Source organism: Vibrio sp. JZG120, assembly GCF_053890955.1.
In genome coordinates, this window is the sequence record NZ_JBSRRK010000005.1 from 173,015 (window position 1) to 403,700 (window position 230,686).

General features: G+C 44.2%; 220 protein-coding genes, 1 tRNA gene, 1 pseudogene and 1 riboswitch (1 of these 223 only partly in view). Of the genes and pseudogenes, 142 read left to right on the plus strand and 80 right to left on the minus strand.

All coding sequences use genetic code 11. From position 1 onward, the window contains the following. Positions 1–2 precede the first annotated feature (2 nt). The 13 genes from ACWPOD_RS12295 (at position 3) to ACWPOD_RS12355 (ending at position 13,130) form a co-directional block, all read left to right on the plus strand. Complete coding sequence (locus ACWPOD_RS12295; protein ID WP_167427011.1) at positions 3–713, plus strand: 3-deoxy-D-manno-octulosonic acid kinase; 711 nt, start codon at positions 3–5, stop codon at positions 711–713. Between the two features lie 144 nt (positions 714–857). Further along, positions 858–1,922: a dTDP-glucose 4,6-dehydratase gene (gene rfbB, locus ACWPOD_RS12300; protein WP_167427010.1), complete on the plus strand. Its 1,065-nt coding sequence runs from the start codon at positions 858–860 to the stop codon at positions 1,920–1,922. Continuing rightward, positions 1,922–2,803, plus strand: coding sequence for a glucose-1-phosphate thymidylyltransferase RfbA (gene rfbA, locus ACWPOD_RS12305; protein WP_167427009.1), 882 nt, complete (start codon positions 1,922–1,924; stop codon positions 2,801–2,803). The genes rfbB and rfbA overlap by 1 nt, the downstream gene beginning before the upstream one ends. 41 nt (positions 2,804–2,844) lie before the next feature. After that, a complete protein-coding gene (locus ACWPOD_RS12310) occupies positions 2,845–3,738 on the plus strand; it encodes a formyltransferase family protein (RefSeq protein ID WP_167427008.1) in 894 nt (297 codons plus the stop codon). A gap of 24 nt (positions 3,739–3,762) precedes the next feature. Then, positions 3,763–4,905, plus strand: a complete 1,143-nt coding sequence (rffA, locus tag ACWPOD_RS12315) for a dTDP-4-amino-4,6-dideoxygalactose transaminase (RefSeq protein WP_006742520.1) — start codon at positions 3,763–3,765, stop codon at positions 4,903–4,905. Positions 4,906–4,907: 2 nt separating this feature from the next. Then, a complete protein-coding gene (locus tag ACWPOD_RS12320; RefSeq protein ID WP_134647613.1) occupies positions 4,908–6,026 on the plus strand; it encodes a hypothetical protein in 1,119 nt (372 codons plus the stop codon). Between the two features lie 27 nt (positions 6,027–6,053). Beyond that, positions 6,054–7,244 (plus strand): UDP-N-acetylglucosamine 4,6-dehydratase, encoded by a 1,191-nt coding sequence (locus tag ACWPOD_RS12325; RefSeq protein ID WP_006742518.1) that lies wholly within the window; start codon positions 6,054–6,056, stop codon positions 7,242–7,244. 12 nt (positions 7,245–7,256) lie between these two features. Next, positions 7,257–8,408, plus strand: a complete 1,152-nt coding sequence (locus ACWPOD_RS12330) for a LegC family aminotransferase (protein WP_104971160.1) — start codon at positions 7,257–7,259, stop codon at positions 8,406–8,408. A gap of 13 nt (positions 8,409–8,421) precedes the next feature. After that, positions 8,422–9,600 carry a UDP-N-acetylglucosamine 2-epimerase gene (gene neuC / locus ACWPOD_RS12335; RefSeq protein WP_167427007.1) on the plus strand — a complete coding sequence of 393 codons (1,179 nt, stop codon included), beginning with the start codon at positions 8,422–8,424 and terminating at the stop codon, positions 9,598–9,600. Between the two features lie 40 nt (positions 9,601–9,640). Next, the gene (neuB, locus tag ACWPOD_RS12340) at positions 9,641–10,714 is read left to right on the plus strand and encodes an N-acetylneuraminate synthase (RefSeq protein ID WP_167427006.1); all 1,074 of its coding nucleotides are present in this window, start codon (positions 9,641–9,643) and stop codon (positions 10,712–10,714) included. Then, complete coding sequence (locus ACWPOD_RS12345; RefSeq protein WP_167427005.1) at positions 10,707–11,360, plus strand: acetyltransferase; 654 nt, start codon at positions 10,707–10,709, stop codon at positions 11,358–11,360. Before neuB ends, ACWPOD_RS12345 begins: the two co-directional genes overlap by 8 nt. A 19-nt stretch (positions 11,361–11,379) precedes the next feature. After that, positions 11,380–12,438 carry a nucleotidyltransferase family protein gene (locus ACWPOD_RS12350; RefSeq protein WP_017449102.1) on the plus strand — a complete coding sequence of 353 codons (1,059 nt, stop codon included), beginning with the start codon at positions 11,380–11,382 and terminating at the stop codon, positions 12,436–12,438. After that, positions 12,438–13,130 carry an acylneuraminate cytidylyltransferase family protein gene (locus ACWPOD_RS12355; RefSeq protein WP_006742512.1) on the plus strand — a complete coding sequence of 231 codons (693 nt, stop codon included), beginning with the start codon at positions 12,438–12,440 and terminating at the stop codon, positions 13,128–13,130. The genes ACWPOD_RS12350 and ACWPOD_RS12355 overlap by 1 nt, the downstream gene beginning before the upstream one ends. 51 nt (positions 13,131–13,181) lie before the next feature. On the opposite strand, the gene ACWPOD_RS12360 is transcribed toward ACWPOD_RS12355, so the two are convergent. The 9 genes from ACWPOD_RS12360 to ACWPOD_RS12400 all read right to left on the minus strand — a co-directional run bounded on the left by ACWPOD_RS12360 (position 13,182) and on the right by ACWPOD_RS12400 (position 22,552). Further along, entirely contained in the window at positions 13,182–14,114 is a 933-nt protein-coding gene (locus ACWPOD_RS12360; protein ID WP_167427004.1) for a glycosyltransferase family 52, read from the minus strand. Then, positions 14,114–15,379, minus strand: coding sequence for a lipid IV(A) 3-deoxy-D-manno-octulosonic acid transferase (waaA, locus tag ACWPOD_RS12365; protein ID WP_167427003.1), 1,266 nt, complete (start codon positions 15,377–15,379; stop codon positions 14,114–14,116). Before waaA ends, ACWPOD_RS12360 begins: the two co-directional genes overlap by 1 nt. Beyond that, on the minus strand, positions 15,373–16,431 hold the full coding sequence (gene waaF / locus ACWPOD_RS12370; protein WP_047732770.1) for a lipopolysaccharide heptosyltransferase II: 1,059 nt from the start codon (positions 16,429–16,431) through the stop codon (positions 15,373–15,375). The genes waaA and waaF overlap by 7 nt, the downstream gene beginning before the upstream one ends. Further along, positions 16,428–17,417, minus strand: coding sequence for a lauroyl-Kdo(2)-lipid IV(A) myristoyltransferase (lpxM, locus tag ACWPOD_RS12375; protein WP_167427002.1), 990 nt, complete (start codon positions 17,415–17,417; stop codon positions 16,428–16,430). Before lpxM ends, waaF begins: the two co-directional genes overlap by 4 nt. Positions 17,418–17,544: 127 nt before the next feature. After that, entirely contained in the window at positions 17,545–18,486 is a 942-nt protein-coding gene (gene rfaD, locus ACWPOD_RS12380) for an ADP-glyceromanno-heptose 6-epimerase (protein ID WP_048626024.1), read from the minus strand. A 148-nt stretch (positions 18,487–18,634) separates the two neighbouring features. Further along, positions 18,635–20,830 carry a YjbH domain-containing protein gene (locus ACWPOD_RS12385; RefSeq protein WP_167427001.1) on the minus strand — a complete coding sequence of 732 codons (2,196 nt, stop codon included), beginning with the start codon at positions 20,828–20,830 and terminating at the stop codon, positions 18,635–18,637. Continuing rightward, a complete protein-coding gene (locus tag ACWPOD_RS12390; protein ID WP_154204904.1) occupies positions 20,830–21,585 on the minus strand; it encodes a capsule biosynthesis GfcC family protein in 756 nt (251 codons plus the stop codon). The genes ACWPOD_RS12385 and ACWPOD_RS12390 overlap by 1 nt, the downstream gene beginning before the upstream one ends. Continuing rightward, on the minus strand, positions 21,582–22,262 hold the full coding sequence (locus tag ACWPOD_RS12395) for a YjbF family lipoprotein (protein ID WP_456231920.1): 681 nt from the start codon (positions 22,260–22,262) through the stop codon (positions 21,582–21,584). Before ACWPOD_RS12395 ends, ACWPOD_RS12390 begins: the two co-directional genes overlap by 4 nt. A 68-nt stretch (positions 22,263–22,330) precedes the next feature. Continuing rightward, positions 22,331–22,552: a hypothetical protein gene (locus tag ACWPOD_RS12400; protein WP_154204902.1), complete on the minus strand. Its 222-nt coding sequence runs from the start codon at positions 22,550–22,552 to the stop codon at positions 22,331–22,333. Positions 22,553–22,854: 302 nt separating this feature from the next. Between ACWPOD_RS12400 and ACWPOD_RS12405 the strand changes: the two genes are divergently transcribed. The 12 genes from ACWPOD_RS12405 (at position 22,855) to wecA (ending at position 37,298) form a co-directional block, all read left to right on the plus strand. Then, positions 22,855–23,352, plus strand: coding sequence for a hypothetical protein (locus ACWPOD_RS12405; protein WP_154204901.1), 498 nt, complete (start codon positions 22,855–22,857; stop codon positions 23,350–23,352). 2 nt (positions 23,353–23,354) lie between these two features. Beyond that, positions 23,355–25,103, plus strand: a complete 1,749-nt coding sequence (locus tag ACWPOD_RS12410; protein WP_167426999.1) for a polysaccharide biosynthesis/export family protein — start codon at positions 23,355–23,357, stop codon at positions 25,101–25,103. 159 nt (positions 25,104–25,262) lie between these two features. Then, complete coding sequence (locus tag ACWPOD_RS12415) at positions 25,263–26,369, plus strand: capsular polysaccharide export protein, LipB/KpsS family (protein ID WP_233059790.1); 1,107 nt, start codon at positions 25,263–25,265, stop codon at positions 26,367–26,369. 38 nt (positions 26,370–26,407) lie between these two features. Then, a complete protein-coding gene (locus ACWPOD_RS12420) occupies positions 26,408–27,397 on the plus strand; it encodes a KpsF/GutQ family sugar-phosphate isomerase (RefSeq protein WP_167426997.1) in 990 nt (329 codons plus the stop codon). Next, complete coding sequence (locus tag ACWPOD_RS12425; protein ID WP_167426996.1) at positions 27,397–28,179, plus strand: ABC transporter permease; 783 nt, start codon at positions 27,397–27,399, stop codon at positions 28,177–28,179. The genes ACWPOD_RS12420 and ACWPOD_RS12425 overlap by 1 nt, the downstream gene beginning before the upstream one ends. Then, positions 28,176–28,829: an ABC transporter ATP-binding protein gene (locus ACWPOD_RS12430; protein WP_167426995.1), complete on the plus strand. Its 654-nt coding sequence runs from the start codon at positions 28,176–28,178 to the stop codon at positions 28,827–28,829. Before ACWPOD_RS12425 ends, ACWPOD_RS12430 begins: the two co-directional genes overlap by 4 nt. Continuing rightward, the gene (locus ACWPOD_RS12435; protein WP_167426994.1) at positions 28,826–29,971 is read left to right on the plus strand and encodes a capsule biosynthesis protein; all 1,146 of its coding nucleotides are present in this window, start codon (positions 28,826–28,828) and stop codon (positions 29,969–29,971) included. Before ACWPOD_RS12430 ends, ACWPOD_RS12435 begins: the two co-directional genes overlap by 4 nt. A gap of 33 nt (positions 29,972–30,004) precedes the next feature. Beyond that, entirely contained in the window at positions 30,005–32,203 is a 2,199-nt protein-coding gene (locus ACWPOD_RS12440) for a capsular polysaccharide export protein, LipB/KpsS family (RefSeq protein WP_167426993.1), read from the plus strand. A gap of 52 nt (positions 32,204–32,255) precedes the next feature. Next, complete coding sequence (locus ACWPOD_RS12445) at positions 32,256–34,229, plus strand: capsular polysaccharide biosynthesis protein (RefSeq protein ID WP_167426992.1); 1,974 nt, start codon at positions 32,256–32,258, stop codon at positions 34,227–34,229. Between the two features lie 48 nt (positions 34,230–34,277). After that, positions 34,278–35,036 carry a 3-deoxy-manno-octulosonate cytidylyltransferase gene (gene kdsB / locus ACWPOD_RS12450; protein WP_167426991.1) on the plus strand — a complete coding sequence of 253 codons (759 nt, stop codon included), beginning with the start codon at positions 34,278–34,280 and terminating at the stop codon, positions 35,034–35,036. 32 nt (positions 35,037–35,068) lie between these two features. Further along, positions 35,069–35,920 carry a 3-deoxy-8-phosphooctulonate synthase gene (gene kdsA, locus ACWPOD_RS12455; protein ID WP_006742492.1) on the plus strand — a complete coding sequence of 284 codons (852 nt, stop codon included), beginning with the start codon at positions 35,069–35,071 and terminating at the stop codon, positions 35,918–35,920. 286 nt (positions 35,921–36,206) lie between these two features. After that, entirely contained in the window at positions 36,207–37,298 is a 1,092-nt protein-coding gene (gene wecA / locus ACWPOD_RS12460) for a UDP-N-acetylglucosamine--undecaprenyl-phosphate N-acetylglucosaminephosphotransferase (RefSeq protein WP_239945660.1), read from the plus strand. A 3-nt stretch (positions 37,299–37,301) separates the two neighbouring features. On the opposite strand, the gene ACWPOD_RS12465 is transcribed toward wecA, so the two are convergent. Continuing rightward, positions 37,302–38,627 carry an MBL fold metallo-hydrolase RNA specificity domain-containing protein gene (locus ACWPOD_RS12465; protein WP_456231921.1) on the minus strand — a complete coding sequence of 442 codons (1,326 nt, stop codon included), beginning with the start codon at positions 38,625–38,627 and terminating at the stop codon, positions 37,302–37,304. A gap of 871 nt (positions 38,628–39,498) precedes the next feature. Between ACWPOD_RS12465 and tviB the strand changes: the two genes are divergently transcribed. The 14 genes from tviB (at position 39,499) to ACWPOD_RS12535 (ending at position 56,446) form a co-directional block, all read left to right on the plus strand. After that, a complete protein-coding gene (tviB, locus tag ACWPOD_RS12470; protein WP_456231922.1) occupies positions 39,499–40,779 on the plus strand; it encodes a Vi polysaccharide biosynthesis UDP-N-acetylglucosamine C-6 dehydrogenase TviB in 1,281 nt (426 codons plus the stop codon). A gap of 166 nt (positions 40,780–40,945) precedes the next feature. Beyond that, positions 40,946–41,065, plus strand: a complete 120-nt coding sequence (locus ACWPOD_RS12475) for a four helix bundle protein (RefSeq protein ID WP_241772639.1) — start codon at positions 40,946–40,948, stop codon at positions 41,063–41,065. A 30-nt stretch (positions 41,066–41,095) separates the two neighbouring features. Continuing rightward, positions 41,096–42,127, plus strand: a complete 1,032-nt coding sequence (locus ACWPOD_RS12480; protein ID WP_456231923.1) for an NAD-dependent epimerase/dehydratase family protein — start codon at positions 41,096–41,098, stop codon at positions 42,125–42,127. A gap of 40 nt (positions 42,128–42,167) precedes the next feature. Continuing rightward, complete coding sequence (locus ACWPOD_RS12485) at positions 42,168–43,601, plus strand: oligosaccharide flippase family protein (protein WP_053815911.1); 1,434 nt, start codon at positions 42,168–42,170, stop codon at positions 43,599–43,601. Continuing rightward, entirely contained in the window at positions 43,598–44,707 is a 1,110-nt protein-coding gene (locus ACWPOD_RS12490; protein ID WP_456231924.1) for a glycosyltransferase, read from the plus strand. Before ACWPOD_RS12485 ends, ACWPOD_RS12490 begins: the two co-directional genes overlap by 4 nt. Before the next feature lie 34 nt (positions 44,708–44,741). After that, the gene (locus tag ACWPOD_RS12495) at positions 44,742–45,878 is read left to right on the plus strand and encodes a glycosyltransferase (RefSeq protein ID WP_053815913.1); all 1,137 of its coding nucleotides are present in this window, start codon (positions 44,742–44,744) and stop codon (positions 45,876–45,878) included. 16 nt (positions 45,879–45,894) lie between these two features. Beyond that, a complete protein-coding gene (locus ACWPOD_RS12500) occupies positions 45,895–47,034 on the plus strand; it encodes a hypothetical protein (RefSeq protein WP_139051872.1) in 1,140 nt (379 codons plus the stop codon). A 1-nt stretch (position 47,035) separates the two neighbouring features. Then, positions 47,036–48,160 carry a glycosyltransferase family 4 protein gene (locus tag ACWPOD_RS12505; protein ID WP_456231925.1) on the plus strand — a complete coding sequence of 375 codons (1,125 nt, stop codon included), beginning with the start codon at positions 47,036–47,038 and terminating at the stop codon, positions 48,158–48,160. Beyond that, positions 48,144–48,755, plus strand: a complete 612-nt coding sequence (locus ACWPOD_RS12510) for a sugar transferase (RefSeq protein ID WP_456231926.1) — start codon at positions 48,144–48,146, stop codon at positions 48,753–48,755. The genes ACWPOD_RS12505 and ACWPOD_RS12510 overlap by 17 nt, the downstream gene beginning before the upstream one ends. Further along, positions 48,748–49,380 (plus strand): acetyltransferase, encoded by a 633-nt coding sequence (locus ACWPOD_RS12515; RefSeq protein WP_456231927.1) that lies wholly within the window; start codon positions 48,748–48,750, stop codon positions 49,378–49,380. Before ACWPOD_RS12510 ends, ACWPOD_RS12515 begins: the two co-directional genes overlap by 8 nt. Positions 49,381–49,413: 33 nt before the next feature. After that, positions 49,414–50,589, plus strand: coding sequence for a DegT/DnrJ/EryC1/StrS family aminotransferase (locus ACWPOD_RS12520; RefSeq protein ID WP_456231928.1), 1,176 nt, complete (start codon positions 49,414–49,416; stop codon positions 50,587–50,589). A gap of 281 nt (positions 50,590–50,870) precedes the next feature. Continuing rightward, positions 50,871–52,859: a polysaccharide biosynthesis protein gene (locus ACWPOD_RS12525; RefSeq protein ID WP_053809487.1), complete on the plus strand. Its 1,989-nt coding sequence runs from the start codon at positions 50,871–50,873 to the stop codon at positions 52,857–52,859. Between the two features lie 168 nt (positions 52,860–53,027). Continuing rightward, the gene (locus tag ACWPOD_RS12530) at positions 53,028–55,127 is read left to right on the plus strand and encodes a YjbH domain-containing protein (protein WP_456231929.1); all 2,100 of its coding nucleotides are present in this window, start codon (positions 53,028–53,030) and stop codon (positions 55,125–55,127) included. A 152-nt stretch (positions 55,128–55,279) separates the two neighbouring features. After that, positions 55,280–56,446, plus strand: coding sequence for a nucleotide sugar dehydrogenase (locus ACWPOD_RS12535; protein WP_006742480.1), 1,167 nt, complete (start codon positions 55,280–55,282; stop codon positions 56,444–56,446). Positions 56,447–56,541: 95 nt separating this feature from the next. On the opposite strand, the gene tpiA is transcribed toward ACWPOD_RS12535, so the two are convergent. After that, on the minus strand, positions 56,542–57,312 hold the full coding sequence (gene tpiA / locus ACWPOD_RS12540; RefSeq protein ID WP_005384863.1) for a triose-phosphate isomerase: 771 nt from the start codon (positions 57,310–57,312) through the stop codon (positions 56,542–56,544). A gap of 269 nt (positions 57,313–57,581) precedes the next feature. Here tpiA and ACWPOD_RS12545 point away from each other — a divergent pair, with 269 nt between their 5' ends. From ACWPOD_RS12545 to ACWPOD_RS12555, 3 genes are all read left to right on the plus strand, one after another. Then, positions 57,582–57,929 carry a 5-carboxymethyl-2-hydroxymuconate Delta-isomerase gene (locus tag ACWPOD_RS12545; RefSeq protein WP_199803674.1) on the plus strand — a complete coding sequence of 116 codons (348 nt, stop codon included), beginning with the start codon at positions 57,582–57,584 and terminating at the stop codon, positions 57,927–57,929. Positions 57,930–58,145: 216 nt separating this feature from the next. Then, positions 58,146–58,568 carry a DUF805 domain-containing protein gene (locus tag ACWPOD_RS12550; protein WP_047009013.1) on the plus strand — a complete coding sequence of 141 codons (423 nt, stop codon included), beginning with the start codon at positions 58,146–58,148 and terminating at the stop codon, positions 58,566–58,568. 410 nt (positions 58,569–58,978) lie between these two features. Continuing rightward, positions 58,979–59,245, plus strand: a complete 267-nt coding sequence (locus ACWPOD_RS12555; protein ID WP_371131107.1) for a GIY-YIG nuclease family protein — start codon at positions 58,979–58,981, stop codon at positions 59,243–59,245. On the opposite strand, the gene ACWPOD_RS12560 is transcribed toward ACWPOD_RS12555, so the two are convergent. The 3 genes from ACWPOD_RS12560 to glpX all read right to left on the minus strand — a co-directional run bounded on the left by ACWPOD_RS12560 (position 59,239) and on the right by glpX (position 61,763). Next, the gene (locus ACWPOD_RS12560) at positions 59,239–59,589 is read right to left on the minus strand and encodes a DUF3135 domain-containing protein (protein ID WP_456231930.1); all 351 of its coding nucleotides are present in this window, start codon (positions 59,587–59,589) and stop codon (positions 59,239–59,241) included. The two genes, ACWPOD_RS12555 and ACWPOD_RS12560, sit on opposite strands and share 7 nt — an antisense overlap. A gap of 160 nt (positions 59,590–59,749) precedes the next feature. Further along, positions 59,750–60,370 (minus strand): helix-turn-helix transcriptional regulator, encoded by a 621-nt coding sequence (locus tag ACWPOD_RS12565; protein WP_456231931.1) that lies wholly within the window; start codon positions 60,368–60,370, stop codon positions 59,750–59,752. A 385-nt stretch (positions 60,371–60,755) separates the two neighbouring features. After that, complete coding sequence (gene glpX, locus ACWPOD_RS12570; RefSeq protein ID WP_005383180.1) at positions 60,756–61,763, minus strand: class II fructose-bisphosphatase; 1,008 nt, start codon at positions 61,761–61,763, stop codon at positions 60,756–60,758. A 348-nt stretch (positions 61,764–62,111) separates the two neighbouring features. Between glpX and zapB the strand changes: the two genes are divergently transcribed. Next, positions 62,112–62,354 carry a cell division protein ZapB gene (gene zapB / locus ACWPOD_RS12575; protein ID WP_005379536.1) on the plus strand — a complete coding sequence of 81 codons (243 nt, stop codon included), beginning with the start codon at positions 62,112–62,114 and terminating at the stop codon, positions 62,352–62,354. Between the two features lie 135 nt (positions 62,355–62,489). On the opposite strand, the gene rraA is transcribed toward zapB, so the two are convergent. From rraA to priA, 7 genes are all read right to left on the minus strand, one after another. Beyond that, positions 62,490–62,999: a ribonuclease E activity regulator RraA gene (gene rraA / locus ACWPOD_RS12580; protein WP_170902420.1), complete on the minus strand. Its 510-nt coding sequence runs from the start codon at positions 62,997–62,999 to the stop codon at positions 62,490–62,492. 76 nt (positions 63,000–63,075) lie between these two features. Further along, positions 63,076–63,993, minus strand: coding sequence for a 1,4-dihydroxy-2-naphthoate polyprenyltransferase (locus ACWPOD_RS12585; protein WP_005397953.1), 918 nt, complete (start codon positions 63,991–63,993; stop codon positions 63,076–63,078). 474 nt (positions 63,994–64,467) lie between these two features. After that, complete coding sequence (gene hslU / locus ACWPOD_RS12590) at positions 64,468–65,799, minus strand: HslU--HslV peptidase ATPase subunit (RefSeq protein ID WP_006742475.1); 1,332 nt, start codon at positions 65,797–65,799, stop codon at positions 64,468–64,470. A 23-nt stretch (positions 65,800–65,822) separates the two neighbouring features. Further along, entirely contained in the window at positions 65,823–66,374 is a 552-nt protein-coding gene (gene hslV / locus ACWPOD_RS12595) for an ATP-dependent protease subunit HslV (RefSeq protein ID WP_033905999.1), read from the minus strand. A 115-nt stretch (positions 66,375–66,489) separates the two neighbouring features. Beyond that, the gene (gene ftsN / locus ACWPOD_RS12600; protein WP_053809480.1) at positions 66,490–67,038 is read right to left on the minus strand and encodes a cell division protein FtsN; all 549 of its coding nucleotides are present in this window, start codon (positions 67,036–67,038) and stop codon (positions 66,490–66,492) included. 224 nt (positions 67,039–67,262) lie between these two features. Further along, positions 67,263–68,291 carry a DNA-binding transcriptional regulator CytR gene (gene cytR, locus ACWPOD_RS12605; protein WP_254901949.1) on the minus strand — a complete coding sequence of 343 codons (1,029 nt, stop codon included), beginning with the start codon at positions 68,289–68,291 and terminating at the stop codon, positions 67,263–67,265. Between the two features lie 303 nt (positions 68,292–68,594). Beyond that, positions 68,595–70,796: a primosomal protein N' gene (gene priA / locus ACWPOD_RS12610; RefSeq protein WP_272164862.1), complete on the minus strand. Its 2,202-nt coding sequence runs from the start codon at positions 70,794–70,796 to the stop codon at positions 68,595–68,597. Between the two features lie 295 nt (positions 70,797–71,091). On the opposite strand from priA, the gene rpmE reads away from it, so the two are divergent. The 29 genes from rpmE (at position 71,092) to rplQ (ending at position 85,428) form a co-directional block, all read left to right on the plus strand. Further along, on the plus strand, positions 71,092–71,313 hold the full coding sequence (gene rpmE, locus ACWPOD_RS12615) for a 50S ribosomal protein L31 (protein WP_005379546.1): 222 nt from the start codon (positions 71,092–71,094) through the stop codon (positions 71,311–71,313). 455 nt (positions 71,314–71,768) lie between these two features. Then, positions 71,769–72,080 carry a 30S ribosomal protein S10 gene (gene rpsJ, locus ACWPOD_RS12620; protein ID WP_004410492.1) on the plus strand — a complete coding sequence of 104 codons (312 nt, stop codon included), beginning with the start codon at positions 71,769–71,771 and terminating at the stop codon, positions 72,078–72,080. 14 nt (positions 72,081–72,094) lie between these two features. Next, positions 72,095–72,724, plus strand: a complete 630-nt coding sequence (gene rplC / locus ACWPOD_RS12625) for a 50S ribosomal protein L3 (RefSeq protein ID WP_005379555.1) — start codon at positions 72,095–72,097, stop codon at positions 72,722–72,724. A gap of 17 nt (positions 72,725–72,741) precedes the next feature. Further along, positions 72,742–73,344, plus strand: a complete 603-nt coding sequence (rplD, locus tag ACWPOD_RS12630; RefSeq protein WP_005379556.1) for a 50S ribosomal protein L4 — start codon at positions 72,742–72,744, stop codon at positions 73,342–73,344. After that, a complete protein-coding gene (rplW, locus tag ACWPOD_RS12635; RefSeq protein WP_004398471.1) occupies positions 73,341–73,643 on the plus strand; it encodes a 50S ribosomal protein L23 in 303 nt (100 codons plus the stop codon). The genes rplD and rplW overlap by 4 nt, the downstream gene beginning before the upstream one ends. Positions 73,644–73,658: 15 nt before the next feature. Continuing rightward, complete coding sequence (gene rplB / locus ACWPOD_RS12640) at positions 73,659–74,483, plus strand: 50S ribosomal protein L2 (RefSeq protein ID WP_005383168.1); 825 nt, start codon at positions 73,659–73,661, stop codon at positions 74,481–74,483. A 21-nt stretch (positions 74,484–74,504) separates the two neighbouring features. Beyond that, complete coding sequence (gene rpsS, locus ACWPOD_RS12645; RefSeq protein ID WP_004394525.1) at positions 74,505–74,783, plus strand: 30S ribosomal protein S19; 279 nt, start codon at positions 74,505–74,507, stop codon at positions 74,781–74,783. 10 nt (positions 74,784–74,793) lie between these two features. After that, positions 74,794–75,126, plus strand: coding sequence for a 50S ribosomal protein L22 (gene rplV / locus ACWPOD_RS12650; protein WP_005383164.1), 333 nt, complete (start codon positions 74,794–74,796; stop codon positions 75,124–75,126). A gap of 18 nt (positions 75,127–75,144) precedes the next feature. Further along, complete coding sequence (gene rpsC, locus ACWPOD_RS12655; protein ID WP_005383161.1) at positions 75,145–75,843, plus strand: 30S ribosomal protein S3; 699 nt, start codon at positions 75,145–75,147, stop codon at positions 75,841–75,843. Positions 75,844–75,854: 11 nt separating this feature from the next. Next, a complete protein-coding gene (gene rplP, locus ACWPOD_RS12660; protein ID WP_005379577.1) occupies positions 75,855–76,265 on the plus strand; it encodes a 50S ribosomal protein L16 in 411 nt (136 codons plus the stop codon). Next, positions 76,265–76,456, plus strand: a complete 192-nt coding sequence (gene rpmC / locus ACWPOD_RS12665; RefSeq protein WP_005379576.1) for a 50S ribosomal protein L29 — start codon at positions 76,265–76,267, stop codon at positions 76,454–76,456. Before rplP ends, rpmC begins: the two co-directional genes overlap by 1 nt. Then, the gene (gene rpsQ, locus ACWPOD_RS12670; protein WP_005379575.1) at positions 76,456–76,710 is read left to right on the plus strand and encodes a 30S ribosomal protein S17; all 255 of its coding nucleotides are present in this window, start codon (positions 76,456–76,458) and stop codon (positions 76,708–76,710) included. The genes rpmC and rpsQ overlap by 1 nt, the downstream gene beginning before the upstream one ends. 162 nt (positions 76,711–76,872) lie before the next feature. Next, positions 76,873–77,244, plus strand: a complete 372-nt coding sequence (rplN, locus tag ACWPOD_RS12675; protein WP_004410450.1) for a 50S ribosomal protein L14 — start codon at positions 76,873–76,875, stop codon at positions 77,242–77,244. 13 nt (positions 77,245–77,257) lie between these two features. Further along, positions 77,258–77,575 carry a 50S ribosomal protein L24 gene (gene rplX, locus ACWPOD_RS12680; RefSeq protein ID WP_005379574.1) on the plus strand — a complete coding sequence of 106 codons (318 nt, stop codon included), beginning with the start codon at positions 77,258–77,260 and terminating at the stop codon, positions 77,573–77,575. A 23-nt stretch (positions 77,576–77,598) separates the two neighbouring features. Further along, complete coding sequence (gene rplE / locus ACWPOD_RS12685) at positions 77,599–78,138, plus strand: 50S ribosomal protein L5 (RefSeq protein WP_005379573.1); 540 nt, start codon at positions 77,599–77,601, stop codon at positions 78,136–78,138. Between the two features lie 17 nt (positions 78,139–78,155). Continuing rightward, positions 78,156–78,461 (plus strand): 30S ribosomal protein S14, encoded by a 306-nt coding sequence (gene rpsN / locus ACWPOD_RS12690; protein ID WP_012841173.1) that lies wholly within the window; start codon positions 78,156–78,158, stop codon positions 78,459–78,461. Positions 78,462–78,490: 29 nt separating this feature from the next. Continuing rightward, entirely contained in the window at positions 78,491–78,883 is a 393-nt protein-coding gene (rpsH, locus tag ACWPOD_RS12695; protein WP_005379572.1) for a 30S ribosomal protein S8, read from the plus strand. Positions 78,884–78,896: 13 nt separating this feature from the next. Further along, the gene (rplF, locus tag ACWPOD_RS12700) at positions 78,897–79,430 is read left to right on the plus strand and encodes a 50S ribosomal protein L6 (RefSeq protein WP_005392377.1); all 534 of its coding nucleotides are present in this window, start codon (positions 78,897–78,899) and stop codon (positions 79,428–79,430) included. Positions 79,431–79,439: 9 nt separating this feature from the next. Further along, positions 79,440–79,793: a 50S ribosomal protein L18 gene (gene rplR, locus ACWPOD_RS12705; protein ID WP_005379568.1), complete on the plus strand. Its 354-nt coding sequence runs from the start codon at positions 79,440–79,442 to the stop codon at positions 79,791–79,793. 14 nt (positions 79,794–79,807) lie between these two features. After that, entirely contained in the window at positions 79,808–80,311 is a 504-nt protein-coding gene (rpsE, locus tag ACWPOD_RS12710) for a 30S ribosomal protein S5 (RefSeq protein ID WP_004745894.1), read from the plus strand. A 7-nt stretch (positions 80,312–80,318) separates the two neighbouring features. Further along, on the plus strand, positions 80,319–80,495 hold the full coding sequence (rpmD, locus tag ACWPOD_RS12715) for a 50S ribosomal protein L30 (protein ID WP_005379565.1): 177 nt from the start codon (positions 80,319–80,321) through the stop codon (positions 80,493–80,495). Between the two features lie 5 nt (positions 80,496–80,500). After that, a complete protein-coding gene (gene rplO / locus ACWPOD_RS12720) occupies positions 80,501–80,935 on the plus strand; it encodes a 50S ribosomal protein L15 (RefSeq protein WP_005383155.1) in 435 nt (144 codons plus the stop codon). A gap of 20 nt (positions 80,936–80,955) precedes the next feature. After that, a complete protein-coding gene (secY, locus tag ACWPOD_RS12725; protein ID WP_005379562.1) occupies positions 80,956–82,290 on the plus strand; it encodes a preprotein translocase subunit SecY in 1,335 nt (444 codons plus the stop codon). Positions 82,291–82,328: 38 nt separating this feature from the next. Further along, positions 82,329–82,442 (plus strand): 50S ribosomal protein L36, encoded by a 114-nt coding sequence (rpmJ, locus tag ACWPOD_RS12730; protein ID WP_000868186.1) that lies wholly within the window; start codon positions 82,329–82,331, stop codon positions 82,440–82,442. Positions 82,443–82,591: 149 nt separating this feature from the next. Next, positions 82,592–82,948, plus strand: a complete 357-nt coding sequence (rpsM, locus tag ACWPOD_RS12735) for a 30S ribosomal protein S13 (protein WP_005383154.1) — start codon at positions 82,592–82,594, stop codon at positions 82,946–82,948. 18 nt (positions 82,949–82,966) lie between these two features. Beyond that, a complete protein-coding gene (gene rpsK / locus ACWPOD_RS12740) occupies positions 82,967–83,356 on the plus strand; it encodes a 30S ribosomal protein S11 (RefSeq protein ID WP_001118870.1) in 390 nt (129 codons plus the stop codon). Positions 83,357–83,383: 27 nt separating this feature from the next. Then, positions 83,384–84,004 carry a 30S ribosomal protein S4 gene (gene rpsD, locus ACWPOD_RS12745; protein WP_005383146.1) on the plus strand — a complete coding sequence of 207 codons (621 nt, stop codon included), beginning with the start codon at positions 83,384–83,386 and terminating at the stop codon, positions 84,002–84,004. Positions 84,005–84,028: 24 nt separating this feature from the next. Continuing rightward, entirely contained in the window at positions 84,029–85,021 is a 993-nt protein-coding gene (locus ACWPOD_RS12750; protein WP_005383143.1) for a DNA-directed RNA polymerase subunit alpha, read from the plus strand. A 26-nt stretch (positions 85,022–85,047) separates the two neighbouring features. Further along, positions 85,048–85,428, plus strand: a complete 381-nt coding sequence (gene rplQ, locus ACWPOD_RS12755; protein ID WP_005383141.1) for a 50S ribosomal protein L17 — start codon at positions 85,048–85,050, stop codon at positions 85,426–85,428. 135 nt (positions 85,429–85,563) lie between these two features. On the opposite strand, the gene ACWPOD_RS12760 is transcribed toward rplQ, so the two are convergent. Then, complete coding sequence (locus ACWPOD_RS12760; RefSeq protein WP_012841172.1) at positions 85,564–86,043, minus strand: DUF2780 domain-containing protein; 480 nt, start codon at positions 86,041–86,043, stop codon at positions 85,564–85,566. A 153-nt stretch (positions 86,044–86,196) separates the two neighbouring features. After that, positions 86,197–86,817, minus strand: coding sequence for an FKBP-type peptidyl-prolyl cis-trans isomerase (locus ACWPOD_RS12765; RefSeq protein ID WP_005392370.1), 621 nt, complete (start codon positions 86,815–86,817; stop codon positions 86,197–86,199). Positions 86,818–87,049: 232 nt separating this feature from the next. On the opposite strand from ACWPOD_RS12765, the gene ACWPOD_RS12770 reads away from it, so the two are divergent. Continuing rightward, the gene (locus ACWPOD_RS12770) at positions 87,050–87,646 is read left to right on the plus strand and encodes a LysM-like peptidoglycan-binding domain-containing protein (RefSeq protein WP_047009022.1); all 597 of its coding nucleotides are present in this window, start codon (positions 87,050–87,052) and stop codon (positions 87,644–87,646) included. A gap of 85 nt (positions 87,647–87,731) precedes the next feature. Here ACWPOD_RS12770 and ACWPOD_RS12775 read toward each other — a convergent pair whose 3' ends face one another. Further along, positions 87,732–88,193 (minus strand): GNAT family N-acetyltransferase, encoded by a 462-nt coding sequence (locus ACWPOD_RS12775; RefSeq protein ID WP_031780248.1) that lies wholly within the window; start codon positions 88,191–88,193, stop codon positions 87,732–87,734. Between the two features lie 142 nt (positions 88,194–88,335). Here ACWPOD_RS12775 and dbpA point away from each other — a divergent pair, with 142 nt between their 5' ends. Beyond that, on the plus strand, positions 88,336–89,715 hold the full coding sequence (gene dbpA, locus ACWPOD_RS12780) for an ATP-dependent RNA helicase DbpA (protein ID WP_167426976.1): 1,380 nt from the start codon (positions 88,336–88,338) through the stop codon (positions 89,713–89,715). Positions 89,716–89,767: 52 nt separating this feature from the next. Here dbpA and ACWPOD_RS12785 read toward each other — a convergent pair whose 3' ends face one another. Together ACWPOD_RS12785 and cpdB are read right to left on the minus strand one after the other, a co-directional pair. Next, a complete protein-coding gene (locus tag ACWPOD_RS12785; protein ID WP_047009024.1) occupies positions 89,768–90,346 on the minus strand; it encodes a Crp/Fnr family transcriptional regulator in 579 nt (192 codons plus the stop codon). Positions 90,347–90,443: 97 nt separating this feature from the next. Then, on the minus strand, positions 90,444–92,405 hold the full coding sequence (gene cpdB, locus ACWPOD_RS12790; RefSeq protein WP_456231932.1) for a 2',3'-cyclic-nucleotide 2'-phosphodiesterase: 1,962 nt from the start codon (positions 92,403–92,405) through the stop codon (positions 90,444–90,446). A 274-nt stretch (positions 92,406–92,679) separates the two neighbouring features. On the opposite strand from cpdB, the gene cobA reads away from it, so the two are divergent. From cobA to cysC, 5 genes are all read left to right on the plus strand, one after another. After that, a complete protein-coding gene (cobA, locus tag ACWPOD_RS12795) occupies positions 92,680–93,555 on the plus strand; it encodes a uroporphyrinogen-III C-methyltransferase (RefSeq protein ID WP_048626585.1) in 876 nt (291 codons plus the stop codon). A 59-nt stretch (positions 93,556–93,614) separates the two neighbouring features. Then, positions 93,615–94,523: a sulfate adenylyltransferase subunit CysD gene (cysD, locus tag ACWPOD_RS12800; RefSeq protein WP_005379592.1), complete on the plus strand. Its 909-nt coding sequence runs from the start codon at positions 93,615–93,617 to the stop codon at positions 94,521–94,523. Between the two features lie 18 nt (positions 94,524–94,541). Further along, positions 94,542–95,972 carry a sulfate adenylyltransferase subunit CysN gene (cysN, locus tag ACWPOD_RS12805; protein ID WP_046874053.1) on the plus strand — a complete coding sequence of 477 codons (1,431 nt, stop codon included), beginning with the start codon at positions 94,542–94,544 and terminating at the stop codon, positions 95,970–95,972. Between the two features lie 252 nt (positions 95,973–96,224). After that, complete coding sequence (locus tag ACWPOD_RS12810; RefSeq protein ID WP_005392351.1) at positions 96,225–97,949, plus strand: SLC13 family permease; 1,725 nt, start codon at positions 96,225–96,227, stop codon at positions 97,947–97,949. A 24-nt stretch (positions 97,950–97,973) separates the two neighbouring features. Next, positions 97,974–98,591, plus strand: a complete 618-nt coding sequence (cysC, locus tag ACWPOD_RS12815; RefSeq protein ID WP_006742972.1) for an adenylyl-sulfate kinase — start codon at positions 97,974–97,976, stop codon at positions 98,589–98,591. An 89-nt stretch (positions 98,592–98,680) separates the two neighbouring features. Here cysC and ACWPOD_RS12820 read toward each other — a convergent pair whose 3' ends face one another. The 7 genes from ACWPOD_RS12820 to ACWPOD_RS12850 form a co-directional block, all read right to left on the minus strand. Next, on the minus strand, positions 98,681–99,586 hold the full coding sequence (locus ACWPOD_RS12820; protein ID WP_006742971.1) for a TIGR03899 family protein: 906 nt from the start codon (positions 99,584–99,586) through the stop codon (positions 98,681–98,683). 322 nt (positions 99,587–99,908) lie between these two features. Further along, positions 99,909–100,403: a DUF3299 domain-containing protein gene (locus tag ACWPOD_RS12825; protein ID WP_012841166.1), complete on the minus strand. Its 495-nt coding sequence runs from the start codon at positions 100,401–100,403 to the stop codon at positions 99,909–99,911. 4 nt (positions 100,404–100,407) lie between these two features. Next, positions 100,408–101,667 carry an ABC transporter permease gene (locus ACWPOD_RS12830; RefSeq protein ID WP_145473299.1) on the minus strand — a complete coding sequence of 420 codons (1,260 nt, stop codon included), beginning with the start codon at positions 101,665–101,667 and terminating at the stop codon, positions 100,408–100,410. After that, positions 101,664–102,392: an ABC transporter ATP-binding protein gene (locus ACWPOD_RS12835; protein ID WP_456231933.1), complete on the minus strand. Its 729-nt coding sequence runs from the start codon at positions 102,390–102,392 to the stop codon at positions 101,664–101,666. Before ACWPOD_RS12835 ends, ACWPOD_RS12830 begins: the two co-directional genes overlap by 4 nt. A 52-nt stretch (positions 102,393–102,444) precedes the next feature. Then, on the minus strand, positions 102,445–103,110 hold the full coding sequence (gene zrgA / locus ACWPOD_RS12840; protein ID WP_124007397.1) for a zinc uptake protein ZrgA: 666 nt from the start codon (positions 103,108–103,110) through the stop codon (positions 102,445–102,447). 134 nt (positions 103,111–103,244) lie between these two features. After that, a complete protein-coding gene (locus tag ACWPOD_RS12845) occupies positions 103,245–103,544 on the minus strand; it encodes a DUF2607 family protein (RefSeq protein ID WP_005392338.1) in 300 nt (99 codons plus the stop codon). Positions 103,545–103,779: 235 nt separating this feature from the next. Beyond that, entirely contained in the window at positions 103,780–104,331 is a 552-nt protein-coding gene (locus ACWPOD_RS12850; RefSeq protein ID WP_167426968.1) for a YtfJ family protein, read from the minus strand. 214 nt (positions 104,332–104,545) lie between these two features. Between ACWPOD_RS12850 and ACWPOD_RS12855 the strand changes: the two genes are divergently transcribed. Beyond that, the gene (locus tag ACWPOD_RS12855; protein ID WP_012841164.1) at positions 104,546–104,746 is read left to right on the plus strand and encodes a DUF1107 domain-containing protein; all 201 of its coding nucleotides are present in this window, start codon (positions 104,546–104,548) and stop codon (positions 104,744–104,746) included. 86 nt (positions 104,747–104,832) lie between these two features. Here ACWPOD_RS12855 and msrA read toward each other — a convergent pair whose 3' ends face one another. Beyond that, complete coding sequence (gene msrA, locus ACWPOD_RS12860; protein ID WP_167426967.1) at positions 104,833–105,471, minus strand: peptide-methionine (S)-S-oxide reductase MsrA; 639 nt, start codon at positions 105,469–105,471, stop codon at positions 104,833–104,835. 167 nt (positions 105,472–105,638) lie between these two features. Between msrA and tamA the strand changes: the two genes are divergently transcribed. From tamA to ACWPOD_RS12880, 4 genes are read left to right on the plus strand one after another with little or no spacing between them, the layout of a single operon-like run. Then, positions 105,639–107,351, plus strand: coding sequence for an autotransporter assembly complex protein TamA (gene tamA / locus ACWPOD_RS12865; RefSeq protein WP_456231934.1), 1,713 nt, complete (start codon positions 105,639–105,641; stop codon positions 107,349–107,351). After that, a complete protein-coding gene (gene tamB / locus ACWPOD_RS12870) occupies positions 107,348–111,112 on the plus strand; it encodes an autotransporter assembly complex protein TamB (protein ID WP_167426965.1) in 3,765 nt (1,254 codons plus the stop codon). Before tamA ends, tamB begins: the two co-directional genes overlap by 4 nt. Positions 111,113–111,157: 45 nt before the next feature. After that, complete coding sequence (locus ACWPOD_RS12875; RefSeq protein ID WP_012841162.1) at positions 111,158–111,505, plus strand: gamma-glutamylcyclotransferase family protein; 348 nt, start codon at positions 111,158–111,160, stop codon at positions 111,503–111,505. 49 nt (positions 111,506–111,554) lie between these two features. Further along, a complete protein-coding gene (locus tag ACWPOD_RS12880) occupies positions 111,555–111,917 on the plus strand; it encodes a DUF2799 domain-containing protein (RefSeq protein ID WP_167427117.1) in 363 nt (120 codons plus the stop codon). 69 nt (positions 111,918–111,986) lie between these two features. On the opposite strand, the gene ppa is transcribed toward ACWPOD_RS12880, so the two are convergent. Continuing rightward, entirely contained in the window at positions 111,987–112,517 is a 531-nt protein-coding gene (gene ppa / locus ACWPOD_RS12885; protein ID WP_456231935.1) for an inorganic diphosphatase, read from the minus strand. Positions 112,518–112,644: 127 nt separating this feature from the next. After that, positions 112,645–113,661: a class 1 fructose-bisphosphatase gene (gene fbp / locus ACWPOD_RS12890; protein ID WP_005392321.1), complete on the minus strand. Its 1,017-nt coding sequence runs from the start codon at positions 113,659–113,661 to the stop codon at positions 112,645–112,647. A gap of 312 nt (positions 113,662–113,973) precedes the next feature. Here fbp and mpl point away from each other — a divergent pair, with 312 nt between their 5' ends. The 5 genes from mpl to thiQ all read left to right on the plus strand — a co-directional run bounded on the left by mpl (position 113,974) and on the right by thiQ (position 119,542). Next, positions 113,974–115,332 (plus strand): UDP-N-acetylmuramate:L-alanyl-gamma-D-glutamyl-meso-diaminopimelate ligase, encoded by a 1,359-nt coding sequence (mpl, locus tag ACWPOD_RS12895; RefSeq protein WP_124007403.1) that lies wholly within the window; start codon positions 113,974–113,976, stop codon positions 115,330–115,332. A 4-nt stretch (positions 115,333–115,336) separates the two neighbouring features. After that, a complete protein-coding gene (locus tag ACWPOD_RS12900) occupies positions 115,337–115,972 on the plus strand; it encodes a flavin prenyltransferase UbiX (RefSeq protein ID WP_006742964.1) in 636 nt (211 codons plus the stop codon). A 37-nt stretch (positions 115,973–116,009) separates the two neighbouring features. Then, a riboswitch (TPP riboswitch) is annotated at positions 116,010–116,146 on the plus strand. Between the two features lie 71 nt (positions 116,147–116,217). Beyond that, a complete protein-coding gene (thiB, locus tag ACWPOD_RS12905; RefSeq protein WP_167426964.1) occupies positions 116,218–117,210 on the plus strand; it encodes a thiamine ABC transporter substrate binding subunit in 993 nt (330 codons plus the stop codon). 41 nt (positions 117,211–117,251) lie between these two features. Further along, positions 117,252–118,838: a thiamine/thiamine pyrophosphate ABC transporter permease ThiP gene (gene thiP, locus ACWPOD_RS12910; RefSeq protein ID WP_167426963.1), complete on the plus strand. Its 1,587-nt coding sequence runs from the start codon at positions 117,252–117,254 to the stop codon at positions 118,836–118,838. Continuing rightward, a complete protein-coding gene (gene thiQ / locus ACWPOD_RS12915; RefSeq protein WP_006742961.1) occupies positions 118,838–119,542 on the plus strand; it encodes a thiamine ABC transporter ATP-binding protein in 705 nt (234 codons plus the stop codon). The genes thiP and thiQ overlap by 1 nt, the downstream gene beginning before the upstream one ends. Positions 119,543–119,560: 18 nt before the next feature. Here thiQ and ACWPOD_RS12920 read toward each other — a convergent pair whose 3' ends face one another. Next, positions 119,561–120,508, minus strand: coding sequence for a LysR family transcriptional regulator (locus tag ACWPOD_RS12920; protein ID WP_456231936.1), 948 nt, complete (start codon positions 120,506–120,508; stop codon positions 119,561–119,563). 92 nt (positions 120,509–120,600) lie between these two features. On the opposite strand from ACWPOD_RS12920, the gene ACWPOD_RS12925 reads away from it, so the two are divergent. Beyond that, complete coding sequence (locus ACWPOD_RS12925) at positions 120,601–121,677, plus strand: alkene reductase (protein WP_456231937.1); 1,077 nt, start codon at positions 120,601–120,603, stop codon at positions 121,675–121,677. 63 nt (positions 121,678–121,740) lie between these two features. Here ACWPOD_RS12925 and ACWPOD_RS12930 read toward each other — a convergent pair whose 3' ends face one another. From ACWPOD_RS12930 to argR, 4 genes are all read right to left on the minus strand, one after another. Continuing rightward, positions 121,741–122,178 carry a universal stress protein gene (locus ACWPOD_RS12930; protein ID WP_005392306.1) on the minus strand — a complete coding sequence of 146 codons (438 nt, stop codon included), beginning with the start codon at positions 122,176–122,178 and terminating at the stop codon, positions 121,741–121,743. Between the two features lie 42 nt (positions 122,179–122,220). Continuing rightward, positions 122,221–124,800 (minus strand): TRAP transporter permease, encoded by a 2,580-nt coding sequence (locus ACWPOD_RS12935; RefSeq protein ID WP_167426960.1) that lies wholly within the window; start codon positions 124,798–124,800, stop codon positions 122,221–122,223. A gap of 295 nt (positions 124,801–125,095) precedes the next feature. After that, positions 125,096–126,064, minus strand: coding sequence for a TAXI family TRAP transporter solute-binding subunit (locus ACWPOD_RS12940; RefSeq protein WP_005392302.1), 969 nt, complete (start codon positions 126,062–126,064; stop codon positions 125,096–125,098). A 405-nt stretch (positions 126,065–126,469) separates the two neighbouring features. Continuing rightward, positions 126,470–126,940 (minus strand): transcriptional regulator ArgR, encoded by a 471-nt coding sequence (gene argR, locus ACWPOD_RS12945; RefSeq protein WP_031780246.1) that lies wholly within the window; start codon positions 126,938–126,940, stop codon positions 126,470–126,472. A gap of 359 nt (positions 126,941–127,299) precedes the next feature. On the opposite strand from argR, the gene mdh reads away from it, so the two are divergent. Both mdh and ACWPOD_RS12955 read left to right on the plus strand, forming a co-directional pair. Next, complete coding sequence (mdh, locus tag ACWPOD_RS12950) at positions 127,300–128,235, plus strand: malate dehydrogenase (protein WP_005392300.1); 936 nt, start codon at positions 127,300–127,302, stop codon at positions 128,233–128,235. A 113-nt stretch (positions 128,236–128,348) separates the two neighbouring features. After that, positions 128,349–128,540 (plus strand): hypothetical protein, encoded by a 192-nt coding sequence (locus tag ACWPOD_RS12955; RefSeq protein ID WP_005392299.1) that lies wholly within the window; start codon positions 128,349–128,351, stop codon positions 128,538–128,540. 89 nt (positions 128,541–128,629) lie between these two features. Here the strand turns inward: ACWPOD_RS12955 and ispB are convergent, their stop codons facing one another. Continuing rightward, a complete protein-coding gene (gene ispB / locus ACWPOD_RS12960) occupies positions 128,630–129,601 on the minus strand; it encodes an octaprenyl diphosphate synthase (RefSeq protein WP_005392297.1) in 972 nt (323 codons plus the stop codon). A 256-nt stretch (positions 129,602–129,857) separates the two neighbouring features. On the opposite strand from ispB, the gene rplU reads away from it, so the two are divergent. The 6 genes from rplU to folA all read left to right on the plus strand — a co-directional run bounded on the left by rplU (position 129,858) and on the right by folA (position 133,869). After that, on the plus strand, positions 129,858–130,169 hold the full coding sequence (rplU, locus tag ACWPOD_RS12965; RefSeq protein WP_005383096.1) for a 50S ribosomal protein L21: 312 nt from the start codon (positions 129,858–129,860) through the stop codon (positions 130,167–130,169). A 20-nt stretch (positions 130,170–130,189) separates the two neighbouring features. Further along, on the plus strand, positions 130,190–130,447 hold the full coding sequence (gene rpmA / locus ACWPOD_RS12970) for a 50S ribosomal protein L27 (RefSeq protein WP_005383095.1): 258 nt from the start codon (positions 130,190–130,192) through the stop codon (positions 130,445–130,447). A 206-nt stretch (positions 130,448–130,653) separates the two neighbouring features. Then, the gene (gene cgtA / locus ACWPOD_RS12975; RefSeq protein ID WP_005383091.1) at positions 130,654–131,829 is read left to right on the plus strand and encodes an Obg family GTPase CgtA; all 1,176 of its coding nucleotides are present in this window, start codon (positions 130,654–130,656) and stop codon (positions 131,827–131,829) included. Between the two features lie 195 nt (positions 131,830–132,024). Beyond that, entirely contained in the window at positions 132,025–132,825 is an 801-nt protein-coding gene (locus ACWPOD_RS12980) for a threonine/serine exporter family protein (RefSeq protein ID WP_167426959.1), read from the plus strand. After that, positions 132,825–133,298: a threonine/serine exporter family protein gene (locus ACWPOD_RS12985; RefSeq protein ID WP_005392295.1), complete on the plus strand. Its 474-nt coding sequence runs from the start codon at positions 132,825–132,827 to the stop codon at positions 133,296–133,298. The genes ACWPOD_RS12980 and ACWPOD_RS12985 overlap by 1 nt, the downstream gene beginning before the upstream one ends. Positions 133,299–133,368: 70 nt before the next feature. Beyond that, complete coding sequence (gene folA, locus ACWPOD_RS12990; protein WP_456231938.1) at positions 133,369–133,869, plus strand: type 3 dihydrofolate reductase; 501 nt, start codon at positions 133,369–133,371, stop codon at positions 133,867–133,869. A 72-nt stretch (positions 133,870–133,941) separates the two neighbouring features. Here the strand turns inward: folA and apaH are convergent, their stop codons facing one another. The 6 genes from apaH to lptD all read right to left on the minus strand — a co-directional run bounded on the left by apaH (position 133,942) and on the right by lptD (position 140,703). After that, positions 133,942–134,748 (minus strand): bis(5'-nucleosyl)-tetraphosphatase (symmetrical) ApaH, encoded by an 807-nt coding sequence (gene apaH, locus ACWPOD_RS12995; protein ID WP_167426957.1) that lies wholly within the window; start codon positions 134,746–134,748, stop codon positions 133,942–133,944. Positions 134,749–134,763: 15 nt separating this feature from the next. After that, entirely contained in the window at positions 134,764–135,144 is a 381-nt protein-coding gene (apaG, locus tag ACWPOD_RS13000) for a Co2+/Mg2+ efflux protein ApaG (protein ID WP_005379668.1), read from the minus strand. A gap of 75 nt (positions 135,145–135,219) precedes the next feature. Continuing rightward, a complete protein-coding gene (gene rsmA, locus ACWPOD_RS13005) occupies positions 135,220–136,029 on the minus strand; it encodes a 16S rRNA (adenine(1518)-N(6)/adenine(1519)-N(6))-dimethyltransferase RsmA (protein ID WP_005379669.1) in 810 nt (269 codons plus the stop codon). Continuing rightward, a complete protein-coding gene (gene pdxA, locus ACWPOD_RS13010; protein ID WP_167426956.1) occupies positions 136,026–137,024 on the minus strand; it encodes a 4-hydroxythreonine-4-phosphate dehydrogenase PdxA in 999 nt (332 codons plus the stop codon). The genes rsmA and pdxA overlap by 4 nt, the downstream gene beginning before the upstream one ends. Continuing rightward, positions 137,014–138,297: a peptidylprolyl isomerase SurA gene (gene surA, locus ACWPOD_RS13015; protein ID WP_006742728.1), complete on the minus strand. Its 1,284-nt coding sequence runs from the start codon at positions 138,295–138,297 to the stop codon at positions 137,014–137,016. The genes pdxA and surA overlap by 11 nt, the downstream gene beginning before the upstream one ends. A gap of 60 nt (positions 138,298–138,357) precedes the next feature. Then, positions 138,358–140,703, minus strand: coding sequence for an LPS assembly protein LptD (gene lptD / locus ACWPOD_RS13020; protein WP_006742729.1), 2,346 nt, complete (start codon positions 140,701–140,703; stop codon positions 138,358–138,360). A gap of 266 nt (positions 140,704–140,969) precedes the next feature. On the opposite strand from lptD, the gene djlA reads away from it, so the two are divergent. Then, positions 140,970–141,824, plus strand: a complete 855-nt coding sequence (gene djlA / locus ACWPOD_RS13025; protein ID WP_005383076.1) for a co-chaperone DjlA — start codon at positions 140,970–140,972, stop codon at positions 141,822–141,824. A 100-nt stretch (positions 141,825–141,924) separates the two neighbouring features. On the opposite strand, the gene ACWPOD_RS13030 is transcribed toward djlA, so the two are convergent. The 5 genes from ACWPOD_RS13030 to leuA all read right to left on the minus strand — a co-directional run bounded on the left by ACWPOD_RS13030 (position 141,925) and on the right by leuA (position 147,876). Continuing rightward, entirely contained in the window at positions 141,925–142,707 is a 783-nt protein-coding gene (locus ACWPOD_RS13030) for a DUF547 domain-containing protein (RefSeq protein ID WP_046874030.1), read from the minus strand. Positions 142,708–143,058: 351 nt separating this feature from the next. After that, complete coding sequence (gene leuD, locus ACWPOD_RS13035; RefSeq protein WP_046874029.1) at positions 143,059–143,661, minus strand: 3-isopropylmalate dehydratase small subunit; 603 nt, start codon at positions 143,659–143,661, stop codon at positions 143,059–143,061. Between the two features lie 11 nt (positions 143,662–143,672). After that, positions 143,673–145,073, minus strand: a complete 1,401-nt coding sequence (gene leuC / locus ACWPOD_RS13040) for a 3-isopropylmalate dehydratase large subunit (RefSeq protein ID WP_039841408.1) — start codon at positions 145,071–145,073, stop codon at positions 143,673–143,675. Positions 145,074–145,154: 81 nt separating this feature from the next. After that, positions 145,155–146,246 (minus strand): 3-isopropylmalate dehydrogenase, encoded by a 1,092-nt coding sequence (leuB, locus tag ACWPOD_RS13045; protein ID WP_046874028.1) that lies wholly within the window; start codon positions 146,244–146,246, stop codon positions 145,155–145,157. Positions 146,247–146,328: 82 nt separating this feature from the next. Then, positions 146,329–147,876, minus strand: coding sequence for a 2-isopropylmalate synthase (leuA, locus tag ACWPOD_RS13050; RefSeq protein ID WP_006742733.1), 1,548 nt, complete (start codon positions 147,874–147,876; stop codon positions 146,329–146,331). A 514-nt stretch (positions 147,877–148,390) separates the two neighbouring features. On the opposite strand from leuA, the gene ACWPOD_RS13055 reads away from it, so the two are divergent. From ACWPOD_RS13055 to ACWPOD_RS13090, 8 genes are all read left to right on the plus strand, one after another. Continuing rightward, a complete protein-coding gene (locus tag ACWPOD_RS13055; protein WP_046874027.1) occupies positions 148,391–149,188 on the plus strand; it encodes an SH3 domain-containing protein in 798 nt (265 codons plus the stop codon). A gap of 152 nt (positions 149,189–149,340) precedes the next feature. Continuing rightward, entirely contained in the window at positions 149,341–149,889 is a 549-nt protein-coding gene (locus ACWPOD_RS13060) for a phosphatase PAP2 family protein (protein ID WP_046874026.1), read from the plus strand. Positions 149,890–149,892: 3 nt separating this feature from the next. Then, positions 149,893–150,939: an MJ1255/VC2487 family glycosyltransferase gene (locus tag ACWPOD_RS13065; RefSeq protein ID WP_005392259.1), complete on the plus strand. Its 1,047-nt coding sequence runs from the start codon at positions 149,893–149,895 to the stop codon at positions 150,937–150,939. Between the two features lie 556 nt (positions 150,940–151,495). After that, entirely contained in the window at positions 151,496–152,455 is a 960-nt protein-coding gene (calR, locus tag ACWPOD_RS13070; protein ID WP_005379693.1) for a LysR family transcriptional regulator CalR, read from the plus strand. Between the two features lie 294 nt (positions 152,456–152,749). Beyond that, a complete protein-coding gene (locus tag ACWPOD_RS13075) occupies positions 152,750–154,558 on the plus strand; it encodes an AMP-dependent synthetase/ligase (protein WP_046874025.1) in 1,809 nt (602 codons plus the stop codon). 449 nt (positions 154,559–155,007) lie between these two features. Then, positions 155,008–156,732: an acetolactate synthase 3 large subunit gene (locus tag ACWPOD_RS13080; protein WP_167426954.1), complete on the plus strand. Its 1,725-nt coding sequence runs from the start codon at positions 155,008–155,010 to the stop codon at positions 156,730–156,732. Position 156,733: 1 nt separating this feature from the next. Continuing rightward, positions 156,734–157,228, plus strand: a complete 495-nt coding sequence (gene ilvN, locus ACWPOD_RS13085) for an acetolactate synthase small subunit (RefSeq protein WP_005392253.1) — start codon at positions 156,734–156,736, stop codon at positions 157,226–157,228. A gap of 109 nt (positions 157,229–157,337) precedes the next feature. Beyond that, positions 157,338–159,218 (plus strand): sensor domain-containing diguanylate cyclase, encoded by a 1,881-nt coding sequence (locus ACWPOD_RS13090; RefSeq protein ID WP_005392251.1) that lies wholly within the window; start codon positions 157,338–157,340, stop codon positions 159,216–159,218. A gap of 64 nt (positions 159,219–159,282) precedes the next feature. Here ACWPOD_RS13090 and ACWPOD_RS13095 read toward each other — a convergent pair whose 3' ends face one another. Then, complete coding sequence (locus ACWPOD_RS13095) at positions 159,283–159,969, minus strand: GntR family transcriptional regulator (protein WP_167426953.1); 687 nt, start codon at positions 159,967–159,969, stop codon at positions 159,283–159,285. A gap of 157 nt (positions 159,970–160,126) precedes the next feature. Then, complete coding sequence (gene pykF / locus ACWPOD_RS13100; RefSeq protein WP_005392243.1) at positions 160,127–161,539, minus strand: pyruvate kinase PykF; 1,413 nt, start codon at positions 161,537–161,539, stop codon at positions 160,127–160,129. A 433-nt stretch (positions 161,540–161,972) separates the two neighbouring features. On the opposite strand from pykF, the gene ACWPOD_RS13105 reads away from it, so the two are divergent. The 5 genes from ACWPOD_RS13105 (at position 161,973) to ACWPOD_RS13125 (ending at position 167,437) form a co-directional block, all read left to right on the plus strand. After that, positions 161,973–162,734, plus strand: a complete 762-nt coding sequence (locus ACWPOD_RS13105; RefSeq protein ID WP_005392240.1) for a DeoR/GlpR family DNA-binding transcription regulator — start codon at positions 161,973–161,975, stop codon at positions 162,732–162,734. Between the two features lie 114 nt (positions 162,735–162,848). Then, positions 162,849–164,681, plus strand: coding sequence for a glutamine--fructose-6-phosphate transaminase (isomerizing) (gene glmS, locus ACWPOD_RS13110; RefSeq protein WP_005392238.1), 1,833 nt, complete (start codon positions 162,849–162,851; stop codon positions 164,679–164,681). A gap of 205 nt (positions 164,682–164,886) precedes the next feature. Beyond that, positions 164,887–165,264, plus strand: a complete 378-nt coding sequence (locus ACWPOD_RS13115; protein ID WP_069500063.1) for a DUF3316 domain-containing protein — start codon at positions 164,887–164,889, stop codon at positions 165,262–165,264. Between the two features lie 102 nt (positions 165,265–165,366). Further along, entirely contained in the window at positions 165,367–166,059 is a 693-nt protein-coding gene (locus ACWPOD_RS13120) for a heavy metal response regulator transcription factor (protein WP_053808759.1), read from the plus strand. Continuing rightward, positions 166,052–167,437: a heavy metal sensor histidine kinase gene (locus ACWPOD_RS13125; RefSeq protein WP_456231939.1), complete on the plus strand. Its 1,386-nt coding sequence runs from the start codon at positions 166,052–166,054 to the stop codon at positions 167,435–167,437. The genes ACWPOD_RS13120 and ACWPOD_RS13125 overlap by 8 nt, the downstream gene beginning before the upstream one ends. A gap of 54 nt (positions 167,438–167,491) precedes the next feature. On the opposite strand, the gene ACWPOD_RS13130 is transcribed toward ACWPOD_RS13125, so the two are convergent. After that, complete coding sequence (locus ACWPOD_RS13130) at positions 167,492–168,574, minus strand: glycerol dehydrogenase (RefSeq protein WP_006742744.1); 1,083 nt, start codon at positions 168,572–168,574, stop codon at positions 167,492–167,494. A gap of 353 nt (positions 168,575–168,927) precedes the next feature. Between ACWPOD_RS13130 and dhaK the strand changes: the two genes are divergently transcribed. Genes dhaK through ptsP form a run of 3 tightly spaced genes read left to right on the plus strand, consistent with a single transcriptional unit; the run spans position 168,928 to position 173,038 of the window. Next, entirely contained in the window at positions 168,928–169,986 is a 1,059-nt protein-coding gene (gene dhaK, locus ACWPOD_RS13135; protein ID WP_167426950.1) for a dihydroxyacetone kinase subunit DhaK, read from the plus strand. A 15-nt stretch (positions 169,987–170,001) separates the two neighbouring features. Continuing rightward, entirely contained in the window at positions 170,002–170,637 is a 636-nt protein-coding gene (dhaL, locus tag ACWPOD_RS13140) for a dihydroxyacetone kinase subunit DhaL (RefSeq protein ID WP_005379705.1), read from the plus strand. Between the two features lies 1 nt (position 170,638). Continuing rightward, positions 170,639–173,038 (plus strand): phosphoenolpyruvate--protein phosphotransferase, encoded by a 2,400-nt coding sequence (gene ptsP / locus ACWPOD_RS13145; RefSeq protein ID WP_167426949.1) that lies wholly within the window; start codon positions 170,639–170,641, stop codon positions 173,036–173,038. Between the two features lie 80 nt (positions 173,039–173,118). Here ptsP and dhaR read toward each other — a convergent pair whose 3' ends face one another. From dhaR to ACWPOD_RS13175, 6 genes are all read right to left on the minus strand, one after another. Continuing rightward, entirely contained in the window at positions 173,119–175,044 is a 1,926-nt protein-coding gene (gene dhaR, locus ACWPOD_RS13150; RefSeq protein WP_167426948.1) for a dihydroxyacetone kinase operon transcriptional regulator DhaR, read from the minus strand. 148 nt (positions 175,045–175,192) lie between these two features. Further along, positions 175,193–175,723 (minus strand): MltR family transcriptional regulator, encoded by a 531-nt coding sequence (locus ACWPOD_RS13155; protein ID WP_012841150.1) that lies wholly within the window; start codon positions 175,721–175,723, stop codon positions 175,193–175,195. Between the two features lie 57 nt (positions 175,724–175,780). Beyond that, positions 175,781–176,929, minus strand: a complete 1,149-nt coding sequence (locus tag ACWPOD_RS13160) for a mannitol-1-phosphate 5-dehydrogenase (RefSeq protein ID WP_167426947.1) — start codon at positions 176,927–176,929, stop codon at positions 175,781–175,783. Between the two features lie 112 nt (positions 176,930–177,041). Continuing rightward, positions 177,042–178,994, minus strand: a complete 1,953-nt coding sequence (locus ACWPOD_RS13165) for a PTS mannitol transporter subunit IICBA (protein WP_167426946.1) — start codon at positions 178,992–178,994, stop codon at positions 177,042–177,044. Between the two features lie 603 nt (positions 178,995–179,597). Further along, a complete protein-coding gene (locus tag ACWPOD_RS13170) occupies positions 179,598–181,346 on the minus strand; it encodes a lysophospholipid acyltransferase family protein (RefSeq protein WP_167426945.1) in 1,749 nt (582 codons plus the stop codon). Positions 181,347–181,482: 136 nt separating this feature from the next. Then, positions 181,483–181,749, minus strand: a complete 267-nt coding sequence (locus ACWPOD_RS13175) for a hypothetical protein (RefSeq protein ID WP_031780245.1) — start codon at positions 181,747–181,749, stop codon at positions 181,483–181,485. Between the two features lie 163 nt (positions 181,750–181,912). On the opposite strand from ACWPOD_RS13175, the gene ACWPOD_RS13180 reads away from it, so the two are divergent. Continuing rightward, positions 181,913–182,632, plus strand: coding sequence for an SIMPL domain-containing protein (locus ACWPOD_RS13180; protein ID WP_005392213.1), 720 nt, complete (start codon positions 181,913–181,915; stop codon positions 182,630–182,632). Between the two features lie 53 nt (positions 182,633–182,685). Here the strand turns inward: ACWPOD_RS13180 and ACWPOD_RS13185 are convergent, their stop codons facing one another. Continuing rightward, positions 182,686–183,735: a DUF4382 domain-containing protein gene (locus ACWPOD_RS13185; protein WP_065644976.1), complete on the minus strand. Its 1,050-nt coding sequence runs from the start codon at positions 183,733–183,735 to the stop codon at positions 182,686–182,688. Between the two features lie 229 nt (positions 183,736–183,964). Between ACWPOD_RS13185 and ACWPOD_RS13190 the strand changes: the two genes are divergently transcribed. Then, a complete protein-coding gene (locus tag ACWPOD_RS13190) occupies positions 183,965–184,240 on the plus strand; it encodes a hypothetical protein (RefSeq protein ID WP_048626615.1) in 276 nt (91 codons plus the stop codon). Positions 184,241–184,333: 93 nt separating this feature from the next. On the opposite strand, the gene ACWPOD_RS13195 is transcribed toward ACWPOD_RS13190, so the two are convergent. Next, positions 184,334–185,137 carry a MetQ/NlpA family ABC transporter substrate-binding protein gene (locus tag ACWPOD_RS13195; RefSeq protein WP_167426944.1) on the minus strand — a complete coding sequence of 268 codons (804 nt, stop codon included), beginning with the start codon at positions 185,135–185,137 and terminating at the stop codon, positions 184,334–184,336. A gap of 517 nt (positions 185,138–185,654) precedes the next feature. Here ACWPOD_RS13195 and ACWPOD_RS13200 point away from each other — a divergent pair. After that, positions 185,655–186,950 carry a tyrosine-type recombinase/integrase gene (locus ACWPOD_RS13200; protein ID WP_017633489.1) on the plus strand — a complete coding sequence of 432 codons (1,296 nt, stop codon included), beginning with the start codon at positions 185,655–185,657 and terminating at the stop codon, positions 186,948–186,950. Positions 186,951–187,207: 257 nt separating this feature from the next. Here the strand turns inward: ACWPOD_RS13200 and ACWPOD_RS13205 are convergent, their stop codons facing one another. After that, positions 187,208–187,786 carry a hypothetical protein gene (locus ACWPOD_RS13205; RefSeq protein WP_456231940.1) on the minus strand — a complete coding sequence of 193 codons (579 nt, stop codon included), beginning with the start codon at positions 187,784–187,786 and terminating at the stop codon, positions 187,208–187,210. A 245-nt stretch (positions 187,787–188,031) separates the two neighbouring features. Between ACWPOD_RS13205 and ACWPOD_RS13210 the strand changes: the two are divergent. The 4 genes and pseudogenes from ACWPOD_RS13210 to nhaA all read left to right on the plus strand — a co-directional run bounded on the left by ACWPOD_RS13210 (position 188,032) and on the right by nhaA (position 192,501). Further along, positions 188,032–188,591: pseudogene (locus ACWPOD_RS13210) on the plus strand (tyrosine-type recombinase/integrase). Between the two features lie 526 nt (positions 188,592–189,117). Further along, positions 189,118–190,176 (plus strand): FtsH protease activity modulator HflK, encoded by a 1,059-nt coding sequence (gene hflK, locus ACWPOD_RS13215; protein ID WP_237283652.1) that lies wholly within the window; start codon positions 189,118–189,120, stop codon positions 190,174–190,176. Beyond that, positions 190,173–191,165, plus strand: coding sequence for a protease modulator HflC (hflC, locus tag ACWPOD_RS13220; RefSeq protein WP_237283651.1), 993 nt, complete (start codon positions 190,173–190,175; stop codon positions 191,163–191,165). Before hflK ends, hflC begins: the two co-directional genes overlap by 4 nt. Continuing rightward, the gene (gene nhaA, locus ACWPOD_RS13225; protein WP_029852869.1) at positions 191,158–192,501 is read left to right on the plus strand and encodes a Na+/H+ antiporter NhaA; all 1,344 of its coding nucleotides are present in this window, start codon (positions 191,158–191,160) and stop codon (positions 192,499–192,501) included. The genes hflC and nhaA overlap by 8 nt, the downstream gene beginning before the upstream one ends. Positions 192,502–192,583: 82 nt before the next feature. Here nhaA and acnA read toward each other — a convergent pair whose 3' ends face one another. Next, positions 192,584–195,307, minus strand: coding sequence for an aconitate hydratase AcnA (gene acnA, locus ACWPOD_RS13230; protein WP_237312031.1), 2,724 nt, complete (start codon positions 195,305–195,307; stop codon positions 192,584–192,586). 244 nt (positions 195,308–195,551) lie between these two features. Further along, positions 195,552–195,764 carry a cold-shock protein gene (locus tag ACWPOD_RS13235; RefSeq protein ID WP_005378997.1) on the minus strand — a complete coding sequence of 71 codons (213 nt, stop codon included), beginning with the start codon at positions 195,762–195,764 and terminating at the stop codon, positions 195,552–195,554. A gap of 474 nt (positions 195,765–196,238) precedes the next feature. On the opposite strand from ACWPOD_RS13235, the gene ACWPOD_RS13240 reads away from it, so the two are divergent. Then, positions 196,239–196,403 (plus strand): hypothetical protein, encoded by a 165-nt coding sequence (locus tag ACWPOD_RS13240; protein ID WP_180793015.1) that lies wholly within the window; start codon positions 196,239–196,241, stop codon positions 196,401–196,403. A gap of 225 nt (positions 196,404–196,628) precedes the next feature. Here ACWPOD_RS13240 and ACWPOD_RS13245 read toward each other — a convergent pair whose 3' ends face one another. Then, entirely contained in the window at positions 196,629–196,838 is a 210-nt protein-coding gene (locus tag ACWPOD_RS13245) for a hypothetical protein (RefSeq protein WP_005378991.1), read from the minus strand. A gap of 649 nt (positions 196,839–197,487) precedes the next feature. Between ACWPOD_RS13245 and ACWPOD_RS13250 the strand changes: the two genes are divergently transcribed. The 7 genes from ACWPOD_RS13250 to ACWPOD_RS13280 all read left to right on the plus strand — a co-directional run bounded on the left by ACWPOD_RS13250 (position 197,488) and on the right by ACWPOD_RS13280 (position 202,588). Then, positions 197,488–197,688, plus strand: coding sequence for a helix-turn-helix transcriptional regulator (locus tag ACWPOD_RS13250; RefSeq protein ID WP_029839162.1), 201 nt, complete (start codon positions 197,488–197,490; stop codon positions 197,686–197,688). After that, the gene (locus ACWPOD_RS13255) at positions 197,672–198,940 is read left to right on the plus strand and encodes a VapE domain-containing protein (protein WP_031823103.1); all 1,269 of its coding nucleotides are present in this window, start codon (positions 197,672–197,674) and stop codon (positions 198,938–198,940) included. The genes ACWPOD_RS13250 and ACWPOD_RS13255 overlap by 17 nt, the downstream gene beginning before the upstream one ends. A gap of 188 nt (positions 198,941–199,128) precedes the next feature. Then, complete coding sequence (locus ACWPOD_RS13260) at positions 199,129–199,329, plus strand: helix-turn-helix transcriptional regulator (RefSeq protein WP_324186314.1); 201 nt, start codon at positions 199,129–199,131, stop codon at positions 199,327–199,329. A 178-nt stretch (positions 199,330–199,507) separates the two neighbouring features. Beyond that, a complete protein-coding gene (locus ACWPOD_RS13265) occupies positions 199,508–200,278 on the plus strand; it encodes a hypothetical protein (protein ID WP_140246597.1) in 771 nt (256 codons plus the stop codon). Between the two features lie 428 nt (positions 200,279–200,706). Then, the gene (locus tag ACWPOD_RS13270; RefSeq protein WP_152560902.1) at positions 200,707–201,030 is read left to right on the plus strand and encodes a hypothetical protein; all 324 of its coding nucleotides are present in this window, start codon (positions 200,707–200,709) and stop codon (positions 201,028–201,030) included. Positions 201,031–201,513: 483 nt separating this feature from the next. Further along, positions 201,514–202,389, plus strand: a complete 876-nt coding sequence (locus ACWPOD_RS13275) for a phage integrase N-terminal domain-containing protein (RefSeq protein ID WP_029839152.1) — start codon at positions 201,514–201,516, stop codon at positions 202,387–202,389. Positions 202,390–202,456: 67 nt separating this feature from the next. Next, positions 202,457–202,588, plus strand: coding sequence for a hypothetical protein (locus ACWPOD_RS13280; protein WP_017634400.1), 132 nt, complete (start codon positions 202,457–202,459; stop codon positions 202,586–202,588). Between the two features lie 225 nt (positions 202,589–202,813). Here the strand turns inward: ACWPOD_RS13280 and ACWPOD_RS13285 are convergent. From ACWPOD_RS13285 to rpsU, 5 genes are all read right to left on the minus strand, one after another. After that, positions 202,814–202,889 (minus strand) — tRNA-Ile (locus tag ACWPOD_RS13285). A gap of 155 nt (positions 202,890–203,044) precedes the next feature. Then, positions 203,045–204,907: an RNA polymerase sigma factor RpoD gene (gene rpoD, locus ACWPOD_RS13290; protein WP_005395986.1), complete on the minus strand. Its 1,863-nt coding sequence runs from the start codon at positions 204,905–204,907 to the stop codon at positions 203,045–203,047. A 99-nt stretch (positions 204,908–205,006) separates the two neighbouring features. Then, a complete protein-coding gene (gene dnaG, locus ACWPOD_RS13295; RefSeq protein ID WP_167426915.1) occupies positions 205,007–206,773 on the minus strand; it encodes a DNA primase in 1,767 nt (588 codons plus the stop codon). Positions 206,774–206,922: 149 nt separating this feature from the next. After that, positions 206,923–207,366 carry a GatB/YqeY domain-containing protein gene (locus ACWPOD_RS13300; RefSeq protein ID WP_005395984.1) on the minus strand — a complete coding sequence of 148 codons (444 nt, stop codon included), beginning with the start codon at positions 207,364–207,366 and terminating at the stop codon, positions 206,923–206,925. Between the two features lie 27 nt (positions 207,367–207,393). After that, the gene (gene rpsU, locus ACWPOD_RS13305; RefSeq protein ID WP_001145625.1) at positions 207,394–207,609 is read right to left on the minus strand and encodes a 30S ribosomal protein S21; all 216 of its coding nucleotides are present in this window, start codon (positions 207,607–207,609) and stop codon (positions 207,394–207,396) included. A 230-nt stretch (positions 207,610–207,839) separates the two neighbouring features. Here rpsU and tsaD point away from each other — a divergent pair, with 230 nt between their 5' ends. Together tsaD and ACWPOD_RS13315 are read left to right on the plus strand one after the other, a co-directional pair. Then, positions 207,840–208,856, plus strand: a complete 1,017-nt coding sequence (tsaD, locus tag ACWPOD_RS13310) for a tRNA (adenosine(37)-N6)-threonylcarbamoyltransferase complex transferase subunit TsaD (protein WP_167427114.1) — start codon at positions 207,840–207,842, stop codon at positions 208,854–208,856. Positions 208,857–209,031: 175 nt separating this feature from the next. Then, entirely contained in the window at positions 209,032–209,847 is an 816-nt protein-coding gene (locus ACWPOD_RS13315; RefSeq protein ID WP_053808554.1) for an alpha/beta fold hydrolase, read from the plus strand. Between the two features lie 36 nt (positions 209,848–209,883). Here ACWPOD_RS13315 and plsY read toward each other — a convergent pair whose 3' ends face one another. Continuing rightward, entirely contained in the window at positions 209,884–210,495 is a 612-nt protein-coding gene (gene plsY / locus ACWPOD_RS13320) for a glycerol-3-phosphate 1-O-acyltransferase PlsY (protein ID WP_005379857.1), read from the minus strand. A gap of 250 nt (positions 210,496–210,745) precedes the next feature. Here plsY and folB point away from each other — a divergent pair, with 250 nt between their 5' ends. From folB to ACWPOD_RS13335, 3 genes are read left to right on the plus strand one after another with little or no spacing between them, the layout of a single operon-like run. Continuing rightward, positions 210,746–211,105: a bifunctional dihydroneopterin aldolase/7,8-dihydroneopterin epimerase gene (gene folB, locus ACWPOD_RS13325; RefSeq protein ID WP_005395977.1), complete on the plus strand. Its 360-nt coding sequence runs from the start codon at positions 210,746–210,748 to the stop codon at positions 211,103–211,105. Beyond that, positions 211,102–211,590 carry a 2-amino-4-hydroxy-6-hydroxymethyldihydropteridine diphosphokinase gene (gene folK / locus ACWPOD_RS13330; RefSeq protein WP_145473220.1) on the plus strand — a complete coding sequence of 163 codons (489 nt, stop codon included), beginning with the start codon at positions 211,102–211,104 and terminating at the stop codon, positions 211,588–211,590. Before folB ends, folK begins: the two co-directional genes overlap by 4 nt. 9 nt (positions 211,591–211,599) lie before the next feature. Continuing rightward, positions 211,600–212,403, plus strand: coding sequence for an undecaprenyl-diphosphate phosphatase (locus ACWPOD_RS13335; protein WP_167426912.1), 804 nt, complete (start codon positions 211,600–211,602; stop codon positions 212,401–212,403). A gap of 228 nt (positions 212,404–212,631) precedes the next feature. Here the strand turns inward: ACWPOD_RS13335 and ACWPOD_RS13340 are convergent, their stop codons facing one another. After that, entirely contained in the window at positions 212,632–213,852 is a 1,221-nt protein-coding gene (locus tag ACWPOD_RS13340) for a multifunctional CCA addition/repair protein (RefSeq protein WP_167426911.1), read from the minus strand. Positions 213,853–213,990: 138 nt separating this feature from the next. On the opposite strand from ACWPOD_RS13340, the gene ACWPOD_RS13345 reads away from it, so the two are divergent. The 3 genes from ACWPOD_RS13345 (at position 213,991) to ggt (ending at position 218,295) form a co-directional block, all read left to right on the plus strand. Further along, entirely contained in the window at positions 213,991–215,607 is a 1,617-nt protein-coding gene (locus ACWPOD_RS13345) for an ExeA family protein (RefSeq protein ID WP_167426910.1), read from the plus strand. Further along, positions 215,607–216,290: a general secretion pathway protein GspB gene (locus tag ACWPOD_RS13350; protein ID WP_167426909.1), complete on the plus strand. Its 684-nt coding sequence runs from the start codon at positions 215,607–215,609 to the stop codon at positions 216,288–216,290. The genes ACWPOD_RS13345 and ACWPOD_RS13350 overlap by 1 nt, the downstream gene beginning before the upstream one ends. Positions 216,291–216,564: 274 nt before the next feature. Beyond that, positions 216,565–218,295, plus strand: a complete 1,731-nt coding sequence (gene ggt, locus ACWPOD_RS13355) for a gamma-glutamyltransferase (protein ID WP_167426908.1) — start codon at positions 216,565–216,567, stop codon at positions 218,293–218,295. Between the two features lie 91 nt (positions 218,296–218,386). Here the strand turns inward: ggt and ACWPOD_RS13360 are convergent, their stop codons facing one another. The 3 genes from ACWPOD_RS13360 to ACWPOD_RS13370 form a co-directional block, all read right to left on the minus strand. Continuing rightward, positions 218,387–218,998: a TIGR04211 family SH3 domain-containing protein gene (locus tag ACWPOD_RS13360; protein ID WP_167426907.1), complete on the minus strand. Its 612-nt coding sequence runs from the start codon at positions 218,996–218,998 to the stop codon at positions 218,387–218,389. Positions 218,999–219,176: 178 nt separating this feature from the next. Continuing rightward, on the minus strand, positions 219,177–220,436 hold the full coding sequence (locus ACWPOD_RS13365; protein WP_456231941.1) for an inorganic phosphate transporter: 1,260 nt from the start codon (positions 220,434–220,436) through the stop codon (positions 219,177–219,179). A gap of 131 nt (positions 220,437–220,567) precedes the next feature. After that, positions 220,568–221,248 carry a TIGR00153 family protein gene (locus ACWPOD_RS13370; protein ID WP_031780508.1) on the minus strand — a complete coding sequence of 227 codons (681 nt, stop codon included), beginning with the start codon at positions 221,246–221,248 and terminating at the stop codon, positions 220,568–220,570. Positions 221,249–221,460: 212 nt separating this feature from the next. On the opposite strand from ACWPOD_RS13370, the gene ACWPOD_RS13375 reads away from it, so the two are divergent. After that, the gene (locus tag ACWPOD_RS13375) at positions 221,461–222,993 is read left to right on the plus strand and encodes a CYTH and CHAD domain-containing protein (RefSeq protein WP_005395946.1); all 1,533 of its coding nucleotides are present in this window, start codon (positions 221,461–221,463) and stop codon (positions 222,991–222,993) included. A gap of 40 nt (positions 222,994–223,033) precedes the next feature. On the opposite strand, the gene ACWPOD_RS13380 is transcribed toward ACWPOD_RS13375, so the two are convergent. Then, positions 223,034–223,807, minus strand: a complete 774-nt coding sequence (locus tag ACWPOD_RS13380) for a potassium channel family protein (RefSeq protein WP_456231942.1) — start codon at positions 223,805–223,807, stop codon at positions 223,034–223,036. A 105-nt stretch (positions 223,808–223,912) separates the two neighbouring features. Here ACWPOD_RS13380 and ACWPOD_RS13385 point away from each other — a divergent pair, with 105 nt between their 5' ends. The 3 genes from ACWPOD_RS13385 to hldE all read left to right on the plus strand — a co-directional run bounded on the left by ACWPOD_RS13385 (position 223,913) and on the right by hldE (position 229,624). After that, positions 223,913–225,169, plus strand: a complete 1,257-nt coding sequence (locus tag ACWPOD_RS13385) for a methyl-accepting chemotaxis protein (RefSeq protein ID WP_005395942.1) — start codon at positions 223,913–223,915, stop codon at positions 225,167–225,169. A 113-nt stretch (positions 225,170–225,282) separates the two neighbouring features. After that, entirely contained in the window at positions 225,283–228,126 is a 2,844-nt protein-coding gene (gene glnE / locus ACWPOD_RS13390) for a bifunctional [glutamate--ammonia ligase]-adenylyl-L-tyrosine phosphorylase/[glutamate--ammonia-ligase] adenylyltransferase (RefSeq protein WP_456231943.1), read from the plus strand. A 67-nt stretch (positions 228,127–228,193) separates the two neighbouring features. After that, entirely contained in the window at positions 228,194–229,624 is a 1,431-nt protein-coding gene (gene hldE / locus ACWPOD_RS13395; protein ID WP_456231944.1) for a bifunctional D-glycero-beta-D-manno-heptose-7-phosphate kinase/D-glycero-beta-D-manno-heptose 1-phosphate adenylyltransferase HldE, read from the plus strand. Positions 229,625–229,802: 178 nt separating this feature from the next. Here hldE and tolC read toward each other — a convergent pair whose 3' ends face one another. Then, on the minus strand, positions 229,803–230,686 hold the 3' portion of the coding sequence (tolC, locus tag ACWPOD_RS13400; RefSeq protein ID WP_012842165.1) for an outer membrane channel protein TolC. It continues 445 nt past the right edge of the window; only the last 884 of its 1,329 coding nucleotides appear in the window; its start codon lies off the right edge, out of view; it ends in the stop codon at positions 229,803–229,805.

The window sequence follows — 230,686 nt, forward strand, 5'->3', positions numbered from 1 at the left end:
GCGTGACTCAACAGTATCAAAACAACAACCAAATGATCTGGTTTGATGACGAGATCCTTACAGACCCTAGCCAACCGATATTTGATGCGGAATACTGGCAGTCCTTAGACAAGGTGGTTGGCAGTGCGACGGGGCGAGGCACGACATGGTTTATCCAACTAGAGAACATGCAAGCAGCACTGCGTCATTACCGTCGTGGCGGTTTGTTTGGGAAGTTGGTTAACGATCATTATTGGTTCTCTGGCTGGGATAACACCCGTAGTGCGCAAGAGTTTCAGCTTTTATTGGCGCTAATCGAGGCTGGGGTGCACGTTCCTCGTCCAATTGCAGCAAGAGCCGTAAAGTCAGGACTCTTCTATCACGCTGATTTATTAAGTGAGCGAATCCCAAACGCCAGAGATCTGGTTAGTATCTTGCAAGAACAATCGTTATCGGCAGAAATGTATCAGAAAATAGGGCAAGAAATTGCCAAGATGCATCAGGTTGGCGTTAACCATACCGACTTGAATATCCATAATATCTTGATCGACGACAAAGATAAGGTATGGATTATCGATTTTGATAAGTGTCGTTTTGAAACTTCTGGTGACTGGAAGCACCAAAATCTAAATAGACTTCTGCGTTCATTTAATAAAGAGCGTTTAAAGCGACAGATTATTTGGCAAGAATCCGATTTTGAGCATTTGCAGGACGGTTATGCTTCTCAATCTTAATTGAGTTTTTTATTATTTTGCATTAATTGCTCTAAGTAAGCCCTCTTGAGTCTAACGATGCTCGAGTGAGTCTATAAACTACAATAATCATAAAGTATTCATGTGTATCTGATAGCACACAAATTAACGTAGGTAACATTTGTAATGAAAATATTAGTAACCGGTGGAGCAGGCTTCATTGGGTCAGCTGTTGTCCGACATATCATTCGTGACACCCAAGATACCGTTATCAATTTAGATAAACTGACCTACGCAGGGAATCTAGAGTCACTGGTTGATGTCTCAGAGAGTGAACGTTACTACTTCGAGCAAGTGGATATCTGTGACCGAGCTGAACTAGACCGCGTTTTTTCAGAGCATCAACCCGATATGGTGATGCATTTGGCCGCCGAATCTCATGTCGATCGTTCTATTGATGGTCCTGCTGCTTTTATTGAGACCAACGTGATGGGCACTTACCATTTGCTTGAAGCGGCGCGTCAATATTGGTCGAACCTAGATGAAGCGCGCCAATCAGCATTCCGTTTTCATCATATTTCTACGGATGAAGTGTACGGCGATTTAGAGGGGACGGATGATTTGTTCACCGAAACCACTTCATACGCGCCGAGCAGCCCATATTCCGCATCTAAAGCGTCGAGCGATCATCTGGTTCGCGCTTGGCAACGTACTTATGGTTTACCAACACTTATCACTAATTGCTCCAACAACTATGGCCCGTACCACTTCCCAGAGAAGTTGATCCCTCTGATGATTTTAAATGCCCTCGACGGCAAGCCGTTGCCTGTGTATGGCGATGGTATGCAAATCCGAGATTGGCTGTTTGTGGAAGATCATGCACGCGCGCTGTACAAAGTGGTCTGCGAAGGTGAAGTCGGTGAAACCTACAACATTGGTGGCCATAACGAAAAAGCAAACATCGAAGTGGTGAAAACCATTTGTGCTTTGCTTGAAGAGTTGCGACCAGACAAGCCGGCCGGGGTCGAGTCTTATGAATCTTTGATCACTTATGTCAAAGATCGACCTGGTCATGATGTGCGTTACGCAATTGATGCCACCAAGATCGCTCAAGAGCTTGGCTGGACGCCAGAAGAAACGTTTGAAAGCGGTATTCGCAAAACCGTGGAATGGTACCTAAATAATCCACAATGGTGGCAGCGTGTGCTTGATGGCTCATACAGTCTTGAGCGACTAGGAGCGGGCGAATAATGAAAGGCATTATTTTAGCAGGCGGCTCGGGCACTCGCCTTTACCCTATTACACGTGGTGTCTCTAAGCAGTTGCTGCCGGTTTATGACAAACCAATGATTTACTACCCGTTGTCGGTACTCATGCTTGCGGGCATTCGTGAAATCTTAATCATCACCACGCTAGAAGACCAGGAGGGTTTTCAGCGCCTATTAGGTGATGGCTCAGAGTTTGGCATTGAGTTGCAATACGCGATTCAACCAAGTCCAGATGGCTTAGCTCAAGCGTTCATCATTGGCGAAGAATTCATTGGCGATGACTCAGTATGTTTAGTGCTGGGTGACAACATCTTTTATGGACAAGGGTTCACTCCTATTCTTCAGCAAGCTGCGATGAAGAGCCGTGGTGCGACGGTATTCGGTTATCAGGTTAAAGATCCAGAGCGATTTGGCGTTGTAGAATTTGATGCCAATATGCAGGCGATTTCGATTGAAGAAAAACCAGTAAAGCCTAAATCCAATTATGCTGTCACTGGGCTATATTTTTATGATAACCGAGTCGTCGAATTGGCAAAAAAAGTCAAACCTTCATCTCGTGGTGAGTTAGAGATTTCGACGCTAAACCAAATGTACCTTGAGCAAGGTGACCTGAATGTTCAATTACTAGGGCGCGGCTTTGCTTGGTTAGATACTGGAACACATGAAAGCCTGCATGAAGCCTCTTCGTTTGTTCAAACCATTGAAAATGTTCAAGGTCTTAAAGTTGCCTGTTTAGAAGAGATTGCGTGGCGCAATGGGTGGTTATCAACTTCTCAAGTTATCCAATTTGCTCAACCAATGTTAAAAAATGACTACGGACAATACTTAAATAAAATTATTTGTGATGATTGCTCATCAAGCTAAATAGAGATTACCCAAAACGAGTCCAAGCTTCAGGTATTGTTATGTGTAAAAAAATAGTATTACATGCGATGACTAAAAAAGGGTATGAAGTTGCTACCCTTTTATTTGAAAAATATCGAGAAATTGTTGATTTCCTTGTTATAGGAAAAGATAAAAATATTAAAGATGATTATAGTGAAAATTTGAGAAAATTAGCTATCAACTACGGTGTTCAGTATTATTATCATAATGACACTTACACAATACCTCAAGAATCCTATGTGTTAGCAGTGTCATGGCGCTGGATGATTAGAAGTATCGAAGATAGCAAGTTAATTGTTTTCCATGACTCTATTTTACCTCGATATAGAGGCTTTGCTCCGCTAGTGAATAGTTTAATTAATGGTGAGCATGAAATTGGTGTTACAGCTCTATTTGGTTCAGATGAGTATGATAAAGGTGATATTATTGCACAAGCTACTTCATTTATTGACTATCCAATAAAATTATCTGATGCAATTGAAGTGAATAACCTCAATTATATAAAACTGGCAGATTTGATATTTAATAGTTTACATTCCGGAAGAGAAATAAAATCCTCACAACAAGATGAGTCATTAGCGACATATTCAATATGGCGAGACGAATCTGATTATGAGATCGATTGGAATCAAAGTTCTACATACATTAAACGATTTATTGATTCTGTAGGGTACCCATATTCTGGAGCTATTACTAATGTTGATGAGAATAAAGTGGTGGTCTTGGATGCTGAAGTAGTACAGGATGTGGTTTGTGAGCATAGGCATGTTGGTAAAGTGATATTTGTTGAAAATGGCTGCCCCGTTGTAATTTGTGGTAAAGGCTTGTTGAAAATCACCAAAGCAGTAGTGAAGGAAGAAAACCAAGCTCGAGATTTCTTGCCGATCAATAAATTTAGAATGAAATTCTATTGATTGTAACCCCAGAGAGATAGATTAATGATTCCATTTAATAAGCCCCCAGTTGTAGGTAAAGAGCTTAGCTTTATTGAGCAAGCTATCCAAGGAAGTAAACTCTCGGGAGATGGGCCACTTTCTGAACGATGCGAGAGTTGGTTTGAAAACAGAGCGAGCTGTATTAAGACTTTGTTAACGCCTTCATGTACCCATGCGCTTGAACTTGCCGCTTTGCTGATCGATATTCAGCCTGGTGATGAAGTGATTATGCCAAGCTACACTTTTGTTAGCACTGCGAATGCATTTGTACTGCGTGGTGCAAAAGTGGTGTTTGTTGATATTCGTCCAGATACGATGAACATTGATGAAACCAAAATTGAGGCTGCAATCACTGAAAAAACGGTTGCTATTGTACCTGTACATTATGCTGGTGTTGCTTGTGAGATGGACACGATCATGAGTATTGCAGAGAAGTATAAACTCATTGTTATTGAAGATGCGGCTCAAGGTGTGATGTCTACTTACAAAGGGAAAGCGTTGGGGGCAATTGGCCATCTAGGTGCATATAGTTTTCATGAGACGAAAAATTATACGTCCGGTGGTGAAGGTGGACTACTTCTTATTAATGACCAATCTTTTGTTGAGCGTGCAGAAATTGTCAGAGAGAAGGGGACGAACCGAAGCTTGTTCTTCCGTGGCATGGTAGACAAATATACTTGGGTTGATCTTGGTAGTAGTTTGCTTCCAAGTGAGATACAAGCAGCATACCTTTGGGGACAGCTTGAAGAAGCTGAAGGGATTAACCAAAGACGGCTACAAATTTGGCGAAAATATCTAGATGAGCTTACGCCTCTTGCCGCAAAACACAATATAGAAGTGCCAACTGTTCCTTTTGAATGTCAGCACAATGCGCATATGTTCTACTTGAAACTGGAAAATCTGGAATTGAGAAGCCAGTTTATTGAAATGCTTCGTGAAGAGGGCATAGTTTCTGCGTTTCACTATATTCCATTGCATAGCTCACCAGCTGGCCAACAGTTTGGTCGGTTTGTCGGCAGTGATATATATACGACACAAGAAAGTGAGCGCTTGGTAAGACTACCACTGTACTTCAATATGAGTGATAGTGAGCAGTCTTATGTTATTAATGCTATAAAAAATGTTTTAGGGCGCATGGAATTGTAAAAATGCAAAGCAACGAGATTAAACATATTTTTTTAGTGTCTAGCACAGACTACTTTTCCCCTCTGTTTATTGATGCCTTAATTGAGAAAGCTGGCATTAATCACGAGACGTTAGGTGTCGTCATTTTCGGATGTGGTGATATTGAATCTCAGTACCCTAAGAAAATTGATGGAGTCACTTACTTTTCTTATGAGAAGGTGAACAACTCTATTTTTTTGAACGCTTCAACGATAACTTATTTCTCTCTGAGTGCACTTAACTCTGCTCAAATTCGAGAGGTTCTCGAGCTTAGTCCACAAATGAAGAGCAAGTGTTATATGTTTATCACGGATGATGAGGTTGACAGATGGCTTTGGTGCAAAGATAAACATGGACGCTTAGTTGCAGATGTTAAGCTTAACATTACAGAGAATGATCTTTGGGTTTTAAGTCAACAAGAGCAGTTTATTGCTTTAAATAGTGCGTTTCGTGAGAAGTTGAGCCAAGTATTAGAAAGGTGTGATTTTTGTCTTGTTGATTCTAGTGTTGTCTTCGACACATTACCCACTAAATCTGCTGAGACTCTGGCGATTTCTGTTTATGCAGACGAAAAAAATAAGAAAAAAAGTATCCTTTTAGGTACTAAACCTAATGCATTTAAATATCAAAACATTAAAGCGATGTTGCGTGCATTCATAAAAGCTGGAGTGCACACGGAATACAAGTTTGTTGTGATGTGGCCTGTAAAGCAGTGGCGAAAACGTCTTCTTTTAGATCTTTATTTAACCTATTTGCAAAAGATAAAGAAGCAAACAGTCGATGTGTCTGTCATAACTTCACTTCCCCCACTAGCTTACACGGCTGTTGTGATGTCGTGCACCCATCTTGTGCTTCAACCTAGAGGCGGAGCTAGTACCGCCCGTCAACTGATGAAGTGGGGGCAAGGTAAGGTTTATGTGGCGAAAGGAAGCCACAATGAACTGTTCTTTAAAGATGCACAAAATGTTGAACTCTGTAGTTTTTCTACATTTGATGAGCTAGCGAGCAGTTTAGGAAAACAGATTGATGTTAAAGCTAATGCCTCTAAAATAAATGCAGAAGAGCAACGTTCACTTCAAGAGCTAGCTACACTTTATAGCTAGGCCACACCCAGATTTTCAAGGCTAAATATGAGCAATATTCTCTCTCTTATCGGTCGTACCGATGCTTTATTCACTCAAGACATCTCAAATCAAGAAGTTGAATTGTCAAAGATTGTCTCTGAATCTCGCTTTCTTGTCTTAGGTGGGGCGGGCTCTATTGGTCAAGCGGTCACGAAAGAGATTTTTAAACGTAACCCAAAGAAACTTCATGTTGTTGATATTAGTGAAAATAATATGGTTGAGTTGGTTCGTGATATTCGTAGCTCTTTTGGTTACATTGATGGCGATTTTCAAACATTCGCATTGGATATTGGTTCCATTGAGTACGATGCGTTTATCAAATCGGATGGGCAGTTTGACTACGTGCTGAACTTGTCAGCGCTGAAACACGTGCGCAGTGAAAAAGATCCTTTCACACTTATGCGTATGATCGACGTGAATGTATTCAATACAGATAAGACCATCCAGCAATCAATAGAATCTGGAGCGAAGAAATATTTCTGTGTATCGACAGACAAAGCGGCAAATCCAGTCAATATGATGGGAGCGTCTAAGCGCATTATGGAGATGTTCTTGATGCGTAGAAGTAAGCAAATGTCGATTTCAACCGCTCGCTTTGCCAATGTCGCATTTTCTGACGGCTCTTTACTGCACGGCTTCAATCAACGTATTCAAAAGCGTCAACCTATTGTTGCTCCTAATGACATAAAGCGCTATTTCGTAACGCCACAAGAGTCGGGTGAGCTCTGCCTGATGTCTTGTATTTTTGGTGAAAACCGAGACATCTTTTTCCCTAAATTGAGTGAAGCGCTTCACTTAATTTCATTTGCTGATATTGCAGTGAAATATCTAGAGCAATTGGGTTATGAACCATATCTCTGTAGCAGTGAAGATGAGGCTCGTGAACTGGCGAAAACTTTACCTGAGCAAGGTAAATGGCCTTGCTTGTTTACAGAAAGTGATACTACGGGTGAGAAAGATTTTGAGGAGTTCTTCACGGATAAAGAAGTCCTTGATATGGAACGCTTTGAAAACTTAGGCATCATCAAAAATGAACCTCTTTTCGAACAAGCTCTTTTGACTTTGTTCGAGCAAAGCATTGCTGAGATGAAAGATAAACGTGAGTGGAGCAAGGAGCAAATTGTAGAATTGTTCTTTACCATGATTCCCGACTTTGGCCACAAAGAAACGGGAAAATACCTAGACAGCAAGATGTAAGCGGAGCGAATGATGAATCCAACATCGATTGTTGAATTTGTGCAAGATACGTATAAAACCGAAGACTTTATTCCATTACACGCGCCAGCTTTCCAAGGCAATGAAAAAGCGTATGTGATGGAGACTATTGACAGTACTTTTGTATCAAGCGTCGGTAAGTTTGTTGATCAATTCGAACAGAAAATAGAGCAATACACTGGCAGTGAAAAAGCGGTAGCAACTGTTAATGGTACTGCTGCATTGCATGCTGCGCTGTATATGGCAGGTGTGCAACGTGGTGATTTGGTGATCACTCAGGCCCTCACTTTTGTGGCTACCTGCAATGCCCTTTATCATATGGGGGCCGAGCCTATTTTTGTTGATGTTTCAAAAGTTAGCCTTGGTTTGTGCCCTAAAGCGGTTGATGCTTACTTAATGGAACACGCAAAGCTTACAGAGGAAGGGTGTTTTCATCAAACAACGGGTCAACGCATTAGGGCTGTTGTGCCCATGCATACGTTTGGTCATCCCGTTGAGTTAGATGAATTGATTGCGATTTGTCACAAGTGGCAGCTTAATTTGGTTGAAGATGCGGCAGAAAGCTTAGGATCTTTTTATAAAGGTCAACACACTGGAACGATTGGTGATTTTGGTGCGGTTAGCTTTAATGGCAATAAGATTATTACGACAGGTGGTGGTGGTATAGTGTTGTGTAAGACCAAAGAGTTAGGCCAACACACTAAGCATGTGACTACGACCGCGAAAGTGCCTCATCCTTATGAGTTTTATCACGATGAACCTGGGTTTAACTATCGTATGCCAAATCTAAATGCTGCACTTGGCTGTGCGCAGATGGAAGTGATAGAAACGTACTTGGCACAAAAGCGTGAGTTAGCAAAGCAGTATCAAGCTTTCTTCTCTAGTAGTGATGTTCAGTTTGTGACTGAGCCTGAGTACGCACACTCAAACTACTGGCTCAATGCGATCATTTGTCCGGATATCGAATCACGAGAAGCGATATTACAAGAGACTAATGCCGCGGGCGTGATGACTCGTCCAATTTGGAAGTTGATGCATCGTTTGCCGATGTTTGAAAATGCACTGCGTGGTGATTTAAGTCACTCAGAGTTCATCGAGGCGCATTTAATTAACTTACCAAGCACTCCAGTTGCACTAAATCGTTAAGGCAAGATTAAACATGACACAGCAGCAAAAGAAAGTCGCCGTGTTTACCGGGACGAGAGCAGAATACGGGCTGCTTTACTGGCTTCTAAAGGATATTCAAGATGATCCTGAGTTGAAACTTCAGCTCTTGGTGTCTGGTATGCACCTTTCGCCAGAGTTTGGCGAAACTTATCATCAAATAGAGCAAGATGGCTTTGTCATTGATGAAAAAATTGAGATTCTACTTTCATCCGATTCGGCAGTTGGGACCGCGAAAAGTATGGGACTAGGAGTACTTGGCTTTGCTGATGCCCTTTCAAGACAGCAACCTGATGTATTGGTCATTTTAGGCGACCGATTTGAAGCTCTTGCCGCAGCACAAACGGCAATGATACTGCGTATCCCTATTGTTCACTTGCACGGTGGGGAGATCACTGAAGGAGCGTATGATGATGCAATACGCCATGCCATTACCAAATTAAGCTATTTGCATGCTACGTCCACAGAGGATTACAGGCAGCGTGTTATTCAGTTAGGTGAGTCGCCCGACCGAGTAAAAAATGTGGGTGCTATCGGTCTAGACCACCTAAAACGCGCAACGTTTATGACGGTAGATGAGCTTGCTAAGTCACTTGCCTTTAACCTAACTCAACCATTTTTTGTGGTTACATATCACCCAGTGACCTTAGGTGATGAGAAGCCTGAGGCAAGCTTTCAAGCGCTTTTAGGCGCATTAGATGAATTTCCCAATCATCAAGTAATCCTTACTTATCCGAATGCTGATGATGGAGGACGACGTATTATCCCTATTTTGGAACAATATGCTCAAGCTAACCCACAACGTGTATTAGCTATTCCATCTCTTGGGCAAGTACGTTACTTGAGTGCGGTAAAGCATGCAGCTGCTGTGATTGGTAATTCTTCGAGTGGGATTATCGAAGTGCCTGCTTTTGATGTACCTACCGTTAATATTGGTTCAAGACAAAAAGGGCGTTTGGCCGCCAAGAGTGTCCTAAATTGTAAGCCTAATCAGATAGATATTTCTGCTTCAATAAGTGCGGCTGTGCAGAGAGCTTACAAAAGCGATAGCAACGAGGTTGTCTTAAATCCTTATGGGCAAGGCGATACAAGCGGGCAGGTGATTGACATGATTAAGACTTTGCGTTTTGAGCCGAGTAAAGCCTTTTTCGACCTAGATTTTGATAATGTATAATTATCCCATTGTAGATTTAAAGACGATATAAAGAGACTCTATGACATTAATAATTGCTGAAGCTGGTGTAAATCACAATGGTGATGAGACGTTGGCATTTGAGCTAGTCAATGCGGCGCATAAAGCTGGTGCTGATATTGTTAAGTTTCAAACTTTTAAAGCTAAAAACTTAGTTACAGCTGAAGCAAAACAAGCTGAATATCAAGTAGCAAATACGCAAAAGCAAGAGTCTCAACTTGCGATGCTTAGTCGGTTAGAACTTTCTTATGATGTTCATCACCAACTAGTAGAGCATTGTCAGTCAATCGGTATTGAGTTTCTATCGACAGCTTTTGACTCTGAGAGTCTAGATTTCCTTGTTAACGATTTGAATCTCACCCGATTAAAAATACCGTCGGGCGAGATTACTAACGCCCCTCTAGTTTTAGAACATGCACGTACAGGTTGTGATCTCATTGTTTCTACAGGAATGGCTACACTCTCGGAAATAGAAGCTGTTTTGGGAGTGATTGCTTTTGGTTACACTGCTGATCAAAATGCCACGCCAAGTGAGCTAAATTTTCAAAAAGCTTATGCCTCTGAAGTGGGGCAAAAAGCCTTAAAAGCAAAAGTGACGCTACTGCATTGTACGACAGAATACCCTGCACCAATGGAAGAGATAAACCTTAAGGCTATGGATACTCTTGCAAACGCCTTTGAACTATCCGCTGGCTATTCTGACCATAGTGAAGGTATCACAATCCCAATTGCGGCTGTTGCTCGCGGAGCGGTACTAATAGAGAAACACTTTACTTTAGATAAGAATATGGAAGGGCCAGATCATAAAGCTTCGCTCGAGCCGAGCGAGTTGACTGCAATGGTTTCAGCTATTCGTCAGGTGGAAGTTGCGTTAGGTGTTGGAGTGAAAAGCCCAACGGTTTCTGAGGTAAAGAACAAAGCGGTAGCTAGGAAGAGCTTGATTGCAGCGACAAACATCGCTGTAGGTGAAGTTTTTACTCAGGATAACCTGACTATAAAACGCCCTGGCACGGGCCTTTCTCCTTATAAATTTTGGGAACTACTGGATAAGCCAGCCAGTAAGGCTTATCAAGCAGGAGATTTAATCTTTGAATAAAAAGAGCTTGAAGCCTCTCGTCATTATTGGTGGAGGTGGTCACGCTAGTGTACTAGTGGATGTACTTCTACAGCAGCAAAGAGAGATCTTGGCGGTTATTTGCCCGGATGAGCTGAGTGAACGCGGCATTTTTAACGAGCTACCCCATTTTCGCAAAGACGAAGATGTCTTTAGGTTTGATTGTAACGAAGTTTTGCTAGTCAATGGCATTGGTGCTCTCCCCAAATCGGGCTTAAGAAGCAAGCTAACTCAGTTTTATACAGCGAGTGGGTACCAGTTCGAAACCGTGATTGCCTCTTCTGCTCAAGTATCTCCTTTTGCGGAAGTTCATATGGGGGGGCAAATTCTTTCCAGTGCCATTATTCAAGCCGGAGCCAGAATTGGTCGCCATACAATAGTGAATACTGGCGTTATAGTTGAGCATGACTGTGATATTGGATCTTTTAACCATTTGGCCCCTCGTTCAACACTGTGTGGTCAAGTTCTGACTGGCGATAATGTTTATATTGGAGCTGGGGCTACGGTGATTCAAAACGTCCGAATAGATACAAACTCTATTGTAGGTGCTGGAGCGACAATCACTCAAAATGTGCCAATGGATACGATCTGTTACCCATATAGGGTAACAATGAAAAGTTTTAAATGATTTAGAAAATAGGTTAAGCATGAGTCATTGTTGGAAAAATGTTTTAATTAAGCCAACCAGTTCATTACTTGATGCGTTAGAAATTATAAACAATGAAGCGTTGAGAGTTGTGCTAGTTGTTGACGATAATGACCATCTTTTGGGGGTCGTTACGGATGGTGATATTCGTCGTGGGTTGCTTAAAAACTTGCCTTTGACTGCTGATGTAGCGCAAGTGATGAACACTAACCCATTGACGGCTAATATTAACACCCCTCGTGAAGAGTTAATTTCAGCAATGGAGAGCCGTAGCGTTCTTTCTATTCCATTGATAAAAAACGGAAAAGTGGTTGGTTTAGAAACTTTGCACGGTGCGCTACGCCAACCAACCTATCAAAATCCCGTTTTTCTCATGGCTGGTGGTTTCGGGACTCGGTTGAAACCTCTGACTGATACATGTCCTAAGCCAATGCTCAAAATTGGTGGTAAGCCTATTTTAGAAACGGTTATTCGAAGCTTCATTAAGGCTGGTTTTGTTAATTTCTATATTTCTACTCATTACATGCCGGAGCAGATTGAGCAGTATTTTGGTGATGGCTCTAAGCTCGGGGTAAATATCACCTACGTTTATGAAGAGTCTCCGTTAGGTACTGGCGGTGCTTTGGGTTTGCTACCTAAGGACTTACCAGCAGACCTGCCATTAATAATGATGAATGGCGATGTCTTAACGAAAGTTGATTTTCAGAGACTTCTGGAGTTCCATACAGAAAATCAAGCTGATGCAACGATGTGTGTCCGTGAATATGATTATCAGATCCCGTATGGTGTTATCAATGGCGATGGCAATAGAATTACCAGCATGGTAGAAAAACCAATCCAACGTTTTTTTGTTAATGCCGGAATATACGTTGTATCTCCGAGAGTCATCCAATCCGTACCGAAAAATCATCATATTGATATGCCGACTTTACTTGAGCAACATATGAATGAACGTGAAAATGTACTCATGTTTCCAATTCACGAGTACTGGCTTGACATTGGTAGAATGGATGATTTTAATCGCGCTCAAGCAGATATTCATACGTTAGGTGTACTGTAGTGATCGATGGTAAAAAAGTAATTGCGCTCATTCCTGCTCGTGGGGGTAGTAAGCGCTTGCCTAGAAAAAATGTGTTACCGCTAAACGGTAAACCTTTAATTGCTTGGTCTATTGATGCTGCGAATAATTGCCCATACATCGACAAAGTCTTGGTGAGTACTGATGATCAAGAAATCGCAGATATTGCATTACAATTCGGGGCTGAAGTTCCTGAATTGCGGCCGGAACATTTGGCTTCTGATACAGCGAAAACAGAAAGTGTGTTGATTTACACGCTTGAAAAGTTTGGTAAAGGTGATGAGATACTTGTCTTGTTACAACCGACATCCCCTTTACGCACCACTCAGCACATTAATGAAGCTCTGGAGTTGTTCATAGAAAAGCAAGCTTTGTCAGTGGTTTCTGTTACACCATGTGAGCACTCCCCGCTATGGTCGAACACGCTTCCGGAAGATGGTTCGATGGGGGGATTTTTGAGGCCAGAAGCACTTAATCGTTCACAAGACCTCGGAGAGTTTTACCGACTAAATGGAGCGATATACATTTTTGATGCCAGAGATCTGCTGGAACAAAAAAAAATTCATTATACCGCTAAGTCATACGCCTATGTCATGGATAACCGAGTCTCTTTTGATATCGATCAGAAGTTGGATTTTGAATTGGCTGAGTTTTTTATGGGCAAAACGAACTGATATATAATGCCTTGTTACAAGGCATTATATTACTTAATGGTTCAAATTTTCTTATTTCAGGTTTTTGTCTGTTTTCCATTGAGTAAGGAAATCGTGTAGATCCTGTGCAAGTAAATCAACTTGTATATTATCATTGACCTCTTTTAGGTTCAGTACAGAGGTTGAGTTCAAAGTATAAAGATGAATATTTTTATCATCTGGAGAAATAAGAACTTCAGCTGGTATAAATTTATCTAGAACCAAACAAGAAAAGTGCTTAGTATAATCTGTACATTCGCGAGGATGTGGCTTTATTACTGTAATGTTATATTTCTCAGCAATTTCTTTGTACAGCTCTATTTTTCCATCTTCCGTCACCAGATCGCTGATAGGTTGAGTAAATAAAATGTTTTTTCCACTAAGAGACTCGAAGCTGTGCGTTAGGATCATCTGCAAACTAAAATTTCTGGTGTAGTCCAACATATCAACAACATCGAAGACTTTTGTTTTGCTTTGTAATTGAGAGTCTACAAGTTCTGGTTTTGATAAATAGATGCTAGTTATTTTATTTCCATAGCCCAAAGGAGAGACAACTCTGCCTTTTAAAGCGCGTTTTACTCTTTTTTTGAATGGTATTGGGCCATTATAGTTTCCAGCACCATCTTCTAGAACTGAGCCATGAGATAAATCGAATAGAAACGCATAGGTTAGGTGATCGTGACCAAAAAACTTTTTCTTTTTAATTAGAGTTGTAATGTCATATTGTAGAAGTCCCATTTTGTAAAGAAAAGAGTCCCAATTTTTGTTGAGCTTAGTGTTAACAATGACTACGTTATCTAACTTACTATTCGCTAACAGAGCCTGGAAGTCAATATGGCTAACGAACAGTGTATTATGGCCCCCTTTATTAATATATAAGTATAAAAAAAGTGCGAAAATTGAGTTTACGTAACATACGTTCTCATAATTAGATTGAATTCTCTTATACGTAATGATGTTTTTCATTATTTTTTCTCAAAGATTATTGTTACTATTTTATTCACAACATTTGTATAATTAGCGATGAAATTTGCACTATGCAAACTTATAGAGTTTGTACTTAATGAAAAGTGATTATCTATCAAGTTACTGAGTTCGTTAACTTTTGTAATGATATTGCAGAACGAATGTTTTTTAAGAAGATTAACAATTTCTGTAAAATTGTAATAACTTGGTCCGGTGATTACAGGTACTCCCAGAGCTGCTGGCTCTAACACATTGTGTCCACCGACTTTATCTCCGATTAGACTGCCACCCATAAAGCAGATGTCTGCTGCACCCATCAAAGTTAGCATCTCACCCATAGTATCGCCGAGATATACTTGAGTATTTGTCTCTACTGCATGCGTTGACGTACGACGCACAGTGTTAAAGCCTTGCTGTTGGCAAAGCGTGAATACATCATCAAATCGCTCTGGATGGCGAGGAACCAAAACGAGTAAAGCATTTGGATGAGATTTTAAAACTTGTCTATGTGCATCTAATACCTGTTCGTCCTCGCCTTTGTGGGTGCTAGCGGCAATCCAAATCGGACGATCGTCTCCAAGCTGGGCTCGAAGCTGCTGTCCTTGCTGTTTCACTTGCTCTGATATTTGAATATCGAACTTAATAGAACCGGTAACGGATAGTTTCTTTTTCTCGACGCCTAAGCGTTCAAAGCGCTCGGCATCTGAAGCTGTTTGGCAGAGTACTTGAGTTAGGCATGGATGAAGTTGGTTAAAAAGCTGCTGTATTTTGGCGTAGTTCTTACACGATTTTTCAGATAGGCGCGCATTCACGACAGTTATAGGGATACCCGCTTTGTGAACATTGTGAAGCGTGTTTGGCCACAGCTCAGTCTCAATGATCAACATCTGTTTTGGTTGCACTGCTTTAAGAAAACCTTTGATAGCGAACCCAAAGTCAATTGGCATATAGCGGTGTTCAACTAAATCACCCAACTTAGCAATCTGTTCAGCTCCGGTACTTGTTGTTGTAGTAACTAGAATAGATTGTTCGGGGTTTTGTTCCTTAAGGGCTTTGATTAAAGGTGTTGCTGCTATGCTTTCACCAACAGATACGGCATGTATCCAAATAGGTTTGTCGTTGCTTTTTAGCTTGGGAGTTATGCCAAAGTGCTCTTTCCAGCGAGAGCCGAACTTAGGCTTATTTGGTTTGCTCTTGTACAAACCAAATAAAAGCAGCGGTGACGCTAGAGCGAGTAGTAAGGTATAAACAATACGAACTAACATGAGCTTATCGTAATGGCGTCAAGTTTTTGGATACTATCTAGCACTTGCTTAGGCGAAAGTTCTGTCAAGCACTTAAGGTGTTTGTATTGACATTCACGCTGGAAACAAGGGCGACAATCAATATCGGTATGAACAATCTCCACTTTTTCTGCGAGTGGGGGGGTGTACTTCGGTGAAGTTGAGCCATACACGGCAACAACATTACAACCAACCGCAGCAGCCACATGCATTAAGCCTGAGTCATTCGCGACAACAGTCTTGCATGCAGCAAGTAGATCGACCGCTTCAATTAAGCTGGTTTGGCCGGCTAGAACATGAATGTTCTCATGGAATTGCGTCGGGACAAGTGCGCGGATATTGTTACAAGTCTCTAAGTCTTTTTGAGAACCAAACAACCAGATTTGATGCCCAGATCGAGCCATTTGCGTCGCAACTTCAGCGTAGTGTGTTTCGGGCCATTTTTTGGCAGGACCAAACTCTGCTCCTGGGCACAGTCCAATGATTGGTTGGTCTTGCGTTAAGTTGAACTTTTTGAGCGTGGCTTGTTGCTCAGCCGCGTTGATTGCAAGGCGTGGGCGGGGCAAGATTTCAAGCCCGCCAAGGGAGTTGGAGTCCACCATCTCTGCTTTTGGATAAGCTAATGCTACATAGCGTTCTACCATGTATTGAAAAGACTTCATGTTGGGGCGTAAGTCATTCAATAAACCATAGCGCATTTCTCCCTTCCAGCCAGTACGAAGAGGAATGTTGGCAAACCATGGAATCAGTGCTGATTTCGCTGATTTAGGCAAGATATAGGCGTGGTCATATTGCTTTTCACGTAATGATTTACCAATTTCCCTGCGGCCTAATAAGTTAAATTCACCATGACCGATAGGCATTTCAATCGCTTGGTGGATTTCTGGCATACGCTCAAGAATCGGTTTACACCATCCTGGAGCGATAACTTCAATTTGGCTATCTGGATGACGTTGCTTTAATACGATATATAACGATTGCGACATTACCATATCGCCGACCCACGCAGGGCCAATAATTAAAATCTTTTTCATTTATTTACTTGCCAATCAGTATCATATCTAGGCTTAAAGATATTGTAATAGTTATTGCCGTCTTCTTGAGAGTGCAGCAACTGCAGTACCCACATATATTGTTCGGGTTTATCACCGACAAAATATTCAATGGCTTCATTACAGGTACGAGCGTCTTGCTCTTCGCCTTTGTCTAAGTCAAATGCAGGCAAAATTTCGATATCGAATGTTCCATCTTCGGTGTTCATTGAAGCGAACAGAGGTAATACTTTGGAACGTGATAGTTTAGCAATTTTACCCAATCCAGGGAGCGTTGCTTTACGTGTGGCGAAAAAGTCGACAAACACACTATGTTCTGGGCCGTGATCTTGATCGGGTAGATAATACCCTACATAGCCATCTCGAATGGATTTCAGAAAAGGCTTAATGCCACCTGAGCGTTCATAAACACGACCACCGTATTGAACTCTTTGCTTGTGCATCAGCCAGTCAGCAACATCATTCTTTTGTTTCTTCGCCATTGCAGAAACTGGCATTCCCATTGAAGCGAGCAAGATAGCAGGCACATCAATTGCCCAAGAGTGGGGAACCATTAAAATCACATTTTCGTTGTTATCAATGTGCTGTCGTAAAATGTCTAGGCCGCGAATTTGGCAACGGCTCTGAAGCCATTTTGGTGAGCGTAAACTTAGTAACCCGAAGCGAAAAAAGAATATGGCTGCTGTGTAGAGTGTTTTTTCTATTAAAGCTTCACGTTCTTGGAACGACTTTTCCGGAAAACACAGCTCAAAGTTAACCCTCGCTCGGTGAGCAGGGCCTTTGTGGGATTTAGATAGTTTTTTGGCTATGGTTTTCGCCAACCACTTTTGTAAACTTAGTGGCATTAATGATAAAGGTAAAAATAAGATAACACCTAACCACGTGCCCCAGTACTTAGGCGACAGGAAGTGGCGCTTAAACTCAGGGTTATATGCTTTAGGGTCGAAGTCATCACGTTTTATGGTCATGGCGTGTCTAGTTACCTATTCGTGTACTGGCGAAGTGGTTTAAATGAGAAAAAAGATATTAAGGAATGATACAGGCTATTGCACTTGAGTAAAGGTGGCAGGTTATGGTTCTGCCACCTTGTGGTGCTTAACGGTTTTGGATAGTTAAGTATTCGGCAACGCCTTCTGCAACCGTCTTGAACTCAACATCACAGCCTGCGGCGCGCAGTTTGGTCAGATCGGCTTGTGTGAATTCTTGGTAAGCGCCTTTTAGGTGCTCAGGGAATGGGATGGTTTCAATTTGGCCTTTGCCATGATGTTTGATAACTGCTTTTGCTACCTCTTCAAAAGATTCAGCACGGCCAGTACCACAGTTAAAAATGCCTGATACGCCGTTTTCTAAGAACCACAGGTTTACTTTACAGACATCACCAACGTAAACGAAGTCGCGTTTGAATGATTCGCTGCCCGCGAACAATTTAGGATTTTCACCTGCGTTAAGTTGGTTGTTTAGGTGGAACGCAACTGATGCCATGCTACCTTTGTGGTCTTCACGTGGGCCATATACGTTGAAGTAGCGGAAGCCGGTGATTTGAGAAAGGGTCTCACCATGTTCTTCAGCGTCTTGCCATAGGCGACGAACGTAGTTATCAAACTGCTGTTTCGAGTAACCGTATACATTCAGTGCGCCTTCGTATTCGCGTTCTTCAACGAAAGTATCTGTATCGCCGTAAGTGGCTGCTGAAGAAGCGTATAGGAATGGAATCTCGCGATCTAAACAGTAATGAAGCAGCTCTTTAGAGTACTCGTAGTTGTTTAGCATCATGTACTTACCGTCCCACTCAGTCGTTGCAGAACAAGCACCTTCGTGGAAAATTGCCTCAATCGGACCAAAATCATCGCCCGCCATAATTTGGGTCAGAAAGTCGTCACGATCCATGTAATCTGTGATGTCCAGATCAACTAAGTTCTTAAACTTTTTGCCATTTTTTAGGTTGTCGACAACCAGGATATCGTTAATACCAGCTTCGTTTAGTGCTTTAACAATGTTGCTGCCGATCATGCCAGCGCCACCAGTTACGATGATCATAGAACTTCCACCATAGATTAAAATTTTCTCAGGAATTCTAGCAAGAAACGAAAAGTAGCGCTATTGGAAGCAGGAAGATAGGTTTTAGTCTTCTATGACTCAGTATCTATATATGAAAAAGGGAGCCGCAGCTCCCTTGATTATTTTATTATTCCACATCCGAACGGTTAGGTCTTTGGTACCAAGGATTTCGTTCGTCGGTTAACTCAATTAAGCTGTATTTGCGGCCGAGCTTCTGCCCTCCGTCACGAGTAAGAGGCTGCCAACTAAAGTTCGCACGATTGTTACTTGGCTTAACGGTCATGATGTCAAACGGAATCGACAAGTAGAAACCTTTAGTAAAGCTACCTTCACCAAATTCATCCGCAGACAAGTCTGTAAATGAGGCAAAGGCGCCAGCAATTACGCCACTCTTGAACTGCTTAGAAACATTGATTTGTGTACCAACATCGCCAGCTAGGAACTGACCAACATCGACTTGGATCATCAAATCTTGCAGGAATTCCCATTGAGGGTAGTAGTAACCAGATACAAAACCAGTGAATCCTTTATCAATAACTTGGAACGGACGTCCATATTCTGGCACGTTTTGCCATTTCTCATCGTAAACACCGAAGTAACTTTGTGGATCACGTTGAGAAATTAAGTTGACGTCAGCGCCAATCGCCCAGTTAGCTCCTTGTGGTCGGTAAAGAAACTCGGTACCGACTCCGGCAAACATGCTCTCCAGATAGCCAGCGTAGAATTGCTGGTCCATCGTATTGGAATACTCTTGGAACCAAGTCAATTGTAGGTTTGACATGGTTACAGTATGTTCATTTTGGTAAGCGCGGAACATGGTGCGAACACGAGGAACGGTAGTACCATCAGGTGGAGTGACATAGTTAAACTTATCGTAGTTGTTATACCAATCCCAGTATAAGGAGCCGCCAATTTCAAGGTTATCCGTCAGCCAGTATGAGGCATTACCGCTTAGTCCTACACTAAAGAGGTAGAAGTCTTCTGCGTTACCGAGAGTTTGAACAAGCTTCGGTGCAAAGCCCCAATCAAAACGCTCAAAACCATCATAGACAGATTCTCCACTTGGCTTATTGCTAGCTTTTGCGGTTGCATCTTCTATTTTAGGGTTGATGTAATTAACTTGGGCAAAGTCGCGATATTTCTCCTTGGAAATAATCGTTTGTTCGCCGACTAAGCCTCGGCTACGTTCATTGATCGCATAGGTATCAATATCTTCAGGCATTTCATTATGAAGTACAGCCGCCGCTTTTTCATGTGCCTCTGTACGGTCACGATATTTCTTCTGTTCACCAACGACAGTTACGGTGTTGTCATCAACATAAATGCGCGTGTTTTGGTAACCCGCAATTTTGTCTAAATCTTCCGTTACACGTTCCCAGTCAACATTAGACAGTTCTTCTGGTTGGTTATCTTCGACTTCTGGCGTAGGCTCATCTCGCCAGAATGATGGCATGTCATTGAAGTTAGTGTTGAGCGTTAAACCTGCAACCAAAGTGTCTCCGCGTTCATAACTTAAACGAAAATCGGCCATTCCGATACGGTACAGTATACCAACGTTCCACGGAGTATGTGGTGTCATGTCCACGCCACCTTTTACCACAGGGAAGTCTTCGCTGTAATCATTGCTATCGTATTCGAGTTTAAAGCGTAATGGTGCATGTAAGGTCTGATATTCAACACCACCAAACAATGCAGTTGGTCCTTTAAATGCTCTATCAAAGTTAGTTGTGCCACCTGTATCTAAATAGTCAGAGGGGCGTTCACAAAATCGATCTGACAATTTACAAGTCGGGTTAGAGATGTTGTCACGAGTGCCTAGCGACCCCCAACCAATACCAAAAGTAAAATCAAAGGTCCCTAGCTCAGAGTTGGAATACCGCTTCGTAGCTGCGATGTATTCTCCATCGAATAAGCCGGTACCAGCAAAGTCTCGAACACCCAGTGATAGCTCAGGAATATACTGAGATTCTTTTAGCAATCGAATTTTAAAGTCAATACCTTTATCGGTATAGTTTGTATCTCCCGAGAAACTAGGATCCTTACTATAAAGCAAATCTCGCACCGAAGTATAACGAATGGTTGTTTCTAACCAAGGCATTAGTTGCAGAGTAACGTTGTAAAAAAGGTACTCATCACTACCGGTAACAGAAAAGTTGAATTCCCCTTCAGGAGCCATACGTCCTGTTGGCATCTGCATCAAGCCAACACCACCAAAATCAGATTGAGAAGGCTGTAACGAGGGAGCCTCAAAGGGTACTTCTTGAGCCCAAACCAATGCTGGGCCCATTAAAGAAAGGGTTAAGCTTTTTCTAATTGGTATCATTACGGTCTCTTTGTAGCATTTGGTATCAGTTGAGTGAGTAGGCGGATTATATCTTGATCCATGTCAGACCGTTCAAGATCACCAAACGGTACATATACCAAGGTCAGAGGTGGTAGGTAATATTGTGTTGTTAACCAAGCTCCGTGATGTGGCTTAACTACGTGACCATCTGGGTAGATCAACACTGGTGGTGTTGATAATGCACCAATGTTACTTTTCAAATTCTCTATTTGCTTCTGCAAAGGGATGCCTGCTTGCCCTTTAATAGAATACACGCTATTCAAGTTTCCCAAGAAATACACTTTTTCTTCGCGCAGAGGGCTTGCGAGTAGGAGATTGCCGCGCAACAGTGGGTTGTCGAATTTATTTAGTCGAATTTTATCAACATCGATCGCAGACAGTAAGCGTGGTGCAAAGCTTTGCTTCTGAATGAATTTATAGAATGGATGTGCAACCAAATTATGTTGAATCATTTGATTGAGTACTGTGCTCTTTAAAGCGGTAGAGTTTTTTTCGGCGCGTTCCGATTTGTCAAACAAAGTGGTACCAAGAGAGTATTGCAGAGACACGCTTTGCTCCTTAGCAAGTGCTAACAGGCTTTCTAAACGAGTCGGCTCTTGGAATTGTAGCTGTTTGCCTACTCCTAGCAATTCAACATTTAATGGTTGCATAGCAGAGGTTTCTGTTTGAGCGAAGCTAGGCATACTCAAAAGCGGCATGACCAAACCGAGTAATGTTAGTAGTTGCTTGCTCATGATTTGCTATATCCCTTCAAAATGGTTAACTCAACCGGAATCATATTTGGTCCTAAGTATTGTAAGGTTTTGATAACCTGACCTTGCTCGTTTACCCAATAGTAGTTTTCGACTGATTGAGAAAGGCTGCTAAACTCAACAACTTCTTTATATACGTCGGTCATCGTGTCGGATATAGGGGTTGTTAACGTTTTTTGGCCTGAGTAAGAACGAGTCACACTTGCTGGAAAGCCATAACGATATTGTGTCGCCCAGTCGTATGAGAGTGCGTAGTTGACAGAGGCTGAATCAGAAGAAAAATCTGGCACATCACCATAAACACCCGCTAAGTCCCCATTCTGTAGACCTATCGTTTTGACGATATGCCCATTCTCCGTAACGATCATAGCTTTGTCAGCACTTACCCATTTTAGTTGTGTTTTTCCATTGAGAGGATTTCGCTCTGCAAAAGCTAAAACAACAAATACCTGTTTTTGATTCCCAAGTTTTAAATAGGCACTGGCATAAGGAATGGCATTTATTTCTTCAGGGGTCATCTCTACATCGATGTAGTTACCGTACGCTTCTTGAACGGTTGCTGAAACATCATTGAACTTTTGTGTACAACCAAAGAGTAAGGCGAATAGCGGAAGAGTGAGAAGTGGGCGTATCCATTTAGACGTTCGGAAGATATTCATTATTCCCTCTTACAAATAAAATCGCCCTGAGTCATTCAGGGCGATTATCTTCTATCTACAAAGCGAAATTAGTTAGTAGAAGTAGAAGTAGAAGTAGATGTTGAAGTAGATGTTGAATCGCTATCTGACGCTGCAACTGCCACTACAGTTACTGCTGCAGCTGCACCTACTGCTACGGCTGTTGTACCTGTTGCAGATGCAGACGCTGCGCCTGCTGAACCTGCTTCTTCTGCTGCAAATACAGTTGATGCGCTTAGAGCCATAAGAATAGCTAGAGCTGTATTCTTCATTATTAATCCTTGTGTTAACTAGTTTTAAAACATCGATGTTTGAAACTCTATTTAGAGTTCCAATTCATATTCTAGTTAAAAGTTGGGCAGACTGTAAATAGTTTCTTATAAAAGGTTTTTTTTGTTGTATTTATGAAACTGTTGGTTTTTTTACCAAACAATTGCGTGCAGCTAATTAATTGGAAAATTGCGAATATGCTCCATTGAGTATACTCTTCCGCGGGTGTGGACTTGCCTCAAAGGAGAGTTATCTTGTACCCTAGTACGCACTTCAAAGGGGGCATTCACTGTGGGAGAAGCTGATGAGCAAGTCCAGAGTACACCGAGTGCTCAAAGCATCTTATTTGCCAAAATACATACGTGTTATGGATAACGTGTTTAACCATAGGGCGGTAGCGTGCGTAAAAATGACAAAACATCTATTTTTCAGACATAAACATCTCTTCATTTCTCTAGTGTCCATTACAGTGCTGAGTGCATGTGCGAGTAAACCTCGCCACGTTAAGGCAGATCTTCCACTTGTTACGCAAGAGTCATCTTCGATAGAAATGATGGAGGAAGTTCCAGAACAGTATTGGGGATATTTGAACAGACCTGAACTGGTGTCTATATCGCATCCAAATTATCATGTTGCTGTTGGGCCGATTTATTTCTCTGCACTGGGCCTATACTGTCGAGAAGTGAACATTGACTCCACTTCTAATGTAGTGTGCTCGATAAAGTCAGATAAAAACAATACCCCAAATACTTGGTATTGGGTCAATGGGCTTGTTAAAGATAAACTAGAGAAAAAGCTTTAAAAATGATGAAGATGACAAATAAAGCACCTCAATGGCTAGTTGCAATTACAAGCTTTGCTTGTATCAATTCAGCTTTCGCGCTTGATAGTAACAATTTAAACCTCAATGCAGCTAATCCTACGTTTTCTTCCTCTGGAACTTTAAACCAATCTCAGACGCCACCCAACGAGAAACTCTCTGCTGGTTCATTTAATAAAGAGAACAGAAATAATCTTCTTTTGCCAGGTGAGGTGGATGTTAGACAATTACTCCCTTCCTCTGGAGAAGAACTACCACCTCCTTATGCAGCAAATATTTTTGCTGGTGGTTATGAGACTGAAAGAGCTGATGGTTTGAATGATAATTATCTCGTTGCGGCTGGGGATAAGATTAACATCTGGCTGTGGGGAGCTGTAAATTACTCTAATGTTGCTACGGTGGACAATCAAGGAAATATCTTTATACCAGAAGTTGGCCCGATTCATGTCCTTGGAACAAAAGCTAGCCAAATCAACGAGCTTGTGACAAAAAAAATTAAACACGTTTATACCACTAACGTAAACGTGTATGTGAATTTACTTACTGCGACGCCAGTTAGTGTTTTTCTAAGTGGGCCAGTCATTAGACCAGGGCAATACGCTGGAATGGCCTCTGATTCAATACTTTATTTTCTTAAACGTGCTGGCGGTATTGACTCTGAACGTGGCAGTTATCGAGAAATTCAAGTTCTACGAAATGGTAAAATCATAATCAATGTTGATCTCTATGATTTTATGCAATCTGGAGTTATGCCACAAGTTAGCTTTAAAGATGGTGATGTTATCTTGGTTACACCACAGAAAGCTGCTATCACAGTATCCGGAGGGGCTCGCAATCCCTTTCGCTTTGAACTGGAAAATTCTAGTGAATTAGGAGAAAAGTTAGCGGCTTATGCAAAGCCGCTCGCAAAAGTTTCGCATGTTGGAGTTGTTGGGAATCGAATAGATGGGCCATTCTCACGTTATATGACTTACCAAGATTTCCTGAGGTTTGAATTACGAGACGGGGATAAAGTTATCTTCAATGATGATTTACACGCTCAAGTCATAGATGTTCAGGTTTCTGGGAGCTACTTAGGACCATCTTACTTTGCTGTTACAAAAGGCACTAAGTTACATGATTTGCTGAATAATATTCCTATTGATCCCATGCTTGCAGATTACCAATCTATTTATATATTGAGAGATAGCGTTGCGAAAAAGCAAAAAGAAATGATTGATGAGTCTCTTAATCGGCTAGAAAGAAGTATTTTTACTGCACCAGCGTCTTCAGATGGAGAAGCTGTAATCAGAGCAAAAGAAGCAGAAATGGTACTTCAGTTTACTGAACGAGCTCGTAAAGTTCAGCCGCTAGGGAAAGTCATCGTTTCTGAACATGGTCTTGTAGCTAATATATTATTAGAACAAGGTGACCAAATTGTCATTCCAAACAAAACAGATCTAATTCAAGTGGGGGGTGAGGTTTTGATGCCACAAGCGCTCGTTTATAACCCTAATGCCACTATCGACGACTACATTGCTTGGGCCGGTGGTTTCACTGATAGGGCCGAGGATCAGCGTATAGCAGTTGTGCGAGCAAACGGCCTGGTTGAATTTGATAGTGGGAAACCCATACAAAAAGGTGATCAAATCTTAGTTTTACCTAAAGTTGACACTAAAACAATGCAGGCAGTTAAAGATATTACGCAAATCATTTACCAAATTGCTGTAGCAGCAAATGTAGCGATAAACTAACCTATGAAAACTGATCATATAGTGTTATCGCTAGATCCAATGTACTCGCCACTACACGAGAAAATAGCGGGGATATTGGGAAAGAAAAGGTATGCAGTTACTTCCTGTTTATCAAAAAAAATCTATCTACCTACTTTCAAGCAGTTTCTAGCAGTTAATATGATCGCAGCAGTGAGTAAGGAGCAAGCGCAGCCTTACCAAGAAAAAATATCTTTACTTCGAACATACCATCATGCTTATGTTCAAAAAGTAGAAGATCGGACTCTTTGCAATGATGAGTTGAACTATATGGCCAGGTTTTATGTTGCGCTTAAAGAGTTTGTTATAGAAAAAGATATCAATCTCGTTCTACTGCATAATGATGCAAGGTGGTATCACGCTGTGGCAATTGATATATGCAAGGAGTTGGGTATAAATTATTTGGTTACAGAGCAGGGGCTTATTCGACCATTTACAACTGTTATCGATCCCCAAGGTGTTAATGCCAACAGCAAGATAGATTTTAAAATATTTAGTAATGAGGTTCAGCACACCCCAAAAGAGCAGGGGAGTTTTATACCAAAAGATACTCATGACTCAATAAAGTCGATGTTTTTTTTCTTTATTTTTTTATTGGGTTTTGCTTTTGAACGTATAAACAAGAACCGAACAGTTATCCGCTATATGCATAATAGCTATAGTTTGAAAAAGTATTTCAAACGTATTGCGAACAAACTGATTAAGAGAAAAAAGGGAACATTAGTACCTTCATTAAGTTCTCATGGTTCCATTCTACTACTACTCCAGTTGGAAAATGACTCACAGTTTCTACTGCACAGTCCTTTCAAGTCTAATCAGGAAGTTATCAACTTGGTCGCAGGTTTGGCAAAGTCGGCAAAAGTGAAGTTAGCAATTAAGCGTCATCCGTTGGACGACAAAGAGTATCAACTTGATGACAATACCTACTATGTTAATGGGAAAATAGCAGAGCTGGCAGATTCTGCTGAATTTGTATTTACCATTAATTCCAGTGCTAGTATTGACGTATTAAAAACCGCCGCCCCTTTGATACTAATGGGTGAGTCGATTTATGCCCATAAAGGTGTGGCTGTAGAGTTTGACTTTCATCATCCATATCAGCAGATGACACAAGCGAGAGCAGAGGTCGATTTCGTTGCTAGACAACGGTTTATCAATTATCTGCATAACGAATATTTGGTTCAGGGGGCTGGTTATTCGTTTTGTTCTCAGCATCTTAGGCGAAAATTAGAGCAGATTTTAGATTAAAGACGGTATAGACACTGTTGGTTAAAGAGAAGAATTGCATGAAAACACTAGATATTAACGACTACTATTCGATTTCGGCTGAACAAAAGCCAGCACTGGAGTCGATTGTTGATACGTTTAAGCACCAGGCGAACGCATTGAATGAGATGGCTGATAGTATTGATTTAGAGCAATATCAAAAGGCCATCTCTTATATTATCAACTGTCAAGGCCATGTCATTGTATGCGGAATGGGGAAATCTGGTCACGTTGGAAAGAAGATTTCTGCCACTTTAGCGTCAACTGGTACGCCAAGTTTCTTTTTGCACCCAAGTGAAGCATTTCACGGCGATTTAGGGATGATTACGAAAGACGATGTAATTGTCCTAATTTCGAACAGTGGTGAAACAGATGAAGTATTGCAATTGATTCCTTCGTTGAAGTCATTTGGCAATAAGATCATCTCTATTACCGGAAGACTTGATTCTACGATGAGCTGCAACTCAGATGTCACATTGCTACTAGCGCAGATCCAAGAATCTTGCCCTAACAATTTGGCACCAACCACTTCAACAACTCTTACTATTGCCTTAGGTGATGCGTTGGCCGTTGCGTTGATGAAAATGCGCCAGTTTATGCCAAATGACTTTGCTCGCTTTCACCCTGGTGGTTCTTTGGGACGACGTTTGTTGACTCGTGTGCGTGACGAAATGAGTGCCGAGAATTTACCATTAGTAGACGTTAGTGATTTGATGACCTCTGTCATTATTAAAATGAACGAGAGCCGTAAAGGTGTGGCTATTGTTACCGAAAATGACCACCTGAAAGGTATCATCACTGATGGAGACTTACGTCGTGCGTTGGCAAAAGAAGCTGAATTTAATAGTTTAAAAGCTGGCGATATAATGACTATTGAGCCTAAAACTTGCTATGACACGGAAATGTTGGCCGATGCAGAAGATAAGATGCGCCAGTATTCGATTTCATCTTTAGTTGTTTTGGACGATGAGAGCAAGGTTGTCGGACTAATCCAAATCTTTAATATGTAATGAAAGACCTAAGACAGGCTTTAAGAGTACAAGGGCGGGTCTTATACGCCCTTATTTTACGTGAAGCCCTGGGAAAATACGGCAAGAGCAAGATTGGCTATTTGTGGGCCTTGTTTGAACCGTTAACCCAAGTGCTAATATTAGTCGCAATTTTTTCTGCATTAGGGCGTAAATCTCCGGTCGGCGGTGATTTGGCGGTCTTTTTTACTACGGGAATTGTTCCTTGGTTAATCTATAGTAATATCGCAAATAGGTTATCGGGGGCTTTAGGTGCTAACCAAGCGTTGTTGGCGTATCCACACGTGACACCTTTTGATGTACTTATGGGTCGAGCGTTGCTGGAATCTATCACAATGATAGTGGTATTTGCATTGATCATTGTATCTCTTCAGCTAGTTGGTAAAGCATTAGCGATTTATGATTTGTTCAATGTCTTAATGGGACTGATCGTTCTGGTTGTATTTTCAGTTGGATTAGGTATGGCTAACTCAGCGATTAGGATCTATTTTGACAGCTGGGATAAGCTATTTAGTGCAGTTAATCGTCCGCTCTACTTTATCTCAGGTATTTTTTTTACTGCGGCCAGTTTGCCCCCTCAGGCGAGAGAGTACCTTCAGTGGAACCCGCTTTTTCAGTATGTTGAATGGGTGAGAAGTGGCTTTTTCTCTACATATCAAAATGTTTATATTAATCATCAATACGCCATTGCCTGCGCGGTTATAATGTTATTGATAGGATTAGCTTTAACTCAATATACAAAAGAGCAAGCACGTAATTTATGATTGATCTTATCAATGTATCGAAAGTATATAAAACCCCAAAAGGTAAAAAACAAGTTTTGAAACCCTGTTCTGTGAGTTTTCCCAGAGGCAGAAATATCGGGCTTTTGGGAGTTAACGGTGCTGGGAAATCAACGTTGCTGCGGATGATTGCTGGTTCGGAAGCACCTACTACTGGGGTCATAAAGAGAAAAGTTAAAATGTCCTGGCCATTGGGATTTTCGGGCGGCTTTAACGGTTCATTAACCGGAGCAGAAAATTTACGTTTTGTTAGTCGAATTTACGGCGCAAATATAAAAGAAGTGACAGCATTTGTCCGAGAGTTTTCTGAACTGGGAGATTATCTTGATATGCCCATCAGGAGTTACAGTTCCGGTATGAAAGCGAGATTAGCTTTTGGATTGTCGATGGCTATAGACTTTGATTGTTATCTGGTAGATGAAATCACCGGGGTAGGTGATAGAAGGTTTCAGGAAAAATGTCGCATGGCATTTAAAGACCGAAGTGAAAAATCTAGCTTAATCATGGTGTCTCATAGTATGCCTACATTAAAAGAACATTGTGATATGGGATTAGTATTGTCGGATGGGGTATTAACCTTTTTCGAGGATATCAATGAAGCAATCGATAAATATCTGACATTATCAAAATGAAATTACAGAAAAAGCATAAAACATTTATTAATAAGTTTTGGAAAAATAGGAACAATAAACAGAGAAGTTTTATTGTTGTAGTGTTGGTCCCGACGATAATTGCTCTGATTTACTATAGTTTTATAGCATCAGGAAAGTTTGTTGTAGAAACGCGATTTTCTGTAAAAGGTAATGAGATGCAACAGCTCGATCTATTGAGCGGCATTGCTGGAATACCTTCTCAGGGCGGTAGTGCAACAGATTCTTATATTGTACAAGACTATATACACTCTTTAGATATGGTCAGAGAAGTAAGCAAAGAGCTGGCTTTGAAAGACATTTTCAATCACCCTGATGCCGACTGGATATCTGCGTTAGGTCGCAAGACAACACAAATGGAGCTGATAACTTACTGGAATAAGTTTGTCACGGCTTCATATGATCCGACAACGACAATTATCACGCTTAAGGTAAGAGCATTTTCTCCGGAAGATGCGAATAAACTAGCGAAGGCCATTCTTCATCAGAGTGAAATCCTGGTAAATAACCTATCTGAACAAGCGAGAAAAGATGATCTCGCTTTTGCAGAAGCTGAGGTTCAAAGGGCAGAAGAAAGGGTAACCAATGCGCGTGTTCTTATGAATGATTTTCGTACTCAAGCACAGGATTTGGACCCTACACAGACAGCAACTGCAAAAATGATGTTGATCGGTGAGTTGGAAGCGCAGCTTGCAAAAGCCCAAGCCGAATTAAATGCTTTAACCAGTTATATGGATGTCAAAGCTCCTTCTGTTATCAATTTAAAGCGTAAAGTAAAAGCACTCACTCAACAAATACAGAGTGAAAGAAATTCGATAGCAGGGGATACCGATACTCAGTCTGCGCTAAGTGGTGTATTTGCTGATTATGAACCTTTAGTGGTTGAACGAAAATTTGCCGAAAAAGCCTATACCTCTGCTTTGGCATCATTGGAAGCGGCGCGTATTGAAGCTTCGAGAAAACACCGTTACCTCGCGACTTTCGTTGAGCCAACCCTTCCGGATGAGGCATCGGAGCCGCATCGAGTCCGTTCAATCATCACAGTATTCTTAGCTAGCTTAGTCAGCTGGGCGATCGGTTTACTTGGATTAGGAATTATTCGAGAGCACATCGGTTGGGTTTAGTTGGAAAGATTAAAATTTATTAGTAGGTAAAAAATGTCCTTAACTTATATTACACCTTACAATTGCAGTGATAAAAATTCATACCTTTATGAGAGAGCAAAATTCTTCTTGCAAGAATCTTATGTTTCTGATTTCTCAAAAAGAATATTTGTAGACTTTTCCTCTTCAAAAGATATTTCTGATGAACTTGAGCCGATTGCGAAAGCTCGGGGTATTCGTTATATTCGGTTGAATCGACATGGAGAATTATATTCTAGTGGTGTATGTCGAAATGTAGGCGCAATAGAAGCAGATACGCAGTTTATATCTTTCCAAGATGTTGATTTGTTTGCTAATGACTCAGTTTACAAAGCTATTGAAAGTAGGTTAGGGAAATATAAGTACTTTAATGAGCTTGAGCTCATTCCATGTTTATATTTAACAGAGAATTTCTCTAGAGAATATCTAGACATGACTGATTACGATCAGAATTTTACGATTCATCAAGCCTATTTGGAAAATGATAAAGAAATCATACATATGTATGCGCCTGCCTCATCATGTAAACTCTTAGACCGTAAATTTTATTTAATGAGTGGAGGGATGCATAAAGAGTTTTATGGTCATGGTTTTGAGGACTTTGAACTACACTATCGATTGTGTGATATGAGTAAAAAATATTACAAAACACATGAGCCTCGTTCTCATAACTACATGTATGACTCTCTAGATTATAAAGGCTATAGAACTTTTTTTAGTATGTTTGGTAGACCACTAATGGACGAAGGGCTTTATTTTGTTCATCTTTGGCATGATAATCATGTAGGAACAAATTACCAAAAGAGAAACAGGATCAATCGTGGTATTTTTGAGCGTTTGATGAATGAATACGATAGTGGTAAATCACGAATTACACCATTGCCAAACATTCACGCTAAAGAAAATATTCTGATACTAGCTTCAAAAAAATCTATTAATGCAACTTCTCTTAAACAACTATTTGTTGAAATTGGTAATTGTGAGTTTGTTGATGAAAAAATAATTGCAAATAGTGATAGTTTAAAAGAGTTAGTAGAAGATAAACAGTATGATAGAGTGTTTTTCTTTAACCCTTATGGGAATGAACACCGATTGTCTTTGTACAGGGGCTGTAAAGAGTATGGTATTCCATACTATGTCTTTGATCGAGGTGCATTGAATAATTCTTGGTTTATAGATCCAAATGGCTTTAATGGAGATAGCGATTCTTATTCGAGAAAGCGTTGGGACCATGAGTTAACAGAAGAGCAATCTATAGAAGTTGAGGAATATATATATAACACTTTCCTTGATGATGAGACTTTAGAAAAAAATGGAGAAAGGATAGGGAGCGAGTTCTTTAGAGAGAAATATGGCGTAGACAACAAGAAAATACTATTTGTCCCATTCCAAAGACCAAATGATAGTGTGATTAATTATTTCTCTGGTAATGTGGAAAGTGTAGAGGAATTTTCATATCAACTAAGAGTTATTGCAAGTAAGCTTTCTAAGGATTGGGTGGTGGTTGCCAAAAAACACCCATTGGAGAGTTCATTGCAGTTGCCTGAAAATATAATTGAACTTCCTGCAGATACCCATATCTATGATTGTATTCAAGGTAGTGATTCTGTTTTACTAATTAACTCTGGAGTTGGATTGCTTAGCGCGATGGCGAAAACGCCAGTATATCATTTCGGGAAAACATACTACTCACATGAAGGAATTGCATGCGAGGTATTGGATGCTGATGATGCCGTGAGTAAGATTCGATCTGGTTATGAAACAGATTTCGAAAAAGTTAAAAGGTTCATTAGTCACCTCATTAATAATGTATATTCATTTGCAAATACAGACTACCAAGTAGTAAAAGAACCCGATGGTAGCTCTAGAAATATAGCGATGCTTTCAAGATTTTACAAAGTTAATATCATTGATGAGTTGCGGTTTGAGCGTGAATGGAGAGAGACACCATACTCCACAAATACAAGGTTTTATGATTACTACCGGGCATACTTTAAGTTGAGAGCTCAGGGTAATAATAAGAGTGTTAGTCCTACTAAAGCAAAGGTAGAACAAAAGCCTGTAAAGATTGAAAGTCCGAAGAAGGCAAATAACGCAAGTAAAATTATTCCAAGCCAAAACCCGAAGAAGTATGGTGCCAAACACAAGATGAAAAAATTGCTGAAAGACCCTATCGGTGTTGTGAAGAGAAAGCTATTTAAAGTAGCTAGCTAGTTGCTTGTTATACTTCGTTTTCTATTCTCTCTTAGAATAAAGTGTTTGAACTATGAATAATACCTTGGTGCTATCGAAGGGTATAAAAAAGTTACGAAACTTGGGTCGCTTTTTGAATGATGATGTAGTTATATGCTCTACTTGCCATCGGGGACAATATGACTCGGTTATCGGCTGGGGCTTTAAAGCCACTGCAAAGCGAGCCAGAGATTATGCTGAAAAGCATGATCTCCCTTACGTTGCATTGGAAGATGGCTTTCTGCGTTCTATTGGCTTAGGGGTGGCGGGCGCGCAGCCTCTGAGCCTGGTCGTAGATGATGTCGGTATCTATTATGATGCAAGGCAGCCGTCGAAGCTTGAAATTCTGATCAAAGAAAGCGAAGGCTTAGGTGCCGATCAGCTTGTGCGCAGTCGCTTATGTATTAACGCGATTCGCCAGTACCGACTCTCGAAATACAATCAAAACCAGCGGGATGAAACCTTAATAGAAGAAAAACCAAGGGTATTGGTGATTGATCAGACCCTAGGTGATGCTTCTGTTGAGGGCGCGCAAGCCTCGCAAGAAACATTTGTTGACATGCTTAAACAGGCAGTTGAGGAAAATCCAGACGAAACAGTTTGGGTGAAAGTTCACCCTGATGTTGTGCATGGAAAGAAGAAAGGTTTTCTTTACCCTCTGCCATTTGAGCACCCGAATATTCGGGTGCACACGGAAAAAGTAAACCCTTGGGACTTTTTAGACAGCGTTAAAAGTGTCTATACCGTTTCCAGCTTGATGGGATTCGAAGCGCTCTTAGCCGGGGCGAGTGTTCATTGTTTTGGTGTGCCGTTTTACGCCGGGTGGGGGTTGACTAACGATAGACAACAATGCCCTCGCAGAAACGTTGATCGTTCACTGGAGCAGTTATTTTATGCAGCATATATACAATATGCACGCTATGTAGATCCTATTCTTGGGGAACGGTGTGATATTGAGCGTATTATCAGTTATATGGCGGATACACTCAAAGTTATGGCAAAACCTTCCAGAACAGTTTCTATATCAAAATTGTCGTGGTGGAAACAACGATGGATTGGTGACTACCTGAAAGCCTGGCGGTTTGAGAAGGTGAGTTCCGAAGCGGAAGAAATGCTGCGCTGGGGTCGTGGGTCGTTGGATGAAAACAACTATTGTATTGAAGATGGCTTTATCCGATCTGTAGGGTTAGGGGTGCATTTTAATCGTCCGGTATCTCTTGTGTGCGATTCGCGTGGTATTTACTTTGATGTCCGAGAGCCCAGCGACTTAGAGTACATGTTGGAAAATCAGCAGTATAGCGATTGGGACTGCGTACGTGCGCGTGCGCTGATAACTCAACTGCTGGCGACTAATCTGACTAAATACAATGTTGGTAGCGATTGCGACGTCTCTTTGCCTCAAAATCGAAAAATCATTTTGGTTCCGGGCCAGGTAGAGTCTGATGCGTCAATCAAGTATGGCTCACCGGAGATCTATCACAACGAGACGCTTCTTAAAGCTGTAAGGACGGCGGAGCCGGATGCCTACATTATTTATAAGCCACATCCCGATGTTTTGGCTGGTCAACGAGATAACGGTAACTGGCAGGGCGATTTCACACGCGCGGCCGACCATGTCGAAACGCAGGCCTCAATGGCAAGCTTATTAGAAATGGTCGATGAGGTTCATACCATGACGTCCTTAACCGGGTTTGAAGCGCTGTTGAGAGGTAAGCGCGTCACCTGTTACGGCTTACCATTCTATGCGGGGTGGGGGCTTACCAATGATAAGCTGATTTGCGCAAGAAGAACGCGTTCTCATTCGGTCGAAAGCTTGGCTTACTTTGCCTTGATAGAATACCCGACTTATGTGGACCCTATTACGCGTAAAACGATGACAGCAGAACAGGCGGTGACTCGTGTAGCACAAATGAAAGCTGGAAAAGTGCAAGTCAAAGATACCAAGTTGCAGTTGTTACTTGCGATGAAGAAAGCTAAAAATACGCTCAAGCGATTTATCCGATCTTAGATCTGCTTCTTATCTCTAATCAACGTCACTCACAAAGATGGAACGTTAATGTCTAATATTCATATTGTTATTCCAGCTCGCTTCGGTTCAAGCCGATTGCCTGGCAAACTAATGCTGGATCTGGTGGGTAAGCCAGTGATTGCCCATGTTGTAGAGCGTGCCCTGACCCTGACAGACTCGGTCTACGTAGCGACAGATAATCAAGATATTTTTGATGTTGTCAGTCACGCTGGTGCAACCGCGGTCATGACCTCGGAGAAACACAATTCCGGCACCGATCGCTTAGCTGAGGCGGCGAACAAGCTAAACTTTGCTGATGACGACATCGTGGTAAACCTTCAAGGAGATGAGCCATTGATGCCGATCGCGCTGTTACGACAAGTCTCAGCCCTGCTTGATGCCCATAGTAACGCTGGCATTGCGACACTAATGCAGCGCATTAAGCATGTAAAAGATTTTATCAACCCTAACGTGGTAAAAGTAGCTCAAGGCGAAAGATGCAAAGCTCTTTACTTTAGTCGAGCTCCAATTCCTTACCCGCGTGATGAATTCTCTACTGAAATAGCTGAATTGCCACAAGGCGACTATTTCCGACATATCGGTTTATATGCCTATCGAGTAAAGACGTTAAAAGCGATTACTCAACTTACTGAGCATCCTCTTGAGTCTTTAGAGAAACTGGAGCAGTTACGTCCGTTAGCTCACGGCGTCGAAATCGTCATTGATGAGGCAAGTGAGGAGCCTGAGCACGGTATTGACACTCTTGAAGATTTAGAACGTGTTCGTCATGTTCTACTAGCTAAATAAATATATTCATTAAGATAAAAACGGAAACCCCAATGAACCAGAAAACCGTAAACATCGGTCATATTGAAGTTGCGAATGACAAACCATTCACTCTATTTGGTGGTATGAATGTCCTAGAATCGCGTGACTTAGCGATGCAGATTTGTGAGTACTACGTAAAAGTAACGGAAAAGCTTGGTATTCCGTATGTTTTCAAGGCGTCATTTGATAAAGCGAATCGTAGCTCTGTGCACTCTTATCGTGGTCCAGGTCTTGATGAAGGGATGAAAATTTTCCAAGAGTTGAAAGATACATTTGGTGTGAAAATTATCACTGATGTTCATACCGAAGCTCAAGCACAGCCAGTTGCTGAAGTGGTGGATGTGATTCAGCTACCTGCATTTTTAGCTCGTCAGACAGATCTTGTAGAAGCGATGGCTAAAACTGGTGCGGTGATCAACGTCAAGAAACCCCAGTTTATGAGCCCGGGCCAAGTAGGCAATATTGTAGAAAAGTTTGGTGAGTGTGGTAACGATCGTATCATACTGTGTGAACGTGGTGCTTGTCATGGTTATGATAACCTAGTTGTTGATATGCTTGGCTTTGGAGTAATGAAAAAAGCATCGCAAGGTAGCCCAATCATTTTTGATGTGACGCACTCATTGCAAATGCGAGACCCTTCTGGTGCCGCGTCAGGCGGACGCCGTGAACAAACGGTTGAGTTAGCCCTTTCTGGTATGGCAACCGGGATTGCTGGTTTGTTTATGGAAGCTCACCCTGAACCGAATAAAGCAAAATGTGACGGCCCGTCTGCGTTCCCGTTGGCAAAACTAGAGCAGTTCTTATCTCAGGTTAAGCAAGTCGATGACCTAGTTAAGAGCTTTAGTGCAATTGATATCAAATAATCACTAGTTTTGATTTTTAAACGTTGTCTAATCGTCACATAACTAAGTTTGGCTTTGTTTAAAACTAGCTATTTATAAAAGCAAGCGCATTTGAGCTTGCTTTTTTGTATAAAATCTAATTCAAGAGAATTTATTTGATATACAATTAGTAGGTGATTTTGATAAACGCAGGAACTAATGCCTGTTAGATCACAAATCGCGTGCAAGCAAATCTAGCTCAATCGGCTGATTTAGTGAAAGCCGCAAAATGTTGCTTATAACTATACTTATCACAACGGAACTTGGTTTGATCTCTCTTGTTTTACTTACTGTCAGTGTGTCTTTTATTAGCTTGTTTACTTTCAGGAAGCTTGCTCTTGCCCATGACTTCGTCGATAGACCATCATGTCGTAAAAAGCATATTGGAGATGTACCTGTAATAGGTGGTTTGTCCCTCTTTGTCACGATTACTTTAGCAAGTACGTTTGAAGGACAACTTTTGCCAAATCAGCAGGACTTTCTTGTATGTGGTCTAATACTGACTATTATCGGCACAATAGATGACAAGTTAGACATCAGTGCTTCTTTCAGGCTCTGCGTCATTACCGTCATATCCGTTTGGCTTACCCTTGGTGAAGGGATTGCGCTTACAGAGCTTGGCAATCTATTTGGATTTGGGGTGCTCAACGTAGGTAGTGCAAATGTTTTACTAACAACGATTGCAATCATTGGTTGTATTACAGCATTCAATATGGTCGATGGAATTGATGGTTTATTGGCGTCTTTAGCATCAGTCACATTTTTAGCTTTAGGGTTTATGTTTTACCAAGCCGGAGAAGTAAAGCTAACAATATTCTGTTTTATCTTTGTGCTTTCCATGTTCCCGTACATATTGTGTAACCTAGATCTGATCCCTAAGCGCTCATTTAAGGTATTTATGGGAGACTCAGGAAGCTTTCTGATTGGTTTTACCATTGTTTGGTTACTAATACACAGCTCGCAAAGCATTTCGAATGAGGTGCAAGCTATTTTAATGAAGCCTGTTACGGCCTTATGGTTAATTGCTGTTCCTTTAATGGACATGGCAATGGTCATGCTACGTCGTTTAAGGAAGAAACAGTCTCCCTTTAAGGCTGATCGTTTACATCTTCACCACATATGTATGCGGTTGGGTTTGTCATCGCGACAAACTTTAGCATTCATTACCTTCTGGGCGTTATTGTTTGCTGCGTTTGGAACTCTAGGGCAGGTGTTTCAGGTGCATGAGCACGTCATGTTGATACTCTTTTTATTGGCATTTACATGTTATGTCTTCATCATTAGTTACATTTGGCGTATTACCTGCTGGATTAGAAAGCGATTTCAAATTGGTAAGACACATGTAACGGTAAGTAGCTGACGCTTATTTAACAACGGTAGAGCCTTTTGCTGTTAGGCTGGAATGTAGGGCTCTTTTTACTTTATTTTCACCATGAATCAAATGCACTTCTTTTGGCGGCGGATTAATTCCTTCTACAAATCGAATTAGATCAGATTGATCTGCATGAGCAGAATAGCCAGACATCGTATGTATTTGAGCTTTCACTTTAATTTTCTTTCCTTCGATATCAACCTCACTCGCCCCTTCTTGAATTTCTCTGCCTAGCGTTCCCTCTGCTTGATAGCCAGCAAACAGCACATCATTACGACTATCTGGTAACAACGCATTAAGATAATTTACCACTCGACCACCTTCGCACATCCCAGAAGCAGCAACCACAATAGCTGGCTCAGACGTGCTCGCCAGACGATTCACCAATCTCATATGTTCAGCATGAGTCTCAATCGTAATACATTGTTCAAACGCTAAAGGGTGACGTTGCTGCTCCAAACGCTGCTTCGCTTCTTTACCCCAAAGCTTTTTAAAGCGCCGATAAGTTTTTGTCACCTTTCTTGCTAAAGGCGAATCAAGAATAATCGGTAGGGCTCCATGTAAAGACTCCTGGTACAAAAGCTGTTCAATATCGAATAACAGTTCTTGTGTTCTACCTACACTAAAAGCAGGAATAACAATCACACCACCATCTTCCAGTGCATGTTCGACAATAGAAAGCAGCCGAGCACTTCTACTTTTCACACTTTCATGATGCTTATCACCATAGGTCGATTCGATAAACAAATAGTCCGCTTTTTCTGGCGGCTTAGGATCAGGGAGTAAAGGCGTATCACTGGGACCGAGATCGCCGGAGAATACAATTACGTCATTATTTGAGAGTTTAAATTCCAAATAAGCAGAGCCTAAAATATGGCCCGCAGGTTGAAAGCGTAAATAAGCCAACCCCTTAAGAGGAAGCCATGTGTTGTACCGGCACGGCACCAATCGTTGCTTAATTAGATTTAAGATGTGCTGCCGTTGATGTTTGCCTAAACCCAGCTGCAGCTTTAATCCATCCTCTAGCATAAGAGGGACCAACTCAGCAGTAGCTTGTGTGCAGTAAATTTTGCCTTTAAAACCCGCAGCGAGTAACCACGGTAATCGGCCTATGTGGTCAATATGAGCATGAGTCAGCACCAGTGCTTTTACCTTGGCTAAGGAAAATTCTATCGCCATCGAACGGTCATGACGGCCTACCAATGCATCCTTACCCTGAAATAACCCGCAGTCGATCAAAATGCTCCCGTGCTCGAGTTGCAGTTCGTGACAAGAGCCTGTCACCGTATTCTTCCCACCATGATGAAGTACTTTCATAACGATCTCCTTTTCATGAGCATCAATGTAATGAATTCAAGAAAGAAGAGGGAGAGGCAACAGCCAGATAAACACAAAAGTAGGAGTCAAAATGCTAGGAGAGTGTCAAATGGTATTTTTAGTTGCACTAAATTGTGATGCATATTCCACATAGTCAACTTTTTGCATTTTGTAATAAATAAAAATGAATAAATGCGTATTATAAAACGCGCTTTAGGTAGGTAGAATTTACGATTTTCTGGTTAAAATGACACCTTATATCTTGGTTGGTTGTCATAAAAAAGCCATTTTTTTGTCAGTCTTGTACTTTTCGTTGCAACCTGTTTGCTATACAATCCTTTGCCTTGAGCACAAATGATAAAAAACCAAATGCACTGCCTTTAGGAGCCAGACCTAAGGGCGGTAGCGTGCCAAAAAGCAAAACAAAGCTCTCTAAGTGACATAAAAATGTCACCAGATAAATATAAATACAATTAAGCACATAGTTGCATTTCTGGCAAGGTCGGCTTTTATAAAAAGTGCGCCTAAACAAATAATTAACTAAATGTCCCATTACGTCAGAGGGGCAATTCAAAGCTGCGATGACAGTTTTTGAGTGATAATTGGCTAGGCATAAGGTTCCTCCCTTCTATTTACCGTCCACGTATCTAGTTCCGTAGAGTGTTCTCGTTGCACATATACTCATGTGCTCTATCAACGTGTCTACGGCATGCCTAAAACATCCATATTCGCTATTCGAATACAAATCACTCTTACAAGTATTAAGAACTTCTCAAGGGATGCCCTGTGCGTCCTTCGTCTATCTACGCCTTTGGTTACCCTAACCAGACCTAAAGGCGTTCTAAAAATCTAAACTTGCTAGGAACTAAAAATGAACTTTTCATTAGAAAACGCCAGAGTTGGCATCATTGGCTTAGGTTACGTTGGTTTACCACTTGCAGTGGAATTTGGCAAAAAATCACCAACGATTGGCTTCGATATCAACCAAGACCGTATCGATGAACTCTCTGCCGGACGCGATAGCACATTAGAATGCAGCGATAATGAATTAGCAGAAGCAAAATACCTTTCTTATACTTCCTCTCTTCAAGAACTCAAAGAGTGCAATGTTTACATTGTTACCGTTCCTACTCCAATTGACGAACACAAACAACCGGATTTAACGCCTCTTATTAAAGCTTCAGAAGCGTTGGGTACAGTAGTAAATCAGGGCGATATCATCGTTTATGAATCAACCGTATACCCAGGTGCAACAGAAGAAGATTGTATTCCCGTTGTTGAGCGTGTTTCTGGCCTTAAGTTTAACCAAGACTTTTTCGCAGGCTACTCTCCAGAGCGAATCAACCCGGGTGATAAAGAACACCGAGTCACGAACATTCTTAAAGTAACAAGTGGCTCAACGCCAGAAGTCGCAGAATTTGTCGACCAGCTATACAAAACCATCATCACTGCAGGTACACACAAAGCGTCATCAATTAAAGTGGCCGAAGCTGCCAAAGTAATCGAAAACACACAGCGTGATGTAAACATTGCATTAATCAACGAGCTATCAATCATCTTCAACAAGCTTGGTATCGATACGCTAGAAGTGTTAGAAGCGGCAGGCACCAAATGGAACTTCTTACCATTCCGTCCAGGCTTGGTAGGCGGTCACTGTATTGGTGTTGATCCGTATTACCTAACGCATAAAGCGCAAGCAGTAGGCTACCATCCTGAAATGATTTTGGCTGGCCGACGCCTAAACGATGGTATGGGGCAATACGTTGTTTCTCAGCTGGTGAAAAAAATGCTGAAAAAACGTATTCACGTAGAAGGCGCAAACGTACTTGTTATGGGCCTAACATTTAAAGAAAACTGCCCAGACCTTCGTAATACCAAAGTAGTGGATATTATCTCTGAGCTAAAAGAGTACAACATCAACGTCGATGTTATGGACCCTTGGTGTTCAAATGATGAAGCGCAGCATGAATATGGCTTAACACTTTGCGAAAAAGAAAAGCAAGGCCATTATGACGCGATCATCATGGCGGTCTCTCATAACGAATTTAAAGAAATGGGTGTCGAGAAAATTCGTATTTTGGGTAAACCAGAACACGTATTGTACGACCTGAAATACGTTCTAGATAAAGAAAGCGTAGATATGCGTCTATAAGGACCTAGAACCTAGGGCTTCAGAGCAGAACCATGAAATTCGAACAGTTAGAAGTTTGGAAGTGGTCATCACGCTTGGCGAACCTCGTTTATACATTCATGTGAGATTGCTAAGGTTATGGATTTAAAGACCAAATAACACACTCGGCTCTGTCTGTTCCTCAAATATCGCTGAAGGCTTTCAAAGAGAAACCGCGAAAGAAGAAGAACGGTTTCTTTATTACGCTAAAAGCGCTTTAGGGGAACGCCTTACACAAACTTATATCGGTATAGATGTAGGTACATAGATCTTAGACCTTCCCCACACGGAAAACACAATGACCAAATACGAACAAATCCAACAAGAACTAGTTGAATCACCAAAGACGTGGTTAGTAACGGGTGTTGCGGGCTTTATTGGCTCAAACCTACTGGAAAAACTACTCAAGCTTGATCAAACCGTAGTGGGTTTAGATAACTTCGCGACAGGCCATCAACACAACTTAGATGAAGTAAAAGGCCTAGTAAGTGAAGCTCAGTGGGATCGTTTTACCTTTATTGAAGGAGACATCCGTGAGCCGAAAACATGCCAACAAGCCGTAAAAGGTGTTGATTACGTACTACACCAAGCAGCACTCGGTTCTGTACCACGCTCTATCGCTGACCCACTAACCACAAACGCAGCGAACATTACCGGCTTCTTAAATATGTTGGATGCCGCAAAAGAAGAAGGGGTAAGCAGCTTTACTTATGCTGCAAGCAGCTCGACATACGGAGACCATCCAGCACTGCCGAAAGTGGAAGAAAACATCGGTAACCCACTTTCTCCTTATGCGGTAACTAAATACGTAAATGAGCTTTATGCCGGTGTATACGCCCGCACTTACGGTTTTAAAACGATAGGGCTTCGTTATTTCAATGTATTTGGTCGCCGACAAGATCCAAACGGCGCTTACGCTGCAGTAATTCCGAAATGGACAGCGGCAATGATCAATGGTGAAGACGTCTACATTAATGGTGATGGCGAAACAAGCCGAGATTTTTGCTACATCGACAACGTAGTACAAATGAACCTGTTAGCAGCAACAGCGGAAGAAGATGCGAAAGACGAAGTCTACAACGTAGCTGTTGGTGACAGAACTACGTTGAATGATTTGTTCTATGCCATTAAGAAAGCATTGAATAACAATGATATCAAAGTAGAAGCGGAGCCAATTTACCGAGAGTTTCGTGCTGGTGATGTTAGGCATTCTCAGGCTGATGTATCTAAATCGAAAGGGATATTACACTACCAACCTGAATATAAAATAAATAGGGGAATATCTAAAGCAATGTTATGGTATAAAAATAATATTGGTATGAATATTTAAGGTTATAATTTTTTATAAATGGTTTTAAAATGAAAATAGCATGATAAAAAACATAATAGGATATTTTTTTGCAAAAGGCTTGCCAGGGGTGATTAATTTATTCTCCCTGTCTTTATATACTAGGTTATTATCTCCTGAGAATTTTGGTTTTTACTCGGTAATAATTTCATCTGTTGGTTTACTATCGACATTTTCATTTTCTTGGTTGAATATATGTATATCAAGGTTTTATCATGAAGCAAAAGGAAAAGATATTGTAAATTTTGTTAGAGTTATTAATTCTTTATATCTTTTGATATCGCTTTTAGTTATTTCTCTGTGTTCTTTTTTGTACTTAACAGGAATATATGAAGAGTTATACTTTTTGTTTTTTTTCTGCTCTATTACTATTTTACAATCTTATAATGCTATTGTATTAGAGTTTTATCGTAGTGGATTTGAAGTTAAAAAGTATGGAGCTATATCTTTTTTGAGAAGCATCTCTACGGTGGTTTTATTTATCTCTATAGTCTTTATAGATGGTGAAGGTAAATATGCGCTACTTTTTTCAGTTGTTGGTTCTTATTTGATATGTATGATTTTTACCACAAGGAAGTTACTTTGTTATGGTATTACATCTATCAGGTTCTTACGTATAAAAAAATATATTAGTTATGGTTTTCCATTTGCAATATCAGCATTAGTAAGTTACGTCGTTTCATCATCAGATCGCTTGTTACTGATGAGGTACTCAGGTGCCGAAGATGTGGGCTTATATTCTGCAAGTTATGATTTGGGCTTCAACTCTTTGAACATGTTCTTTCTTATCATTGGTCTTGCGACATATCCAAGAATAGTCAATATATTTGAGAGCAAAGGAAAAGAACTGGCAAAAGTAGAACTAGATAAAACTTTAAATGTTATTATTGGTATTGCTTTCCCTATCGTAATTGCTTTTTATTTATCACTAAATAGTATATCAGACTTAATGTTAGGTCATGAATATATTGATGTGGCGTTGAAAGTGTTACCTATAATATGTTTATCTTCAATTTTTTATGCTTTATCTAATTACTGTTTTTATGTGGTGTTTCATATATATAAGAAAACATATATAATCACAATTATTTCATTATTTTGTGCAATATTAAACTTAGTCATTAACGTTGCGTTCATCCCAAGTTATGGCTATATTGCAGCAGCTTATTCAACATTGGTTTCTTATTTTGTTGTTCTGGTGGCCTCAATTTTTATTTCCCATCTTTATATAAAGATTGAAATTTTTTCACTTAATAATTTAATATTGATTTTCTCTTTGGTAACATCTTATTTTATTTCATCTTTCTTGTATAGTACTTTACAGTACGGCTTAGATATTGTTGTTTATTCGGCGATATTTTTTGCATGCTATTTTATTCAGGTTGTTTTATTTAATGCGTTCGATTTTCGTGTTTTTTTCTTTGAGAAATGTAAGCTTTTAATAGGTGAATCATGAATAGTAAAATTAGCCTCTGTATACCTTCTTTAAGTGGGGGGGGGGCAGAAAAAGTAATTGTCAATTTAGCTAATGGACTATCAAACTGTGGAAAAAATGTAGATCTTGTGCTGTTAAAATCTGGCGGGATATTTGAAAGTGATTTAAATGAAAATGTTAACATAATTAAGCTTAACGCCACAGATACAAAAAGATCTATTTTTTTATTGTTTAAATATATTTTAAAAAATAAACCTTCCTGTATTATTTCAGCAATGAACTATGTAAATGTGATTGTTTTAGTATCTAACATGTTAACATTGAATCGAACAAAGGTTATTGTTACTGAGCATTCGACTTTATCATCAACTTTAAAAGAGATTGCAAAAAAAAATAAATTAATAAGCTTAATTTTATCTTTATTGGTGAGGTTTACATATAGGTTCTCTAATAAAATTGTTACGGTATCAAATGGAGTCAAAGAGGACTTAATCAATAATTTTGGATTTAAAGAAAAAAATATAGTTACAATCAATAACCCTGTAGATATAAGTAATGTTCACAAAAAAAGTTTAGACGATGTAGTTCATCCTTGGTTTCAGAAAAATAATAAAACCATTTTAGCCGTTGGGCGATTAGGTATCGAAAAAGACTTCCCAACACTTATATCAGCATTTGAGTTAGTAAAAGATAAAATAGATGGTTCAAAGTTAGTTATTATTGGTGAAGGAAAAGAGCGTTCCGCTTTGGAAAAGCTAATAGCTAAGAAGAAATTAGAAAAAGATGTACTTTTGATGGGATTTACATCCAACCCTTATAAATATATGAAAGCATGCTCGGTATTTGTATTGTCTTCAAGCCGAGAAGGTTTTGGCAATGTACTTGTTGAAGCCATGGTCTCTAACGCAAGAATTATAAGTAGTGATTGTAAAAGTGGACCTAGAGAAATTCTTGATAATGGACTTTATGGCAATCTATTTGATGTCGGAGATTATAATACTCTCGCTATTTATATTACTGATTTAATGGGGTCTGAAAGGGTTGGTATTGATTATTCAAATAAGTTGGAATCATTTTCATTAGACTTTATTGTGTCTAAATACCTGAATGTAATTGAAAGTATATAACTATTTAACTTAACAAGTTGGAGTATGGATAGTAGTGAATAAAGTCGTTCATGTGATAATAGGGTTGAATGTTGGTGGTGCGGAGTTGATGTTAAAAAGGCTCGTAGAAAACTCTTGTAACAAGGATAAGCATCACATAGTAGTTTCCTTAACGCAAGAAGGTGTTATTGGGCGAGAGCTTAGAAAAAATGGAATAGAAGTCCATAGTTTGAATCTGAATAAATTTAACTTTCTTTTACTGGGCCCAATAAAGCTTATCTGGTTACTTAGAAAAATTCAGCCAAACATTGTACATACATGGATGTATCATAGTGATCTTCTAGGTGGGATTTGTGCAAAATTATTGGGCATTAATAACATAATTTGGTCAATACGGAGCACTGAAATAAATAAAGCAGGGAGTAAAATCACGGTATTTATTCGCAAGATACTTTCCATTCTATCTCACGTATTGCCCAAGAAAATAGTATGTGCTGCAAATAATTCAAAAAATATACATGTAAGTCTTGGCTATGATGCCTCAAAAATGATTGTGATCCCGAACGGATTTACCAAAGATAAATTTTATTCCTCCAGAGAAAAATGTCTAGAATTAAAAGATGAATTGAACTTGAGTAATAAAATTGTAATCACAAGTATAGGCCGATATCATCCAGTAAAAAATCACAAGCTATTTATAAATTCATGTAGTCTTTTGTCTAAGAAGTATGATCAAGAAAATTTTTCTTTCGTTATGGTAGGGAGAGGTGTAACTAAAGAAAATAGAGAGCTTAATCGTTTGATAGAAGAAACTAATAATCCAGATGATTTTATTCTTTTAGGTGAGAGACAAGATGTAACTAACATATTAAATGTTAGCACCATCTATTGTTTACATTCTATTTCTGAAGGTTTTCCTAATGTTCTTGGTGAAGCTATGTGCCTTGGTAAATTATGCGTCGCGACAGATGTTGGTGATGCTAGAAATATATTATTGAATGATGAGCTTTTAGTTTGTTTAGATCATGATGATGAGGATAACTATGTTGATGCTCTTTCTAAGGCTCTTGAAATAGTCAAATCAAAATCAAAGCTAGAAACTATTTCAATGAAGAGTATTGATAAGATGCGGCATGAATACGCGATGGATAGCATAGTTAATAAATACGAGGAATTATATAGTTCATTGTAACTATTTATGGTGGTGTATGGGGTATAATTTATCTTTGTTAGGAAGTGTATGGGGAGTCGTTTCTGCGTGCATTATTTTCTTCTTTGGTTTGTTGGTTTCCTACTTTTTAAGTAAAAAACTCAATCTTTCTTCAAATTATTGCTGTTTTTTGTACCTTTATCATACGGCGTTCTGCCTGGTCTATTTAAACATTGTTAATAATAGTGGTGGGGATGCGTTAACATATTATTTGCGTTCTAGTGAGCCATTGTTAGATTTTAGGCCCGGCACAATCGCAGTGATATATTTTTCATCGCTAATTAATATCTTTGAAGTAGGCCCGTTAAGTATGTCTTTAGTATTTAATATTTTTGGCTACCTGGGGGTTTTGTTGTTTTATGCTGCGGTAATAAATATTGTGGACTCTTGGAGAAATGTAACTTTAATTTTTGTTAAGTGTCTATTTCTTTTACCTTCCATGCATTTCTGGACATCTGGTATTGGTAAAGATTCATTATTTTTCTTTTCTGTTGGTTTGCTGATATATTCTTCTTTGAATATCAGTAAAAATTTATTTCTCCTAGTATGTGTTATTTCTATAATGATGCTTGTTCGACCTCATATGGCCGGAGTTTGCATAATAGCTTTGTCATTGTCTTTGATATTCTCTAGAAATATATCTTTAATTCTTAGAGTTGGAATACTCATTATCTCTTTAGGCATGACAAGTTTGATTATTCCTTTTGGCTTAAAATATGCTGGGGTTGAAGGTGGTGTTTCTGGTGTAGATGCTTACATCGAGACCCGAGAGACAAAAAACACCTCCGGGGGAAGTTCGATCGATTTAACATCAATGTCTATGCCAGAGAAGTTTTTCTCATATTTATTTAGACCATTGCCTTATGAGGTTAGCGGTATTTCACAATTCTTAGCTTCTGTCGATAACCTTATCTTAATGGCGGTTTTATTTTACGCCGTTTTATGTAAAGTGAGATATAGAAGGTATAAACATAGTTTTTCTTTAGGAATTTTATTTTTCTACGCGTTAGGTTCACTCTCTATATTATCTCTTACTTCGGCTAACCTGGGGATAGCTGTTCGTCAAAAATGGATGTTTATGCCTATCTTATTGTTTATTTCTCTCTATTTTATTTTAAATTATGAAAAGAAAAATTAAAATGAAGATTATGTTCATAGGCGCATTGCCATCCTCACTATATAACTTTAGAGGGGAATTGATAAAAAGCATTCATTTTTCTCAACTAAAAGTAGTCACGGTTGCTTCTGGTGCAAAGAAACGTGAAATAGATATAATCGAGGCTTTACCATCAAATTATATCGATATTCCTATAAATAGAAATGGTTTAAACCCTTTTAAGGATTTATATACGGCTTTAGAGTTTTTTCTAATGTTTAAAAAACACTCCCCAGAGCTAGTGTTGGCTTATACAATCAAGCCAATAATTTGGGGAGGGCTTGCTGCTAAATTTGCAAATATCCCTTCTTTTTACGCGATGATCACGGGGCTTGGCTATGCCTTTCAAAAAGGTGGGGTGGCAAAGAACTTACTTAATGTTCTTGTTAAGTTCTTATATCGTTCCGCTTTAAAGAAATCGAAAGGCGTTATTTTTCAGAACAGAGACAACATGCAAGTCTTTATTGATGAAGGTATTGTCCCAAAAGAAAAATGTTTTCTCGTAAATGGTTCGGGGGTCGATCTCAGCCATTACAGCTTATCTCCTTTACCTTCTACTCCACACTTTCTGTTAATTGCCCGGTTACTAGGCGATAAAGGGATAAGAGAATACGCTCAAGCTGCTAAGTTAGTTAAGCAGAAGTATCCTGAAGCGGTATTTGAGTTAGTTGGCCCTGAAGACCCATCTCCTGATGGTATCAAGCTTGATGAGGTTCACCAATGGACTGAGTCGGGAGCGATTAAATACAGTGGCGCAACCACCGATGTGCGTCCATTTATTGAAAACTGCGCTATTTATGTACTGCCCTCTTATCATGAAGGAATGCCTCGTACAGTGTTAGAGGCGATGGCGATGGGTAGACCAATCTTAACCACGGATGTGCCAGGTTGCAGAGAAACGGTAATTGATGGCGAAAATGGTTGGTTAGTTGAAAAAGCCAATGCAGAACAGCTTGCAGAAAAAATGATCTGGTTTATCGAGAACCAAGACAAGTGGCAGGAAATGGGCAAAAGCAGTCACGATATGGCATATGAAAAATTTGATGTCCATAAAGTTAATGCGGAAATTTTAAAAATCATGGGATTATCTAATGAAAAGGATATTTGATTTCACGGCTTCTTTATTTGCCCTTATTTTACTTTCACCAATTATCGCGTTCGTGGCTTGGAAAATACGCAAGAATTTAGGCTCGCCAGTGTTGTTTCGTCAAACACGTCCTGGTTTGAATGGCAAACCATTTGAAATGGTTAAGTTCCGTACCATGAAAGACGCGGTCGATGCACAAGGAAATCCACTTCCTGATTCCGAGCGAATGACTCCGTTCGGATACAAATTGAGAAACTCGAGCCTCGATGAGCTTCCGGAGTTGTGGAACGTATTGAAAGGTGAGATGAGTTTAGTGGGGCCACGTCCTTTATTAATGCAGTACTTACCGCTTTATAGTAAAGAGCAAGCGAGACGTCACGAAGTCAGGCCTGGCGTAACGGGCTGGGCTCAAATTAATGGGCGTAATGCGATTAGTTGGGAAGATAAGTTTAAGCTCGATGTCTGGTATGTCGATAATCGTAACCTGTGGCTAGATATCAAAATTCTGTTCCTAACCGTTAAAAAAGTGCTTGTGAAGGAAGGAATATCGGCAGATGGCCATGTCACGATAGAACCTTTTACTGGTCAATCAAAGCAGAGCGAAATCCATGAATAGAACTTGCGCAATTTTAGGCGCTAGTGGTCACGGTAAAGTCGTTGCTGAAATTGCGGAGCTAAATGGTTATACAAACATTGAGTTTTTTGATGACCGCTGGCCAGAGTTGCAAAATGTTGAGCATTGGCCAGTCAAAGGGAATTCCGAAGTCTTGTTAAAGATAGCGGCACAGTTTGATCTAACGGTGATCGCAATCGGCAATAATAAAGTCAGGTTAGAAAAGCAGAAGCAACTGAGTATAGCTGGCGCTAAATTCTCTGTACTAGAGCACCCTAGGGCCACAATTAGTCGGCATAGTCAGCTTGATAAAGGTACGGTGGTCATGGCTGGTGCTGTCATCAATCCTTTTGTCAAAGTTGGTAAAGCATGCATTATTAACACTGCCTCAACGATAGATCATGACTGCCATTTAGCGGATGGTGTACATGTTAGCCCTGGCTGTAATCTTGCGGGCGGGGTAACTGTCGGGGAAGGTTCTTGGCTCGGTATCGGAAGCCAAGTTAAACAACTTATTTCCATTGGTACGGGCGTAATGGTAGGAGCCGGCGCGACTGTCGTTAACCATGTACCAGATTTGCAAACTGTTGTGGGTACGCCTGCACAGCTCGTAAATAAGTCAAAATAACATTCTTAGAATAATTTTTATTTAGGTGACATCGTGCTTAATACTCCATTTTCTCCATGGCCTTCTTTTACTCAAGAAGAAGCAGATGCAGTTAGTCGTGTACTACTGTCAAACAAAGTAAACTACTGGACGGGTAGTGAGTGCCGTGAGTTCGAAAAAGAATTCGCAGCTTGGGTTGGATGTGATCATGCTGTTGCACTAAGCAACGGTACCCTTGCACTCGATGTCGCGCTTAAAGCGTTAGCGATTGGTGAAGGGGATGAGGTTGTTACGACGCCTAGAACGTTTCTTGCTTCTGCGTCTTCTATTGTTACGGCTGGCGCCAACCCTGTGTTCGCGGATGTGGATCTCAATAGCCAAGCCATCACGGCAGAGTCAATTGAAGCGGTGCTAACCCCTAAGACGAAAGCGGTCATCGTTGTTCATTTAGCTGGCATGCCTGCAGAAATGGATGCCATTATGACACTTTCAGAAAAACATGGTTTTTATGTTATTGAAGATTGTGCCCAAGCACATGGTGCAAAATACAAAGGGCGCAGTGTAGGTACAATTGGTCACATTGGTGCTTGGTCATTCTGTCAAGATAAGATCATGACCACAGGCGGTGAAGGTGGCATGGTGACCACGAATGATAAAGATTTGTGGTCAAAAATGTGGTCTTACAAAGATCATGGTAAAAACTATGACGCGATTTATAACCGTCAACATCCACCGGGCTTTCGCTGGTTGCACGACAGCTTTGGAACCAACTGGCGTATGACTGAGCTACAAGCCGTGGTTGGTCGTATTCAATTGACTCGCATGTCAGAATGGACGGCAAAACGTCAAGCCAATGCGGCACAACTCGATGAGGCAGTTGCAGATCTCAATATCGTTCGCCGTGTTCACGTGCCTGAGCATTCGCAGCACGCAGAATACAAACACTACCTATTTGTTGAGCCTGAACACTTGGCAGAGGGCTGGACGAGAGATCGCATTGTGGAAACCATTGTAGAACGTGGCGTTCCGGCTTATCAGGGTAGCTGCTCTGAGGTGTATTTAGAAAAAGCATTTGATAACACGCCATGGCGACCAGAAAAACGCCTACCAAATGCGGTGCAGTTAGGGGAGACCAGTTTGATGTTTTTGGTCCATCCGACACTAACACCAGAAGAAGTTGCTAAAACCAGCTGCGTGATCCGTGAAGTGTTGTTAGAGGCGCAGAAGTAAACCTGTTCAGTCTGAGTGGGACACATAAATAACAATGCCTTAACGCATCGTTATCTATAATTTTTTCCTACCAATGCGTCCCACCACTTGATGAAAAATGTAAAACGTCTGTTACGCATATTGCTTAAAAGATGCGATGCAGCGAGATAATATGCAAATAATGGTTCTATACATAATCATCAGGTTGTATAATCTTTGCTCAGGCTATCTCATAACATTAACTAGCATTACCACCAAACTCTTAAAAAATAAACTTGGGGTAATGAGGCTTACATACTGTCATGATTGAAAATAATTCCAAACTTAACGTCATTTGGTCTTTACCGAGATATCAAAAGCGCCTTATTAGTATCGGAGTGGATTTCTTTATTATCTCTGCTGCTTTTATGTTTGCTTATTGGTCTCGCATCGGTGAGTTCCGTTCACTTCCAGATACAAGCAGTCACTACGTATTGCTTGCCACCGTTGTTTGTACCCTTGCTGTCTTTGTCGCGTTTGGCCTCTACCGAGCGGTATTACGCTATTTAGGCTTTCATGTGCTGGCAGTCGTCGGGTTAGGTACTATTCTATCTGCGCTTTGTGTGGCCAGTTTTGCTTTCGCATTCGATGCCCAATTACCACGCTCGATTCCTTTTATTTATGCCGCTTTTCTAGCAATAGGGGTAGGGACTAGCCGTCTGTTAGTAAGAAGTTTGGTTGCTCAATCGGTACATAAGGCCGGAGATCCAGTCCTCATTTATGGTGCAGGTAGTGCTGGTCGTGAGCTTGCGTTTGCGCTGCGACAATCAGAAACCTACCGAGTTATCGGCTTTGTGGATGAAGATAAAACCCTGCAAAACACAATGTTAATGGGTTATCGAGTCTATACCGCAGATAATGCGATAAAGGCGATCAGAAAGCATGAAGTGAAAAAAATCTTACTTGCCATTCCTAGCGCTTCGAATAAACGCCGTAAGGAGGTTTTGGATCGAATCTCTAAACTTCCGGTTGAAATCCAAACCGTTCCTGATATGAAAGATATCCTTACGGGTAAGGCGAAAATTGATGAACTGAAAGAGGTTCCGATTGGTGATTTGTTAGGTCGTGATCCTGTTCAGCCGCAACAAGTTTTGATGGAAGCAAACATCAAGAACCAAGTGGTCATGGTGACGGGAGCTGGTGGCTCAATTGGTTCTGAGTTATGTCGTCAGATTTTGAACTACTCACCAAAATCATTGATCTTATTTGAGCTGTCTGAGTTTGCCTTGTATCAGGTTCACAGTGAGCTAAGCCAAATCATCAAGGCTAAGAAGCTAAACATTGTAGTCGTGCCTCTAGTTGGCTCTGTACAGCGACAAAATCGTTTAGAAACCACCATGAAGGCGTTTGAAGTGGACACGGTTTACCATGCCGCAGCGTATAAACATGTTCCGCTGGTGGAGTATAACGTTGTTGAGGGTGTGCGAAACAACGTATTTGGCACTTACTACACAGCGCAAGCTGCGATTGATGCTGGTGTGAAGAATTTCGTTCTCATTTCTACCGATAAAGCCGTTAGACCAACGAACGTCATGGGGGCGACTAAACGCATGGCTGAGTTGGGGTTACAAGCGTTGGCGGAGCAACAAAATCGAATTCGTGAGAGCAACCCAAACCTTGGCACGCGCTTTTGTATGGTGCGCTTTGGTAATGTACTGGGTTCGTCAGGCTCGGTAATTCCTGTATTCAAAAGACAAATTGAAAAGCGAGAGCCTATTACGGTCACTCATAAAGACATTACTCGATACTTTATGACGATCCCGGAAGCTGCTCAGTTGGTCATTCAAGCTGGGGCAATGGGTAAAGGTGGCGATGTGTTTGTTCTCGATATGGGGGAGCCAGTTAAGATTGTCGATCTAGCGAAGAATTTGGTTTACCTGTCAGGCCTTGAAGTTAAAGATGAAAACAATCCTCATGGCGATATAGAAATTCTCTTCACTGGTTTGAGGCCTGGAGAGAAGTTATATGAAGAGCTGTTGATTGGGGATGATAATGTTTCCGAAACTGCACATGCTCGAATTATGACAGCCCAAGAAAGTTACTTGCCATTGAAAGAGTATGAGACCTTGATCGACAAGCTCGATGTTGCTTGCCACAACTTCCAACACGAAGTGATTCGTCGTTTACTGCTCGAGGCCCCTACAGGTTTTAACCCAGTAGATGGCATTGAAGATCTTGTATGGAAGCAAAATACTCGCACTGCGGAGTTATATACTTTTGAACCAAAGCAAAGTAATGCAAGTGAAACTTGATGCTTTTATTTGATTGGTAAATAATAGAAAAATTAATAAGATATGCTTTCGTGATGCTCGCTGTGGAGATTTACCTATGACGAGCCCAGTATCGGCATATTGCAATCTCAAAAAGGCACTTCTGAGTGCCTTTTTCTGTATTCAATACATTAACAGTGGCTAAAACTGATGGCACAGAAAACGATAAAAACAGGGATAGCAGCATTATCGCTGCCGCTACTGGTAAGTACCTCCCTTACCGCTCACGAGCTGGAAACGTTACCTTCCAACCAAAGCTTTACAGGTTTAACTTTTACGCCTAATGCGCAGTCGTTAAACTATGGTGACTTTTCATTTACGTATGCGCAAGGCTTGCCATTTCGAACGGCAGTTCAAGATTTGGATTCTCTTAAGTTTTCGTTTGGCATGCTTGAGGGGTTAGAGGCCCACGGAAGAATTGTCACTGATGATTACACCTCAAACTGTTTTTACGATTGTGGAGACATTCGTGATCTATCGATGTCTTTCAAATATCAGGTTCCTAACTTTTGGGGGGCGGAGAATCTAGACTTTGCTTTGGGTATTCAGGACTTGGGAGGGGCTGGTAACCAGTTCAGTACTAAATATGCGGTCGCGGACTACTCTTTCGACTTTGCTCCAGTTCGAGTGTCGGCAGGCTACGGGCTTTCTGATATCGAGTTGGGTGTAATGGATGGCCCATTCGGTGGTATTGAGTATCAACCATTGAGCTTTTTACAGGTCAGTGGGGAATACGATGCTGTGGAGTTCAACTCATCGGTGAAACTTTTTACCCCACAAGGCACACTGCCTTATGATGTGACAGCTTCGCTCAGTTATCAGCTATATTCAGGCCACAATACAGATGAGCAAAATATCTGGAACGCGGCACTTTCAGTACCGTTAGTCACCGGGTACACGCGTTCTCGCGATTACTCTCGCAATAATGTCACGTTGATGGAAAGGCTGTCTTTGGAGCAGAAGAAAGCCAAAGAGGCTTCTATCTCTACTTTGGTGAGCACGCTTCGTAATGAAGGCTTCGTGAATATTCAAATTGGTCTGTTGAACCAAACGACGGTAGTTGCACTAGAGAACCGTCGTTATAACCATAACCAAGTTGACGGTTTAGGTGTTGCTATGGGGATCATTTCTAGTCACCTAGGTCAAAATGCCGTATCAGAAGTGGGCGGTGAGTCGGAGCGCATTGAGCTAATTATGCTCGCAAACCAAAAGCCTGTTGTTAGTGTGCAAGCGAATTCGTCTTGTTATCAAAGTTTTATCAATGGTTCTGCTGCGTGCGAGGATATTAAGTTCACGACACGAGATTTAGCCGAGAAACTTGAGCTGGTTAATTGGAAAACAGAGCGCGTAAATAGCGGTGTACTAGACTCTCAACTTGTTTTTTCACCTATGGTTCGCCATGCCGTTGCGACAGAGTTTGGGGTCTATGACTACTCTTTTGCGATGTCGAGCAACTTATATACCTATCTTTGGTCAGGTGCTGCTGTCGATGTTCGCCATATTCTGCCGTTAGCAGAAAGTGACGATTATGAAAAATGGGGATACTTTGAGGATAGCGCGTACGAGAATGATATCGAGCGCGCAATGTTGCATCAATTCTTCCGTTTGCCTTATGTCGATATCGCGAACCAAGTATCCGTCGGTTTGGCGAAAACAGATTATATTGGCGCGAGAAGTGAATCAACATGGTTTTCTCAGTCCGGTGCGCATGCCTTTAGCTTAGAAATGAGTTATTTCCAGCACGTTGATGAGAAAGATGAAAATGGATACGAGACTCTCGATCGTCAAACTTCGCTAGCTCGCTATACTTTCTCAATGCCTGAATGGGATTGGCAGTTTAACGCGACAGCGGGTGAGTTTTGGCGAGGTGATGTCGGTGCCAAGCTAACAACCTCTCATTGGTTTGAGGATATTGAGGTTTCCGCTACTTATCAGGTTACTAAGTACAAAGATACTGATGAAGAGCAGTTTGTGGCTGTTTCAGTCAAGCTACCATTAACACCTTGGCGCGATATGTCTCCTGGTTTGTTGCAGGTTCGAGGCAACGAGGCCTATGACTTTAATGTGATGACACGAGTAGGCAATGATGTGAATTACTTAAGTGATGGACAAGGTGATGAGCTTATCATGGACAACAGCATGCTACGTCGTTACTTCAACCGTGGCCGCTATGGTAGTGATTACTTTGAAGAGAATAAGATTCGCTTACGTAATGCCTACCTGCGTTACCTATCAACTCAGTTAGACTAAACCCATAGAGTAATACGATGTGCAAAAAGCGGCCAATGAGCCGCTTTTTTATTTTCTAATGTATGAAGCTTAGGTTGCACAATATTGTTTCACTATCCAAAAATTAAAACTATTGATATTCTGATATAAGAACTAAAGATTAGGGTATTGGAATGAAAATAGCGGTTGCCGGTACGGGGTATGTCGGGCTCTCTAATGCGATGTTGTTAGCCCAAAACCACCAAGTTGTTGCACTTGATATTATAGAAAAAAAAGTTGAGCTTCTTAACAACAAATGCTCACCTATTGTAGATAAAGAAATTGAAGATTTTCTTTCTAATAGAAAACTAGACTTTACTGCTACCACGGATAAAGCGTTTGCCTACAAAGGGGCCGATTTTGTTGTTATAGCTACGCCAACGGATTATGACCCACAAACCAACTACTTTAATACTGCTTCCGTCGAAGCGGTGATAAAGGATGTAATGGCGATTAACCCAAGTGCTGTAATGGTGATTAAATCTACAGTACCAGTGGGTTACACTGCGCGTATTAAGCAAGAGCTAGGTTGTGAAAACATTATTTTCTCACCAGAATTCCTGCGTGAAGGAAAGGCACTTTTCGATAACTTGCATCCTTCTCGTATAATTGTCGGGGAGCGTAGTGCGCGTGCTGAGACATTCGCCAACCTTCTCGTTGAAGGAGCGATAAAAGAAGATATCCCAGTCCTGTTTACTGACTCTACAGAAGCAGAAGCGGTTAAGTTATTCTCAAATACTTACCTTGCGATGCGCGTAGCTTATTTCAATGAGCTAGACTCTTACGCTGAGGCACATAATCTTGATTCTCGCCAAATTATAGAAGGTGTTGGCTTGGACCCGCGTATTGGTAACCACTACAACAACCCTTCGTTTGGATATGGCGGTTATTGTCTGCCAAAAGATACCAAGCAACTTCGTGCAAACTATCAAGATGTCCCAAACAGTATTATTGGGGCCATAGTGGAAGCCAATCGAACTCGTAAAGACTTTATTGCTGAGTCTATTCTCAAACGAGAACCTAAAGTGGTAGGGATCTACCGTTTGATAATGAAAGCCGGCTCAGATAATTTCCGAGCTTCGTCTATTCAAGGTATTATGAAGCGTATCAAGGCAAAGGGTATTGAAGTGGTGGTGTATGAGCCAGTACTTCAGGAGGATGAATTCTTTAACTCACGTGTAATCAACGATCTGAATGAGTTTAAACAAAGTGCAGATGTGATTGTTTCTAACCGTATGGTTGAAGAACTTGCTGATGTGGCTGATAAAGTTTATACGCGAGACCTATTTGGTAGTGATTAGACTTTAGTTACGATGATCGTGTGTAATATAACACGCAAACAAAAAGGGATGCATGATGCATCCCTTTGTTATTTCGAATCTGAGTAAAAACGAGATTAAGCTTTTGCTTTTGCCGCTGCTTTAGCGATTGCCGCGAAGCTTTTCGCGTCTAGAGAAGCGCCGCCAACTAGAGCACCGTCGATGTCTGGTTGTGAGAAGTAAGCTTCAGCGTTTTCTGGCTTAACAGAACCACCGTATTGGATGATTACTTGTGCTGCAACTGCTTCGTCTTTCGCAGCGATAAGTGCGCGGATAGAAGCGTGGATGCGTTGTGCATCTTCAGCGGTTGCTGCTTTACCAGTACCGATAGCCCAGATTGGTTCGTAAGCGATGATTGCGCCGTTTAGAGCTTCAACACCGTAAGTGTCGATAACTGCGTTGATTTGACGTGCACATACAGCTTCAGTTTCGCCAGCTTCGTTTTGCGCTTCAGATTCACCGATACAGAAAACAGGTGTTAGGCCGTTTTCTTTTAGGAAGTTGAATTTCTTAGCGATAAACTCGTCAGATTCGTTGTGGTATTCACGACGCTCTGAGTGACCGATGATGATGTGAGTAGCACCGAAATCTTTCAGCATTTCTGGAGACATATCGCCAGTGAACGCACCGCTGTTGTTTAGGTCAGTGTTTTGAGCACCTAGGATGATCTTGTTACCGCCTTCAGCGATTACGCGCTCTGCTAGGTCGATGTAAAGTGCTGGTGGAGCGACTGCTACGTCAACACCTTCAACGCCTTCAAGCTCAGCGTTAAGACCAGTTAGCAGCTCAGTTACCATTGCTTTGCTGCCGTTTAGTTTCCAGTTACCCATCACTACAGGACGACGCATAGGAATATCTCCCTTATCTTTAATGTAAATAGTCAATTAATGTAAAAAATCTACGTAGGAATATAACAGAATAATGTGAACAGATCATGATTGGCGTCATGTCTTGTCCGGCTTTCTTTACTGATTCGACCAAGCATCGATCCTGTTATTTTTGTCAAAAGCAATCGATTGGTGATCACGTAGACAGAATGATAGTTCATTCCTCGGAAATTGCTGCTGAGATTGGTATTACTACGCGCTGGAATTAATAGTTGTAGAAAGGAATCAAAATGCCAAATCTCGTTTTAGAGTATTCAAACTCGGTGGAAGAACGTGTCAATGTTCAGGGGTTGCTGGAGGATTTACATAAAACGGCGTTAGAGAGTGGCTTTTTTGAACTCGCGTCAGTGAAATCTAGAACGCTCAGGTGCCACAATTGGTTAATTGGGGAAGAGGGCGATAGCCTCGACTTTATCCATATCAACTTTGATTTGCTATCTGGCCGCTCCCAAGAACAAAAGCGAGAGCTGTCACGAGCCTTGATGGCGACACTTCAAGAGCAAGCCAGTCACGTGCACAGCTTAACGGTCAATATCCGAGACATGGACGTAGACAGCTTCCAGAAGGTAGTGAATTAGGTTGAACCGAGTTTCTTGAGAGCAGTGAGCAGGGTTAAGTATCGTTAGATGCAGGGTACTGAAAGCTAATAGGCCTTATCGAGCGTTTATCGTTGCTTGAGCTTAGTCTCGCTCTGCTTGTTATAACGGCACTATTGGCGCTTACACAGCAGGTGTACTTTCCAAACCATATCGACTCGGCTAATCTATAACCTTTCTATTTTGGGGTAAAATTTGATGTCGACTAAAGAGTTACTGTTTTCTTTTCAAGGACGTATAAACCGTAAAACCTACTGGATTTGGAACGTCATTTACTATGTCTCTATTCTAGGTTTTGGTGCTGGAATCAGTAAGCTATTTCCTACTTTCTCCTATTTACTTCTCCCTATTTTCTTGGTGATTTTGTTAATCCCTGATTTGGCGATCACCACCAAGCGTTGGCATGACCGCAACAAATCAATCTATTGGCTAGCACTGAATATTCCGTTGATTATCGGGCGAATCGCTACGCCAATGACTAGCCCTGTTGCACAAGAGCCGTCGACACCGCAAATGTTCGTTGCTTCCATTTCTCTGATTTGTGGTTTATGGATTCTAATTGAATGTGGCTTATTAAAAGGAACATCAGGACCAAACCAATATGGCCCTGAGCCGGAGTAATCGCTTCAAGTAACGTGCGCGCTGAAAGTAGATTCTTAGTCTCGCTGAGGCTCGCTAGAATGACGAGCTTTTTTGATCTAGAGCTTGCTATTTTAACCGTCATTCTGAACAGTGAGGGACGAGCATGATTCAGAATCTATCGTCCGCTTGAGCTGTGGCTAAGGTGAGCGGGAGAGAATAGGAGCTTGCTGTTACCAGATTCTTAGTCTCGCTAAGGCTCGATAGAGTGACGAGCTATTTTGATTTAGAGGCTGTTAAACTCACCGTCATTCTGAACAGCGAGGGACGAGTGTGATTCAGAATCTACGCACAGAGCGCTCCGAGTTTGAACTGAGCGAGTGAATTACAATGGAAAAGTAACAGCGAATCATGAAGGAGAATGAATCATCGATAGGACACCTTGCGTTTATATCCTAACGTCAAACAACAACGCCGTTCTTTACATTGGTGTTACCAGTCAGCTGCCTCAAAGAATATGGCAGCATAAAAACGGAGTAGTTGAGGGATTTACCAAGAAATACAACGTTCATAAGCTCGTTTACTTTGAGTTATTCGAAGATATGGCAACTGCCATAAACCGAGAAAAGCAGCTCAAGCAGTGGAAGCGTGAGTGGAAGTTAGCCTTGGTAAGAGAAACGAACCCTAACTTTCTCGATCTATCTACTGAGTATCAGTAAAAATCATCCCTACCTTTAAATGCCTCTAAACTAACCACATCCGCTTTTTGAGTCGGTGCCGTTTCCCCTTGTAGCGTAGCTCTGAACTTCACGACCTGCTTTTGTAATTCGTTCATCAATACCACATTGGTGTGGTGAGGGTTTTTACACGTGCTGATGACCCTATCGATGTGGCTTTGCTGAGCCCACAGCCTTTCTTGCATGTTTTCTGATGCGCTTTCGATCATCTCTTTTGCCATGTCATGACGAAATTGCTCAAAAGCTTCTGGATCTCGCTCTGCCATTCGAACCATTTCATCGAATGGCGGAAGCGTTTGAGAAGAGTAGTGACGTAGAGTAGACATCAATGTTCTCCAAATCCTTATGGAAATTGCCTTTAGTTACTAAAAGCCTATACCACTAGAAAGAGGAGAGAGGATGAATTCTTCAGCCGTCTCACTTATAAGAGAAGCTTTCAAGCTTGAGATTGAATAAGTGCGGCATGTCGATGTTTGGTTGTGGTGGTTACTGCAGTTGTTGGATGCGGTAAACGCAGCGTCTTTGGCCACTAATGATGTGTTCGGTACGCTCTACTTTGGTGTCACGTCCAAGTAAAGACTGAAAGACACTTAATTCTGATTGGCACAAGCTTGGGCAGCGAGTTGCGGCTTTACAAATCGGACAGTGATTTTCGATCAAGATAAATCCGTTCTCATCTTGCTCAAGCTCGGCCATATAGCCTTCTTGCTCTCTTAATGTGACAAGTGTTTCTAGTTTGCTTTGCAGAGAGTCGCATTGCTCAAGATGCTGAAGATAACTTTGTAACGTGAGTTTTTCCCTCTCTGATGTGACTTTTTCCAGTCCATCTTTGCCAAAGATATGTTCGACAGCTTCTATAAACTGAATGGTCAACTCACCGTGACGGTCAGCAAATTGCTCATGACCTTTTTGAGTGAGAGACCAATGACGAGCAGGGCGACCGACTTTTACTTTTACGTCATAGATAGAAAGAATGCCATCATCTTCTAAACTTTGCAGGTGCTGACGAGCCCCCATGGTTGTCATACCTAGCTCAGAGGAGAGTTGTTTTGCAGTGACGGAACCATCACGCTTAACGATTTGCAATATCCTATCTACGGTCTTCATATACCCACCATTTATACGTCAGTACATATTATGCGCGATAGGGTTAGTAAAGAAAAGTGTTGACTTAATTTGAGTGGGGATCTGTTGGGTCTATGTTCATGCGAACCAATATATATCGCCACTCTGAACAGCGAGAAACGAGTGTGCTTCAGAATCTATCGTTCGGTTGTGCAATGGTTATGGTGAGAGGGAGAGAATAGGAGTTTGTTACTACTAGATTCTTAGTCTCGCTGGAGCTCGCTAGAATGACGAAATCTTTTGATTTAGAGCTAATTAAAGTAACCGTCATTCTGAACAACGAGGAACGAGGTGATTCAGAATCTATTGCCCGGCTGTGCGGAAAGAAAGGCTCACACTCAGATTGAGCGAGAGCCTCGAGAAATGCTTAAAGAATAATATCACGCACTTCTGGATCTTTACGATCTAGGTAGTGAGTCGACTTAATACGACGAATAGTACGGCATCGACCACGCACGAGAAGCGTTTCTGTGGTTGCGATATTGCCTTGGCGAGAGATGCCTTCTAGCAAGTCACCTTTAGTAATGCCTGTTGCTGAGAATACCACGTTGTCGCTGCGTGCCATGTCTTCCATTTTGAGGACAACATTCGCTTTTACGCCCATTTCATCGCAGCGTTTTAGTTCGTCTGCGCCGTATATGCGGTTTTCTTCAGTATCGCCTTTTACTTCGTGACGCGGAAGTAGACGACCGTGCATGTCACCGTCTAGCGCTCGAATCACCGCGGCTGAGACGACCCCTTCTGGCGCGCCGCCAATACAGTACATCATGTCCACTTCACTGTCTGGCATACAAGTCAGAATAGAGGCAGCCACGTCACCATCAGGCACCGCAAAGACACGTACGCCCATTGCTTGCATTTCTGCAATAACGTCATCGTGGCGAGGTTTCGCAAGGGTAATAACGACTAGGGTATCAAGTGGTTTGTTCAGGGCTTTTGCTACGTTCTCTAGGTTCTCTTTTAACGGCTTTTCTAAGTCAATCACGCCTTTTGCACCTGGGCCAACAACCAGTTTTTCCATGTACATATCTGGCGCTTTAAGAAAGCTGCCTTTCTCACCTGCGGCAAGTACGGCTAGTGCGTTCGATTGTCCCATTGCCGTCATACGCGTCCCTTCAATCGGGTCGACAGCGATATCTACTTCATCACCACCAATACCCACTTGCTCACCAATGTATAGCATTGGCGCATCATCGATTTCACCCTCACCAATGACAATTTCACCACTGATATCTGTTTTGTTCAGTAGGGTGCGCATAACTTCAACAGCTGCGCCATCGGCTGCATTTTTATCGCCACGGCCAAGCCATTTGTAACCAGCCAAAGCTGCACCTTCAGTCACACGGGAAAATGCCATTGCTAAATCGCGTTTCATGATGTCTCCAAGTAAGCAAGAGGGAAGAAGAGTTTGCGCGGCGATTCTATCACAACGTAGGGTAAACGTTTGCCTTTTTGCGGAGCTTTTACTTTATCTAACTTGAATTTGATCAATACTTAGGGCGATTTTCAGCGTGGCGGGAGGCAAAATCCTTGCTCAAAAATGCTTCGGCGATAAGAAAAGTCAGCGTTTAGTGAGATTGCGCTGATTTTTTGACCGAATGATGCAAAATATCGAATATAGTGAGTGTTTCTCATCGCGACGCTGAGTAGAATGAACCTTATATAGGTTAGGTGTGCATCAATCTCGCACATCGTCCCAACGGAATAACATAGGTAGGCCAAGATGTCTTTTGAAGTACTAGAACAACTAGAATCTAAAATTCAAACTGCAGTTGACACAATCACTCTTCTTCAGATGGAAGTCGAAGAGCTGAAAGAAGATAAAGCAAAACTTGCGGAAGAAGCGAACGAGCTTCGCTCTCAACGAGAAGAGCTAGAGCAAAAAGCACAACAAGCACAGCAAGAGCATGCGCAATGGCAAGAGCGCATTCGTGCACTACTTGGCAAAATGGACGAAGTGGAATAATCCGGCTTCTTCATTCCAAATTAAAAACACCCGCGTTAAGCGGGTGTTTGTGTTTTGGGCAAGTTGAAAATCGTTGGGACAAGCTCGATTCTGATAGCCAAGAGAAGGTCCTATAACTTAGGTACCTAAGACTCGTTATTCTTCTTCTTCATCCAACTCTAAATCAATATTCAATGGCTCAGGCGACAGGATGATCCCAGTGCTATCAGCATAAATATAATCTTCAGGTAAGAAGCTGACGCCGCCAAAGTTGACTGGTACATCTAATTCGCCGATACCCTGGCTGGTCGCTCCAACAGGAATAGAAGCGAGGGCTTGAATGCCTAAGTTCATATCTTCAAGTTCATCTACTTCACGAACACAGCCGTAAACGACAATGCCTTCCCACTCGTTTTCTTCCGCAATAGTTGCGATTTCTGCATCGATAAGGGCTTTACGTAGGGAACCGCCACCGTCAATTAACAAAACGCGACCAAGTCCATCTTGCTCTAATGTCTCGCGGATCAACGAATTATCTTCAAAACACTTGATGGTGGTGATTTGCCCGGCAAATGAAGCGCGACCGCCAAAATTACTGAACATTGGTTCAACCACATCTACCTGATCGAGGTAGATATCACAGAGTGCTGAGGTATTGTATTCCATAGCGTACCTTTCTAAACAGAAATTGGTTGTCTTTGAGTATATCTAGGCATTAAGTCAATGCAATGACAATCCTTTTTTAACTTACTAGAGTTTGAGCTACCACAATTGTTGCAAACAAAACGTTGGTGACTAAAGAACATTTCACGATGACTGGCATCATTGGTGCTATCTGAGCGGGCTTTTGTGTATGCCAAACCGCTTTACCATGATCGGCCACGAAATAAATACTAAGTAAAAATGGCAAGCTAATCCAAACGGGTTTGTCTTGAATTAACAAGTAAGCCGCAAAGGCAAGAATAGCACCGCCAAGTAAAACAAAGTGGTACTGCTTGGCTTTGCGTTGACCCAAACGCACTGCGACCGTGCGTTTACCACACTCTCGGTCGTTCTCGATATCACGCATATTGTTGATGTTGAGTACTGCAACGGCGAGCAAACCGCAGCCTAGAGCAGGTAAGAATAGCGTGGTATCTACGTGACCAGTATGCAAGAAATAGGTACCGGATACGCCGAGTAGACCAAAAAACAAGAAAACTGAAATATCGCCAAGCCCCACGTAACCGTATGGTTTGCTACCCATGGTATAAGCAATGGCTGCGAGAATGGCTAAAATTCCCAGCCCGATAAACGTCACAATGCTTTCTAGTGAGCTTAGTGAATAGAAAACTAACACTAAGCCAGAAATGGCGGTCAGAACGATGTTAAAGATAATCGCCTGTTTCATCTGTTTCGCACTTACCGCGCCAGACTGCATCGCTCGTAATGGGCCAAGGCGTTTGTCGTTATCTGTACCTTGAACGGCATCGCCATAGTCGTTTGCCAGGTTGGACAGAATTTGCAGTAACGTCGCGGTTACGAAAGCCATGATGGCAATTGTCAGTGAAAAATGACCCGCCGAGTAGGCGAGTACGCTACCCGTTAAGATAGAGACTAATGCCAGAGGTAGTGTTTTTGGGCGAGCGGCTTCAAGCCAGATCTGTAAAGATTGTTTCATGGAAATTTCGTGCTAGTAACCAATGTGCCCAGTATAAGCACAAAGAGGCAGATACGCTATTGACCTAAAACAACTCAACTAGAAGTCAAAGGGTGACGGAGAAGGAAAACAGTTTCGATATTTGAGGCAATAAAATAGCACTCTTTTTGGAAAGTGAAGGATACGGAGAACGCTGCTATTAGATTCTTAGTCTCGCTGGAGCTCGCTAGAATGACTAGGTCTTTTGATTTAGATGTTGTCAAAGTCACCGTCATTCTGAACAGCGAGGAACGAGTGTGATTCAGAATCTATCGTTCGGCTGTGCGGTGGTGAAGGTGAGAGCGGAAGAGTAGGCGTCTGCTGTTAGCAGATTCTTAGTCTCGCTTGAGCTCGCTAGAATGACCAGGCCTTTGATTTAGCTGTTGTCAAAGTCACCGCCATTCTAAACAAAAAGCCCAGAAACAAGGCTCTGGGCTTTGGTGGGATAGATTACGATTAAAGAATAAAGCGGCTTAGATCTTCATCTTCAATCGTGTCGCCTAGGCGCTCTTTCACATAAGCGGCATCAATAACAAACTTCGCGCCAGATTGCTCCGCCGCGTCGTAAGAGATTTCATCCATTAAGCGTTCCATAACGGTGTGTAAGCGACGAGCACCGATGTTTTCTGTGCTTTCGTTGACCGTCCATGCCGCTTCCGCAATTTGCGTGATGCCATCTTCTGTGAACTCGATGTCCACATCTTCCGTTTTCATCAACGCAACGTACTGCTCTGTTAGAGAGGCTTTTGGCTCTGTCAGAATGCGTTTGAAGTCGTTGCTGCTTAGTGCTTCTAGCTCAACGCGAATTGGTAGACGACCTTGCAATTCTGGGATCAAGTCAGATGGTTTTGCCACTTGGAATGCACCAGATGCAACAAACAGAATGTGGTCTGTTTTTACCATGCCGTGCTTGGTTGATACCGTGCTGCCTTCAATCAATGGAAGTAGATCGCGCTGAACACCTTCGCGTGAAACGTCTGGGCCTGAGCTCTCACCGCGTTTACAGATCTTGTCGATCTCATCGATAAATACGATGCCGTTGTTTTCAACGTTGAAAATCGCAGCTTCTTTTAGCTCTTCTTGGTTTACCAGTTTCGCCGCTTCTTCTTCCGCTAACGCTTTCATTGCGTCTTTGATTTTCAGCTTACGCTTTTTCTTAGTGTCGCCTGCCAGGTTTTGGAACATGCCTTGCAGCTGGTTAGTCATCTCTTCCATACCTGGGGGCGCCATGATCTCTACGCCCATTTGTGGTGCGGCTACGTCGATTTCAATTTCTTTATCGTCTAGTTGGCCTTCACGCAGTTTCTTACGGAAGATCTGGCGAGTGTGAGAAGACTCTTCCGTTTGCTCTGCTTGACCCCAGCTATCACGTGCTGGTGGCAGTAGCGCATCAAGAATGCGTTCTTCCGCTTGCTCTTCAGCGCGGAATTTTACTTTTTCCATCGCTTGTTGATGCGTCATTTTTACCGCGACATCAGTCAGGTCACGGATGATGGTTTCAACTTCTTTACCAACGTAACCCACTTCTGTGAATTTTGTCGCTTCAACTTTGATGAATGGTGCATTTGCCAGTTTTGCTAGGCGGCGTGCTATTTCAGTCTTACCAACACCAGTAGGACCAATCATCAAAATGTTTTTTGGCGTCACTTCGGCACGCAAGCTTTCTTCAAGCTGCATACGGCGCCAGCGGTTACGAAGTGCAATCGCAACCGAACGCTTGGCTTTTTCTTGACCGATAATGTGGCGGTTCAATTCATGAACGATTTCGCGAGGCGTCATTTCAGACATATTCTTTCCTTACTTCGTTACGATTACGCGGTTGGTTTTTCAGGCTCTATTGTTGAGTCTAGCTCTTCTACCGTGTGGTGATGGTTAGTGAAGACACAAATATCACCCGCGATATTGAGGGCTTTTTCCGCGATCTCACGAGCATCTAGATCTGTGTTTTCTAGTAGGGCGGTTGCGGCTGCTTGTGCGTAAGCACCACCAGAGCCAATCGCAATCAGGTCGTGTTCTGGCTGTACGACATCACCATTACCAGTAATGATTAACGATGCGGTTTCGTCGGCAACGGCAAGCAAGGCTTCGAGCTTGCGCAGAGCACGATCGCTACGCCAGTCTTTGGCTAGCTCAACCGCAGCCTTAGTTAGGTGGCCTTGGTGCATTTGCAGCTTGCTTTCGAAGCGCTCAAAAAGGGTGAAGGCATCCGCAGTGCCGCCAGCAAAGCCCGCTAGTACTTGGTTGTTATATAAGCGGCGAACTTTGCGCGCATTACCTTTCATTACGGTATTGCCTAGAGATACTTGGCCATCACCCGCGATGACGACTTTATTATTTCGACGTACAGATACAATGGTAGTCACAGTCGACCTCTTGATTATTTCTCTTTGGATTTAATTCAGTATATGGGGGAGGGGAAATAGGGATTCAAGGGGGCAAAAAGAAAGGCCCTAGGATCTTAGCTCCTAGGGCCTGAGTTTAAAGATTTTCTTTCCAAATCGCACATGGCTCGATTTTCGCGCGTTGCAGTTTATGACGGTCACGTTCTGCATCACGTTTGAACTTATACGGACCTAGCACCACGCGATACCATGAACTGCCTTCTTTCTTACGAATCTTGCTCGACATCCCTTGGAACGCGATTGCAAGCTTACGCTCTTCTGCTTGCGCCTGGGTTTTGTAAGCACCACATTGCATGATGTAAGGAATTTTAGAAACTTCAATTTCTTTGGCCACAACTTCAACTTCACGTTTCGGTAGTGACTCGACATATTCCCACTTTTCTTCTGGTGGTGGCGGCAAATCTTTTTTCGGCTTTGGTTTGCTTACAGTGGTTGTTGGCTGCTTCACGACAGGTGGTTTGGGCTCTGGGTCGCTACTCAAAAGGTAAAGACCATAGCCAAAACCACCCACAAGCAAGATAGCGAGCAGGCCACTACGCCAAGGTTTTTTTCTTCTCGGCGGTTGTTTTTTTGTCGACTTTTTTGGGGCACCTCGCCCCCGTCTTACATAATCTCTATTTGCCACGGTTATTTCTGGTCATCAAGGATTCTTGCAAATATGTTAATCCAGAACGAGTTGAGAAAACACCCTATTGATAGAATCTTGATAGCTAAAGCGCGACAACGCCCGAGTGTAGGAGTGTGTTTCCGTTCTCGCTTATATTTATTCGGGGATATACAAAAAGCAGGAGGGGTAAATAAAAAGCGGCGCCTTAGCACCGCTTTGGGTATGAATACCTAATCTTTAGGTTAAGGGCGCTGTGGTGGCGCTGCACTTCCGCGAATGACGAGATTAGTTTCAAGCAAACGCGAGCCTGAATGCACGTCGTGGCCTTTTAACATCTCAAGCATCATTAGCATCGCTTGTCGACCAATCTCATAGCGAGGCTGAGAGATAGTGGTCAACGGCGGATCGCAGTACTGAGCGAAGTTAATGTCATCAAAGCCCACAACAGAGAGATCTTGCGGTACTCGTAAGCCAAGCTTTTTCGCTTCTTGAATTGCGCCGATGGCCATTGTGTCACAGTGACAGAAAATAGCTGTTGGTGGCTCAGGTAATTCGAGCAGTTTACGAACGGCTTTTGCTCCGCCATCAAAAGAGAACTCAGTAATGACACTATATTGTGGATCTTTATTGATGCCGGCACGGCGCAGGGCTTGTTGGTAGCCTTGCTGGCGGAACTGACACAATATTGCCGTATCTGGCCCCGAGATTTGCGCGATGCGTTTATGACCTAATTGGGTTAGGTAATTCACCGCTTCAAATGCTGAGGTCAGGTTGTCAATATGTACTGTCGGAAGTTCTAACTCTGGCGCAAATTCACACGCCATCACCATCGGAGGTAAGTTCTTTTGTTCTGGCTTACTGACATCGAACGGTAGATCTGTGCCAAGCAGTAGCATTCCATCCGCCTGCTTAGTAAATACGAGGTTAACGAAAGAACTTTCGCGTTTCTTCTGTTGTCCGCTATCGCCCAGCAGGACTAGATAGCCATGTTCCATGGCAGCATCTTCAATGCCGCGAATAATTTCAGAAAAATAAGGATCACAGATGTCGGGAACGATAGTGACAATGGTTTTTGATTCGTTTCTACGTAAGTTACGCGCTAATGAGTTTGGAGAATAACCCGCTTCAAGTACGGCATCTTCTACTCTTTTTCTCGTTGAAGAAGATACTTTTTCTGGGTTCATTAATGCTCGAGATACCGTAGCCGTAGACACTCCCGCAAGCTGGGCAACATCCTTCATTGTCGCCATAGTTTTTAACCTCTCGTTTATTTTTTGCCAAGATGACGTTATTCCGGTTTGAAATCATAGTAATCACGCTGAGTTAGAGCAGCGTTTGCTCTTCGCTCAGTTCGTGTTAACAAGTGGAAAAATGGATTCTTCACTGCGACATCAATTTGTGGGAATAGTCATTGTTTTAATCTAAGTCTGTGCGAACAAGTCACTTTAGACTTTTCTAATTTGGATAGTCTATTCATTTCTAAAGTGAAAGTTACGGTCTGTTTAACAAAAATTGCAATCCCGTCGTGACGCTCGTCACATTAAATGGTAATTCATTACATAGTTAAACGTTTGCTAGCTGAGATCTTGTGGCTCTATGTCTAAATTCCAGCGAACTTTCTTGGCATTTGGCAACAACTCAATAGCAGGTTTGGCACTGGTTAATAACTTTTGCATCAATGAACGATGCTGGGTTTGAAGTAACAGCTGCCAGCGATATTTGCCTGCACGTTTGGCGAGAGGTGATGGTGTTGGACCCAGCACCATGCAAGTGTCGTCAAATAAAGGATGCGATTCTAAGGTAAAGCGAACCTGACGTAAGAAGTCTTCAACTACCTCACTTTGGTTTGCTTCTGCTTTAAACAGAGTCAAGAAACTATAAGGCGGAAGCTGAGCCAGTTTGCGTTCTTCCAGAGCTGTCATAGCAAAGTGACGATAGTCTTTTTGAAGTAGGGCTTGCAGCAAGCTGTGCTCAGGATGGTGAGTTTGCAGGATCACTTCGCCAGGTTTACTTGCTCGGCCAGCACGACCTGCGACCTGAATAAACAGCTGAGCTAATCGCTCCGAAGCGCGAAAATCACTACTATACAAAGAGCCATCAACATCCAAAAGAGCAACGAGCGTTACATTTGGAAAGTGGTGCCCCTTAGCCAGCATTTGAGTGCCTATCAGTATTTGGTATTCACCTTTACGAATCGACTCAAGGGCATCTTCCAAGCTGCCTTTGCGACGTGTGCTGTCTCTGTCGATGCGAATGGCTTTGTATTCTGGAAATAACTGAGCCAATTGTTGTTCGAGCTGCTCAGTTCCTACGCCGACGGTAACCAGTTGAGTTGAACCACACCCCTGACACTGATGAATGACAGGTTGTTGTGAGCCGCAGTGGTGGCAGCGTATTTCGTTGCTGTAATGGTGGAACGTATAGTACGCATCACAGCGTTTACATTCTGCAATCCAACCACATTCATGGCACATCAAAGCGGGCGAGAAACCTCGGCGGTTAAGAAACAACATAACCTGATTACCCATTTTTAAGTGTTTGCGCATTTCGGCAATCAGTTGGGCGGATAAGCCACTTTCTAAATACTGACCTTTTACATCTAACACTTTATTGGTGGTTGGCACGGCAGAGCCAGCTCGTTGGGTGAGTGTTAAATGGTGATATTTACCAGACAGTGCATTATGTAGGGTTTCTAACGCTGGCGTCGCTGAGCCAAGGACAATCGGCACTTGCTCTTTATGGGCGCGCATGACAGCAACATCACGAGCGTGGTAACGCAAGCTGTCTTGTTGCTTATAAGAGGAGTCATGCTCTTCATCAACGATAATAATCCCCAAATCAGCAAAAGGTGTCAGTAGGGCTGAGCGCGTACCAATGATGATCCCCGCGGCTTTATCGCGAGCCGATAACCAGGCGTTCAAACGCTCTGTTTCATTCAAACCGGAATGAATCACATCTACCGGGACATTAAATCGATGTTTAAAGCGGTTGATGGTTTGGGGCGTTAGACCGATCTCAGGTACTAAAACTAATGCCTGTTTCCCTTGCTCTAGGACGGGCTTGATAAGGTTTAAGTAAACTTCTGTTTTACCAGAGCCAGTTACCCCCTCTAATAAATAGCAAGCAAAGCCTGTTTGGCTATTTACGCTTGCAATCGCGAGTGCTTGTTCATGGTTAAGCTTTGGTTTCTCTACCGTGCACTCTACATTTTGACTCCATTTCGTAATAACCGGCTTTTTCTCGATACGCTCGACCCAACCTTTTTCTTCGAGATTTTTTAAGATGGTCGAGTTTACTTCTTGATCCAAGAGTTCTTGATGCGAGATTGGGCCGTTGACCATCATTTGGAGTGCACGCTGTTGTTTTACTGCACGCCCAAGCCCTTGCATGAGCTTATTTCTTCCTGCTTCTGTCAGTTGCCATTCTTGTAGCGTTGCAAAGTCGGCCGGTTTGCCTTTCCTCAGCGCGGCAGGCATTGCATTGTGTAGAGTGTCACCTAGAGGGTACTGATAGAACTGGCTGCACCAATTTAGCAGAGAATAAAGCGTCTCTGGCCATATCGGTTGGGAGTCTAATACCGCTTTGATTGGCTTAAGCTGCTCTTTAGGAAAGTCGGAGTGGTTCACCATGGCGGTGACGATGCCGACTAAGGTTTGGCGTCCAAAAGGTACGGAAACGCGTCCACCAATGATCGGAAACAGGTGCCCCGGAATGGCGTAATCAAATTGTTTGTCGAGCGGAACGGGTAATGCCACTCTAGCAATGGTTGGACGCATAAATTCTTAGCTATTAAAAAGAGGGAAAGGAAATGAGAGTCTATTAAAATCGGTATGGAAATTCGAGTAAAGCTATGTGATTCAGCGTGAATCGTGCCTCTATGATTAGTCTGGCTAAAAAAGTGGCGAAAAAGTTGCCAAATATGTTGATCCGAGCAATGTGATTCTTTACTATATCGCGCCTTGAGATATGGCTTCGGCAATTAGTTGATGCGGTATCCCATTTTATTATTAATTGCGTGTGGTGTGCGGCTTAGATTCGTATAGCGACACGGCCTACTATTGAGGTTATCCCATGAAAGCTGGTATCCACCCAGAATACAAAGCAGTAAAAGCGACTTGTTCTTGCGGCAACTCTTTTGAGTTCAACTCTACTCTAGGTAAAGAGTCTATCCACCTAGACGTATGTGACAAGTGTCACCCATTCTACACTGGTAAGCAACGTATCGTTGATACAGGCGGCCGTGTTGATCGCTTCAACAAGCGTTTCGGTGCACTATCAAGCGGTAAGAAATAATAGCAGCCGCTATTACGATTACAGTTTAGAAAAGGACGCTTCGGCGTCCTTTTTGTTTAATGGCTACCAAGCGAAGAGGAATGTATGGGGTTTGGAATATTCCCGATTATTTTTCACTCAGCGCTTGCAACCTAAAGTGTGATCTGTATAATGCAGCGCACTGGTTAAGCCAGTTGTGAACCAATGAGCAGTGAGGAGCGAGCAAATCTAAGGATTTGTGAGGTAATGTATACTCAGCTTATGTTCGCGGTTAATACAATTAGCTATCTTTTCTTCGGAAAAACTATCCTCAAAGGTGACTTTGGCATATAGGGATAGTTAATCGAAAATTAACTGACAATGCGTCCTAATCTTGGATGCTACGGTTTCACATAAATCAATCGGCATTCTCTCGTCTTGACGAGTTTGAGTGGCGATATTGTTTGTGTAATTTATTAAATTTGGAGCTCTGTCTCATGCAGAACCAACGTATCCGTATCCGCCTAAAAGCTTTCGATTACAAACTAATCGATGCTTCTACAGCGGAAATCGTTGAAACAGCTAAGCGCACTGGCGCACAGGTTCGTGGTCCAATCCCACTGCCAACTCGTAAAGAGCGTTTCACAGTTCTTATCTCTCCACACGTTAACAAGAAAGCACGTGACCAGTACGAAATCCGTACTCACAAGCGTCTAATCGACATCGTTGAGCCAACAGACAAGACTGTTGATGCTCTAATGCGTCTAGACCTTGCTGCGGGCGTTGACGTTCAAATTAGCCTAGGTTAAGGGAGATTAGAAGTATGATTGGTCTAATCGGTCGTAAAGTGGGCATGACCCGCGTATTTACTGAAGAAGGCGTTTCTATCCCAGTAACTGTTGTTGAGGTTGAAGCTAACCGTGTTTCTCAAGTGAAAACTCTTGAAACTGACGGCTACGCAGCAATCCAGGTTACAGCTGGTTCTAAGAAAGCTAACCGCGTAAACAAAGCTGAAGCAGGTCACTTTGCTAAAGCTGGCGTTGAAGCTGGTCGCGGTCTTTGGGAATTCCGTTTAGAAAACGGCGAAGAGTTCGAAGTTGGTTCAGAACTAACTGTTGAACTATTCAACGAAACTAAGAAAGTAGACGTTACTGGTACATCTAAGGGTAAAGGTTTCCAAGGCGCTGTTAAGCGTTGGAACTTCCGTACTCAAGATATGACTCACGGTAACTCATTGTCTCACCGTGCTCCTGGTTCTATCGGTCAATGTCAGACTCCAGGTCGCGTATTTAAAGGCAAGAAAATGGCAGGTCACATGGGTGCTGAGCGTGTAACGACTCAAAACCTAGAGATCGTACGTGTTGACGCTGAGCGCAACCTGCTTCTTATTAAAGGTGCAGTCCCAGGCGCAACTGGCGGCAACGTGATCGTTAAACCAGCTGTTAAAGCATAACGTCTCAGGAGTAAGTAATGGAACTAATGGTTAAAGGTGCCGATGCACTAACTGTTTCCGAAACTACTTTCGGACGTGAGTTTAACGAAGCTCTTGTACACCAAGTAGTTGTTGCGTACGCAGCAGGTGCTCGTCAAGGTACTCGTGCTCAAAAAACACGTTCAGAAGTTTCTGGCGGTGGCGCTAAGCCATGGCGTCAAAAAGGTACTGGCCGTGCGCGTGCTGGTACAATCCGTAGCCCAATCTGGCGTACAGGTGGTGTTACTTTTGCTGCGAAACCACAAGATCACAGCCAAAAAGTAAACAAAAAAATGTACCGTGGTGCTATGAAGAGCATTCTTTCTGAGCTTGTTCGTCAAGAGCGTCTAATCGTTGTTGATAACTTCTCAGTTGAAGCACCAAAGACTAAAGAGCTAGTTGCTAAGCTTAAAGAGCTTGAGCTAACTGACGCTCTAATCGTGACTAGCGAAGTAGATGAGAATCTATTCCTAGCTGCTCGTAACCTATACAAAGTTGACGCACGTGATGTTGCTGGTATCGATCCAGTATCTCTAATCGCGTTTGACAAAGTTGTAATGACTGCAGAAGCAGTTAAGCAAGTAGAGGAAATGCTAGCATGATCACTGAAGAGCGTATCCTAAAAGTTCTACGTGCACCGCACATCTCTGAAAAAGCAACTATGGCAGCTGAGAAAGCGAACACTATCGTTTTCAAAGTAGCTAAAGATGCGACTAAAAAAGAGATCAAAGCAGCTGTAGAAAAGCTATTTGAAGTTGAAGTTAAGTCTGTAAATACTCTTATCACTAAGGGTAAGACCAAACGTCAAGGTCTACGCCAAGGTCGCCGCAGCGACGTTAAGAAAGCGTACGTTACTTTGAAAGAAGGTCAAGATCTTGACTTCGTTGGCGGCGCGGAATAACAGGAGTAGTTAAAAATGGCTATTGTTAAATGTAAGCCGACTTCCCCTGGTCGTCGTCACGTTGTTAAAGTTGTTAACGCTGACCTACACAAGGGCAAGCCATACGCACCTCTTCTAGAGAAAAACTCTAAGAACGGTGGTCGTAACAACAAGGGTCGTATCACAGTACGTCACATCGGCGGTGGTCACAAGCACCACTACCGTGTAGTTGACTTCAAACGTACTAAAGATGGTATTCCAGCGACAGTTGAGCGTCTTGAATACGATCCAAACCGTAGCGCAAACATTGCTCTAGTTCTTTACAAAGACGGTGAGCGTCGCTACATCCTAGCACCTAAAGGTGTTGTAGCTGGTGATGTTATTCAGTCTGGTGTTGATGCACCAATCAAAGCTGGTAACACTCTACCAATGCGTAATATCCCAGTAGGTTCAACAGTACATAACGTTGAACTTAAGCCTGGTAAAGGTGGTCAGCTAGCTCGTTCGGCTGGTGCTTACGCTCAAATCGTTGCTCGCGACGGTGCGTACGTAACTATCCGTCTACGTTCTGGCGAGATGCGCAAAGTTCTTTCTGAAGGCCGTGCAACAATCGGTGAAGTTGGTAACTCTGAGCACATGCTACGTGAACTTGGTAAAGCAGGTGCATCACGTCATCGCGGTATCCGTCCAACGGTTCGTGGTGTTGTAATGAACCCGATTGACCACCCACACGGTGGTGGTGAAGGCCGTACTTCTGGTGGTCGTCACCCAGTATCTCCTTGGGGTATGCCTACTAAAGGCTTCAAGACTCGTAAGAACAAACGCACTGACAAGTACATCGTACGTCGTCGTAACAAGTAATCTATATAAAGAGGAATCGCCATGCCACGTTCTCTCAAGAAAGGTCCTTTTATTGACCTACACTTGCTGAAGAAGGTAGAGAAAGCGGTGGAAAGCGGAGACAAAAAGCCTATTAAGACTTGGTCCCGTCGTTCAATGATCATCCCTACGATGATCGGTTTGACCATCGCTGTCCATAATGGTCGTCAGCACGTACCAGTATTTGTAACTGATGAAATGATCGGTCACAAACTGGGTGAATTCGCACCAACACGTACTTACCGCGGTCACGCTGCGGATAAGAAAGCTAAGAAGCGCTAAGGAGTAAATAATGGAAGCAATTGCTAAACATAACTTTGCTCGCATTTCGCCTCAGAAAGCTCGCTTAGTTGCGGATCTAATCCGTGGTAAATCTGTTGACCAAGCTCTAGAAATCCTAACGTTCAGCAACAAAAAAGCTGCTGCACTAGTTAAGAAAGTTCTAGAGTCTGCTATCGCTAACGCGGAGCACAACGAAGGTGCAGATATTGACGATCTGAATGTCGCAAAAATCTTTGTAGATGAAGGCCCAACCATGAAGCGTATTATGCCTCGTGCTAAAGGTCGTGCGGATCGTATCTTGAAGCGTTCAAGCCACATCACTGTTGTTGTAGCAGATCGCTAGAGACTAGGAGAGTAAGCAATGGGTCAAAAAGTACATCCAAATGGTATTCGTCTAGGCATCGTTAAGCCTTGGAATGCTACATGGTTTGCTAACACCAAAGATTTCGCTGACAACCTAGACGGCGACTTCAAGGTACGTCAGTTCCTTACAAGTGAACTGAAAAAAGCGTCTCTATCACGTATCGTTATCGAGCGTCCTGCTAAGAGCATCCGTGTGACTATTCACACTGCTCGTCCAGGCGTTGTTATCGGTAAGAAAGGTGAAGACGTTGAGAAGCTACGCGCAGCTGTAGCTAAAATTGCAGGTGTACCAGCGCAAATTAACATCGCTGAAGTACGTAAGCCTGAACTAGATGCGCAACTTGTTGGTGACAGCATCGCGTCTCAGCTAGAGCGTCGTGTTATGTTCCGTCGTGCTATGAAGCGCGCAGTACAAAACGCTATGCGCCTAGGCGCTAAAGGTATCAAAGTGGAAGTAAGCGGTCGTCTAGGCGGCGCTGAAATCGCACGTTCAGAGTGGTACCGTGAAGGCCGTGTGCCTCTACACACTCTACGTGCTGACATTGATTACGCAACTTCTTCGGCTCACACTCAATACGGTGTGATCGGCATTAAAACTTGGATCTTCAAAGGTGAAATCCTAGGTGGTATGCCAGCAGCTAACGCTGTAGAGCCTAAAGGCGACAAGCCTAAGAAGCAGCGTAAAGGCCGTAAGTAAGGAGTCGACAGATGCTACAACCTAAACGTACTAAGTTCCGTAAGGTTCAGACTGGTCGTAACCGTGGTCTAGCTAAAGGTACTGATGTAAGCTTCGGCGAATTCGGTCTTAAAGCTGTTGGCCGTGGTCGTCTAACTGCTCGTCAAATCGAAGCGGCACGTCGTGCAATGACACGTCACGTTAAGCGTCAAGGTAAAATCTGGATCCGTGTGTTCCCAGACAAACCAATCACAGAAAAACCACTTGAAGTTCGTCAAGGTAAGGGTAAAGGTAACGTTGAGTACTGGGTAGCCCAAATCCAACCTGGTAAGGTTATGTACGAAATGGGTGGTGTACCTGAAGAATTGGCACGTGAAGCGTTCCGTCTTGCGGCACGTAAACTGCCTTTCAAAACTACATTTGTAACTAAGCAGGTGATGTGATGAAAGCACAAGATCTACGCGAGAAAAGCGTTGAAGAGCTTAACGCTGAGCTAATGAATTTGCTACGTGAACAGTTCAACTTGCGCATGCAAGCTGCGACTGGTCAACTACAGCAAACTCATACTCTGAAAGCTGTACGCCGTGATATCGCACGTGTGAAAACTGTTTTGACTGAGAAGGCAGGCGCATAATGAGCGAAGTAAAACGTACTCAACAAGGTCGTGTTGTTAGCGATAAGATGGACAAGTCTATCACTGTTGCTATCGAGCGTTTCGTAAAACACCCAATCTACGGTAAATACGTAAAACGTACGACTAAAGTACACGCACATGACGAGAACAACGAGTGTGGCCTAGGCGACACAGTTGAAATCGCAGAGTGTCGTCCACTGTCTAAGACTAAGTCTTGGACTTTGGTAAAAGTTCTAGAAAAGGCGAAGATTTAATCTCGTTAATTCTATGAAACTAAAGCGGCTCCAAAATATTTTTGGAGCCGTTTATTTTTTGACTACCCAATCACAAAAAAGGGTGGTACAATTCGCGTCCCTTTTAAAGAGGCAGCCCGACCCGTGATGGGTCTAGTTATTAATATTTAGCGGAGCACTAACATGATCCAAATGCAAAGTATGCTGGACGCAGCTGATAACTCAGGCGCACGCAGCGTAATGTGTATTAAGGTTCTGGGTGGCTCTCACCGCCGTTATGCACATATCGGTGACGTCATCAAAGTTACTGTGAAGGAAGCAATCCCTCGCGGTAAAGTTAAAAAAGGTGATGTTCTGAAGGCGGTGGTAGTGCGCACCCGTAAAGGCGTACGTCGTCCTGACGGTTCTGTCATTCGCTTCGACCGAAATGCTTGCGTATTGCTAAACGACAATACTGAGCAACCAATCGGTACACGTATCTTTGGTCCTGTGACACGCGAACTTCGTGGCGATAAGTTCATGAAGATCGTTTCACTGGCTCCAGAAGTTCTGTAAGGAGCACGTAGAAATGGCAGCTAAAATCCGTCGTAATGACGAAGTAATCGTTCTTGCTGGTAAAGACAAAGGCAAGAAAGGTAAAGTAACTAAGGTTCTAGCAACTGGTAAAGTTATCGTTGAAGGTATCAACCTAGTTAAGAAGCATCAGAAACCTGTTCCAGCTATGGGTATCCAAGGCGGTATCGTAGAGCAAGAAGCAGCAATCGACGTTTCTAACGTGGCGATTTTCAACGCAGCTACTGGTAAAGCTGACCGTATCGGTTTCCGTTTTGAAGACGGCAAAAAAGTTCGTTTCTTCAAGTCTAACGGCGAAACCGTTTCTAACTAATAGAAGTAATTTGGAGTTCTACTATGGCGAAACTGCATGATTACTACAAGTCGTCTGTAGTCGCTGAACTGACCAAACAGTTCGGTTACACAAGCGTCATGCAAGTCCCTAGAATCGAGAAAATCACCCTAAACATGGGTGTTGGTGAAGCAATCAACGATAAGAAACTGCTAGAAAATGCAGCGTCTGATATGGCAACGATCTCTGGTCAAAAGCCACTTATCACAAAAGCGCGCAAATCTGTTGCAGGTTTCAAAATCCGTGAAGGCTACCCTATCGGTTGTAAAGTAACCTTGCGTGGCGAACGTATGTGGGATTTTCTTGAGCGTTTAATTAACATCGCTCTTCCACGTGTACGTGACTTCCGTGGTGTTAGCGCTAAGTCTTTTGACGGTCGCGGTAACTACAGCATGGGCGTTCGCGAGCAAATCATCTTCCCGGAAATCGACTTTGATAAAGTTGATCGTGTACGCGGTTTAGACATCACTATTACGACGTCTGCTGGTACTGATGAGGAAGGCCGTGCTCTGCTGGCTGCCTTTAACTTCCCATTCCGTAAGTAAGGTGAAGGGTTACTGTTATGGCTAAACAATCAATGAAAGCACGTGAAGCTAAACGTGCACAGCTAGTAGCTAAGTTCGCTGAAAAGCGTGCAGCGCTAAAAGCTATCATCAGCGATGTAAACGCATCTGAAGAAGATCGTTGGAACGCGGTTCTTACACTGCAATCTCTTCCACGTGATTCAAGTGCATCACGTCAGCGCAACCGTTGCAACCAAACTGGTCGTCCACACGGTTACCTACGTAAGTTCGGTCTAAGCCGTATTAAGGTTCGTGAAGCTTGCATGAAAGGCGAGATTCCGGGTCTTCGTAAGGCTAGCTGGTAATTGCCACTTAATCATTTGGAGTAAATCATATGAGCATGCAAGATCCGATTTCGGATATGCTGACCCGCGTTCGTAACGGTCAGGCAGCAAACAAAGTTGCTGTAAAAATGCCTTCTTCAAAGCTTAAAGTTGCAATTGCTGCACTACTAAAAGCTGAAGGTTACATCGTTGACTTCGCTGTTGAAGGCGAAGCAAAACCTGAGCTAGAAGTTACACTTAAGTACTTCCAAGCTAAACCAGTAATCGAGCAACTTAAACGTGTTTCTCGTCCAGGTCTACGTGTTTACAAGAAGAAAGATGAACTTCCTTCTGTAATGGGTGGTCTTGGTATTGCTATCGTTTCAACTTCCAAGGGTCTTATGTCAGACCGCGCTGCACGTAAAGCAGGTCTTGGTGGTGAAATCATCGCTTACGTAGCTTAATAAGGAGTAGACTATGTCTCGTGTTGCAAAAGCACCTGTCGCTATTCCAGCTGGCGTAGAGGTGAAACTAAACGGCCAAGAAATCACTGTAAAAGGTGCGAAAGGCGAACTAACTCGCGTTCTTAACGATGCAGTTGTAATCGCTCAGGAAGAAAATAACCTGACTTTCGGTCCTAAAGAAGGTGTTGCTAACGCATGGGCTCAAGCAGGTACTGCTCGCGCTCTAGTTAACAACATGGTTGTTGGTGTTACTGAAGGCTTTACTAAGAAGCTAACTCTTAAAGGTGTAGGTTACCGTGCTGCTATCAAAGGCAACGCTGTAGGTCTAACACTAGGCTTCTCACACCCAGTTGAGCACGAGTTGCCAGCGGGTATTAAAGCTGAATGTCCAAGCCAAACTGAAATCGTGATCACTGGTGCTGACAAGCAACTAGTTGGTCAAGTTGCGGCTGACATTCGTTCTTACCGTGAGCCTGAGCCATACAAAGGCAAAGGTGTTCGTTACGCAGATGAAAATGTGCGTACTAAAGAAGCTAAGAAGAAGTAAGGTAACACTATGGATAAGAAAGCATCTCGCATCCGTCGTGCTACACGTGCACGTCGTAAGATTGCAGAACTGGGTGCGACTCGCCTAGTTGTACACCGTACTCCTCGTCACGTGTACGCACAGGTTATCGCGGCTAACGGCTCTGAGGTTATCGCAGCAGCTTCTACTGTAGAAAAAGCGATCCGTGAGCAAGTGAAATACACTGGTAACGTTGATGCAGCTAAAGCAGTGGGTAAAGCTATTGCTGAGCGCGCTCTTGAGAAGGGCGTAACTGCAGTTGCATTTGATCGTTCTGGTTTCCAATACCACGGTCGAGTAGCGGCGCTAGCAGAATCTGCTCGCGAAGCTGGTCTGAAATTCTAAGGTAGGGTTGGAAGATGGCTAAAGAACAACAAGTTCAAGCGAATGATTTGCAAGAAAAGCTAATCGCAGTTAACCGCGTATCTAAGACGGTTAAAGGCGGTCGAATCATGAGCTTCACTGCACTAACAGTAGTTGGTGACGGTAATGGTCGTGTAGGTTTCGGTTACGGCAAAGCTCGTGAAGTACCTGCAGCGATTCAAAAAGCAATGGAAAAAGCGCGTCGTAACATGACTACGATCGCTCTAAACGAAGGCACTCTTCACCACCCAGTGAAAGGTCGCCATTCGGGCTCTAAAGTTTACATGCAGCCTGCTGCAGAAGGTACTGGTGTTATCGCAGGTGGTGCGATGCGTGCAGTACTAGAAGTTGCTGGTGTACACAACGTACTATCTAAAGCGTACGGTTCTACGAACCCTATCAACATCGTTCGTGCAACGATCGATGCACTAGGTAGCATGAAGTCACCAGAAATGGTTGCTGCTAAACGTGGTCTAACTGTTGAATCTATTTCGGAGTAAGAACACCATGGCAACTATTAAAGTAACTCAAACTAAAAGCTCAATTGGTCGTCTGCCAAAGCACAAAGCTACTTTGCGCGGTCTAGGTCTTCGTAAAATCAACCACACAGTAGAACTTGAAGATACTCCGTGTATTCGCGGTATGATCAACAAGGTTTACTACATGGTTAAAGTTGAGGAGTAATCAGAATGCGTTTGAATACTCTAGCACCGGCTGCTGGCGCGAAAACTTCTGCGAAGCGAGTAGGTCGTGGTATCGGTTCAGGCCTAGGTAAAACTGGTGGCCGTGGTCACAAAGGTCAAAAATCACGTTCTGGCGGCAGTGTTCGTCCAGGTTTCGAAGGCGGTCAGATGCCTCTGAAACAACGTCTACCAAAATTCGGTTTCACTTCTCGTAAGAGCCTAGTGTCTGCTGAAGTTCGTCTAGCTGAGCTAGCGAAAGTTTCTGGTGACGTAGTTGATCTAAACAGTCTTAAAGCTGCTAACATCATCACTAAGAACATCGAATTTGTAAAAGTTGTTCTTTCTGGTGAAATCAACAAAGCAGTGACTGTGAAAGGTCTACGTGTGACTAAAGGCGCTAAAGCTGCAATCGAAGCTGCAGGCGGTAAAATCGAGGAATAATCTCGAGGAACGAGGTACAGATGGCTAAGAAACCAGGACAAGATTTTCGTAGTGCTCAGAGCGGCTTAAGTGAACTGAAGTCGCGCTTGTTATTCGTAATTGGTGCACTTTTAGTATTCCGAGCCGGCTCCTTTGTGCCGATTCCTGGTATTGACGCTGCTGTACTTGCCGATTTGTTCGAACAGCAAAAAGGTACCATCGTTGAAATGTTTAACATGTTCTCCGGTGGTGCTCTTGAGCGTGCATCTATATTAGCATTGGGCATCATGCCGTATATTTCGGCATCTATTGTTGTCCAATTGCTAACTGTAGTTCATCCAGCGTTAGCTGAACTCAAAAAAGAGGGTGAAGCAGGCCGTCGTAAGATCAGCCAATACACACGCTACGGCACGCTTGTACTTGCAACCTTCCAAGCTATAGGTATTGCAACTGGCCTACCAAACATGGTCGACAATCTGGTTGTTATCAACCAAACCATGTTTACGCTAATTGCGACCGTAAGTTTAGTAACCGGTACCATGTTCTTAATGTGGTTAGGTGAACAAATTACAGAGCGAGGAATTGGTAACGGTATTTCGATACTGATTTTTGCAGGTATTGTTGCTGGATTGCCTTCTGCAATCGGTCAAACAATCGAGCAAGCGCGTCAAGGTGAATTGCATGTACTTCTTCTGTTGCTAATCGCGGTATTAGCTTTTGCAGTCATTTACTTCGTTGTTTTCATGGAACGTGGTCAACGCCGAATCGTCGTTAACTACGCGAAGCGTCAACAAGGTCGTAAAGTATTTGCTGCGCAAAGCTCGCATCTGCCTCTTAAAATTAACATGGCAGGTGTAATTCCAGCGATTTTTGCATCAAGCATTATCTTGTTCCCAGGAACATTGGCTCAGTGGTTTGGTCAAAACGGCGAGAGCAGCGCGTTCGGTTGGTTAACTGACGTGTCTTTGGCTCTTAGCCCAGGTCAACCGTTGTATGTAATGCTTTATGCAGCAGCAATTATCTTCTTCTGTTTCTTCTACACGGCGTTGGTTTTCAACCCGCGTGAAACAGCAGATAACTTGAAGAAGTCTGGTGCATTCGTACCCGGTATCCGCCCAGGTGAGCAGACAGCGAAGTACATTGATAAAGTAATGACACGTTTAACCCTTGCTGGTGCACTGTACATTACCTTTATCTGTCTGATTCCCGAGTTCATGATGGTCGCGTGGAACGTACGTTTCTACTTCGGCGGTACATCGCTACTAATCGTAGTTGTTGTAATTATGGACTTTATGGCACAGGTACAGACTCATCTGATGTCTCAACAGTATGATTCTGTGTTGAAGAAAGCGAATCTGAAAGGCTACGGCCGTTAATCCGGCGGTAGACTCAGTTTCATTTACGGAGTTTAGCAATGAAAGTTCGTGCTTCCGTTAAAAAAATCTGCCGTAACTGTAAAGTAATCAAGCGTAACGGTGTCGTTCGCGTGATTTGCAGTGAGCCAAAGCACAAACAGCGCCAAGGCTAATTAGCAGAAATTTTTACTTGAAAATGAAGGTTGGGTCGAGTATATTCCTCGGCCTACCTTTTGCGTGCAAAAGAAGTAGTATTCCGCAGCGTATCCATAACGGGCTTTGCTGCGGCTAATTCTTTTATAGAAACACTTAGGAGTGAATAATGGCCCGTATAGCAGGCATTAACATTCCTGATCAGAAACATGCAGTAATCGCTCTAACAGCGATCTACGGCATCGGTAAAACTCGCTCTCAAGCTATCCTAGCTGAAGTGGGTATTGCTGAAAATGTTAAGATCAGTGAACTAACTGAAGAGCAGATCGATCAACTGCGTGATGGTGTAGCTAAGTACACTGTAGAAGGTGATCTACGTCGTGAAGTATCTATGAACATCAAGCGTCTTATGGACCTTGGCTGTTACCGTGGTCTTCGTCATCGTCGCAGTCTACCACTACGTGGACAGCGTACTAAAACCAACGCTCGCACCCGTAAGGGTCCGCGTAAGCCGATCAAGAAATAATCGGGAAGGTAGAGTACAATGGCTAAACAACCAACTCGCGCTCGTAAGCGCGTACGCAAGCAAGTTGCAGATGGCGTTGCGCACATCCATGCTTCTTTCAATAACACAATCGTAACCATTACTGACCGTCAAGGTAACGCTCTTGCATGGGCTACTGCAGGTGGTTCTGGTTTCCGTGGTTCTCGTAAGTCTACTCCGTTCGCTGCACAGGTTGCTGCTGAGCGTTGTGCTGAAATGGCTAAAGAATACGGCCTAAAGAACTTGGAAGTTATGGTTAAGGGTCCTGGTCCAGGTCGCGAATCTACTGTTCGTGCACTAAACGCCGCTGGTTTCCGCATCACAAACATCGTTGATGCTACACCAATCCCTCATAACGGTTGTCGTCCACCTAAGAAACGTCGCGTATAACGTTTCTAGGACAATTGGAGAAGAATCATGGCAAGATATTTGGGTCCTAAGCTGAAGCTTAGCCGTCGTGAAGGCACTGACTTATTCCTTAAGTCTGGTGTTCGCGCGATCGATACCAAGTGTAAAATTGATAACGCACCAGGTGTACACGGCGCTCGTCGCGGTCGTCTATCTGAGTATGGCGTTCAGCTTCGTGAGAAGCAAAAAGTACGTCGTATGTACGGCGTTCTAGAAAAACAATTCCGTAACTACTACAAAGAAGCTGCTCGCCTAAAAGGCAACACTGGTGAAAACCTACTTCAGCTTCTTGAAGGTCGTCTTGATAACGTAGTTTACCGCATGGGCTTTGGTGCAACTCGCGCAGAAGCACGTCAGCTAGTTAGCCACAAAGCTATCCTAGTAAACGGTAAAGTTGTAAACGTTCCTTCTTTCAAAGTAGCGGCTAATGACGTTGTTTCTATCCGCGAGAAAGCTAAACAGCAAGCTCGTATTAAAGCGGCTCTAGAAGTTGCTGAACAACGTGAAAAACCAACTTGGATTGAAGTAGATGGTGGCAAGATGGAAGGTACATTCAAGCGTATGCCTGAGCGTTCTGATCTATCAGCTGACATCAACGAACAATTGATCGTCGAGCTTTACTCTAAGTAAGGTTTAAACTAAAGAGAGGACACAATGCAGGGTTCTGTAACAGAATTTCTTAAGCCACGTCTAGTTGACATCGAACAAATCAGCTCGACTCACGCAAAAGTAACTCTTGAGCCATTAGAGCGTGGCTTTGGTCATACTCTGGGTAATGCACTTCGCCGCATTCTTCTATCTTCTATGCCTGGTTGTGCAGTGACAGAAGTAGAAATTGAAGGCGTACTTCACGAGTACAGCACTAAAGAAGGTGTACAAGAAGATATTCTTGAAATCCTTCTAAACCTTAAAGGTTTGGCAGTGCGTGTTGCTGAAGGCAAAGATGAAGTGTTCATTACTTTGAACAAATCAGGCTCGGGCCCTGTGGTTGCAGGTGACATCACCCATGATGGTGATGTAGAGATCGCTAACCCTGAACACGTTATTTGTCACCTAACGGATGACAACGCTGAAATCGCAATGCGTATTAAAGTAGAACGTGGTCGTGGTTATGTTCCAGCTTCTGCGCGTATCCATAACGAAGAAGACGAGCGTCCAATCGGTCGCCTACTAGTAGATGCTACTTACAGCCCAGTAGACAAAATTGCCTACGCTGTAGAAGCAGCTCGTGTAGAACAGCGCACTGATCTAGACAAGCTTGTTATCGATATGGAAACAAACGGTACTCTAGAACCTGAGGAAGCAATCCGTCGTGCAGCTACAATCCTAGCTGAACAATTGGATGCATTCGTAGATCTTCGTGATGTACGAGTTCCTGAGGAGAAAGAAGAGAAGCCAGAATTCGATCCGATCCTACTGCGTCCTGTAGACGATCTTGAACTAACAGTTCGCTCTGCTAACTGTCTGAAAGCAGAAGCGATTCACTACATCGGTGATCTAGTACAACGTACTGAGGTTGAGCTACTTAAAACGCCTAACCTTGGTAAAAAATCTCTTACTGAGATTAAAGACGTACTTGCGTCACGTGGTCTGTCTCTGGGCATGCGCCTAGAAAACTGGCCACCTGCATCAATCGCTGAAGATTAATCGATACTAGTTAGAAGGATTAGGTCATGCGCCATCGTAAGAGTGGTCGTCAACTCAACCGCAACAGCTCACATCGCAAAGCGATGTTCAGCAACATGGCTAGCTCTCTAGTACGTCATGAAGTTATCAAGACTACTTTGCCAAAAGCAAAAGAGCTACGTCGCGTAGTTGAGCCTTTGATTACACTAGCTAAGACTGACAGTGTTGCTAACCGTCGTCTAGCATTTGCACGTACTCGTGACAACGAAGTAGTTGCAAAACTATTTAACGAACTAGGTCCGCGTTTTGCTGCTCGTCAGGGCGGTTACACTCGTATCCTAAAAGCTGGCTTCCGTGCTGGTGATAAAGCTCCAATGGCTTACATTGAGCTTGTAGATCGCCCAGCTGCTGAAGAAGCTGCTGAGTAATCAGTTCGTAAGAACGAGAAAGCCGAGCGTTAGCTCGGCTTTTTTGTATCTGCGATTCAGTAAATCTTTATTTTTTCAGTCTGCATATCGTTTTAATATATACAGACTTCTGCTAAAAGTGATTCTCACTTGCGCTTATTTACTAGTATTCCACAACCCGCCCAACGAACTTAGAAGTCCCTCGCTAGCGCCTTGCTTATTTAGGTAATCCAGAATTACTGGAGCAAACTGACTGATCATAGAGGGATCTAAACCCAACGTATCGAATGCACTTTTTACTGCACTAATATTCTCAATATTCCCTAGTAAGCTTTGTGCTCCTTGCAAGTTTGAAAGCCCAGGAATCAAAGACTGTAATTCACTGCTATTTTCTTGTGAAAGCTGGCTTTGAGCCAAAGCGAGTAGTGCGCCACTACCTCCAGCCGCTTGTTCTGTAGATACAGGTAATTGGCTAGTTAGCATGTCTGTCAATGGAGATGATTCAGTGTTCAGGCTACTACCTACCATATCCATTAGGCCACTTTCTTTACTTTTTTGCGTGACGGAATCTAAGAATGCGTGTGCACTACCAATGTTCATTGATAAGAGTGCCAGAGTCAGGAGTGTTTTACGCATAGTACCTCCGAAGGTTGAGCGTTTTTAACGTGATTTTATTGTTTTAAAGGCTATCAGAATGAAAGGTTTAGAGGTGAGAAAGTCTTTTCAGTTTAGACAAAAAAACGGCGCTAATGCGCCGTTTTATTAAATCATAATTGAAAATGGTTTCAATTAAAGAATATCTAGTAGTTCTACTTCGAAAACTAGTGCTGCGAATGGAGGGATAGCTGCACCAGCGCCACGCTCACCGTACGCAAGGTCTTGTGGTACGTATAGTTTCCACTTAGAACCAACAGGCATTAGTTGTAGTGCTTCTACCCAGCCTTTGATTACGCCTGTAACAGGGAATTCAGCTGGTTGACCGCGAGATACAGAGCTATCGAATACAGTACCGTCAGTTAGCTCACCGTGGTAGTGAACGCGAACTGAGCTTTCTGCTGTTGGAACTGCACCAGTACCTTCAGAAATGATTTCGTACTGAAGGCCAGAGTCTAGAACGTTAACTTCAGGGCGTAGTGCGTTGTCTTTTAGGAACGCTTCGCCTTCTGCTGCTGCAATTTTCGCTGCTTCTTGGCGAGCGGTTTCTGCACGAGTGTGAAGTTCTTGTAGTGCTTTGTTGATTTCATCAATTTCGATTGATGGCATGTCACCAGTTAGTGCTGTTGCAATACCCGCTGCGATAGCATCAACGCTAAGACCTTCAAGACCAGAACCTGCAAGTTGCTGACCCATTTGCAGACCAATGCCGTAGCTTGCTTTTTGTTCTGCAGTTTCAAATTTAATTTCAGACATGAATGTCGCTCTTGTTAGGAGTGATAAAGGCAACAGGATATCAGTTTCGAGCTTAGGTTTAAATGATTGCGACTGAATGCTTAATTGAGGCGGCCAGGGTGTGACTTATCTCTTACTCCAAGTGAAATTTCTGCTAATTTAATCCAAATTCCATTTTAGTTTAGTGAAAAACATATACTCTCCGCGTCGGTATTTTTATACTGGCAGTAGAAGTATTAAGGGACTCATTAAAATGAATCGTCGCAGAAAGAAAAAGCAGCAAGTCGACTATGTCGAATTGGTTAAACAAAAATTCGCTGCTATCGACTGGAAGCAGCCGTTCAACAAAGAGCAATGGTTGGAGCGTATACAGCCTGTTAAGCAGTTTTGGCTGCGCCTACCGAAATTCCATCAGCGAGCTTTGATGGTTTTAGTGCCATTGATTCTGGTACTCCTTGTTATTCCTTTGCCGAATAAAACAGAACAATCAGTTGAGCAAGCTGAGGTCGATCATCAGCGCGTAGCGATTCAGCTGAATGCACAGAGTCTAAGCCAGCAAAGAACCTCTCAGAATTCTGGGCCGAAATCCGAAGACTGGAAAGAGTACACGGTTAAAAATGGTGACACGTTAGCGCAGGTTTTCAGAAGTAATAAGCTCTCGATGGCGGATCTTAGCGCTCTAGTAAAAATCGAAGGCAGTGATAAGCCGCTGAGCCAAATTAAACAAGGACAATTGATTCGCTTTAAGCTTAGCGATGAAGGCGAGTTGGATATGCTGCAACTAGAAAAAAGCGGCCGGTCCGTCATGTTTTTCCGCTTATCGGATGGGACCTTTGGGCGCAATAAGTAGATGCTTCAAATGAGCTAAAGACGCGAAGGTATCGCGTCTTTTTAGTTTATCTATCTTTGAATTAGTTAACCTAGCAATGAACGCGTTATATCGCTACGGCTTCTTTTCGCATATCCACATGAGGAATACCATCCTCTAGGTAGCGATCAGAAATAACTTTGAATCCATGACTCGCATAAAACTGGATGAGATGCTCTTGAGCTCCTATATCAATCGTCTGTCCTGGCCACAATATTTCACACTGCGTTAATGCCTCTTCCAGCAACTTATGTCCCAGACCATCACCACGCGCAGTTTGTTTGGTGACGACTCGACCAATGCTCACATTGTCATACGTCGTGCCAGCGGGTAGCAATCGTGCGCAAGCAACAAGTTCATCACCGTGGTAACCTATTAGATGATAAACACCTTCCAGTGTGTCTTTGCCATCCAGTTCAGGATAAGGGCAGGTTTGTTCAACGACGAATACATCCACACGTAATTTCATCATTGTATACAATTGTGTGGTTGTCAGTTGAGCAAAGGGCAAAGTAATCCAAGTGAGCATGTTGTCATCCGTCATGAGAGTAGAGTGACTGACTTTACTTTGTTTTGTACTCATACTCATTAACAAAGGTTAATTATCACTGGTTTTCCCACCAAATCTGGTGATAATGTGCCCTCTTTTCATCTCACCTGAGGATATTCCCGTGAGCAAACAAACTTTTGATCAAGTCGGGCTAAACCCAGCGTTACTCGCCACACTTGATTCCCTGAACTACACCCACATGACGCCAATTCAAGCTTTGAGTTTGCCTGCAATCCTAAAACATCGTGATGTCATCGGGCAGGGTAAAACGGGCTCAGGTAAAACCGCTGCATTTGGCTTGGGTGTTTTATCGAACCTTAACGTCAAACGCTTTCGTGTCCAGTCATTAGTATTGTGTCCAACTCGTGAGCTTGCGGATCAAGTCGCGAAGGAAATTCGTACTTTAGGTCGTGGCATTCATAATATTAAAGTGCTTACTCTCTGCGGTGGGATGCCAATGGGGCCACAAATTGGTTCTCTGGAGCATGGTGCGCATATCCTAGTCGGCACACCTGGCCGTATTTTGGATCACCTTGAGAAAGGCCGAATTAACCTTAGCGAGCTGAATACCTTGGTGCTAGATGAAGCTGATCGCATGTTGGACATGGGTTTCCAAGACGCATTAGATGCGATTATTGATGCAGCGCCAAAGCAGCGTCAAACTCTACTTTTCAGTGCTACTTTCCCAGAGAAAATTGAGCAAATTGCGCAGCGTATCATGCAGACGCCTGAAGTCATTAAGGTGGAATCGACGCACGATACCTCAAGCATTGCTCAGCATTTCTACAAAGTTGAAGGTTCGGAAGCGCGTGATGAAGCGTTGGCGAACTTGCTACTGACTCACCAACCAGAGTCCGCTGTGGTTTTTTGCAATACCAAAAAAGAAGTGCAAAGTGTCGCAGATGAGTTGCATCGCAAAGGGTTCAGCGTTATCGATATCCATGGGGACTTAGAACAGCGTGAACGCGATCAAGCATTGGTGCAGTTTGCTAACAAGAGTGTTTCTATCCTTGTCGCAACAGACGTTGCGGCGCGTGGTTTGGACGTTGATAATCTTGATGCTGTCTTTAACTTTGAGCTATCGCGCGATCCTGAGGTTCATGTGCACCGTATTGGTCGTACAGGTCGTGCGGGTAGTAAAGGTTTAGCGTTCAGCTTTTTTGGTGAGAAAGACGGTTTACGTGTAGCTCGTATTGAAGAATACCTAGAGATGGACGTGGTACCAGCAACATTGCCTGCCAAATCAAATCAGCAGCCATACCAAGCGAAAATGGTGACGATTAACATTGATGGCGGTAAGAAACAGAAAGTACGACCGGGTGATATTTTAGGTTGTCTGACAGGAAAAAATGGTATTCCAGGCTTTCAAGTCGGAAAGATCCATCTGTTCCCTGTGCGCGCTTATGTTGCCGTCGAAAAGTCTGTGGCTAAAAAGGCTCTACAAACCATTAGTAACGGCAAGATGAAAGGGCGCCAGTTCCGGGCGCGAATTCTTAAATAGCTCAAATAGCATAGAAAGGCTCTTCGTTTGAAGAGCCTTTTCTTTTTCGAGTTTATTTGAGAGTGTGATCTTTAGTTAAGCGCGCTTTAATTCGGCTCAAACTGATAGGCGTGATCCCAAGATAAGCAGCTATTTGGCTATCGGTAATACGTAGCTTTAAGTCTGGGTAATGGGCGCAAAATAGTTGATATCGTTCCTCTGGGGAGTAGAGCAGCATAAAGCGTTCTTTGTTCTCTTTATTAACCAGTTGGTTTTCGAGTAGCTTTAAGTAAATGGCGTGTTTTTCTGCTCGCCATTGATGCAGCGTTTCAATTGGTAAGCAAAATAGCTGACAAGCGCTCAGCGTTTCCAATAAGTAAGGCGAAGGTTGGTTCTTAATTATGCTCTCAAAGCCGATAACCCAGTCTTTCTCCCAATAAAATTCTTTACTGAACTCTTTGCCCTGCTCAGTGAGATAGCTTGCATGGCATAACCCTTCAATAATGAAGTAAAGGTGCGAGCTAAACTCTCCTTGGTGGTTAAGAATGTGGCGCGTAGGCAGTTCGAGTAACTCACCATTTTCGATAAGTTGGTTTGCTTCTGTGTCTAAGAAGCCATGATTGACTAAGTCTGAAAAAAGATCGCTGTGCATGTGATAACTCAGAAACGGTTTTCTTTATTCTAACGGGTTTTATTGATAACAAAAAAGCGGCTCATGAGAGCCGCTTAGCGTTGTTGTCAAATCAGCCTTACTTATTCAGATCGATTTGGTAAATCGCGAAACCAATGTCGTCAGTCGCGACACGTTTCATTGGGTATTGACCTTTATCTTTAATGAATTGCGCCGCTTTATCGCTAGGAGATGTTTCGAAGCGAATATCTAGCTTTTTATCGGATTTAATCGGTGCGAAAGACCAGCTGTTGTCAGCGCTTGGTGTCACTTCACCTTTTTCTTCACTCACGCGAGAAATATAAGCGGCGACGACAGAGCGGTTTTCATCTGGTGCGTCAAACGCAATAAAGTCTGGGCCCGTACCAGGGAAGGTATTGCTATAAGCACGGTAGTTATTAGTTGCGATGATGAAGTCTTGTTTTGGATCAACTGGCTTACCATTGAATGTCAGATTCACAATACGCTGAGAATCTGGATTAATCACTTTGCAGCTCGCATCGTATTTGGGCGGTTGGGTGATATCGATCTGGTAGTTCACCCCATCAATGACATCGAAGTTGTACGTACGGAAATTATCCCAATCAATCAAAGATTGTGGTTCAGGATTGTTGATGTCGATGTGGTTGAATTGACCCGCGCTGCACTCTAGCCATTCGCGAACCTCTTTACCTTTCACTTTCATCGCGACCAAGGTGTTGGGATATAAATAAAGATCGGCAGCATTACGGAAGGTGAGCTGACCGGATTCGACTTCTGTAAAGTTATTCGGATCGTTCTTACGCCCCCCGACTTTAAATGGTGCTGCGGCACTCAATACTGGAATGTCAGCGAGATCTGGGTCGCCTTGAATAAAGCGTTCCACGTAATCTTTCTGGGCAAGGTTAACGATCTGAATGGTTGGGTCGTCCTGCACCAATGCCAAGAAGCTATACATGACATCATTTGCTTTGCCGATTGGTTGGTTTACAAATTCACGAGTGCCTTTGTGATCCTCTTCTAACGCTTTCACAATACCTTCATCGGCTTTAGCTAATGACTTCTTATTTACTTTATCGAAGATAGGGCGTGCTTCTGCTTGGCCTTCAACTACTTGCCATCTGCCGTCTTCCTCTTTCAGCATCAAGTCCATCACACCTACATGACTTCCCCAGCGACCAGGCATCACTGACGTCACACCATTGATGGTCCCTTTCTCGGTATCAACACCAGGTAGGTTTGCGAAGTCTTTCCCTGGGAAGACCGCGTGAGAGTGGCCAAAAGCAATGGCATCAATACCTTCAACTTCTGTGAGGTAGTAAACTGAGTTTTCAGCGCCTAGTTTGTATGGATCAGTAGAAATGCCCGAGTGTGGAATCGCCACAATCACGTCTGTGCCTTCTTTCTTCATTTGAGGAATCAGTTTCTTTGCAGTTTCCTTAATGTCTTTAGCAAAGACTTTGCCTTCTAAGTTCTTCTTATCCCACACCATAATTTGTGGTGGTACAAAGCCGATGTAACCCACTTTTATTTGATGCGCTTCGCCGTTTGTGTCTTTAAAGGTGTGGGTTTTGATCAGGTAAGGCTTGAAGTAATGCTCACCGGTTTGTTTATCAAATACGTTTGCGTTGATGTAAGGGAAGTTTGCACCCTTCAACGTCTTTTGTAGGAAATCTAAGCCATAGTTGAACTCATGATTGCCAATGTTGCCCACATCGTAGTCTAGTTGGTTCATCGCCTTGTAGACTGGGTGGACATCGCCAGCGTTAATCCCTTTCGCCGCCATGTAATCGCCCATTGGGCTGCCCTGAATTAAATCGCCGTTATCTACTAATACCGTGTTTTCTGCCTCGGACTTAGCCTGTTTCACTATGGTCGCAGCGCGACTTAAACCAATTTGCTGTGATGGTTGGTCTTTGTAGTAATCGTAATCCATCACGTTGGTGTGAATGTCGGTGGTTTCGATGATACGAAGCTTGATGGTATCGGCCATCGCAGGGCCCGCAAGCGTTAGCATGCCACTTAACACTGCGAGGGAAATAGGGTGAACTGCCACTTTCATTTGGTGCTCCAATTCAATGGGAAGGGGAATCGTACCGCGTAATGTATCAAACGCTGGTGCAACTTAATGATAAAGATACAGAAAACTGTGAACAGAAATCAGTTTACTGAACCTTATTCATATTAACCGCCGACTTTTTCACGCTTTTGAATGAGACCAAACAAAAACTTCTTAGCAGATTTTTGAATAAAAAATGAAATTTTAGAATTTCAGGTAATATAAACGCCCCGCCATAATGCTTGCATAACGATATCAATGGACGATGAGCAAGCACATGGCAACGAACGATTCAGTCACTTCTTTTCCTAAACCAAAGCCCCGGTTAGTTTCTGACAACTCAGTAGCTGGTGTTACTCGTTTTGCAAAGCAATCGCTACAGCCTGGTGAAGTCGCCTTAGTGGGGGCGGGGCCGGGTGATCCTGAACTTTTGACAGTGAAAGCACTGAACTGTTTGCAGCAAGCCGATGTGGTTTTGTACGACTATTTGGTGTCAGAAGAAATCATGGCATTGATTCCAAGCGATACGATTTTGGTGTGCGTTGGGAAGCGAGCTGGGCATCACAGTGTGCCGCAGGAGAAGACGAATCAGCTATTGGTGGATTTTGCCAAGCAGGGCTACAAAGTAGTGCGCATTAAAGGTGGTGATCCGTTTGTATTCGGTCGTGGTGGTGAAGAGTTAGAAGTGCTTGCTGATGCTGGCGTTCGTTTTCAAGTTGTCCCTGGCATTACCGCGGCAGCTGGCGCAACGGCCTATGCTGGTATTCCACTGACTCATCGTGATTATGCGCAATCTGCCATCTTTGTGACTGGCCACTTGAAAGAAGAAAGTGATGAGATGGATTGGTCCACGTTGGCGCGTGGGAATCAGACTTTAGTGATCTACATGGGGCTGATGAAATCACACTATATTCAGAATCAACTCATTAAGCATGGTCGTTCAGCGTCGACTCCTATTGCCATTATTGAGCGTGGCACGCAGATTCAACAAAAAGTATTTACGGGAGAACTATCCCAACTCTCTGATTTATCGAAGGAAGCACAATCGCCATCTTTGATTGTTGTCGGAGAGGTAGTGCGACTGTCTCAAAAGTTAGACTGGTTTTTGTCTAGTACTGAATTCAACAAAAGTGCTATTGCCAACTCCATATAATTTCAGACCAAAGATTAGAGACGTAATGCGCCTTCAAGCTTAAAAAGGAAATACAAAACATGGACCAACAACGTTTAACTCACCTTAAACAACTCGAAGCGGAGAGTATCCATATTATCCGCGAAGTTGCGGCTGAGTTTGATAACCCAGTCATGATGTATTCGATTGGTAAAGACTCATCAGTGATGCTGCACCTAGCGCGTAAAGCGTTTTACCCGGGCAAAATTCCATTCCCACTTTTGCATGTCGATACCGACTGGAAATTCCGCGAGATGATTGAGTTTCGCGATCGCACCGCTGCCAAATACGGCTTTGAGCTTTTGGTACATAAGAACCCAGAAGGTCTAGCAATGGGCTGCAGTCCGTTTGTTCATGGCTCGTCAAAGCATACGGACATCATGAAAACGCAAGGTCTTAAGCAGGCGCTAAACAAATATGGCTTCGATGCTGCTTTTGGTGGCGCTCGTCGTGATGAAGAAAAATCACGCGCAAAAGAGCGAGTGTATTCGTTCCGTGACAAGAACCATACCTGGGACCCTAAAAACCAACGTCCAGAGCTGTGGAAGACGTACAACGGTCAGGTCAATAAAGGGGAGAGCATTCGTGTATTCCCACTTTCGAACTGGACGGAGCTTGATATCTGGCAATACATCTATTTAGAAAACATCGAGATCGTACCGCTTTATCTCGCTGACAAACGTCCAGTTGTTGAACGCGACGGCATGCTAATCATGGTTGATGATGATCGTATGGAGCTTCAACCGGGTGAAGTGATCGAAGAGAAGAGTGTGCGTTTCCGTACTCTTGGTTGTTATCCATTAACTGGGGCTATCGAGTCTGAAGCGAACACTTTGACCGGCATTATCGAAGAGATGCTGGTGGCAACGTCGAGTGAGCGCCAAGGTCGAGCGATCGACCACGATCAGTCAGGATCGATGGAGCTTAAGAAACGTCAAGGTTACTTCTAAAGGATCTAAGGAAAGATAATGAACAGTGCAGTTGAAGCTCAATTAGCCGAGCTTGGTATCGAAGGCTATTTAACACAACACCAGTACAAGTCGTTACTTAGATTCTTGACTTGTGGCTCGGTAGATGACGGTAAAAGTACACTAATCGGTCGCTTACTCCATGACTCAAAACAAATTTATGAAGATCAGCTAGCGGCAGTACACTCAGACAGCCAACGTGTGGGCACCACGGGTGAAAAGCCTGACCTTGCGTTGTTGGTCGATGGCTTACAAGCTGAGCGCGAGCAGGGGATCACAATTGATGTGGCTTACCGCTATTTCTCGACGCAGAAACGTAAGTTCATCATCGCCGATACTCCTGGGCACGAGCAGTACACGCGCAATATGGCGACAGGCGCATCGACGTGTGACTTAGCGGTGATCTTAGTTGATGCACGTAAAGGCATTCTTGATCAAACTCGTCGTCACTCTTTTATTTCCAACCTACTGGGTTTGAAACACTTTGTTGTGGCGATCAACAAGATGGATTTAGTGGATTACTCTCAAGAGCGCTTTGAAGAAATCCGCGATGAGTATCTTAAGTTTTCTGAGAACCTGACCGGGGATATTGATATTCAAATCATCCCGATTTCGGCGCTTGAAGGTGACAATGTGGTGGATAAAGGGCAAAACCTAAGCTGGTTTAAAGGCCCGTCATTGCTTGAACTTCTTGAAACGGTCGATGTGGATCAAGAAAAAGGTGCGGGTGAGTTCCGCTTCCCTGTGCAATACGTTAACCGTCCTAACCTCGATTTCCGTGGTTTTGCGGGGACGATTTCTTCAGGTTCGATCAAAGTCGGTGATGCCATCAAAGCATTGCCATCGGGGAAAACGTCAACCGTGGCACGCATTGTTACGTTTGATGGTGATATTGAGGAAGCTCGTGCTGGGTTGGCGGTCACTCTGACGCTAAGCGATGAGATCGATATTAGCCGTGGCGATTTGATTGTCCTAGACAATGCTCAAGTGGAAACCACAAACCACTTGCTTGCCGATGTGGTATGGATGACAGAGCAACCTCTGCAACCGGGTCGTGACTACGACATCAAAATCGCGGGTAAGAAAACTGTGGGCCATGTTGAAGCGATTCGTCACCAATATGATATCAACAACCTATCGACTCATAGTGCGGCAGAGCTGCCATTGAATGGTATTGGCTTGTGTGAATGGTCTCTCAATGAGTCAGTTGCGCTGGACAATTACCAAGATTGTGCTGATACCGGCGGCTTCATCATTATCGATCGTCTGACGAACGTGACGGTTGGTGCAGGCATGGTCAAAGAAAGCCTCGCGGTGGTTGAGCGCGACTTGACGGACATCTCTGCGTTTGAAGTTGAGCTGAATGCACTTGTGCGTAAACACTTCCCACACTGGGAAGCAAAAGACGTCAGCCAATTGCTGAAAAAGTAATTGGCGCGCCCGAGCACGATAAGCTCTGATTCTATCTGTTGTTGTGCTTGGGGCGTCGCTGCCTAACTGAGTTGCGAAATGCAGTTAGGTTATTCTCCTAATACCAGAATGCTTCGGTGAAGCCCAAGAAAACCGAGCATTCTGATGTTCTTTTCGCTTGCGCTGATTTTGGTCCGTTTACTCGTTTGTCTGGTGTCTCACGGATAAATGAGCCGTTGTTGTGCCCTTTGGGCGATTTGGTAAGGAAAGGCTATGTGGGAACAAGGGTTTGTATTAGCGATTTTGCTTGGCATTATCACTTGTTTGCTTGTCACAAAAATTAAGCCTAGTTATGTCTTTGCGGGTGCCGCTTTTATTGCATTTATGGCGGGAATGATGGATTCAGCCACGATCGCATCCAACTTTACCAACTCTTCGTTATTGACTCTGGTTTTGTTGATTCTTGCATCGTGTGCTTTAGAAAAAACGTTACTGATCAGTTGGGTGAGCCGTAGTATTTCTGAAGGCCAGTTAGGTAGTGTGATCGCTAAGCTCGGTGTATCAACGGCCTTGCTCTCTTCATTCACGAATAATACCGCCGTGGTTGTCTCATTGATTGGGGCGATTAAGCGTAATCAGCAGCATGCGCCTTCGAAATTACTCATCCCGCTGTCTTACGCCGCCATTTTTGGTGGCACATTAACTTTGATAGGTACGTCGACTAACTTAATCATCAACAGCTTTGTTGAAGATGCCGGTTTGCCGAGCCTGAGCTTTTTTACACCCACGATGATTGGCTTGGCGGTGCTGGTGGGAGGAATGCTGATTCTTATCCCGCTCAGTTACTTACTGCCGAACTACGATGATCAAAGCCAAGAAGATTTACCGTACTTTCTTGAGTCTCGCGTAGAGCCTGGTTCACCGTTAGTTGGGCGCACGGTCAGCGAGAATAATTTACGTGCGCTGCGCAAACTGTTTCTTGCGGAGGTTGTACGAGATGGCGTGACGGTTTCCTCTGTAGGACCGGATTTCGTACTCAATGCGAAAGACCGTTTGTTGTTTTGTGGTGATGTTGAGAGCGTCGCGACCCTGCAAGAAATTCCGGGCCTCAAGCTTTTTGGTCAGCAGCACTTGAATGGGCAAAATTTTATTGAAGTTGTGGTGAGCTCATCCGCGACGTTTTGCTATAAAACACTTAAAGAGAGCCGATTCCGTGACCGCTTTGATGCCGTTGTTGTCGCTATTCGTCGTGGCCATGAGCGCCTAGAGGGCGGTTTGGGTAGCATTACCTTAGCGCCAGGTGACACGTTAGTTCTGGTTCCGGGGAAGCGTTTTGAGTCTGAACGCCGAGCTCATCGTAAAGAGTTTGTTTTAGTGCATGATTTGGACTCTAGCGCTCGGCTTGATACGAATAAATCCTCCATCGTGCTACTGGGTTTTGCTGCCGTAATTGGGTGTGCGCTATTAGAACTAGTACCGATTATTAAAGGCCTTGCCGCGTATCTTATTGCACTTATCGCGTTTGGTATCGTACAGATATCAGAACTGCGCCGCCGTTTTCCGATCGATATCGTCGTGATTGTCGGCTCTGCTTTGTCCATCGCTCAATTGATGATCTCTTCCGGCTTGTCAGAGAGAATGGGAGCGATGTTTATTGAAGCGTTCAATGGCTGGGGCGTGTTTGGAGCCTTGGTCGCAACTTACATCATGACATTAGTTCTTACTGAACTGGTGACGAATAATGCCGCGGCTGCGCTTTCTTTTCCTATTGGCTATAGCATGGCGGTCGGTTATGGCGTTGATCCGATGCCATTCATTATGGCGGTCTTGTTTGGCGCCAGTGCGAGCTTTATTTCTCCCTACGGTTATCAAACCAACTTGCTGGTATACAGCGTAGGAAATTACAAATTGACCGACTATGTGAGAATTGGTGTGCCGATTTCGATTGTGTACTCTGTATTAGTACTTACTTTGATTCCGGTCTTCTTCCCGTTTTAATTCCGATATTTACAAGGATACGTTATGACTGCCGAAACGACGGTAAAAGATGAAAACATTGTTTGGCACCAGCATTCGGTCGATAAACAGTTTCGTGCTGAATTAAAGAAGCAAAAACCTGCTGTATTGTGGTTTACCGGCTTATCTGGAGCGGGTAAATCAACCGTAGCAGGGGCGTTGGAAAATCGCCTTGCAGCATTGGGTTACCACACCTATTTATTGGATGGTGACAATGTGCGACATGGCTTGTGTAGCGATTTGGGCTTTTCTGAACAGGATCGCCGCGAGAATATTCGTCGTATTGGTGAACTGGCTAAACTGATGGCGGATGCAGGCTTAATTGTGTTGTCGGCGTTCATTTCACCGCATCGCGCAGAGCGACAGCTAGTGCGCGACTTATTGCCAGAAGGTGAGTTTATCGAAGTGTTCGTCAATGCATCTCTAGAAGTCTGCGAAGGTCGCGATCCTAAAGGTTTGTACCGCAAAGCACGTGCGGGAGAGATTCCTAATTTCACTGGTATTGATTCGGAATATCAAGCGCCAGAGAACCCTGAAATCGATTTGCCCGCGGGAGAAAAGAGTGTCGATGAGCTGGTGGACTTGTGCTTGGAAGCGCTTAAGTCGCGTGCAGTGATCCGATAAATAAGCATTTGGATCATTAGTGACCTTAAGCTCTTTGAGCGGCTTAAGAAGCATTTAGATCATGGGTGGTCAAATGCTTCTCGAACTGCCTACACGGTATGATGAACCGTACTTTTCGCGTCACTATGGACACTAAATCTATGATTTAAAAGCGCAAGCATTTGGTCGTAGTAGTCGGCATGTGGTTTGTTACCGAGCAAGGTACAGAGCTCATTGCCTGTTGGCGTGAAGCGGTAATATAAAAGACGGACGCCTTTGCTGTTCACGTTCAGCGACAAGTTTTTACCTTGGTAGGTGAGGATCAATGGCGTCTCGATACCAATTTCGCCAGATTCAAGCTCGGTACTATGCAGTAACCCTAGTTCAATCAACAGCAACAAACTTGAATAGGGCAACTGAAAACTTCCCATGTTTAAGCTGTTGGCGATGTCTCGTTTGCCAAAGCTAAATATTCCTCCTTGCGCTTTATAACCAATTAACAGCTTGCGACTGTGATCCCCTCCAAAACTGCACGCCAGAGAGGCGGCTCTTTGCAGAGTTTGCGCTTCTTTTGGTGACATATCTTTGAGGACTTTGAGCGCTTTCATCGACGTCGAGCCTGGGTTTGTTACTTCACGCTTCATCACTTGAGCCCATAACTTTTGCATCGCGCTGTTATGGATGTCTTGAGCCATTTCAAAAAAACGATACAACCAGTCTTGGTCGGGCTCTCCGGCAGTTTCATCTCGGCATGAACTGTGTGCTAGCTTTAAAATCTGCTCTAGGTTTTTTTGTCGCTGTTCTTGGCGTCTCTGTTCACGCAGTTGGGCTCTTTCAAGCGCGGATTTGGCTGGTGGATCGGTTTGCAGTAAGGCATCAAGACCGTGTATTTGGGCAATGGTTTTTACCTTGCTGGCACTGTCTTTGATGTAGCCCTGCTTCTTTTCTTGTTGCGTATTTTTTTGTGCGTTTGACTGATGTTCGATGACAACAGGTTGCTTTGTCGGTTCTGCCATTAATTTTCCTACCAAGAACTGCGCTGTTCGCTTGTTTAAATTTACACCTTATCTAACCAGGCGACCAGATAGGAGTTCTCAGTTTTTGAACGAATAGGGCTATCCAAAATGATAATGAGTTGTTAAAATTGTTATCGTTATTTTGGAGGGACAATGAAGTTCTCAGAAGCAGGTAAATTAAAAAAGCACCTGTCGATAGCGTTTCTTTTGGTTATTTATGTTGGCGTATTAGCGTATTTGTCTCGTTATATCGTGTAACACAGAACTAAAAAAGGCGCCGATGTGACGCCTTAGGTGTACCGATGCATGTCAACGACTTAAACTACATATCGTCGTAGGCTTCTATTTTCGATCCCTCAATAACGTAAGCCGTTTCAGCCAGCTCGTGGCTTATCGTTTCGGTTTTCAACTCCCCAACCACATATATGACATCCCACAGTTCTTGAACGGGTGCGCCTTTGGGAAACTTCACGTAAATGATTTGGTTTGGTGGCGGTGGTGGTACGTGGATACAAGCTCCAAAGTATGGCACCAACAAAAACTCGGTGACGGTATTCGCGTCACCTTCAAGCGGGATGACAAAGCCCGGGATTTTAACTTGGCTTCCATTTAGCTCTGGTCGAACGTTACCAATTTTAGACTGTTGCGCTGCGCCGCCACTGTGATCAGAAGCTGGCATGCCCACGCTGTCGAACAGTTTGCGTTCTTTCTCAGGTACTAGATCAATCCAGTCGAGCGTTAATGGCTCCTCGCTTGCGAGTACTGGTGCTATAAATGAGACGATCAGCAAGCAACTTGCGAGTATTTTTCTCCACATTTTATTAAATCCTTATTGTCATTCCGTCACTTAGTGACTGTCGGTAGGCGCGAAAAGCCGGGATGAAACCAATTACAATTCCAGCGCATTGTACGAAACCTAATAGCATCCATTCATAGGGCGATAAGAGGCTTAAAGTCAGATGTATTCCATAATGCTGTTGAATGATGGGTTGCACGATGGCGAGAATGGCATACAGCCCTGCCACTCCGGTTACAATTCCGGCAGCAGTAAGTAGACTGGCTTCGCTGATCAACAATGAGAAAACATGACGAGGTCTTGCTCCCATAGCGCGCAAAATCGCCATTTCACGGCGGCGCTCCTGCAAGCTGGTTAATAAGCTGCTTAGCATGCCGAGTAATCCTGCAATCACCACAAAGCCAGACACTGCCATTAAGGCTTGCTCGGCAACAGACATCATTCCCCACAGTTCATGCAACGCAACCCCGGGCATAATCGCGCTAAGCGGTTCTTTGGGATAAGTGTTGATTTGCCTTTGTAGGGCGAAAGTCTGAATACGAGATTTCAAACCGACCAGCATCGCGGTAATTTGCTTGGGCTGAAAGTCTCTGTTTTTGAGATCTTGTGCTTTGGGTGTTGGGCCTAAACGTGCACCGCTTTCCCATCCGACGTGAATCGCTTCGATAGCTTCTAGCGAGACATGAACGGTTTTGTCGACTGGCGTGCCTGTGGGCGTAAGAATCCCGACAACTTTGAATGGCAGGTTGTCATGTCGGCTAAAGCCTACATCACTAATGCCGTGGGCAATGATGATTTCACTACCGACGTGATACCCCAGCTGTTTTGCGACATCAGAACCGAGCACTGTTTCAAATAAGCCATTGAATTCTCGGCCTTCTGAAAAGGTTAGTGATTGCTTACTTCCGAATTTATAGTGTTCAAAATAGCTGTGGTTGGTTCCCATGACTCGGAACCCTTTGTGCGAGTCGCCAAGTGAGATTGGAATCGCCCAATCTACTGCTCGATGATTGGCAAACTCTTGGTAGCTCTTCCAGTCAATGTTGTTGGTGGCATTGCCAATGCGAAATACAGAGTAGAGCAGCAAGTTCACTTGTCCAGAACGGCCACCAATGATGAGGTCGGTGCCTGAAATTGTATTGGCGAAGCTATCTTTTGCCTGAGTACGAATGCGTTCTACTCCTAAAAGGAGTATGACAGAAATCGCGACTGTCATGATGGTTAATATTGCCGTCGCCTTACGATTGATTAAGCTCTTCCACGCGAGCTTTGCAACAGCGCTCATGATGCGGCTCCTAGGTTAGATGCTTGGTTAATATCTGGTAGGTTAAGTGTGCGGTCAAATAAGGGCTCAAGCGTTGGATCGTGACTGACGAAGATCAGCGTAGCGTTGGCTTGATTCGTTTGTTCCATCAGGAGTTCAATAAACGCTTTACGGTTATCATGGTCTAAAGCGGAGGTTGGCTCGTCAGCAATCACTAACCCCGGATACCCAATGAGTGCTCGTGCAGCCGCAACACGTTGTTGTTGGCCAATGCTCAGTTCCGATACCGGACGCGCATGAAGCTCGCTGGGTAGGTGGAGTCTTTCAAGCAGAGCTTGAGCTTGCTCTTCTAACGTTTGAGATGACGTTCTTGAAAGCGCGCGGCCACGTCGTGTTTGACTGAATTGGCAAGGCAGTAGTACGTTTTCAAGTACGTTTAAATAAGGCAATAAATTGAACTGCTGAAAGATATAGCCAATGTGATCGGCGCGAAATTTGTCTCTTTGACTTGCACTTAAACTAACAAGGTCAGTGTTCAGTACGGATAGAGAGCCAGATGTTAACGTGTTGATGCCAGTGAGTAGGGCAAGCAGCGTAGATTTACCGCAGCCACTGGGACCTTTGATAAATACGTGCTCACCTTGGGCAATATGTAACTGTGGAATATGAATGGTTACGTGTGTTGAACCGGGCCAGACAAACTGGGCATTATTTAGCTCAACAACATTTGACATGATTTCAGTCATACTAAATCACCAAAGCATTGGCGTGTAAGTGTGTACTTACACGCCACTCGTGTTATTTGATTACGATTTGGGAGTTATCTTTGCTCAGTTTGATGGCTGATTGCATGGTGTCAGTGAATATATTGACGTTGATTGACTCAGTCGTTGGAAATTGATTAAACCAGTCGGTTTGAATGTGACTGAGTTGGTTAACTTGGTCACAGCTGAAGCGATATTGCACCGAAAACTCACCATGTCCGCCATTTTCATGCTCCTCATGGTGAGCATCGTGACCGTCATGGTGCTCATGTTCATCATGATGTTCATTGTGGTGATCATGGTGTTCGTGCCCTTCATGATCGTGATTTGCATGGTCATCATGGTCGTGCTCGCTATGATCATGGTCTTCATGAGGGTTGCTGAGGTTATGGTTTACGTAAGCTTCTTCAATATCACAATTGGCTTGCGCGTTAATAGCAAACAGTGTGTTGCTGTCTTCTAGGGTGGCAATGGCTTGTTTAAGTGCTTGCTCTTGTTGTTCATTTTCTGGAGCATGCTCGAAACCGACCACATCGGCACCGGGAGCAGTAATCTCCACTAACAGATCCTTTCCATCTTGGGCGATATTAAATTCGACGTGACCATGCACATGAGCACCGTGCTGGCGGTATTCGTCCGCATTTGCTGCTGTCGATAAAGAGAGACCAATGACAAGCGCTAAAACATGTTTCGATGACATTTTGTGTTTCCTAATTTTGCTGGCACTAACCCGAGCAATACCGGATCAGATTTGTGTTTACTAAGGTGCGATTCGTTGACACGTTAGGTGCAGGAATACGCACAAATTATGTTGAGTGTGGAATAGTTTGGAAATTAAGCAAAATAAGGCGGGGCACGAGCTGCACCACGAATGTCTTCACTATTAACAAGGCGCTGAAAGACATCATGGTATTGGATGCGCGTAAATGTTGGCGTCGATAGGGTCGGTTGAGCTTTGGCTATGCCGTGTTGAACCCCAGAAAATAGCTGGCAATGATGGTGTGTGTGGTGTTCGGGAGTCAGATCAACTTGATGAAGGATTACCGCAAAGTTCCAAGCGATCAGCAATGCGACACTGAAAAATAAAACAGTGCGATGCCAATGCTTCCGTATCTTTTGCTGGTGGTGGTACATCTGAGCTCCTCTTACCGACTGTTATAATATAACACCCATAATGAGTAAAAGTTCACTCTTTTGTTGGCTAGTGGGAAAATTTACGTCAACACATGCGATGTCGCCGAATCTGAGACAGTCTCCTTGGTGGAATCACTGAGCGTTAAACTAGGGGCAATAGAAATCTCAGCTTTAAGTTTGGTCGCATGGCTCCTTATACTGCGTACTACGGATATTAAGGAGCCAAGCAACGAGACTAGATGTTCTGTTTAATTAGCTCGATCACCTTTGCAATTTCATCTTGCTCAAGTGCGCCTTCTTTTACAAACAGCACTTTGCCTGTTTTGTCTTGAACAATAATGGCAGAGCTTTCTTCTTTAAGATCCCAAGTGTTGGCGACTACGCCATTTTCATCCAGAACCATAGATGACCAAGGAAACTCTTTTTTGCTGTCTTGGGCTGAAGATTTCACGAACGAACCTGTCCCCCAGATTGCATCATCTTGGTTAATGATCGTAGTTGTTTGATAGCTTTCTTGCGGGAATTGCGCGGCGGTTATTGCTGACATCAAAGGGGCGTTCATTTCTTTTGAACTGCTACGACCTGCGATGGCTTGAATAACACGAACCTTACCCTGCATATGCTGGGTTGCCCATGGTTGGTATGCCACGCCCTCACCCTGCAAAACAATCTCGCCATAAGCCGCGACCTTGGCAGAAGGAACGGCCTCACCGACAGATAGGTTGTGTGCAAACGCAAAGCTTGGCGTTATAGCCAATAGTAGAGGTAGGAGAGTCTTAGTTTTCATATTGTTATATTCCGTACGAGTTGGAAGTTTTCCAGTATATATCCAGATCTAGGAAATTTGTAGAACTGTTGATAACATTTATTTAACGTATGGGGTGGTGTAATATTGCGTTATATTTAGAATTTGCTAAAATGAACCTCGTCGCAGATTGCGCATCAAGATTGCAGAGGATAAATAAGCAATCCGTGTTTTCTCAAAGGAATTGAGGTGAGTTATGCTACGTGAGTTTGCTGTATACCGACCATTACAAGTGGCACGTTTCGTTAAAACGTTGTTCAAAGGTCAATTCTTTATTGCTGGGGTTGGATGTTTTCAGTTCGACAATGGCAAAGTTTTGCTCCCTGACGTCAACGATCAGAAAAGACTCACCATCTTTAAAGAAGTCAACCAAGTGATTGCTTCGTTGTCTGTTTAAGAGCCCGTTGGCTTGAATTTAGTTTTCGATTTCAAAAAAGAGCGACCTATTCGGTCGCTCTTTTGGGTTTGAGTTAGTCGTAGGAACTAACTTTGTAAGCTGGGTGGAAAGCAAACACCTGTACCACCGATACCGCAGTAACCGTCAGGGTTTTTAGCCAGGTATTGCTGGTGGTAAGTTTCGGCAAAATAATACGGGCCCGCTGGCTGTATCTCAGTGGTGATATTCGCGCGTAGTTCCTCTTGCAGTGCTTGTTGATACAAGAGCTTCGATTTTTCTGCGCTCTCTTGCTGCTTCGCGGAATAAGTGTAAATCGCCGAACGGTATTGTGTGCCCAGATCGTTACCTTGACGCATCCCCTGGGTTGGGTCATGTCTCTCCCAAAAAACGGCCAGTAGTTTTTCTAAGGAAATCACGCGTTCATCGAAGACGACTCGTACTACCTCTGTATGGCCTGTTTTACCCGTACACACCTCTTCATAAGTAGGATTGGGTGTATATCCACCGGCGTAGCCAACCGAAGTGGAGATAACCCCATCCAGTTGCCAAAATACGCGCTCAGCACCCCAAAAGCAGCCCATTCCCAGCAGAATTTGTTGTTGATGCGGCTCCAATGGTGCCTTTAAGTTAGATTTATTTACAAAATGATGATCTTCAACCTGCATCGGTTGATCTCTACCTGGCAAGGCATCTTCTATACTGATCAATGTTTGTTTGTTGAGCATGGTATTTGTCCTTCAATACGTGTCTTAAATTTGCGAACTTTTTCATTTCGTCTGTATCTGATGCTGTGATGACATAGACCGCGTTAAACCTATTAATATTACAGACTTAGACTTTAATTGGCGTTATCATTATTTACGTTTACTTAACCTCATTCAGCCAAAAAAGCATGATAAAAAAAGCTCTCCTCACCATTGTTGGCCTGTTTGCCTTTTCTCATGGTGCCTCTGCCGATGTTTCTTTGACTTTAAAAGGCATCGATGGCGCTTTAGAAGAGAATGTCAGTGCGTACCTGTCGTCCATTCCAGCGAAGGACTACTCCACTTCCCTGCGCTTTCAAGCGAGATTAGATCAAAGTATCACTGAAGCTCTTAATGCGCTTGGGTATTATCATGCAAAAATTTCATACTCTATTCCGGAAGGGAATGATGAGTTGATCGTCAGCATCAAGCCGGGTTTACCTGTGAAAGTGAAAGTCATGGATGTGGTGATCACAGGTGAAGCAAAAGACGATGAAGAGTTCGCCAAACTTATTGAACGTTCACCGCTTAAAGTCGGCAAAGTATTGAATCAAGGCGAATACGATAGCCTGAAATCGGGTATTCGTAACTTGGCGTTGCAGCGTGGTTATTTCAATGGTGATTACAAGCTCAGCAAACTTGAAGTGATTCCTGACTTCAATGAAGCGAATGTGCGTTTGCATTATGACAGTGGTATTCGTTATCACTTTGGTCCGATTAACATTACTGGCAGTCAGATTTGGGAAAACCGTGTTGAATCAATGCGACCTTTTGAAATTGGTGAACCTTACTTGGTTTCGCAAGTGGGGGAGTACAACCAAAATCTGTCTAATACCGATTGGTTTTCATCGGTTTTTGTGGAGCCTGATTTAAGTAAATTGGATGAGGGACGCGAATTGCCAATTAAGGTCTCGCTCGCGCCAGCGTCAAAAAACCAAATAGAAACCGGTCTTGGTTACTCGACCGATACTGGTGTGCGTGGCACGTTAAAATGGAAAAAACCATGGGTTAGTTCACGTGGCCACAGCTTTAATACGGCGTTATCACTATCAAAGCCAGAACAGACGATCACGGCAGGCTACAAAATCCCGCTTGATGATGTATTGCGTGAATACTACCAACTGCAATTTGGTTTAAAGCACCTTGATAACCGAGATACGGAGAGTTTGGAATCCAACCTAGCAGTTGAGCGACATTGGCTAACCGATGGCGGCTGGCATAAAACCATTTATGTTCGTCACTTGTACGAAAACTTCTCTCAAGGTCTGCAAGATGATGGGGTGCAATTTGTGTTACCCGGAGCCACTTTTTCACGAACTCGTGTCCGTGGTGGCAACATGCCAATGTGGGGGGATAAGCAAAGTGTAACGATCGAATATGGTGATCCTGCTTTGCTGTCAGAAACGCGAGTATTGCGCCTATTAGGGCGATCATCTTGGATCCGCGGGATCGGTGATAATCATCGTGGTTTGTTCCGTTTAGAAGGTGGTGCGAACATCACTGAGGAATTTGAAAAGCTTTCGCCTTCTCTGCGTTTCTTCGCTGGTGGTGATAACAACATTCGTGGTTATGGATACGAGTCTATTTCACCTGTGGATGAAAGTGGCGCCTTGACGGGTGGTAAATACATCGTCAGCAGCACATTAGAGTATCAATATCGCGTGTATGGAAACTGGTGGGCAGCCACCTTCTACGATATTGGTGATGCATTTAACGAAACACCTGAATGGAAATCGGGTGCTGGTGTGGGTATCCGTTGGGCGTCTCCGGTTGGACCGGTTAGCTTTGATTTTGCGTGGGGACTGGATGAAAAACCAGAAAGAGAGTTCCGCATCCACTTCTCATTGGGGCCTGAGTTATGATCAAAATGATGTTTAAGTGGACCAAATGGCTGTCGCTAAGTTTGATTGGTCTATTGCTGTTGCTCATCATTTTTGTTGCGACAGTGCTATTTACTCACCCTGGTCTTAAGCTCGCGTTGTGGGGAGCAGAAAAGGCTTTACCGCAATTACAAATAGAGAAAGTTCAGGGCTCATTATTTCCTCGTTTTGAGCTACAGAACGTCAGTTTTGTCGACGAATCTTTGAACATCGACGCAAAAGTCGATCGTTTAGCGTTAGCGGTTAACTTCCGTTGTTTCTTTGACCCTAAAGTCTGTGTCGATGAGCTAACCCTGCAAGGTGTTAACTTTCAGATGCCAGAGCTCCCTCCGGCAGGCGAAGAGCCAGAGGAGACTCCGCCATTACGTACAGTCAGTACACCAGTCCCTATTTTTGTTAATAAGGTCAGTTTTGATGACATTAACTTAAACATTTTAGGCAACCAAATTGACTGGCAAGATTTCTCTACCGGGCTTTCTATGCAAGGCGACCGTTTAGTGATTGCGCCGACGGCATTAAAAGACATCAATGTTGCACTGGCTCCAAGTGAAGCTGAACCTGAAGCCGCCACCGACGAGCCGAAAGACGCTGACGTTCCGCCGCAAGATATTGTGTTACCTGAGGTGTGGATTCCACTCACTGTGGAAGTAAGACGCCTCGATGTTCATAACTTCAAGCTTGCAGGTGAGAAGCCGGTGATCGTTCACCACCTTGGTGCTGTAGCGAAAGCGGGGGGCGACCGTGTTGATGTGAAAACATTAGAGCTCGATATGCCTGAAGTGGAAGGTAAGTTAAGCACGCAAGTAACGCTTTCTGCTGACTATCCTCTCAAAGCACAGCTCGATGCGCTGGTGAAGCAAGCGGATGCGAAGGGACAAAAGCTGTCGCTGTCAGCTGCTGGTTCGGTGGGAGACCTTTTTCTCACTGCGACCTTATCTGAACTAGTCGAAGCGGAGATCAAAGGTGAACTTCAGCCCCTGAAAGCGCAGTTACCCTTTGATGTTGCAATCAAAAATGTACAAGCACAATGGCCGTTAATCGGTCAAAGTGATTATCAAGTATCGGTACCAAGTTTATCTGCAAAAGGTTCCCTGGACGGATACGCTGTGGCACTAGAAACACAAGCTTCGGGTAAAGATATTCCTGCTGTAGATGTTGCACTAAACGGCAAAGGCACATTAGAGCAAATCGATCTTGAAAGCCTGGTAGTCAAAACATTGGGCGGTGAGCTATCCGGTCAGGTGATGGCGAATTGGGCTGCGCCAATCAACTGGCAAGCTGACCTTAATTTGCAACATATTCAACCAGGGCTTCAATGGGAAGAAGCGGAAGGCGATATCAGTGGCAGCCTCTCGACTTCAGGTTCTTTAACAGAACAAGGCGGTTGGCAAGTCAGTTTACCTAAGTTAGATATCGATGGCATTTTGCGCGGTTATCCGCTGAATGTGGAAGGCCAACTGGAAGCGTCTGATAAGAATGGCAAAGGTGAAGACATTCAGCTTACCACGCAAGGTTTAGCGCTTTCTCATGGCCCTAACCAATTGAGTGCCAAGGGTAAGATTGATAAGCAGATATTAATGGATGTTGAGGTTAACTTCCCCGATTTTGCGAAAAGTGTTCCGGATCTAGCGGGTAAGATGCAAGGCAACGTGGCGCTGCGTGGTAGCTTGAAAGAGCCTGACATCAAATTAGACCTAGCGCTAAATCAAGTGAGCTGGCAGCAGCAAGCAAACGTCGAAAACATAACTTTGAAGGGGGATGTGACGCCTCTGCCAGCACCGAAAGCGAACTTAAGCCTCATTGCGAACAACATTACCTACGACGACATTAAAGTTGATAGTGCAGACCTTGAAGTTTCTGGGGATGAAAAACTGCACCAACTGACGCTAGATGTGGTGTCTGACATTGTATCAACCAGCTTAGAAATTGAAGGCTCATTCATACAGAAGCCGCAAATGAGCTGGGATGGTGCATTGCGTCGTCTTACTTTGAGCACGCCGCAGGGACCTTGGGCGTTGCAGAAATCGACGGCGGTTAAAGTCAACATTGATAAACAAATCGCTGATGTTCAAGCACATTGTTGGCTGCAAGCCAATTCGAGTGTTTGTTTGACCGAAGATATTAGTGTTGGTCAAAGTGGCGAAGCCAAGTTAGCCGTGAACGACTTTGACTTTGAACAAATCAAGCAGTTCCTGCCGCCAGAGACGAAATTACAAGGGTCGGTCAACGCGCAAGCAACAGCAAAATGGGCACCAGAGATGAAGCCGGAAGTCACGGTGAACGTTGATATGCCTAAAGGTCAAGTAGAGCAAGCACTAGAGCAGCCGATAACACTTGGTTGGGAAAGCTTTAGCTTTAAAGCGGCGCTGGCAAAAGACAAGTTAGATGCTGAGTGGTTATTTGATGTGAGAGACAACGGTGACTTATCTGGTCAGGTTTCTTTGGTCGATGTAACGTCTGAGCAGCCTGAGATTGACGGTAAGGTCTCGCTATCGACATTCCATCTGGATTTCTTAGCGCCGTTGATAGGTGAGTACAGCCTATTCAAAGCAAATATGAATACTGATTTGGCGATATCTGGTGATGTTATGCACCCTAAAGTCAACGGTCAGTTCTTGATTGATCAAATGAAGCTACAAGGTGAAGTCACGCCGATAGACATTAACTCCGGTCAGGTCGCGATCAACTTTAAAGGTCACCAAGCGGATCTTGATGCGGGTATCATGACGCCAGATGGTGAGTTGGAAGTGACCGGTGAGGCCGATTGGCAGGATCTACAAAATTGGCATACCAAAGCGCGCGTATTTGCGAAAGAGCTTCAGGTGGATCTTCCACCAATGGTAAAAATCAAAGTTGAGCCGGACATGACTATTGATGTCACACCGCAGCTTGCTAAGGTCGAAGGTAATATTAATCTGCCTTGGGGACGAGTTGTGGTTGAAGAGCTGCCACCAAGTGCGGTTGGTGTTTCAAGCGACACCGTGATTTTGGACCAGAACTTACAGCCTGTGAGTGATATCGAGCCAATGCCATTTGATGTTGAAACGGATATCAACATTAAAATCGGTGATGACTTCCAACTGGCCGCCTTTGGCTTGAAAGGTGGTCTGAAAGGTAACCTCAATGTGACACAGAAAGATAAAGGTCCGTTCATCGTTGGGGAGGTTAATATCGTCGACGGTTCTTACCGTTCTTTTGGTCAGGATTTGGTGATTGAAGAAGGTAAGATCTTAATGAATGGTCCGGCAGATCAGCCGTACGTTTCTATTAAGGCGATTCGAAACCCAGATAATACCCAAGATGACGTGATTGCTGGTGTGCGTGTAACAGGACCAGCATCGGATCCAAATGTGGAGATATTCTCTGAGCCAGCGATGCCTCAAGCGAATGCGCTCTCTTACCTACTTCGCGGTCAAGACATTGATGGCGAAGCGGGAGGCAATGCTATGACGACCACGTTGATCGGCCTAAGTTTGGCAAAGAGTGGACGCGTGGTTGGTGAAATCGGTGAAGCCTTTGGGGTTCAAGATTTACAATTGGATACGGCGGGTTCGGGCGATGATTCTCAAGTGACCGTCAGTGGTTACATTCTGCCGGGATTACAGGTGAAATACGGCGTCGGCATCTTTAACTCACTAGGCGAGTTCACAGTGCGTTATCGATTGATGCAAGATCTGTATTTAGAGGCGGTTTCTGGTGTAGATAGTGCGGTTGACCTACTCTATCAATTTGAGTTCGATTAGAGCTTGTTCACCTGCGTACATAAAGTTCATGACTAAGGAGTGGTTATGCAGCATTTAGTTTTTGTATATGGGACCTTGCGTAAAGGAGAGTGTAATCATCACTTTCTGAGCTCGGCCCAGTTTCTTGGTCAGCATGAAACGGATGCTCAGTTCGCACTTTATGACTTAGGTCCTTATCCCGCGTTGTCTGTCGGGCAGCGCTCGATACAAGGTGAAGTGTATCTGATTGATGATGAAACCTTATCCGAGCTAGATAAGTTGGAAGATGTGCCAGTAGAGTATCGTCGAGAGAGTATCGTCACGCCGTTTGGCCAAGCTTGGATCTACTTGTATCAAGATACCGAACAACTGACCGAAGAAATCGCTTCCGGAGATTGGTGTCAAAAGGTGTGAGCTATACTGACATTATCAATAGCGACGAGCTGGTCACTAAGGAGTCATGATGAAGGTATTCGTAATTGGATCAATGGCGTTGATTCTTGCCGCATGCGCGCAAACAACCCTGCCGACCTCGAGTAATGCTACCGACTGGCAAGCGTTTGGTAAGCAGTCTGCCTTAGATGGATTAAGAGTTTTATCTGAAGATCGTATCGCTGCACTGGATAGTACTAATCATGCTACGCCTGAACTGATCATGGCCTATCAAACGGGTTATCAGCAAGGGAAGCAAGAGTATTGTGAACAAAGCGCGTATATGCTTGGTGTTATCGGGCGTCCGTATTTTGGTATTTGTGATGACCTAGACCCTTTCTTTCAGCATGACTATGACGCCGGCCGAATGTCTTCTGCAGGCGCGCCTATCTAGTTGACTTACACAAAATTAAAAAGAGCTGCCCTAAAGCAGCTCTTTTTAATTTTGTATCAGCCGTGATGCTTATTTTTTCTGAGCGCGCTCGTAAGATTCTAGGATCTCAGCTTTAGCGGCAGCAACACCTGCCCAACCATCCACTTTCACCCATTTGCCCGCTTCAAGCTCTTTGTAACGCTCAAAGAATTGCGTGATCTGCGCTTTCAGTAGTTCTGGGATATCGTTTACATCTTGGATGTGATCGTACTCTTTCGAGATTTTGGAGTGTGGAACCGCAAACACTTTTGCGTCTTCACCTGACTCATCCGTCATCTTCAAAACGCCAACAGGACGGCAGCGAATCACTGAACCTGGCATGAGTGGGTATGGTGTTGGTACCAGTACGTCGACTGGGTCGCCATCAAGAGACAGCGTATTGTTCACGTAGCCATAGTTACATGGGTAGAACATCGGTGCAGACATGAAACGGTCGACAAATACCGCACCAGAGTCTTTATCTACTTCGTACTTGATTGGATCTGCATTTGCAGGAATTTCGATCACGACATAGATATCTTCAGGCAGCGACTTGCCTGCTGGCACATGGTTTAAGCTCATTAGAATATTCCTTTTCATTAACGATGAGTCACACAGAAGCGGCTTCATCTGATGATAAATTCGCGTTTCACTTTAGCGACAAAAACGCGGCAGGTAAACACCTGCCGCGTTGGACAAAGGTCTGAAATTATTCTTCGTCGCGGTGCAGTTCAAGGAACTCTTCAACTTTGCGAACCATGTTCTTAGAACCAACAAAGAAAGGCACACGTTGGTGCAATTCGGTTGGTTTGATATCCATGATGCGATTGACGCCGTCTGATGCAATACCGCCCGCTTGCTCAATTAAGAACGCCATTGGGTTACATTCATAAAGCAGACGCAGTTTGCCCTGTGGATGGCTTTGCGTACTAGGGTAAAGGTAGATACCACCTTTCAGTAAGTTGCGGTGGAAATCAGCAACCAATGAGCCAATGTAGCGCGAAGTGTATGGACGACCGTCTTCTGGCACATTCTCTTGGCAGTACTTGATGTACTTCTTCACCCCTTGAGGGAAGCGAATGTAGTTACCTTCGTTGATCGAATAAATCTTGCCTTCTTCTGGAATCATCATGTTTTCATGAGAAAGGCAGAAGCTGCCGATAGATGGGTCGTAAGTAAAGCCGTTTACGCCGTTACCCGTGGTGTAAACCAACATGGTTGATGAACCGTAAATCACGTAACCAGCGGCAACTTGCTTATGACCAGGCTGAAGGAAATCTTCTTCTGTCGCTGGCGTGCCAATAGGTGAAACACGGCGATAAATAGAGAAGATAGTACCGACAGAGACGTTCACATCGATGTTAGAAGAACCATCAAGTGGGTCCATCAGTACCACATATTTGGCGTTTTGGTTGAGCTCTTTGTTGAAAGCAACCGCTTCGTCTTCTTCCTCACTGGCAACGCCACACACTTGGTCACGAGCTTCAAGCGCGGCTTTGAACTTATCGTTCGCGTAAACATCGAGCTTTTGCTGGTCTTCACCTTGGACATTTTCCGTGCCTACAGCACCAGTGATATCACCGAGACCCGCTGCGTTGATTTCGCGGTTAACGATTTTTGCAGCTAAACGAATGGAGGCTAAAAGGGATGATAGATCACCGCTAGCGTGGGGGAAATCCGCTTGTTTTTCGACAATGAACTCGCCTAGGGTGCGCAGTCCTGACATGGTTAATCCTTACATTTTCATTTCATTGGGGGTAGTGCGCAAGTGAGCATCTCTTTATGGATGTTAAACGATTGCGCTGGATGTAAGTTTAAGTCGCAGATCTTTTTAATGGTAATGAAGTAACTGTTTGAGATCTCAATTTATTTGTAGACTTGTTTGAGGGATTCATCAGTAAGCAAGAGGTTGTACAGTCTGTGTTCAACCTTGTCATATTTGTGAAAGGGACTGCAAGAAGAAGGCTAAAGTCTCTCGCTTTTCTGGTTGTGATCGCGATAATGAAAGCATTAAAGAACGCATTACAAGGTTTAGTTTATGCACATTCATATCTTGGGTATCTGTGGCACATTTATGGGCGGCGCTGCGATTTTAGCGCGCCAATTAGGGCATAAAGTCACTGGTTCTGATGCCAACGTTTACCCACCGATGAGCACGTTGCTTGAGTCTCAAGGTATTGAAATTATTGAAGGCTTCGACCCGTCTCAACTCGACCCTCAACCAGACCTTGTGGTGATCGGTAATGCCATGAGCCGCGGTAACCCATGTGTTGAACATGTGCTCAATACCAACATGCGCTACACCTCTGGTCCGCAGTGGCTCAACGAGTTTTTGCTGCACGATCGCTGGGTATTGGCGGTATCGGGTACACACGGTAAAACGACCACGTCGAGCATGCTGGCTTGGATACTCGAAGACTGCGGTTATCAACCTGGTTTCCTAGTTGGTGGAGTTCTTGGTAACTTTGGAGTCTCTGCTCGTTTGGGCGAAAGCATGTTTTTTGTCGTTGAAGCGGACGAATATGACAGTGCTTTTTTCGATAAGCGTTCTAAGTTTGTGCACTACCATCCTCGAACCTTAATCATGAACAACCTTGAGTTTGATCATGCTGACATCTTCGATGATCTAGAGGCGATCAAGCGCCAATTCCATCATTTAGTGCGAACGGTTCCCGGCAATGGCTTAATCTTAGCTCCGAAGCAAGACCAAGCTTTGGCGGATGTATTAGAGCGTGGTTGCTGGACAGAAAAGCAGTTTTCAGGTGTTGATGGCGACTGGCAAGCGCACAAATTAGTGGTCGATGGCTCAAAATTTGAAGTTGCTCTGCAAGGCGAGAAGGTCGGTACCGTCGAATGGGATTTGGTGGGTGATCATAACGTTGATAATGCACTGATGGCGATTGCCGCGGCGCGACACGTTGGCGTAACGCCGGAGCTTGCGTGTCAGGCTCTGGGCCGTTTCATTAACACCAAGCGCCGTCTTGAGTTAAAAGGTGAAGAGCAAGGTGTGACGGTTTACGATGATTTTGCGCATCACCCAACGGCAATTGAACTCACCGTCGGTGGTTTGCGTAACAAGGTAGGCGAAAAACGCATTCTTGCCGTGTTGGAACCTCGTTCTGCCACTATGAAGCGCGGCGTGCACAAAAACACACTCGCGGATTCGCTACACAGCGCAGATGAAGTGTTCTTATTCCAACCAGACAACATCGAATGGTCGGTGCAAGATATCGCGGAACAATGTCAGCAACCTGCTTTTGTTGACGCTGACATCGATAACTTTGTAGCGAAAATCGTTGAACGTGCGCAGCCAGGTGACCAAATCCTCGTGATGAGTAATGGTGGCTTTGGCGGTATTCACGGCAAGATCCTCGAGCAACTTAAACAAAAAGCCTGATTTTATGCAAAACAAACAGCAGCAAGCAGAAAAAGCCATCACTTTAGCGTTAACTGGAGCATCTGGTGCACCTTATGGTCTGCGCCTTTTAGAATGTTTGGTCGCGGCGGATTATCATGTCTACGTTCTGATCTCTTCGGCGGCTCGTGTCGTGATGGCAACCGAACACAATCTTAAGTTGCCAAGTGGCCCAGAAGCCGCAAAGCAAGCGCTGGTGGAACATCTCAACTGTGATCCAAATAACATCACCGTTTGCGGTAAAGACGATTGGTTCTCGCCGGTTGCGTCTGGTTCTGCAGCGCCCAAACAAATGGTGGTTTGCCCATGCTCTGCGGGAAGCGTTGCGGCCATAGCACACGGTATGTCGGACAACTTGATCGAACGGGCCGCTGATGTAGTAATGAAAGAGCGCGGGCAGCTGTTGCTCGTGGTTCGCGAAACACCATTCTCAACGCTGCATCTGGAGAACATGCACAAACTGTCGCAAATGGGCGTGACCATCATGCCAGCGGCTCCGGGCTTCTATCATCAGCCGAAGAGCATTGAAGACTTAGTGGATTTTATGGTGGCGAGAATTCTCGACCACTTAGGTATTGAGCAAGGTTTAGTGCCTCGTTGGGGTTATGACCAGCGTTCGTGAGCTGATTGTGTAACCACTCAAATACCTTTACAATCCATCCAACTCATCGGGGAGCAAACCCATTTAGCATTGAGTCAATCAATGCATTTGGGCGCTGAGACCTAAGTTCTTAACTAGGGACCCGTATTACCTGAACCAGATAATGCTGGCGTAGGAATTGAGTCTGGATATTGGAAGTCCTTAATAGCCGCCTCAACCCTGTGCCGCTCAACTTATTTCTCTGAAATACTCATGGAGAGCGAGCAGTGAAAACCACTTCAAGTCTGATTGCCTTAGCTGCAATTACCTCTACTTCAGCGTTTGCTGCTGAAAACCCATTAACTATTTATACCTACGATTCTTTTGCCGCAGATTGGGGGCCGGGTCCTAAAATCGAGCAAGCTTTTGAAGCAAAATGTGGCTGTGACGTTAACTTCGTGGCGTTGGACGATGGTGTGTCGATCCTGAATCGTCTTCGTCTTGAAGGCGGTAATAGCAAAGCCGACATCGTGTTAGGTCTGGATAACAACCTGATGGCAGAAGCAAAGAAAACCGGTCTGCTTACCGAGCACAATGTGGATACGGCCAACACAGTGTTACCAAATGGTTGGAGCGACACGACGTTTGTACCGTACGATTACGGCTACTTCGCATTTGTGTACAACACAGAGAAACTGGCTAATCCGCCGAAAAGCATGAAAGAGCTGGTGGAAACGCGCGATGATTTGAAAGTGATTTATCAAGATCCGCGTACGTCAACGCCGGGCCAAGGCTTGATGCTGTGGATGAAATCCATCTATGGAGACGATGTGACGCAAGCGTGGCAGAAGCTAGCGAGCAAAACCGTAACGGTCACGAAAGGTTGGTCAGAAGCGTATTCCATGTTCCTTAACGGCGAGTCGGACTTAGTGCTTTCTTACACTACGTCACCTGCGTACCACTTAATTGCGGAAAACGATTCAAAGTTTGCGACGGCGAATTTTGCTGAAGGTCACTACATGCAAGTTGAAGTCGCCGCTAAAGTGAAAGGGGCAAAAAATTCAGAACTTGCTGATCAATTTATGAATTTCATTTTAAGTGATGAGTTCCAGTCAGCGATGCCAACGGGTAACTGGATGTACCCTGTTACTGACGTTGAGTTACCTGAAGGTTTTGAAACCTTGAGCGTTCCAAACAAGTCGTTGAGCTTTAGTGCTGATGAAGTGGCAAAAATGCGTAAGTCTTGGATTCGCGAATGGCAAAGCGCACTGACGTTTTAGCTGACGTTCCACCCCTCATCTGAATGAGATAGGTTTTACCTTTGAATTCTGTTCCAAAAATAGGTTTAGGGGTCGCGATGATCATCGCGACCTTTGTTGTTTCTGCCCTAGGTGCTTTGATTGTTCAAGCCCCTTCACTTGATGTGTCTGTGGTATGGGACGACCCGTATTATCAACATGTCACCAAGTTCAGCTTCTACCAAGCTTTTCTTTCCACATTGCTCAGTGTTGGCTTTGCCATTCCAGTTGCGCACGCGCTTTCACGTCGCCAATTTTGGGGTAAGTCATTACTGCTTAAGCTGTTTGCATCGACGCTAGTTTTGCCTGTTTTGGTTGGTGTTTTCGGGCTGTTAGCGATTTATGGCAACAGCGGTTTGTTAGCGCAGTGGCTACAGAGTTTCGATAGCAAACTGCCATTTTCTATTTACGGTTTGAACGGCATTTTACTCGCCCATGTGTTCTTTAATTTACCTTACGCGGCGCGCTTGCTGTTGCAAGCATTAGAATCTATTCCTGCCGAGCAACATAAGCTGTGTGCGCATTTAGGTATGAACCATTGGAATAAGTTTCGTTGGGTGGAATGGCCGCGTTTAAGACAGCAACTTCCCCACGTTTGTGGTTTGGTATTTATGCTGTGCTTCACCAGTTTCGCCACTGTAATGGCATTGGGGGGCGGGCCAAAATCTACCACCATTGAATTGGCCATTTACCAAGCGATTAAGTTTGATTTTGATTTACAAGCTGGGGCGTTATTGGCGCTGTGGCAGATGCTGTTATGTGGACTGCTTGCCATTGGAGTGCAGAAGTTAACAAAGCCTGTTTCTATCAGTGCTGGCAGCACATCGGTACAGCAATATTTAACGAAGGATCATGGGTGGTCAAAAGCTTGGGATAGCTTTTGGATCATAGGTGCCTTTTTACTGGTGATACCACCGTTATTGATGGTGTTACTGAGTGGCATCAACCAACAAGTTTGGACGGTTTTAACCGATGAACGTTTTTGGTCTGCGTTATCTAACTCACTCAAAGTGGCAGGGTTAGCCAGTGCGCTTGCGGTCGCTGCGGGCGTGTCTATATTGTTGACCAGTCGCCGTTGGCGATTGCAGTACAAAAATACGCGAGCCGATCAGATTGAGCTAATCGGCACCATTATTTTGGTGACGCCGGGTTTGGTGATTAGCACCGGATTATTCTTGCTGTTGCGATCATTTACCGATGTTTTTAGCTTGGCGTTTTTTGTTGTGATTTTGGTAAATGGTTTGATGGCTTTGCCTTACGTGATCAAAACGCTGGCACAGCCAATACTGCACATCGAGCAGCAATACCAGTATCTGTGTGCCAGCTTAGGCATGCGTGGCTGGCAACGCTTTAAAGTGGTGGAGTGGCAGGCGCTGCGCAAGCCATTCGCACATGCGTTTGCGATCAGCTTTATGTTTGCGATTGGCGATTTAAGTGCTATCGCGTTGTTTGGCGGGCAAGAGTTCCGCACTTTGCCTCTGTATTTGTTCCAGTTACTTGGCAGCTATCAGATGGACGCGGCTGCGGTGGTATCGGTGACCTTGTTGTTGTTGAGTGTGGGCTGTTTTGCCTTGATTGAGAAAGTATTGAAAACGAAGGAGAGAGCGTAATGTTAGTGTTGGATGATGTGCAGTACACCTACCAACGTGAGCTGTTTCGTTTTGACTTAACGATTGAGCAAGGTCAGATTGTGTCGCTGATGGGACCAAGTGGGGCTGGAAAATCGACGTTGCTGGCGTTGGTGGCTGGGTTTATCCATCCTGACCAAGGTGACATTCGGGTTGATCGTGAGTCGATTGTGCACAAAGAGCCCTATCAGCGTCCTTTCTCCATGCTGTTCCAAGAGCATAACTTGTTTTCTCACTTGTCGGTGCGTGACAACATTGGCTTAGGTTTACACCCAGGGCTAAAGCTCACGGTAGACCAAAAACGTCAGGTTGAACAAGCTGCGCAGCAAGTTGGCGTTGCAGAGTACCTCGACCGTTTGCCTGAGCACCTTTCTGGTGGGCAGCGTCAACGTGTTGCCTTAGCACGTTGTTTTGTTCAGCCTCATCCCATGTGGCTGTTGGATGAGCCTTTCTCGGCGCTTGATCCGGTTTTACGTGAAGAGATGCTGAGCTTGGTAAAAAAACTGGCGGCAGAGCGGGGAATAACCGTATTGATGGTCACGCACCATTTAAGCGATGCCAAAGCCATTGCCAGCCACTTTGTGTTTGTGGCTGATGGCAAAGTGGAAGCGGCGGATAGTATGTCTGCATTGAGTGAACAGCATGCTAGTGAGAAGCTTGCGGCATTTATCCGAGCCGCACGCTAATGCTCAATGGTGGCGGGATTATGCTTCACCGCAACACAAACCATGTCGAGGACCAAATTCAAACTGAGATCTTAGGCTCATGATATGGTCAATCATCGCTTGTACTCGTCGCGTTCGGTTTGCGCCAGGACGATAGACTAAATAAATGGGCATTGGTACCGTGTGCCATTGAGGTAAAACTCTGACTAAGGAGCCATTTTCCAGCTCTTGCGTCATGTTTTGCATAGGTAAGTTAGCGATTCCCAATCCTTTGAGCGCGCCTTTTAATACCGCTTCTACGGTGGTGCTAGAGAAGTTACTGCTTACCGAGACGTTGACCGTGCTGTCCTGCGAAATCAACGTCCAAGGGCCTATCTCTGAAACATACTGATATCTCAAACAGTTGTGTGTTGTCAGATCTTCTGGCGTTTTAGGTACGCCACACTCAGCTAAATACTCAGGACTGGCGGCCAATACTCGGGTGGTGTAGCCCAATTTTTTAGCAATCAGTCGATCATCGACGATCTGGCCGACTCGAATTGCCATATCAAAACCGTGTGAAAACAGATCAACAAAATCGTTCGATGCTTCTAACGCAATTTGTACTTTTGGCCATTGTTTTAAAAATGGTAAAAAGATGTGCTCAGCTATATACGCGTCCAAGGCTGGTGGCGCAGCAATGCGAAGCCGACCTTGGATCTGCTGTTCCATTTCCTGAACGTCTTGACCAATCGAGTGAAATTCCTCAACTAAGCTTGCAGCACGCTCTAAAACCATTTGACCAGCTTCGGTAATCACCAACTTTCGGGTCGTGCGCTCTAGGAGCTTGGCTTCAAAGTGTTGTTCGAGTCTGGTTATGGCTTTACTAACAGTAGATTTTGGTAGGTTTAACTCCAGCGCGCACTTGGTTAAGCTCAGTAGTCGACAGCTTGTGACAAAGATAGAGAGCGTCCTAAAGTCAATTGTTTCTAAATTTCGAACAATCACTTTCAATTATCCATATTGTTTCAATATTGATCTGATTATAGTCTGGCTCTTCATCCTTAGCCATCAAGTTATTGTCATTTGAGGTAAACAACATGTCCAACTCTGTAGACTTATTTTCTCCTATCGAACTCGGTCAATTAGCATTAGATAACCGTGCCATTATGGCCCCTTTAACGCGCGCTCGTGCCAGCGCAGATCATATCCCGAATGACCTTATGGTTGAGTACTATGCTCAACGCGCGAGTGCTGGACTTATCATTGCTGAATGCACCATGGTGATGGAAGGAACGTCTGCTTTTATGGCAGAACCGGGCATTTATAACGAAGAACAAATTGCAGCTTGGAAAAAGGTAACGGATGCGGTTCATGAAAGAGGCGGTAAGATCGTCTTGCAAATTTGGCATGCGGGACGCGCTTGTCATCCTGAACTGAATGACGGGAAAACGCCTGTTGCAGCGAGCGCACTAGCCATTCGTGATGAGTTAGTCCATACCCCTTCAGGTAAGCAAGCATATACGGTACCACGAGCACTCGAAGTGGATGAGATAGCTTCCATTGTGGCAGCGTTTAAGCAAGGTGCGGAAAACGCCAAGAGAGCAGGCTTTGATGGTGTGGAGATACATGGCGCCAATGGTTATCTTATCGATAACTTTCTTCGTGATGGATCGAATTTACGTACTGATGAGTACGGTGGCTCGGTCGAAAATCGTGCTCGTTTCTTACTTGAGATAGTTAAAGAAGTGATCGAGGTATGGGGATCTGGAAGAGTAGGGCTGCGCACATCACCATTAAATGGATTTAATGATATGAAAGACAGCGATCCGGTTGGCTTGGTTCGTTACTTAGCTAAGCAACTTAATGCTTTCGATCTTGCTTATTGGCACGTGATGCGTGCGGATCTAAAGGGCGTACAAAAAGCAGATGTTCTCAAGCCAGCACGCGAAAACTATCAAGGTCACTTAATGGCGAACGTGGGCTACAGTGCACAAGAAGCGACAACGGCAATTGCAGAAAATCAAGTTGATGTGGTCGCATTTGGCGTTCCATTTATCGCCAACCCTGATTTAGTTGAGCGATTTAAGAAAAATGCACCTCTTAATGAGGCAAAACCTGAGCACTTTTATTTAGGTGGAGCAGAAGGTTATACCGATTACCCAGTAATGGCATAATCCTTACTTGTTCAATATAAAAAGGACGCTAATGTTAGCGTCCTTTTTCGTTTCTTTAGTTGTTTAACCTTGCGGTTTCACGACCATCACATTGATTGGAGAATATTCCACGACCTTACTTGCGACAGAGCCAAGCATTACTTTATTGATTTTAGAACGCTTGTGACTTGGCATAATGATGAGATCAGCGCCCAAGCGCTCTGCATAATCAAGAATCGTCGCGTAGGCTTTGCCCTCAGCAACATGCACTTGGTACACAACATCTTCAGCAATATGCTTATTGGCGAAAGCTTTTAATTGCTGCTTCACGTCTTGCTTCATTTTGGCTGCTGCATCTTTTGGGAAGTATGTAGCAACCATCGACATGTGAATACCAGGTAATACTGTTAGAAGGTGGATTTGTGCATTCGCTTGCTTTGCCTGCCAAACCGCTAGTTCAACCGCTCGGTCTGAAAAGCCTTGGTCATTTAGATCAACCGGAACAAGAATTTGTTTGTACATTCAATGTCTCTCACTAAGGCCCCTTCCTCGGGGCCAAATCGGTTATGCGCTCAATTGTTCCTTACGAGCACGACGTTTTTGGTTCATGGCAAGCACCAGCAAAATCATTAAGCATGGCACAAATACCCATTCTTTCATCGGACGTTCTGCATCTTGGATAACCCACTTGATCTCCCAATCAAAGTCGATACCTGCAGACTCTGCCGGGCTACCAAACTCGACCATATCGACAATCATTTTGTTGTCGCTTTCGGTCAGCATCAGACCCATAGACGAAATACGTGCTTCCGCTGTTGTCGCACTGTCTTCGAATGGAAGACGAACCGTTTTCTCGATGTAGTCGCCCTCAAGGTTTTCGCCGGCAACACGTAGCTCCAATGATTCTCCTACACTTAGCGTTTCCGTGATTTGAGCTACCTCAACGCCAGGAGAAAGAACTTTCGCTGGATACAGCATGTCCCACCAAAAACCAGGACGGAAAAACGAAAATGTCAGTACTAATAATAGAACGGTTTCCCACCACTTGTTACGCGTGAACCACCATCCTTGTGTTGCGGCGGAGAAGATCAGCATCGCAATGATCGATGAGATGACAGTGAGTGCTAAATGCCACCAAGAGTCTATCCCCATCAACAGTAGCTGGGTATTGAACACAAACATGAATGGCAAAATGGCGGTTCGAATATCGTAAGTAAAGCCTTGGATACCTGTACGAATTGGGTCTGATTTAGCAATCGCAGCCGCCGCAAATGCCGCAAGACCTACGGGTGGGGTGTCGTCGGCCAAAATACCAAAGTAGAACACGAACAAGTGCACCGCAATGAGTGGGATGATCAAGCCATGTGCCGCACCTAGCGTGACAATAACCGGTGCCATCAACGTAGAGACGACGATGTAGTTCGCCGTTGTCGGTAGACCCATCCCAAGAACCAAGCTGATTATTGCAGTAAACAGCAGCATAAGAATGATGCTACCGCCAGAGATAAACTCGACGAAGTCGGTCATCACTAGGCCGATACCCGTCAGCGTGACAACACCAACCACGGTACCTGCCGCTGCCGTTGCAACGCCGATACCAATCATGTTACGAGCGCCAGCAACTAAGCTCTCAGCCAGATCGACGAAGCCATCTTTGGTTTGCTGCATCATGTCACCTTGCTTTGATAACAGAGCAATCAATGGACGCTGAGTCAGCAAAATGAAAATCATGAACACCGTTGCCCAGAATGCTGAAAGACCTGGCGAGAAGCGCTCTACAGTCAGACACCAAACCAATACAACGATAGGCAGTAGATAGTGCAAACCAGATTTAACCGTTGGGCCAGGATCAGGTACTTCTGTTAACTCTGCATCAATCTCAATTGCGCCATCTTGCACGTGATTTGCTGAGATCTTCACCAAGCCAACGTACGCAATTAACAGGGCAACCGTAACAATTGGCGTCGCGGCATCACCAAAGACATCTTTCGTCCAACCCACTCCGTAGTAAACCAATGCGCTGATCACACACAGTCCTAAGATTGTGCCAGTAAAGGAAAGCAAACTTTGTACTAACGTTGGGTTGTGGCGACGAGGAAGACCTGTCATACCCGCTTTACACGCCTCAAGGTGAACGATGTAAATCAAAGCGATGTAAGAGATAAGTGCCGGAAGTAGGGCAGCCTTAATCACCTCAACGTAGGAGATACCGACATATTCCACCATCAAGAATGCCGCTGCGCCCATGATTGGTGGTGTTAACTGACCATTGGTTGAGGCGGCAACCTCAACGGCTCCCGCTTTGGTGCCCGGAAAACCGACACGTTTCATCAATGGAATGGTAAAGGTACCAGTGGTTACCACGTTTGCGATTGAAGAGCCAGAAACAAGCCCGGATAAACCAGATGCAACAACGGCCGCTTTTGCAGGACCACCTTTCATATGACCCAGTAAAGAAAAGGCGACTTTAATGAAGTAAGCACCTGCGCCAGCACGTTCCAGCATGGCGCCAAACAATACAAACAAGAACACAAAAGAGGTTGAAACGCCTAATGCGACACCGAATACACCTTCCGTTGTTAGCCATAAGTGAGACATGGCCTTGTTTAAGCTCGCTCCTTTATGCGCGATGACATCGGGCATGTAAGGGCCTGCAAAGGTGTAAGTAAGGAAGACAGCAGCAACCACCATCAGTGGTGGACCGAGCGCTCGGCGTGTTGCTTCTAAAAGGAGAACCATACCGATGACAGCAACGACGATATCTACCGTTGTTGGTGCACCGGAACGTCCAGCTAGCTCGGTATAAAAAAGGTAAATATATGCCGCAGAAAAACTACCTGCTAGCGCCAATATCCAATCGACAAGAGGGATATGATCGCGAGGGGAATTTTTCATCGCTGGATAAGCAGTGAAAGCCAAGAAGATCGCGAAAGTGAGGTGGATTGATCGCGCTTCCGTGTCGTTCAGTACGCCGAAATTAAAAATAAATGGTAGCGGAGATGCGTACCATAATTGAAATAGTGACCAACACAGAGGAACAAACCAAAGGATTCGTCCTTGCATTCCCGAGGGGCTACGTGCACCTGTGTCTGCCTGAGCCACCATTTCTTGCACATCTTGTGACGGAGCTTGATTCGTCGCCATGTACTTTTTCCTTATTATTGATGGTCCTGTCGGATTTTTATCTATAACCACACTTCGCCTTTATCAGTGTAGCGAATGGAGCGAAGTTTGCTTTCGAGTATTTTGCTGCCTGAACTCAAAGTGTTGAATTTTGGAGACTCTGCTAGGCGGCGTTTAAGTTTTTCTTGGGTATGAACTCGCAATTTTCGGAAGAAAACTGGCGAATGAAGCATGCAGTTAGCACGTGCTACAACCTGCATGCTCAAACAGGCAGAAAACCATCTTTTCCTGCCTGTGAGTTTGGAGTCTGAGGAAGTTACTTAAGTAGACCCACTTCTTTGTAGTATTTTTCTGCACCTGGGTGAAGAGGGATAGATAGACCCGCTTTCACCATGTCTTCTTTTTTCAGGTTTGCAAACGCAGGGTGTAGACGTTTGAACGTATCGAAGTTTTCAAACACGGCTTTTGCAACGTTGTAAGCGACATCGTCTGAAACGTCTGCTGTTGTAACCATCGTTGCCGCAACACCAAAGCTGTTTACGTCTTTGTCTGTGCCACGATACATGCCAGCCGGCACTGAGCTAAAGGCGTAGTATGGGTTATCAGCAACAATCTTATCGATTTTCGGGCCAGTTGCAGAAACTAGCTTAGCATCACATGATGTTGTTGCTTCTTTGATTGAACCGTTCGGGTGACCCACCATGTAAATGAATGCGTCAATTTTGTTGTCACAAAGTGCTTGAGAACGCTCAGAGCCCTTTAGCTCAGAAGCCAATTTGAAGCTGTCGTTTGTCCAGCCCATCGCTTCCATAACAACGCCCATGGTTGCACGGTCACCAGAGCCAGGGTTACCGATGTTTACGCGCTTACCTTTTAGGTCTTCAACGTTTTCGATACCTGAATCTGCACGAGCAATGATGTTGAAAGGTTCTGTATGAAGAGAGAACATTGCACGTAGCTTTTTGTACGGGCCTTGTTCCGCAAACTTACTCGTACCGTTGTAGCCGTGGTACTGCCAATCCGATTGCACGATACCAAAATCTAACTCGCCAGCACGGATAGTGTTAACGTTGTAAATAGAGCCGCCAGTCGATTCTACTGAACAACGAATGTTGTGTTCTTTACGACCTTTATTGACCAATTTACAGATAGCACCACCAGTAGGGTAGTAAACACCTGTAACAGAGCCAGTACCGATAGTAATAAACTCTTGAGCGTTAACTGCGCCTGCACCCATTACTGCTGCAGCGATAGCGCCTACTTTGAGAAGTTTGTTAAATGCCATGAATTTCCCTTCCTTATATTCATTATTTACCCGGAAATAACCATAAATCACTTCTGGAGTTTCCTATTTGGAAACGGCATCTTTTCCAATCCAATCGTTTGAAAAAGCGAGCGAATCATAACAAAAAATTGGCAGAAAATTATCCAATTGTTAAATGTTATAGTTGATAAGTCTGAATCTTGTGCAGGAGGATAGTGTTAGATTTGTGATTTAATTCTTTTTATAACAAACACTTAATAAGTATTAAGTGAACGAAGTGAAAAAGATCAATTGCGTGATGTTAATCACAAAATAGGTGGTTAAATAATGGTCTGGATAAGCAAAAAATTTACATAAATCATGGGCTACAAAATGAGATTTCTTTTATAGCCCACAAAGAGTTAGCTGATCTAAATGTGAAAGAACTTAGCCAGTGTATTCGAACAGTTCACACACTGATTTGAACAACTGTTCAGTCGTAATCGCCATCGTTGGAGTGATAAAGATAGTGTCATCACCTGCAACAACACCAAGAATACCTTCGGATTTACCCAGTGAGTCAAGCAAGCGAGCAATCAACTGCGCAGCACCAGGGCCAGTATGGATAACAACTAATGCCGCGTTATGGTCAATGTCTAGCACCAGTTCACGCAAAGAGCTGCTTACAGTCGGTACGCCTAGCTCAGCAGGAAGGCAGTAAACCATTTCCATTTTTGCATTGCGTGTGCGGACGGCGCCAAATTTAGTCAGCATGCGTGATACTTTCGATTGGTTAATGCTTTCAAATCCTTGTTGTTTGAGTGCATCAACAATCTCACCCTGTGAGCCAAAGCTCTCTTCTTTTAATAGGGCTTTAAAGGCGCGGACTAAGTTGTCTTGTTTTTCTGAATTGCGCATAGTCATTACGAATCTCTTATTACGGGTCAGCAATTTTGCATATTCTCGCATATATATTCATGCGGTGCCAAAGAGTCCCAGTATTATGTTAGTTACGTCACTGTAAACTATATACCACATGGAATTCTTTAACTATATGAAGTAGGGCTGTTTTTGTTTTCTTGAATTCCTTGTCATTTCAACAGAATAAAAGAATAATCCAAGCCCCATTTGTAGCACGGTAACAGCGAGTTGCGCGAGGTCGCAAAGCTAGCGTTAATTGATTGTAATCAAGTTGTGATTCCGATAGCTTTATTTAAGTTGGTTACAAACTACCCTACGAATACGTTTATAAGAGAAATACTCTCAAGGAGAACTACATGAAAGTAGCCGTTATTGGTGCCGCTGGTGGCATCGGTCAAGCCCTGGCCCTTCTACTTAAGAACCGTCTTCCTGCTGGTTCTGATTTAGCCCTATACGATATTGCTCCAGTAACTCCTGGTGTGGCTGCTGATCTTAGCCACATCCCGACGCCAGTTTCTATCAAAGGTTACGCGGGTGAAGATCCTACTCCAGCACTAGAAGGTGCGGATGTTGTGCTGATTTCTGCAGGTGTTGCTCGTAAGCCTGGTATGGATCGCGCGGATCTATTCAATGTAAATGCTGGTATCGTTAAGTCGCTAGCGGAGAAGATTGCGGTTGTTTGTCCGAAAGCTTGTGTTGGTATCATCACAAACCCGGTAAATACAACAGTGCCAATTGCCGCTGAAGTACTTAAAAAAGCGGGTGTTTACGATAAGCGTCGCTTGTTCGGTGTAACAACACTGGATGTTATCCGTTCAGAAACATTCGTTGCAGAGCTAAAAGACAAAGATCCAGGTGACATTCGCGTACCTGTTATCGGTGGCCACTCTGGCGTAACGATCTTACCTCTACTGTCTCAAGTGGAAGGCGTTGAGTTTACAGCTGAAGAAGTAGAAGCATTAACGAAACGTATTCAAAACGCAGGTACTGAAGTTGTAGAAGCGAAAGCGGGTGGTGGTAGTGCAACACTATCAATGGGCCAAGCTGCATGTCGCTTTGGTCTGTCTCTAGTTCGTGCTCTTCAAGGAGAAGAAGGCGTAGTTGAATGTGCATACGTTGAAGGCGACGGTGAACATGCGACTTACTTCGCACAGCCTGTGAAACTGGGTAAAGAAGGCGTAGAAGAAGTACTAAGCTACGGCAAACTCAGCGACTACGAAAAGTCTGCACTAGACGGTATGCTAGAAACACTAAATGGCGACATCAACATTGGTGTTGAATTCGCAAAGTAATCTAGAAAGCTCGAATAAGAAGAAAGCCGATCAAAATGATCGGCTTTTTTGATCTTTGGCTTCTCTGCTTCGTAAAATTACTAGATCAAAACAACGTGGTGAAGGAGAAGATGATGGAAGCAAGTCGAATCCGTAAAGGCATGGTTGTTGAGTGCCAGCAGGGCGTAGGTACGATATTGGTGGTCGACCGTGAAGCAGAGACGGTACTGTTGTCGAAACAAGGCTCTGATCAGCAGATTGCGGTTAGCTTTGATGAAATAGAAGATGACCCACAACTGCATGGCGGTAGTGACAGATATTACTAGCGCCTATCACGGCATTAGGTATCAGATACAAAAAAGGAAGAGCTTGCTCTTCCTTTTTGTTTTAAGTCTTGCGTTATGGGTTGCTATGATTACTTCGTGCGTTGTACCGCGACATGAGCCAGAGTAATAAGCGCTTGCTTGTATTCAGATTCCGGCAATACTGATAGTTCTTCGATTGCTTTGTCTGCTTCTTCTAGTGCTTTTTGCGTCGTGTATTCCAGAGATCCGGCCTCTTTCATCACCGCGAGAATTTCTTCTAAGCGATCCATGCCATTGGCCTTCTCAATTGCTTCGCGAATCATGAGGGCATTGTCTGGCGTGGTATTACGCATAGCGTGAAGTAGAGGTAAAGTTGGCTTGCCTTCAGCCAAATCATCCCCCACATTTTTACCCATGTCTTCGCCATCAGAGGTGTAATCCATGACGTCATCAATAAGCTGAAACGCAGTACCCAAATACTTACCGTAATTTTGCATTGCGATTTCAACATGCTCAGGAGCATCGTTTAAGATTGCGCCAATTTGAGTTGCAGACTCAAATAAGCGTGCCGTCTTAGAGTAGATGACTTGCATGTAGCTTTCTTCTGTCGTGTCAGGATCGTTACAGTTCATCAACTGCTGAACTTCACCTTCGGCGATCACGTTTACGGCATTGCTCATTAGCTTAAGGATCTTCATGGATCCTAGCTCCGTCATCATTTGGAATGAGCGAGTATAGATAAAGTCCCCAACTAACACGCTAGCAGCATTGCCAAATGCAGCATTCGCAGTTGCTTTACCGCGGCGCATGTCTGATTCGTCGACCACGTCATCATGCAGCAAAGTCGCTGTATGGATGAACTCAATAAACGCAGCTGCCATGGTATGACCGTTGCCTTGGTAACCAAGTGCGCGGGCTGACAGTATCGCTAAAAGCGGTCTCAGACGTTTGCCTCCACCACTCACGATATAAAAACCGAGCTGGTTGATTAAAGAGACATCAGAATTAAGTTGGGCTTGAATTGTTTCATTCACTTTTGCCATGTCATCGGCAGTAAGCGCTTGGATAGTTTTAAAATCCATCGTATATCCGGCTGAAGTTAGACCCTGCAAGGCTTATTCGATTTATATAATTGTCGAATAATACACTAAAAAACGTTGATTAATACATTACTAAAGGGCATGATTGCCGCACTTTTCTTTGGCGATTAGCTTTTCGCCAATTTTTTCAAAATATGGCTTGTCATAGGAGCATCTATTCTGTAGAATCTGCGCCCTATTGATGATTAGTTTAGCGCACACCCTCAAGAAAGGCTGTGCGGAAAAAGCGGAGTAAAATATGTACGCTGTTTTCCAATCTGGTGGTAAACAACACCGTGTAAGCGAAGGTCAAACTCTTCGTTTAGAGAAATTAGACGTTGAAACTGGTGCAACTGTAGAATTTGATAAAGTTCTTCTTGTTGCTAACGGCGAAGACATCAAAGTTGGTGCTCCTCTTGTAGAGGGCGGCAAAATTGTTGCTGAAGTTGTACAACACGGTCGTGGCGATAAAGTTAAAATCGTTAAGTTCCGTCGTCGTAAGCACTCTCGTAAGCAACAGGGTCACCGTCAGTGGTTCACTGAAGTGAAGATCACTGGTATCAACGCTTAATCTATTAGGAGAGTTTAACAATGGCACACAAAAAAGCTGGTGGTTCTACTCGTAACGGCCGCGATTCAGAAAGCAAACGTCTAGGTGTTAAGCGTTTCGGTGGTGAATCTGTACTTGCAGGTAACATCATCGTTCGTCAACGTGGTACTAAGTTCCACGCTGGTAACAACGTAGGTATCGGTAAAGACCACACTCTATTCGCTCTTACTGAAGGTAAAGTGAAGTTCGAAGTGAAAGGTCCTAAGAACCGTAAGTTTGTAAGCATCGAAGCTGAGTAATTAGGTTTTTACCAAGTTACTTAATAGCTTTAAGCTGAATTCAAAAGCCCTGCCGAATCGGCGGGGTTTTTTATTTATGGCAGTCGACATATCGAAGTTTCTCGTTTCCACCTTATTTGTGGACTGGGAGCTTAGATCTGTCATCTGCTAAAATTGTCAGATGACAAAGTAGATTTAATCCACGCACGAAGTAGTCGGAGTAAAAGATGAAGTTCGTAGATGAAGCGGTAGTAAAAGTTCAGGCTGGCGACGGCGGTAGCGGCGTTGTGAGTTTCTGGCGTGAAAAATTCATCACTAAAGGTGGCCCTGATGGCGGTGATGGTGGCGACGGTGGTGATGTTTATATCCAAGCCGATGAAAACCTTAACACTCTGATTGATTATCGTTTCCAGCGCTTCTACGAAGCGGAGCGTGGTGAGAATGGCCGCGGCGGTAACTGTACTGGTAAACGTGGTAAAGACATTGTTCTTCGTGTACCTGTAGGTACGCGCGCAGTGGATATCCACACAAATGAAATCGTGGCAGAAGTTGCTGAACACGGTAAGAAAGTGATGATCGCAAAAGGCGGTTGGCACGGTCTAGGTAACACGCGTTTCAAATCTTCAGTAAACCGCGCGCCTCGTCAAAGAACATTAGGCACAAAAGGTGAAGTACGTGAAATTCGCCTTGAGCTATTGCTCCTTGCGGACGTTGGTATGCTTGGTCTACCTAATGCAGGTAAATCAACCTTTATCCGCGCAGTCTCAGCAGCAAAACCAAAAGTCGCAGATTACCCATTCACGACGTTGATCCCAAGCTTGGGCGTAGTGAGTGTCGTACCAGAGAAAAGCTTTGTTGTTGCAGACATTCCAGGTCTTATCGAAGGTGCAGCAGATGGCGCTGGTCTTGGTATTCGATTCTTGAAGCACTTAGAGCGTTGCCGAGTGTTGCTGCACATGATCGATATTATGCCAATTGATCAGTCTGATCCGGTGCAAAATGCACTGACGATCATTGATGAGCTAGAGCAATACAGTGAAAAACTGGCAAGCAAGCCACGCTGGTTAGTGTTCAACAAAGTTGATTTAATGCCTGAAGAAGAAGCGAATGAGAAGATCCAAGAAATCTTAGACGCACTAGGCTGGGAAGACGAGTACTTTAAGATCTCGGCGATCAACCGTAACGGTACTAAAGAGCTTTGTTACAAATTGGCTGACTTTATGGATAACCTACCTCGCGAAGAGGAAGAAGTGGCTGAAGAAGATAAAGTTAACTTCATGTGGGATGACTACCATAAAGATGCGATGGCGGGTAAAGACGTTATCACTGAAGATGACGACGACGATTGGGATGACTGGGACGATGAAGAAGATGACGGTCACGTTGTCTACGTTCGTGACTAATCAGAACTGTCAAACAATGCCTGTTTGCCAATAATTCATTAAGCCGCAATTATTTATTGCGGCTTTTTTTGTATCTAAATCATATTTAGATGGTGTGATTTACGGCACAATAGCCGATACGTCGTGATTTTTGAGGGCTAGTTTGGACCTCTCGCGTATGAATGAGCAACACCCTAAAAGGAATTAGACTGATTTATGACTCTAGAAACCATACTGTCTGGAGAGTTGGCGGTATCCACTCAACGATCTATTTCTCGCCTTGTTGCCCAGGCCGGGCAAATGCTACTCGCTCATGGTGCTGAAAGTACTCTGGTGAGCGATATTATGCGCCGTATTGGCCTTGCTTGTGGGGTTAATGAAGTTGCGGTTGCGCTATCAGCCAATGCATTGGTTGTAACGACGGTAATGGATGGACACTGCATCACCACTACCCGAAGTTGTGCCGATCGTGGCATTAATATGCGCGTTATTACGCAAATTCAACGTATCTGCATCATGATGGAGCGTGGGCTGCTCGATGCAACCATGGCGCAGAAAAAGCTGAACGCCATCAGTCCAGAGCGTTATAACCGCTGGCTGGTGGTGTTTATGATTGGCTTGTCATGTGCGGCATTCAGTCATCTGGCAGGTGGTGATTTGGGGGTATTTGTTATGACCTTTTTAGCATCAGCTGGTGGCATGATCGTTCGCCAAGAAATTGGTCATCGTCACTTTAATCCTTTACTGAACTTTGCAGCGACCGCCTTTGTCACGACCTTAATTTCTGCGCAAGCGGAAATCTACCAAATCGGCAATCTGCCCACCGTTGCAATGGCATCGTCGGTATTAATGCTCGTACCGGGTTTCCCGTTGATTAACTCGGTGGCAGACATGCTGAAAGGGCACATTAACATGGGTATTGCCCGGTTTGTGATGGCCAGCTTACTGACGTTGGCGACGTGTTTGGGCATCGTTGCTGCGATGAGCGTTACTGGAATTTGGGGGTGGGCAATCTGATGAGTTTGTTTGATTTGATGCTTGGCCTGCTGAATGACATGTTTTTCGCTGCGATTCCCGCAGTTGGATTTGCACTGGTTTTTAACGTGCCACAAAGAGCTTTAGTGTATTGCGCTGTTGGCGGCGCGATTGGACACGGCAGCCGTTATTTGATGATGCAGTTTGGTATTCCCATTGAATGGGCGACCTTTTTTGCCGCGACGCTAGTTGGGATGATTGGTGTGTACTGGTCTCGCCGCTTTCTCGCGCACCCAAAAGTGTTCACAGTGGCAGCTTTGATCCCGATGGTACCTGGCGTGTTTGCTTACAAAGCAATGATAGCCATGGTTGAGATCAACCATATTGGTTATTCACCTGAGCTCGTGGCAACTTGTATGGAGAACTTTCTTAAGGCCATGTTTATTATTGCAGGCTTAGCGGTTGGCTTGGCAGTTCCAGGGTTACTTTTTTATCGAAGAAGACCAATTGTTTAGGCGATCGTTTGTTCTAAAGTGTTATTTAGGTATAATTTGCGCTCAAATTTCTTCAAGGTAAAGTATTTCTATGATTAGCATGATTGCGGCAATGGCACATAACGGTGCTATTGATAAAGAAAAGCCAATGATCATCGGTAACAATAACTCAATGCCTTGGCACCTTCCTGCAGACTTTGCTTGGTTCAAAGAACATACACTAGGTAAGCCTGTGGTCATGGGGCGTAAGACTTTTGAGTCAATTGGTAAAGCTCTACCAAATAGGCTCAATATAGTCATTACCAGAGACCCATCTTATGCAGCAGAAGACGTAATAGTAGTAAGCTCTACTTTAGAGGCGCTAGAAGCTGCCAAAGGTCATGATGAGGTTATGATTATCGGCGGTGGTAGTATCTATGAAGCATTTCTTGATAAAGCTGATAAGTTGTATCTAACTTTTATTGATGCTGATGTTGAGGGAGATACTCAATTTCCTCAATGGGATGATGGATTCCAAGAAACGTACACTAGAGAATATCAAGCTGATGAGAAAAACGCTTATAACATGCGTTTTACGATTTTAGAAAAATAATCAAATTGAGCCGAATAAGAAAAGCACCGCAAATGCGGTGCTTTTTGTTTTCTAGTCCGGCAATCAGAGCCGTTAACTGAGTGCTTCTTGAGTGAAGACTTGCTTATCTTCCCAACGGATCATGGTCAGGCTTCCGCCCCAAACACAGCCAGTATCCAGACCGATGATCTCTTCGTCTACATGGCCTTGTAGTGCAGCCCAGTGACCAAATAACACCGTTTTATTGAGGTGAACGCGCTGAGGTACATCAAACCATGGAATAAGTTCGTTACCGGAAACTTGTTGTGGTGGTAGTTTACAATCCATATCCAAACGACCATCGGGGAAACAAAAGCGCATCCGCGTAAAAGCATTGATAATATAACGGTATCGGTCCAAACCCTGTAGAGAGTCATCCCAGGAATCAGGTTGATTACTGTACATGTTTTTTAAGAGCCAAGGCAGCTCTTCACTTTGGATGATGCGTTCAACTTCGCGGGCACATTTTCTTGCGGTTTTTAGATTCCACTGCGGTGATATACCAGCGTGACACATCACGAACTCGTCATGCTCAGCCATAAGAGGTTGCTGAGCTAGCCATGCTAATAGATCTTCTTTGTCGGGTGCTGTGAAAATAGGCGCGGTTTTATCTTTGTCTTTGACCTTTTTTATCCCGTGAGCAACGGCGAGCAGGTGAAGGTCGTGATTACCAAGCACCACTGTTGCGCTTGTGCCAAGTGACTTCACAAAGCGTAAAGTTTCTAGTGATTTAGGCCCTCTGGCGACCAAATCACCAGCGAGCCAAAGTTGGTCTTTTTTCGCAGAGAAAGAGACTTGTTCTAGTAGTCGCTGCAATTCATCAAAACAGCCTTGAATATCACCAACAATATAAGTAGCCACTGAATCTCCAATTTACTAATTTAAAACATTTGGAACAGCAAGACGAAATGGTTCAATTTCGGTGATGAACTCCTGTCCTTTTTCATCCAGCATTTTGTAGTGCCCTTGCATAACGCCGACAGGGGTTTCTAACGCGGTTCCGCTACTGTACGTGTATTCATCATTGCTTGGAATAAAAGGTTGTTGACCCACCACACCGTCACCTTCAACCGTCATTTGCTTGCCATTCGAGTCTGTGATTAACCAGCGACGGCTCACTAACTGCACGGTTTGTTGGCTAAGGTTTTTGATGGTGATGATATAGGCGAAAACGTAGCGTTGTAGCTCAGGATTGGACTGTTCTTCGATGTATTTGGTGTGAACTTGAATTTTGATGCAAGGTTGAATGACGTCCATGTGCACTCCTCAGAAACGTAATATCCCAATAATAATAAGCCAAACCGGCAAGGGTTTGGCTTATCGTTTGAGTTCTTAGTGCTGCGGGTTATCCGCAAGCCAGTTCGCCATCGCGACGAATTGTTCTAGCGTCAGGTTCTCTGGACGCATGCTTGGATTAACACCTAGCTCTTCTAGTACTTCTGTGCTTAACAACGATTTGTAGCAGTTACGAACTGTTTTGCGACGTTGGTTAAAGCCTTCACGACAAACGCGATCCAGCAAACGCAGATCTTTCGCAGGGCATGGTAGCTCTTCGTATGGCACTAGACGAACGACAGCAGAGTCCACTTTCGGTGGTGGAACGAATGCCGTTGGCGGCACTTCCAGTACTGGTACCACTTTACAGTAGTACTGAGCCATTACCGTTAAACGGCCGTAAGCTTTGCTGCCAGGACCGGCAGCTAAGCGGTTTACCACTTCTTTTTGCAGCATAAAGTGCATGTCTTGAATGTCTTTATGGAATTCAAAAAGGTGGAACATCAATGGTGTAGAGATGTTGTACGGCAAGTTACCGAAAATGCGTAGCTTGTTGTTTGGCTTCACTAATTGAGTGAAGTCAAAACGCATAGCGTCACCCTCATGGATGGTCAACTTATCCGCCAGTTCAGGGTGAGTACGTAGGCGTTCTGCCAGATCGCGGTCTAATTCGATAACTGTGAACTTATCCACTTCACGACCTACCGGCTCAGTGATTGCACCAAGACCAGGACCGATTTCAACCAGGTTTTGACCTGGTTTTGGGTTAATCGCTGATACGATTCCATCAATAATGTATGGATCGTTCAGGAAGTTTTGACCAAAACGTTTACGCGCTTTGTGTCCTAAATGGACATCATTTCTCATTGTTTCTTCTCTACCAAATCTATCGCATGCGTGAGCGCTGTTCGGAAACTCCCTGTATCCGCTTGACCTGTCCCTGCCAGATCTAATGCAGTACCGTGATCCACCGATGTTCTAATAAAAGGTAGACCAAGAGTAATGTTTACTGAACGACCAAAGCCTTTGTATTTTAATACTGGCAACACTTGGTCGTGGTACATGCCTAAAACAGCATCAGCATCATTTAAATATTTTTCATTGAAAATGGTATCTGCCGGCAAAGGGCCGAGCAGGTTGATACCTTTTTCTTGTCGAATCTTTTCCAGTGTCGGAGTGATGGTTTCGATCTCTTCACGACCTAAGCAGCCATCTTCGCCAGCATGAGGGTTAAGCCCGCAAACGTAGATGTTTGGTTGTGCGATAGCAAACTTTTCTACAAGGTCTTTATGAAGAATATCGATGATTTTTTCTAATCGCTCTTCGGTGACCGCTTTGGACACATACGCTAAAGGAATATGTGTTGTGACCAGCGCCACGCGTAGCCCTTCCGTTGCTAGCATCATGACGACTAGCGGCGTTTTTGACTTCTCGGCGAAAAACTCAGTATGACCACTGAATGCAACACCTGCGCGATTAATCACCCCCTTATGAACAGGGCCGGTGACAATAGCATCAAATTCATCATTCATACAGCCTAAAGCGGCTCTTTCTAGCGTTTTTAGTACATAGTGACCATTCGCTTCGTTGAGCTCGCCTGCGACCGCAGGTTCCGATATTTGGATATGATCAACGATAAGCGTGCCTGCTTTTTGTGCTTTAGGCATTTCTTCTGGATTGTAATCAGACAGTTGGACTTCAATGCCAAGCTGCTTGGCTCTGTCCATCAACATATTTTTATCGGCGCAGACGACAATTTGGTGTGCCCAATCTTCCTTCGATAGGGCAAGCACTAAGTCTGGGCCGATACCCGCAGGTTCCCCTGCAGTTACGACAATTCTACGAATTGTATTAGTTGTCATTGTTGTCATCCACGATTTCAACAAACGCACTTGCGCGTAGCTCTTGCATCCATGCGCCCGCTTCTTCATTAAATTTACGGTTAAATAGAATACGGTAAGCCTTATTCTTCATCGCTGAGTCAGTGCGGTCAACTTGGCGACGATCCAACACTTCAACGATATGCCAGCCGTGAACGGTTTTGAACGGTTCGCTGATTGAGCCAACAGGCAGAGTTTCTACTTGGTGTTTAAATTCTGGCACGTACAGATCTGGCGTTTGATAACCTAGCTCACCGTCTTGAGCTGCCGAGCCAGGGTCTTGGCTGTATTGCGTTGCCAATTGAGCGAAAGTGGCTTCGCCAGCTTTGATGCGGCGTACAAACTCATTCAGTTGCTTCTTCGCCCCTTCGTCACTCAGAATCACGGTTGGTTTAATCAAAATATGACGCGCATTTACTTCCGTTACCGCAACCGTTTCTAAGCCTTTTACATCTTCAATTTTTAGGATGTGGAAACCGACGCCACTGCGGAATGGGCCAATGATGCTGCCTTTGTTTTGCATTTTGATCTGATCGGCAAAGATGGTTGGCATCTCTTCTTTACGCATCCAACCCCAGTCACCACCTTGTAAAGCTTTAGGACCTTTTGAGTAGGTGTAGGCCATCTCCGTAAAGTCTGCACCTTCGTTTAGCTTTTTCGCCAGCGCTTTTGCTTCTGCTTCTACAGCAGACTTTTCTTTGTCATCAGAGAAGCGCAGTTGAATGTGTCCAATTTTGTATTGAACGGTCGCATTGGTTTCTTGTGATAGTTGCTCAGCAAGGCTGTCGACTTCTGCTGGAAGGATATTTATACGGCGACGAACCAGTGCATTACGGGCTTCTGAAGCGGCGATTTCCTTACGGATTTGTTCGCGGAATTCTGGGTAACTCAAGCCTTCACTTTCTACAGAAGCGGCGAGTTGTTCTACAGATTGTTCATTATTACGTGCGATCTCCGCAATCGCTTGGTTTAAGCGGTTATCGTCAATACGCACACCGATACGATCTGCTTCTTGGCCTTGCAACGTGTCAATAATCAGCTTTTCAACAACTTGTTCTTTTAACACGCTAGCAGAAGGTAAGCTCTTTCCGCTTTGACGTGCGTTGGCTTGCAGCGTTTTCATCGCTGTTTCGATGTCGCTTTGTAGAATTACACCGTCGTTCACGATGACCGCAACCTTATCGATCTCTACTGGTGCTGCAACCGCTCCGCAAGAGAGTAGGGTCGTGAATAAGATTGATTTCCAAATTTTCATTTAAAATTCCGTCAGTATTTTTTGAATAGGCGTCTTATTCATTTAAGACGCCTATTTCGATTAATTGTTCAGATAGAATGGGCGGCCGTACTTAATCGCGTTGTCAGAACCGTCCAGTTCTTTGACTGCAGTATCTTCACGCTGATTGGTCGCAAAGCCTTGAATACCGAAGTTAACGCTAAAGTTATTTTCGTATTCAGGTGATGCGCCAGTGCTGCCGATAGTTTGGTTTTCCCAACCAAGCAATTGGTTGGCGTAAGTCACACCAATGTACCAACAGTCAGACTGGTAACGCAGGCTCGCTAGCCATTCTAGGTCCGCATTTTCATTTAGGTCGTAGTAGTATTGACCACTTGCAGACCAGTTCGGGTTGAACTCGTAGGCCGCTACAATACCTGCTTGTGAAATGCCTTTACGAGTAATTGTGTCTAGGTTTTCGAGAATGATCGTATCTTCGATGTATTCACGCGTGACGTAACGATAGTTACCCTGAATAAAGCCACCGTTAAATTGGTACTCTAAGGTACTGTTCGCCAACTGCATGGAGCTCAAATCGATATCGTATTGAATTCCACCGTGATAGAACAAGTAATCGTTGTAGTTGAAATCAGCTTCAATCGCCCATGATGAGTAGTTGGTGGTCTCATCCGGAAGATTTGGGCTGTTGCTCAGTTTGGTCTTTTTATCGAAGTAGTAAATCTGACCAAATGAAACGTTAAGACGCTCTTTATAGTCATCATCAAAGAAGCGAGTACTCGCACCGTAGCTTAACTGGTTCGCAGAGGCGATTTTATCAATGCCACTGTACTTACGACTGCGGAATAGCCCGTAGTAGTCGGTTTGTAGCAAGGTGGTATCGTAGTTGTAGATATTGGTTTGATCTTCTTCAGGTACGTACAAGTACTGTAGCTGAGGTTCCAGTGTTTGTGTGTAGCCCTTGATCCAACTCGTGTCTCGCTCTAAGTAAAGTTGCGCATGCGTACGGAACTCGGGGATAACACGAGAAACTTCGTCATCTAACTGGTTTTGCAAGTTGACATCTGTCAGACCCGTTAAGTCTTGAGAGTAGTACGTGGAAAGCACGCGAGCTTCCGTTGTCCACGTTGCCCATGAATTTGAAAGCGGCAATGTAAGCCCTGGTTCAATATGAACACGGGTCGCATTTGGTCGCGCAGCATCGCTGGTATCGAAGCGGCTCACTTGGCTCTTCACGTCAAAGTTGAGGTAATCTCCCCACAATGGCGTGTAGTAGTTCAAGTCTAACTGAGGAAGCAGGCGATAAGGGCGGTTCTCTTCTTTCAATAAGATTTGGAAGTCACGAACGGTTAACGAGGCATCCCAGAAATCAGAACGATATTGTACTTGTCCTTCTTGAACCAGTTGACCATCTTCACGGTTACCAATATCGGAGTCGAGATCGAGGAAGTAATCAATATCACTCACTTTTGAGTAATCGACTTTGACTATCCACTGTTTATTGATAATACCGTCGTGTTTAACTTGGTAGCCCCAACGAGACTCGTCTTGATATTTGCGATCGCTATTGAGGTATTCGCCTTTGATTTCACCATTTCCCCAACCATCCGTTAGGTAGCGGAAATCAGTATCGAGTTTTGTTCCACGCTGCTGCATATAGAGCGTGGTGAGCGTCATGTCATATTGAGGTGCGATGTTCCAATAGAATGGCACCTCGACTTCCATACCATCGCTAGAACCATACGATAAAGAAGGGAAGAGGAAACCCGTTTTACGCGTATCTCCAATTGGCATGGTTAGATACGGCACATAGAAAACAGGAACGTCTAACACTTCAAATCGAGGATGGTGCAGCGTCGCCGTCTCTTCATCTTGGTCAACGTCAATACCTGATGCCACTAAACGCCATGAATTGTCGCCTTGAGGACATGATGTAATAGAACCATCTTCGAGTTCATAAACCGACTGACCTGTACGCGCGATGTATGCTGCTGTGCCTCGACCTTGTTGGCAAAGGAACTGATAATCGGTGTTCTCTAGTGAAAACGTGTCTTGGTTGATGTCATTAGTAACACGATCAGATCGAGCTTTGACTTGGCCGTCATTGAAAGTCACGTTGCCTTCGGCAACCACGACGTTATCTTGTTGGTGCAGCGTTACGCTATCTGCGGTGATTTTCTTCTGGCCTTGGGTGACTTGTACATTACCTGAGTACTGAGCTTTGTCACCATTGATGGCTTGCAGGGTGTCAGCTTCTACCACTACTGGGGTATTAAGAGCGTCCTCCTCGCCACTGGTATCGACCAAACATTGATCTGTGGCGGGCATTTCCTGCACACTATCATGGATATTCGCTTCAGCTTGAGTGGTGGGTACAAACAAGGCGGTGCTGATAGAGGCCGCTAAACATGTGCGGGAGAAATGTTGCATTGAATTGAACTTTCCTGTGTCACTACTACTCGATGGCTATAGGGCTTGTTGTACCCTAGCGTAATAGCCAAATGAATCAACTATAGTCGCATTTATCCCAGCGTATTGATTCACTGTGGCATAATGACGACAAAATAGCTGCAAAGATAAGCAGGCGAAATGGCCTAGCCGAAATAAAACTAATTCCATTATCATAAAGGAAATCGTTGCATCCGGCACTATAAGACCGCCGTCGTCGATAAAAATTCATTGATAGAGAACACATAATGCATATTTTTGGCAAAATTCTGGGTGCCTTTTTTGGCTTGTTACTTGGCGGGCCGCTAGGTTTACTCTTTGGCTTATTTATTGGCCATCAATTCGATAAAGCACGTCGCTTGAGTCAAGCCGGGTTCTCTACTGGCGGCTTTGGAAAAGGGCCGAGCCAAGCTCAGCGCCAAGAAGAATTTTTTAAAGCGGCGTTTGCGGTAATGGGACATGTGGCAAAAGCGAAAGGCCAAGTCACCAAAGAGGAAATCCAACTGGCTTCTGCCATGATGGATCGCATGAATTTGCATGGCGAACAGCGCCGCGCTGCGCAAGATGCGTTTCGTGAAGGTAAAGACAGTGACTTTCCGTTAGAAGACGTTCTTGTTCGTGTGAAAATTTCGACAGCAGGCCGTTTTGACTTGTTGCAATTTTTCCTTGAACTACAAATCTCGGCGGCCTTTGCTGACGGCTCGATTCATCCTAGTGAACGAAATGTGTTACACAAAATAGCACGTGGTTTGGGTTTCTCTTCTGAGCAGCTAGAGCGTCGCTTGCAAATGCAAGAAGCCGCATTCCGTTTCCAAAGCCAGGGTGGTTTTCATGGTCAGCATCAAGGCCAATCTTCTGGTGGTAGCTGGCAACAAGCTTCACAAGCGGATCAATTGGCTGACGCGTACAAAATTCTGGATGTGTCTTCAGATGCCGACAGTAAAACCGTCAAGCGTGCTTATCGTAAACTGATGAACGAGCATCACCCAGACAAATTGATGGCTAAAGGTCTACCACCAGAGATGATGAACGTAGCGAAAGAAAAATCTCAAGAGATTCAAAACGCTTACGATCTGATTAAAAAGGTCAAAGGCTTTAAGTGATTTTGTCAAAATCTAGAAAGTAAAAAGGGCACTTGGTGCCCTTTTTAGCTTTTGGGTTACGGGTGACCAAAAGCGTTGCAAGCTGAACGGTGGCGATAAATTAGTCAGTTTGATTCAAACTCCAATCGTATTCGTACTTCACTTTTCCAGAGAAGTCTTTGTACTGTGGCGCGTACTTTGCGATGTGGTTGAAAACTTGTTTTTCTCCACCAAAGTCCGCTGCAAACCAATCATAAATGGAAGACAGCTGTGCCGTGTTTCCTTGGATAGATACGCCTTTGTTGCTGTTAATAAACGTTCTGGCAGCACTTTCAAGTAAGGCTTCAGTGTTTTCGGCAGTGAATGCTTGAGCTTGTAGGTTAGGGCATCCCAAACTTGCACAATTTACGGCGTAATGCGTTCTTGGGTCATTCCAAATTGGACGCAAAATTCGATGTTCAATATCGTTTAAAGTTAGATCCTTGCCGTTGACCACGACCACATCGTCTCCCCAAGGACCAAAGCTAAATAAGCCACCCAGCTTGGTGATGGATTCGACGGGATAGTTATCCAAAATAAGGTCAACCGTGATGGCGTTGTAAAGGTTCACCCAATAGGCGTATTGCTCTGCTTGGTTGTACTGCAATGGATCGAGTTTTACCAGTCGTCGGATGTACTGCTTTAACTTCGCTTTGTCGGAAGCCGTGACTTTGCTATAGCGGAACAAAGTATTCTCACCTTGTTCAACCAAGTAATTGTCTAACAGTTGTTGCCATTCCTGGTGCGAAATGTGTGTTTGGTTGGCCTGATTCGATTGTTGCCAATACGGCCACAAGTCAGATTTAGGAGCAGCGAACGCCGAGAAAGAAACCAGAGCACACAATAGCAATAACAGACGCTTCATAGAGATACCTTTGAATGAGATATTGTTGATAGTGTAGACCTGTTTAGTGCTTGTTTTCTTTCAGTAATCAGTAATCAGTTATCTGTTGCCTTTATTCTCCGTCATTCCGAGGAGCATAAGCGACAGCAGGAATCTAATCCCCACAAACGCTTGAGTAAAGAAAGTATGAATCTGCACAGTGCACACTCTGGCAGTCGATCCTGCATCACGCTCCTTCGCCGCTGTTCAGGATGACGAATTTTAACAGAGGCGTTCGGTATTCCGTAAGTAAAGCGTTATAAAATCAGTCACCTAAAACATTAAAAGGGCCGACAATTGCCAGCCCTTGATTTGTGTATTTACTAATGCGTTTTAACGCAAGAAGCTTGGAATATTCGCTTCGTATTCCGCAATTTTGTCTTCGTGTTGAAGCGTTAGCCCAATGTTGTCTAAACCATTTAACAAACAGTGACGACGGAACTCATCAATTTCAAAACCATATTCTTTGCCGTTGGCGCGAACCACATTCGCTTCTAGGTCCACTTCCACTTCTGCGCCTTCATTCGCCTCAACAAACTGGAAGATTTCATCCACTTCTTGCTCAGTCAAGCGAACTGGTACCATTTGGTTGTTGATCGAGTTGCCGTAAAAAATATCGGCAAAGCTTGGTGCGATCATCGCTTTGATGCCGTAATCCGCTAGTGCCCACGGTGCGTGCTCACGAGATGAACCACAACCGAAGTTTTCACGCGCTAGCAAGATAGAAGCGCCTTGGTAGCGCGGAGCGTTCATCACGAACTCTGGATTTGGCTGTTCGCCAGCATCATCTAGGAAGCGCCAGTCATGGAATAGGTGCTTACCGAAACCTAGGCGAGAGACCTTTTGTAGGAACTGCTTTGGAATGATGGCATCAGTATCAACGTTCGCTGCATCTAGAGGAACAACTAAGCCTGTATGTTGTTTAAAGCCTGACATTTGTTTGCTCCTTAGTCTAGTTCACGAATATCTACAAAGTGACCAGCAATTGCTGCTGCCGCTGCCATCGCAGGGCTCACTAGGTGTGTACGGCCATCACGACCTTGGCGGCCTTCAAAGTTACGGTTTGAAGTAGACGCACAACGTTCATGTGGACCCAAACGGTCGTTGTTCATTGCTAGACACATCGAGCAACCTGGTAGGCGCCACTCAAAGCCCGCCTCTTTAAAGATGACATCTAGGCCTTCTGCTTCCGCCTGCGCCTTTACTTGCTCAGAGCCAGGAACGATTAGCGCTTGAACGTGAGACGCGACTTTGCGACCTTTCGCCACTTCCGCCGCGGCGCGCATGTCTTCGATACGTGAGTTAGTACAAGAACCAACGAAGACTTTATCGACGTTGTAATCCGACAATGACTTGCCCGCTTCCAGACCCATGTAAGCCAGTGCTTTTTCTGCCGATGCTTTTTCTACTGGGTCGGCAAAACTTTCTGGGGCTGGGATTGGTTGGTCTACCGCGATAACTTGGCCTGGGTTAGTACCCCAAGTGACTTGTGGTTTGATATCCGCTGCGTTTAGTGTCACGACCGCATCAAACTGAGCATCATCGTCCGTTTTTAATGTCTTCCAATATTCTACAGCGGCATCAAAATCCGCACCTTGAGGTGAGAACTTACGGCCTTTGATGTATTCGAACGTGGTTTCATCTGGCGCAATCAAACCGGCTTTTGCACCTAACTCAATCGCCATGTTACATACGGTCATGCGGCCTTCCATTGAAAGGTCTGTGATCGCTTCACCACAGAATTCAACTACGTAACCGGTACCGCCTGCTGCTGTCGTTTCACCGATGATGGCTAGCACGATATCTTTCGCCGTGATGCCCGGAGCCACTTTGCCTTTCACTTCGATCTTCATCGTTTTAGCGCGCGCTTGTTTTAGAGTTTGAGTTGCTAATACGTGCTCAACTTCAGAGGTACCAATACCAAAAGCTAGCGAGCCGAATGCACCGTGTGTAGCAGTGTGCGAGTCACCACAAACAATGGTCATGCCCGGCAGGGTAATACCAAGCTCTGGGCCCATAACGTGCACAATACCTTGGTATTTATGGTTGATGTCGTAAAGCGTAACGCCAAACTCTTCACAGTTTTTCGATAGCGTTTCCATCTGGATACGAGCCATCTCACCGGATGCGTTGATGTCTTTGGTGGTGGTCGAAACGTTGTGGTCCATAGTGGCAAAAGTTTTGCTGACCTGACGCACTTTACGACCTTTTTCACGCAAGCCGTCAAATGCTTGTGGAGAGGTCACTTCATGTACCAAGTGACGGTCGATGTACAAGATAGGGTTTTCCCCTTCTGCTGCGACGGCAACGTGTGCGTCGTAGACTTTTTCGTATAGTGTTTTCCCCATTGCTTCCTTTCCTCGTCGTCCTTGTTATCACAACCATGTTGTAGACTGCGAACGACAGTTATATTTATAAATTCAGTCTATTTATGCGTTCAAAATGTACTCAGCAATCTTATCGCCCATTTCAGACGTTGAGAGTGCCGGGTTGTTGCCTGCAAGGTCGCCTGTTAGCTCGCCAGCTGAAAGTGCTTTCGACACCGCTGCTTCGATGTCTTGTGCTGCGGCTTCTTCGCCAAGGCTATAACGTAGCATCAGTGCTGCCGATAGGATTTGTGCTACTGGGTTGGCGATGTTCTTACCTGCGATATCCGGTGCACTGCCGCCTGCTGGCTCGTACAGACCGAACTTACTTTCGTTAAGGCTTGCTGAAGGCAGCATACCCATTGAGCCAGTGATCATTGCGCACTCATCAGAAATGATGTCGCCGAAGATGTTTGAACACAGCATGACGTCGAACTGTGCTGGGTCTTTGATAAGCTGCATGGTTGCGTTGTCGATGTACATGTGTGATAGCTCGACATCTGGGTAATCTTTCGCGATTTCTTCGACTACTTCACGCCATAGGATTGAACTTTGTAGAACGTTCGCTTTGTCGATTGAGCAAACTTTCTTGCGACGTAGACGAGCAGACTCAAAGGCGATTTTTGCAATACGTTCGATCTCAAAGCGGTGGTACACCTCAGTATCAAACGCTTTTTCTGTCGCGCCTTCGCCTTCACGGCCTTTTGGTTGACCGAAATAGATACCACCAGTCAGTTCACGGACCACCACGATGTCAAAACCACGGCCTGAGATGTCAGCACGAAGTGGTGAGAAAGCTTCCAGGCCTGCGTGGATTTGCGCTGGGCGTAGGTTACAAAACAGTTGGAAGTGTTTGCGTAGTGGTAGTAGGGCACCGCGTTCAGGTTGGTCATTTGGTGGCAAGTGTTCCCACTTCGGACCGCCAACTGAACCGAATAGGACTGCATCAGACTCTTCACACGCTTTTACGGTGCTTTCTGGAAGTGGAGAGCCGTGATTATCGATCGCGATGCCGCCTACATCATGTTCGTCACGCTCAAACGCAATACCGTGCTTCTTTTCGATAGCATCCAATACCTTGTGTGCTTGCGCCATTACTTCCGGGCCGATGCCGTCACCGGGTAGGACGGCAATTTTGTATGATTTGTCTGTCATGTTAATCCTTTAAGTTTTCTAATTTTGAGCTTAATTATTTCAACGAGCGTGTTCTTTCCTGAGCCATGTAGCTCGGTTGTTATTACACAGTCGCAATCTTTTTCTGCTTCATTTCTTCGATTTTGTCTGCACGGTGGATGCTATTAATAACGTGCAATAGTGCTTGGCCGGAAGCTTCAACGATATCGGTGGAAACGCCCGTACCGTGGTATTTACGACCTTTGTAGTTGGCAATGATGTCAGCTTGACCCAAACCATCTTCACCTTCGCCTTTCGCGGTTAGGTCGAATTTATCCAGTACGATGTCGTAGCCTGTCACGCGGTAGATACATTGGTATAGCGCATCAACTGGGCCATTACCGACTGCCGCTTCACACATTTCTTCATCGCCACATTGCATTTTGATGCTGGTGGTGGCCATTACGCTGCCCGATTGCACGCTTAGGTAGTTCAGTTTGTAGAAGTCATCTTCTTCACGCAGGTTCGAGAAGTGCATTAGGGCCTCTAGATCGTAATCGAACACTTGGCCTTTGCGGTCGGCAAGTTTCAAGAAGTCCGCGTATAGAGCGTCTAGGTTGTACTCGTCCTCGTTGTATCCCATGGTGTCCATGTGGCTCTTCACGGCTGCGCGACCACTACGGCTGGTTAGGTTTAGTGCTTGGTTTTTAAGGCCAATCGACTCAGGGGTCATGATTTCGTAGGTATTCTTATTCTTTAACATGCCATCCTGGTGGATACCTGAAGAGTGGCTAAAGGCATTCGCGCCCACAATCGCTTTGTTGCTCTGAATTGGCATGTTGCATAATTGGCTCACCAATTTACTGGTGCGGTGAATTTCATCATGTTTGATGCCAGTGTGAACACCCAAGAACTCTTGACGCGTCTTGATGATCATTGCGATCTCTTCAAGAGAACAGTTACCTGCTCGCTCACCAATGCCATTGATGGTGCCTTCTATCTGACGTGCGCCGGCTTGAACGGCGGCAATAGAGTTGGCAACTGACATCCCCAAGTCGTCGTGACAGTGAACGGAGATGATCGCTTTATCAATGTTTGGAACGCGGTTGAAAAGGGTTTGAATAATGCCACCAAACTCGCTTGGTACTGTGTAGCCAACGGTATCTGGAATGTTGATTGTGCTCGCACCTGCATTGATGGCAGCTTCTACCATGCGACATAGGTTGTCGATAGGAGTACGACCTGCATCTTCACAAGAAAACTCGACATCATCGGTGTAGTTACGCGCATGTTTAACGGCGTTGACCGCCATTTCAAGTACATCGTCGTAGCTGCGGCGTAGTTTGTCTTCTACGTGAATGGTGGAAGTGGCTAAAAACGTGTGAATACGGAATTGGTCGGCCACTTTTAATGCTTCAGCGGCGGCATCAATATCTTTCGCAACGGCACGCGAAAGGGCACAAACTCGACTGTTTTTGATGTTTTTTGCAATGGTTTGTACCGACTCGAAATCACCAGGTGAAGAGATTGGGAAGCCAGCTTCGATAACATCAACGCCGAGTCTTTCCAGCGCATAGGCAATTTGCAGTTTTTCTTTAACCGTCAAGCTTGCTGACAACGCTTGCTCGCCATCACGCAATGTGGTGTCGAATATAATGACCTGATCGTTCATGTTTGCTTCCTTCCTGATTTCTGCACTTTACGTGCAAGTTAATCGTTTACTTCCAGTATTTAGATATAAAAAAACCCGCATTCTCATGCGGGTTCTTAGAAATTGGTGTGGTTATTTTTCTTCCACAGCCTACCCGCGCGAACTGGTCACGATCAGGAGGAGGCTAAGCAGAATAGAAAAATGAGCTGACATAGTTGTTAAGCTTTCCACATAATTAAGTTAACAAATTAGTACCGCACTCCATGGAGCGCGTCAACCCTAAAGTCGATTTTTTATTCATATCGGATGAGTCTTTTCATTTGCTCGAGAAAAATGATGCGCTAAGTGAAACAGCATGGTGCGATAGAAACGTGCTAGAAGAGGCAAGTTCTCATCAAGTTTGCGACGTTTCATTACCAAAACAAACATTGGGATTGCGACTTGTCACACAAAGGCCCGAATTGTTTGGCAAAAGTTTTGAATGACCATTTATAGTAGTGCAGTTGCACTAGGTAAAAAGAAGGGTTAAGGAATAATGAGGTTAGCAAAACAATTTGGACGTTCAGCCGCAGTATTTACTCTGGTCAGCTTATCGGGTTGTCAGCTGTTTCAATCTCAAACCTATATGGCAGAGATTTCCCCTGTTGTTGTTAATGATCACTCTCAGAGTGTCATGGTGATTAATGATCAAATGGATCGATTCTTGAGCTACGAGGGACGTGAGTCGTTTTTGAATCAAATGCTCGTTGCTCTTGAGTCGGACAGTCGAGATAAATTTAAAGGCAAAGATCCGGAAACCTATTCGTGGTGGAAGATCCGAGTGCAACCTAGTGAGAAACAACAAGCGGAAGTCTTCCGACCAACAGCTGACGGTGTGGATACCTCAAACCCCGTTGAGTTTATGGATGTCTCCTATCGCTCTAAGACCACATTAAACCTGCGATCCAAGCCGAGCCTAGAAGGAGAAAAGCTTGGCGTGTTATCGAAAGGGGAAGTTTTTAATGTGTTGGCAAAAGTGGTGGATCAACCTTGGTTTCTCGTTGAACAGAAAGGCGTGATAAAAGGTTATGTCCATAAGGATTATGCGCGCAGCAATGTGGTAAATCGTGACATTCTATCGACACAGCCTAATCCTCTTTTAGAGTCTGCTTCGAGCACAACTGAGCAAACGGGCATCGAGCATGAACTGTCAGGAAATTACACTTGCCGCTCCCTTAGCTACGAGCTAACAAAAGATGGCGACATGACGATGGGCTCTTTGCGCGCCTGTCGTAAGAAGAGAAAGGTCTGGTACATCGATACGCCTCAACCGCAGCAAGCAAACCCTTCTTAATAGATCTCTCCTATGATTGTGCTCAATAGATAGATTATTGGGCACACTCTAATTTGGCATTTGTCATTAATTGTCCAAACTCCCGTCATGCAGTTGTCACCTAAACCTCCTACTTTTCACACAACGGCGTTGTCAAAGTAAGGAAAGGTCACATGCGAACCATAGAGACAGTTACACAGCCAATTGCAACCATTGCTAAGTTTGATTTAGCGCTCTCTAGTGTTTGTCTTAAGCACCGTTTTAATCAGCAAGTTGCCAACATCAGTAAAGGAGTCTCCCACAGTGGTGACGGACATCTGTACTTGGTGCTAGGTTTATTAGCTTGGTATTTAGATAAAGAGCAGGGAGTCTGGTTTTTATTGGCGGGTTTACTTGCTTTTGCCATCGAGTTGCCAATTTATTGGGCGCTGAAAAACAGTTTTAAGCGTCGTCGCCCTGAAGAACTCAGTGCACTCCTTCCTGCTTTTATTACCCCATCAGATCGCTATAGCCTGCCTTCAGGACACACTGCCGCTGCGTTTGTCATGGCGACGCTGATTGATCATTTCTATCCGAGCCTAGGCGTTGCTGCATTCTTTTGGGCAAGTTTAATCGGAACCGCGCGAATCTTATTGGGGGTGCACTTTTTTACCGATGTCATCATTGGTGCACTGCTAGGTAGCCTTTGTGGTGGGTTAGCGATTGCGATGCTGGGAGGCTAATTGATGAAAATCTTATACGGTGTTCAAGGGACAGGAAACGGACATATTGCGCGTGCGAGGGCGATGAGTCATGCGTTTAAAGAGCACGATGTTGAGGTCGATTTTTTGTTTTCTGGACGAGCGCCTGAAAAGTACTTTTCAATGGAAGCGTTTGGCGATTATCAGACTCGCCGAGGCTTCACCTTTATCACTGAAAAAGGTTCAGTGAACTATGCGAAAACAGCATTGAGTAACAATTTGGTGCAATTTTGCAAAGAAGTTAAACAGCTTGATTTGTCGTCCTATGATCTCGTGCTCAATGATTTCGAGCCTGTTACGGCATGGGCGGCAAAACAACAAAATAAGCCGTCGATTGGTATCAGTCATCAAAATGCTTTCCGTTATCCAGTGCCGTTAAAGGGAGCGAGTTGGTTAGACAAATCCGTCATTGAATACTTTGCGCCTTCTCAACACCACCTTGGTTTGCATTGGCATCATTTTGATCAACCTTTGCTACCACCGATAGTGCATACCGTCGATAGCCAAGCAGAAAATGATGATTTTGTTTTGGTGTATCTACCGTTCGAATCCATTGAAGACATCTCGGATTTACTGTTCCATTTTAACCAGCAAGCGTTCATCTGTTATCACCCCGATGTGATCGAATGTGAGCAAGTGGAAAACATAGAATTACGCCCTTTATGCCACAGCAACTTTCAGCATCATTTGCATCGGTGTAGTGGTGTCATTGCCAATGGTGGATTTGAGCTCCCTTCGGAAGCTCTGTCTCTAGGGAAAAAATTATTGCTTAAGCCACTCGCAGGTCAGTTTGAGCAACAAAGCAATGTCGCGACCTTAGAAGACTTAGGACTTGCGATGTCGATGGAGAGCTTAGACATTTCCGCAGTACGCCAGTGGCTAAAGGAGCAACAAGCCGAAAGTGTGAAATACCCAGATGTTGCTCAGGCCATTGTTCATTGGGTATTGCAAGGCGCGTGGGATTCACAAGCGGAGTTATCCAAACAGTTGTGGGAGCAAGTTGATTTCCCAAGTTACGTGTCGAACATTTAAGTACGTTGTTCTAAGTACATTGTTCCTTCCTATTTTTGACACGATTTTGTTGCAGCCTTTCAACCTAGAAGGCTGCATTTTTATTCTCTCTCTTTCATTTCTATTCAATGTGTATTTGCTGATAATTTGACTGATAAGTGCAAATTTCACTCAGAGATATAGTCGTCATCTGTTGGTTTGTTCTCAACTGATAACCAAGGTAAATGCATGCGTGTGGTGACCATCCGTCTCATCAATTTGCTAAATACTTCCTCAAAGAATGCGCTTTTACGTGTTTTATAGTTTTTTATGTTTTTATCAAGCCATTGTTATTTAAAGGGTAAATACCTAATCGGCTAAAATTTACTGATTAAATATCAATCTAGTTGCGAAACCGCAATCGATTAGTTGATAGTACAGTTCGAGCCGGAAGTATCCGGACGGCAAATATAATAAAAAGTTAGGTTATCTATTCGTAAAATGATTCGAATCCAGCCGCCGTCTTTTGTGCGAGATGGGATTCTATTCGTTATGAATTTAATGAACAAAGTTGACGATTACAAAAGAGGCGCACTCAATGTTAGAGAAGAAAGATGCGATGAGCGCAATTGCTAGCTACCGTATGGAAAGCACTTTGCGTGGTGTAGATTTAAACCTACTGACTGTATTTGATGCTGTGATGCAAGAGCAAAATATTACTCGTGCAGCACATAACTTAGGCATGTCTCAGCCGGCAGTAAGTAATGCCGTGGCACGTCTAAAAGTGATGTTTAACGACGAGCTGTTTATGCGTCAGGGCCGTGGTATTCAGCCAACGCAACGTGCTCGTCAATTGTTTGGCCCAATTCGCCAAGCATTACAGCTGATTCGTAATGAACTTCCTAGCTCCGTATTCCAACCAGAATCTTCGACTCGCTTATTTAAGCTGGCGATTTGCAGCCCTTGTGACATGCGTTTTGCTCCGAAGATCATGGCAAAAGTGAATCAACAAGCACCAAACGTTCAGCTTCACCTAGATGCAGAATTTGACCGTCTGTTGTCTGAGCGTATGCGCTATCAAGAAATTGATTTCGTGATCGATTATGCTCGCTTTGATGAGCAAGGTTTCTCAAGTACTGAAATCTTCAAAGATGAATTAGTGGTTATCGCGTCAAAAACACACCCACGCATTCAAGGTGGTGTAACGGCCGAGCAACTGCTTAACGAAAAACATGCGAAGTTATCGAAAGTGCACGGTCAACGCAGCTTCTCAGAACAAGCATATCGTGAACTGGATTGCCAAGCCGCGTACGAAGGCTCTAGTCTAAGCAACCTACTATATGTGGTGGGTCAATCTGAGCTTGTGACTATCGCGCCACGTTGGATGGCAGAAAATGCGGTAAACAGCGATCAGCTGCAAATTCTAGACTTCCCATTTGCAAACAAGGAAATCAGCGGCTTCTTAAGCTGGCATGAATCAAGTGAAAAAGATAAAGGCCACATTTGGCTGCGCGATCAACTGATGATCACTTGTGGTGAAGTGGTTGCCGCAAAATAAGATGACGTTTGGTCTTATCTGTTAAGACCATATTGGTAATCATCAATTTTTACAATTCATTGGTCCCCGAGAGATTTTTGTCTCTCGGGGCTTTTTGTTTTAGCAATCAACAATCGAAACAGTAAGTTAAATAGAGTAATCATTCAGCAGTTTTGGGTATGTTCGCGACGTATAAGTGATAGTTGTCTCTTATTAGTGATAAGTTTGATACTGGTCAGTTGCGTTTTAGCAAGCCGTGAGTACACTTGTTCGCTCAATTAGCTTACGCCTGTAAGCCAAAAGGTAAGTAAAAGAATGGCCAAGTTAGATTTTCATATCGTTAAACGTATTCGTGAACAAATTGCGAACGGTGGTACGCGCGTTGCACTCAAGCATAAAGTGGGTGAGGAATGGCAAGGTATTACGTGGACGCAATTTGGTCAGCAAGTTGATGCTTTATCACTTGCACTTTTGGCTCAGGGATTAGGAGTCCAAGATAAAATCGGCATTTTCTCGAACAACATGCCGCAATGGACGATTGCTGATATTGCAGCGCTACAACTACGCGGCGTAACAGTACCTATTTACCCAACCAATACCGCCGCTCAGTCGGCGTACATCATTGACAACGCAGACGTCAAAGTGCTGTTTGTTGGTGAGCAGCCACAATTTGACGCAGCAGTGAGCATTTTCGACCAGTGCGAGCAGTTAGAGCTCATTGTTGCCATGTCTGATGATATCGAACTTGGCGAGCATGATTTCGTTATCTCTTGGCAAGCATTTGTCGCCAAAGGCGATACTACATACCAAGTTGAATTAGACGCACGTTTAGAGCAAGCAAAGGAAGATGATCTACTCACGCTGATCTACACCTCAGGTACCACAGGCCAACCAAAGGGTGTCATGTTGGACTACGCAAACATTGCGGCGCAATTGGAAGGGCACGATCAACGCTTGAGCCTTTCTCAAAGTGATGTGTCACTGTGTTTCCTTCCGTTGTCACACGTATTTGAACGCGCTTGGACCTTTTATGTGTTGTACAAAGGGGCGACCAACTGCTATTTGCAAGACACCATGCAGGTACGTGATGCACTGAGCCAAGTGCAACCTACCGTGATGTGTGCCGTGCCGCGTTTCTATGAGAAGATCTTCTCTGCGATTCACGAGAAAGTGTCTCGCGCGCCAATTCATCGCAAGATCATGTTTACTTGGGCTGTGAACATGGGCGCAAAAATGGCCGCTTGTCATCAAGAAAAACGTCAGCCATCGCTCATGCTGCGCAAGTCATATGCCCTGGCGGATAAGTTGGTTTTGAGCAAGCTGCGTGCGTTACTTGGTGGACAAATCAACTTTATGCCGTGTGGCGGTGCAAAGTTAGATGAAACCATAGGTCGATTCTTCCACGCGATTGGTATCAATGTGAAGTTAGGTTACGGCATGACTGAAACCACGGCGACAGTATCGTGTTGGGATGATAAGTGCTTTAATCCAGACTCTATTGGTATGTCGATGCCTGGCGCGCAAGTGAAGATCGGTGAGAACAACGAGATTCTCGTGCGTGGTCCAATGGTGATGCGTGGCTATTACAAAATGCCAGAAGAGACCGAAAAGACCTTTGATGAGCACGGTTTCCTAAAAACTGGCGATGCGGGTTACATTGATGAAAATGGCAACCTGTTCATCACTGATCGCATCAAAGAGTTGATGAAAACTTCAGGTGGTAAATACATCGCTCCACAAATGATTGAAGGTGCGATAGGTAAAGACCACTTCATCGAGCAAATCGCGGTTATCGCGGATACGCGTAAGTTTGTCTCGGCGCTGATTGTGCCGTGTTTTGATTCTCTTGAAGAGTATGCGAAAGAGCTGAATATCAAGTATCACGATCGCGTTGAATTGATTAAGCACCACCAAGTGGTCGAAATGCTTGAGAAGCGTGTTAACGATCTCCAAAAAGAGTTGGCAAAGTTTGAACAGGTGAAGAAGTTTAAACTGTTACCAAGAGCTTTCTCTATGGATGATGGTGAGTTAACGCCAACTCAAAAACTGCGTCGTAAAGTCATCAATGACAAATACCAAGATGAAATTGAAGAAATGTATAAGGAAAAGTCAGAGAAAAAGTAACTTAAGCTGACTTAGATTTTATATTGATGAAAAAATCCCCAGTGATGTGATTGCGCATTACTGGGGATTTTTGTTTGTGTTGATTCTTTCTATTTTGCTCACCAAATACAGCTATTTAGCACCCTATACTTAAAAGGTTCTGAAATAATGTTCTTTTTTTGAACGTTAAATTTTTAGGTTGCACTGTGAAATAAGGTATGTGTGGCTGCTATTCCTACTAACATTCTAATTACTAGCATCTTGTTTAAAAAGTAGACCAACCTCTCATTAGACCCGTTGATAATAAAACGTTACATTTGTTGGGTAACCTTGCGGGATGTTATGACGAACGCAAGACATAGCCGAAAACGTGGAAGTATTTCGATTAGGCTACGAATAAGACCTAGACTATGTAAAACCAGACCAATCCGTTGACCTTACGGTGAGGAAACTGGCTAAGGAGAGCAATTATGACAGCAATGTTGTCAGGCGCAGAGATGGTGGTTCAATCTCTGATAGAAGAGCACGTAGAGCAGATCTTTGGCTACCCAGGTGGCTCTGTTTTGGATATCTATGATGCACTGCATGCCAAAACCGATCAAATCAAACACGTACTTGTAAGGCATGAGCAAGCCGCCACTCATATGGCAGATGGTTACGCTCGTGCTACCGGTAAACCGGGTGTCGTACTGGTATGTTCAGGTCCGGGCGCGACCAATACCATTACAGGTATTGCCACGGCTTATATGGACTCCATCCCAATGATCGTTATCTCGGGTAATGTACCTAATAGCCTAATTGGTAATGATGCTTTCCAAGAATGTGACATCGTTGGTGTTTCTCGCCCAGTGGTCAAACACAGCTTTTTAGTGAAAAAAGCGGAAGATATTCCTGAAACGATCAAGAAAGCGTTTTATATCGCGACCACAGGTCGACCTGGTCCAGTAGTGATTGACTTGCCGAAAGATGTAATGAATCCGCAAATCAAACTGCCTTACCAATACCCAGAAACGCTTTCAATGCGTTCTTACAAGCCGACGACGTCGGGTCATAAAGGCCAGATTAAAAAAGCCCTTAAATCGCTGTTAGAAGCGAAAAAGCCAGTGCTTTATATCGGTGGTGGTGCTGTAATTTCTGGCGCTCATGAACATATTTTAGAGCTCTCCGACAAGCTGAACCTTCCAGTAGTCAGTACGTTGATGGGACTAGGCGCATTCCCTGGAACACATAAAAACTCACTGGGCATGCTGGGTATGCATGGTACTTACGAAGCCAATATGGCGATGCATGAAGCGGATCTCATTTTTGGTATCGGTGTGCGTTTTGATGATCGCACGACGAACAACCTTGAAAAATACTGCCCAAACGCAAAAGTCATGCATATTGATATCGATCCATCATCGATCTCGAAAAACGTGAAAGTGGATTTACCTATCGTAGGCTCTGCGGAAAAAGTGCTCACAACCATGCTTGGCCTGCTGGCAGAGCAAGAAGGTGGGAATGATCAAGATGCTATCACCGCATGGTGGGATGACATTCAGGTGTGGCGTGACCGCAACTGTTTGGCTTATGAGAAATCACCAGAGCGAATTAAGCCACAGCAAGTGATTGAAACCTTGCACAAGCTGACCAATGGTGATGCGTATATTGCTTCTGATGTGGGTCAGCACCAGATGTTTGCAGCACTTTACTACCCATTTAACAAACCACGCCGTTGGATCAACTCGGGTGGATTGGGCACTATGGGATTTGGCCTTCCGGCTGGTATGGGTGTTAAGTTTGCCATGCCACAAGAAGAAGTCGTGGTTGTTACGGGCGATGGCAGTATTCAAATGAATATCCAAGAGCTTTCGACAGCCATGCAATACGATATTCCAGTGAAGATCATCAACCTGAACAACCGATTCCTAGGCATGGTAAAACAATGGCAAGACATTATTTATCAAGGTCGTCACTCTAATTCTTACATGAGTTCTGTTCCTGATTTTGCAGCGATTGCAGAAGCTTATGGTCACGTCGGTATTCGTATCGAAACGCCTGATCAGCTCGAAGAAGGGCTACAAAAAGCGTTGGATATGAAAGATCGTCTGGTGTTTGTGGACATCAACGTAGACGAAACCGAACACGTATACCCGATGCAAATCAAAGGTGAGGGTATGGATAAAATGTGGCTAAGCAAAACGGAGAGAACTTAATATGAGACACATTATTTCACTGCTATTGGAAAACCAACCGGGTGCGTTGTCTCGTGTTGTTGGTTTGTTCTCTCAACGTGGTTACAACATTGAATCTTTGACGGTATCACCGACAGATGATGAAACGCTGTCGCGAATGAACATTACCACGACGTCTGATGAGATGCAGTTGGAGCAAATTCAGAAGCAGTTACACAAATTGATCGATGTGCTGAAAGTACAAGAAGTCACCGAGTACGAGCACATCGAACGTGAACTGATGATGGTGAAAGTGAAAGCCAGCGGTTTTGCGCGAGCAGAAGTGAAACGGACGGCAGACATCTTCCGTGGCCAGATCGTGGATGTCACTGCTGCTCAATACACGGTACAACTTGCGGGCACGAGTGAAAAGTTGGATGCCTTCATTCAAGCGATATCTGAAGTAACTGAAGTCGTCGAAGTTGCTCGTAGTGGCGTAGTGGGTATTGCCCGAGGTGAGCGCGCACTCAAACCGTAATTGTCTAATTGCATATAGAAAAGCCACTTAATCTAAGTGGCTTTTTGTTTAGAAAATAACAATTAATGATATAATTGTCGTTTTAGTAAGCATTATAGGCAGTAGACGCGTGAAAATACCTAAGCGAGTCGGCACATTGTTGGCGACAGCACTATTTTTTAGTGCGCTCACTGCAGTTTACTATTATCAGAAATATCTGACGTTATTAGAGAGTAACGTTGAGAATACCGCTCAAGAAGCATTACACCAACTGGCTTATACTGGTCGCGAATACAACAATATTCAGGATCAAATTGAGACGATCAGCGATCTTCTCGGTCACAGCCAAAGTCTTTACGACTATCTACGTCAGCCGAACCGGGTCAACCTTTCTATCTTAGAAGATATGTGGATCTCGGTTGCGATCAACCAAAAGCTATATAAACAAATTCGTTTTCTTGATATTACCGGTCAGGAAAAAGCACGGATTAATTACGATTTCAAAACGGGTATCGCTGCACCCGCCCTCAAATTACATGACAAGTCAGAGCGGGATTATTTTCATTACGCGCAAGGTTTAGGTAATGATGAAATTGCGTCGTGGGGGATTGAACTGGAGCGGGAAAATGGTGAGCTTGTTTACCCTTATAGCCCTTCATTGCGTATTCTGATGCCGATTTCTCTCAATGGGAAACGCGAAGGGTATCTTGTTCTTAATGTTGATATTGAGTATTTATCTTCTCGACTCAACTACTCACCGGTGCGGGATTTTCATATTGAGTTAATTAAAAGTGATGGCTTTTATATCGCGAGCCCTAAGTCATCACGCTTGTACGGCAATATTATCCCAGCTCGTTCTCAATTTAATTTTGGCCGGATGTACCCCAACATTTGGCGCACGATGATCTCAGAAGTTTCGGGCTATGAGTACAACGGCTCGAATTTGATTGCGTATAGCACGATCCAATTTGTTTCTAGTGAACCACTTCATCTGGTTATTGATCTTACCAATGAGCAATTACTATCTCGATCTCAGCGAGATATTGATGACTTAATCCAAGAAGCGTTTTTTGTATTAAGTTTGGTGTTTGGTTTTACTTTACCAACGACCGCGCTAGCCCTGCACTATCGACGTCATAGTATGGAATCGAAGTTAGCTCGGGCTGCACTTGATGGCATGACTGCGGTGATGATCTCAGATGCGTCGCATCGAATCATTATGGTGAACCAAGAATTTGAAAACATGATGGGCTATTCAACCAAGCATACTCAAGGCTGGAATGCGCATAATCTAATTTTCTTACCGGAAGATCTCGAGTCGACCCTCAATATTTGGAATAAGCTTGCGAACGAGCACGTTTGGGAAGGTGAGGTTCGTTGTCGAACCAAGTTTAATCACGTATTTACCGCCATTATGCGCATTCAGGCAAACTTAACCAAGTCAGGTAAAGTAAGCTATTACATCACGTCGCTGGTGGATATATCCGAGCAAAAAGAGCTGGAAGAAAAGCTACGCAACCTCAGTGAAAAAGATGGGTTGACGGGCTTGTGGAACCGTCGAAAATTTGAAGAGCAATTAGCGCAATATGCCGGGATTATTGAGCGTTATCCTGATAGTCCCCCTGCATGTTTGGCGTTGTTTGATATTGACCACTTTAAGCGCATTAACGATGAACTTGGGCACGATGAAGGGGACAAGGTGATTTGCAGTGTCGCGGAGACTCTTCTTAAAGAGGTGCGCAGTACTGACTTTGTGTCTCGCGTCGGTGGTGAGGAGTTTGCGGTGATCATGCCGCATACCACACTCGAAGAAGCAGAAGTTGTATTGAACCGGTTACGTGTGGCGGTTCAACTGCGCAGTGATAGAGCGATTACTGTTAGCGCCGGGTATAGTGATTTAACTTCTGATCGCACGCGCACTTATAAATGTGCTGATATTGCCTTGTATGAATCCAAAAGTGCAGGGCGTAACTGCGTATCGCTATGTCATAGTTTCGATGATATTGCTTAGCTCTTTTTCAAAAACAAAAAATCGGGGATAGACCCCGATTTTTATGCTTATTTTAGCCTCAGCGTTATTCGCTAGCCAGTATGCGATATTGGTTGTCGATGGCCGCTTCGATACACTGCATTGACTGTCTCAAATAACGCTCTAGATAACCTAAAGCATCCTGGCTTCTTTTATCTAACGACGTCTTCATCAGCATTTCTTGCTCATCGATATTACAGTGCCCTGGGTTTCCAGTACCTAACATTTGCATAGCAAAATATTGGTAACGCTTAATTTGCGTGAGTAGATCGCGGAAAAAACCAAACATATTGGCAGAGCCAGCGCCTTCAAACAGCGCAGTAAGAAACTGATTATGGCGTTCTTCCCATTCCTTCCAGCAAAAGCTTTCGCCAGATTTAGAGCGGGATAACTTGTGATAAGCGGTTAGGACGTCCAGTTCCCAATTTTCATCGCCAATCACAATTGCTTTATTTAGTAGGCATGCAGAGACCATTTGTAGGCTCTCGTACAAGTCATTCAACTCATCGTTACATACAGGTGCAACCCAGCAGCCTTTTTGCGGCTCGAGTTTGACGTATTTGCTCCACGATAACTGCACCAAAGCTTCGCGAATGGGTGACGCTCCTACGTTGTACTTCTCTTTGAGTTCCGCAACCACGAGTTTTTGACCCGGTTTAAGCACGCCATCGAGAATATCCTGACGGATCATTTTTGATACTTTGTCGGTAAGAGTGGGACTGGACACATACACCTCATAGAAATTTTAATCGTGACGACAAAATTAAACAGTACGCAATTCTGCGCATGGTGAATGATACAGTTAGGCTATTATTAGAGCAAGAAAGCCATATAAAAAAAGAGGGCATAAGCCCTCTTTCTCAATCAACTGAAGTATGAAAAGTTCAGTCTTATAGTACGTGTACAGAAGCTGTGTTCGTAGTACCTGAAGCAACTAGAGCGCCAGAAACCATAACAACGATATCGCCTTTGTTACCTAGACCAGATTCTAGAGCAAGCTCTTTACCTGCTACGTAGAATGCGTCAGTGCTTTCGATTGAATCAACAACTACAGGAGTAACACCTTTAGTTAGAACTAGCTGTGCAGCAGTTTTCTTGTTAGTTGTTAGAGCTAGAATGTTTGCAGTTGGGAAGTACTTACGTACTGAACGTGCAGATTTACCACCTTCAGTTGCAACAACGATAAGTGGAGCAGCCAGTTTCTCGGCTGTGTCTACTGCGCCTTTACATACTGCTTCAGTGATGCGTAGACGTGGGCTGTCTAGACGAGAACCTAGCTCAGCTTTTAGCGCTGAATCAGTACGGTTCGCGATTTGAGCCATGATAGTTACCGCTTCAACAGGGTACTTACCTTTCGCTGTTTCACCAGAAAGCATTACTGCGTCAGTACCGTCCATTACCGCGTTAGCAACGTCGCCAGCTTCCGCACGAGTAGGACGTGGGTTGTTGATCATAGAATCAAGCATTTGAGTTGCAGTGATAACCATCTTACGTGCACGGTTACACTTCTCGATCATCATTTTCTGAGCGAAGATTACTTCTTCAGCTGGGATTTCAACACCTAGGTCACCACGAGCAACCATGATGCCGTCAGAAAGCTCTAGGATCTCGTCGAAGTTATCAACACCTTCTTGGTTTTCGATCTTAGAGATGATGTGGATGTTCTCGCCGCCGTTTGCCGCTAGAACTTCACGGATTTCTTGAACGTCAGAAGCTTTACGGATGAAAGAAGCAGCTACGAAGTCAACGCCTTGCTCACAACCGAATTTAAGGTCGTTCTTATCTTTTTCAGATAGAGCAGGTAGGTTTACAGAAACGCCAGGAAGGTTAACACCTTTGTTCTCGCCTAGTGCACCGTTGTTAAGTACTTTACATTTAACTTCTGTTTCAGTCTTAGAGATAACTTCCATCTCGATTAGACCGTCGTCGACTAGGATAGTGTTACCTACGTTTAGGTCTGCTGCGAAACCTGCATAAGTTACTGCAACTTTATCTTTGTTACCTACAACTGAAGTGTCAGTTGTGAAAGTGAATTCTTGACCAGCTACTAGATCAACGTCGTTACCGCCTTCTAGCTTAATAGTGCGGATTTCTGGACCTTTAGTATCTAGAAGAATTGCTAGTGGTTTGCCAGTAGCTTCCATTACTTTACGGAAGTTCGCGATACGAGTGCCGTGTTCTTCGTAGTCACCGTGAGAGAAGTTAAGACGCATTACGTTCATGCCTGCGTTCACTAGCTCAGTTAGCTTCTCTACAGATTCAGTTTTAGGGCCAATCGTACATACGATTTTGGTCTTTTTCATGGAAGATACTCTCCGGTAAGTATAGTTACAATTTGAAAGTCGGTTGTTTACTCTGAAGTTAGGGCGTTATTAATGACATTTAGTGCCTGTCACCCACCGATTTTTCGCCTCATTATCAGTACTTCAGATTCTGAAAGTCTTTCACCAAGTTTAGTCATTTTATGACTAAAAGATCGGCGATTTTGGTTACCTTTTTGTGACTAATCCCACTTTATATGCAGAAAGTTGCAAAAAAATAGCCTTCAATTCTGTAATTTTTTTTCTTTTCGGTGGCGAATTCTACCACTGAATGAATCCAATATCACTGTTTAAGAATTGTCTTAGGACAAGGTTTTATCGAGAAATATTAATTTTTTGGATCGAAATAAATGGACTTAAAAGTTTCGGTTTGACTATAATAAGTTTCACATCGAAACTTAAATTCAAAACGTAAATGTCGAAACGAAATACTCAACTAAGAAGACACGCCATTTCTAACTTGGTTTCTGAGCTAGGAGAAGTCAGCGTTGACGAACTCGCTCAGAAATTCGAAACCTCAGAGGTCACGATTAGAAAGGATTTAGCTTCTTTAGAGAAAAATGGCCAACTTCTACGCCGCTACGGCGGTGCGATTGCTATCCCAACAGAAGTCATTCACGAAGAATTGAGCGCTAATGTTTCGACTCGAAAGCTAAACTTGGCAAAAGCAGCGGCATCACTGATTCGAGACCATAATCGCATCGTGATCGACAGTGGCAGTACGACGGCTGCGTTGATTCAACAGTTGAATGACAAACGTGGCTTAGTTGTCATGACCAACTCATTGCATGTTGCTAACGCCCTTAATGAATTAGAGAGCGAACCAACACTGCTGATGACTGGCGGGACTTGGGATACGCACTCAGAATCTTTTCAAGGCAAAGTAGCCGAATCTGTGTTACGAGCTTACGACTTTGACCAGCTATTTATCGGTGCGGATGGCATCGATCTCGAACGCGGCACCACAACATTTAATGAATTGGTTGGTTTGAGTAAGGTAATGGCGGAAGTGTCGCGCGAAGTGATCGTCATGATCGAATCGGAAAAAATCGGTCGTAAGATCCCGAATTTAGAGCTCGCTTGGCATCAAATTGATGTGCTAGTGACGGATGCTGATATTCAGCAAGAACACAAAATACAGATTGAACAACATGGCGTGAAAGTCATTTGCGCCTAATCTAATAATGTAACCAGTTTCATATTTCACTTCCCTCTGAATACAGGCCTTTGCTTGCTGCCTCTATCTGAAACATGGCTAGGGAAGAACAAAACTACAAACGGAGATAAACACATGTGTGGAATCGTAGGTGCAGTAGCACAACGAGATGTTGCAGAAATTTTGGTTGAAGGTCTACGCCGCTTAGAGTATCGCGGTTACGACTCAGCTGGCGTTGCTGTTGTTGATGGCGAGTCAAACCTAACGCGCGTTCGTCGCTTGGGTAAAGTGCAAGAACTGGCTGATGCAGTAGAAGAAGCAAAAGTGATCGGCGGAACGGGTATTGCGCACACTCGTTGGGCGACGCACGGTGAACCATCTGAAGTTAATGCACACCCACATATGTCTGGCGATATTGCTGTTGTACATAACGGTATTATCGAAAACCACGAAGAGCTTCGTGAATTGCTTCAATCTCGTGGTTACGTGTTTGAATCTCAAACGGATACAGAAGTTATCGCACACATGGTTGAGTGGGAACTTCGCACTTCAGAAACGCTACTAGAAGCAGTACAAAAAACAGCGAAACAACTTGAAGGCGCCTACGGCACGGTAGCGTTGGATCGCAAAGATCCTTCACGCATCGTAGTTGCACGTTCAGGCAGCCCGATCGTAATTGGTTTTGGTGTGGGTGAAAACTTCCTGGCTTCTGACCAACTTGCGCTACTGAATGTAACGCGCCGTTTCATGTACCTAGAAGAAGGTGATGTGGCAGAAATCACTCGCCGTGAAGTTACTGTCTTTGACGCAACGGGCGAGCTGGTTGAGCGTGAAATCGTAGAATCCAACGCAGAACATGATGCTGGCGATAAAGGCCAATACCGCCACTTCATGCAAAAAGAAATCTATGAGCAACCTAAAGCGTTGATCAACACAATGGAAGGCCGTATCACGGCAGACTCTGTTGTAACTGATGCGATCGGTGTGCATGCGGCTGACATTCTAAGCAAAGTAGAACACGTACAAATCGTTGCGTGTGGTACGTCTTACAACGCAGGTATGACAGCGCGTTACTGGTTTGAAGACATTGCTGGCGTGAGCTGTGACGTAGAAATCGCCTCTGAGTTCCGTTACCGCAAGTTTGTGACTCGTCCAAACAGCCTATTGATCACGTTGTCTCAGTCTGGTGAAACCGCCGATACGCTAGCAGCACTTCGTCTTGCGAAAGAAAAAGGTTACATGGCGGCGATGACTATTTGTAACGTAGCAGGTTCTTCTTTGGTTCGTGAGTCAGATTTTGCATTCATGACTCGCGCTGGTGTTGAAATCGGTGTCGCTTCAACCAAAGCGTTCACGACTCAGCTTTCTGCACTATTGATGCTGGTTACGGCGTTAGGTAAAGAGCAAGGTCGCGTTAGCAAAGAGAAAGAAAAAGAGATTGTTGAAGCGCTACACGCACTTCCTAAGCAAATCAACGCGGCACTTTCTTTCGAGAAAGACATTGAAGCACTAGCGACGGATTTCGCAGACAAGCACCACACACTGTTCCTAGGTCGTGGTGAATTCTATCCAATCGCGATGGAAGCGTCTCTAAAATTGAAAGAGATCTCTTACATCCACGCAGAAGCTTACGCGGCGGGTGAACTGAAACATGGTCCTCTAGCGCTGATTGACGCTGACATGCCTGTTGTTGTGGTTGCACCAAGTAACGACCTACTTGAAAAGCTAAAATCAAACGTTGAAGAAGTACGTGCACGTGGCGGCCTTCTATACGTATTCGCAGATGCAGACGCAGGCTTCGAAGGCGATGAAACAATGAAGATCATCACGATGCCTCACGTTAGTGAAATCACGGCGGCGATCTACTACACCATCCCAATGCAGTTGCTGTCATACTACGTAGCGCTGATCAAAGGTACGGACGTAGACCAACCACGCAACCTAGCGAAAGCGGTAACGGTTGAGTAATTACGCTGAACAGCAAAAATCCCAAGCGGCACATGCGAGAGTATGTGCCGCTTTTTTTTGTCTTATTCTAAGCGTGATGGAACGCTCAAGAGCCTTCGCCAGTAGGTTGCTTTCATGACAAAAATGTCATTTTGTTGAAAGGGTGGTGTCAGAGGCGGTGTTCAATAATGACCTCATTGAAAACAAGCACTCAAAGGTTAACAACATGAACGCAATCAAAACTGCTCTTTTTGTAACGGTAATGGCAATGACTAGCGCATCTGCATTCGCTCAACCACTTTTCACTGGTGGCAACTACGTGAGCCACGAAGAGATGAAAACCATCTCAGTTACGCCGACAGCAACGTCAGATGAGGCTTATCAACAGGCACTGTCTGAACTCAATTCACTTAAAACCATGACGGCTCGTGAACTGAATAAAGAGCTCAATATCCTGACGTTTAATGTGAAGTCTCGCAGTACGCATTTAAAAGATGGTGGCTTCGTGACCGTGCAAGAACGCATGAATGAAGATGGTCAGTTGGAATATTTGGGCAAAGTGAATGTCAAAGTGCATTATGCCGAACGCGATAACAATCGATAATGGTTTGCCAATGGGGAAGAGTATGGTGTGGTTCACATCATGCTCTTTTTCGAGCTTTATACTGGGTTCTCATCCTCCCGCTAACACACCAGGTAAGTAAAGTTGAAAATATTGATCGTCGAAGATGAGCACAAAGCCGGAGAATATCTGCAAAAAGGTTTGATTGAATCTGGGTATGTGGTGGATTTAGTGCATGATGGGGTCGATGGGCTTTATCACGCTACCAGTGAAGAATATGACTTAATCCTCCTCGACATTATGTTGCCTAAACTCGATGGTTGGCAGGTGCTTAATACATTGCGCAGTAGTGGGATTCACACCCCAGTGATCATGCTGACAGCGAAGGAGCAAGTGGAAGATCGCGTGCGCGGTTTTGAGCTGGGTGCCAATGACTATGTCGTAAAACCTTACGCGTTTGCGGAGCTACTGGCGCGTGTTCAAAACGTATTTCGTCATCATATTGCCGCGCAAGTGGTCGCATCGCCGCAAACATTACGTGTGGCAGATTTAGAACTTGATATGATCAAACGCGTTGCCACGCGCGCGGAGCAGTCGATATCGCTTACCGCCAAAGAATATGCCCTGCTTGAGTTGCTGATGCGCAAAACTGGCCAAGTGCTTTCACGTACCACTATTGCGTCGTTAGTGTGGGATATGAACTTTGACAGCGATACCAATGTGATTGATGTGGCGGTCAAACGTCTGCGTAGCAAAGTGGACAAACCGTTCGATAAACCACTGATTCACACAGTCAGAGGGATGGGCTACAAACTCGAAGAGAGTTGTGATGCCTAAGTTTTCGCTCCCTTTTTCCATGAAAAATAAGCTCGTGCTGATGTTTGTTAGCATGACGTTCGTGACCTATTTTTCTTTGGCCTTCATCCTACAGTACGCCATTGAGCGCCACTTTTATTCGCAAGATTTCAGCTATATTTCCAGTAAGTTCAATGCCATTGAGAAAGCGTTAAAACGCTCGCCAGAGGATGTGTTCAAGCAAGCGAATAACAGCACGCTCTACATGTGGGTGTTTGAAGGCAAGCAGAACGTGTATCAGAATTCGAGCCTGACGATTCCTCAGAACCGAGCCTATAGCATTAGCTCACCTCAGGTTTTAAATCACGAGCGCGCCATCGAATGGAGTGAGGACTCGCTGAATATCCGCGCGTTTGCGTTTCAAGCTGGGGAGTATCAGGTGGTGCTCGGCATGAGTATCAACCACCATATTTTGTTTTTGGATAAACTCGACTGGATTTTGTTTTGGGCGCTCGGTTTGGCGTTTGTGATTTCTTCCGCGTTGAGCGGTTGGATTGTAAAACGTGGGTTGAAGCCGATTGTGGGGTTGAATCAGCACATTCAACAGATATCCCCAGAGCAAATGGGCATTCGTCTCGACCCCGATTCGTTGCCAATAGAACTGCGCGAGTTATCCAACAAACACAACGCGATGCTCGATAGGTTGCAAACTGGTTTTCGCCGCTTGAGCGAGTTTTCTTCTGATATAGCACATGAGTTAAAAACGCCACTCACCAACATTACCACGCAAAATCAGGTCATTTTAGGTGCGTGTCGAACGCCTGAAGAGTATCAGGATGCGATTGCCTCAACGTTGGAAGAACTCAACCGCATCACGAAAACCATCAACGATTTGCTCTACATTGCCAAGGCTGAAAACAAGCTCATTCATCGCCATGACGAAGTGTTTGCGGTGCGGGAGGAAATCGACCGCTTGGTCGCGTATTTTGAAATATTGGCCGAAGATGCCGATGTGCAAATCGTGAACTCAGGCGACGGTCAGCTCTATATGGACAAAAACATGTTTGAGCGTGCGGTGGGTAATTTGCTCTCCAACGCGATTCGTCATGCGTATGCTGATTCAACCATTGTGATTGACGTTCAAGAGGTTGATGAACAGGTGACGATATCGGTCAGCAACCAAGGTGATACCATTGCCGAGCAAAACTTACCGTACCTTTTCGACCGTTTTTATCGCGCAGATAAGTCTCGCCAACATGTAGGTAGCGTCGGTGCAGGGCTAGGTTTATCGATTACCCAATCTATCGTGCAAGCGTATGAAGGACAGATAAAAGTAACATCAGATAAAGACAAGACGCGGTTTGTTATGATGTTGCCATCGGCAGGTGTCAATGGAAGTGATAAGTCAGTTGAAGCATAAAAGGCAAGCCTTGGCTTGCCTTTGGAGACTTAAACTCGTTTGAAGTTATTTGGGTTATTGACCCAGTTGATGAGCGGTTAGAATTGCAGAGTAGACATTTTCTGCCGTCACTGGGAATGGCATATTGTGGATGGTTTCTCCCTCGGCCGTTGAGGCTTCGGCGACCTCGCGCAACTTATCGTGATTAAGCTCTTTAACGCCCATATCAAATAAGTTGGTTGGTAGACCTACCGATCGGCAGAAGGCGAGAACCGTATTAATCTCTTCCATCGCTGCGTTTTCTAGCACCAGTTGAACAAGTGTGCCGAACGCGACTTTCTCACCATGATAGAGATGATGACACTCTTCAAGCTTAGTTAGGCCGTTATGAATAGCGTGAGCACCCGCTAGACCACTGCTTTCAAAACCGATACCGCTAAGGTATGTATTGGCTTCAATAATGTTTTCTACCGCTTTGGTGCTCACACCATTTTCTACTGCAGCTTTTGCTTTTACACCATCTTCAAGCAAGGTTTCATAGCAAAGTTTCGCAAGCGCTTGCGCTGAACGCGTCGCTAAACCACCTGCCATTGTTGCCTTACCAGAGGTCATGTTGGCACGAGCTTCAAAGTAGGTGGAAAGCGCGTCGCCCATCCCAGATACAAGTAAGCGAACAGGGGCTTTGGCGATGACTGACGTATCCATGATGACCATGTCTGGGTTTTTAGGGATCATCAAATATTCTGCAAATTCACCTTCAGGTGTGTATATCACCGCAAGCGCTGAGGTTGGCGCATCAGTCGAGGCAATCGTAGGAACCACCACGACAGGAATTTTGGTGTAAAACGCAACAGCCTTTGCTGTATCTAACGTTTTACCACCACCAATACCGACAATGACATCGTGTTTCTGAGTGGCACAAATGTCCGTGATGCGTTCAATCTCAACGCGCGAACATTCGCCACCAAAAATGTTCATAGTGAGTGGAAGCTTTTCGTCAGCAAAACTTTGTTTGACGTCATCACCAACCAGGTTAGTCACGAACTCATCGGCAATTACTAACGGACGTTCACCCAATGTTTTCACATAGTGAGCGATAGATGTAAGTACTTGTTCACCTTGGACGTATTTGCTTGGGCTGATAATAATTTTGTCCATAATTCAAACCTTTAACCTTTTTTATGTGTGTTTTGGACTGCAATGAATATCCATTGTAGGGATAAGGTTTATATTAGGTTTGGTGTGGTAAGTGGTGAAGGATATCTCTGGTTTTGTTCCATGCTTTTATGACCTCTGTGTCAAACCGACTGTCAGAAGTAATAAGCATCACCATGCTTTATGGCGACGATCACTATTCAAGCGAATTCGTCGTTTTTCGTTTCATATTGAAACAAAAATACCGAAGTTGTTGTTTCAATATGAAACGGATTGATTTTTGTTGAGCACGTTTTTTCTCTGTTTAAGATGAATTCATGCCCTACATAAAAATATAAATGGAATGAGATAGAACGATGAAAAAGTTAATTAACCAAGTCGATGATGTTGTATTGCAGCAAATGGAAGGCCTGGCACTGTCCCGCCCTGAGCTAAAAGCCAACTACGAGCCTCGTTACATGTGGCACGAGGAAACGCCGGGGCAAGTGGCATTGGTTTCTGGTGGTGGCTGTGGTCATGAACCTTTGCACGCAGGTTTTATTGGTAAAGGCATGCTGACAGGCGCCTGCCCAGGAGAGGTATTTACTTCACCTACGCCTGATCAAATGTACGAATGTGGTAACCAAGTGAATACTGGTGAAGGCGTGCTATTTATCATTAAAAACTACACCGGCGACGTGTTGAACTTTGAAACGGCCGTGGAACTCCTTCATACCGATGGCATCAAAGTTGGATCGGTGTTGGTGGATGACGATGTTGCAGTCAAAGACAGCCTGTATACCGCTGGTCGCCGTGGCGTCGCTGGAACGGTATTGGTTGAGAAGTTAGTTGGGGCTGCCGCGAACAAAGGTTATTCGTTGGAGCAATGTGAAGCTCTGGCTCGTCGCGTTAATAATCACTGTCGTTCATTTGGCGTGGCGCTTAATGCTTGTGTTGTGCCAGCGGCGGGTAAACCATCTTTTGTTCTGGAAGATGATGAAGTGGAGTTTGGTGTTGGTATCCATGGTGAACCAGGTATCAAGCGAGTGAAATACACCGACGCCGATACGTTAGTGGATGAGATGTTTGCTGAAGTTGCTGAAAACACGCCTTATCAGCGCACATTGCGTATTTGGAATCGTGACGAAGGTGAATGGGATGAAGTGGAATCCAGCATTGAGCCTTTCGCCGCTGAACACGACTACATTGTGATGGTAAATGGTATGGGCGGAACGCCAATTTCTGAGCTTTACGGAGTGTACCGCCGTCTTGCCCATAACTGCGAGCAATCAGGGTTCCGTATCGTACGTAATATGGTCGGTAACTTCTGTACGTCACTCGATATGGAAGGCGTTTCAATTACGTTGCTGAGAGCAGATAAAGAGATGTTGGAGCTGTTTGATGCTCCTGTCGATACGGCCGCGATCAAGTGGTAACAGGGGGGAGCAAACATGCAAATTGAAAAACAACATATCGTTCACTGGTTAGAGCTATGTGCAAAAACGTATCAAGAGAATCAAGATTTTCTGACCGACCTTGATCGTGATATTGGTGACGCCGACCATGGTCTCAATATGAACCGAGGCTTTAAAAAAGTCGCGGAAAAACTGCCGCAATTTGCGGACCAAAATATCGGCAGCATTCTCAAGAATACGGGCATGACCTTGCTTTCTAGTGTCGGTGGGGCAAGTGGCCCGCTTTATGGCACGCTGTTTATTCGCACGGCTGCCGCTGTCGGAACTCGAGAGCAATTAACGTTTGAAGAGTTAGTGGATGCACTAAAAAGCGGTGTGGATGGTGTGGTGTCTCGTGGTAAAGCGGAACTGGGTGATAAAACCATGTGTGATGTTTGGTTACCCGTTTTAGTTAGCGTGAAGGCGTCGTTAGAAAATGGCATGAGCGCTGACCATTTATTGAATGAAATGGTTGAGCTAGCAGAAACGAACGCGGTTGCCACGATTGAAATGTTGGCGAAAAAAGGGCGAGCAAGCTATTTAGGTGAGCGCAGTATTGGTCACCAAGACCCCGGCGCAACCTCTTCTTTGTTAATGATTAAAGCGCTACAGCAGGCAATAGCAGGTAATTAAGATGGTGGGAATTGTAGTTGTATCTCATAGTCGTCGCCTTGCCGAAGGGGTGGCCGAACTTGCCACCCAAATGACGCAAGGCAAAGCCAAGCTTGCGATTGCTGCGGGGATTGATGATCCAGAGAACCCGATCGGAACCGATGCCATTGCCGTGATGGAAGCGATTGAGCAGGTACAAGATCAACAAGGGGTTGTTGTGTTGATGGATCTTGGCAGCGCCCTGCTTAGCACGGAAATGGCTCTGGATCTGATTGATGATCACGTGAGGGAAAATGTCACCCTTATCTCGGCCCCCATTGTTGAAGGGACCATGGCGGCGTCGGTGGCTGCTGCCGCTGGACTACCTTTATCGACGGTAGTCGAAGAGGCACAGAATGCGTTAAGCGTAAAACGAGAGCACCTTGGTGATCAGCCACTAACATCCGCTGAGATAACGCCAGTATCAGAGAACTTTGAGCAAGAGCGGGCATTTGATTGGGTAGTGCAAAATCCGCATGGATTACATGCTCGTCCCGCTGCGGCCATTGTTGGTGCACTCGCGCCTTTTGACTGCCAATTATGGTTGAAAAAAGGCGAGCGCCGTGTGAACGCGAAAAGCTTAAACAGCATTGCGAAACTTGGCGTTCGTAGCCAAGAGACGATCACGCTGTGCGCACTCGGACCTCAATCTAGTGAAGCAATTCAGGCATTTGAAGCCTTAGCTCATGAGCACTTCGGAGAAAAAGAGGCGGTTGAGCAAGGCATTATCGAATCTGAAGAGAGCACGGATACTTTGCTCGATGACATGGTCCCAAATCAGATTGAAGGTGCTGTTGTTGGTATTCGAGTCAATGACGGTATCGCTACTGCTCCAGTTGTCCTTTTTACTCATGAAATGCCAGCTGTGCCTGAACGTGATTTCCAAAGTGAACAAGATGAAATTGAACGGGTTAAGCATGCGATAGGCGTGGTTGTTCAACATTTGCAGGAGCAAGCGAAGCAGCCGAAAGGGGAAATATTTTCTGCTCATAGCATGATGCTCAGTGACCCAGAATTATGGGCATCGGTCGAGTCGCGAATTCAAACGGGCATGATAGCCGAGCAAGCTTGGATAGAATCACTGCAAACGTTAGCCGACGAGTTTCGCCAGGCTGAAAGCCAGTACATGCGGGAACGCGAAGCTGATGTGCATGATATCGCACGCCAGGTTATGGTTGAAATGACAGGTGTAACGCCTAATGCCATCGACATTCAGGAACCGAGTGTTTTGTTGGCCCGCGACCTGATGCCTTCTGATGTGGCCGGGCTTGATAAATCGAAAGTGCTTGGTATCTGTTTGAGTGAGGGAGGGAAAACCTCTCACAGTGCGATTCTTGCTCGTGCGATGGGGATTCCTGCCATCGTTAAAGCTCAGGGTTGCCTTGATGCTGTGCGTGCTGGTCAAGTGGTGACTATTGATGGCTTCCGAGGGCATTTATGGTTCTCTCCTTCAGATGCCATACAACAGGAATTAGAAGCGCAACAAATTGAGTGGCAAAGCACCCGACAAAGTGCGCTAGCGAGTGCTCAGCAAGCCGCAGTCACCTGTGATGGTGTCCATATTCCAGTATTCGCCAATATTGGTGGACCGAAAGATATTGATGATGCACTAACATCAGGAGCTGAGGGCGTTGGTCTATTCCGGACTGAGTTTTTATTTCAAAACAGTGATGAGTTGCCGACTGAGGAAGCGCAATATCAAGTGTATCGTGATATTGCTGCCGCACTTGGTGATAAGCCACTTACGATTCGTAGTCTAGATGTTGGCGGTGATAAGCCTTTAGCCGCTTATCCTATGCCAGCGGAAGATAATCCATTTTTAGGTCTGAGAGGGGTGCGGTTGTGCCTTCAACATGAGTCATTGTTTACCGCCCAACTTCGAGCCATTCTGAGAGCCTTTCACGAGCAACCGAATATTCAATTGATGATACCGATGGTGGCTCAGGTTGAAGAAGTGAGAAAAGTAAAAGCGCTGTTGGCACATCAAGCAACCCAACTCGGCTTGGATGCGACTCATTTGCCTGTTGGTATTATGATTGAGGTACCAGCCGCGGTATTAAATGCAGATGCGTTAGCCCAAGAAGTCGACTTTTTCTCTATTGGCACCAATGATTTGACTCAATATGTTATGGCAGCCGATCGAGGCAACGCCGCCGTTGCCGAATTAGTGAACTACTTTGAACCATCGGTACTAAAAGCTATTGAACTCACGTGTGCAGCAGGCGATCGCGCGGGCATACCGGTCAGTATGTGCGGTGAGATGGCAGGCGATCCAAATGCTACAGAAACATTGCTTCGCGTGGGGTTACGAAAATTCAGCGCCAGTTCTAGTATGCTACCGGGACTAAAAGCGCAGATTCGTCAGTTGTCTGTTGATGTTTAATCGATACCTTATCGTTAGTACATGTGTACCGGCGTGCTTACGCCGGTTTTACTTTTGTTATAGGAACGCCACTTCTTGGCTTAATACAGCTTCATTTGCTCCTGCAGCCCAAACTTATTAATTTTTCTCCATAAGGTCGTGCGGCCAATTTGCAATGCTTTCGCCATATCATGCATTTTGCCATCACACTGATTCCAAGCCTGAACGATAGCTCTTCTCTCGGCTTCTTCTAGCGTGATTACCGGCGTATTCTCTGCGGTATGGCGAGAATTCAGTTTAATGTCTTCTGGAATATCGTTCAGCTTGATTAAGTTGGAACTGCGGTTAAGCAAAATTCGCTCAGTTCGGTTTCTTAATTCGGAGTTATTGCCTGACCAACGAAAATTCATCAACGCTTCCAGTGCGACTGGCTCTATCGAGATAGTCACATTGTGGCGGCGTTCATAATGGCTGATAAGCTGCTGGACGAGAAATTCAATGTCTTCTTTGCGCTTTCTTAGTGGCGGAATATGCAGCTCGTTCGAGGAGATTTCATAATAAAGTTGCCGACCAAATGAGCGCTGAGTGACATACTCGCTGATCTCTGAAGCGGTGCTGGTAATAAGTTGAAAATCTACGGGGATCAATCGCAAACTGTCGCTGCGGCTGACGAGCCCAGTTTTTAACAACTTAAGTAGCACGGCTTGTAAATCGGGTGACAGATATTCCAACTTTTCCAAAAAGAGCGTGCCGCCATGGGCGAGTTCAAACTTAGAGGGCATGCCTTGTCCCTCGTCGTATCCCAGGGTTTCTTTGACCAGTTGCTCTGTATTGATGGAGCGGCAGTTGAGTGTAATGAACGGCCCTTCTTTGTAGGCGCTTTCATTATGAATCGCCATGGCGAGAGTAGCTTTTCCTACGCCTTCTTCACCCGTAATTAGAATCGGTGATTTGGACTTTATGGCCCGCTTTGCCACGGTAATGACATGCTTCATTTTTCGTGAAATAACAGGCAAAGTACTGAACGTATAGCGCGCACTGCCACCTATTTGTTGTTGAGCAAGTTCGCGAATTTTATCGATAGGGTGCAAAAACAATAAGTGTGTGCCGTCGTTGAGTGGACGCAAGGTAATGATCGCTTCAACAAACTCGCCACGAACCTCTACCGTTGTGAGTTTGCGGTTGATGCTTGCACCCGACTCAATACTATTGAGGACATTTGGCGGGAAACGTAAAACCGAAAAGACTTCTTTATCCAAGACCTGACTGGCTTCAATGTTTAACAAGCGCTCTGATTGGTGATTTACCATGGTGATACGGCTTTCTTCATCCCAGGCCAGAAGGCCGTCATCCATGCATTCTAACGTTGCGTTGTGCGCACAAGTGAGGCGGTTAATGTTTTCTTGTTCCGACTGAATATGGATTTGCAAACTGACTTCTTTCGCGCTCGACGCGATGATGACTAAGTTTTCTTTCTTGTAGCTCTCTGCTTTTTTGAGAAGGCATGTTGTGCCGCGTAACTTGCCAAACTGGTCGAAAACAGGCGCTGCTACAGAGACATAAGGGTGTAAGTGGCGATTAAAATGTTCTGCTGCGAAAACTTCACACGGGATATGAGTACTAATACAGAGATTGACCGCATTTGTGCCAATTTTCCCTTCAGACAGAAAACAGCCTTGTTTAATACCGAGCGCCTGCATCTCTTGTTGCATTGAGTCATGTCCCACAACAGATAGAACGCAGCCGTTGCCGTCAGTCACCATCAATAGCAGGTCTTCGTCTCCTAGCATGTCGTAAGTGTCTTCAAGTACGGTCGTGGCGCATTCGATGAGGTGCTCGTTGCGTTTCATCAGAGATGAGAAGGTAAAGCCAGAGGCAATATGTGGTTTTGACCAGGTATAAGGGCTGCATTGCTTTATGCAACGCTCCCACGACTCAAGTACGGGAGTGCGGGAAAATTCTGGAGATACCCAATGGTGTTTCTGGAAAAACGCCCATTTGATTTTAGTGTCTTCGATTGAAAGCATGCCATACCGTTTCAATACCAGCGATAGATTGGTCTGATATTACAGAGACATACGAATATGGACTGTGATGGCTTTCACGCACGTCATACAGAAAGGATACGCAAAGAAAAGAGGCTAGTAGAGAAGGCGTTCCTTGCCGGAGGTTGGGTTAAAAAGGGCTGTCCTTGCCCAGTTCATTGCAAATTTCGACAATGGCGAGCGAGAGACCTGATTTTATTATTTGTTGCTGGCGTTGAAGTTGGAGTTGATAAAACTCAAGGTCGATGTCGTCATCAGGTTCGTTGACTTCTAATTGCACCATGCCCATTTTCTTTACCAGATGCAGCTTTTTGATTGGCTCTAGAATATTTGGATCAGTGAACTCGTAGTCGGATGCATCGCTATTGAGTCGGTTTTTAAGCTTAATGATGTCTTCAATATCATGATAAATATCGTCTGGGAGTACGCCTAAGCCAAATAGGAGTTTCAAACGAACAGAGAGATCGCCCAGCGGTCCGGAGTCTTGCAGTAGGGGACCAACAACCGATTGCACGGCGAAGTTATCTTTACGAAAGATCCTTTGTATTAGCCCGTCGATGGAATCGTTGAACACATCGACTGCTGCAATAAAAAAGCCTCGTACCGATGGCGCGCTGTTTAATCGTTCAATGATCTCGGTTTCGTTGATGTTATCTGCCATATACTGAGTAACTGTTTAAAATTATATTTATGGGGAGCAGAGCTCCCCTTGATTCGATTAAAGCTGGTGGTAAATCGCTTCTATTTGAGCCACTTCAACACTGTCTTCAGCCAGACCGGTGTATTTCGCTAGCGTTTTTGTTACGCCAACCTCTTTTAATGAGGTCTGTAGCTCAACCGCTTGCGGATCGGTGTCGTTGGTGTATTTCAACGCCGCCGCGATCCCTTTCAAAAGTGTTTGATTTTCAGTGCCATACTCGATTGTACCGAGTAATGGCTTCACTAATCTATCATTTGCACCCAATTTACGAATTGGTTGTCGTCCAACGCGATCCACTTCATCCACTAAATATGGGTTGGCGAAGCGACCTAAAATCTTTTCGATGTAGGCATTGTGCATGTCGCGGTCGAAGCCGTAACGTTTGATCAGCACTTCACCACTTTCGTGCATTGCTTGTTTTACTTCGGCATGAATGCTTGGGTCTTCAATTGCTTCACGAATGGTACGGTGCCCTTTCAAACAACCTAAATAAGCGGTAATGCAGTGACCTGTGTTTAGGGTGAACAGCTTACGTTCGACAAAGGCCATTAGGTTGTTGGTTCTTTCCATGCCAGCTATGTCAGGGATATCGCCCTTAAACTGTTGCTCATCCACAATCCATTCACTAAAGCTTTCTACCGTGACTTCTAGTGGATCATCGTTGGCGGCTTCTGCTGGTGGCACGATGCGGTCTACCGCTGAATCAACAAAGCCAACCAACTCGTCTGCCTTTGTGTGCAGTGATTCATCCAAGTGTTTGTACACCTCACCTTTTAGGTGTGTGGTACCACGCACCATATTTTCACAGGCGATGATGTTAAGTGGCGCGTCATTGCCAGCTTCAAAACGTTTGGCGATGCCTTTCGCGATGGTTTTCGCGATGATATCTAATACGTTTGGACCGACCGCTGTGGTAACTAAATCGGTTTTGACGATGCGATCAATCACGTCTTCACTGGCTGAGTTTACCGCTGTGACATGGGTAACGGTGTCGATTTGACACTCAGTACCGACCACTTTTACTTTGTATTCTTGTTTGTGGCTGAGCTGGTCTACTAGCGGTACATCAACGTCAGCGAAAGTGACCTCGACTTCTGCGTCTGCTAAGAGTTTACCGATGAAACCACGACCGATGTTACCTGCACCAAAATGAACTGCGTTTTTCATAATTCTTACCTACCAATATCTGAAAATGTTGACTTACGAAACTAGGGTGAGGCCAACCGCATAGGGGGTGACAGCTGACCTCGTTTGCCTCAGGAGCAAATTAAAGGAGTGATTAAGCCGCTTGCTGGCCGCCAAGGATGTTTAGAATTTCTTCTACATCGTTGGTGCTGGTTAGCTTCTCAATTGCTTCCGGCTCATCGAGCGCGTTCGTAATGGTTGTGATCACCTGGATGTGCTCATCGTTCTTAGCGGCAATGCCGATAACCAGTTTCGCGACATCGTCGTCATCTTCAGTAAATTGGATACCCGATGGGTATTGGCAGATTACAATGCCGGTTTTCTTCACGCGATCTTTCGCTTCTACCGTACCGTGAGGTACTGCGATAGATTCGCCTAGGTAAGTTGGAACCAACGCTTCACGCTCAAACATCGCGTCTACGTATTCTGGTTCTGCGTAGCCAAGTTCAACCAATTTGTTGCCTGCAAAGCGAATGGCTTCTTCTTTGTTGGCTGCTTTCAAACCTAGGTGAATGTTCTCACGCTGGATTTGGAATACCGATGGTTGTTGTGGCTCAAAGCTGTCGTCGTTCGCCGCCATGACTGACACTTTTACCATCTGGTCGTCATTGGCTGCGGATTGGTTTTGTGCTGCTAGTAGTTTGGTGACTAGCTGGTTGTACATTTCGCTGTCTAGGAAGTTCGTCAATGAAATGTGGTGTGCGTTTGGAGCATGCTTACGTGCACGACCCGTTAAGTCTTTATGAGTAATCACGATATCTGCACTCTCTGGTAAGCTGTTAATGGCAAGGTTAGTTACGTGGATGTTCAGACCTGCGTCTTGAACCTTTTTGCGTAGCATGCTCGCGCCCATTGCACTCGAGCCCATGCCCGCATCACAAGCGACAATGATGCTTTGTACTGTCGCTAGGTCTACGTCACCTTTGCTTTGGCTGTTTACCACCGCATCGTTTTTAGATGCAGATTTCATGTCTTTCATTTGTGATGTTGCTTTCTCTAGTGCTGCTTCATCACCGTCTTCTTCTGTTGACGTTTGTGTCTTCATTAGCAGTGCTGCTACGGCGAATGACACGCCTGTTGCCGCTGCGATAGACGCTAGAACACCAACGATTGAACCTTTCTGAGTCATCAACAAGATTGCAAAGATTGAACCTGGTGATGCTGGAGAAACGATACCTGCGTTAAACATAGTTAGAACGAATACGCCAGTCATACCGCCTGCGATAGCCGCAAGGATTAGGCGAGGGTTCATTAGGATGTATGGGAAGTAAATCTCGTGGATACCGCCGAAGAAGTGGATGATTGATGCACCACCTGCAGTTTGACGAGCCGTACCTTTACCAAACACCATGTAAGCCAGCAAGATACCTAAGCCAGGACCTGGGTTCGCCTCGATCAAGAAGAAGATCGATTGACCAGTTTCAGAAGCTTGCTGAATACCCAGTGGAGAGAAGATGCCGTGGTTGATCGCGTTGTTTAGGAACAGGATCTTCGCTGGCTCAACAAAAATAGAAGTCAGTGGCAGAAGGTGCGCTGAAACAAGGAAGTTTACGCCTGCTGCCAATGCGCCTGAAAGCACTTTGACAAATGGACCGATAAGGAAGAAAGCCAAAATGGCGCACAGCATACCAATGATGCCCGCAGAGAAGTTGTTCACCAACATCTCGAAGCCACTTTTTACTTTACCGTCGATGTAGTTATCGAATTTTTTGATAGCCCAGCCGCCCATTGGGCCGACCATCATTGCACCCATAAACATTGGGATGTCGGTACCGACAATCACGCCCATAGTTGTGATTGCACCCACGACCGCGCCGCGATCGCCGCCCACTAATTTACCACCGGTGTAACCGATCAGTAGTGGCAGCAAGTAAGTGATCATAGGACCAACCATGGAAGCTAACGTCTCATTTGGTAGCCATCCGGTTGGGATAAATAGAGCAGTGATAAAGCCCCACGCGATAAACGCGCCGATGTTAGGCATTACCATGTTTGACAGAAAACGACCAAAATTTTGTATCTTGATCTTGGCATCTGGTGATATCATAACAATTCCCCGTTCGATGTTCTGATGAATATGTTGTCGTAAACGGTTCGCCAAAACCGCTTGTTTGATTGCTTAGTACCCAATCAATTTACCACACATTTTCCAATTGGAACTGACGACGGGTTTTTCGTGATCAACCCCCGCGTTTCTTCGGATGAAAAGCATTTTTTAAGTGATGATGATCAATTAATTGATATGTAACTTAATAACAAAAAATGACTTTCAAATCTGTCAATAAAAATATTAGTGATCAATTCGATCTTCTGACAAATATAAAATCAAAATTCATTGTGATTAAGATCACCTTTAATTTCTTTTTCAATTCAAATTAAATACTAGAAATGATCAATGTCACATTTTGTTTGATGTTAGGTTTGATTGAAAGTGTGAACTATGACCATTTTGAGGTTTTGTGAAAGTTTATAACGTGAACGTTTGTGCGATGTTGGCGTTTTGTGGATTAAAGCTTGAGATGACTGGCCTTTTTGCTATGAGTTTAACTAAACACTTTGTTTTTAATGTCTTATGGGTAAATAACGCATCACGCTGCTCGCGTTGTGTTGTTTAGAGCGATTTTGAGCAGCGCGATACCTCCGACGACGGTTAATGGTTTAGAGCTAAATACTCGCGCGCGTTTTCGCTGCCCATATAACGTGCAAGCGTTTTCTCAGGTACATCGCGTAAATTCACCATAATCAATCCATCCAGTGCGTTGTTAAACGCCGGATCGACGTTAAAACACACCAACTTACCATTCAAACTCAAATATTGGCGTAGTAATACCGGAACGCCTTTGCCTTCGTCAATTCGAGCGATCACGCGAGATAGCAACTGTAAGTCTCCCAATGCGGTTAGCATGCTGGTATTCCAGTTTAAGTTGGTTTCTGGCAGTGGATTTGACGGAGTGACGTATTCGGCGCAGTCGTTGTCGTAGTGGTGTAGGGTCATTGATTGTGCCAGCAACTGACGCGCGGTATGGCTGTAATCGTTGCTGATGCTCACTGGGCCAAATAAGTGCGTGTATTCGGGATGTTGATGGACAAAAGTCGCTATGCCTTTCCAGAGTAAGAGTAGGGCACTCATGCTTTTTTGATATTGCTCGGCAATCACAGAACGACCCATTTCAATCGACTTACCCATTTGATCGAGAAAGCGTTGGTCATAGTTGAACAAGGTGCGCGAATACAATCCTTCTACGCCATATTTCGCCAATAATTGATCAACTAATCCAAGACGGTAAGCACCTACCATGCATTGGTTCTCACGATCCCAAACAAATAGGTGCAGGTAATCATGATCGAAATGATCGATGTCTATCGCTTGTCCAGTCCCTTCGCCAACTTGACGGAAATTATGTTCTCGCAAGCGGCCAATTTCATGCAGGAGAGATGGGATCTGCTGCGCGCTGGCGCAATACACGTCGAACTCGCCATTTTGAAGCAATTGGGTTTCTGTCGGTAAGCTGTGCAGCTCTTCAAGCAATTGGCCTATGGGTAACCCTGCCGCAATAGGTAAGAGATCATTGTCTGAGACCGTTTTCTGAGTGGCACTTACATCGCGGTTAAGCAGATAGGTGTTGAGCCTTAGATAATTGACGATCTGATCATCATTGAGGTTATTGAGTTCTTTAAACTTGATTGCTTGCCCAAAGGACAACTCAATGGTTTTTGCGCTCTTGTTGAGCAGCTCTCTTCCTAACATCAAGGTGCGTAAAAGAGGGTGGATTTTACCTGCCATGTAGAAGCGTTTTGAGTTCTGCCCACGAATGAAGACGGGAACAGTGGCGGCTTTGTTCTTACGAATTAACGCACTGACACTGCGGCTCCATTCTTTGTCTTCTAAACGCTGTTGTTTGGCATCCACCAACTGCGACACTTCACCCGCAGGGAAAACCAATAACAAGCCGCCATTCGCAAGGTGTTTGTTGGCTGCTCTGAGGGCCTTCATATTCGATTTGACGGCGTCTTTGCCTTCGAATACGTCGACACCAATAAAAAGTTGGTCGAGCTCTGGTACGGTTTTTAGGTACTGATTCGCTAAAATTTGGATATCGTCTCGTATCATCAATAGTAGCTCGGCGAGAATCACGCCTTCAACACAACCGAGAGGGTGATTCGCCACAATGACGGTTGCGCCTTGCTTTGGCACTGCGTCGAGCGAACCATGGGCAATGCGATAGTCGATCCCCAAAATATCCAGCGTAAATCGCAAGAAAGTTTTGGTATCCGCATTCACGGGGCGTTGGGCGTAGAATTTATCGAGCTGACTTAAACCCGTTGCCCATTCTGCAACGTTTTCACCAATGCCGAACGGCGTTTTACGAGGGAGACGAAAAGGGGTTGAACTATCCATATTTACCTCAGCATACAAGTGGCTGATCGGATAGTAGAAATTACAGATGACAGTTCAGAGGCAAATCCATGAGCCTTTGGTGACAAACTGGTGAAGCTTTGTTGACCAAAGGCGAGGGGATAGGGACGTATTAGCGTTACGTTTTGTCGCCAGCAAACATCAGGATACTCAGAGAGTTGAGCGTTTCACCGAGACTTTCTAGTGAGCTCAAGACCTGTTTGGTCGGCTCATTATCTAGCAGAATGCGACCATCAAAGCTTTTCCCTTCGCATTGATCTTCATCGCACATACCCGCTTGGGGGGCTTGTGTTGAGTTGTCATCCATTACTAAGTCGTCAGTACTCAAACAAGCCGTTGAGACAAATAATCCGCTCAGAACTACCAGCCATTTTATTTTCAACATAATCTTAAAAACCACAATGAAACACTGTTCAATTGTAATTTATTCTATTCACCATTTCGAACGACATGACAAAAACTTGGCTTTAGGTCGCCATTTTCTGGCCATAGTTGAGCTATGTTATCGATACGACGAATTGTTACTTTTGGCGAAATTAGGAGGATGAATGGAGAAGATTTCCAATAAAGCGTCAATATGGCTCGGGCTGTGTCTGATAATTGGTTTAGGAGTATTGGGCTTTTTTATTCAGCAAACGGCAGTCAAATACAAAGCCTATGAACGAGTGGTAACGGTGAAGGGATTGTCTGAACGAGAGTACTCTGCCGATACAGTGATCTGGCCAATTCAGTTCACCTTAGCGAGTAATGATATGGGGGCTATGTTTGATGACATCGATCAGCAAACGCGTTTGATTCTGGATTTCTTAAGTGCCAAAGGGCTCCCTGAAACGAGCGTTTCCCTTTCTTCTCCTGCTGTCATTGACCGAAAAGCACAGCAATACGGGAGTGAGCAAGATATCGAGTTTCGTTATTTAGCCTCGCGGACCGTTACGGTTTATAGTCAAAGTGTCGATGTGGTTCGAGCGGCAATTAATGAGATTGGTGAGCTAGGAAAACAAGGCGTACTGCTGAATCAGGACCCGTACGCGAACCGCATTGAGTACAGCTTTACTAAGCTAAATGATGTAAAGCCAGACATGATTGAAGAGGCGACCAAAAACGCCCGCGAAGTGGCGCAAAAGTTTGCGAAAGACTCACAGAGTTCACTGGGTAAGATCAAACGTGCCACGCAAGGGCAGTTCTCGATTTATGACCGAGATAGCAACACGCCTTACATTAAGAAAGTACGAGTGGTCTCAACCGTTCAGTATTACTTATCGGATTAAAATAATAGTCAAAAAGCCGCTCATCGTGTGAGCGGCTTTCGATAAGACGAGAGCTATAGGATAGGATTGATATCTTGCTCTGTATGCTCACCTTCGACCACATCAACAGGTGTGTAATGTTGATAAATCAGGAAGCCATCTTCTGATGTTTCATGGTTATCTGGTGTATCAACATACGCGGTACAGGTGTACCCAATACTGTAGGTGCCTGGGCCAATGTAACCAAACTCGTAGCTGTAGGTTGTATTACCTTCTTCGTCTTGCGATTCATTCACGTTAGCTACTGCAACTGGCGCTTGGAGTGGTTCCATCGCGCCCATATCGCCCATGGTTGAGCGATCCATCGAACCTGCGTAAAGATAGACTGAGTGAACGGCAGGAACGTCATTTATTGCATTTGATGCTGCACTGTCTGCTTCACACGCTTGATACTGAATTTCACTGACTTCACCACCGATATGACCTGATTCTGATGCGTTTACTAAGCTTACCGCATTAGAGTTCATGTTCATGTAATCTTTGCCTGTTGGATCTGCCAGGCCTTTACGCAAATCAAACTCGACAACATAGCTATTATGACCAGTATGAACTTTTACATACTGACCTTTTTGCGAAAACTTCAAGCGACCTTGATCGCTCGTATCTGGTTTAAAACCAAAACAGCTGCCTCGGCTAGGCACAACTAAGCCTTTGATGTTGCCGTCTGTCTTCTCTACGTATGACAGCGTTGTATCGTTTAATTGTTTGCCGTCTTTAGCGTACACACACATAGCATAATCACCAGGAGCGATGTCTTGCTCGCTAATGATCGTTTTAGCGTTACTTCCCTGATATTCCATTAGATCAACTTGGTGTAGTGCTCCATTGTCACTAACATCTAACAGAATATGTTCTCCAGTTTGTTCGCCAGTTTCTGGGTCAAATGGTACAAGGACAACATCTTTAAACGCTAAGACGACTTTGTTGGCATCGTCGACAGGCGCATCGGAAACGCTGAGAGAAAAAGTGGCTGCTTCTGTATCGGATGAAGAGTCGTCGCTACCACAGCCCGTCAATAAAAGACCGCCTGAGATGGCAAGTAAAGGGTAGGTATATTTTTTCATTATGATCTCTTGTTTACACTGCTGATAAATGTAAAAGGCTAGTCTCAAAGTCGAGAAGTGATGTCATTGTATTGTGATAGAGAGGTCAATCTTCAATGGCGTTATATACAAGTCCTTTTTTATAAAACTAAGTTCTTAACTGTGATGAGGGGAGTTTGATAATAGTCAAGCTGGCTTGTTTCTTATGAGCGTAAGTTAGTATGACTTACTGCTAGAAGGAATTAGTATCATGGCATACAAGCACTTTATTAGAGAACTACTGGGTTTAGCGATTGTTGTCTCTGTCGTCTTTGGCGTTTTAGGTGTGATGTTAGAGCTCTTTGCACTGACGGCACTCTGGGAGCATCAGCAAGCGATAGCCGATGTATTCTTCCATGAATCTCTCTACTTTGTCGTATTTTTAATCCCACCATACTTCCTTTGGAAGTTGATTAACCGCCCTGAATTGGTTTCTGCGGACCAAGCTTATTTAGCAATGAGATTAGAGGCTGAAAGTCGACAATAAGCCGATTGAGTGAGGAGTGAAAAGAAGAGGCTATGAGAAACATCAGCCTCTTTCCTATCTGATTAGTGAGCAAAGTATTCGTTGCTTTATTGATTAAAAAGCTGCTTCTATTGTGCCTTTGAACGTACGATCGAGATAATCACGAATTGCTTGAGATTGGTAAATAGAAACGAATTTTTTATACGCTTCATTATTTTTGTCTGCGTCACGAGTAGCGATGACCATGACGGCCAGCGGTGCGTCTTTTGCTTCAAGATAGATACTTTGTTTCTTCGGGTCTAAACCAGAAGACATTACGTAGTTCATTGTGATCGCAGCCGCGTCTACATCATCCAATGTTCGTGGTAACTGGGCGGCATCTACCTCGACAAATTCAAACGACTTTGCATTTTTTGTAATATCAGTTAGGGCGGCTTTGTGGCCAACACCTTGTTTAAGCTCAATTAAACCTGCATTGGCGAGTAGCAATAGACCGCGACCACCATTAGTTGGATCGTTTGGAATTGCTATGCGTGCATTGTTTGGAAGCTCTTGCAATGAGCGATACTTGTTAGAATAAAGTCCCATGCGCATCAGAATGGATTGACCAATCGACACTAATTGGGCGTCATGACTATTGTTGAAGTTGTCTAAAAATGGTTGGTGCTGATAGCTGTTAATGTCGATGCTACCATCGCTAAGCGCGGCATTGGGTGTCACGTAATCAGAAAACTCGATGACTTCTACATTCAAGCCTTGCTTCGCTGCTTCCTTCGCTACTGCTTCAACTACTTGAGCATGAGGCCCTACGGTTGCTCCCACTTTAATGATAGAGCCATCTTTTTCTCCACAAGCACTTAAGCCAACTACTGCCGTGAGAACCAAAGCTAGTTTCTTTAGGTGACAAATACTTTTCATTCTAACTCCATTTTTACTTTAGACGTCCATACGTTTACATGTCCATCCTATCAGAAGTCGAAAAAGGGTCAATGGTTTAAATAGCGAGCAGACATTTTGTTTCTACGACTATATAGAAAGATTGGTAATAAGCGAAAAGAAAGAGAGGGTAGAATCGAGGAAGATGATAAGTTTGAAGTTGTTGAGGATATGAGCAACGAATTACTACACCCACAACTGTACCCAAAGTCAGCAGACACAAAAAAGACGTAGTAGGTACTAACCTGCTACGCCTTTCAAAATTTGGTGGCCCCTCGCAGACTTGAACTGCGGACCAATCGATTATGAGTCGTGATAATATTTGTTTTATCAAATTCCATGTTATCTCAAATTGTATTTAAATTATTGATAATTAGTGGATTGTTTAGCTTGCCTTATCTTGTGATATCTCACAAACTGTCATTAAGAGACCTCCTAACTACACCCACAACTACACCCAATTTAACTCTGGGTGTAGTTGCGCAACAAAGGAACTGTTATGGCAATTACGCAAAAAGAAATTGTGGGTTTAAAGCCTAAAAGTAATGCGTATTACGTTTGGGATGATGACCGAACTAAAGGCGCTGGACGTCTTGGAGTGAAAGTGTTTGCTAGTGGAAATAAAGGGTTTGTCTTTCGCTACTACCGCGAGGGTAAACGTCTCTTTATTCAGTTAGGGCGATTTCCGGCGCTCAGTCTTGTTGATGCGCGGAAGGAGGCGCATAAACTGGGCTTAATGTTAAAGCAGGGACTCGATCCTAAATTTGAATTAGCCAACGCAGAGAAAAAGCGTGAAGTAGCTCGAAGAGAGGAGGAGAGCAAGGGAAGCTTAGAGTTGCTGTTTCAAAGTTATGTAAACCAAATGAAAAAAGAGGGGAAGCGGACTTATCAAAACGTTTATCGGTCACTGGAGAAAGAGGTTTATCCATTTATCTCCAAAGAAACAAAGGCTTGTGATGTGACGACGTCTAATATCGTTACGATATTAGCTCACATGATACAACGTGGTGCCGCTACGCAGAGCAATCGAGTCAGAAGCTACCTTCATGCCGCATTTAATTATGGCCTTTCACATGACAATGATCCTGCGAATTACTTGAGAGACGCTAAGTTTGGTCTCGTCTTTAATCCAGTATCTTCTATACCAAAACAAAAAGATGCAGAACGAGTAGGGGAGCGCTATCTAACGTTCACGGAATTACATCAGTTTATGCATGATATTGAGTTTGATATAGAAGGAGTTCGATCCTCAGAAATGATGCGATGCCTTATTCTTCTTTGTATTCATACTGGTGGACAAAGACCTTATGAGATTGCAGCATCAAAATGGACGGCAATCAATTGGGATGAACGAACGTTACTTGTCACTCCGGACCTTTCGAAAAACAAGCGTAGCCACTTGGTCCCTTTAACTGAATCAGCGATGTCTATCTTAGAAAGGCTCAGAGAAAGCAACTCAGCTAGTCCATTTATTTTCCCGCATCATAAAGATGACAATGACCACGTTCGCTTAGATTCATTGAGCCAAGTCATTGCTCGTTATAGAGATGATCACCCGCAATTTGAGTATTTTATCCCTAGGGATTTACGTCGAACCTGTAAAACATTGATGGGAGAGATTGGGGTAAGTAAGGCATTGAGAGACAGGCTACAAAACCATGCTCTAAACGACGTTAGCTCAAAACATTACGATAGATACGAATATTTGGCTGAGAAGCGTTATGCTTTGGAGTTATGGGAAAGCAAGTTATCTAGAGCAGAGGAAACAGATTCAAACGTGGTTAGTCTTTGGTGAAGTGGGATTGATGTTCGCACTGCGAACGCTGCATTATTTTGTTTCTTTTTATTGATGTATCGTAGAGTTGTAAATAACGTCTTACGATTTCATGCTCAATTGATTCTCACTCGATTATGTCCAGAACTTTCACAGTTGGCACTCCGTAACTCAGAAGTGCCCCATTCGGTGTTACGCCTAGTTGATATATTATTCACCTAGCGGTGATTTGACATACTTTTGGTCATACTAGAAGTGGCTACTATATTGGTGGCTATTCAGTACTTGTTTAGAGCCCACCTCAATACAAGAACAGGAATAAGCACTTTTATCAGTAGATGATAAAATTCTGGGAACATGGATATGGAAACGAATATGGAAACAATGAGAATTGATAATAAAAGTAAAAGAACACGAAGATAGGTAATGTCCAGTTTGCTAAAGGGGTGATCCCCGAGGACAGCTTCAGACTGATTGGTATATCTCAATACAGATTTAATCTTGAGACTCCCCTGCGGGCCATCTATAGGACGATACTCAATACCAACATACATGCTCCACTCATTGCCAGAGCTAGAATTATCAACATAATCAATCAGACCTTCATTCAACTCATATGAGTTTGAAAATGGATACTTAAGCTCAATGGATATACATCTTCCTCCCAATGCTCCAATAGCATTGAAGCCAACGATTTGATTACCTTCCTCAATTTCTCGATGAAGTACATCCCAAATCTTAGGGTGCATTTGGGACATAGCCAAGAATTGAAAACAAACTGGGCAAATTCCACCTTTTGAAGCCAGTATATTTGGACTGACAAACTTCCTACACTTGTTACAAGTAAATATCCCCATTTGAGAATACCTAAGTTCATGAATATAGTACCTACATCTATTTTAGCTCTACTAATGGGAATGTAACGGTCAACTAGATTTTACTACTTAATTGGAGGTTACCCGTACCTAGACTAATCAGTTAGTCGCCAATTTAGTCAAGTTACTAAAACACATTTGTCCACCAACATTTCAGATCTTTCTGAGCCCTATTAAATGTGACAGCCAAACTTCATGTTGACCAAAAACACTGAGAGGAGGTCATCATGAGAAAGTTATCTTGTACAAAGTGCAGTGGCATAAAAAGGCCATTTAAGCTTGAAGAAATCTGGCGAATCAGGACCAGGCTTGAGCTTGAAAACGACCTAAGGCAACTTGCTCTGCTAAACCTAGCCATTGATAGTAAGTTGAGAGCGAGTGATTTACGAAAACTACACGTATACGATGTCTCTTCGCAAGGAGTGATTTATGAGAGGGGTCAATGCATACAGCAAAAAACGGGCACTGATGTGCACTATGAAATCACTCCTAGAACTCAGCAGAGTATTAGTCAATGGATCTACTCTGCACCCCTAGAAGCAGTTTTTTGTTTCCAAGTTGTCGCCGTAAAGGGCAACCTATCAGTTACTCATTTTATCGTTCGATTATAAGGTGTTGGGCTGTAAAACTGGGGCTGAATGCAGACTATTATGGGACTCATTCAATACGTCGCACCAAAGCTACTTTGATCTATGCCAGAACAAAAAACATTAGGGCGGTACAGATTTTACTAGGACATTCGAAGCTAGACAATACGATTCGTTACCTTGGAGTTGAACGGGAATAAGCTTTGAGACTTTCAGAGCAAACTGACTGCTAGAAGCATTAGCACAGGCTTTTCTCCACCGTTGAAAAGCCTGTGTCCAGTATTGATTCAGTGCTCTCTAGTCTGATTTATCTTATCCCGATTCTTGCTAGAGCGGCCGTTCTTTTAGGTTATTCGAGTCATACTTCTCTACAAGGCTCGTTCCGTTGTAGAAAAATTGCCAAATCTGTCCTTATACGGACATAAATAACCTATAATAATAGTTAAAGATGTATGCTCTCACATAACTACACGTCGCATAACGTTAGCGATAAAAAGAGCCTAGTAATTAGGGGTTACTGTAGAGCTTGAGATATGAAAGCTAGTATGATTTCTAGCTAATAATTTCTAATTATATTAGAAGTTTAAGTAGAGTTTCCCTATCCTAAGGCAACACTTAGTAACTAATCGTAAACTGCACACAATTTACTCTAGTTGATTAAGCGCTACCTACCTCATTCAATTTTGCATAGGTCAAATTCCTTACCTATAGCCGGAGGGCATGCTCATGCTCCCAAGTAACAATTCTTCAGGAAACCCCTGGGGCGGAGGACAGCAAGATCCTCCACATTTGAAAAAAGCTTTTCATACTATTCTTCAGCACTTCAAGAAAATTCTTATCGGTGGCGGACCATCGAGCTTTTTTTCTCCATTTATTATTTTATTTTTAGCTCTCATTTTATGGTCAACATTTTATACCGTTCCAAGTGATTCTGTCGCTGTCGTACAACGCTTTGGTAAGTATGTAAATAATGTTCCTTCGGGGCTCCACATCAAGGTTCCACTTGGTATTGACACGGTAAAAATAGTTCCAGTTAAACGTCAGTTGAAACAAGAGTTTGGTTTTACGACGCCAGGAGCTAATGATCCTCACCAAAGTCCCAGAGTGAACGATCGTCGCCAAGAGACACAAATGGTCACTGGTGATTTAAATGCTGCCCTTGTGGAGTGGGTAGTTCAATATCGAATTTCTGAACCTATTAAGTTTTTGTTCGAAGTCCGAGAACCTAGTGAAACGCTTCGATATGTTTCTGAGTCCGTAATGCGTGAAGTTGTCGGGGATAGAACTGTGGATGAAGTGATCACAATAGGCCGACAAGAAATTGAATATGAAGCGCTTTCAAAAATGCAGGCGCTCTCAACGAAATATGCCTTAGGGATAAGCATTGACCAAGTGCAATTGAAAAACATCAACCCTCCTCAACCTGTTCAGGCATCATTTAACGAAGTGAACCAAGCCCAACAGGAAAAAGAAAAGCTTATTAATGAAGCTCGTCGAGATTACAACAAAGTAATCCCTTTAGCTTTAGGAGAAAAAGATCAAAGGATCAGAGAGGCTGATGGTTATCGTTTAAAAAGAGTGAATGAAGCCGAGGGGGATACAGCGCGATTTAATGCACTATTGTTTGAGTACGTTAAAGCTCCAGAAGTGACCAAACGAAGAATCTACTTAGAAACCATGCAAGCTGTATTACCGAATATTCGGGCCAAAATTATCATTGATGAGCGAGCAAACAATATCTTACCTTTACTTAATCTCAATAAGACACAAGGAGATGCACAATGAAACCGAAAAAAATAGGAGTCATAACCGCATTAGTTTTATGTGTCTCTCTTGGTATATACAACGCACTTTACACCGTGAGTGAAGTACAACAGGTCATTATTACTCAGTTTGGGAAGCCAATAGGAGAACCTGTTGTGGATGCCGGGTTAAAGATAAAAATGCCATTCATTCATGAGATTAACACTATAGACAAAAGAGTGTTGGAGTGGGATGGCAACCCTTCCGATATGCCCACAAAAGATAAGCTGTATATTTCAGTTGATTTATTCGCTCGGTGGCGAATAATCGACCCACTTCAATACTTTTTAAGAATCAAAGATGAGCGTAGTGCACAATCTCGTCTTGACGATATTTTGGGAAGTGAGACGCGAAATGCTGTCGCAAAGCATGAACTAATCGAAATAATTCGTACCAACAAAAACAGAAAACCGTTACGAGATGCCTTATTAAGTGACACTGAAGGAGAGTTAAAAATTGGCACCCTTGTTCCTATTAAAAAAGGGCGTCAACTAGTAGAACAAGAAATATTCTCTGCTGCGTCAGAAAAAATAAAGATATTTGGTATTGAATTGCTCGATATTCGCTTCAAACGTATTAATTACAATGAAAGTGTTCGCCCTAAAATTTACGAGCGAATGATTAGTGAGCGTCGGCAAATCGCGGAACGTTTTTTATCCGAAGGGAATGGGGAAGCTGCGAGGATTCGTGGTGACCGCATCAGAGATTTGAATAAAATCCAGTCTGAAGCCTATCGTGAAGTCGAAGAGATTCGCGGACAAGCTGATGCCAAAGCCGCCGAAATTTATTCGTTAGCTTACAATAAAAGCCCTCAAGCGAGAGACCTTTATGAGTTCACGCGAACAATGCAGTCTTACTCAACTATCATTTCAGAAAATACAACGCTTGTTTTATCTACTAACAGTGACATATTCAAGTTTCTCAATAGCATTGAAGGTAACTTAATACCTACAGTTGAAAACAATGAGTAAAAAAATCCCAATAGCACCAACTAATCCGACTCGATTACCAAAAGAATACATTGATTGGGTCGCTCAACCAGTAAACCGTTTTATACATATTGAATCCGCAGCAGGCATTGTTCTATTTGTTTCAGCAGTACTTGCTGTTTTACTTGCCAATTCAAATCTAAGTGAAGAGTTTGCTCATTTTTGGCAGATTTCGGTAGGGATTACTTTCGGTGATTTAGTCTTTGAGCGTTCTTTGCACAAATGGATAAACGATGCAGGAATGACTTTGTTTTTCTTTCTCATTGCCTTAGAGCTTAAGCGTGAGTTGATGCTAGGTGAACTTCGTAATCCTAAATTAGCTGTACTTTCCATTGCTGCCGCTCTTGGTGGGATGTTGTTGCCTCCTCTTTTCTATTTATTTATCCAATTTGGTGAACCAGGGCATCATGGTTGGGGGACTGTGATGGCGACGGATACCGCATTTGTGATCGGATGCCTAGCGCTCTTAGGACGAAGTATTCCGAGTAGCTTACGAATATTCATGTTATCAATGGCCGTAGTCGATGATATTGGCGCAATCTTTGTTGTGGCTATTGGTTATGGTAATGACATTGAATGGTGGCCCGTCGTTTATGCATTGATAGGTTTTATTATTGTTCGAGGTATGAGCTTCTTGGGAGTTCGCAGTATTGTACTCTTCTCTCTTGTTGGAGGAATGATATGGTTGTCGGTCGACATGTCTGGTATACATCCGACAATTACTGGTGTGATTCTAGGCTTATTAACCCCCACAAATAAGTGGGTCAGCAAGCAACACCTCTCCACTATTGTGAACTCAATAGTGGCATCATCTCCTATGAAGCAATGGAGCGGAGATAAGATTGAAGGAGAGACTTTAAGGACGGCTGCTGCGGCGGCCCGTGAAACGCTTTCACCGGTCGAGCGCTTAGAAATGTTACTTCATCCTTGGGTCGGGTTTATCATCTTACCACTATTCGCCTTTGCTAATGCTGGGATTTCACTAACCAGTACGAACGCAACTTCTCCAATTACTTTTGCTGTCTTTTTGGGTTTTGTTTTTGGCAAGCCTATAGGTATTGTGCTGTTCAGTTGGATATCCGTAAGACTCCGGGTAGCCATGCTTCCAGAAAATATGAATTGGGGAATGATTTTGGGGGGTGGGATGCTAGCTGGCATTGGTTTTACGATGGCATTGTTTATCTCAGAGTTAGCCTATAGCACTGATCAAATTAATGCAGCAAAACTTGGAATTTTCTCAGCTTCCATCTGTTCAGCTTTACTCGGCCTCACTTTTTTACGGTATTTCTCTGTAAGAGAAAAACAGAACAACATCTAAATCTGAATCTGAAATGTATAGACAGCCTGCGGTGAAAAAGTACCGCAGACTGCTACACCGTAATCTAAGACGCGAGACTTCACTATGACATTTTAGGGATATTAGCTGTCAGCTGCTTCAGAACATATTGAAGGATACCCCCCGAGTTAAAATACTCCAGTTCCTTAGGGTTATCTATACGAGCAGTAACAGGTATGGTGAGCTCAGCACCTTGCGCTGTTACTACGATAATATTGAGCTCCAATAACGGCTTTATAGGTTCGTGGGGGGCAATAAAAACAGTCTCATTACCCTCTAAAGTCAGTGAATTTAATTCATCTGGTCGCATCAGTTGAAGAGGCAGTATGCCCATACCGACTAAATTACTACGATGAATTCGCTCAAACGATTCCGCGATGACCGCTTTCACATTCAATAACAAACAACCTTTTGCCGCCCAGTCACGACTAGAGCCTGAACCATAGTCTTTGCCAGCAAATATTACCAACGGAACGTTAAGTTCGATTGACCTCCTGCTGGCGTCGTAAATAGGAATGATGGGAGGCGCTTTCTCAGTGGTTGACATGTTACAGTCATCCAGTTTGGTATCGCCGTAACATCGCGTGACACCGCCTATCGTCGGGGAGGCGATTTTGTTTTCCAAACGTACATTTGAAAAAGTCCCACGAACCATGATGTGATGATTTCCTCGGCGTGAACCATAGCTATTAAACTCTTCGGGTGTGATGTTTTTTGAAAGTAGATATTGACCCGCCGGACTATGTTCTGAAATGCGGCCTGCTGGTGAAATATGGTCGGTCGTAATTGAATCCCCCAAAATGGCTAATACACGCGCTGATTCAACAGGAAAAGTCGGCGGTGGTATTTCCAAAAAAGGAGGGCGTTGTATGTAAGTGGAGCCTTCGTCCCAAGGGTAGCAGGGGCTATCTTTCATTGACAATTGTTCCCACTCTTCATCACCTTCAGTAATGTCGCTGTAGCTCAATCTAAAGTGGCTCTCATGGACTTGATTTAGCATTTCATCCAGCATGGCTTGGCTTGGCCACAGATCTTTTAGATAGACGGGCTCGTTGTTACTATTGAGCGCAATTGGGTCTTTTTCTAAGTCAATACAGGTCGTACCCGCTAACGCAAATGCGACGACTAAAGGTGGCGAGGCAAGCCAGTTTAGGCTAACAGAGGGGTGCACTCTACCTTCAAAGTTGCGATTACCTGATAATACCGCCGATACATTCAGGCTGTTTTCCGAGATCTCAGTTTCAAGATTGTTTTTTAATGGGCCAGAGTTACCAATGCATGTTGTGCAACCGTATCCAACTCGATGAAATCCCAATAGGTCGAGGTAGTCTTGCAAACCCGTATCATTGAGATATCGAGCGACAGCTAATGAACCGGGGGCGAGAGAAGTTTTGACGTAGCTAGGAACGGTTAACCCTTTTTTAACTGCTGCCTTAGCCACCAAACCCGCAGTCAACATAACAGCGGGGTTTGACGTGTTAGTGCACGAGGTGATAGCTGCAATGACGACATCACCATGATGTAAGGGTCTGGATGAGCCTGGCTGGTTTGAGTTTGCGGCACCTTCAATAGCACATTGGTCAAGAGTCGCTTGCTTAATGGCGCTGATATTAAGTCTGTCTTGAGGTCGTTTGGGCCCTGCTATTGAGGTACCGATGGCAGATAAATCGACTACAACATTTTCGTCATACTCTGGTGAAGGGCAGTTTGTATCCCACCATAGCTCTTGCTCTAGAGCGTACGCCCGCACTCTATCAATCAGTGAAGAAGGGCGGTTTGTCAGGGTTAAATAGGCGATAGTATTTTCATCAATTGGGAAAAATCCGCAAGTGGCTCCATACTCTGGTGCCATATTGGCAAGCGTTGCTCGGTCTGCCACCGATAGAGTGGCTAAGCCGTCACCATAGTACTCAACGAACTTACCTACCACGCCATGAGACCTTAACCTTTCTGTGATCGTCAAAACCAAATCGGTCGCAGTCACACCGGGACGCAATTGCCCATCAAGAAGTACTCCGACAACTCGTGGGATAGCGATATTTAGTGGCTGACCAAGCATTGCAGCTTCGGCTTCTATGCCTCCCACTCCCCAACCCAACACGCCTAACCCGTTTATCATAGTGGTGTGGCTATCGGTTCCTATTACCGTGTCTGGTGTTAACACTCTTTTTTCGTCTTCGCGCACAACTTGAGATAGATATTCCAGATTAACTTGATGGCATATCCCCTTACCGGGAGGGATCACTGTCAAGTTACGGAAGTTTTTTTGTGCCCACTTTAGAAATGTATAACGCTCTCTATTTCGTGCCATTTCATGTGCACGATTTGTTTGTATCGAAGATTCTGAACCTGATTGATAAACAATTAACGAATGGTCAATGACAAGATCAACCGGACATTTAGGTGTTACATAACTCGGATCTCCGCCTTCTTTAGCTACTGCATCTCTTATTGCGGCTAAATCGACTAAAGCAGGTATCCCAGTATAGTCCTGCATCAGTACTCTACTAGGATAGAAGCTCAATTCTGATGAATGACCGTTGTTCTCTGAGTCGAGAGCCTTATTTTTAAAGAGCAATGCTTCAATAATTCGAGATGACTCTTTTAAATCAGAGGTTTGTCGCATTACATTTTCAATAAGCAGACGTTTAGTTACGGGAATTTTGGACAGGTTTACTTGATAATCTTGGGCAAGTTTTTTTAATGACCAGTATCTATATTCTGTACCTTTTAAATTCAGTGAACTTAGATATGTTTGGCGCCATGTTTTCTCGTTGGTGGGTATCATGATTTGTTTCCTTTCAATGATGGTTGACCTTTATAAAAGGCACCTCCTTGTCATAGACTGTTTTCTGGGACACTTTTATATTTCCCATATCCAAATAGCTTTGATCAGCTGAAAATCTATAACCTGAAAGGATCAGAGTTGAATTTCGAAAAGAAGGAAGAAGTTGGAATGGACTTTTACCATCAAACAATAACTAGACAAAAAATGAAGGCAAAGCTTTTGATTGCTATGCCTTCAGCCGTATCTAGATGAGAGCCACGTTTGTTGCGTGTGGTCCTTTCTCACCTGGTTCAACTTCAAAACTTACTTTTTGCCCTTCCAACAGGGTCTTAAACCCATCAGACGAAATCGAACGGAAATGGACAAAAATATCCTTGCCATCACTATCTTTGGTGATAAATCCAAAGCCTTTATTCTCGTTAAACCATTTTACTGATCCAGTTTCTCTGTCAGACATATATACCTCGACTAATCCTATAGGTTAAGGCTCTGGTAACTAGAGCTATTTCATAGTCACTCAAGAGGGCTGTCGCAGAAGTTAAACGAAAAATTTCGAAAATAACTGTGAAAGGAAACTTGTTTTATAATGAAAAAATAACTCAAATTCGCGGAGCTACTTTAAGTATAAGCCTTAAATTGAAAATAGTTAGTTTAGTCTTCGGTCATATTTTAATTTGGCTGTAATGTTATGATTTTAAAAAATATTAGTAAGTTTCTAATGCGTTAGCTAACAAAAATGACTTTATGCCGACTGCGAGCAAATAGCCGAAGTTGCAACTAGCTGGTTTTTGCGATACTTACAATGCTAATTTAACTAGTGCTGTTACTCACTTTTGTCTATTTTATGCTGACTTGTGTAGTATCATTGTTTCTTTCATAGCCAACGTGGATGCGGTGCGAAATTCAGTCAACCATCAAAATAGGATTATATGTGAGCAAGTTACCTAAACCGACACAAAAGCAGAAACAACTTGGTCTTAATCCGAAAGGAAAAAGGATTAAGCGGACACCAGAAGAGTTGAAGAGAAAGGATGTCCGCAAACGAATAGAAGATATTGAGGAACAAAAGAAGTGGGATAAGGAATGGGGATTGTGAGTTCAAGAAACCTCTCTGAACTTATCAATACGACACTCCTCATGCATTCTGAAAAACTGAGTAACTTGGAAAGAGACATGCTTGCAGGTTTACTCGACCAACTCTACTGTGAACAGGCTTTGACAGACAAACAAATTAAACTGTGTCAAAGGCTAATACGAAAAACTAATCAAGCCTGTGTATTTATTGATGACACTCCAAACGACCCGTGATTGCTAGACAATGTCAGTCTTCGATGTTATCAACCCAGCCTTGCTCAAGCGTCAATCGAGTCAAAACTTGATCCATTAAATCTTTGATTTCAATTTGGTCAGTCCCCTCTGGCGCATGATGCTCTGCTGAGCGCTTTGCGTTCGTTAGGTTTTTCATGAAGATAGCTTCGCTGTCCATCACGGCGTGTCTCACGTTGAAGTAAGTGACCTGGTAGGTCGGCATAGTATTATTCCTTCTGTGGGGGCGTGAAGATGTGATGCTTTCAATATAGCACTTTTTCATGCTATAGCGTTCTAACTGACTTAGCCTTCTTGATTAAAATTGACTCGTCAAATCACTGACTATCAAGAAATATGAACGCAAAGCCTACTTCTCTGCCTTCCAATATGATGATGCGGGTTCGACTCTCGCTGTACGCTCCAAATCCACAAACCAACGCGCACTATGACTGACATTTGTCATCGCCCACCATTGTTTAAGCAACTTAACGCCGCTCTAGCTATGATGTCTCTCCCAGACATGTCGTGGGTGCTAATGATGCTTAGAGGTTATCTATTGAAGAGCACGGTCTTTCAATGGGCAAATATTGAGCATGCCTTAAGGGGAATGGTGCAACACCCATACTTTTCCTAATACCTAATAGTCTAAATAGAGTAAATTTCCTAACCAACTTTTGTCCACAAATTGGTTTCACTCTTTATTGCCAGAACTTTTGAGGCCAATTTTATTTTTTGTTCGCACTGCTAACATCTTCTTTTGGTTATAACTTTTTTATCAAGATCAATTAATGCAATCGACCTCCCAAAATCGTTCCCTCCTTTTTTTTCAAAGATACTAACTCCTGCCCTCAAATGAGATAAGGAGACAGGTAATGACACGAAATCGAATAATCCCATTAAAAGAGGTATCAGAAGCTTTAGGCCGGACACCCAAAACAATTTGGCGATGGTGGGCAAAAGAGAAAACATTTCCGAAACCCATTCTGATTAATGGACGCTGCCTTGGGTGGCGAGAGTCTGAGCTAGATAACTGGATGGAGAATCAAGGGGGGAAAAGTGACAGCAGCAAGTGATAAAAGTCAGCCGAGCGAGTCTCAACTCGATTTTCCAGACAAGAAAAAAGAAGGGTTTAAGAAGCTTATTCTCAATACAGATGACAACCTGAGGGTACTGTTAGATCACAAAGGATACGTCCCTTACTTAAATGCGATGAACACTGAGATAGAAGTGCTCCATAACGGTAAGGTTATGGAATATGAGGTGTTAATGAGTAAGCTGATAAGCGACTGTGCAAGATTCGATGTACCAAAAGCAGCAATTGGTGATCATCTACATGTTTTGGCAAAGGAGCGTTCATATCACCCTATTGTTTTGCATCTGGCTGACTCTGAATGGGATGGCGTCGAACGAGTGAAGAAAGTTATTGGGTGCATCCGTTCTAAGAGACCTGAAGTTACGGAGCTAATTATGCGGAGGTGGCTTGTAGGTTGTATTGCGGCGCTATACGAGCCTCGGTTTAGCAGTAAGTTAGTTCCGGTGCTTCAGAGTAAGCAGTCTTTTAGAAAAACCGCTTTCTTATCAAGAATAGGTGACATCGTACAAGGGGCATTTCTTGGAGGTCGGGCATTAGATCCCCGCTGCAAAGATAGCGTGTTACCTATTATTAAGTCATGGATTGTTGAACTCGGTGAACTGGAGTCTTCAACAAAGCACAGTCAAGGTCAGCTGAAAGCATTTATATCCCAAGAGGCAGACACAATCAGGTTGCCCTATGCGCGTACCGACCTTAAAAAACCGAGGCAAACGCTTTTGATAGCGACGGTAAACGGCCAAGACTTCTTAAAGGACAGAACGGGTAATACTCGGTTTGGTGTGATTGAACTAAATGAACCCATTGATATGACTACTGTGAATCGGATTCTCGGGTGGCAATACAATGGAACTGGCAGCCTTCGCCAAGAAGAGCCCGAGTCATTGCGGCAGTTTTGGTTGGAGGTCAAGCACATGTATGAAGCTGGTGAGCCTTGGGTACTGTCAATGGACGAGCAGGCTCTGGTTGATACGGTATCTGATAAATATTTGGATAAAGGGCGTTGGTATAAAATGCTTCAGGAGCGAATATCAATGGAGGCTGATGATAATCGAAGCCAGACTGAATGGCTTGCACCAGGCCAAATTAGCCAGATCTTAGGCATACCATGTAACTATGTTGCTCATGTCGGCAGAGCTCTACAGCGATTAGCTGATGAGGGGAAAATTGAAACTCGTTACAAAGATGGCTACAGGCTGTATTTGTTTCCAAGCAGCTATCGTCCACATTTCTGAGATTGTATGTTTATAACTTTACTTCACTTACCTCACTTAAAGTGGAGTAAGTGAAGTAAATTGAGAAAAACCAAGTTTATGTCGTTCGCACTGCGAACATCTGATCAATTCAATCAATCGACCTCTTAAAACCGTTACGCCTCTTTTTATCAAAGATACTGGTTCAGTCATCAAATGAGAAAAGGAGGATGCTCATGGCAAGAGATCGAATTATGTCCCTTAAAGAAGTTTCAGATTCACTGGGCCGCAGTCCAAGGACTATTTGGCGTTGGTGGGCGAAAGACAAGTGTTTTCCTAAGCCAATACAGATAAATGGGCGTTGTTTAGGCTGGCGTGAGCGAGACTTTGTTGATTGGCTAGTAGAGCAAGAACAGGCTTTTAAAGATTAAATTTATGTACGCGAGGCTATAGGCCTCGCTTTTTATTCGCACTGCGAACGTTAATTCCACTTGTTGGGATAAATGCAGTAATCGTTAGCTTAAAAAAAATATTTAACTTTATCGGCTTTAACATTCTTTCTGACATTGAGGGGCTGTTCGCTTCTCATTCATCAAGAAGGAAGGAAATATGAATAGTACTAAGCGTAATGGGAGCAAGCAGTTTGATTCTGCATCAGTTAAATATTGCAACCAAACAAGTATCTCTATGTCTTGTCATGTTGACATGAGAAACGTGTTGTTTGGTTATTATGAGGAGTACTTATCTCCCATGACTCCGTTAAATCATGATAATGCACTATGTTCTGTGATAGAAGACATTGATTGTGTAATAGTTGATTACGGTAAGGATACAAAGCAGTTTTTGAACCTTAGCACCGCTTTAGATTGGGCTAAGTCAGTTATGGGGGTTAAAGTATTTAGATATGTGGATCTTTCATTGTTTGGTGGGCCTGGATTCTATCTAGATGATTACATGGATGCCTTAAGAGATAATGCTGATAACTTAATTGATTTTTTTGTTGATAGCTTTAATCGTTATGGTTGGAGCATATCCCCATTTCAACTTGCCCATGATGTAGAGATTACGTCTGAATTTAGTAAACCGGAGCTCGTTGAGGCGGTATTTAACTTTGCTAGGAATATCCATTGTTTTAGTGCAGTAGGGCCAGAGCGCTCACCTTGGTTTATGAGCCGACCTACAAATGAAGGCTCTTACTACGTTTGCAGATTTAATGGGAAAGTTGAGCTTGTTGACCTTAAACTGGTTCATAGTGTAGATGGAAGAAGCAGTAAATTGATGATCTTTGGCTTAAACCAAGAGCCTGTGCCTTTAGATGAAGCGGAAGCTGGCGATTGGTTATGGTCTTTCTCTTATCATCAAACAAATACATTTGACTGAAGCCTATAATTAGAATGAAGTGACTTAATGTACAGTAAACGTTGAGTCACTTTTTACCAGCTACCAATCTGAATTATCTCTATGGCGTTTTTCTGTAATCCTATTCCTCAACTTACCCTCTAAATCCCGCTCGAATTCACACCCGATGTCATCAAAGTAGGTGTTGTCTGAAATACCATCATCATAGCTAATATGTTCGCGATCGATGTTTGAGCTTTTACTTGAAGCTTCCAAAACACAAACAATAACTTTAAGCAATGAAATGAAAATGCTCCCAAAGATTGAGATGAGCGTAGGGCTTTTTTTATATTCCATATTCAATCTGCCAGATTTATGCATTTGTCACGTAATAGGTTACGCTTTCTACTTAAGATTAGCAGAGGAGTGAAATGTTCGCAGTGCGAACAAAACAACGTAAAGGTGTATGTATGGTGCAGATGGACGAATTTATTTGGAAGCGCTACATGGAAGATATAGAAGGTATGTTTAGAGATGCTATTACAAGTTTGGATTTACAGCATCGCGCCGTCATGGCTAAAGCAATTACGGCCATGTTAATCCAAGAGCCACCATTTAAGCTTACAGATGAAAATATAATCAATTACTTGAAATCTCCAGATGACATCAAACGTCAGATATTCGTTCAGTATGGTTACTTTGATCCACGCCTTGAATCGTCTTTGCAAGAAGCTGTCCTATGTATTGATGGTATCAAAGAACCACTGCTCAACAGCATAAAGAACGCACGTTGAAGCCCTCCTGTCACTAGCTGTGAAATAGGTAGTGACAGGAGGTATACCGCGAGCGCATCACCTTATTTTTTCTATATTCTCGTTATTTCTTTTAAGCGGGGTCACTTGGTGACAGCCAAGTGACGGCTTGGTAGCCTCATCACGTAAATAAAAAAGTAGCCGTCGCTATAAAGACTCTTCATAAATCATAAATGTTCAATAGGAGAAAGAAACGTAACCAGCATTGTGACGTCACAATGCTCTTCTCGTAGATGCTCACGCTTCTTCAAGTAGATCATGTACGACATTCGTAACTATCGATACACAAACCATCACTCTTGCCCTAATCGCCTCTGAGGCATTCATCTTACTAACCATAAGTTTGAATTGGGCTTATCACTAACCATCAGGTTCACGTGGTTTGATTACGTTTTCTCCATCATTTTTTCAAGTAGATAGAGCCATATGAGCTATATGGCTCTTATTTATTTAGGAGTAAGAGTCATGAGCAAACCAAACTTACGACACGGCCTAGTTTTGTTAATGAAGCGCAACATTGATGGGAGTTATGCATCTCAAGCTGCACGTAAAAACATCCTCATCCAAATCGAAAAACAATTAAAGAGAGGAGGGTACAGGCACTTAACTCCACATACACTTAAGTTAAAGCACGTAAAATTTTTGGTTGAGCATTGGCAAAGTCAAGGCTTAAGCGTTGGAACTATAAAAAACCGAATGGCACATATTCGTTGGGTATTCGAAAAGACTGGACGTGAGCATTTGTTACCCAAGTCCAATGAAGAGTTGGGGATAGGAAAGAGAGTTTTCAGTGACAATAGTACCAACAAGGCGAAAGAGCTTGATGAAGTAAAGTTTAACGCAATCTCAGACCCATATATAAAAATAGCGTTAGAGCTACAATCTGCATTCGGTCTGAGGCGGGAAGAAGCTTTGAAGTTTAACCCCAGTATAGCGATTAAAGCAGATAGAATTCATTTAATGGGTTCTTGGACTAAAGGTGGCAAGGCGCGAGAGGTACCAATCAGAAACGAATATCAAAAGCAGGTGTTAGAACGAGCTATAGCTATTGCCCCAAGAGGCTCTCTGATTCCCGCAAGCAAAAAGTACATTCAACAGCTAAAGCACTACGAAAATACTTGTAGGAAGGTTGGGTTATGCAAGAACCATGGTCTACGCCATCAATATGCTCAACAGCGATACATAGAACTGACAGGAATGAATGCACCTAAAGCGGGTGGTTTAACTAGCAGAGAACTGAGTAGAGAACAAAAAAGTGCAGATAAAGAAGCTCGCCTTATTATTAGTAGAGAGTTAGGGCATGAGCGAGAAGAGATTACAGTTATCTATCTTGGCCGGTAAGCACATTATCAAGTTTTGTATTTTTAGGTTAAAATATAACCACAAGAACATTAGGGCGGGTTTCAATATGTTAGTACAACTTTTGGATGTAACGGGTATGACTTTAGCTCAACTTTTATTTTTAGCTCTAGTTACCGTTGGTACAATCGGTTTGCCTTTGTTAGCTATTTGGTATGATCGTAAACACGGAATTGAGTAAAATAGGCAGATAATAAAAAAGCGCCCCCTTTTCACATAAGGGGGCGCTTTTTTATTATCTTATCGAATTTTCTGTTCTGCTCGTGATGGAAAAATGTTGGCAAGCTCAGCAAAGCGTCCAAAATTGTGAGCTAAGCAACTTCCTAACTACACCCACAACTACACCCAAAATCACTAGGTACAAAAAAAGCGTAGCAGGTACTAACCTGCTACGCCTTCTAGAATATGGTGGCCCCTCGCAGACTTGAACTGCGGACCAATCGATTATGAGTCGACTGCTCTAACCACTGAGCTAAGGGGCCTTAATAGGACAACGATTATAGGGGAAGCGTTGCAAGGTGTCTAGATACCAACTAGGGCAATTGCGCTTAGTTTTTATCCACTTAGCACAGTAGATAATAAAAAAGGTGACCTAAAGTCACCTTTTTTGATTTCTAAAAGCTTGCATGCGCTGCGATTATTCGTCTAGGAAGCTGCGCAGAGTCTCTGAGCGGCTTGGGTGACGAAGTTTACGTAGTGCTTTTGCTTCGATCTGACGGATACGTTCACGAGTAACGTCGAACTGCTTACCAACTTCTTCTAGAGTATGGTCAGTGTTCATGTCGATACCAAAGCGCATACGAAGTACTTTCGCTTCACGTGGCGTTAGACCTGCAAGCACGTCTTTTGTTGCCACTTTAAGGCTAGTTGCAGTTGCAGAATCTAGCGGCAGTTCTAGCGTTGTATCTTCGATAAAATCACCTAGATGCGAATCTTCGTCGTCACCGATTGGTGTCTCCATTGAGATAGGCTCTTTAGCGATTTTCAGAACTTTGCGAATCTTGTCTTCTGGCATCTGCATGCGCTCAGCCAGTTCTTCCGGTAGTGGCTCACGACCCATCTCTTGCAGCATTTGACGAGAGATACGGTTTAGCTTGTTGATCGTTTCGATCATGTGTACCGGGATACGAATCGTACGTGCTTGGTCCGCGATTGAACGAGTGATTGCCTGACGGATCCACCACGTTGCGTAAGTCGAGAACTTGTAACCACGACGGTATTCGAACTTATCTACCGCTTTCATCAGACCGATGTTACCTTCCTGGATAAGATCCAAGAACTGTAGGCCACGGTTGGTGTATTTCTTCGCGATAGAAATTACAAGACGCAAGTTCGCTTCAACCATCTCTTTCTTCGCACGGCGAGCTTTTGCTTCACCGATAGACATACGACGGCTGATGTCTTTAATGTTCTGTACGTTTAGAGAAGTCTCTTCTTCAATCATTTTTAGCTTAGCGATTGAACGACGGATTTCTTCTTCGTTACGTTTGATCTTTTCAGCGTATGGCTTGTCTGAAGCAAGAACTTCATCCAACCAAGCTTCACTTGATTCATTACCAGTGAACAGCGCGATGAATGATTTCTTCGGCATTTTGCCGTATTCAACCACAGACTTCATGATCAGGCGTTCTTGAGTACGAACGCGATCCATAGCAGTACGCAGTTCATTCACTAGGTGATCAAACTGTTTAGGCGTTAGACGAAACTCGCGGAATACGTCTAGCATCATTTCATTAGCAACGGTTGCTTTCGGGCTGTTATAGCCGTACTCGTTGATTGCTAATTGAAGATTTTGATAGGTGCTGCGTAGTTGGTTGAATTTCTCTAGCGCTAATTCTGGATCGATACCTACATCTTCTTCAGAATCATCTGAATCGTCATCGCTATCTTCGTCGTCATCAACGTCTTCATCGTCTTCTTCTTCTAACTGAGATTCAGTCAGTTCAGAACCGATGTGTGTTGCCGTTGGTGCAGCGGTGTCGTCAGCATCTGGGTCTACAAAACCTGAAATAAGGTCAGTAAGACGCAGTTCTTCAGCTTGAACTTTGTCAAATTGCTCAAGAATGTACGGAATCGTACCTGGGTATTCAGCAACAGACGATTGAACTTGGTTAATACCTTCTTCAATACGTTTTGCGATGTCGATTTCGCCTTCGCGAGTTAGAAGTTCGACAGTACCCATTTCACGCATGTACATACGTACAGGGTCTGTGGTACGACCAATCTCACTCTCTACGCTAGACAGTGCAGCGGCTGCAGCTTCGGCTGCATCTTCATCGGTAATATTTGTGTCATCGTTCAGTGCTAAATCATCAGCATCAGGAGCAGTTTCTACTACCTTAATGCCCATGTCGTTGATCATCTGAATGATGTCTTCTACCTGTTCTGAATCTACGATTTCAGCAGGTAGGTGGTCATTTACTTCGGCGTAGGTCAGATAGCCTTGTTCCTTGCCTTTAATAACAAGTGACTTTAGCTGTGACTGCGGATTGTGATCCATAGACGGTATCCAACTTCGTAATCTGGTGAAGGAATCAGTATGCGAAATGCAAACCACTTACTATAACAAATTAAATCGTTGCTGACTAATTAAACAGGGTTACGCTTTTAAATCTAGCATAAGTGCTAGCAGCTCCCTTTTCTCTTCGGCTGATAAACCGACACTTCTTGCTTTGGCCTGCAGGTTTTCAATTTGTTTTTCTACGCACTGGGCAATAATTTTATCCAGTGAGTCTAAAAATATTTCTTCTTGGTTGTCCTCATCGAGTGGAATGTCCCAACTCGCGAGACGAGACAGAAGGGTCTCATTTTGGCTGTTTCGCCAATGCTCTAATAATTGGCCTGTGTTGATATGGGGATGCGCTTGGCATTTATCAAGTACATCAACAAATAAACTTAGACCAGGAATGGGTAAATCTCTAACGCTAGTTAGATCTGGCACCATAGTTACGTATTGTGGGTTTTGAATCAGTAACGCGATCACTTCTCGCATCGGCGTTCGCTTGATTTCTTTATGAGGTTGAGGCCTTTTATCCTCTTTACCTTGTTTTGAAATTAGCTGCTGTAGTTGGCGTTCATCAACCAAACCCAAACGGCGGCCAAGCAGTTCTCTCAAGTATAGTCTTAAAGTGCCGCCAGGGACTTTGTCGATGAGAGGAACAGCAAGGGTACTGAGTTTTGCCATGCCTTCTTTCGTGCTCATATCGACTTGCTGAGTCAATGAGCTGAACATGAATTCAGACAAAGGCATCGCATTAGACACTTGTTGTTCAAATGCTTGTTTTCCGTTTTGTCGGATATAAGAGTCGGGATCTTCTCCATCCGGCAAAAACATGAATTTTAACTGGCGACCATCAGTTAGGTAAGGCAATGCATTTTCCATGGCACGCCACGCTGCTTCACGGCCTGCTCGGTCACCGTCGTAACAACATACGACGGTGCTTGTTTGCCTGAATAACACTTGCAAGTGATCGCCCGTTGTAGAGGTACCCAATGAGGCAACGGAATAATCTACGCCATATTGAGCAAGCGCGACAACATCCATATAGCCTTCAACCACTAAAATTTGTGGTGGCTCACGGTACGCTTGTAGTACTTCATAAAGGCCATACAATTCTTTACCTTTATGAAATATCGGGGTTTCGGGTGAGTTGAGATATTTCGGTGTCCCATCACCTAATACTCGACCACCAAAGCCTATTACTCGGCCGCGTCTGTCTCGAATAGGAAACATCACTCGACCACGGAATCGGTCGTAGCGGTTGCCTTTGTCGTTTTCGATCAAAATGCCGCCTGTGACGAGCATGTCTTGATTTTCTTTATTCTGGCCAAAGTTCTTACGAACTAAATCCCATTCATCAGCCACATAGCCGATGCCAAACTTCTGGACGATTTCACCAGACAGGCCGCGATCTTTTAGATACTCAATCGCCACTTTACTTGCTGGCTGCTTGAGTTGGTTACGATAAAATTGAGCAATGCTGCCCATTAAGTCGTATAGATTACGTTTTTCACTGCTGCTTGCTTGTGGGCCTGACTGGAACGAACCATTACCGCCGCTACGTTGTTCGCGAGGAACATCTAAGCCCAAGTATGAAGCGAGTTCTTCAATGGCTTCGACGAATTCTAGCCGGTCGAATTCCATCAAAAAGTCGATGGCATTTCCGTGCGCACCACAACCAAAACAATGGTAGAACTGCTTTTCTTGACTGACGCTGAATGACGGCGTCTTTTCGTTGTGGAACGGGCAGCATGCGCCGTAGTTTTTGCCTTTTTTCTTAAGTTTCACACGTGCGTCGATGATATCGACAATATCAAGTCGAGCTAGAAGGTCATCGATAAAACTGCGAGGGATGTGTCCAGCCATAAAACCTAACAAAAAAAGAAGATGATGAGTGGAGTGAATGCTTTAAAAGAATAAGCGTGTTGCTCACTTATTTCATTCCATTCATCCAGATACAAACAAGCCGTGCGTTCCAAAGGATAGCACGGCTTGCTGCAATTGGGTGGGGTATCTTAAGCCAGTTTAGCGCGAACTAAACCGCTTACTTTACCCATATCTGCGCGCCCTTGAATTTGCGGTTTCAGAACGCCCATTACTTTGCCCATGTCTTGCATGCCAGCTGCGCCAGATTCAGCAATCGCGTTCTCGATAAGAGCCGCTACTTCTTCGTCTGTCAGTGGTTGAGGCATAAAGTCCTCAAGAACGGTAATTTCTGCTTGTTCCGCATCAGCAAGATCTTGACGACCCGCTGCTTCATACTGCGCTACAGAGTCGCGACGTTGTTTAACCATTTTGGTCAATACTGCAAGAATGTCGTCATCGTTCAGAGTAATCTGCTCGTCAACTTCACGTTGCTTGATTGCTGATAGGGCTAAACGAATAGTACCAAGGCGCAATTTGTCCTTGGCTTTCATCGCTAATTTTTGCTCTTCTTTGAGTTGATCAATCAGAGCCATAACTAAATTCCTTTTGGAGCTCAGTTATTAGTACAGGCGAACGCGACGAGCGTTTTCGCGAGCTAGCTTCTTAGCGTGACGCTTTTGAGCTGCTGCTTTAGCGCGTTTGCGAACTGTAGTTGGTTTTTCGTAGTGCTCACGACGACGCACTTCAGAAAGGATACCTGCTTTTTCGCAAGAGCGCTTGAAACGACGTAGAGCAACGTCGAACGGTTCGTTTTCACGTACTTTAACTACTGGCATATGCCTTTCACCTCAGGGGTTATTCGTTAACGCTGGTATTCAACAGACCAAATCACAATTGTTTGGTCTCTTACCAGCTTGATCAAAAATGGTGCGGAATTTTAATCCGATCACAACTACTTTGTAAAGCCTTTTGTCGATTATTGTCTGTACAAAATTTGTTTGCAGCACCAAGGCGAGGTAATATGACGCCCAAATTTCCTCTATACAGAAAGCATACTGAGAAAACCATGCGCATTATCGGTATTGAAACCTCTTGTGACGAGACTGGCATCGCGATTTATGACGATGAAAAAGGTCTGCTGTCACACAAGCTTTACAGCCAAGTAAAACTGCACGCAGATTACGGTGGTGTGGTGCCTGAGTTGGCTTCACGTGACCATGTAAAGAAAACCATTCCTCTTATTAAAGAGGCACTAAAAGAAGCGAACTTAACTTCGAAAGACATTGATGGTGTCGCGTACACCGCGGGGCCGGGTCTCGTTGGTGCACTATTAGTGGGCGCTACTATTGGTCGCAGTATTGCTTATGCTTGGGGAGTGCCTGCTGTACCTGTTCATCATATGGAAGGTCACCTGTTGGCTCCAATGCTGGAAGATAACCCACCACAATTCCCGTTTGTGGCAGTGTTGGTGTCGGGTGGTCACTCGATGATGGTCGAAGTGAGAGGCATCGGTGAGTACAAAATTCTGGGTGAGTCGATTGATGATGCGGCGGGCGAAGCGTTTGATAAAACAGCGAAGCTAATGGGGTTGGATTACCCAGGCGGCCCGCTGTTGTCTAAACTGGCAGAAAAAGGCACGCCGGGTCGCTTTAAGTTCCCGCGCCCAATGACTGATCGCCCTGGCTTGGATATGAGTTTCTCTGGCCTGAAAACCTTTACAGCAAATACGATTGCTGCGAATGGCGATGACGAGCAAACTCGCGCAGACATCGCACTGGCATTTGAAGAAGCCGTGTGTGCAACATTGGCGATTAAATGTAAACGCGCGCTTGAGCAAACAGGCATGAAGCGTATTGTTATTGCTGGTGGTGTGAGTGCTAACCGTCGTTTACGTGCAGAGTTAGAGAAGCTAGCGAAGAAAGTTGGCGGCGAGGTTTACTACCCACGAACTGAGTTCTGTACGGATAATGGTGCGATGATCGCTTACGCTGGTATGCAGCGTTTGAAGAATGGCGAAGTGGCCGATATGTCGGTAGAGGCTCGCCCACGTTGGCCGATTGACCAACTTACGCCAGTTGCTTAATCAAACTTATGCGGTAGGTTTGAAATAGATTCACAACGATAAAGGTCTCTGCTCATCAGAGGCCTTTATTTTTAGCTATTCAATGAAAAGCTTCGTTTACATTCTGACTGATGCGAGCAGTTCGGTATCGCTTCAGTGATAGGATAGTGCGGAAGAATAAGAAATGGATATAACAATGAATAAGTTTGAAATTGAAGGTCAGCAACTTGCTTACCTTGATAAAGGTGATGGTCCAGTATTACTGTTTGGTCACAGTTATTTGTGGGATAGCCAAATGTGGGCGCCACAAATTGAAGTTTTAAGCCAGTCATATCGTTGTATTGTGCCAGATTTGTGGGCACATGGTGAGTCAGAAGCGGCCCCTACATCGACAGAGTCATTAGTTGATTATGCACAACATATGTTGGCGTTGATGGATCATTTGGATATTGAAGAGTTTTCTGTGGTGGGCTTATCTGTTGGCGGCATGTGGGGAGCGGAACTGACGGCTCAAGCACCGCAACGTGTGAAATCACTGGTATTGATGGATACCTTCATTGGCTGGGAGCCAGAAGTTACGTATAAGAAGTATTTTGCAATGCTGGATACTATCAGCCAAGTTCAAGCAGTGCCTGCGCCAATTATTGAAGCCGTTGTGCCGCTGTTCTTTGCCAACAACGTCAATCAGGATAACCCTAAACTTGTCGCTTCATTCAAACGCAGTTTAGAAGACCTGAATGGTGAGCGTGCAGTGGAAGTAGCTCGCATAGGGCGCATGGTGTTTGGTCGCCGTGATGTGATTGAAGATTCGGAAAAATTCGCTCTGCCGACGTTAATTGCGGTGGGCTGTGAAGATAAGCCTCGCCCGGTTTTCGAATCGTATTTAATGAAAGACTGTATCACGGGCAGTGAGTTGGTAGAAATTCCGCAAGCGGGACACATCAGTTGTTTAGAACAGCCGGAATTCGTCAACCAAATGTTGTTGAACTTCCTGAATCGAGTTCATGCATAACCAATGAATGCATCGCTCTCTAAACAAAACTCGGCATTAAGCCGAGTTTTTTTGTGTCAGTTTCTTTTCGCCAATTTTGGGCTCATCGCCAGACAAAAGCCGCCGAATATTTTGATGATGCTTAAATACGATTAAGCAACACAGCATAGCAACAGGTAACGTGTATTGCGGTTTAAACATCCAAGTATAAAACGGAGTGACCAAAACCGTGACGAGAGCCGCTAAGGATGAATAGCGGAATAGCGCGGCTACTGACAGCCAAGTTAACATCACTAATCCTGTTAAGTCCAAACCAATCGGAGCGATAGCGCCAAGCGCTGTTGCGACACCTTTTCCGCCTTTAAAGTGGAAAAAGATGGGGTACATGTGGCCAAGACAGGCAGCAATGGCGATGACGCCAAGAATGATAGGGTCGATACCAAGAAAGTATCCGCCCCATACGGGGATGGTGCCTTTGAGCATATCGCACAACAAGACTGAAACAGCGGCTCCTCGTCCGCCAATACGCAATACGTTCGTTGCTCCAGGGTTGTTGGAGCCTACACTGCGTGGATCTGGCAGTTTTAAGAGTCGACAGATCAAAACCGCACTGGAAACCGAACCCAGTAAATAGGCGGCCATTGTCATTATCAGTGCCAGTGCGTCCATAGAAGTCCTTGATGGATTGGAATTTAATGCTCGGTTCCCGCGTAGTTGCTATCATACCTCGAATTCACATAATGCAGAAATCCTCACTGTGATAGAGCTTGCATTATGTGATTTCTTGTATATAAAGATGCTTTCGCAGTTTATACCTAAGTAACATTGTGATGACCCAAGTAAATGTTACTTAGGTATAGAATACTACGATCAAATTACCCCTCACGGGTATCCGACCTCTGTAATAGAAGGACATAAGATGGCTCTGGATAAAGTTTTTATTGAACAATTAGAAGTAATCACCACGATTGGCGTGTACGACTGGGAACAACAAATCAAACAAAAGTTGGTTCTAGATATTGAAATGGCACACGATAATAAACCTGCGGGCAAAAGTGATGATGTGCAAGATGCGTTGGATTACTCGCAAGTGAGTGAGGCGGTACTGAGCCACATTGAAAATGGTCGTTTTCTGTTGGTTGAACGTGTAGCCGAAGAAGTGGCAGAGCTTATCATGCAGCGTTTCTCTGTACCTTGGGTGAAAATCCGTTTAGCAAAGCCTGGTGCAGTGCCACAAGCACGCGCTGTTGGTGTTGTGATTGAGCGAGGTCAAGCATGATCACCACCTATATCGGTGTTGGTACGAATGTAGAAAGAGAGCAACATGCGCTCGCTGCGTATCAGGAGCTACTACAGCTTGGAGAAAATCTCCTCGTATCGCCGGTATATGAATGTGAACCTATTGGTTTTAGCAGCCAGAACTTCTACAACTTTGTCGTTGCAATGCGTACCGAGTTGTCATTAGAAGAGTTGAGTCATCAGCTACGTGAGATTGAATTTAAGTGGGGACGCGAAGAAAATGCGCAAAAGTATCAGGATCGAACACTGGATCTCGATATAGTGTTGTTCGGTGAATGCGTCTCCACGAAAAAACCTGAGCTACCTCGCAGTGATATCTACAAATATCCTTTTGTCACAAAGCCTCTGTATGATCTCGAACCTCAATTAGTGATCCCAGGCGATGGACGCACAGTCGCAGATATTTGGCATGGAATGCAGCCAGTCGATTCACTCAAACCTGTTTCTTTTTCATTTTTAATTTGAGTTGTTTACATGAGTTATTTTGAAGCCTTTATTCTGGCTCTGATTCAGGGTCTGACAGAGTTTTTGCCTATTTCGAGCTCTGCCCATTTGATCCTGCCCTCCGCCATTTTGGGATGGGAAGACCAAGGTCTAGCTTTTGATGTTGCTGTTCACGTCGGTACATTAATGGCGGTAGTGATCTATTTTCGCCATGAAGTGATCACTCTGTTCCAGGCATTATTTGCTTCGATCTTTAAAGGAGATCGGAGTAAAGAAGCAAAACTTGCTTGGATGATCGTGATCGCCACGATTCCAGCTTGTGTGTTTGGCTTGTTGATGAAAGACATCATTGAAGTGTATCTACGTAGCGCTTATGTCATCGCGACCACAACGATCGTATTTGGTTTGTTGCTTTGGTGGGTAGACAAAAACGCTAAGTTGGTTGCGGATGAATACCAAACGGGTTGGAAGAAAGCCGTGTTTATCGGTATTGCCCAAGCCTTAGCGATGATTCCTGGAACGTCGCGTTCAGGGGCGACCATTACGGCTGCACTTTACCTCGGCTTTACTCGAGAAGCGGCTGCGCGCTTTTCATTTTTAATGTCGATCCCTATCATTACATTGGCTGGTAGCTACTTAGGTATGAAGCTAGTGACCAGTGGTGAACCTGTCCATATTGGCTTCTTGCTGACTGGTATCATCACATCGTTTATCAGTGCATATATTTGTATCCACTTTTTCTTAAAGATGATTTCACGAATGGACATGACACCGTTTGTGATTTACCGTCTGATTCTAGGTTTCGGTTTGTTTGCGTTCTTGCTTAGCGCTTGATAACGCGACGGATTGGCAGCTTGCTTAACCGCAAGCTGCATACCTAAACCACAACGTCATTCTGAACAGCGACGAAGGCGCGAGGTTCAGAACCTTCTCTCCGAGTTTCTTGTAGCGTTGGCCATTTCTAAAACTTCCCTGCGTGCTGATATTAGATTCCTAATCTCGCTAAGGCTCGCTGGAATGACCTGGCATGAATACAACTCGGTTAATTAATCTGAGCTCAGATCACTTATTCAAAGCGACTCTTACCGCTTCAATCCGTCTCTTTTCTTGTTCATCACGTATTGCCGGGCCTTTAAATCCATCCTTAATGATGCTCTGAACATCTACGGCGGCTGCGGCTTGATAAGCGTGGGTAAAAATCTCAGCTTGAGGATAAGGCTTCTCTTCTAACCCTTTTCGACCCGCATGGTCAGCCTGACAGCATATTAAAATATCTTCTAAGCGCTCAGCTTTGCGCCACACATCGAATTTGTTGAGTATTTTTATGATGGTTTGCGGCTTTAACTCGGCCGCACGATGGATATTGGAGTGCTGTTCGCACACCATCAAGGCTAAATCACGAAACTCATTCGGTACACGGACACGCTCGCACAGCTTTTTGATCAGTTTTAATCCTGTATGACAATGCATTCTGTGGCTTGGCCATTCGCTCTCTGGCGTCACCCCTTTGCCCAAGTCATGCACTTGAGCGGCAAATCTGACGGGGAGTGAGTCACTCAATCTTGCGGCTTGCTCTGCCACCATCAAAGTATGGATGCCTGTATCGATTTCTGGATGCCATTTTTCTGGTTGAGGTACGCCAAATAGTGCATCAATTTCAGGTAAAACAACGGTCAATGCACCACAATCTCTTAGAACCGATAAGAAAATATCAGGGCGAGGGGTGGAGAGGGACTTATGCCATTCTTGCCAAACACGCTCGGGAGTCAGTGTGCTCAGCTCCCCAGACTCTGCCATGTAGCGCATTAACTGCATGGTTTCGTCGGCAACCGTAAAGTCTAGATCAGCCAGCTTGGCTGCAAAGCGAGCGACACGTAAAACGCGTAGAGGATCTTCGACAAAAGCGTCTGATACATGGCGTAGCAGTTTATTATTGAGATCTTTCTGGCCGCCGTAAGGATCATGGAGCTTACCTGCATCATCCATTGCCATCGCGTTAATGGTTAAATCACGACGAATTAAATCCTCTTCTAAGGTGACACTTTGATCAAAGAAACACTCAAAGCCAGTGTAACCACACCCTGACTTTCTTTCCGTTCGCGCAAGTGCATGTTCTTCTTTACTTTTTGGGTGCAAAAATACAGGAAAGTCTTTGCCAACGGCGGTGTACCCTTGGGACAGCATCATCTCGGGAGTCGCACCTACGACCACCCAGTCGTTGTCATAACTATCAATTCCGAGCAATTTATCTCGAACTGCGCCACCTACTAAATAAACTTGCACGAATTACCTCTTAATTTATTGATATGCCGTTGGACATTGTAGCAAGCAATGGTACTTTTCTTTACTCCCGAGAGTAGATGCAGCTATGTTTATATTATATCTGACTATTCCCTGGTGGTTTTTTAGCTGGAGAGCCTAATGTATAAGGACTTTTTTGGGTTTGTAGAACAACCATTTTCGATTGTTCCAAACTCGCGTTATTTGTATTTAAGCCAACGTCACAAAGAGGCAATCACACATCTCCAAGCCGGGCTAGGCGATGGCGGTGGTTTTGCTATGCTTACTGGCGAAGTGGGTACAGGCAAAACGACCGTCGCAAAAGCGATGCTGGCGAATTTAGGTGATAACACCAAAGCGGGTCTGATCCTAAATCCCACGTTTTCGAGTCGAGACTTGCTCGAAGCTATTTGCGATGAATTCAAAATTACTTACCCGCCAGATGCAAACCTCAAACAGCTAAACCAAGTGATTCACAAATACTTGCTGCGTAATTATCGTTCAGGCTGGCAGACATTGCTGGTCATTGATGAGGCTCAACACCTTGCTGCCGACGTTTTAGAGCAGCTACGTTTGTTGACCAACTTGGAAACCGATACCAGAAAACTGCTCAAAGTGTTGTTGGTCGGACAGCCTGAATTACAGCGGTTATTACAAACGACGCAACTACGCCAGCTCGCTCAGCGCATTACTGGGCGTTATCACTTGTTGCCGTTGGATGAAAAAGAGACAGAAGATTACATCGCGTTTCGATTACATACGGCAGGTGGTGACCAGCAACTGTTTAATCGTGCTTCTTGTAAACTCATTGCCAAATACAGTCACGGCATCCCGCGCTTGATTAATCTTATCTGTGATAAATCTCTCAACATCAGTTATCACCAAGGTAATGTGGTGGTGGATAAGCAAACCGTTCAGCAGGCCTGTGAAGAGGTGATGCAGTTTCAGGCAGATATTTATCAGCAAGATAAAAAAGAGCGCCGTACTTTCCGCTGGCCTGCTTGGGGCTCTGTTACGTTGGGTCTTATTGCTGCATTAGGTACGGGGTGGGCGGTCGTTAATTATATGCCAGCTCAAGCAACGTCAGTGTTGGCGCAAGTGACCGCACCAAGAGAGGAGCCAACGCCAATAGTCGTCAACCAACAATTGACAGATGATCAGCGTGACTTATTGTTAGCACAAAAACAGTCGAATCTCGCCGTGAATGATTTGTATCGTTTGTGGGGTTATCAAGCATCGGTTCGCGACAATCTTTGTTTATCAGAACCCCAATCGACCATGCGTTGTGAGCGTAAAATGGCGACCTGGCCGCTGCTGATGCAACAAAATCGCCCTGTGATTTTGGAGTTGAATTATCAAGGTGATGTTGGGTATGTCATTTTGTACGCCGTCGGTAATGACAAAGTCGAAGTGCTCAATGGCAAGCAGCGTCTGCGTCTGCCTATTTCGTGGCTAAAGCCGATGTGGCAAGGCAATATCATTGAACTGTGGCAAGCGCCGTTGAAAGAGACATTACGTTTAGACATGGAAGGCCCTGCGATCGAAGTATTAGACCGATTATTAGCAGAAGCGGTAAGTGAGCCACTGCTTGAAACGTCTATTTTTGATGGTGCGATGAAAGAGCGAGTTGAGTTATTCCAACGTTGGCAAGGTATTGGGGTCGACGGCATTGCAGGTAAGCGGACGCTAGATCGTCTTCAACAAAACGTGCAGCCAGATGCGCCTCAACTGGCACGAATCGAGAAGGAGGACGCATAATGTCAGCCATGAAACATATTGGTTTGTTCTTGTTGCCGATCACCGTTGCTGCAATCGGAGTTGCTTGGTATTTAGATCTCCTTACGCCTCATGCTGAAGTTAGTACTTCCGCCCCTAAGGCTAAGATGGAAGCGGAACAACCGTTCAAAGCATTGGACTATCCTGAAACTACTCAGTTGGCGCAATTGCCAAGAGAGTGGCCAAGTGCAGAGCTGTCTCGTGATTTTGGTACGTTTGCAACATCTGATGAATACGTGAGTAATACAGCAAACAAAGACGAGATAGAAACATCTGTATCAACTCAAGGCACTTCAGTAGTTGAAGAGGACCTAGGTTTGTCTCTGGATGATCTTGACTTGTCCTCATTATCTCCTGATTTGGCGCGAAAGGTCGAAAATGCGTTATCCCGAGATGATGCGCCTTCACCACAAACGGTGCGCGTGAACGATTTAGAGCGCAACGCTCACCAATGGCAAGGGCGTTTACCTGCGCTCAATTTGCAAACTCACATGTACGCCAGTGATGAAAATCGGCGCTGGGTGAAAATTAACAATGTTGAATATCATCAAGGAGACGTTGTTGATGGGCAGGTCACATTAAGAGAAATACAACCGCAAGCGGTGATTGTCGAGTTCCAAGGTGAGCAAATTCGTATACCAGCGTTGTATGAGTGGAAAGGGTAACTGTTATAGCAACACATCAAGCCAGCGAAATCATATCGCTGGCTTTTTTATTTTTCAGAACACCTTTTGCATCTATTCTGGTGATGATTTTTAGATACTCAAACAAGCAAAATATAGCTTTTCTAAGTCGTTTAAATAGCACCAATATCGTTCAACTATTGATAGCGCGATTCCAGTCAGCGTTGTGTAAAAAAACGCCACATTGACGAACTTCGTCATCACGACCTGGTCCACGTTAGACCCCATGAAATAACAGGAGTCTACACAGAGACACATGCGTATTCTGATTTTTTCTTTAAGTGTTGTTGCGTCGTTAAGTTACGCAGCAAAGCCGCCCCCTTTCCCTATAACACCAGATAATAACGGACAAGATTTTATGGTCAGCGCGACCAACCCTTACGTGAGCAGCACTGGTTATTCAATATTGAAAGAGGGCGGGAACGTCGTTGATGCCATGGTCGCGATGCAGATGGTGATGTCTGTGGTTGAACCGGATATGACGGGAATTGGCGGCGGTACTTTCGCGCTGTTTTATCAACATGACAAGCAGAAGTTTTTAGCCCTTGATGGGCGAGATGAAGCGCCGTCTAGCGCTCACCCTGAGATGTTTATTGAAAATGGGAAAGCACTCAGCCGCGATGAAATTTTGGGGCCTCGCTCCGTTGCAGTGCCGGGCACCTTACGTCTGCTTTATTCCACTCATGAGCAATACGGCAAATTACCATGGTCTGAGTTGGTTCAACCTGCGATTAAGCTCGCGCGTGATGGGTACGCGATGAACAGCTATACCTATGATATCGTCGTGCGAGAGCAATCCCGTTTGGCTCGCGATCCAGAAATTAAAGCCTTGTATTGGCAAGATGATGAAGTGAAGCCAACAGGGACGTTAATGAAGAACCCTAAAATGGCTGAGACGCTAGAGAAAATAGCTCAGCAAGGCGATCGCTATTTGTATGGTGGTGCACTTGGTCAACATATTGTTGATACGGTGAATCGTCGTATTAACGATCAGCATGAGAAATTGTCGTTAGAGGACTTTAAAAACTATCAGGTGAAATCTCGCGATATTATTGAAAGCGATTATCGGGGCAGCAAAATCGTTTCGTTTGGTTACCCGGCCTCTGGTGGTGTGATGGTCGCTCAAAGTCTGAAACTGCTGGAGCCGTACGATATATCTCAGATGGCACTAACTGATGTAGAGCCTTGGCGTTTAATGACCGAGGCGATGCGCTTAGCAAAAGCTGATCGTATTGCGTATGCCGGAGATCCGGATTATGTGGAAGCACCAGTTGAACAATTGTTATCTAAAACCTATTTGGACCAGAGACGTGATTTAATCCCTGATAATGGCACCTCGAAAGAGAATCCAAAAGCCGGACAGATAACGCAAACTCAGTATGCGCAATATCAAGGCTTCGAGAGCAAAGATACAGGGCACATTTCTATCGTTGATAGGGAAGGTAATGCGATTGCTATGACCAGCACCGTTGGTACGGGAATGGGATCTGGTGTCATGGTTGATGGCGTTATCTTGAATGCACAAATGGCAAACTTTTCACCTCAACCAACGGTTAACGGCAAGCCTACTCAAAACTCGATTGAAGCGGGTAAGCGTCCACGCTCAGCCATTACGCCATTAATGGTGATGGACGGCGATGGCAATCTGCGCTTAGTAGTTGGCTCTCCGGGCAGTTCGCAAATTCCAGGTTATGTGCTTAAAACTGTGGTTGGGGTACTGGATTGGAACTTATCAGCGCAAGAGGCTATTGACTTACCAAACATCCAGTACGGCACCAAGATAGACCGCACGAAGCCGTATGACCCAACAGGCTTGCTAGTGGAGAAGAAAACCTTCGCAGAAATGTTGGTGCCGGAGTTTATGGAGCTTGGCTACCCAGTACACGTTATTCCAGTGGTAAGTGGTTTGAATGCAATTGAGCTAAAAGATGGCAAGCTTTATGGCGCAACGGATCGTCGTCGAGCGTCTAGTTCAATGGGGGAGTAGTGCAGATTTCTGTAAAACTAAGCAAACAAAAAAGCCAGTCGAATATCGACTGGCTTTTGCATTCTTTTTTATAGATAAAAGGGCGAAGGACTTATGCCCAACCCGCAGGTGAACGTTTTCTACGAGGCATGATATGCGGAAGAATCAAACCAAATAGCAAACCTAAACCTGCAACACCGCCGCCATAAGTGAAGTACTTAAGCAGCATGTCGTCTTTTTGTGTATCCAGTTTAGCGCGCAGCTCGCGGTTTTCTGTCTCAACAGAAGTAAGCTGGTCGCTGATCTCAGAGTATTTATTCTCAAGATCGGAAATTTGTTGGTTGCGCGTTTCTAGAGAGGTAACAAGGCCAGCTTTCTCTGCATCAGAAGTTTTACGAGCGTTAGCAAGCTGCTCTTTCACTTCTGCTAGTTCTTTCTCAATGCGAGGAAGGCGAATCGCCATGCTTTCTTGGTTTGTCACAAACTTGCTTTGTACCCAACCAGTACGACCTCGGTCATCACGAACTTGCGTATAGCCAGTATCTCGGTTGGTTTTAATCAGTTGTACTTTAGAACCGGCATTAACACTACCAATAATACGGTAGGTGTTATTTGGACCTGAGTGCATAAAAGTGAAGAGGTCATCAGAAATATAACGGTCTGCTGCTAGGGCCGCTGGCGCTGCTAGCAAAGTAAACAAAACCGTGATGATTAGTTTTTTCACAGTAAATCCCTTAACGATTTTTCTTGGAGACAGCGTTGGCACCGAATGATTGGAGCCGGAAATAGACGAATAGTATGCAGTTTCAAACTTCGGTGCAACAAAGAAGGGAGGCAAAGCCTCCCTTTCTGTGCGTTTGAGTCAATAATGACAAAGCGCTTACATTCTATTGACGAGTGTCTTAAGCGAACATCGCTTGAAGTCCGTAGAAGAATACAACGGCCAATAGTGCACCTGCTGGTAGTGTAACGATCCATGATGCCACGATGTTACGAACCACGCCCAGGTTTAGTGCCGCGATACCACGAGCAAAGCCAACACCGAGAACCGCACCAACCAATGTTTGAGTGGTTGAGATTGGCAGACCAGTACCAGAAGCTAGAACAACAGTACAAGCGGTTGCTAGCTGAGCTGCAAAACCACGGCTAGGAGTTAGCTCAGTGATACCTGTACCAACGGTTGCCATTACTTTGTGACCCAGTGTCGCAAGACCGACCACGATACCAATACCACCAAGAGGTAGAATCCACCAAGCGATGGTGCTTTTCGTGCTGATTTCGCCCATATGTTCAACAGTCGATACGACAGCAGACAGTGGACCAATGGCGTTTGCAACGTCGTTTGAACCGTGTGCAAATGCCATTGCACAAGCGGTGATAACCATCAGAACGCTGAAGATACCTTCCACGCCAGAAAAGCTGCGGTCTTCTTCGCGATTAGCGAATTTTTTCTGGATGTATACGTAGCCGCCAACCATCACGAGTGCTGAAACTGCTGCTGCCCACATCCAAGCTTCGCCATTGGTTAGGTGAAGACCAACGTGTTTTAGACCTTTTTTGATAGTTACAAGTGCAATCACCATTGTTGTGATGAACATGTAAACAGGAACAAAACGTTTGGCGTTGAATAACGGGTTCTCAGTATCAAAAATCAGACGTTGTGCGCTGACAAAGATAACGTACGCAAAGAAACCTGAAATCACTGGTGTAATAACCCAGCTACCAACAATGCCTTGAACGCTGCCCCAGTCAACCGCTTCAGTACCTACTGATACGCATGCAAAACCAATGATTGCACCGATGATTGAGTGAGTCGTAGATACTGGCCAGCCCATGTAAGAGGCAAGAAGTAACCATGTACCCGCAGCCAAAAGAGCAGACATCATACCGTAGACAAGAACGTCAGGTTGACTAGCAAATAAAGAAGTTTCGATTACACCTTTACGGATAGTGTCGGTTACTTCACCGCCTGCAAGGTAAGCACCTGCAAATTCGAAGATCATCGCAATGATGATAGCTTGTTTTACGGTTAGCGCTTTTGAACCTACTGATGTACCCATCGCATTAGCAACGTCGTTCGCGCCAATACCAATCGCCATCATGAAACCAAAAATCGCTGCAACAATAATCAGGACAGTGCCGTAGTTCGCAAGGATATCCATCGTAATACCTAGTTGTTTTATAACAAGCGGAACAAAATTTTACGCGCGCCAAACCATAAGACGATGAAAATAGTCATCATCCCTATGACACGTGTTTATTATGCTCTTCGTTATGTCGTTAACTTTATGTTTTAAGATCGAGATAGCATGACTTCCAAACGAGCACCTACGCGCTGCGCTTGGTCGGCAATACCACCTACCCATTCAAGAATCTTGTACAAGAACATGACATCGATAGGGTTCATGTCAGACTCAATCGCCATCAACTGTTGACGAAGTTCAATCTGCATAGCATCGGTATCATCTTCGATGACATCTAATTGATGAATCATTTCAGCGACGAGCGTCACTTCACGACCTTTGAAGCCGGTTTCTAGCAATTCATCAAGTTCATTGATTACCTTTTGCGCCTGATCGGCCGCATCAAGACAACGTTGAACGTAAGCGAGGAAGTTTGGTTGGAGAGCCTCAGGAATGACAAGTTGACGACCATATACACGGCCAGCAATGTCTTTTGCCAGGTTTGCAAGTTTGTCCTGCTGAGTCAGAAGCTCAAGCATGTCAGTACGGTCTACTGGCATGAACAAACCGCGAGGCAGTTTTAGACGGATTTCACGTTTCAGCACGTCCGCTTCTTTCTCTAGGTGAGAAATTTGTGCACGGATTTCAGATGCTTTTTCCCAGTCACCCTTTGAAGATACTTCAAAGAATTTCACCAAGTGTGAACAACATTCGTTGACACACACAACGTGGCGTTGCAAAGGCTTAATTGGGGACTTTGCAAATAACCCCATAATTGTATTTACTGGCATGGTCATTCAACCTAATAACTATAACCTTAAAAAAACATACACCATTTCTGAGTGCTTGGCGAAATGTTGAACGATGGCTATAAAGGCGCGCATGGTAACGCATTAAATCGCTCATTAAAACTGTTTTAGATCATCATTCCGGCGATATTTCTCTCTTGCCGTGCGAGAAATTACGCAATATCCTGTTTCTATCTGCTTTGAAAGGTATAGCTATGGAAACCGAAATAGAACTGAAGTTTTTTGTTTCTCCTGAATTTTCAGAAACTTTAAAAGAAAAAATTTCTGAGACAAAAGTACTTCAGCATAGTTGTCGTGACTTGGGTAACACCTACTTTGATACCGCCGATAAATGGCTGAGAAAGCACGACATTGGTTTAAGAATTCGCCGTTTTGATGATGTATTCGTCCAAACCGTAAAGACAGCAGGACGCGTCGTCGCAGGCTTACATCAAAGACCAGAATACAATGCTGAGCACACTAGCGACGAGCCTAACCTGTCGCTTCATCCTGTAGACATTTGGCCGCCAGGTAAAGACGCAGCAACGCTGCAATCTGAGCTTATGCCGTTATTCTCGACCAACTTCACACGCGAACAGTGGCTGATTGGCATGCCAGATGGTAGCCAAATAGAAGTGGCGTTTGACCAAGGTATGGTCGTAGCCAAAGGTGAAGATGGGGAAGAGAAACAAGAACCGATTTGCGAAGTTGAACTGGAACTTAAATCGGGCCAAACCGATGCCCTATTTACACTAGCACGTAGCTTTTGCGAGCAAGGTGGCATGCGTTTGGGTAACTTGAGTAAGGCGGCGAAAGGCTATCGACTTGCAAGTGGCTATGCAGGTGATGAAGTAAAATCGTTGGCGCTTGTGGACAGTAGCCCGACGGATACCGTTGAATACTGCTTGATCAACTCTTTAGAACACGCCCTATCTCACTGGCATTATCACGAGCAAATTTATGCTGAGCGTGACAATGTGGAAGCGCTACGTGAAATCAGCAATGCTATTCGTTTTATTCGTCAAACATTGACCATTTTTGGTGGTGTTGTCCCTCGTCGCGCGAGTGCGATTCTGCGCCAAGAGCTTAAATGGTTGGAAGAAGAACTGAGTTGGTTGGATGAACATGCACACCTTGAAGAGCTCTTAGATGACAAAGGCAATGTGCTGCGTAAGTTGGATGCGCGTAAGTTCTTAGTATCTGAGTTGACTCAGCAGTTACAAGAGTTGCCAAGCCGTGAAGAAGTGCTAGGGTTGCTCAATTCCGCACGTTACACAGGGTTACTGCTGGATCTAAGCCGCTGGATCTTAGCACGCGGTTGGCAGCCATTTCTTGATGAAAAAGCACGTGAAAAAATGGCAAGTAACATCATGCCGTTTTCAGTCACTCAGCTCGATCGCACTTGGGCAGAACTAATGGAAGCTTTCCCTGCAGAGCGCGACCTGACGGCGCAAGAGTACGTTGATCAGCGCTATCGCTTGCTGCGTAATCTCTATACTGGTATTGGTTTCGCGAGTCTATATAACTCGGATGAGCGTAACAGCTTCCGTTTGCCATGGGCGGATCTGGTGCATGGTATCGATGATCTGCTAATGCTGAACCACTTGCTTCCGTTGGTAGATATGTTGGAAGACGCAGAAAAAGAGCAATTAGAACGCTGGTTGCACCGTCAAGAGCGTTCAATTTTGCATGCAATGGATCAAACCCGAGCGATCAGTGTGGAAGTTCAGCCTTATTGGCGTGAATGATCACCTTGACTACCTGTACAAAAAATAGGACCGCATGGTCCTATTTTTTTGTCTTTGTTTTGCTTTGTTGCAGTTCTTTTTCTATGAAGTCGAGTCGTTCTAGTATTTGGGCTTGTTGATTCAGGAGCTGCTCGAGCATACGTTCTTTATTGATTAAGCTGTGCGTCTGTTGTTTCGTCGGAGCGGTAAGAATAGAGGTGATAAGACCCGAAATCATACCAAAGATCCCCACACCACAAACAATGATGATGACGGCTAAAAACTTTCCTATTGAGGTCACCGGATAATGATCGCCGTAACCAACGGTTGAGATCGTTACGAATACCCACCACAAAGCATCGGCGCCAGTGCGAATATTTGCTTCTGGGTTTTTCGCTTCGATAAACAGCATTGCACTAGAGCCGAGCGTAATGAGGATCACCATCAACAGTAATATTGAGGCGACCGTGGTTTCGAGGCGGTTTTCTTTGAGCTGATGCAAAATGAACTTCGACGAGCGCAGTACTAATACCACTCGAAGAATATGAAAGATACGAGCAAAGCGCAGTGGCTCTATTAATGGGATACTCGCCACGAAATCTATCCAATGACGTTTAAGAAATAACCACCGATCTGTGGACCGGATCAAATCAATGGTGAGCTGTAATAGAAAAATACTACAGATTATGAAATCCAGACCGATAAGAACTTGACGGGTTTCGTGATCGATCGGGAAAAACAACAAGCCAGAGATCACAAATAGTGCCATAAAAGACAATATTAGTGACAACAGGCCCATCGGTCGTGTGCTGTCTTTGATATCATTGTTTTTCATACGAAGCTCGAAATAAATCGCGTAACCACGCTAAACGCGAACATAACTATAAGTAATATAAAGATTATAGATAAAGACTATATAAGACTCGGTGGAGAACTGACAATGGAAAAGCTGGCATTTAAGCCATGGGAAAGGGTCATATCCGACATTCGACTGGTTCCTAAAATGGTCATGTTGATGGTCTTCAGTACTGTCCTGATAGTGGCAAAACAACTGTGGGACGCGAACACCTTTTACGATTCACTTTTAGCGGCGACACAAAACGCGCAAGTTGCCCAACAGCATTACGAAGCATACTTAACGCAAGTTGCTTGGCAAACCGCCTTATTGATTGTGGTTTTTGTCGTGCTCTTATTAGCGGCGGCTAGAGTGATGCTGCGTCAAACACAGTATCTGAGCGACGCAATCAAACTGATGGCGAGCAAGAACCTCTCCGTGCCATTTGGTATGGATTGTAAAGATGAATACGGAGACGTGGCACGCGAGTTAGAAAAAACACGTCGCCAACTGCACGATGTGATTCAAATGCAAATCAACGCTTCTGATGAGTTATCCACACTCACGGAAGTGATGACGCTGAGCATGTCGGAAACGAAGGAGTCGGCGCAAGAAGAGTTTAACGAAATTGATCAACTTGCGACGGCGATGAGTGAAATGTCGTCGACGGTGCAAACCGTCGCAGAACATGCCCAGACGGCGTCTTCTCTTACAGAGCAAGCTTCCGCACAAGCGATTTCTGGTCAACAGTTCTTGCAAAGTACGATGGCGAAAATGAGTGAACTCTCGTCGGACATCGCTTCATCGGCGCAGGCGGTTAACCAGGTCGAAGAACGTGTTGAATCCATTGGTAGTGTTGTGGGTACGATTCAAGGTATCTCTGAACAAACTAACCTGCTTGCACTGAATGCGGCGATTGAAGCGGCGCGAGCTGGCGAGGCGGGTCGTGGTTTTGCGGTGGTTGCAGATGAAGTTCGTAACCTTGCACAACGTACACAACAAGCGACGGTAGAAATTCAAGAGATGATTGCTCAGCTGCAAACCAGTGCAGAATCTGCTGTAGAACTCATGGAGAAAAGCGTAGTGGAAGCGGCCGATGGAAACGAGCTGGTTTCTAATGCTGGATCTGAGCTCGATGGTATTGTTGGGCAAGTGACGCAAATCAATGACATGAACTTCCAAATCGCGACGGCGTCTGGTCAGCAAAGCAGTGTTGCAGAAGAGATGAGTCAAAACCTCACCAATGTACGTGAGCTGGTAGAAGCCTCGGTTGTGGTTGTGACAGAGCTGCTAGAAACTTCTGAAATGATGCAAAATAATGCTGGCGAGTTAGACAAGAAGATCAAATCTTTCCAAGTTTAATATTCCATCCAGAACTTTTGATAAAACGCCCACAAACCTTTTGTGGGCGTTTTTATTTGCTTTAAGTCTGGTATAAAGAATGAGTTACCGTGCTTTTCAAACAAGGAAGAAAAATGCAGCTGCCTTCGCCACTGATTTCTATCGCTGAATCTGCCGTACAAAATGCTCAAGAGGCAGGTTATTTTCCCCTTTGGCCAGATGAGATTGCGCAGCAATTTCGCTATGTGGCGGGCTTAAGCCAGTTTATTACCGAAGCCATTCATCGCGATGAAGTTTTAGCCCGTGAGTTGCCAAGCATGTTAGCGCAACCAAGTCGTCAGGAATCTTACCGCTCACGTCTTGCTGAACTATTGGGACAATGCCCGGATGAGATGTCTGGTCATCGCGTGTTGCGTCAGTTTCGCAACCGAGAAATGGTGTACATTGCGTGGAAGGATTTCACGCATACATGGTCGCTAGAAGCTTCTTTAAGCCACTTATCCGAGTTGGCAGAAGCGATGATTTTTGAAACCTATCAATGGCAATATCAAGCGTGTTGTCAGGAGTGGGGAACGCCGACGAGTGAGGACGGTGAAGTACAGCCGATGTTGATTATCGGCATGGGGAAACTGGGTGGCGGCGAGCTAAACTTTTCATCCGATATCGATCTGATTTTCACGTATCCAGAAAACGGTGAGACACAAGGCGCGCGCCGCAGCATTGCCAATGCCCAGTTCTTTACTCGCCTTGGTCAACGCATCATCAAAGCGCTCGACCAACAAACCTTCGATGGCTTCTGTTACCGTGTCGATATGCGTTTGCGTCCGTTTGGTGAGAGTGGTCCATTAGTCATGAGCTATGCGGCACTAGAGGATTACTATCAAGAACAGGGACGTGACTGGGAGCGTTACGCGATGATCAAAGCTCGAGTGATGGGGTGCGAAATGTACCCGCAATACCAAGAGCTACGCCAAATGCTGCGTCCTTTTGTTTTTCGTCGCTATATTGATTTCAGTGCGATTCAGTCTTTGCGTCGGATGAAATCGATGATCAGTAGTGAGGTTCGCCGCCGAGGTTTGAACAACAACATTAAGTTAGGCGCAGGTGGTATCCGAGAAATTGAATTTATCGCCCAAGTTTTTCAATTAATTCGGGGTGGTCGCGAGCCTTCTCTTCGTAATCGAGGGTTGTTGGAAACGCTGCAAGGCATTGAAGAGCTGGCGTTACTCACTTCGCAAGAAGTCAGCAGTCTAGAAGCCGCATACAAGTATTTACGTCAATTAGAAAACTTGTTGCAAGCGATGGCGGACAAGCAAACCCAGACGCTGCCTGATTGCGAAACCGAACGCTTAAAGCTCGCTACCGCGATGCAAATGACCTCTTGGGACCAACTGATTGAGCAAACTCAGCAGCACATGGCGAATGTCCATCAAGTATTTGAGTCGTTAATTGGTGATGATGAAGAAGACGAGGGTACTACGGTTGCTCGTCATTTTCATGAGCTATGGGATATGGCGAACAAACAAGATGTGCTTGAGCATATCTTACAGCAGGATATTCAGGTTGAAGACTTTGCTTCATGCGCGAAAACCATCATCAACTTTAAAACCGACCTGGCTAAAAAAACGTTAGGACCGCGTGGACGCGAAGTGTTAAACCGTTTAATGCCGAAGGTATTTGATGCGGTGTTTGCCCACCCTGATGCACAGTTTGGTTTACCGCGAGTGCTGCATTTACTGCACAATATCTGCACTCGTACGACTTATCTGGAGTTATTGGATGAGCATCCAGCTGCTCTAGTACAGCTCGTGCGTTTGTGTACCGCAAGCCCAATGATTTCAGAGCAGCTATCTCGGTATCCGATCTTACTCGATGAGTTGATCGACCCTGCACAGTTGTACAATCCAATCCCATTAGACAGTTACCGTACAGAGCTGCGTGATTATCTGGCCCGTATTCCAGAAGATGATATGGAGCAGCAAATGGAAGCGTTGCGCCAGTTTAAGCAAATCTGCATTTTACGTATTGCGGCGGCGGATATTGCTGGTGCATTGCCGGTGATGAAAGTGAGTGATCACTTAACCTATTTGGCGGAAGCTATCGTTGATGCTGTGGTCAGTCAGGCTTGGTTGCAAGTGTCCGAAAAATACGGCGAGCCAACGCATGTAAAAGATCGTGAAGGCAAGGGTTTTGCCGTCATTGGCTATGGCAAAGTCGGTGGTTGGGAACTCGGCTATAACTCCGACTTGGATATCGTCTTCATGCATGACTGCCCAGTCAATGTCTATACAGATGGCAAAAAGGAAATCGACGGTCGTCAGTTCTACCTTCGCCTAGCGCAGCGCATCATCCATATTTTCTCGACTCGCACCGCTTCCGGCATTTTGTACGAAGTCGATACCCGCTTGCGCCCGTCTGGCGCGTCAGGTTTGTTGGTTAGCCCAACCGATGCGTTTGACGATTATCAGCATCAAGAAGCCTGGACATGGGAGCATCAAGCACTTGTGCGCGCGCGCTTGATTTACGGCGATGAACCCCTTGCTATTGCATTTCACAATACGCGACATGATGTGTTGTGCAAAGCGCGCGATCGGGCGGAACTGAAAAAAGCCGTTGTCGAAATGAGAGAGAAAATGCGCGGTCATCTTGGGGGGAAAAAGCCCGGCCGTTTTATGCTCAAGCAAGATGTGGGAGGGATTACCGATATCGAATTTCTCGCTCAGTACTTAGTGCTCAACTATAGTCACGATAAGCCGAAATTAACGCGTTGGTGTGATAATGTGCGTATCTTTGAAACGCTCATTGCACAAAATGTCATGGACGAAGACCAGGCAATGCAGTTGATACGTGCCTACACGACAATGCGAAACGAAATACACCGAAGAAATCTACTCAATTTAGATGCTGATGTGGTGGAAGATAAGTTTGTTGCCGAAAGGGAGTGGGTAAAACAGGCTTGGAATCAGTGGTTCAGTTAAGACCATATATTTAGCCTCGATAAGGGCTGTGATAAACTCACTTCGATTTAATTTTTGGAGACCAATAATGAAACCAATTCTACCTGATTACAGCAGCGCTGGTGTGCTCATCATCGGTGATGTCATGCTAGATCGTTACTGGTATGGCCCAACCGGACGCATTTCTCCTGAAGCGCCGGTTCCTGTTGTAAAAGTAGAAAACAATGAAGAGCGTCCTGGTGGTGCTGCGAACGTTGCGATGAACATCGCATCACTAGGTGGCCATGCTCACATTGTTGGTCTAACAGGGGAAGATGAGCCTGCAAAAGTGCTGACGGAGACGCTGAGCTCACTCAATGTGAAGTGCGATTTCGTTGCACTGCCTGATTACCCAACGATCACGAAGCTTCGCGTAATGAGCCGTGGACAACAGCTTATTCGTCTCGACTTCGAAGATAAGTTTGAAAACACGGATTCTGCACCTGTGCTATCGCGTATGGATGCCGCTCTGCCAAACGTTAAAGCCGTGATTATGTCTGACTACGCAAAAGGCTCGTTAGAGCATGTTCAGGCATACATCCAAAAAGCGCGCGCAGCAAACATTCCAGTTTTCATTGACCCTAAAGGTGCGGATTTTGAACGCTACCGCGGCGCGACACTCTTAACACCAAACATGAAAGAGTTTGAAGATGTCGTTGGCAAAGTAAAATCAGACCAAGATCTGGTTGAAAAAGCACTTCAGCTTGTTGAAGAGTTTGATTTTGAAGCGCTACTGGTTACACGTAGTGAAAACGGCATGACGTTGATCCGCCGTGGTCAAGAGCCATTCCACCTTCCGACTCAAGCGAAAGAAGTGTACGACGTGACAGGTGCTGGTGATACGGTGATTTCTGTACTTGCAGCTTCAGTTGCGGCGGGTAAATCCTTCGAAGAAGCGTGTGCACTAGCGAATGCTGCGGCAGGCGTTGTTGTTGGTAAGCTTGGTACCTCGACCTTGTCTGAAATTGAACTGGCAGAAGCGGTACATGGCAGCCAAGACACGGATTACGGTGTAATTTCAGAAAAAGCGCTGATTGAAGCAGTGAGAAAAGCCCGTGCACGTGGCGAGAAAGTCGTTATGACAAACGGCTGCTTTGATATTCTTCACGCTGGGCATGTGTCTTACTTAAACCATGCTGCTGAACTTGGTGATCGCCTGATTGTTGCGGTGAATACCGATGAATCAGTGAAGCGTCTTAAAGGGCCTGGTCGTCCTGTGAACCCAACCGATCGCCGCATGGCGGTATTGGCAGGTTTGGGCGCTGTGGATTGGGTAGTACCATTTAGTGAAGATACGCCGCAACGTTTGATCTCGGAAGTTTTGCCAAGCTTGCTAGTAAAAGGTGGGGACTACAACCCAGAAGAGATTGCTGGTGGTAAAGAAGTCATTGCTGCAGGTGGCGAAGTTCGTGTATTGAACTTTGAGGATGGGTGCTCAACCAGTGAAATCATCAATGCAATCAAAGGCGGTAAGGGCTAAGCCTACGATTTGTTGGCATTGAAACGCTATTTGTTTGTAAAAGGTCGCCAAGTGCGGCCTTTTTGATACTTGATGTTCTGAGATACTTTTCGTCTCTTAACGGCAAGCAATAAAAAACGCCAGCTGATAAATCAACTGGCGTTTTTATTTATTGAGAACTGAAGCATTCAGTCAGCAATTATTTTGCTGCTTTCAAACCTGCATCAACGTCTAAGATGTCTTGTTCGCTTAGCGTACCAACGGCTTGGCGTAGCTGAAGAACACTTAAGATGTAGTCGTAACGAGCGTTCGATAGGTTTTTATTCGCATCGTATAGACGACGAGTTGCGTCTAGCACGTCAACGATAGTACGGGTACCCACATCAAAACCTGCTTCTGTTGCTTCTAGTGCAGAGCGCGCAGAAATAACGGCTTGCTCATAAGCACGTAGTGCGCCGATAGAGGCGTTAATGTTGTTGTTTTGTGCGCGAACATCTTTTACTACGCTACGGTATTGTGCTTCAAGATCTTCACTTGCAGCCACGTACGCGTATTCAGCCTGTTTGGTTTGAGAGGTGACGTTACCACCCGTGTATAGCGGCACCGCAAGGTTCACACCGATATTGAAGTTGTCTGTGGTGTTGTCACGAGAGCTATGAGACGTATCACCGTAGTTGTAACCACCGTCTAGAGACAGCGTTGGTAGATGACCAGAACTTGCTAGTGAAATATTGTCACGTGCGATATCTTGAAGAATACGTGAAGATAGCAAGGTCAGGTTTTTGGTTTTTGCTTCGTCAATTAGCGACTCAGCAGGCACGGTCGATGGGCTAGCAGTGAAGCGGCGAGTGTCCAAGATGTTGAGATCTTTGTGCTCTTGACCGGTGATTTCACGTAATGACTCGTAGCTGTTAGTCAGTGCGTTTTCTGCTAACACCTCATCCGCCAGTACTTGGTCGTACTGAGCTTGCGCGTCGTGTACGTCAGTGATCGCAGATAAACCTACTTCAAAACGCTGTTTTGTTTGCTCTAGTTGACGACCCACTGCGGCTTTTTCTGCACGGACGAAAACAAGGTTGTCTT

Bases quoted from the DNA above. Each gene is read 5' to 3' on its own strand.
- ACWPOD_RS12985 (WP_005392295.1), top strand. From the start codon at position 132,825: ATGAGTTTGTTTGATTTGATGCTTGGCCTGCTGAATGACATGTTTTTC.
- ACWPOD_RS13235 (WP_005378997.1), bottom strand. From the start codon at position 195,764: ATGTCTGACAGAGAAACTGGATCAGTAAAATGGTTTAACGAGAATAAA.
- leuA (WP_006742733.1), bottom strand. From the start codon at position 147,876: ATGAACGATCAGGTCATTATATTCGACACCACATTGCGTGATGGCGAG.
- ggt (WP_167426908.1), top strand. From the start codon at position 216,565: ATGCGTATTCTGATTTTTTCTTTAAGTGTTGTTGCGTCGTTAAGTTAC.
- rpmC (WP_005379576.1), top strand. From the start codon at position 76,265: ATGAAAGCACAAGATCTACGCGAGAAAAGCGTTGAAGAGCTTAACGCT.
- lptD (WP_006742729.1), bottom strand. From the start codon at position 140,703: ATGCAACATTTCTCCCGCACATGTTTAGCGGCCTCTATCAGCACCGCC.
- neuC (WP_167427007.1), top strand. From the start codon at position 8,422: ATGACACAGCAGCAAAAGAAAGTCGCCGTGTTTACCGGGACGAGAGCA.
- ACWPOD_RS13130 (WP_006742744.1), bottom strand. From the start codon at position 168,574: ATGGACAAAATTATTATCAGCCCAAGCAAATACGTCCAAGGTGAACAA.
- rpmE (WP_005379546.1), top strand. From the start codon at position 71,092: ATGAAAGCTGGTATCCACCCAGAATACAAAGCAGTAAAAGCGACTTGT.
- ACWPOD_RS12390 (WP_154204904.1), bottom strand. From the start codon at position 21,585: ATGAGCAAGCAACTACTAACATTACTCGGTTTGGTCATGCCGCTTTTG.
- folB (WP_005395977.1), top strand. From the start codon at position 210,746: ATGGCTCTGGATAAAGTTTTTATTGAACAATTAGAAGTAATCACCACG.
- ACWPOD_RS12830 (WP_145473299.1), bottom strand. From the start codon at position 101,667: ATGAGCGCTGTTGCAAAGCTCGCGTGGAAGAGCTTAATCAATCGTAAG.
- ACWPOD_RS13075 (WP_046874025.1), top strand. From the start codon at position 152,750: ATGGCCAAGTTAGATTTTCATATCGTTAAACGTATTCGTGAACAAATT.
- ACWPOD_RS12770 (WP_047009022.1), top strand. From the start codon at position 87,050: ATGAATCGTCGCAGAAAGAAAAAGCAGCAAGTCGACTATGTCGAATTG.
- ACWPOD_RS12955 (WP_005392299.1), top strand. From the start codon at position 128,349: ATGGAAGCAAGTCGAATCCGTAAAGGCATGGTTGTTGAGTGCCAGCAG.
- thiQ (WP_006742961.1), top strand. From the start codon at position 118,838: ATGTTAGTGTTGGATGATGTGCAGTACACCTACCAACGTGAGCTGTTT.
- ACWPOD_RS12435 (WP_167426994.1), top strand. From the start codon at position 28,826: ATGAAATTACAGAAAAAGCATAAAACATTTATTAATAAGTTTTGGAAA.
- rplE (WP_005379573.1), top strand. From the start codon at position 77,599: ATGGCGAAACTGCATGATTACTACAAGTCGTCTGTAGTCGCTGAACTG.
- ACWPOD_RS12585 (WP_005397953.1), bottom strand. From the start codon at position 63,993: ATGAAACAATCTTTACAGATCTGGCTTGAAGCCGCTCGCCCAAAAACA.
- dhaK (WP_167426950.1), top strand. From the start codon at position 168,928: ATGAAAAAGTTAATTAACCAAGTCGATGATGTTGTATTGCAGCAAATG.
- leuD (WP_046874029.1), bottom strand. From the start codon at position 143,661: ATGTCAGGCTTTAAACAACATACAGGCTTAGTTGTTCCTCTAGATGCA.
- rplF (WP_005392377.1), top strand. From the start codon at position 78,897: ATGTCTCGTGTTGCAAAAGCACCTGTCGCTATTCCAGCTGGCGTAGAG.
- ACWPOD_RS12940 (WP_005392302.1), bottom strand. From the start codon at position 126,064: ATGGCATTTAACAAACTTCTCAAAGTAGGCGCTATCGCTGCAGCAGTA.
- ACWPOD_RS13365 (WP_456231941.1), bottom strand. From the start codon at position 220,436: ATGGATATCCTTGCGAACTACGGCACTGTCCTGATTATTGTTGCAGCG.
- ACWPOD_RS13260 (WP_324186314.1), top strand. From the start codon at position 199,129: ATGCTCATGGCAAGAGATCGAATTATGTCCCTTAAAGAAGTTTCAGAT.
- ACWPOD_RS13315 (WP_053808554.1), top strand. From the start codon at position 209,032: ATGAATAAGTTTGAAATTGAAGGTCAGCAACTTGCTTACCTTGATAAA.
- dnaG (WP_167426915.1), bottom strand. From the start codon at position 206,773: ATGGCTGGACACATCCCTCGCAGTTTTATCGATGACCTTCTAGCTCGA.
- ACWPOD_RS12850 (WP_167426968.1), bottom strand. From the start codon at position 104,331: ATGAAAACTAAGACTCTCCTACCTCTACTATTGGCTATAACGCCAAGC.
- ACWPOD_RS12505 (WP_456231925.1), top strand. From the start codon at position 47,036: ATGAAGATTATGTTCATAGGCGCATTGCCATCCTCACTATATAACTTT.
- ACWPOD_RS12760 (WP_012841172.1), bottom strand. From the start codon at position 86,043: ATGCGTAAAACACTCCTGACTCTGGCACTCTTATCAATGAACATTGGT.
- ACWPOD_RS12420 (WP_167426997.1), top strand. From the start codon at position 26,408: ATGAAAACACTAGATATTAACGACTACTATTCGATTTCGGCTGAACAA.
- dhaL (WP_005379705.1), top strand. From the start codon at position 170,002: ATGCAAATTGAAAAACAACATATCGTTCACTGGTTAGAGCTATGTGCA.
- ACWPOD_RS12925 (WP_456231937.1), top strand. From the start codon at position 120,601: ATGTCCAACTCTGTAGACTTATTTTCTCCTATCGAACTCGGTCAATTA.
- rplR (WP_005379568.1), top strand. From the start codon at position 79,440: ATGGATAAGAAAGCATCTCGCATCCGTCGTGCTACACGTGCACGTCGT.
- ACWPOD_RS12550 (WP_047009013.1), top strand. From the start codon at position 58,146: ATGTCGACTAAAGAGTTACTGTTTTCTTTTCAAGGACGTATAAACCGT.
- cysN (WP_046874053.1), top strand. From the start codon at position 94,542: ATGAACAGTGCAGTTGAAGCTCAATTAGCCGAGCTTGGTATCGAAGGC.
- ACWPOD_RS12880 (WP_167427117.1), top strand. From the start codon at position 111,555: ATGAAGGTATTCGTAATTGGATCAATGGCGTTGATTCTTGCCGCATGC.
- ACWPOD_RS13345 (WP_167426910.1), top strand. From the start codon at position 213,991: ATGTATAAGGACTTTTTTGGGTTTGTAGAACAACCATTTTCGATTGTT.
- ACWPOD_RS12350 (WP_017449102.1), top strand. From the start codon at position 11,380: ATGAGTCATTGTTGGAAAAATGTTTTAATTAAGCCAACCAGTTCATTA.
- pykF (WP_005392243.1), bottom strand. From the start codon at position 161,539: ATGAAAAAGACCAAAATCGTATGTACGATTGGCCCTAAAACTGAATCT.
- ACWPOD_RS13385 (WP_005395942.1), top strand. From the start codon at position 223,913: ATGGAAAAGCTGGCATTTAAGCCATGGGAAAGGGTCATATCCGACATT.
- cgtA (WP_005383091.1), top strand. From the start codon at position 130,654: ATGAAGTTCGTAGATGAAGCGGTAGTAAAAGTTCAGGCTGGCGACGGC.
- folK (WP_145473220.1), top strand. From the start codon at position 211,102: ATGATCACCACCTATATCGGTGTTGGTACGAATGTAGAAAGAGAGCAA.
- ACWPOD_RS12490 (WP_456231924.1), top strand. From the start codon at position 43,598: ATGAATAGTAAAATTAGCCTCTGTATACCTTCTTTAAGTGGGGGGGGG.
- rraA (WP_170902420.1), bottom strand. From the start codon at position 62,999: ATGGAATACAATACCTCAGCACTCTGTGATATCTACCTCGATCAGGTA.
- ACWPOD_RS13380 (WP_456231942.1), bottom strand. From the start codon at position 223,807: ATGAAAAACAATGATATCAAAGACAGCACACGACCGATGGGCCTGTTG.
- ppa (WP_456231935.1), bottom strand. From the start codon at position 112,517: ATGAGCTTAAACCATGTGCCAGCAGGCAAGTCGCTGCCTGAAGATATC.
- ACWPOD_RS12875 (WP_012841162.1), top strand. From the start codon at position 111,158: ATGCAGCATTTAGTTTTTGTATATGGGACCTTGCGTAAAGGAGAGTGT.
- rpsE (WP_004745894.1), top strand. From the start codon at position 79,808: ATGGCTAAAGAACAACAAGTTCAAGCGAATGATTTGCAAGAAAAGCTA.
- priA (WP_272164862.1), bottom strand. From the start codon at position 70,796: ATGCGTCCAACCATTGCTAGAGTGGCATTACCCGTTCCGCTCGACAAA.
- rfbA (WP_167427009.1), top strand. From the start codon at position 1,922: ATGAAAGGCATTATTTTAGCAGGCGGCTCGGGCACTCGCCTTTACCCT.
- ACWPOD_RS12485 (WP_053815911.1), top strand. From the start codon at position 42,168: ATGATAAAAAACATAATAGGATATTTTTTTGCAAAAGGCTTGCCAGGG.
- ACWPOD_RS12980 (WP_167426959.1), top strand. From the start codon at position 132,025: ATGACTCTAGAAACCATACTGTCTGGAGAGTTGGCGGTATCCACTCAA.
- rplB (WP_005383168.1), top strand. From the start codon at position 73,659: ATGGCTATTGTTAAATGTAAGCCGACTTCCCCTGGTCGTCGTCACGTT.
- cysC (WP_006742972.1), top strand. From the start codon at position 97,974: ATGACTGCCGAAACGACGGTAAAAGATGAAAACATTGTTTGGCACCAG.
- rplC (WP_005379555.1), top strand. From the start codon at position 72,095: ATGATTGGTCTAATCGGTCGTAAAGTGGGCATGACCCGCGTATTTACT.
- djlA (WP_005383076.1), top strand. From the start codon at position 140,970: ATGCATATTTTTGGCAAAATTCTGGGTGCCTTTTTTGGCTTGTTACTT.
- hslU (WP_006742475.1), bottom strand. From the start codon at position 65,799: ATGTCTGAAATGACGCCTCGCGAAATCGTTCATGAATTGAACCGCCAC.
- ACWPOD_RS13205 (WP_456231940.1), bottom strand. From the start codon at position 187,786: ATGGGGATATTTACTTGTAACAAGTGTAGGAAGTTTGTCAGTCCAAAT.
- ACWPOD_RS12525 (WP_053809487.1), top strand. From the start codon at position 50,871: ATGATTGAAAATAATTCCAAACTTAACGTCATTTGGTCTTTACCGAGA.
- ACWPOD_RS13250 (WP_029839162.1), top strand. From the start codon at position 197,488: ATGACACGAAATCGAATAATCCCATTAAAAGAGGTATCAGAAGCTTTA.
- ACWPOD_RS12395 (WP_456231920.1), bottom strand. From the start codon at position 22,262: ATGAATATCTTCCGAACGTCTAAATGGATACGCCCACTTCTCACTCTT.
- fbp (WP_005392321.1), bottom strand. From the start codon at position 113,661: ATGTCAGGACTGCGCACCCTAGGCGAGTTCATTGTCGAAAAACAAGCG.
- cpdB (WP_456231932.1), bottom strand. From the start codon at position 92,405: ATGAAAGTGGCAGTTCACCCTATTTCCCTCGCAGTGTTAAGTGGCATG.
- ACWPOD_RS12560 (WP_456231930.1), bottom strand. From the start codon at position 59,589: ATGTCTACTCTACGTCACTACTCTTCTCAAACGCTTCCGCCATTCGAT.
- rplU (WP_005383096.1), top strand. From the start codon at position 129,858: ATGTACGCTGTTTTCCAATCTGGTGGTAAACAACACCGTGTAAGCGAA.
- ACWPOD_RS12535 (WP_006742480.1), top strand. From the start codon at position 55,280: ATGAAAATAGCGGTTGCCGGTACGGGGTATGTCGGGCTCTCTAATGCG.
- ACWPOD_RS12480 (WP_456231923.1), top strand. From the start codon at position 41,096: ATGACCAAATACGAACAAATCCAACAAGAACTAGTTGAATCACCAAAG.
- ACWPOD_RS12385 (WP_167427001.1), bottom strand. From the start codon at position 20,830: ATGATACCAATTAGAAAAAGCTTAACCCTTTCTTTAATGGGCCCAGCA.
- ACWPOD_RS13300 (WP_005395984.1), bottom strand. From the start codon at position 207,366: ATGGCTCTGATTGATCAACTCAAAGAAGAGCAAAAATTAGCGATGAAA.
- ACWPOD_RS12360 (WP_167427004.1), bottom strand. From the start codon at position 14,114: ATGAAAAACATCATTACGTATAAGAGAATTCAATCTAATTATGAGAAC.
- ACWPOD_RS13115 (WP_069500063.1), top strand. From the start codon at position 164,887: ATGAACGCAATCAAAACTGCTCTTTTTGTAACGGTAATGGCAATGACT.
- ACWPOD_RS12430 (WP_167426995.1), top strand. From the start codon at position 28,176: ATGATTGATCTTATCAATGTATCGAAAGTATATAAAACCCCAAAAGGT.
- ACWPOD_RS12415 (WP_233059790.1), top strand. From the start codon at position 25,263: ATGATCGCAGCAGTGAGTAAGGAGCAAGCGCAGCCTTACCAAGAAAAA.
- ACWPOD_RS12330 (WP_104971160.1), top strand. From the start codon at position 7,257: ATGAATCCAACATCGATTGTTGAATTTGTGCAAGATACGTATAAAACC.
- ACWPOD_RS13245 (WP_005378991.1), bottom strand. From the start codon at position 196,838: ATGCCGACCTACCAGGTCACTTACTTCAACGTGAGACACGCCGTGATG.
- rfbB (WP_167427010.1), top strand. From the start codon at position 858: ATGAAAATATTAGTAACCGGTGGAGCAGGCTTCATTGGGTCAGCTGTT.
- argR (WP_031780246.1), bottom strand. From the start codon at position 126,940: ATGCGCAATTCAGAAAAACAAGACAACTTAGTCCGCGCCTTTAAAGCC.
- ACWPOD_RS13055 (WP_046874027.1), top strand. From the start codon at position 148,391: ATGAGGTTAGCAAAACAATTTGGACGTTCAGCCGCAGTATTTACTCTG.
- ACWPOD_RS13180 (WP_005392213.1), top strand. From the start codon at position 181,913: ATGGAGAAGATTTCCAATAAAGCGTCAATATGGCTCGGGCTGTGTCTG.
- ACWPOD_RS12515 (WP_456231927.1), top strand. From the start codon at position 48,748: ATGAATAGAACTTGCGCAATTTTAGGCGCTAGTGGTCACGGTAAAGTC.
- ACWPOD_RS12810 (WP_005392351.1), top strand. From the start codon at position 96,225: ATGTGGGAACAAGGGTTTGTATTAGCGATTTTGCTTGGCATTATCACT.
- rplN (WP_004410450.1), top strand. From the start codon at position 76,873: ATGATCCAAATGCAAAGTATGCTGGACGCAGCTGATAACTCAGGCGCA.
- rpmA (WP_005383095.1), top strand. From the start codon at position 130,190: ATGGCACACAAAAAAGCTGGTGGTTCTACTCGTAACGGCCGCGATTCA.
- ACWPOD_RS12320 (WP_134647613.1), top strand. From the start codon at position 4,908: ATGCAAAGCAACGAGATTAAACATATTTTTTTAGTGTCTAGCACAGAC.
- rpsU (WP_001145625.1), bottom strand. From the start codon at position 207,609: ATGCCAGTAGTTAAAGTACGTGAAAACGAACCGTTCGACGTTGCTCTA.
- ACWPOD_RS12465 (WP_456231921.1), bottom strand. From the start codon at position 38,627: ATGAAAGTACTTCATCATGGTGGGAAGAATACGGTGACAGGCTCTTGT.
- ACWPOD_RS12900 (WP_006742964.1), top strand. From the start codon at position 115,337: ATGCAAAACAAACAGCAGCAAGCAGAAAAAGCCATCACTTTAGCGTTA.
- ilvN (WP_005392253.1), top strand. From the start codon at position 156,734: ATGAGACACATTATTTCACTGCTATTGGAAAACCAACCGGGTGCGTTG.
- ACWPOD_RS13105 (WP_005392240.1), top strand. From the start codon at position 161,973: ATGTCGAAACGAAATACTCAACTAAGAAGACACGCCATTTCTAACTTG.
- rplD (WP_005379556.1), top strand. From the start codon at position 72,742: ATGGAACTAATGGTTAAAGGTGCCGATGCACTAACTGTTTCCGAAACT.
- ACWPOD_RS12400 (WP_154204902.1), bottom strand. From the start codon at position 22,552: ATGAAGAATACAGCTCTAGCTATTCTTATGGCTCTAAGCGCATCAACT.
- rpmJ (WP_000868186.1), top strand. From the start codon at position 82,329: ATGAAAGTTCGTGCTTCCGTTAAAAAAATCTGCCGTAACTGTAAAGTA.
- ACWPOD_RS13175 (WP_031780245.1), bottom strand. From the start codon at position 181,749: ATGTTGAAAATAAAATGGCTGGTAGTTCTGAGCGGATTATTTGTCTCA.
- ACWPOD_RS13195 (WP_167426944.1), bottom strand. From the start codon at position 185,137: ATGAAAAGTATTTGTCACCTAAAGAAACTAGCTTTGGTTCTCACGGCA.
- ACWPOD_RS13370 (WP_031780508.1), bottom strand. From the start codon at position 221,248: ATGCCAGTAAATACAATTATGGGGTTATTTGCAAAGTCCCCAATTAAG.
- glmS (WP_005392238.1), top strand. From the start codon at position 162,849: ATGTGTGGAATCGTAGGTGCAGTAGCACAACGAGATGTTGCAGAAATT.
- ACWPOD_RS13065 (WP_005392259.1), top strand. From the start codon at position 149,893: ATGAAAATCTTATACGGTGTTCAAGGGACAGGAAACGGACATATTGCG.
- rpmD (WP_005379565.1), top strand. From the start codon at position 80,319: ATGGCAACTATTAAAGTAACTCAAACTAAAAGCTCAATTGGTCGTCTG.
- waaA (WP_167427003.1), bottom strand. From the start codon at position 15,379: ATGTTAGTTCGTATTGTTTATACCTTACTACTCGCTCTAGCGTCACCG.
- ACWPOD_RS12530 (WP_456231929.1), top strand. From the start codon at position 53,028: ATGGCACAGAAAACGATAAAAACAGGGATAGCAGCATTATCGCTGCCG.
- ACWPOD_RS12310 (WP_167427008.1), top strand. From the start codon at position 2,845: ATGTGTAAAAAAATAGTATTACATGCGATGACTAAAAAAGGGTATGAA.
- ptsP (WP_167426949.1), top strand. From the start codon at position 170,639: ATGGTGGGAATTGTAGTTGTATCTCATAGTCGTCGCCTTGCCGAAGGG.
- ACWPOD_RS12845 (WP_005392338.1), bottom strand. From the start codon at position 103,544: ATGTACCACCACCAGCAAAAGATACGGAAGCATTGGCATCGCACTGTT.
- ACWPOD_RS13200 (WP_017633489.1), top strand. From the start codon at position 185,655: ATGGCAATTACGCAAAAAGAAATTGTGGGTTTAAAGCCTAAAAGTAAT.
- rplW (WP_004398471.1), top strand. From the start codon at position 73,341: ATGATCACTGAAGAGCGTATCCTAAAAGTTCTACGTGCACCGCACATC.
- msrA (WP_167426967.1), bottom strand. From the start codon at position 105,471: ATGCTCAACAAACAAACATTGATCAGTATAGAAGATGCCTTGCCAGGT.
- ACWPOD_RS12775 (WP_031780248.1), bottom strand. From the start codon at position 88,193: ATGCTCACTTGGATTACTTTGCCCTTTGCTCAACTGACAACCACACAA.
- nhaA (WP_029852869.1), top strand. From the start codon at position 191,158: ATGAGTAAAAAAATCCCAATAGCACCAACTAATCCGACTCGATTACCA.
- cysD (WP_005379592.1), top strand. From the start codon at position 93,615: ATGGACCAACAACGTTTAACTCACCTTAAACAACTCGAAGCGGAGAGT.
- ACWPOD_RS13275 (WP_029839152.1), top strand. From the start codon at position 201,514: ATGAGCAAACCAAACTTACGACACGGCCTAGTTTTGTTAATGAAGCGC.
- kdsB (WP_167426991.1), top strand. From the start codon at position 34,278: ATGTCTAATATTCATATTGTTATTCCAGCTCGCTTCGGTTCAAGCCGA.
- glnE (WP_456231943.1), top strand. From the start codon at position 225,283: ATGCAGCTGCCTTCGCCACTGATTTCTATCGCTGAATCTGCCGTACAA.
- ACWPOD_RS12445 (WP_167426992.1), top strand. From the start codon at position 32,256: ATGAATAATACCTTGGTGCTATCGAAGGGTATAAAAAAGTTACGAAAC.
- ACWPOD_RS13125 (WP_456231939.1), top strand. From the start codon at position 166,052: ATGCCTAAGTTTTCGCTCCCTTTTTCCATGAAAAATAAGCTCGTGCTG.
- zrgA (WP_124007397.1), bottom strand. From the start codon at position 103,110: ATGTCATCGAAACATGTTTTAGCGCTTGTCATTGGTCTCTCTTTATCG.
- mdh (WP_005392300.1), top strand. From the start codon at position 127,300: ATGAAAGTAGCCGTTATTGGTGCCGCTGGTGGCATCGGTCAAGCCCTG.
- ACWPOD_RS13335 (WP_167426912.1), top strand. From the start codon at position 211,600: ATGAGTTATTTTGAAGCCTTTATTCTGGCTCTGATTCAGGGTCTGACA.
- ACWPOD_RS13160 (WP_167426947.1), bottom strand. From the start codon at position 176,929: ATGAAAAACGCAGTTCATTTTGGTGCAGGTAACATCGGTCGTGGTTTC.
- ACWPOD_RS13350 (WP_167426909.1), top strand. From the start codon at position 215,607: ATGTCAGCCATGAAACATATTGGTTTGTTCTTGTTGCCGATCACCGTT.
- rplO (WP_005383155.1), top strand. From the start codon at position 80,501: ATGCGTTTGAATACTCTAGCACCGGCTGCTGGCGCGAAAACTTCTGCG.
- ACWPOD_RS12405 (WP_154204901.1), top strand. From the start codon at position 22,855: ATGAGCAAGTCCAGAGTACACCGAGTGCTCAAAGCATCTTATTTGCCA.
- ACWPOD_RS12410 (WP_167426999.1), top strand. From the start codon at position 23,355: ATGATGAAGATGACAAATAAAGCACCTCAATGGCTAGTTGCAATTACA.
- ACWPOD_RS13190 (WP_048626615.1), top strand. From the start codon at position 183,965: ATGGCATACAAGCACTTTATTAGAGAACTACTGGGTTTAGCGATTGTT.
- waaF (WP_047732770.1), bottom strand. From the start codon at position 16,431: ATGAAAAAGATTTTAATTATTGGCCCTGCGTGGGTCGGCGATATGGTA.
- ACWPOD_RS12930 (WP_005392306.1), bottom strand. From the start codon at position 122,178: ATGTACAAACAAATTCTTGTTCCGGTTGATCTAAATGACCAAGGCTTT.
- rplQ (WP_005383141.1), top strand. From the start codon at position 85,048: ATGCGCCATCGTAAGAGTGGTCGTCAACTCAACCGCAACAGCTCACAT.
- cobA (WP_048626585.1), top strand. From the start codon at position 92,680: ATGGCAACGAACGATTCAGTCACTTCTTTTCCTAAACCAAAGCCCCGG.
- rffA (WP_006742520.1), top strand. From the start codon at position 3,763: ATGATTCCATTTAATAAGCCCCCAGTTGTAGGTAAAGAGCTTAGCTTT.
- rpsN (WP_012841173.1), top strand. From the start codon at position 78,156: ATGGCTAAACAATCAATGAAAGCACGTGAAGCTAAACGTGCACAGCTA.
- ACWPOD_RS13375 (WP_005395946.1), top strand. From the start codon at position 221,461: ATGGAAACCGAAATAGAACTGAAGTTTTTTGTTTCTCCTGAATTTTCA.
- ACWPOD_RS13270 (WP_152560902.1), top strand. From the start codon at position 200,707: ATGGTGCAGATGGACGAATTTATTTGGAAGCGCTACATGGAAGATATA.
- rpsK (WP_001118870.1), top strand. From the start codon at position 82,967: ATGGCTAAACAACCAACTCGCGCTCGTAAGCGCGTACGCAAGCAAGTT.
- ACWPOD_RS12825 (WP_012841166.1), bottom strand. From the start codon at position 100,403: ATGTGGAGAAAAATACTCGCAAGTTGCTTGCTGATCGTCTCATTTATA.
- surA (WP_006742728.1), bottom strand. From the start codon at position 138,297: ATGAAAATTTGGAAATCAATCTTATTCACGACCCTACTCTCTTGCGGA.
- plsY (WP_005379857.1), bottom strand. From the start codon at position 210,495: ATGGACGCACTGGCACTGATAATGACAATGGCCGCCTATTTACTGGGT.
- dhaR (WP_167426948.1), bottom strand. From the start codon at position 175,044: ATGCTTTCAATCGAAGACACTAAAATCAAATGGGCGTTTTTCCAGAAA.
- secY (WP_005379562.1), top strand. From the start codon at position 80,956: ATGGCTAAGAAACCAGGACAAGATTTTCGTAGTGCTCAGAGCGGCTTA.
- ACWPOD_RS13165 (WP_167426946.1), bottom strand. From the start codon at position 178,994: ATGATATCACCAGATGCCAAGATCAAGATACAAAATTTTGGTCGTTTT.
- ACWPOD_RS12510 (WP_456231926.1), top strand. From the start codon at position 48,144: ATGAAAAGGATATTTGATTTCACGGCTTCTTTATTTGCCCTTATTTTA.
- rfaD (WP_048626024.1), bottom strand. From the start codon at position 18,486: ATGATCATCGTAACTGGTGGCGCTGGCATGATCGGCAGCAACATTGTT.
- glpX (WP_005383180.1), bottom strand. From the start codon at position 61,763: ATGAAACGCGATTTAGCAATGGCATTTTCCCGTGTGACTGAAGGTGCA.
- rpsC (WP_005383161.1), top strand. From the start codon at position 75,145: ATGGGTCAAAAAGTACATCCAAATGGTATTCGTCTAGGCATCGTTAAG.
- rpsH (WP_005379572.1), top strand. From the start codon at position 78,491: ATGAGCATGCAAGATCCGATTTCGGATATGCTGACCCGCGTTCGTAAC.
- lpxM (WP_167427002.1), bottom strand. From the start codon at position 17,417: ATGACCATAAAACGTGATGACTTCGACCCTAAAGCATATAACCCTGAG.
- ACWPOD_RS13170 (WP_167426945.1), bottom strand. From the start codon at position 181,346: ATGGATAGTTCAACCCCTTTTCGTCTCCCTCGTAAAACGCCGTTCGGC.
- neuB (WP_167427006.1), top strand. From the start codon at position 9,641: ATGACATTAATAATTGCTGAAGCTGGTGTAAATCACAATGGTGATGAG.
- rpsQ (WP_005379575.1), top strand. From the start codon at position 76,456: ATGAGCGAAGTAAAACGTACTCAACAAGGTCGTGTTGTTAGCGATAAG.
- ACWPOD_RS12500 (WP_139051872.1), top strand. From the start codon at position 45,895: ATGGGGTATAATTTATCTTTGTTAGGAAGTGTATGGGGAGTCGTTTCT.
- ACWPOD_RS12785 (WP_047009024.1), bottom strand. From the start codon at position 90,346: ATGCACAGCGATCTTTTTTCAGACTTAGTCAATCATGGCTTCTTAGAC.
- ACWPOD_RS12425 (WP_167426996.1), top strand. From the start codon at position 27,397: ATGAAAGACCTAAGACAGGCTTTAAGAGTACAAGGGCGGGTCTTATAC.
- ACWPOD_RS12820 (WP_006742971.1), bottom strand. From the start codon at position 99,586: ATGGCAGAACCGACAAAGCAACCTGTTGTCATCGAACATCAGTCAAAC.
- ACWPOD_RS13155 (WP_012841150.1), bottom strand. From the start codon at position 175,723: ATGGCAGATAACATCAACGAAACCGAGATCATTGAACGATTAAACAGC.
- hflC (WP_237283651.1), top strand. From the start codon at position 190,173: ATGAAACCGAAAAAAATAGGAGTCATAACCGCATTAGTTTTATGTGTC.
- ACWPOD_RS12565 (WP_456231931.1), bottom strand. From the start codon at position 60,370: ATGAAGACCGTAGATAGGATATTGCAAATCGTTAAGCGTGATGGTTCC.
- ACWPOD_RS12765 (WP_005392370.1), bottom strand. From the start codon at position 86,817: ATGTCTGAAATTAAATTTGAAACTGCAGAACAAAAAGCAAGCTACGGC.
- acnA (WP_237312031.1), bottom strand. From the start codon at position 195,307: ATGATACCCACCAACGAGAAAACATGGCGCCAAACATATCTAAGTTCA.
- ACWPOD_RS12935 (WP_167426960.1), bottom strand. From the start codon at position 124,800: ATGGCGACGAATCAAGCTCCGTCACAAGATGTGCAAGAAATGGTGGCT.
- ACWPOD_RS12440 (WP_167426993.1), top strand. From the start codon at position 30,005: ATGTCCTTAACTTATATTACACCTTACAATTGCAGTGATAAAAATTCA.
- ACWPOD_RS13030 (WP_046874030.1), bottom strand. From the start codon at position 142,707: ATGAAGCGTCTGTTATTGCTATTGTGTGCTCTGGTTTCTTTCTCGGCG.
- rpsS (WP_004394525.1), top strand. From the start codon at position 74,505: ATGCCACGTTCTCTCAAGAAAGGTCCTTTTATTGACCTACACTTGCTG.
- ACWPOD_RS13080 (WP_167426954.1), top strand. From the start codon at position 155,008: ATGACAGCAATGTTGTCAGGCGCAGAGATGGTGGTTCAATCTCTGATA.
- hldE (WP_456231944.1), top strand. From the start codon at position 228,194: ATGAAACCAATTCTACCTGATTACAGCAGCGCTGGTGTGCTCATCATC.
- rplX (WP_005379574.1), top strand. From the start codon at position 77,258: ATGGCAGCTAAAATCCGTCGTAATGACGAAGTAATCGTTCTTGCTGGT.
- ACWPOD_RS12835 (WP_456231933.1), bottom strand. From the start codon at position 102,392: ATGACTGAAATCATGTCAAATGTTGTTGAGCTAAATAATGCCCAGTTT.
- ispB (WP_005392297.1), bottom strand. From the start codon at position 129,601: ATGGATTTTAAAACTATCCAAGCGCTTACTGCCGATGACATGGCAAAA.
- rplP (WP_005379577.1), top strand. From the start codon at position 75,855: ATGCTACAACCTAAACGTACTAAGTTCCGTAAGGTTCAGACTGGTCGT.
- apaG (WP_005379668.1), bottom strand. From the start codon at position 135,144: ATGGACGTCATTCAACCTTGCATCAAAATTCAAGTTCACACCAAATAC.
- tpiA (WP_005384863.1), bottom strand. From the start codon at position 57,312: ATGCGTCGTCCTGTAGTGATGGGTAACTGGAAACTAAACGGCAGCAAA.
- tsaD (WP_167427114.1), top strand. From the start codon at position 207,840: ATGCGCATTATCGGTATTGAAACCTCTTGTGACGAGACTGGCATCGCG.
- ACWPOD_RS13185 (WP_065644976.1), bottom strand. From the start codon at position 183,735: ATGAAAAAATATACCTACCCTTTACTTGCCATCTCAGGCGGTCTTTTA.
- rpsJ (WP_004410492.1), top strand. From the start codon at position 71,769: ATGCAGAACCAACGTATCCGTATCCGCCTAAAAGCTTTCGATTACAAA.
- ACWPOD_RS12855 (WP_012841164.1), top strand. From the start codon at position 104,546: ATGCTACGTGAGTTTGCTGTATACCGACCATTACAAGTGGCACGTTTC.
- pdxA (WP_167426956.1), bottom strand. From the start codon at position 137,024: ATGACAACTAATACAATTCGTAGAATTGTCGTAACTGCAGGGGAACCT.
- ACWPOD_RS12325 (WP_006742518.1), top strand. From the start codon at position 6,054: ATGAGCAATATTCTCTCTCTTATCGGTCGTACCGATGCTTTATTCACT.
- leuC (WP_039841408.1), bottom strand. From the start codon at position 145,073: ATGGGGAAAACACTATACGAAAAAGTCTACGACGCACACGTTGCCGTC.
- leuB (WP_046874028.1), bottom strand. From the start codon at position 146,246: ATGACAGACAAATCATACAAAATTGCCGTCCTACCCGGTGACGGCATC.
- ACWPOD_RS13265 (WP_140246597.1), top strand. From the start codon at position 199,508: ATGAATAGTACTAAGCGTAATGGGAGCAAGCAGTTTGATTCTGCATCA.
- rpoD (WP_005395986.1), bottom strand. From the start codon at position 204,907: ATGGATCACAATCCGCAGTCACAGCTAAAGTCACTTGTTATTAAAGGC.
- rpsD (WP_005383146.1), top strand. From the start codon at position 83,384: ATGGCAAGATATTTGGGTCCTAAGCTGAAGCTTAGCCGTCGTGAAGGC.
- ACWPOD_RS13280 (WP_017634400.1), top strand. From the start codon at position 202,457: ATGTTAGTACAACTTTTGGATGTAACGGGTATGACTTTAGCTCAACTT.
- zapB (WP_005379536.1), top strand. From the start codon at position 62,112: ATGTCTTTTGAAGTACTAGAACAACTAGAATCTAAAATTCAAACTGCA.
- kdsA (WP_006742492.1), top strand. From the start codon at position 35,069: ATGAACCAGAAAACCGTAAACATCGGTCATATTGAAGTTGCGAATGAC.
- ACWPOD_RS12750 (WP_005383143.1), top strand. From the start codon at position 84,029: ATGCAGGGTTCTGTAACAGAATTTCTTAAGCCACGTCTAGTTGACATC.
- mpl (WP_124007403.1), top strand. From the start codon at position 113,974: ATGCACATTCATATCTTGGGTATCTGTGGCACATTTATGGGCGGCGCT.
- calR (WP_005379693.1), top strand. From the start codon at position 151,496: ATGTTAGAGAAGAAAGATGCGATGAGCGCAATTGCTAGCTACCGTATG.
- rplV (WP_005383164.1), top strand. From the start codon at position 74,794: ATGGAAGCAATTGCTAAACATAACTTTGCTCGCATTTCGCCTCAGAAA.
- hflK (WP_237283652.1), top strand. From the start codon at position 189,118: ATGCTCCCAAGTAACAATTCTTCAGGAAACCCCTGGGGCGGAGGACAG.
- tamA (WP_456231934.1), top strand. From the start codon at position 105,639: ATGATAAAAAAAGCTCTCCTCACCATTGTTGGCCTGTTTGCCTTTTCT.
- rsmA (WP_005379669.1), bottom strand. From the start codon at position 136,029: ATGAGAAATGATGTCCATTTAGGACACAAAGCGCGTAAACGTTTTGGT.
- tamB (WP_167426965.1), top strand. From the start codon at position 107,348: ATGATCAAAATGATGTTTAAGTGGACCAAATGGCTGTCGCTAAGTTTG.
- rpsM (WP_005383154.1), top strand. From the start codon at position 82,592: ATGGCCCGTATAGCAGGCATTAACATTCCTGATCAGAAACATGCAGTA.
- ACWPOD_RS13060 (WP_046874026.1), top strand. From the start codon at position 149,341: ATGCGAACCATAGAGACAGTTACACAGCCAATTGCAACCATTGCTAAG.
- tviB (WP_456231922.1), top strand. From the start codon at position 39,499: ATGAACTTTTCATTAGAAAACGCCAGAGTTGGCATCATTGGCTTAGGT.
- folA (WP_456231938.1), top strand. From the start codon at position 133,369: ATGATTAGCATGATTGCGGCAATGGCACATAACGGTGCTATTGATAAA.
- ACWPOD_RS12545 (WP_199803674.1), top strand. From the start codon at position 57,582: ATGCCAAATCTCGTTTTAGAGTATTCAAACTCGGTGGAAGAACGTGTC.